The sequence below is a fragment of the Pseudomonas sp. PDM15 genome, assembly GCF_014851565.1.
Classification (GTDB): domain Bacteria; phylum Pseudomonadota; class Gammaproteobacteria; order Pseudomonadales; family Pseudomonadaceae; genus Aquipseudomonas.
Genome location: NZ_JACVAA010000008.1, coordinates 1 through 221214 on the forward strand (window position 1 = coordinate 1; position 221214 = coordinate 221214).

The 221214-nt window shown below is 63.6% G+C and carries 221 protein-coding genes, 7 tRNA genes and 6 pseudogenes; 122 read left to right on the top strand and 112 right to left on the bottom strand.

Annotated features, from left to right (window positions below; genetic code table 11):
- The coding region (locus tag IB232_RS20020; protein WP_412547753.1) for a DUF1302 domain-containing protein at positions 1-979 on the bottom strand (979 nt) is incomplete at its 3' end.
- 509 nt (positions 980-1488) lie between these two features.
- Here IB232_RS20020 and IB232_RS20025 point away from each other — a divergent pair.
- The gene (locus IB232_RS20025; RefSeq protein WP_192400331.1) at positions 1489-2094 is read left to right on the top strand and encodes a TetR/AcrR family transcriptional regulator; all 606 of its coding nucleotides are present in this window, start codon (positions 1489-1491) and stop codon (positions 2092-2094) included.
- Between the two features lie 173 nt (positions 2095-2267).
- Positions 2268-3134 carry a hypothetical protein gene (locus IB232_RS20030; protein ID WP_192400332.1) on the top strand — a complete coding sequence of 289 codons (867 nt, stop codon included), beginning with the start codon at positions 2268-2270 and terminating at the stop codon, positions 3132-3134.
- 180 nt (positions 3135-3314) lie between these two features.
- Here IB232_RS20030 and IB232_RS23615 read toward each other — a convergent pair.
- Positions 3315-3392 (bottom strand): annotated as a pseudogene (locus IB232_RS23615) (hypothetical protein); the annotation flags it as partial.
- Between the two features lie 306 nt (positions 3393-3698).
- Between IB232_RS23615 and IB232_RS20035 the strand changes: the two are divergent.
- From IB232_RS20035 to IB232_RS20070, 8 genes and pseudogenes are all read left to right on the top strand, one after another.
- Positions 3699-5024 (top strand): hypothetical protein, encoded by a 1326-nt coding sequence (locus tag IB232_RS20035; protein WP_192400333.1) that lies wholly within the window; start codon positions 3699-3701, stop codon positions 5022-5024.
- A gap of 36 nt (positions 5025-5060) precedes the next feature.
- Positions 5061-5951 (top strand): hypothetical protein, encoded by an 891-nt coding sequence (locus tag IB232_RS20040; protein ID WP_192400334.1) that lies wholly within the window; start codon positions 5061-5063, stop codon positions 5949-5951.
- Positions 5952-6178: 227 nt separating this feature from the next.
- Positions 6179-10192, top strand: a complete 4014-nt coding sequence (locus tag IB232_RS20045; protein ID WP_192400335.1) for an NACHT domain-containing protein — start codon at positions 6179-6181, stop codon at positions 10190-10192.
- 413 nt (positions 10193-10605) lie between these two features.
- Entirely contained in the window at positions 10606-11214 is a 609-nt protein-coding gene (locus IB232_RS20050; RefSeq protein ID WP_192400336.1) for a DUF6088 family protein, read from the top strand.
- A 582-nt stretch (positions 11215-11796) separates the two neighbouring features.
- Positions 11797-12114, top strand: a complete 318-nt coding sequence (locus IB232_RS20055) for a helix-turn-helix domain-containing protein (RefSeq protein WP_192400337.1) — start codon at positions 11797-11799, stop codon at positions 12112-12114.
- Positions 12115-12280: 166 nt separating this feature from the next.
- Positions 12281-13057, top strand: a pseudogene (locus IB232_RS20060) (radical SAM protein); the annotation flags it as partial.
- A gap of 72 nt (positions 13058-13129) precedes the next feature.
- Entirely contained in the window at positions 13130-13735 is a 606-nt protein-coding gene (locus IB232_RS20065; RefSeq protein ID WP_137971829.1) for a DUF4823 domain-containing protein, read from the top strand.
- 36 nt (positions 13736-13771) lie between these two features.
- A complete protein-coding gene (locus IB232_RS20070) occupies positions 13772-14341 on the top strand; it encodes a DUF1285 domain-containing protein (protein WP_192400339.1) in 570 nt (189 codons plus the stop codon).
- Between the two features lie 32 nt (positions 14342-14373).
- Here IB232_RS20070 and IB232_RS20075 read toward each other — a convergent pair whose 3' ends face one another.
- The 10 genes from IB232_RS20075 to IB232_RS20120 form a co-directional block, all read right to left on the bottom strand.
- The gene (locus IB232_RS20075; RefSeq protein ID WP_192400340.1) at positions 14374-14766 is read right to left on the bottom strand and encodes an MAPEG family protein; all 393 of its coding nucleotides are present in this window, start codon (positions 14764-14766) and stop codon (positions 14374-14376) included.
- Between the two features lie 47 nt (positions 14767-14813).
- Positions 14814-15179 (bottom strand): VOC family protein, encoded by a 366-nt coding sequence (locus IB232_RS20080; RefSeq protein ID WP_192400341.1) that lies wholly within the window; start codon positions 15177-15179, stop codon positions 14814-14816.
- A 16-nt stretch (positions 15180-15195) separates the two neighbouring features.
- Positions 15196-15813: a hypothetical protein gene (locus tag IB232_RS20085; RefSeq protein WP_192400342.1), complete on the bottom strand. Its 618-nt coding sequence runs from the start codon at positions 15811-15813 to the stop codon at positions 15196-15198.
- A gap of 21 nt (positions 15814-15834) precedes the next feature.
- Entirely contained in the window at positions 15835-17463 is a 1629-nt protein-coding gene (locus IB232_RS20090; protein WP_192400343.1) for a BatD family protein, read from the bottom strand.
- Positions 17460-19232, bottom strand: a complete 1773-nt coding sequence (locus IB232_RS20095) for a VWA domain-containing protein (protein ID WP_192400344.1) — start codon at positions 19230-19232, stop codon at positions 17460-17462. The genes IB232_RS20090 and IB232_RS20095 overlap by 4 nt, the downstream gene beginning before the upstream one ends.
- Positions 19232-20251, bottom strand: a complete 1020-nt coding sequence (locus tag IB232_RS20100; protein WP_192400345.1) for a vWA domain-containing protein — start codon at positions 20249-20251, stop codon at positions 19232-19234. Before IB232_RS20100 ends, IB232_RS20095 begins: the two co-directional genes overlap by 1 nt.
- Positions 20244-20741 (bottom strand): DUF4381 domain-containing protein, encoded by a 498-nt coding sequence (locus IB232_RS20105; protein ID WP_192319584.1) that lies wholly within the window; start codon positions 20739-20741, stop codon positions 20244-20246. Before IB232_RS20105 ends, IB232_RS20100 begins: the two co-directional genes overlap by 8 nt.
- Positions 20738-21673, bottom strand: coding sequence for a DUF58 domain-containing protein (locus IB232_RS20110; RefSeq protein WP_412547754.1), 936 nt, complete (start codon positions 21671-21673; stop codon positions 20738-20740). Before IB232_RS20110 ends, IB232_RS20105 begins: the two co-directional genes overlap by 4 nt.
- 28 nt (positions 21674-21701) lie before the next feature.
- Positions 21702-22661 (bottom strand): AAA family ATPase, encoded by a 960-nt coding sequence (locus tag IB232_RS20115; protein ID WP_192400347.1) that lies wholly within the window; start codon positions 22659-22661, stop codon positions 21702-21704.
- A 398-nt stretch (positions 22662-23059) separates the two neighbouring features.
- Positions 23060-23914, bottom strand: coding sequence for a DUF1353 domain-containing protein (locus IB232_RS20120; RefSeq protein ID WP_192400348.1), 855 nt, complete (start codon positions 23912-23914; stop codon positions 23060-23062).
- Between the two features lie 226 nt (positions 23915-24140).
- On the opposite strand from IB232_RS20120, the gene IB232_RS20125 reads away from it, so the two are divergent.
- From IB232_RS20125 to IB232_RS20145, 5 genes are all read left to right on the top strand, one after another.
- Positions 24141-29000, top strand: coding sequence for an NAD-glutamate dehydrogenase (locus IB232_RS20125; RefSeq protein ID WP_192400349.1), 4860 nt, complete (start codon positions 24141-24143; stop codon positions 28998-29000).
- A 235-nt stretch (positions 29001-29235) separates the two neighbouring features.
- Positions 29236-29961 (top strand): type 1 glutamine amidotransferase, encoded by a 726-nt coding sequence (locus tag IB232_RS20130; protein WP_192400350.1) that lies wholly within the window; start codon positions 29236-29238, stop codon positions 29959-29961.
- A 414-nt stretch (positions 29962-30375) separates the two neighbouring features.
- The gene (locus IB232_RS20135; protein WP_192400351.1) at positions 30376-31785 is read left to right on the top strand and encodes a circularly permuted type 2 ATP-grasp protein; all 1410 of its coding nucleotides are present in this window, start codon (positions 30376-30378) and stop codon (positions 31783-31785) included.
- A 2-nt stretch (positions 31786-31787) separates the two neighbouring features.
- Positions 31788-32738 carry an alpha-E domain-containing protein gene (locus IB232_RS20140; RefSeq protein WP_192400352.1) on the top strand — a complete coding sequence of 317 codons (951 nt, stop codon included), beginning with the start codon at positions 31788-31790 and terminating at the stop codon, positions 32736-32738.
- A complete protein-coding gene (locus IB232_RS20145; RefSeq protein WP_192400353.1) occupies positions 32735-33532 on the top strand; it encodes a transglutaminase family protein in 798 nt (265 codons plus the stop codon). Before IB232_RS20140 ends, IB232_RS20145 begins: the two co-directional genes overlap by 4 nt.
- 28 nt (positions 33533-33560) lie before the next feature.
- Here the strand turns inward: IB232_RS20145 and IB232_RS20150 are convergent, their stop codons facing one another.
- Entirely contained in the window at positions 33561-33971 is a 411-nt protein-coding gene (locus tag IB232_RS20150; RefSeq protein WP_192400354.1) for a hypothetical protein, read from the bottom strand.
- A gap of 229 nt (positions 33972-34200) precedes the next feature.
- Positions 34201-35307 (bottom strand): DUF2855 family protein, encoded by a 1107-nt coding sequence (locus tag IB232_RS20155; RefSeq protein WP_192400355.1) that lies wholly within the window; start codon positions 35305-35307, stop codon positions 34201-34203.
- A gap of 74 nt (positions 35308-35381) precedes the next feature.
- Here IB232_RS20155 and IB232_RS20160 point away from each other — a divergent pair, with 74 nt between their 5' ends.
- Positions 35382-36029, top strand: a complete 648-nt coding sequence (locus IB232_RS20160) for a TetR/AcrR family transcriptional regulator (RefSeq protein WP_192400356.1) — start codon at positions 35382-35384, stop codon at positions 36027-36029.
- Between the two features lie 82 nt (positions 36030-36111).
- Here the strand turns inward: IB232_RS20160 and IB232_RS20165 are convergent, their stop codons facing one another.
- The 5 genes from IB232_RS20165 to IB232_RS20185 all read right to left on the bottom strand — a co-directional run bounded on the left by IB232_RS20165 (position 36112) and on the right by IB232_RS20185 (position 39636).
- Positions 36112-36513, bottom strand: coding sequence for a GFA family protein (locus tag IB232_RS20165; protein ID WP_192400357.1), 402 nt, complete (start codon positions 36511-36513; stop codon positions 36112-36114).
- A 26-nt stretch (positions 36514-36539) separates the two neighbouring features.
- On the bottom strand, positions 36540-36698 hold the full coding sequence (locus tag IB232_RS20170; RefSeq protein ID WP_192400358.1) for a DUF2986 domain-containing protein: 159 nt from the start codon (positions 36696-36698) through the stop codon (positions 36540-36542).
- A gap of 1025 nt (positions 36699-37723) precedes the next feature.
- The gene (locus IB232_RS20175; RefSeq protein WP_192400359.1) at positions 37724-38065 is read right to left on the bottom strand and encodes a hypothetical protein; all 342 of its coding nucleotides are present in this window, start codon (positions 38063-38065) and stop codon (positions 37724-37726) included.
- A 394-nt stretch (positions 38066-38459) separates the two neighbouring features.
- On the bottom strand, positions 38460-39281 hold the full coding sequence (locus IB232_RS20180; RefSeq protein WP_192400360.1) for a c-type cytochrome: 822 nt from the start codon (positions 39279-39281) through the stop codon (positions 38460-38462).
- A gap of 1 nt (position 39282) precedes the next feature.
- Positions 39283-39636, bottom strand: coding sequence for a rhodanese-like domain-containing protein (locus IB232_RS20185; protein ID WP_192400549.1), 354 nt, complete (start codon positions 39634-39636; stop codon positions 39283-39285).
- 643 nt (positions 39637-40279) lie between these two features.
- On the opposite strand from IB232_RS20185, the gene IB232_RS20190 reads away from it, so the two are divergent.
- The 3 genes from IB232_RS20190 (at position 40280) to IB232_RS20200 (ending at position 44617) form a co-directional block, all read left to right on the top strand.
- Entirely contained in the window at positions 40280-41485 is a 1206-nt protein-coding gene (locus IB232_RS20190; RefSeq protein WP_192400361.1) for an acetyl-CoA C-acetyltransferase, read from the top strand.
- Positions 41486-41596: 111 nt separating this feature from the next.
- Positions 41597-43741, top strand: coding sequence for a 3-hydroxyacyl-CoA dehydrogenase NAD-binding domain-containing protein (locus IB232_RS20195; RefSeq protein WP_192400362.1), 2145 nt, complete (start codon positions 41597-41599; stop codon positions 43739-43741).
- A 102-nt stretch (positions 43742-43843) separates the two neighbouring features.
- A complete protein-coding gene (locus IB232_RS20200) occupies positions 43844-44617 on the top strand; it encodes a substrate-binding periplasmic protein (protein ID WP_192400363.1) in 774 nt (257 codons plus the stop codon).
- A 10-nt stretch (positions 44618-44627) separates the two neighbouring features.
- On the opposite strand, the gene ptrC is transcribed toward IB232_RS20200, so the two are convergent.
- Both ptrC and IB232_RS23780 read right to left on the bottom strand, forming a co-directional pair.
- Positions 44628-44837: a type III secretion system co-regulatory protein PtrC gene (gene ptrC, locus IB232_RS20205; protein ID WP_137971905.1), complete on the bottom strand. Its 210-nt coding sequence runs from the start codon at positions 44835-44837 to the stop codon at positions 44628-44630.
- A 34-nt stretch (positions 44838-44871) separates the two neighbouring features.
- A complete protein-coding gene (locus IB232_RS23780; protein WP_279866341.1) occupies positions 44872-44973 on the bottom strand; it encodes a PA2485 family small membrane protein in 102 nt (33 codons plus the stop codon).
- A 230-nt stretch (positions 44974-45203) separates the two neighbouring features.
- Between IB232_RS23780 and IB232_RS20210 the strand changes: the two genes are divergently transcribed.
- On the top strand, positions 45204-45923 hold the full coding sequence (locus IB232_RS20210) for an amidotransferase (RefSeq protein ID WP_192400364.1): 720 nt from the start codon (positions 45204-45206) through the stop codon (positions 45921-45923).
- A 132-nt stretch (positions 45924-46055) separates the two neighbouring features.
- Positions 46056-47150 (top strand): sensor domain-containing diguanylate cyclase, encoded by a 1095-nt coding sequence (locus IB232_RS20215; RefSeq protein WP_192400365.1) that lies wholly within the window; start codon positions 46056-46058, stop codon positions 47148-47150.
- Here IB232_RS20215 and IB232_RS20220 read toward each other — a convergent pair.
- The 3 genes from IB232_RS20220 to IB232_RS20230 form a co-directional block, all read right to left on the bottom strand.
- On the bottom strand, positions 47147-48115 hold the full coding sequence (locus tag IB232_RS20220) for a magnesium and cobalt transport protein CorA (RefSeq protein WP_192400366.1): 969 nt from the start codon (positions 48113-48115) through the stop codon (positions 47147-47149). The two genes, IB232_RS20215 and IB232_RS20220, sit on opposite strands and share 4 nt — an antisense overlap.
- Before the next feature lie 52 nt (positions 48116-48167).
- Positions 48168-48890, bottom strand: coding sequence for a 1-acylglycerol-3-phosphate O-acyltransferase (locus tag IB232_RS20225; RefSeq protein WP_192400367.1), 723 nt, complete (start codon positions 48888-48890; stop codon positions 48168-48170).
- 168 nt (positions 48891-49058) lie between these two features.
- Positions 49059-49748, bottom strand: a complete 690-nt coding sequence (locus tag IB232_RS20230; RefSeq protein WP_192400368.1) for a crotonase/enoyl-CoA hydratase family protein — start codon at positions 49746-49748, stop codon at positions 49059-49061.
- 192 nt (positions 49749-49940) lie between these two features.
- Here IB232_RS20230 and IB232_RS20235 point away from each other — a divergent pair, with 192 nt between their 5' ends.
- Together IB232_RS20235 and IB232_RS20240 are read left to right on the top strand one after the other, a co-directional pair.
- Positions 49941-50144, top strand: coding sequence for a hypothetical protein (locus tag IB232_RS20235; protein WP_192400369.1), 204 nt, complete (start codon positions 49941-49943; stop codon positions 50142-50144).
- Between the two features lie 92 nt (positions 50145-50236).
- Positions 50237-50326, top strand: a tRNA-Ser gene (locus tag IB232_RS20240).
- 113 nt (positions 50327-50439) lie between these two features.
- On the opposite strand, the pseudogene IB232_RS23620 reads toward IB232_RS20240, so the two are convergent.
- Positions 50440-50593 (bottom strand): annotated as a pseudogene (locus IB232_RS23620) (DNA-binding protein); the annotation flags it as partial.
- A gap of 59 nt (positions 50594-50652) precedes the next feature.
- Between IB232_RS23620 and IB232_RS20245 the strand changes: the two are divergent.
- The 4 genes from IB232_RS20245 (at position 50653) to IB232_RS20260 (ending at position 53673) form a co-directional block, all read left to right on the top strand.
- A complete protein-coding gene (locus IB232_RS20245) occupies positions 50653-50979 on the top strand; it encodes a DNA-binding protein (protein ID WP_225592450.1) in 327 nt (108 codons plus the stop codon).
- Between the two features lie 51 nt (positions 50980-51030).
- Positions 51031-51981 carry a hypothetical protein gene (locus IB232_RS20250; protein WP_192400370.1) on the top strand — a complete coding sequence of 317 codons (951 nt, stop codon included), beginning with the start codon at positions 51031-51033 and terminating at the stop codon, positions 51979-51981.
- A 255-nt stretch (positions 51982-52236) separates the two neighbouring features.
- Positions 52237-52605: a hypothetical protein gene (locus IB232_RS20255; RefSeq protein WP_192400371.1), complete on the top strand. Its 369-nt coding sequence runs from the start codon at positions 52237-52239 to the stop codon at positions 52603-52605.
- A 66-nt stretch (positions 52606-52671) separates the two neighbouring features.
- Complete coding sequence (locus IB232_RS20260; RefSeq protein WP_192400372.1) at positions 52672-53673, top strand: hypothetical protein; 1002 nt, start codon at positions 52672-52674, stop codon at positions 53671-53673.
- A 306-nt stretch (positions 53674-53979) separates the two neighbouring features.
- On the opposite strand, the gene IB232_RS20265 is transcribed toward IB232_RS20260, so the two are convergent.
- Together IB232_RS20265 and IB232_RS20270 are read right to left on the bottom strand one after the other, a co-directional pair.
- The gene (locus IB232_RS20265; protein WP_192400373.1) at positions 53980-54195 is read right to left on the bottom strand and encodes a hypothetical protein; all 216 of its coding nucleotides are present in this window, start codon (positions 54193-54195) and stop codon (positions 53980-53982) included.
- A gap of 123 nt (positions 54196-54318) precedes the next feature.
- Positions 54319-55203: a LysR substrate-binding domain-containing protein gene (locus tag IB232_RS20270; protein WP_192400374.1), complete on the bottom strand. Its 885-nt coding sequence runs from the start codon at positions 55201-55203 to the stop codon at positions 54319-54321.
- Between the two features lie 99 nt (positions 55204-55302).
- On the opposite strand from IB232_RS20270, the gene IB232_RS20275 reads away from it, so the two are divergent.
- Both IB232_RS20275 and IB232_RS20280 read left to right on the top strand, forming a co-directional pair.
- The gene (locus IB232_RS20275; RefSeq protein ID WP_192400375.1) at positions 55303-56241 is read left to right on the top strand and encodes a DMT family transporter; all 939 of its coding nucleotides are present in this window, start codon (positions 55303-55305) and stop codon (positions 56239-56241) included.
- Between the two features lie 90 nt (positions 56242-56331).
- Positions 56332-56577 carry a DUF6021 family protein gene (locus IB232_RS20280; protein WP_225592451.1) on the top strand — a complete coding sequence of 82 codons (246 nt, stop codon included), beginning with the start codon at positions 56332-56334 and terminating at the stop codon, positions 56575-56577.
- A gap of 45 nt (positions 56578-56622) precedes the next feature.
- Here the strand turns inward: IB232_RS20280 and IB232_RS20285 are convergent, their stop codons facing one another.
- Positions 56623-57465 (bottom strand): type 1 glutamine amidotransferase domain-containing protein, encoded by an 843-nt coding sequence (locus IB232_RS20285; protein WP_192400376.1) that lies wholly within the window; start codon positions 57463-57465, stop codon positions 56623-56625.
- Positions 57466-57565: 100 nt separating this feature from the next.
- On the opposite strand from IB232_RS20285, the gene IB232_RS20290 reads away from it, so the two are divergent.
- From IB232_RS20290 to efp, 3 genes are read left to right on the top strand one after another with little or no spacing between them, the layout of a single operon-like run.
- Complete coding sequence (locus IB232_RS20290) at positions 57566-58492, top strand: LysR family transcriptional regulator (RefSeq protein WP_192400377.1); 927 nt, start codon at positions 57566-57568, stop codon at positions 58490-58492.
- Between the two features lie 12 nt (positions 58493-58504).
- Complete coding sequence (gene earP / locus IB232_RS20295) at positions 58505-59650, top strand: elongation factor P maturation arginine rhamnosyltransferase EarP (RefSeq protein WP_192400378.1); 1146 nt, start codon at positions 58505-58507, stop codon at positions 59648-59650.
- Positions 59651-59683: 33 nt separating this feature from the next.
- Complete coding sequence (gene efp / locus IB232_RS20300) at positions 59684-60259, top strand: elongation factor P (RefSeq protein ID WP_192400379.1); 576 nt, start codon at positions 59684-59686, stop codon at positions 60257-60259.
- Positions 60260-60321: 62 nt separating this feature from the next.
- On the opposite strand, the gene IB232_RS20305 is transcribed toward efp, so the two are convergent.
- Positions 60322-61278 carry a LysR family transcriptional regulator gene (locus IB232_RS20305; protein WP_192400380.1) on the bottom strand — a complete coding sequence of 319 codons (957 nt, stop codon included), beginning with the start codon at positions 61276-61278 and terminating at the stop codon, positions 60322-60324.
- A gap of 99 nt (positions 61279-61377) precedes the next feature.
- On the opposite strand from IB232_RS20305, the gene IB232_RS20310 reads away from it, so the two are divergent.
- Complete coding sequence (locus IB232_RS20310; protein WP_192400381.1) at positions 61378-62130, top strand: sulfite exporter TauE/SafE family protein; 753 nt, start codon at positions 61378-61380, stop codon at positions 62128-62130.
- A 1-nt stretch (position 62131) separates the two neighbouring features.
- Here IB232_RS20310 and IB232_RS20315 read toward each other — a convergent pair whose 3' ends face one another.
- Together IB232_RS20315 and IB232_RS20320 are read right to left on the bottom strand one after the other, a co-directional pair.
- Positions 62132-62893 carry a hypothetical protein gene (locus IB232_RS20315; protein WP_192400382.1) on the bottom strand — a complete coding sequence of 254 codons (762 nt, stop codon included), beginning with the start codon at positions 62891-62893 and terminating at the stop codon, positions 62132-62134.
- 28 nt (positions 62894-62921) lie between these two features.
- Entirely contained in the window at positions 62922-63776 is an 855-nt protein-coding gene (locus IB232_RS20320; RefSeq protein WP_192400383.1) for a LysR substrate-binding domain-containing protein, read from the bottom strand.
- A 94-nt stretch (positions 63777-63870) separates the two neighbouring features.
- On the opposite strand from IB232_RS20320, the gene IB232_RS20325 reads away from it, so the two are divergent.
- From IB232_RS20325 to IB232_RS20345, 5 genes are all read left to right on the top strand, one after another.
- Positions 63871-64107, top strand: coding sequence for a DUF1127 domain-containing protein (locus IB232_RS20325; RefSeq protein ID WP_318652296.1), 237 nt, complete (start codon positions 63871-63873; stop codon positions 64105-64107).
- A gap of 97 nt (positions 64108-64204) precedes the next feature.
- Positions 64205-64672, top strand: a complete 468-nt coding sequence (locus tag IB232_RS20330) for a DUF3291 domain-containing protein (RefSeq protein WP_192400384.1) — start codon at positions 64205-64207, stop codon at positions 64670-64672.
- Between the two features lie 35 nt (positions 64673-64707).
- Entirely contained in the window at positions 64708-65919 is a 1212-nt protein-coding gene (locus IB232_RS20335; protein ID WP_192400385.1) for a winged helix-turn-helix domain-containing protein, read from the top strand.
- Between the two features lie 281 nt (positions 65920-66200).
- Complete coding sequence (gene cax, locus IB232_RS20340) at positions 66201-67265, top strand: calcium/proton exchanger (RefSeq protein ID WP_192400386.1); 1065 nt, start codon at positions 66201-66203, stop codon at positions 67263-67265.
- A gap of 31 nt (positions 67266-67296) precedes the next feature.
- Entirely contained in the window at positions 67297-69045 is a 1749-nt protein-coding gene (locus IB232_RS20345) for a SulP family inorganic anion transporter (RefSeq protein ID WP_192400387.1), read from the top strand.
- A gap of 45 nt (positions 69046-69090) precedes the next feature.
- On the opposite strand, the gene IB232_RS20350 is transcribed toward IB232_RS20345, so the two are convergent.
- The 8 genes from IB232_RS20350 to IB232_RS20385 form a co-directional block, all read right to left on the bottom strand.
- On the bottom strand, positions 69091-69843 hold the full coding sequence (locus tag IB232_RS20350) for a M48 family metallopeptidase (RefSeq protein ID WP_192400388.1): 753 nt from the start codon (positions 69841-69843) through the stop codon (positions 69091-69093).
- 126 nt (positions 69844-69969) lie between these two features.
- Complete coding sequence (locus IB232_RS20355; RefSeq protein WP_192400389.1) at positions 69970-70314, bottom strand: hypothetical protein; 345 nt, start codon at positions 70312-70314, stop codon at positions 69970-69972.
- Between the two features lie 145 nt (positions 70315-70459).
- Positions 70460-71803: a class II 3-deoxy-7-phosphoheptulonate synthase gene (locus tag IB232_RS20360; RefSeq protein WP_192400390.1), complete on the bottom strand. Its 1344-nt coding sequence runs from the start codon at positions 71801-71803 to the stop codon at positions 70460-70462.
- A 316-nt stretch (positions 71804-72119) separates the two neighbouring features.
- Positions 72120-73910 carry an N-acyl-D-amino-acid deacylase family protein gene (locus tag IB232_RS20365; protein WP_192400391.1) on the bottom strand — a complete coding sequence of 597 codons (1791 nt, stop codon included), beginning with the start codon at positions 73908-73910 and terminating at the stop codon, positions 72120-72122.
- A gap of 148 nt (positions 73911-74058) precedes the next feature.
- On the bottom strand, positions 74059-74787 hold the full coding sequence (locus tag IB232_RS20370; protein ID WP_192400392.1) for a sulfite exporter TauE/SafE family protein: 729 nt from the start codon (positions 74785-74787) through the stop codon (positions 74059-74061).
- Entirely contained in the window at positions 74784-75680 is an 897-nt protein-coding gene (locus IB232_RS20375) for an SDR family NAD(P)-dependent oxidoreductase (RefSeq protein WP_192400553.1), read from the bottom strand. The genes IB232_RS20370 and IB232_RS20375 overlap by 4 nt, the downstream gene beginning before the upstream one ends.
- Before the next feature lie 44 nt (positions 75681-75724).
- Positions 75725-76663, bottom strand: a complete 939-nt coding sequence (locus IB232_RS20380) for a bile acid:sodium symporter family protein (protein WP_192400393.1) — start codon at positions 76661-76663, stop codon at positions 75725-75727.
- Entirely contained in the window at positions 76644-77984 is a 1341-nt protein-coding gene (locus tag IB232_RS20385; protein WP_192400394.1) for a flavin-containing monooxygenase, read from the bottom strand. The genes IB232_RS20380 and IB232_RS20385 overlap by 20 nt, the downstream gene beginning before the upstream one ends.
- Positions 77985-78082: 98 nt before the next feature.
- Between IB232_RS20385 and IB232_RS20390 the strand changes: the two genes are divergently transcribed.
- From IB232_RS20390 to IB232_RS20400, 3 genes and pseudogenes are all read left to right on the top strand, one after another.
- Positions 78083-79051: an AraC family transcriptional regulator gene (locus tag IB232_RS20390; protein ID WP_192400395.1), complete on the top strand. Its 969-nt coding sequence runs from the start codon at positions 78083-78085 to the stop codon at positions 79049-79051.
- On the top strand, positions 79048-79803 hold the full coding sequence (locus IB232_RS20395) for a spermidine synthase (protein WP_192400396.1): 756 nt from the start codon (positions 79048-79050) through the stop codon (positions 79801-79803). Before IB232_RS20390 ends, IB232_RS20395 begins: the two co-directional genes overlap by 4 nt.
- A 349-nt stretch (positions 79804-80152) precedes the next feature.
- Positions 80153-81884: pseudogene (locus tag IB232_RS20400) on the top strand (DEAD/DEAH box helicase).
- 54 nt (positions 81885-81938) lie between these two features.
- On the opposite strand, the gene IB232_RS20405 reads toward IB232_RS20400, so the two are convergent.
- The 7 genes from IB232_RS20405 to IB232_RS20435 form a co-directional block, all read right to left on the bottom strand.
- The gene (locus IB232_RS20405; protein WP_225592453.1) at positions 81939-82352 is read right to left on the bottom strand and encodes a hypothetical protein; all 414 of its coding nucleotides are present in this window, start codon (positions 82350-82352) and stop codon (positions 81939-81941) included.
- Positions 82353-82544: 192 nt separating this feature from the next.
- Complete coding sequence (locus tag IB232_RS20410) at positions 82545-83312, bottom strand: DODA-type extradiol aromatic ring-opening family dioxygenase (protein WP_192400398.1); 768 nt, start codon at positions 83310-83312, stop codon at positions 82545-82547.
- A 150-nt stretch (positions 83313-83462) separates the two neighbouring features.
- Positions 83463-85202, bottom strand: coding sequence for a methyl-accepting chemotaxis protein (locus IB232_RS23785; RefSeq protein WP_192400399.1), 1740 nt, complete (start codon positions 85200-85202; stop codon positions 83463-83465).
- A 173-nt stretch (positions 85203-85375) separates the two neighbouring features.
- Positions 85376-85774: a transcriptional regulator gene (locus tag IB232_RS20420; protein ID WP_192400400.1), complete on the bottom strand. Its 399-nt coding sequence runs from the start codon at positions 85772-85774 to the stop codon at positions 85376-85378.
- A gap of 123 nt (positions 85775-85897) precedes the next feature.
- On the bottom strand, positions 85898-86770 hold the full coding sequence (gene htpX, locus IB232_RS20425; RefSeq protein WP_192400401.1) for a protease HtpX: 873 nt from the start codon (positions 86768-86770) through the stop codon (positions 85898-85900).
- Positions 86771-86858: 88 nt separating this feature from the next.
- Positions 86859-87311 carry a hypothetical protein gene (locus tag IB232_RS20430; protein ID WP_192400402.1) on the bottom strand — a complete coding sequence of 151 codons (453 nt, stop codon included), beginning with the start codon at positions 87309-87311 and terminating at the stop codon, positions 86859-86861.
- Between the two features lie 13 nt (positions 87312-87324).
- Positions 87325-88536 (bottom strand): pyridoxal phosphate-dependent aminotransferase, encoded by a 1212-nt coding sequence (locus IB232_RS20435; RefSeq protein WP_192400403.1) that lies wholly within the window; start codon positions 88534-88536, stop codon positions 87325-87327.
- A 169-nt stretch (positions 88537-88705) separates the two neighbouring features.
- Between IB232_RS20435 and msrB the strand changes: the two genes are divergently transcribed.
- The 3 genes from msrB (at position 88706) to IB232_RS20450 (ending at position 90175) form a co-directional block, all read left to right on the top strand.
- Positions 88706-89098, top strand: coding sequence for a peptide-methionine (R)-S-oxide reductase MsrB (gene msrB / locus IB232_RS20440; RefSeq protein WP_192400404.1), 393 nt, complete (start codon positions 88706-88708; stop codon positions 89096-89098).
- A gap of 127 nt (positions 89099-89225) precedes the next feature.
- The gene (locus tag IB232_RS20445) at positions 89226-89711 is read left to right on the top strand and encodes a glutathione peroxidase (protein ID WP_192400405.1); all 486 of its coding nucleotides are present in this window, start codon (positions 89226-89228) and stop codon (positions 89709-89711) included.
- Complete coding sequence (locus tag IB232_RS20450) at positions 89708-90175, top strand: MarR family winged helix-turn-helix transcriptional regulator (protein WP_192400406.1); 468 nt, start codon at positions 89708-89710, stop codon at positions 90173-90175. Before IB232_RS20445 ends, IB232_RS20450 begins: the two co-directional genes overlap by 4 nt.
- Here the strand turns inward: IB232_RS20450 and IB232_RS20455 are convergent.
- A complete protein-coding gene (locus IB232_RS20455) occupies positions 90159-92477 on the bottom strand; it encodes a response regulator (RefSeq protein ID WP_192400407.1) in 2319 nt (772 codons plus the stop codon). The genes IB232_RS20450 and IB232_RS20455 overlap by 17 nt on opposite strands.
- Before the next feature lie 91 nt (positions 92478-92568).
- Between IB232_RS20455 and IB232_RS20460 the strand changes: the two genes are divergently transcribed.
- Together IB232_RS20460 and IB232_RS20465 are read left to right on the top strand one after the other, a co-directional pair.
- The gene (locus IB232_RS20460) at positions 92569-93459 is read left to right on the top strand and encodes an ATP-binding protein (protein WP_192400408.1); all 891 of its coding nucleotides are present in this window, start codon (positions 92569-92571) and stop codon (positions 93457-93459) included.
- Entirely contained in the window at positions 93456-93938 is a 483-nt protein-coding gene (locus IB232_RS20465) for a GAF domain-containing protein (RefSeq protein WP_192400409.1), read from the top strand. The genes IB232_RS20460 and IB232_RS20465 overlap by 4 nt, the downstream gene beginning before the upstream one ends.
- A gap of 55 nt (positions 93939-93993) precedes the next feature.
- Here the strand turns inward: IB232_RS20465 and IB232_RS20470 are convergent, their stop codons facing one another.
- Together IB232_RS20470 and IB232_RS20475 are read right to left on the bottom strand one after the other, a co-directional pair.
- A complete protein-coding gene (locus tag IB232_RS20470; RefSeq protein WP_192400410.1) occupies positions 93994-94656 on the bottom strand; it encodes a glutathione S-transferase family protein in 663 nt (220 codons plus the stop codon).
- A gap of 21 nt (positions 94657-94677) precedes the next feature.
- Positions 94678-95442, bottom strand: a complete 765-nt coding sequence (locus tag IB232_RS20475; protein WP_192400411.1) for a hypothetical protein — start codon at positions 95440-95442, stop codon at positions 94678-94680.
- Positions 95443-95662: 220 nt separating this feature from the next.
- On the opposite strand from IB232_RS20475, the gene IB232_RS20480 reads away from it, so the two are divergent.
- From IB232_RS20480 to IB232_RS20495, 4 genes are all read left to right on the top strand, one after another.
- Positions 95663-95738 (top strand) — tRNA-Glu (locus IB232_RS20480).
- Positions 95739-95740: 2 nt separating this feature from the next.
- Positions 95741-95816, top strand: a tRNA-Gly gene (locus tag IB232_RS20485).
- Between the two features lie 103 nt (positions 95817-95919).
- Positions 95920-95995: transfer RNA gene (locus tag IB232_RS20490), tRNA-Glu, on the top strand.
- Positions 95996-96012: 17 nt separating this feature from the next.
- Positions 96013-96088: transfer RNA gene (locus IB232_RS20495), tRNA-Gly, on the top strand.
- Between the two features lie 107 nt (positions 96089-96195).
- Here IB232_RS20495 and IB232_RS20500 read toward each other — a convergent pair.
- Positions 96196-96606, bottom strand: a complete 411-nt coding sequence (locus IB232_RS20500; RefSeq protein ID WP_192400412.1) for a PA2817 family protein — start codon at positions 96604-96606, stop codon at positions 96196-96198.
- A gap of 71 nt (positions 96607-96677) precedes the next feature.
- On the bottom strand, positions 96678-99122 hold the full coding sequence (locus IB232_RS20505; protein ID WP_192400413.1) for an acyl-CoA dehydrogenase: 2445 nt from the start codon (positions 99120-99122) through the stop codon (positions 96678-96680).
- Positions 99123-99236: 114 nt separating this feature from the next.
- On the opposite strand from IB232_RS20505, the gene IB232_RS20510 reads away from it, so the two are divergent.
- The 7 genes from IB232_RS20510 to IB232_RS20540 all read left to right on the top strand — a co-directional run bounded on the left by IB232_RS20510 (position 99237) and on the right by IB232_RS20540 (position 107227).
- The gene (locus tag IB232_RS20510; protein ID WP_192400414.1) at positions 99237-99911 is read left to right on the top strand and encodes a transglutaminase-like domain-containing protein; all 675 of its coding nucleotides are present in this window, start codon (positions 99237-99239) and stop codon (positions 99909-99911) included.
- 120 nt (positions 99912-100031) lie between these two features.
- Entirely contained in the window at positions 100032-100964 is a 933-nt protein-coding gene (locus IB232_RS20515; protein ID WP_192400415.1) for an ABC transporter ATP-binding protein, read from the top strand.
- Positions 100961-101740, top strand: coding sequence for an ABC transporter permease (locus tag IB232_RS20520; RefSeq protein WP_192400416.1), 780 nt, complete (start codon positions 100961-100963; stop codon positions 101738-101740). The genes IB232_RS20515 and IB232_RS20520 overlap by 4 nt, the downstream gene beginning before the upstream one ends.
- Before the next feature lie 81 nt (positions 101741-101821).
- Positions 101822-102841 carry an efflux RND transporter periplasmic adaptor subunit gene (locus IB232_RS20525; RefSeq protein ID WP_192400417.1) on the top strand — a complete coding sequence of 340 codons (1020 nt, stop codon included), beginning with the start codon at positions 101822-101824 and terminating at the stop codon, positions 102839-102841.
- A complete protein-coding gene (locus tag IB232_RS20530; RefSeq protein ID WP_192400418.1) occupies positions 102838-105906 on the top strand; it encodes an efflux RND transporter permease subunit in 3069 nt (1022 codons plus the stop codon). Before IB232_RS20525 ends, IB232_RS20530 begins: the two co-directional genes overlap by 4 nt.
- A 116-nt stretch (positions 105907-106022) precedes the next feature.
- On the top strand, positions 106023-106403 hold the full coding sequence (locus IB232_RS20535; RefSeq protein WP_318652297.1) for a YkvA family protein: 381 nt from the start codon (positions 106023-106025) through the stop codon (positions 106401-106403).
- A 62-nt stretch (positions 106404-106465) separates the two neighbouring features.
- Positions 106466-107227, top strand: a complete 762-nt coding sequence (locus tag IB232_RS20540; RefSeq protein WP_192400419.1) for an alpha/beta fold hydrolase — start codon at positions 106466-106468, stop codon at positions 107225-107227.
- Positions 107228-107593: 366 nt separating this feature from the next.
- On the opposite strand, the gene IB232_RS20545 is transcribed toward IB232_RS20540, so the two are convergent.
- A complete protein-coding gene (locus IB232_RS20545) occupies positions 107594-108298 on the bottom strand; it encodes a tRNA (adenine(22)-N(1))-methyltransferase (protein ID WP_192400420.1) in 705 nt (234 codons plus the stop codon).
- 236 nt (positions 108299-108534) lie between these two features.
- Positions 108535-109083, bottom strand: a complete 549-nt coding sequence (locus tag IB232_RS20550; protein ID WP_192400421.1) for a thioesterase family protein — start codon at positions 109081-109083, stop codon at positions 108535-108537.
- Positions 109084-109187: 104 nt separating this feature from the next.
- Between IB232_RS20550 and IB232_RS20555 the strand changes: the two genes are divergently transcribed.
- Entirely contained in the window at positions 109188-110159 is a 972-nt protein-coding gene (locus IB232_RS20555; protein WP_192400422.1) for a GlxA family transcriptional regulator, read from the top strand.
- Between the two features lie 127 nt (positions 110160-110286).
- Here IB232_RS20555 and IB232_RS20560 read toward each other — a convergent pair whose 3' ends face one another.
- Both IB232_RS20560 and IB232_RS20565 read right to left on the bottom strand, forming a co-directional pair.
- Entirely contained in the window at positions 110287-111627 is a 1341-nt protein-coding gene (locus tag IB232_RS20560; protein WP_192400423.1) for a heavy metal sensor histidine kinase, read from the bottom strand.
- Positions 111627-112304, bottom strand: coding sequence for a heavy metal response regulator transcription factor (locus IB232_RS20565; RefSeq protein WP_192400424.1), 678 nt, complete (start codon positions 112302-112304; stop codon positions 111627-111629). The genes IB232_RS20560 and IB232_RS20565 overlap by 1 nt, the downstream gene beginning before the upstream one ends.
- A 144-nt stretch (positions 112305-112448) precedes the next feature.
- Between IB232_RS20565 and IB232_RS20570 the strand changes: the two genes are divergently transcribed.
- The 4 genes from IB232_RS20570 (at position 112449) to queF (ending at position 116363) form a co-directional block, all read left to right on the top strand.
- On the top strand, positions 112449-112988 hold the full coding sequence (locus tag IB232_RS20570) for a plastocyanin/azurin family copper-binding protein (protein WP_192400425.1): 540 nt from the start codon (positions 112449-112451) through the stop codon (positions 112986-112988).
- 11 nt (positions 112989-112999) lie between these two features.
- Positions 113000-114697, top strand: a complete 1698-nt coding sequence (locus tag IB232_RS20575; protein WP_192400426.1) for a copper resistance system multicopper oxidase — start codon at positions 113000-113002, stop codon at positions 114695-114697.
- Positions 114684-115388, top strand: coding sequence for a copper resistance protein B (locus tag IB232_RS20580; RefSeq protein WP_192400427.1), 705 nt, complete (start codon positions 114684-114686; stop codon positions 115386-115388). The genes IB232_RS20575 and IB232_RS20580 overlap by 14 nt, the downstream gene beginning before the upstream one ends.
- A 147-nt stretch (positions 115389-115535) precedes the next feature.
- Positions 115536-116363: an NADPH-dependent 7-cyano-7-deazaguanine reductase QueF gene (queF, locus tag IB232_RS20585; RefSeq protein WP_192400556.1), complete on the top strand. Its 828-nt coding sequence runs from the start codon at positions 115536-115538 to the stop codon at positions 116361-116363.
- A 44-nt stretch (positions 116364-116407) separates the two neighbouring features.
- On the opposite strand, the gene IB232_RS20590 is transcribed toward queF, so the two are convergent.
- The 3 genes from IB232_RS20590 to IB232_RS20600 form a co-directional block, all read right to left on the bottom strand.
- Positions 116408-116671 carry a DUF4404 family protein gene (locus IB232_RS20590; protein WP_192400428.1) on the bottom strand — a complete coding sequence of 88 codons (264 nt, stop codon included), beginning with the start codon at positions 116669-116671 and terminating at the stop codon, positions 116408-116410.
- A gap of 120 nt (positions 116672-116791) precedes the next feature.
- Positions 116792-117442 (bottom strand): HAD family phosphatase, encoded by a 651-nt coding sequence (locus IB232_RS20595; RefSeq protein ID WP_192400429.1) that lies wholly within the window; start codon positions 117440-117442, stop codon positions 116792-116794.
- A gap of 64 nt (positions 117443-117506) precedes the next feature.
- Entirely contained in the window at positions 117507-117914 is a 408-nt protein-coding gene (locus IB232_RS20600; RefSeq protein ID WP_192400430.1) for an acyl-CoA thioesterase, read from the bottom strand.
- Positions 117915-118031: 117 nt separating this feature from the next.
- Between IB232_RS20600 and IB232_RS20605 the strand changes: the two genes are divergently transcribed.
- Complete coding sequence (locus IB232_RS20605; protein WP_192400431.1) at positions 118032-118727, top strand: VacJ family lipoprotein; 696 nt, start codon at positions 118032-118034, stop codon at positions 118725-118727.
- 63 nt (positions 118728-118790) lie between these two features.
- Here IB232_RS20605 and IB232_RS20610 read toward each other — a convergent pair whose 3' ends face one another.
- A complete protein-coding gene (locus tag IB232_RS20610; RefSeq protein WP_137971967.1) occupies positions 118791-119090 on the bottom strand; it encodes a PilZ domain-containing protein in 300 nt (99 codons plus the stop codon).
- A 215-nt stretch (positions 119091-119305) separates the two neighbouring features.
- Here IB232_RS20610 and rssB point away from each other — a divergent pair, with 215 nt between their 5' ends.
- A complete protein-coding gene (gene rssB / locus IB232_RS20615) occupies positions 119306-120490 on the top strand; it encodes a two-component system response regulator RssB (protein ID WP_192400432.1) in 1185 nt (394 codons plus the stop codon).
- Positions 120487-120981, top strand: coding sequence for an anti-sigma factor antagonist RssC (gene rssC, locus IB232_RS20620; RefSeq protein WP_137971969.1), 495 nt, complete (start codon positions 120487-120489; stop codon positions 120979-120981). The genes rssB and rssC overlap by 4 nt, the downstream gene beginning before the upstream one ends.
- A gap of 65 nt (positions 120982-121046) precedes the next feature.
- Here the strand turns inward: rssC and tal are convergent, their stop codons facing one another.
- Both tal and dusA read right to left on the bottom strand, forming a co-directional pair.
- Positions 121047-121970, bottom strand: coding sequence for a transaldolase (gene tal / locus IB232_RS20625; RefSeq protein ID WP_192400557.1), 924 nt, complete (start codon positions 121968-121970; stop codon positions 121047-121049).
- Positions 121971-122045: 75 nt separating this feature from the next.
- Positions 122046-123038, bottom strand: a complete 993-nt coding sequence (gene dusA / locus IB232_RS20630) for a tRNA dihydrouridine(20/20a) synthase DusA (protein ID WP_192400433.1) — start codon at positions 123036-123038, stop codon at positions 122046-122048.
- A 113-nt stretch (positions 123039-123151) separates the two neighbouring features.
- Between dusA and IB232_RS20635 the strand changes: the two genes are divergently transcribed.
- Positions 123152-123457 (top strand): DUF2388 domain-containing protein, encoded by a 306-nt coding sequence (locus IB232_RS20635; RefSeq protein ID WP_192400434.1) that lies wholly within the window; start codon positions 123152-123154, stop codon positions 123455-123457.
- Positions 123458-123513: 56 nt separating this feature from the next.
- Here the strand turns inward: IB232_RS20635 and IB232_RS20640 are convergent, their stop codons facing one another.
- Positions 123514-124797 (bottom strand): NAD(P)/FAD-dependent oxidoreductase, encoded by a 1284-nt coding sequence (locus tag IB232_RS20640; protein WP_192400435.1) that lies wholly within the window; start codon positions 124795-124797, stop codon positions 123514-123516.
- A gap of 184 nt (positions 124798-124981) precedes the next feature.
- Between IB232_RS20640 and IB232_RS20645 the strand changes: the two genes are divergently transcribed.
- From IB232_RS20645 to IB232_RS20740, 20 genes and pseudogenes are all read left to right on the top strand, one after another.
- A tRNA-Val gene (locus IB232_RS20645) sits at positions 124982-125058 on the top strand.
- A gap of 224 nt (positions 125059-125282) precedes the next feature.
- A complete protein-coding gene (gene thrS, locus IB232_RS20650) occupies positions 125283-127205 on the top strand; it encodes a threonine--tRNA ligase (RefSeq protein WP_192400436.1) in 1923 nt (640 codons plus the stop codon).
- Positions 127205-127756 (top strand): translation initiation factor IF-3, encoded by a 552-nt coding sequence (gene infC / locus IB232_RS20655; RefSeq protein ID WP_192400558.1) that lies wholly within the window; start codon positions 127205-127207, stop codon positions 127754-127756. Before thrS ends, infC begins: the two co-directional genes overlap by 1 nt.
- Positions 127757-127816: 60 nt before the next feature.
- Positions 127817-128011 (top strand): 50S ribosomal protein L35, encoded by a 195-nt coding sequence (gene rpmI, locus IB232_RS20660; RefSeq protein ID WP_021701550.1) that lies wholly within the window; start codon positions 127817-127819, stop codon positions 128009-128011.
- A gap of 30 nt (positions 128012-128041) precedes the next feature.
- A complete protein-coding gene (rplT, locus tag IB232_RS20665) occupies positions 128042-128398 on the top strand; it encodes a 50S ribosomal protein L20 (protein WP_003243409.1) in 357 nt (118 codons plus the stop codon).
- Between the two features lie 95 nt (positions 128399-128493).
- Positions 128494-129510, top strand: coding sequence for a phenylalanine--tRNA ligase subunit alpha (pheS, locus tag IB232_RS20670; RefSeq protein ID WP_192400437.1), 1017 nt, complete (start codon positions 128494-128496; stop codon positions 129508-129510).
- A 43-nt stretch (positions 129511-129553) separates the two neighbouring features.
- On the top strand, positions 129554-131932 hold the full coding sequence (gene pheT, locus IB232_RS20675) for a phenylalanine--tRNA ligase subunit beta (protein ID WP_192400438.1): 2379 nt from the start codon (positions 129554-129556) through the stop codon (positions 131930-131932).
- Positions 131933-131935: 3 nt separating this feature from the next.
- Positions 131936-132238, top strand: coding sequence for an integration host factor subunit alpha (ihfA, locus tag IB232_RS20680; protein ID WP_002553164.1), 303 nt, complete (start codon positions 131936-131938; stop codon positions 132236-132238).
- Positions 132219-132575, top strand: a complete 357-nt coding sequence (locus IB232_RS20685) for a MerR family transcriptional regulator (RefSeq protein ID WP_043310659.1) — start codon at positions 132219-132221, stop codon at positions 132573-132575. Before ihfA ends, IB232_RS20685 begins: the two co-directional genes overlap by 20 nt.
- Before the next feature lie 82 nt (positions 132576-132657).
- Positions 132658-132734: transfer RNA gene (locus IB232_RS20690), tRNA-Pro, on the top strand.
- 492 nt (positions 132735-133226) lie between these two features.
- Positions 133227-137027 (top strand): hypothetical protein, encoded by a 3801-nt coding sequence (locus tag IB232_RS20695; protein WP_192400439.1) that lies wholly within the window; start codon positions 133227-133229, stop codon positions 137025-137027.
- Between the two features lie 38 nt (positions 137028-137065).
- Positions 137066-137542 (top strand): ATP-binding protein, encoded by a 477-nt coding sequence (locus tag IB232_RS20700; protein ID WP_192400440.1) that lies wholly within the window; start codon positions 137066-137068, stop codon positions 137540-137542.
- Between the two features lie 110 nt (positions 137543-137652).
- Entirely contained in the window at positions 137653-138402 is a 750-nt protein-coding gene (locus IB232_RS20705; protein ID WP_137972025.1) for a GntR family transcriptional regulator, read from the top strand.
- The gene (locus IB232_RS20710; protein ID WP_192400441.1) at positions 138399-140123 is read left to right on the top strand and encodes a fumarate reductase/succinate dehydrogenase flavoprotein subunit; all 1725 of its coding nucleotides are present in this window, start codon (positions 138399-138401) and stop codon (positions 140121-140123) included. Before IB232_RS20705 ends, IB232_RS20710 begins: the two co-directional genes overlap by 4 nt.
- Positions 140124-140194: 71 nt before the next feature.
- Positions 140195-140320: pseudogene (locus IB232_RS20715) on the top strand (4Fe-4S ferredoxin); the annotation flags it as partial.
- Positions 140306-141703, top strand: a complete 1398-nt coding sequence (locus IB232_RS20720; protein ID WP_192400559.1) for an ABC transporter substrate-binding protein — start codon at positions 140306-140308, stop codon at positions 141701-141703. The pseudogene IB232_RS20715 and the gene IB232_RS20720, both read left to right, overlap by 15 nt.
- Positions 141704-141862: 159 nt before the next feature.
- A complete protein-coding gene (locus IB232_RS20725) occupies positions 141863-142642 on the top strand; it encodes an ABC transporter permease (RefSeq protein ID WP_192400442.1) in 780 nt (259 codons plus the stop codon).
- Complete coding sequence (locus tag IB232_RS20730; protein WP_192400443.1) at positions 142639-143496, top strand: ABC transporter ATP-binding protein; 858 nt, start codon at positions 142639-142641, stop codon at positions 143494-143496. Before IB232_RS20725 ends, IB232_RS20730 begins: the two co-directional genes overlap by 4 nt.
- The gene (locus tag IB232_RS20735) at positions 143493-144458 is read left to right on the top strand and encodes a HEAT repeat domain-containing protein (protein WP_192400444.1); all 966 of its coding nucleotides are present in this window, start codon (positions 143493-143495) and stop codon (positions 144456-144458) included. The genes IB232_RS20730 and IB232_RS20735 overlap by 4 nt, the downstream gene beginning before the upstream one ends.
- Positions 144458-144733, top strand: a complete 276-nt coding sequence (locus IB232_RS20740) for a DUF971 domain-containing protein (protein WP_192400445.1) — start codon at positions 144458-144460, stop codon at positions 144731-144733. The genes IB232_RS20735 and IB232_RS20740 overlap by 1 nt, the downstream gene beginning before the upstream one ends.
- A gap of 12 nt (positions 144734-144745) precedes the next feature.
- Here IB232_RS20740 and IB232_RS20745 read toward each other — a convergent pair whose 3' ends face one another.
- The gene (locus IB232_RS20745; RefSeq protein ID WP_192400446.1) at positions 144746-145747 is read right to left on the bottom strand and encodes a GlxA family transcriptional regulator; all 1002 of its coding nucleotides are present in this window, start codon (positions 145745-145747) and stop codon (positions 144746-144748) included.
- A gap of 67 nt (positions 145748-145814) precedes the next feature.
- Here IB232_RS20745 and IB232_RS20750 point away from each other — a divergent pair, with 67 nt between their 5' ends.
- Both IB232_RS20750 and IB232_RS20755 read left to right on the top strand, forming a co-directional pair.
- Positions 145815-147017 carry an NAD(P)/FAD-dependent oxidoreductase gene (locus IB232_RS20750; RefSeq protein ID WP_192400447.1) on the top strand — a complete coding sequence of 401 codons (1203 nt, stop codon included), beginning with the start codon at positions 145815-145817 and terminating at the stop codon, positions 147015-147017.
- Positions 147018-147164: 147 nt separating this feature from the next.
- A complete protein-coding gene (locus IB232_RS20755) occupies positions 147165-147566 on the top strand; it encodes a DUF1801 domain-containing protein (RefSeq protein ID WP_192400448.1) in 402 nt (133 codons plus the stop codon).
- A 112-nt stretch (positions 147567-147678) separates the two neighbouring features.
- Here the strand turns inward: IB232_RS20755 and IB232_RS20760 are convergent, their stop codons facing one another.
- Together IB232_RS20760 and IB232_RS20765 are read right to left on the bottom strand one after the other, a co-directional pair.
- A complete protein-coding gene (locus tag IB232_RS20760) occupies positions 147679-147888 on the bottom strand; it encodes a tautomerase family protein (RefSeq protein ID WP_192400449.1) in 210 nt (69 codons plus the stop codon).
- 43 nt (positions 147889-147931) lie between these two features.
- Entirely contained in the window at positions 147932-148666 is a 735-nt protein-coding gene (locus IB232_RS20765; RefSeq protein WP_192400450.1) for an SDR family NAD(P)-dependent oxidoreductase, read from the bottom strand.
- Positions 148667-148782: 116 nt separating this feature from the next.
- On the opposite strand from IB232_RS20765, the gene IB232_RS20770 reads away from it, so the two are divergent.
- The 4 genes from IB232_RS20770 to IB232_RS20785 all read left to right on the top strand — a co-directional run bounded on the left by IB232_RS20770 (position 148783) and on the right by IB232_RS20785 (position 152047).
- Positions 148783-149709: a LysR family transcriptional regulator gene (locus IB232_RS20770; RefSeq protein ID WP_192400451.1), complete on the top strand. Its 927-nt coding sequence runs from the start codon at positions 148783-148785 to the stop codon at positions 149707-149709.
- Positions 149710-149910: 201 nt separating this feature from the next.
- The gene (locus IB232_RS20775) at positions 149911-150393 is read left to right on the top strand and encodes a hypothetical protein (RefSeq protein ID WP_192400452.1); all 483 of its coding nucleotides are present in this window, start codon (positions 149911-149913) and stop codon (positions 150391-150393) included.
- A gap of 69 nt (positions 150394-150462) precedes the next feature.
- Entirely contained in the window at positions 150463-151308 is an 846-nt protein-coding gene (locus IB232_RS20780; protein WP_192400453.1) for a DUF692 domain-containing protein, read from the top strand.
- The gene (locus IB232_RS20785) at positions 151301-152047 is read left to right on the top strand and encodes a DUF2063 domain-containing protein (protein ID WP_192400454.1); all 747 of its coding nucleotides are present in this window, start codon (positions 151301-151303) and stop codon (positions 152045-152047) included. The genes IB232_RS20780 and IB232_RS20785 overlap by 8 nt, the downstream gene beginning before the upstream one ends.
- Before the next feature lie 61 nt (positions 152048-152108).
- Here IB232_RS20785 and IB232_RS20790 read toward each other — a convergent pair whose 3' ends face one another.
- The 4 genes from IB232_RS20790 to IB232_RS20805 form a co-directional block, all read right to left on the bottom strand.
- On the bottom strand, positions 152109-152600 hold the full coding sequence (locus IB232_RS20790; protein ID WP_192400455.1) for a DoxX family protein: 492 nt from the start codon (positions 152598-152600) through the stop codon (positions 152109-152111).
- Between the two features lie 12 nt (positions 152601-152612).
- Complete coding sequence (locus IB232_RS20795; RefSeq protein ID WP_192400456.1) at positions 152613-153272, bottom strand: ferric reductase-like transmembrane domain-containing protein; 660 nt, start codon at positions 153270-153272, stop codon at positions 152613-152615.
- 124 nt (positions 153273-153396) lie between these two features.
- Positions 153397-154692, bottom strand: coding sequence for an ATP-binding protein (locus IB232_RS20800; RefSeq protein WP_192400560.1), 1296 nt, complete (start codon positions 154690-154692; stop codon positions 153397-153399).
- A gap of 8 nt (positions 154693-154700) precedes the next feature.
- Positions 154701-155441: a response regulator gene (locus tag IB232_RS20805; RefSeq protein WP_137972050.1), complete on the bottom strand. Its 741-nt coding sequence runs from the start codon at positions 155439-155441 to the stop codon at positions 154701-154703.
- Between the two features lie 213 nt (positions 155442-155654).
- Between IB232_RS20805 and IB232_RS20810 the strand changes: the two genes are divergently transcribed.
- The 3 genes from IB232_RS20810 to IB232_RS20820 all read left to right on the top strand — a co-directional run bounded on the left by IB232_RS20810 (position 155655) and on the right by IB232_RS20820 (position 157541).
- Positions 155655-155918 carry a DUF2790 domain-containing protein gene (locus IB232_RS20810; RefSeq protein WP_192400457.1) on the top strand — a complete coding sequence of 88 codons (264 nt, stop codon included), beginning with the start codon at positions 155655-155657 and terminating at the stop codon, positions 155916-155918.
- Positions 155919-155982: 64 nt separating this feature from the next.
- Positions 155983-157215: a cytochrome c biogenesis protein DipZ gene (locus IB232_RS20815; RefSeq protein WP_192400458.1), complete on the top strand. Its 1233-nt coding sequence runs from the start codon at positions 155983-155985 to the stop codon at positions 157213-157215.
- A gap of 107 nt (positions 157216-157322) precedes the next feature.
- Positions 157323-157541 carry a hypothetical protein gene (locus IB232_RS20820; RefSeq protein ID WP_192400459.1) on the top strand — a complete coding sequence of 73 codons (219 nt, stop codon included), beginning with the start codon at positions 157323-157325 and terminating at the stop codon, positions 157539-157541.
- 17 nt (positions 157542-157558) lie between these two features.
- On the opposite strand, the gene IB232_RS20825 is transcribed toward IB232_RS20820, so the two are convergent.
- On the bottom strand, positions 157559-157711 hold the full coding sequence (locus tag IB232_RS20825) for a hypothetical protein (protein ID WP_192400460.1): 153 nt from the start codon (positions 157709-157711) through the stop codon (positions 157559-157561).
- A 215-nt stretch (positions 157712-157926) separates the two neighbouring features.
- On the opposite strand from IB232_RS20825, the gene IB232_RS20830 reads away from it, so the two are divergent.
- The 6 genes from IB232_RS20830 (at position 157927) to IB232_RS20855 (ending at position 161700) form a co-directional block, all read left to right on the top strand.
- Entirely contained in the window at positions 157927-158727 is an 801-nt protein-coding gene (locus tag IB232_RS20830; RefSeq protein ID WP_192400461.1) for a hypothetical protein, read from the top strand.
- A gap of 108 nt (positions 158728-158835) precedes the next feature.
- Positions 158836-159000 carry a hypothetical protein gene (locus IB232_RS20835; protein ID WP_192400462.1) on the top strand — a complete coding sequence of 55 codons (165 nt, stop codon included), beginning with the start codon at positions 158836-158838 and terminating at the stop codon, positions 158998-159000.
- A gap of 87 nt (positions 159001-159087) precedes the next feature.
- Entirely contained in the window at positions 159088-159408 is a 321-nt protein-coding gene (locus IB232_RS20840; RefSeq protein ID WP_192400463.1) for a hypothetical protein, read from the top strand.
- Between the two features lie 233 nt (positions 159409-159641).
- On the top strand, positions 159642-160571 hold the full coding sequence (locus IB232_RS20845) for an alpha/beta fold hydrolase (RefSeq protein ID WP_192400464.1): 930 nt from the start codon (positions 159642-159644) through the stop codon (positions 160569-160571).
- A gap of 85 nt (positions 160572-160656) precedes the next feature.
- On the top strand, positions 160657-161115 hold the full coding sequence (locus IB232_RS20850) for a MaoC family dehydratase (RefSeq protein WP_318652298.1): 459 nt from the start codon (positions 160657-160659) through the stop codon (positions 161113-161115).
- A gap of 96 nt (positions 161116-161211) precedes the next feature.
- Complete coding sequence (locus IB232_RS20855; protein WP_192400561.1) at positions 161212-161700, top strand: hypothetical protein; 489 nt, start codon at positions 161212-161214, stop codon at positions 161698-161700.
- 115 nt (positions 161701-161815) lie between these two features.
- On the opposite strand, the gene IB232_RS20860 is transcribed toward IB232_RS20855, so the two are convergent.
- The 4 genes from IB232_RS20860 to IB232_RS20875 all read right to left on the bottom strand — a co-directional run bounded on the left by IB232_RS20860 (position 161816) and on the right by IB232_RS20875 (position 164587).
- Positions 161816-162130, bottom strand: coding sequence for an antibiotic biosynthesis monooxygenase family protein (locus tag IB232_RS20860; RefSeq protein ID WP_192400466.1), 315 nt, complete (start codon positions 162128-162130; stop codon positions 161816-161818).
- A 27-nt stretch (positions 162131-162157) separates the two neighbouring features.
- Entirely contained in the window at positions 162158-163120 is a 963-nt protein-coding gene (locus tag IB232_RS20865; protein WP_192400467.1) for a zinc-dependent alcohol dehydrogenase family protein, read from the bottom strand.
- A gap of 141 nt (positions 163121-163261) precedes the next feature.
- Complete coding sequence (locus IB232_RS20870) at positions 163262-163564, bottom strand: ArsR/SmtB family transcription factor (protein ID WP_192400468.1); 303 nt, start codon at positions 163562-163564, stop codon at positions 163262-163264.
- Positions 163565-163747: 183 nt separating this feature from the next.
- Positions 163748-164587, bottom strand: a complete 840-nt coding sequence (locus tag IB232_RS20875) for an AraC family transcriptional regulator (protein ID WP_192400469.1) — start codon at positions 164585-164587, stop codon at positions 163748-163750.
- Between the two features lie 117 nt (positions 164588-164704).
- Between IB232_RS20875 and IB232_RS20880 the strand changes: the two genes are divergently transcribed.
- Positions 164705-165508 (top strand): alpha/beta fold hydrolase, encoded by an 804-nt coding sequence (locus IB232_RS20880; protein WP_192400470.1) that lies wholly within the window; start codon positions 164705-164707, stop codon positions 165506-165508.
- A gap of 118 nt (positions 165509-165626) precedes the next feature.
- Complete coding sequence (locus tag IB232_RS20885) at positions 165627-166055, top strand: organic hydroperoxide resistance protein (RefSeq protein ID WP_192400471.1); 429 nt, start codon at positions 165627-165629, stop codon at positions 166053-166055.
- Positions 166056-166196: 141 nt separating this feature from the next.
- Here IB232_RS20885 and IB232_RS20890 read toward each other — a convergent pair whose 3' ends face one another.
- From IB232_RS20890 to ycaC, 8 genes are all read right to left on the bottom strand, one after another.
- On the bottom strand, positions 166197-167012 hold the full coding sequence (locus IB232_RS20890; RefSeq protein ID WP_192400472.1) for a sterol desaturase family protein: 816 nt from the start codon (positions 167010-167012) through the stop codon (positions 166197-166199).
- Positions 167013-167044: 32 nt separating this feature from the next.
- Positions 167045-167806, bottom strand: coding sequence for an AraC family transcriptional regulator (locus IB232_RS20895; RefSeq protein WP_192400473.1), 762 nt, complete (start codon positions 167804-167806; stop codon positions 167045-167047).
- The gene (gene arsN2, locus IB232_RS20900; RefSeq protein WP_192400474.1) at positions 167797-168276 is read right to left on the bottom strand and encodes an arsenic resistance N-acetyltransferase ArsN2; all 480 of its coding nucleotides are present in this window, start codon (positions 168274-168276) and stop codon (positions 167797-167799) included. Before arsN2 ends, IB232_RS20895 begins: the two co-directional genes overlap by 10 nt.
- 30 nt (positions 168277-168306) lie before the next feature.
- Positions 168307-168777 (bottom strand): arsenate reductase ArsC, encoded by a 471-nt coding sequence (locus IB232_RS20905; RefSeq protein ID WP_192400475.1) that lies wholly within the window; start codon positions 168775-168777, stop codon positions 168307-168309.
- A gap of 29 nt (positions 168778-168806) precedes the next feature.
- On the bottom strand, positions 168807-170090 hold the full coding sequence (locus IB232_RS20910; protein WP_192400476.1) for an arsenic transporter: 1284 nt from the start codon (positions 170088-170090) through the stop codon (positions 168807-168809).
- Between the two features lie 21 nt (positions 170091-170111).
- On the bottom strand, positions 170112-170453 hold the full coding sequence (locus IB232_RS20915; protein ID WP_192400477.1) for a metalloregulator ArsR/SmtB family transcription factor: 342 nt from the start codon (positions 170451-170453) through the stop codon (positions 170112-170114).
- Between the two features lie 136 nt (positions 170454-170589).
- Entirely contained in the window at positions 170590-171042 is a 453-nt protein-coding gene (locus tag IB232_RS20920) for a RidA family protein (protein ID WP_192400478.1), read from the bottom strand.
- 131 nt (positions 171043-171173) lie between these two features.
- Positions 171174-171800 (bottom strand): isochorismate family cysteine hydrolase YcaC, encoded by a 627-nt coding sequence (gene ycaC / locus IB232_RS20925; protein ID WP_192400479.1) that lies wholly within the window; start codon positions 171798-171800, stop codon positions 171174-171176.
- A gap of 302 nt (positions 171801-172102) precedes the next feature.
- Between ycaC and IB232_RS20930 the strand changes: the two genes are divergently transcribed.
- The 5 genes from IB232_RS20930 to IB232_RS20950 are packed head-to-tail and all read left to right on the top strand — an operon-like array spanning position 172103 to position 175227.
- Complete coding sequence (locus IB232_RS20930; RefSeq protein WP_192400480.1) at positions 172103-172654, top strand: chalcone isomerase family protein; 552 nt, start codon at positions 172103-172105, stop codon at positions 172652-172654.
- An 11-nt stretch (positions 172655-172665) separates the two neighbouring features.
- Positions 172666-173202 (top strand): DUF3833 domain-containing protein, encoded by a 537-nt coding sequence (locus IB232_RS20935; protein WP_192400481.1) that lies wholly within the window; start codon positions 172666-172668, stop codon positions 173200-173202.
- Between the two features lie 26 nt (positions 173203-173228).
- A complete protein-coding gene (locus IB232_RS20940; protein ID WP_192400482.1) occupies positions 173229-173534 on the top strand; it encodes a DUF6482 family protein in 306 nt (101 codons plus the stop codon).
- Entirely contained in the window at positions 173534-175075 is a 1542-nt protein-coding gene (locus tag IB232_RS20945) for a cryptochrome/photolyase family protein (RefSeq protein WP_192400483.1), read from the top strand. The genes IB232_RS20940 and IB232_RS20945 overlap by 1 nt, the downstream gene beginning before the upstream one ends.
- Positions 175072-175227, top strand: coding sequence for a DUF2256 domain-containing protein (locus IB232_RS20950; protein WP_192400484.1), 156 nt, complete (start codon positions 175072-175074; stop codon positions 175225-175227). Before IB232_RS20945 ends, IB232_RS20950 begins: the two co-directional genes overlap by 4 nt.
- A gap of 40 nt (positions 175228-175267) precedes the next feature.
- Here the strand turns inward: IB232_RS20950 and IB232_RS20955 are convergent, their stop codons facing one another.
- The 4 genes from IB232_RS20955 to IB232_RS20970 form a co-directional block, all read right to left on the bottom strand.
- Positions 175268-175714, bottom strand: coding sequence for a PAS domain-containing protein (locus IB232_RS20955; RefSeq protein WP_192400485.1), 447 nt, complete (start codon positions 175712-175714; stop codon positions 175268-175270).
- Positions 175715-175969: 255 nt separating this feature from the next.
- Complete coding sequence (locus IB232_RS20960) at positions 175970-176899, bottom strand: MurR/RpiR family transcriptional regulator (protein ID WP_192400486.1); 930 nt, start codon at positions 176897-176899, stop codon at positions 175970-175972.
- 67 nt (positions 176900-176966) lie between these two features.
- Complete coding sequence (locus IB232_RS20965) at positions 176967-178079, bottom strand: succinylglutamate desuccinylase/aspartoacylase family protein (protein WP_192400487.1); 1113 nt, start codon at positions 178077-178079, stop codon at positions 176967-176969.
- Between the two features lie 68 nt (positions 178080-178147).
- Complete coding sequence (locus tag IB232_RS20970; protein WP_192400488.1) at positions 178148-178921, bottom strand: ABC transporter substrate-binding protein; 774 nt, start codon at positions 178919-178921, stop codon at positions 178148-178150.
- Positions 178922-179361: 440 nt separating this feature from the next.
- Here IB232_RS20970 and IB232_RS20975 point away from each other — a divergent pair, with 440 nt between their 5' ends.
- The 5 genes from IB232_RS20975 to IB232_RS20995 all read left to right on the top strand — a co-directional run bounded on the left by IB232_RS20975 (position 179362) and on the right by IB232_RS20995 (position 185151).
- Positions 179362-181128 carry a cyanophycinase gene (locus IB232_RS20975; protein ID WP_225592455.1) on the top strand — a complete coding sequence of 589 codons (1767 nt, stop codon included), beginning with the start codon at positions 179362-179364 and terminating at the stop codon, positions 181126-181128.
- Positions 181129-181216: 88 nt separating this feature from the next.
- Positions 181217-181543, top strand: coding sequence for a hypothetical protein (locus IB232_RS20980; protein WP_192400490.1), 327 nt, complete (start codon positions 181217-181219; stop codon positions 181541-181543).
- Between the two features lie 59 nt (positions 181544-181602).
- A complete protein-coding gene (locus IB232_RS20985; RefSeq protein WP_192400491.1) occupies positions 181603-182898 on the top strand; it encodes an OprD family porin in 1296 nt (431 codons plus the stop codon).
- A 155-nt stretch (positions 182899-183053) separates the two neighbouring features.
- On the top strand, positions 183054-183815 hold the full coding sequence (locus tag IB232_RS20990; RefSeq protein WP_192400492.1) for a transporter substrate-binding domain-containing protein: 762 nt from the start codon (positions 183054-183056) through the stop codon (positions 183813-183815).
- A 73-nt stretch (positions 183816-183888) separates the two neighbouring features.
- Positions 183889-185151 carry a cyanophycinase gene (locus IB232_RS20995; RefSeq protein ID WP_192400493.1) on the top strand — a complete coding sequence of 421 codons (1263 nt, stop codon included), beginning with the start codon at positions 183889-183891 and terminating at the stop codon, positions 185149-185151.
- Between the two features lie 295 nt (positions 185152-185446).
- Here IB232_RS20995 and IB232_RS21000 read toward each other — a convergent pair whose 3' ends face one another.
- On the bottom strand, positions 185447-186064 hold the full coding sequence (locus IB232_RS21000) for a TetR family transcriptional regulator (RefSeq protein WP_192400494.1): 618 nt from the start codon (positions 186062-186064) through the stop codon (positions 185447-185449).
- Positions 186065-186282: 218 nt separating this feature from the next.
- Between IB232_RS21000 and IB232_RS21005 the strand changes: the two genes are divergently transcribed.
- Positions 186283-187023 carry a fumarylacetoacetate hydrolase family protein gene (locus IB232_RS21005; RefSeq protein ID WP_318652299.1) on the top strand — a complete coding sequence of 247 codons (741 nt, stop codon included), beginning with the start codon at positions 186283-186285 and terminating at the stop codon, positions 187021-187023.
- Between the two features lie 36 nt (positions 187024-187059).
- Here the strand turns inward: IB232_RS21005 and IB232_RS21010 are convergent, their stop codons facing one another.
- From IB232_RS21010 to IB232_RS21050, 9 genes are all read right to left on the bottom strand, one after another.
- Positions 187060-187971 (bottom strand): alpha/beta hydrolase, encoded by a 912-nt coding sequence (locus IB232_RS21010; RefSeq protein ID WP_192400496.1) that lies wholly within the window; start codon positions 187969-187971, stop codon positions 187060-187062.
- A 179-nt stretch (positions 187972-188150) separates the two neighbouring features.
- A complete protein-coding gene (locus IB232_RS21015) occupies positions 188151-189518 on the bottom strand; it encodes a DUF1329 domain-containing protein (RefSeq protein ID WP_192400497.1) in 1368 nt (455 codons plus the stop codon).
- 13 nt (positions 189519-189531) lie between these two features.
- A complete protein-coding gene (locus tag IB232_RS21020; RefSeq protein WP_192400498.1) occupies positions 189532-191223 on the bottom strand; it encodes a DUF1302 domain-containing protein in 1692 nt (563 codons plus the stop codon).
- A gap of 113 nt (positions 191224-191336) precedes the next feature.
- Positions 191337-193289 (bottom strand): acyl-CoA synthetase, encoded by a 1953-nt coding sequence (locus IB232_RS21025; RefSeq protein WP_192400499.1) that lies wholly within the window; start codon positions 193287-193289, stop codon positions 191337-191339.
- The gene (locus tag IB232_RS21030) at positions 193289-194245 is read right to left on the bottom strand and encodes a fumarylacetoacetate hydrolase family protein (protein ID WP_192400500.1); all 957 of its coding nucleotides are present in this window, start codon (positions 194243-194245) and stop codon (positions 193289-193291) included. Before IB232_RS21030 ends, IB232_RS21025 begins: the two co-directional genes overlap by 1 nt.
- A gap of 152 nt (positions 194246-194397) precedes the next feature.
- Positions 194398-195489: a VOC family protein gene (locus tag IB232_RS21035; RefSeq protein ID WP_192400501.1), complete on the bottom strand. Its 1092-nt coding sequence runs from the start codon at positions 195487-195489 to the stop codon at positions 194398-194400.
- Positions 195490-195568: 79 nt separating this feature from the next.
- Positions 195569-196183, bottom strand: a complete 615-nt coding sequence (locus IB232_RS21040) for a TetR/AcrR family transcriptional regulator (protein WP_192400502.1) — start codon at positions 196181-196183, stop codon at positions 195569-195571.
- A 305-nt stretch (positions 196184-196488) separates the two neighbouring features.
- Positions 196489-197121 carry a TetR/AcrR family transcriptional regulator gene (locus IB232_RS21045; RefSeq protein WP_192400503.1) on the bottom strand — a complete coding sequence of 211 codons (633 nt, stop codon included), beginning with the start codon at positions 197119-197121 and terminating at the stop codon, positions 196489-196491.
- Between the two features lie 65 nt (positions 197122-197186).
- Positions 197187-198782: a bifunctional 3-(3-hydroxy-phenyl)propionate/3-hydroxycinnamic acid hydroxylase gene (locus IB232_RS21050; protein ID WP_192400504.1), complete on the bottom strand. Its 1596-nt coding sequence runs from the start codon at positions 198780-198782 to the stop codon at positions 197187-197189.
- Between the two features lie 139 nt (positions 198783-198921).
- Between IB232_RS21050 and IB232_RS21055 the strand changes: the two genes are divergently transcribed.
- On the top strand, positions 198922-199896 hold the full coding sequence (locus IB232_RS21055; RefSeq protein WP_192400505.1) for a phytanoyl-CoA dioxygenase family protein: 975 nt from the start codon (positions 198922-198924) through the stop codon (positions 199894-199896).
- 10 nt (positions 199897-199906) lie between these two features.
- Positions 199907-200842, top strand: a complete 936-nt coding sequence (locus tag IB232_RS21060; protein ID WP_192400506.1) for an SDR family oxidoreductase — start codon at positions 199907-199909, stop codon at positions 200840-200842.
- A 73-nt stretch (positions 200843-200915) separates the two neighbouring features.
- Here the strand turns inward: IB232_RS21060 and IB232_RS21065 are convergent, their stop codons facing one another.
- Positions 200916-201464: a GNAT family N-acetyltransferase gene (locus tag IB232_RS21065; RefSeq protein ID WP_192400507.1), complete on the bottom strand. Its 549-nt coding sequence runs from the start codon at positions 201462-201464 to the stop codon at positions 200916-200918.
- Positions 201465-201640: 176 nt separating this feature from the next.
- Entirely contained in the window at positions 201641-202909 is a 1269-nt protein-coding gene (fabF, locus tag IB232_RS21070; RefSeq protein ID WP_192400508.1) for a beta-ketoacyl-ACP synthase II, read from the bottom strand.
- Positions 202910-203019: 110 nt separating this feature from the next.
- Here fabF and IB232_RS21075 point away from each other — a divergent pair, with 110 nt between their 5' ends.
- Both IB232_RS21075 and dapA read left to right on the top strand, forming a co-directional pair.
- Positions 203020-203511, top strand: a complete 492-nt coding sequence (locus IB232_RS21075) for a winged helix-turn-helix transcriptional regulator (protein ID WP_192400509.1) — start codon at positions 203020-203022, stop codon at positions 203509-203511.
- 461 nt (positions 203512-203972) lie between these two features.
- Positions 203973-204839 carry a 4-hydroxy-tetrahydrodipicolinate synthase gene (gene dapA, locus IB232_RS21080; protein ID WP_192400510.1) on the top strand — a complete coding sequence of 289 codons (867 nt, stop codon included), beginning with the start codon at positions 203973-203975 and terminating at the stop codon, positions 204837-204839.
- Positions 204840-204930: 91 nt separating this feature from the next.
- On the opposite strand, the gene IB232_RS21085 is transcribed toward dapA, so the two are convergent.
- Together IB232_RS21085 and IB232_RS21090 are read right to left on the bottom strand one after the other, a co-directional pair.
- The gene (locus IB232_RS21085) at positions 204931-205410 is read right to left on the bottom strand and encodes a VOC family protein (RefSeq protein ID WP_192400511.1); all 480 of its coding nucleotides are present in this window, start codon (positions 205408-205410) and stop codon (positions 204931-204933) included.
- A 99-nt stretch (positions 205411-205509) separates the two neighbouring features.
- The gene (locus tag IB232_RS21090; RefSeq protein WP_192400512.1) at positions 205510-205887 is read right to left on the bottom strand and encodes a hypothetical protein; all 378 of its coding nucleotides are present in this window, start codon (positions 205885-205887) and stop codon (positions 205510-205512) included.
- A 540-nt stretch (positions 205888-206427) separates the two neighbouring features.
- On the opposite strand from IB232_RS21090, the pseudogene IB232_RS21095 reads away from it, so the two are divergent.
- Both IB232_RS21095 and IB232_RS21100 read left to right on the top strand, forming a co-directional pair.
- Positions 206428-206694: pseudogene (locus IB232_RS21095) on the top strand (general stress protein); the annotation flags it as partial.
- Between the two features lie 56 nt (positions 206695-206750).
- Complete coding sequence (locus IB232_RS21100) at positions 206751-207077, top strand: hypothetical protein (protein ID WP_192400514.1); 327 nt, start codon at positions 206751-206753, stop codon at positions 207075-207077.
- Positions 207078-207202: 125 nt separating this feature from the next.
- Here the strand turns inward: IB232_RS21100 and IB232_RS21105 are convergent, their stop codons facing one another.
- The 10 genes from IB232_RS21105 to IB232_RS21150 form a co-directional block, all read right to left on the bottom strand.
- Positions 207203-207430 carry a hypothetical protein gene (locus tag IB232_RS21105; protein ID WP_192400515.1) on the bottom strand — a complete coding sequence of 76 codons (228 nt, stop codon included), beginning with the start codon at positions 207428-207430 and terminating at the stop codon, positions 207203-207205.
- Positions 207431-207526: 96 nt separating this feature from the next.
- On the bottom strand, positions 207527-207967 hold the full coding sequence (locus IB232_RS21110) for a DNA methylase (protein ID WP_318652300.1): 441 nt from the start codon (positions 207965-207967) through the stop codon (positions 207527-207529).
- A gap of 19 nt (positions 207968-207986) precedes the next feature.
- Positions 207987-208298: a DUF2061 domain-containing protein gene (locus tag IB232_RS21115; RefSeq protein WP_192400516.1), complete on the bottom strand. Its 312-nt coding sequence runs from the start codon at positions 208296-208298 to the stop codon at positions 207987-207989.
- Between the two features lie 302 nt (positions 208299-208600).
- Positions 208601-209710, bottom strand: a complete 1110-nt coding sequence (locus tag IB232_RS21120) for a response regulator (protein WP_192400517.1) — start codon at positions 209708-209710, stop codon at positions 208601-208603.
- Positions 209700-211463, bottom strand: coding sequence for an ATP-binding protein (locus IB232_RS21125; RefSeq protein WP_192400518.1), 1764 nt, complete (start codon positions 211461-211463; stop codon positions 209700-209702). The genes IB232_RS21120 and IB232_RS21125 overlap by 11 nt, the downstream gene beginning before the upstream one ends.
- Positions 211456-212430, bottom strand: coding sequence for an ATP-binding SpoIIE family protein phosphatase (locus tag IB232_RS21130; RefSeq protein WP_192400519.1), 975 nt, complete (start codon positions 212428-212430; stop codon positions 211456-211458). Before IB232_RS21130 ends, IB232_RS21125 begins: the two co-directional genes overlap by 8 nt.
- A complete protein-coding gene (locus tag IB232_RS21135) occupies positions 212427-212822 on the bottom strand; it encodes an ATP-binding protein (protein WP_318652301.1) in 396 nt (131 codons plus the stop codon). Before IB232_RS21135 ends, IB232_RS21130 begins: the two co-directional genes overlap by 4 nt.
- On the bottom strand, positions 212785-213207 hold the full coding sequence (locus IB232_RS21140; RefSeq protein WP_192400520.1) for an STAS domain-containing protein: 423 nt from the start codon (positions 213205-213207) through the stop codon (positions 212785-212787). The genes IB232_RS21135 and IB232_RS21140 overlap by 38 nt, the downstream gene beginning before the upstream one ends.
- A gap of 11 nt (positions 213208-213218) precedes the next feature.
- Positions 213219-214058: an STAS domain-containing protein gene (locus IB232_RS21145; protein WP_192400521.1), complete on the bottom strand. Its 840-nt coding sequence runs from the start codon at positions 214056-214058 to the stop codon at positions 213219-213221.
- Positions 214059-214285: 227 nt separating this feature from the next.
- On the bottom strand, positions 214286-216430 hold the full coding sequence (locus IB232_RS21150; protein WP_192400522.1) for a response regulator: 2145 nt from the start codon (positions 216428-216430) through the stop codon (positions 214286-214288).
- Between the two features lie 633 nt (positions 216431-217063).
- Here IB232_RS21150 and IB232_RS21155 point away from each other — a divergent pair.
- A complete protein-coding gene (locus IB232_RS21155) occupies positions 217064-217846 on the top strand; it encodes an exodeoxyribonuclease III (protein ID WP_192400523.1) in 783 nt (260 codons plus the stop codon).
- A gap of 31 nt (positions 217847-217877) precedes the next feature.
- Here the strand turns inward: IB232_RS21155 and IB232_RS21160 are convergent, their stop codons facing one another.
- A complete protein-coding gene (locus IB232_RS21160) occupies positions 217878-218192 on the bottom strand; it encodes a hypothetical protein (protein ID WP_192400524.1) in 315 nt (104 codons plus the stop codon).
- 450 nt (positions 218193-218642) lie between these two features.
- Here IB232_RS21160 and IB232_RS21165 point away from each other — a divergent pair, with 450 nt between their 5' ends.
- Entirely contained in the window at positions 218643-219224 is a 582-nt protein-coding gene (locus IB232_RS21165; protein ID WP_192400525.1) for a sugar O-acetyltransferase, read from the top strand.
- A gap of 45 nt (positions 219225-219269) precedes the next feature.
- Here IB232_RS21165 and IB232_RS21170 read toward each other — a convergent pair whose 3' ends face one another.
- Positions 219270-220976, bottom strand: coding sequence for an amidase (locus IB232_RS21170; protein ID WP_192400526.1), 1707 nt, complete (start codon positions 220974-220976; stop codon positions 219270-219272).
- Positions 220977-221214 lie beyond the last annotated feature (238 nt).

Consider the following 221214-nt stretch of genomic DNA (forward strand, 5'->3'; position numbering starts at 1 on the left):
TGTCGGCGGCCCCGAATGCCGGAGCTGCCAGCGGATTGGCCGTAGTGGTGTACATGCTGGTGAAGGGATTTCGGCTGTGATACTTCATCGCGTACAAGCCGAACTCGGTGCTGTTCAACTCCTCAGCGAACCAGCGTAGGGCCACGCCATACTGCCCCGAGTTGCGGGCGTCGTTGTCACCACGGCGCGGGACGTAGATATAGCTCGGATCATCACGATTGAAGTCTGTGCCAGAAACGCTAAGCCCTTGGGTGCAGCCATCGGCGACAAAGTCTGCTCCTGCGAAAAATGTTCCGCAGTTGTCGAGCACGGTTTGATCCCACTCCAACTGGTAGAACAGCTCCGCCGACAGGTTCTCCGATAGTCCCTGCGACATGTAGAACATGTTCACCGGGATCAAGCCTTCCTTGATCTCGGCCCCTGGCCGGCGGAAAGCTGCGGCGTCCACAGGGTTGATGGCGTTGATGCTGTTACCGATGAAAACGCTTTCGCCCCAGCTCACCACCTGTTTACCCAACCGCACCGATCCAGGCAGATCGCCGATCAGGTAGTTGTGGTAAGCGAAGGCATCCAGCAGTTCGTAGCCAGAGCTCTGGGCACCTGTCTTGCGATTACTGTCGTCGATGTCATAGAGCAGCCGGTGCTCGTCCTTCAGCTCGAAGTCATACCAGTACTTCCCGCGCAGGAAGATGCCGGTCTCGCCGTACTTCAGCTCTAGGTCATGGATGCCTTTGAAGATCTTCGAGATGGTCTCGCCCTTTTTGAAGTTCAGGCGGCCATCGTCGCCGGTGGAGGAAGAGCCTCGGCCTCCGTTGTTATCACCGATCATGTCGCGATCAGGGCTGCGCAGTGACCAGCTAGCCCCGACAGATAGGCTGCTGTCGAGCTGGCCCTGAATCTCTCCAATGTTGAACGTAACTGCTTGAGCAGTAGGCGCGCTGATCACTGCAATAGCCGCCGCGATAGCACTGAGAGGCATGTGCCGCCCATAACGCATTGTTGTTGTTTTCATGGCAGTTCCACTGGGGTTGGTTGATGCGACCCAGAGCGGTCATGGATAGCGACTCTGCGACCCTGGCCCGGTAAACCAGAGGTTGGGTACCCAGAGCCTCTGTTCAGAGCGGCGTCAAAACGAGCTCTGACCTCAAAGGCGCCTGTGCCCCTGCTTAGGGCCGCCCCGACACCTCCTTGCGGACGATGAGCTGAAAGCGGTCATGTGCATGGTTACCAAGCGCCATTAACGCAACCATAGTTGCTTTAATACGAGAAGTAAACCACTCTGATCATGCGCGCTGATAGCCAATCCGCAGCTAGGTAGGGGGATTTCGCACGGCTCGTTTGGATTCGGACACACAGGAACCAAGAGGCGAAGGCTCTGGCATGGGCCTTACCGTAGGGGGCAGGTAGGTTGGGAGACTGACTTTCTATGCCCAAGGGCTAATGCAACAATTGTTGCTACAGCGATATGGAATTTAGTCAGGAGGTTCGATGAGTGATGCCGAGCAAGCTGGGGTGAGTAAACGTGCCCGCCCTGGAGGACGGGCTAGCCAAGTTGTTGCGGCCATTTACGCTGCCACGCTGGAAATCCTTGAGGAGGGCGGTTACGAGCGGTTGGAGCTGCCAGAGGTAGCTGCACGAGCAGGAGTCAACAAAACAACCGTCTATCGCCGCTGGCCAAGCAAAGCTGAGCTGGTTCTTGAGATTGCGTTGCTCCGCATGAGACAGGATGTGCCGCTTCCTGATACCGGCACGCTACACGGTGATTTGAGCAGACTGATGTTAACCATAGCGGCAACACTTCAGTCGCCGCTGATAGCAGGTTTGCTACAGGCCGCAATGACGCAGGGGAATGGTATCGAGGCGATTAATCAAGCGCGAATTCAGTTCTGGTCAGAGCGATTCACCGTCAGTGGCCAGCTTGTCGAGCGAGCCATCGAGCGGGGTGAGCTACCCACAGGCACAAGCCCTCGTCAGCTGCTTGAGCTGGCCTGCTCCCCCCTATTCTTCCGCAGCGTCGTCACCGGAGAGGCTTTTACTAAAGATGAGATATTCGAAATAGCCCGGCGCAGCATCCTTGCGTTCAAGAACGCATAGGAACTATCCGATACAGCTGCCCAAAAGCCTGATCCTTATGCTGTCTCTGAGCAGATTAGCGCCATGGATGAGACGGACTTTTCCTCGGATCACCTCTTCAACCAAGCAAGGAGAGCACAGGATTCACTCGACCCCTGACTCTAAAGTGACCCAATGGGTTACTAGAAGGTTATATGCGCAGAACAATAATTATTTTATCGTCGCTAATTGCAATCTCGACACCCTCATTTGCTGAGGAGTTAACCTGGTACACCTTGCCTATTGTTGGTCTCGCTGAGCTAAAGGATGGCAAACCGTCTGATGGTGCAATATATGCCGTCCAAAAGCTGGTTGAGTCCGAGCTTCCTCAGCTTGAACACCGCTATATCGTAAGCGTCCCTAATCGCGTGATACATGAAATGTCTTCAGGCACACCACTCTGTACAACCATCGGGGTAAAACATCCTGACCGCGATGAAGTCGGTTACTTCGTGCCATTTGTCCCTGCTCTTCCTATGCATCTCGTTGTCCGGCCTGAGATTCAGGATCGCTTGCCGCTCACCAATGGGGTGGTCAGCTTTGAAAAGCTCATCCAAACAGAAGGCCTGCAGGGGGTAATCACTCCCGCGCGAACTTATTCTGCTGACTTATCTGAATTAATACTTTTAGCGAAGAAAGAGAAAAAGATAGCTTCTATCAGCAGCAACTCCATGGGTGGTAATTTGCTGTCCATGATCAGTTATGGCAGATATGACTATACCCTTGAATATCCTATTGTGGTCAGCCGAACCAACGAGTCCCAAAGCTCTTCCGCCAAACTGATCAGCATTCCTATAGCGGAAGGCATACACATGGGGCACGCCGGTTTTTATTGCACTCGCAGCAGCTGGGGGAAAAATATGGCACTCCAGTTGGATTCAGCAATTCGCCGAATGGCGACTCATCCTGATCAGCTTATTGACTTATATCGAAGCACAAATGATGAGGAGATGGTCTCGCGATTTGAGCCACAGATCCGAGCCTATCTTCTAGAGCGCGCTAAAACTGCAACTGAACTCTAACCGGTCAGAAGAGCTAGTGAGCGAGCCTCCAAGCTAGCTCCATAGCTCCTTTCTACTGACCCAGCGCGGAAGCTCGTGAGCGGCAGCTAATGGCCGAAACCAGCCCTCCCCAAGCCCAAACCAAGAGGCCGCTCCAAGAGCGGCCTTTTGGTTTGCAGCAGACTAATTACTGAGCCACCGTCAAGTAGTCCCACCCTTGCCATCTCCCAGCACCACGCCCATGCCAGTGAGCTGGTCACGGATGCGGTCAGATTCGGCTCAGCTCTTGTTGATCGTTCCCAAGTTTCGTGTGGGAACGCATTCCTCGAGCCCCAGCGCTCACCTAATGGGTAGGCGGGGTAACGCCGAAGGCAAAGCCTCCACGGTGGATGGCTACGGCCATCCACCCTACTTGCTAGCTCATGCGGAAGCCGCGGACACATCCAATACGGCCACACTCTCGCGTGTGAGTAGCCTATGGTCTTGATCCCTGACGAGAAGCAGGCCAGCGGCCACCATGACGTTGTGGCTTTACACGATTGCTCGCCTAACATATGGGGACACAAACAACCGTGCACGCACCTCATGCTGACAGTCAGTGAAAATGAATTCCGGGACTATCTGTTTCAACATCACAAGGAGGATTTGTCCGCCCTTATCATCGGTCGGCGTGAGCCTGTGAAATGGACAGAAGATTCATTTCCTCCCATCCGGTTTCTGCTGCAGCAGCGTACAGAACGTAGGATCAATGAAACTCTCGACAACCTGCATGCCCTCGTTCTGACGGCGAAGGAATTGCGACTTGATCGCGGCGCCCCCCATCCGACCCGGGTCGACTTGCTGGGAAATTCGGAATCGACTGGTTTAACTATCATCGAGCTGAAGAAATCGAGTCAGACAGAGCGCCAAGCCTTCACAGAGTTATTGGCGTACTCCAACTACTTCTGCTCACTCTTCCCTGGCCTCAAAGAGTCAGCTGTGACATCAGTCCTAGTGGCGCCGATGGAAAGTCGGACGATAATGGATGCGTTTGTTCAAGAGCTTGTCTCCAACGAGAAAAATATCATCGCGCTAATCCCGAATGAAGATGCCGGCAAATTCACGCTGGAGGCCTTCTACCCTAGTGAAGAGTATTATCGGACCTTTGAGCGAAACATCTTGAGCGACAGCTCAATGATTTGCGTTGCTCTCTCGTTCCCAATGATTAAAGGATGGATCGATCCTGATAGTAGTGACGGAAGCTCGCCACCGCGCTATACCCTCGATGCACTTAATGTCATTAGTAACTCGATCGCACAAAGACTGGAAGCCGAGGGTTTTCATGCTCTCATTTACGCAAACCAAAAATGGGGAGAGATAGCGAAACTTTTCCCCAACCCCAATACCATCGTCATCGCGGCAATGAATCCTTTCTGCTCGTACCGTACGTCGGTTCACGAGGGTGTCGTATATGGCCGATCAGATGAAAGCCGACTGGCACAGGTTCAGGTGATTTGCGATCAACTAACTGACGATGGAAAGAGCCATTGGATCGACACCATGGAAAGCAATTTTCACGATAAGCTGATCCGGGTTTCGCGCGAGCAGTTCGAATTTTGCTTTTTGAGCAAGACAGGTACGATTCGACCGGAAATTTCTCTGCCAGACTGGTACGGTTTGAAAACAAGCTTCATTGATGCCGTCACCACACATAATTTGCATTTGCATCGAACCGGCCTGCTTCGAGAGATATATCTTGAATACATCGAGCATATCTATGACAAGAAGGTAGATGAGATTTTTTATAGCGATGATCTCCCCAAGTTCGCGTACAAAACGCTGACTCCATTTATGGCTAGCTGGGAAATTTTCAGAGGACTAGGCTACGACGAGAATGCGGACGGTAACCGACATGGCCAGGATGACGAATAGTTTGAGCAGTAGGATAACGACACATATGGAGCTGCGATGAGCCAGCGCTTCTTACTTTATATCGACATCCTGGGTTTTTCTGAGATGACCAGAAAGGACCCACGGAAGGTTGCACGGGTCTACGCGATACTAAATACGCTGAACGCCCACAATTCATCCCGATACAAGACCATTGTCTTCTCGGACACGATCCTCATCTATAATGTCAATCCCGCCAGAAATGACGAGGATCGTGCGGACCTAGTTTGGTATCTCACCGAGTTCGCTGAGGATCTGCACCACCGTCTCACAGGCCAAGACATCTATTTCAGAGCTGCGTTAGTCGCCGGCGATTTCTTTCACTATGAGCTGGAAAACATCGAGTGCTTTTTCGGCGGCGCACTTATCGACGCCTATCTGGCTGAGAAGGACATACCCTCGACCGGACTCTTCATTGATAACGAATGTGCCAAGTACAACAAATTCTTTCGAATGGCTCGTTTCAATAACAGATTCTCATTTGTCTATCTGAACCGCTCTCTGGAGGCGCTGAATCAGCTGTCTGGAGGACGCTATCCCTTGGACCTCATGAACTCGCCCGGTGAGGATTTTGCCCCATTCGTGCCTTGGCAAGTATTGTTCCTAAAAGATGTCCACTTGCAGATGCGGACCCATCCTCAGCCTCACGTCCGTACGAAATTTCTTACCACATGGGATTTCTATCTGAAGCGCTACCCCGAGATGCTGCGCCTGCTGGAACAGTCCCAATTCGACCTCGCAACCCTCGCCGCCCCTGGCTCATGGGCGCGAGCTGAGCGGACGATGGAAAAGGAAATTAGGTACTTCAAGCGCATAGGAAGCGGCACATCTCTGTCGAAGAGCATCTCTGGCTGGAATGCAGTTGCAGCGCCAGTGTTGCCCGTACAGCAAAAGAACAAGAAAGCCTAATGGTTCTGGTGGTGCGACCACCACTACCTTAGGCATGAGTCGGCGCCGCATTTGGTTGAGCAGAGCCACAGCAACCGCGAATGTAGTTAGCGAGCGAGTGGCAACTAATGGCCGGAAGCAGACGCTGGTGACAGGTTGCTATCGGCCATTAGCTCTCGCTCGAGCTTTGTCAGTCATCAAGGCTCTACTCAAAATTCAGCGAGACTAAGTACAGAAAACATCCCTTTATGAATTCGACTTTCTATATTCCACGTAGACTTTCTGACACCAACATTGAATACACTGAAGAGTCGCTTCTGGATTCTTCAAATTATATAGTTGTCTTAGCTGAGCCAGGTGGTGGAAAAACCGAGCTTATGCGGAGCCTTGCTTTAAAGCTCGGCGTTACCGCAACAACCGCAAATGTGTTTAGGTATGCAGAGGGCGATGAGAGGGATTGCCCACTCGTAATTGATGCGTTTGATGAGCTGGCAAAGATTGATCAGACAGGCGTCCACATACTTTTGGCAACTGCTAGAAAATCAAATCCGACTCGCGTCATTATTTCGAGCCGCTCTAGTGAGTGGGATAGCGCTGCCACGAGTGCGTTCAGAGATTTTCTCGGCCACCAACCGTTAATAGTAAGACTCTACGAATTTGACACGGCAGAGCAGCGGCAAATTTTTGATCATCACGTGCCTGGTGAAGATTTCACTGCATTCCAAGAAGAAATTGCGCGATTCGATTTGGGGATGCTCCTTCCTAATCCGCAGTTCCTAAAACTTTTTGCTGATGCTTACATAGAGAGCGGAAGACGCTTCATTGATAAGCGTTCTATATTTTCGCAAGCGGTTGAGCGGTTAGCTAAGGAAGCTAACGTCAATGCGATAGCAACAAAACAGGCAGTATCGGTCACCAAGAAAATTGACCTCGCCTCGGAAATATTCGCCAAGCTCTTATTGTCCGGCGCTGAAGGCGTAGGCACGAATGAAGCTAATGAAGACCGGATGTATCCTTTATTGCCATCGCTATTAAGCAGTAATGCAGTGACTGAGGTTTTAGCTACTCGACTTTTTAAACCGGGCGATAGAGTCTATCAACACCGTTGGGTTCACAAAATTGTCTCTGAATACTGTGCTGCAGATTACCTTACCAAGCGGATAGCAGACCCCGCTGACCATTTAACGCTGCACAAGTGCGTGCCTATCATTGCTCCAAATTTGACTGTGCGAGATGAGCTTCGTGGGCTGTTTGGCTGGATGGCAGCTTTGGGGAATAAGTCCATAGAAGAGGCCATAATAAAGCTTGACCCCTATTCGGTACTCGCGAACGGTGATCCCTCTCAGCTCGAACCTTCTTCAAAGCGTCTACTTATAAAGCAGTTGAAGGAGGTTGAGGCCAGAGACCCCTACTTCAGAAGAGGCGATTACTGGCGCAGATTCAGTGTTGCAGGACTCCTGACCGCAGACATCGTCGAGGAAATTAAGCCTCTCCTCAAATTCTCCGAGGCGGGACATTTGCGCCATCTGGTTCTTGAGCTTCTGGCAGGATCGCAAGTAATAGAAAAACTGAGAGATGAATTAAATCAGCTTGTTTTGAGCCACAGCGAAAATGACGGAGCTCGCTTATTGGCAGGCAGATGTTTGCTCGGAATTAAGAAACATGATCATCTCGCAAATTTGTCGGCTCTTACTTCTGAAGCAAGCCAGGCATCTCTGAAGATTGGTTGTGAATTAATTGAGGCTCTAGGTCCGCAAAAAATAGACCCAGATAGTCTCTGTGCCTTCTTTCGCGCCTGTGCAGGTCTCTATCCAGATCGCGGGGAGTACGGTGGTCAATCTCGCTACTTTGTGAAGAGCCTTATAAGCATACTACCCATACCAACTATCGAGATTCTTCTAGATGACCTGGCACGAGATTTGGTCTGCAAATGTGGCAAGGAAAATTATGAGTGCGATTGCCGGAATGGCATGAGCAAGATTATCGGATCAATGATGGATCGCTACTTCGAGTTGGCAGCGCCTCCATTTGATCCGATTCGTGTTTGGAGGTGGATAAAAAATCTAAATTTTCATGAGCAAAAGTCCGGAAGCCAAAGCAAGTCAGTTGAGGTGTTGCAGCGAAACGATGCCTTGCGTCAAGGCATCATTGCCCTTGTGTTTGGCGGACTAACGGATCGTGAGCAGATTATAGAGGCCAAGATCCATCGGTTCGATTGGCACACGCACTCAGGGCTTCAGTTTCAAGCGAATGATTACAGATTTGTAGTTGACATGGCGTTTGAGGCTGACAATCTAAATTTGTGGGCAAGTTTTATGGCTCACCATCAGAACTATAGAAACAAGGAGGATCGTGGGTCCAATAATTTGAGGCGACATATGCGAGAGCAGGCCTCGGAGAAGCTGTCCTTCATGCGGGTATGGACTCGCTCAAATAGGGCTTCAAAAGAGGGCGCGCGACTAAACCGAGCCTCGAGGTTTATCCATACTAGGAGAATGAATCGTCGTCGTAAGAGACAAGAAGAAATCCGCTCTGCGAATATCACATATGTCCAAAGCAATAGAGAGCTCGTTGAAGGAGGGCGTCATTGGAGCTGTCTTGTTCGCTTTGCAGAGTTGACACTTATGAGCCCAGAGAAAATTGAGCGTGAGTTTGGCGAGGAGTCGCTTGTCCGAAATGCCCTTAGAAACTGTCTAGACTTCATAGCTCCGCATGTACCAGATCTGCCCAAGCTTGCTGAACTACAGTGTGCTTCGCAGTATCAGCACTCGGAGGTGATTTTATACGCGTCCTGTATAGAGATTTTTCGCGACAACGGTAATCTAGAGTCTGTTGATGTTCAACTTCTAAAATCTCTTCGGACCAACATTTCAATGAGCTACAGTGCAGTCCCGCCAGAGGATAGGGATGCAATGATGGCTGAAGTTGATCGGCTGATTTTCCCTGACTCTGCAAGCGCCGAGAGCTTCCTTAGAGAATACCTTGAGCCTCAATTAGCGCATCCAGCCTGTTTGCATCCTGAGCTTTGGCTGCTGAGAAATGACGAAGCTTTCAGCCATTTGCGTGCCACCATATCAATTCAATGGCTCAGGCAGTTCCACGAGCTTGCTCTCGGGCCATTGGATACGCTTTTTGAGATCGCCGCTCAGCATGGCAATCGAGAAGAGTTAAATAAAATTGTTGCGAATCGCTGCGCGGAATTCATAGTGAACTGGCCCAGCCAGACTAATAACGAGGACATCGAGCAAAAGCGTATGTTCTGGCTTGCTCGTGCATTTTACTTCCTTGATGATGCGCCTGAAATATTCTGGAATTGGCTTAAGTCCGATAAAAATTCACTCTTTCTATTTCAGGCAAGATCTGGGCGAAGGAATAGAGGCGAAAATCCCAGCTGGCCTACACTCACATCGACCAAGATTTGGAGCATATTGGATGCCTTTATCGATAAGTGGCCGAAGGTTTTTCTGCCAGATCACTGGGGAACTGATAGCCCAAAAGAGGAGAGCGCATACCGATTCCTTACGGAAGTGATTTGGTCTATCAGTTTAGACGACCCTGACAACGCGATTCCCGTCCTTAATAGACTACTTTCTGACGCCCGCTTTACAAATCTTCATTTGGACTTGAAAAGCATATATGCAGGTCAAGTCAGAAAAAAGGCGCTTAGGGACTTCGAGCCGCCTACACCTCAGGATGTTGTTAATCTTCTTGATCGTGATGCCGTAGTGACTGTGGAAGGGTTGCGGCAACTCATTGTTCAAGAATTACTAGATCTCCAAGGCTCTATAGACGGTGGAGAGTTTAACTCCGCAGATCGCTTCTATGTTAAGGGCGAACACCTTGATGAAGAGCAGTGCACAGAAATTATTGCTGAACGCCTCAGCCTTAGACTGCTTCCCAGAAATATTACGGTAACAGTTGAGCATCAGCTTAAAGCTGCAAAGCGAAGTGACTTTACAGTTGCTAAGTTGATTGGAGGTAAAAGACGGCTGCTTGTTACAGAGGTTAAAGGCCAGTGGCATAGAGAACTATATACAGCCGCTTCAGCTCAACTCTATGAGCGTTACTCGATTCATCCAGATGCAGAGCAACAGGGTATTTTTCTTGCAATTTGGTTTGGTGCAGATGTAACTGTCGCAGGGCGAAAGAGGCACGGAATTGCTAGCGCTCAGGAGCTTAAGAGCAGCATCGAAGCAACCCTGCCGCCAATGCTCGCAGGATTGATTGACGTGTTTGTGCTCGATGTGTCCAAGCACCCTTAAATAACCTTCCGCTACAGAAGTGAGATGTAAGGAATTCGCATGGCGAAAGGGTGAGTTACAACCCTGGGTAGCGCGGACTAGAGTGAGGACCTGCTTAAGAATTTGCCAGTAGCAGCTAGTTATCCCACTCCATACAGCGAGTGGTTACCATCTATCAGCTTTAAGGTGTGGGTCAAGATCGTCGGCGCAGAGGATAACAACGCTGGAATGGCTGTGCAGAACCTCCAGCACGGGTGGATCACAATAACTGGAGCCGAGTGGCAGCATCGCTGGGATACAAAGCTGACGGCGACTGAAAGGCCGATGTGGCTAGAGAGTCTGCTCATCTTGCCGCTAAGGTCACTTCCAGGTTGGAGCATGAGTCAGTTCGGATATATCTTCTTGGTCCCTGAACTACCGAACCTCTATCTCTCATGTCAGTCGCGGAAAGAATTTCGAAACGAGTCAAGTTCATGCGAAAGGGGAGCCCTTTTTTGCGCACCTTGCTTGCATCGGAGGGCACCCGTGCAGCTGTCGATAAAGCCCTTTCTCGGCTTGTAAGGACTGGAGTGCTAGAACGAGTCGCTCGGGGCGTCTACATGCGACCTAAGCAAATCGCGTTCGTCGGGGCCGTCCGCCCTAGCGCTGAGACCATTATGAGGCTGATCACCAAGGCCAACGGCGAGACGGTAGAGGCTCATGGTTGTGAGGCAGTTCGTAGGTTTGGCCTGAGCACTCAGATGCAGGTTCTGCCAACCTATTACACAAGCGGGCCCTCCCGCGAGATTCGGGTAGGGAAGGGGCGAGTACGACTCCTGCATGTGTCCCCTGAGCGCTTGAAGCATTCTGGGTCGAAAGTCGGAATGGCACTCAATGCCTTCCATTACCTTGGCAAAGAGGGGCTGACTCCTGAGGTTATCTCTAAGATTTTCGCGAAACTGAGTATGGAGGAGCGGATCAAGCTGCGAGCTTGCAAGATGCCTAAATGGATGAGGGCAGCTTTGACTGCTACTGAGCAAGCTTATCTAGAAAGCCCGGCGTAAGCCGTTTCTATCTCCTCCCACGGTGGTACTCGAGCGTGCCTCTTGGGCGCTATTTCAGTCGTGCCTAAGATCCTTTGCGGCTGAAAACACCACGCTGGTTACGATCAAAGACTCTCTGTCATTTGAGCAGTGCATTGAATAGCTGACGCCGTTAGCGACCTTGAACAGATGACCAGGAACACCGTCTGGCCCATCTTGAACTACACAGACTTCCTCTAGTGGCTCCATCAGCCATCTCGATTGGCCGTTTAGATGAGGCGGGGTTACTAGTTGCACCTGCTCCACCCAAGCAAGGTCCGATTGAGAGTCCAGAATGTCTCGGAGGTCGTGAGCGTGGTGAAGCATTAGCGTGCTTTGGTACGCCCTCCGACTCGTCCGTCGGACGATCTGCAGGTAAAACCAAGGCCAGGCGAGCTCCTGCTCAACATGTCTCCATTGCTGCTGCGATCCAGCCGGGCCTGGAAGGTGTATTTCAGCACTGCGGTAGGTAATAAACATTGGTATTCACCTTAAATGAGTCCTATAGATTGTAGTCCTATAGGGCTCATGAAGGCTTGATCGTTCCTTTTGCGGGATCAGCAAATGGAACTGAATAAAGCATTTGGACTGGCGTTAAAGCAGATTCGCAGCCAGCAGGGCCTCACTCAGGAGGACTTCACTAGTGTTAGCAGCCGAACTTACTTGAGCGCCCTGGAGCGAGGGCTTAAGGGACCCACTATTCAAAAGCTTGAACAGCTCGCAGGTGTGCTCAACGTGCACCCCGCTACCGTTCTCATCTCTGCTTTCCTCCACAAAAATGGCGGAGAGGATTACCGCCAACTCCTTCTTCGAATAGGTACTGAGCTACAGACTCTCGAACAGCATGCGTTGGGCGCTGAAGGAGATCCTGGGACCAGGTAGATCAGACGCTCAACTCGGCGTCCCTTTAAGCCAAAAAAATGGCGAGAAGATTCTAGGACTTGGGGCGGGCGTTCATCCTAGATTTATTCCTCGAAAAATTCGTTAATAATCAATAATGTGCGGCTTTGTAATTGGCTTCTTGGGGTGGGCGGGGGTAACTACGTTCAAGATGTACACGGCGCCGCAGAAGAAATTCCGCGCCCGTGACGAAGACCAGGTGCTGGAGGAGATCCGCCGTGCCGGCGAGCGCCTGATCGTACAGCGGGTGTTCCTCGCCGACGGCGATGCCCTGGTGCTGCCGACGCGGCGCCTGCTCAATATCCTGCAGGCGATCCGCGAGCACATGCCCGAGGTTGATCGGGTCTCCAGCTACTGCCTGCCGCGCAACCTGCGCAAGAAGTCGGTGAGCGAGCTCAAGGAGCTGGCCGACGCCGGCCTGAAGATGGCCTATGTCGGTTGCGAATCCGGCGACGACGAGGTGCTGGCGCGGGTCAACAAGGGCGAGACCTTCGAGTCCAGCATCAGCGCTTTGGACAAGCTCGGCGAGGCCGGCATCACCCGCTCGGTGATGATCCTCAACGGCCTAGGCGGCAGCGCCCTGAGCGAGCAGCACGCCGACAATTCGGCGCGCCTTATGAATGCCGCTCAGCCGGAATTCCTCTCTACCCTGGTGGTCAGTTTCCCCATGGGCGAGCAGCGCTTCCGCGAAGGTTTCGCCGATTTCCAGCCGCTCGGTCAGCAGCAGCTGTTCCTCGAAGTGGAGCGCCTGCTGCAGGGGCTGGAGCTGAACGACACGGTGTTCCGCAGCGACCACGCCTCCAACTATCTAGTGCTCAAGGGCAACCTCGGCGCCGACAAGGCGCGCCTGCTGGCCCAGGTGCGCCAGGCCATCGAGCGGCCGCAGAGCGCGCACCTGCGCCAGGAATGGCAGCGCGGCCTGTGAGGCAAGGTTGGCGCGGAAGCTGCTATGACTCTCTATCCGCCGGTTTTCCGTCACCGGCAGGGAGGAAATGCAATGCGTAGCCTGATTCTGCTGCTGGCGCTGGTCGCGCTCGGTGGCTGCATGAAAGTCAGCGACATGGCCGCTGGCACCGAATACCACCTGCGCGACGCCGGTGTGCTCGACCGCAGCGAAACTCGCCGCTCCGCCTCCTGGCGCCTGCAGGCCGACTCGTTCATCTTCATCTCCCAGGCTCACTATGTGCCGCCGGGTGATGCCCGCCCGCGCCCCAACGTGGTGGCGGAGGAGGCCTTCAAGTCCTTCGTCGAATACTTCCCGCTGGTGCGTCGCGCCAGCAAGCCGCAAGGCCTGGACGAGGCGATGAACGAGGCGCGTGTCGCCGGCGCCCACTACCTGCTGTACACCCGCTTCGCCGACGCCGATGACCGCATCGGCACCGTGGAGGAGTGGGAGGACCAGGAGGCCGTGGATCGCCTGGGCGTGGACTCCGGGGTGATCCAGCTGATGCTGATCGAGACCAGCACCCGCTACCTGGTGGATACCGCTCGCATCCGCAACCACGGCGGCTTTCTGACGTTTTACGACAATCAACCCGCCGACCAGCTGCGCGCGCCGTTCGAGCAGTACGCGCGCACGCTGCTGGGCGTTAGCGAGCGCTAACCGCCATACTGTCGGCCGGACAAGGAGAAACAACGCATGACCGATCCGGGCAAGGCCGGCGACTTGCTGGCGCAGATTCCCAAGGGCGAGGGCAAAGGCCTGCCGCCCGTGCACCTGTGGAACCCGGATTTCTGCGGCGACATCGACATGCGCATCGCCCGCGACGGCACCTGGTACTACCTGGGCACGCCGATCGGACGCAAGCCGATGGTCAAGCTGTTCTCCACCATCATCCGTCGCGACGACGACAAGTACTTCCTGATCACCCCGGTGGAGAAGGTCGGCATCATCGTCGACGATGCGCCTTTCGTGGCCGTGACCCTGCAGGTGATCGGGGAGGGTGAAGCGCAAGTGCTGCGCTTCACCACCAATGTCGATGAGGAAGTCGAGGCCGGGAGCGAGCATCCGCTACACGTCGAGATCGATCCCGAGACCCAGGAGCCCGCGCCCTACCTGCATGTGCGGCGCAACCTGGAGGCGCTGGTGCATCGCAACGTGTTCTACCAACTGGTGGACCTGGCGGTGGAGCGGCAGATCGATGGCCAGACTTGGCTCGGGGTGTGGAGCGGGGGAGAGTTCTTCCCCATCGGGCCGCAGCCGGAGTAAACGGCCGCGCCTCCTCTCGAGTTTGCCGCGGCTTAGCGGGCCTGTAGCACGACCACCCAGAGCCCGAGCGTGGCGAGGAAGTTGATCATGAACACCAGGCCTCGCAGCCGGATGTTCGTGGTGAGGATCTGCACGCCGCTGTGGATCAGGCGCCCCGCGATAAAGGCCCAGGCCAGCGTAAGCGCAATGGCGCTGTCGGAGCCGCTCTGCAAAAGCAGCAGGCAGGCGACATGGAACAGCAGCGGCAACTCGAACTGGTTGGACAGGTTGGCGCTGATGCGCGGCTCGACCGTGGCCCAGGGGTTGGAGCCGTCCGCGCGCTGGCCGATGCCCCAGATCTTCGGCGCACGGACAACGGTGAGCAGGGCATAGAGCAGGGCGGCGAGCGCTACGTGGGCTGCCATCGGCAGAATCAACGATTGCATCGGGTAGTCCCTTTTGGCGATGTCTGGATCGGTACGGGCGCGGCGGCCTAGATATTCTGCGCGATGTGCCAGAGCACCCCGCTCGGATCGAACAGCACGAACTCGCGCATCTTCCACGGCTGGTCCACCAGCTCGCCCATCCGCACGCCGAAGCGCTCGGCCAGGCCCGACTCGCGGACATGCCGATGCCAGGCGTCCACATCCTCCACCAGCAGGTGCATGACGAAGTTTTCCGCCTGCTCGCGCACGTAGAAGTTCTGCAGCAGGAAGCTGCTGTTGCCGTGATGCAGGTATGCCAGCTGCTCATCGCCCCAGGGCATGTTGAAGCCCAGCGCCTGGTAGAAGTCCTTGGAGCGGGCGAAGTCCTTGGCCGGCACCAGGGTCTTGAGTTCCACGGTATTCAGGTTGCTCATCGAAGGCTCCTTGAGCTCAGAACAGGTCGGTGCGTTTGGTCGGTTTCACCGCCTGGAAGAAGCTGTAGCCCAGGCATATATCGGTGATCACGCGGGTGCACACGGCGGGGATGGCGATCAGTGCATGGATCAGCATGGCCACCGCCGCGTAACAGCCGAACTCGACGGCGCGCAGGGGCAGCGGTAGAGGATCGCCTCGGCTTTCCAGCAACTCCTGACGCAGGGCCGGCAGGTCGGCCCAGTGCTCGCCGTCGATCTTCTCGCGCATGGCCCGCGGGTACAGGTTGCGGCTGCGGCAGCCACGACGGAAGGCGCGCCACATGCGCCTGGGCTCCAGCACCAGGCCCGTGGAGAGGGCGATCAGGTTCATGGTGCCGAGCAGCGGCGAGTTGAGCATCGAGCCGGTGCCCAGCTCCCAGGCGCTGACTTCGCCCTCGCCGATGCGTCCGGTGCTGTAGCCGGTCGTCACGTGGTGCAGGTCGTGGTACTTGAGGTAGATGTGGCGGGTCTCGATATTCGGCAGCGGCACCAGCAGGCAGCCGGTGTAGACCGGCACGGTGCAGGCCTGGCGATCGGCGGTATCGCTGAAACCGCAGCGCCGGTAGAAGGCGGCGAGTTCTTCCTTGAGGGTCATGTTTTCGTCCTTGGCGTCTGGTCAGCGTGGGTACAACGGCGGCAACGGGCTGGCTTCCTGCGGCTTAGCCGCGGCTTCCAGGGCCGGCAGGCTGCGGATGGCTTTCCACAGGCTCTCGCCTTGCCACTGGTGGCCGCTCTCGCTGTACAGCGCGCCATTGAGGCCGTCGAGGGCGTCGGACAGGGTGGCGAAGCGCGCGGCCATGTCGGCCAGGGTTTCCGGCTGCTGGCGGGCCCAGGCGTCCAGGGCCTGGCGGGTGGCGTGGGGGTCGTTGGCCAAGCAGGCACGCTTGAGATCGTCGAGCAGAGTGCGCGGGCTGGGGCCGGTCTGTGCGGTGGGCAGGATCGCCGGCTGGCGGCGGGCGCGCCACCACAGGCCAAAGCCCAGGGCGGTGGTCAGGGCGAGCAGGGCGCAGGCCAGCTGCCAGGGCCACAGCAGCACCGTGCCGTCGCCAGCCAGCGCGGGCTGGCCGGTGGTCGGGGTCTCCACTTCCAGGTTCGGATTGACCGCCACTTCCAGGGTGCGTGCCGGCAGGCTGGCGACCTCCAGGCGATCCTCGGTGACGTTCCACCAGTGCACCTGAACTTCCGGCAGGGCGATGCGCCCGCTCTGGCTCGGCACCAGGGCCTGGCTTTCCTCGCGGCTGCCGATCAGGCCCTTGTCGTTGGTCTCGTTGCGCAGCTGCGGCTGGTCCGGATAGCGGCGCAGGCCGGGGCTGTCCTGCACCGGCATGGGGGGCAGCTGAGCGCTGGACAGGCCCTCGGCGCGCAGCATGATGCTGCGGGTCAGCGAGTCGCCGACACTGGCCTTGTTCGGCTCCGGGTTCCAGGCTTCGCTCAGGCTGAGATCGCGGGCCGGCAGCCAGGGGGCGTCGGCCGGCCAGCTGTCGGGCCGCGGCTTGACCGTCAGCGGGATCTCCGGCGACTTAACCCGGGTCAGGCGACCCGGGCGCGGGCCGAAGGGGTTGTAGTCGTTGTCGCGCACGGCCGGGGTGGCGCTGAACACCTGGGACGGGATGGTCAGCTGGCCGCTCTGCTGCGGGAAGATCGCGTAGCGCAGCTCGATCACGCCGTGGCGCACGCCGTTGACGTCGGTCTCGAAGGTGCGCGGGTCGCCCAACTGCTCGACGCGGGCGTCGGGAATGTTCAGCGGGGTCAGGCTGCTGTCGTCGTACAGCGATACCGAGTGGTAGATGCGCAGGGTCAGCAGTACCTGAGCCTGCACATAGACGCTCTCCTGATCCAGGCTGGCGTCGATGAAGATCGGCGCCAGCTTGCCGCTGCCGCTGGCGTCGCCCTTGACCACCTGCAGGGTGATCGGCTGGCTCTCGGCATCGCCCAGCTTGAGTGGCGGCACCACCACGTAGCCACTCTGCAGCGGCAGCAGGGTGACGATCCAGCGGGTGCTGGAGCGCGCCTTGCCGCCGAACGACGACAGGCGGTTTTCCTGGCGCGTGCTGACCACTTCGAACTGCTGCTTGAGCGGCGCCAGGTCCGGCATGCCGAACTGGGTGACGTCCTCCGATTCGAGGATCAGGTCGAAGGTTTCGCCTTCGTTCAAGCGGGCGCGGTCGACGGTGGCGGAGAAGTTGGCGGCCCAGGCCTGGGTGCCGATCAGGCAGAGGAGGAGGGCGCAAAGCAGGCGATTCATCGGGACTGTTCCTGGCGCTGCTGTTGTTCGTAGAGGAATTTGCGCCGCAGCAGTTCGCCCGGATCATCCGGAATCTGCCGCAGCCATTGTTCCAGCGCATCGCGCTGTTCGCCGTCCAGCGGTTCGGCGCTGGCGGTCTGGGTGGCGTCTGCAGGCTTGTCGCTGGCGCCCGCCTGCTGCTCGCCGGGTTGGGCCGTCTGCTCCTGGGCGTTCTGCTGGCCTTGCTGCTGTTGTGGCTGCTGCTGACCTTGCTTTTCCTTGTCTTGGCCCTGTTCCGCTGACTGCTGCTGATCGGCTGGCGACCGTTGTGGCTGCCCGTCTTGCGACTGACTGGAAGCGGACTGCTGTTGTTGCTGGTCCTGCTGTTCCTCGCCCTGCTGCGATTGCTGTTGCTGCTGTTGTTGCTTCTGCTGGCGCAGCAATTGCTCGACCAGCGCCTTGTTCTGCTGCGCCGGCTGCAGCTCCGGCTGGCGCTCCAGGGCCTGCTCGTAGGCATCCAGCGCCGCTTCAAGCTCGTTGCCCTTGGCCAGCGCGTTGCCACGGTTGTAGTGGGCGCTGGCGCTGTCGGACTGGGCGAAGCGTTCGGCGGCACCGGCATAGTCGCCGGCACGGTACAGAGCCTCGCCCTGCCACTGTGAATCGCGGAAGCGAGCCGCAGCTTCCTTGGGCTTGTCCGCCTCGAGCAGGCGCTGGCCCTGCTGGTCCGCGCGCAGCCACAGGTCGTCCCAGCCCAGCGCGTAGCTCGGCTGCGGGTTGCCGAGCAATAACAGCGGCAGGCAGAACAGCCAGCCGCGACGCCCGGCGCAGGCGGCAATCAGCAGCAGCGGCAGCAGCAGCCAGTGGCCCTGGTCGGCCCAGGCCTGCAGCTGGGTCGGTTCGGCGCCTTCGCGCAGTTCCTGTGGGCCGTCGAGCAGGTCGAGGGCCTGCAGGTCGCGGTCGTCCAGGCGCGCGTTGCGGTACTGGCCGCCCAGCTCGTTGGCGAACTGGCGCAGGCCGGCGCTGTCCAGGCGTGGCACCAGGATGGCGCCGTCGGCATCCTTGAGGAAGCTGCCGTCCTCGCCGCGGATCGGTGCACCCTGGGGCGAGCCGATGCCGAGTATGGCCAGGCGCTCACCGCGGCTGCCGAGGGCCGCGCGCGCGCCTTCGCGCTCTTCCGCGCTCATCTCGCTGCCGATCAGCAGCAGGCGGCCGCGACCCTGGGCGCCATGCTCGAGCAGCTCCAGTGCGCGACTAACCGCCAGATCGGCGCGTCGGCCCGGCTCGGGCATGATCGAGGGCTTGACCGCTTCCAGCAGGTTGCGCGCGGTGGCCAGGTCATCGGACAGTGGCGCCAGGGTATGGGCACTGCCCGCATAAACGATGATCGCGGTCTGCGCGTCGCTGCGCGCCTGCAGCAGGTCGAGCAGCTTGCGCTTGGCCTGTTCCAGGCGGCTTGGCGCGGCGTCGGTGGCGAGCATCGCCGGGGTCAGTTCGAGCAGCACCACCAGCGGGTCGGCGCGCTTCTGGCTGGCCTGTTCCATGCGCTGCCAGCTGGGCCCGAGCAGGGCCAGCAGGGCGAGCAGCCAGGCCAGGCCGAGGGCGATCCACGGCAGCTTGTTGCTGCGCGTGCGGCCACCGGACAGCAGCACCGCCTGGAACGCGGCCGGCAACAGCAGCTGCCAGCGCCCGCTGCGCCGCTCGCGGTGCCACAGTTGCCACAGCAGCCAGCCGAGCAGCGGCAGCAGGAGCAGCCAGAACGGGCGCAGCCAGTGCGGCCAGAGCATGTCCATCAGGCCGTCCCCCCGAAGCGCGAGGTCAGCGCCTGCCAGTGCTGCGGCCACAGTTCGCGGGCCACCAGCAGCAGGCTGATCAGCAACGCCGCGGCCAGCGGCCAGGCATACAGGGCCAGCGCCGGGCGGGCGCGGGTCGGCAGCTGGGCGGCCGGCTCCAGCTGGTCGAGGGCCTCCTCGATCTGCTGCAGCTCCTCGCTGGTGCGGGCGCGGAAATAGGTGCCGCCGGTCTGCTCGGCGATGGCGATCAGCGTCGCCTCGTCGAGGTCGACGCCCGGGTTCAGCCCAAGCATGCCCATGATCCCGCTCTGCTCGGGATCGGCGCCGATGCCTATGGTGTAGATCTTGACCTTTTGCTCGGCGGCCAGGCGCGCGGCGGTCTTGGGTTCGATCTCGCCGCCGTTGTTGGCGCCGTCAGTGATCAGCACCAGCACGCGGCTGTCGGCAGGGCGCTGGCGCAGGCGTTTGACGGCCAGGCCGATGGCGTCGCCGATGGCGGTCTGCGGCCCGGCGATGTTGATCAGCGCTTCGTCCAGCCAGGTGCGCACGGTGTGGCGGTCGAAGGTCAGCGGCGACTGCAGGTAGGCGCGGCTGCCGAACAGGATCAGGCCGATGCGGTCGCCGCGGCGGTCCTCGACGAAGTCGCCGAACAGCTTCTTCACCAGTTCCAGGCGCGAGATGTCTTCGCCTTCCCACTGCATGTCGTCGTGGTCCATGGAGCCGGACACGTCCACCGCCAGCAACAGGTCGCGGCCGCTGGCCGGCAACGGCAGCGGCTCGCCGACCCATTCCGGGCGGGCCGCTGCCAGCAGCAGAAACATCCACAGCAGCACGAAGGGCGCCTGCTGGCGCCAGGCCGGCTGGTTGGCGCGGGCGCGGCGGCCGCTGAGGCCCTCCAGCTCGCCGAGGAAGCTGACCTTGAGCGCCGCCTCGCCGCTGTCGGCCGCCGGCAGCAGCAGACGCAGCAGCCAGGGCAGGGGGGCGAGGAGCAGGGCCCAGGGCCAGGCGAACTCAAACATGCTTGCGAATCCAGGTGTCGACGGCCTGGTTGAGGCCGTTGATGGCCTTGTCGTCGAGGCTGCAGTGGCTGCGGTAGGTGCCTTCCACCAGGATCATCCAGCGGGTCAGCCCGGCGGCCGGGCAGCGGCTGTCGAGGAAGGCCAGCCAGGCGCGGCCGCTGAGCACATGGCTGTTGTCGGTGGGGTAGTCGGCGCGGGCCAGGCGCTTGAGCAGGGCGTTGAGCTGCTGCAGCCAGGGCCCGGCGTGCTGGCCATCGTAGGGGCGCACCAGGCGCGCCAGTTCGGCCAGGGCGGCCTGGCGCATGGGGTCGAGCGGCTGCTCACCTTGAATCGCCTGTTGCTGACGACGCGGCAGGTAGCGGCGCAGGTACCACAGGCCCCAGAGCAGCAGCGGCACCAGCACCAGCAGCGCCCACCAGCCGGGCGCCAGCGGCCACCAGGACACCGGTGGCGGAGCGATGGTTGGTTGCAGCTGGTCGAGCGGATTCATGCGCGCTTGCCCGCCTGCGGGCCAGTGAGGTGTTCGCGCAACTGCTCGACCAGGTCATGCGCGGTGGATAGCGCCAGCAGCGGCACGCCGAGCTTCTGCGCCAGGCGCTGCCAGCGCGCGCGACGCTGTTCGGCCAGGCCACTGTAGGCAACGCGCAGGTCGTCGCCGCGGGTGTCCAGCTCCAGCTGCGCGCCGCGCTCGACGAAACGCAGCAGGCCGGCGTTGGGCAGGTCGTGGTCGAGCGGGTCGGACACCGGCAGCAAGAGCAGGTCGGTGTGCCGCGCCAGTAGGCCCAGCTGCTGTTCGGCGGAATCGTTCAGCGCGCGCTCGTCGCAGACGATGATCGCCAGGCTGCCGGGGCGCAGCACCTCGCGGGCGCGGCGCAGGGCCAGGCCGAAGCTGTCGCGTTCGCCGCTGGCATCCGGGTGCAGGGCCTGGTTGGCGCGGGTCAGGCGGTTGAGCAGCTGCAGCAGACTCTGCTTGCTGCGCCGCGGCTTGATCTCGTGGTGCTCGGCGTCGCCGAACACCAGGCCGCCGATGCGGTCGTTGTGCGCCAGTGCGGCCCAGCCGAACAGGCTGGCGGCCTGGGCGGCGAGCACCGACTTGAACTGCAGTGCCGAGCCGAAGAACAGCCGGCGGCTCTGCTCGACCATGATGAAGATCGGCCGCTCGCGCTCCTCATGGAACAGCTTGGTGTGCGGCTCCTGGGTGCGCGCGGTGACGCGCCAGTCGATGGTGCGCACGTCGTCGCCGGCCTGGTACACGCGCACCTGGTCGAAGTCGACGCCGCGCCCGCGCAGCTTGGAATGGTGCAGGCCGATCAGCGGGCTGCGCTTGGCCGGGGTGGAGAACAGCTGCACCTCGCGCACGCGGTGACGCATCTCGATCAGCTCGGCGAGGCTGACGCGGATGCCCGGTGGGGTCGGTTGCATGTGCATGGAAGAAGCTCGCCGGCGGCCGTCAGGCCACCGCCACCACGTCGAGGATGCGCTGCACCACGCGGTCCTGGTCGATGCCGGCGGCTTCCGCCTCGAACGACAGGATGATGCGGTGGCGCAATACGTCGAACAGCACGGCCTGGATGTCCTCGGGGCTGACGAAGTCGCGGCCGGCCAGCCAGGCGTGGGCACGGGCGCAGCGGTCGAGGGCGATCGAGCCGCGCGGGCTGGCGCCGTAAGCGATCCACTCGGCCAATTCGGCATCGTGCTTGGCCGGGGTGCGGGTAGCCATCACCAGCTGTACCAGGTACTCCTCCACGGCGTCGGCCATGTACAGGCCGAGGATATCCTGGCGGGCGGCGAAGATCGCCTGCTGGCTGACCCGGTGCTCCGGCTTGGCCTCCCCGTTCAGCGCGTCGCCACGGGCCTGGGCGAGGATCTTGCGTTCCACGCTGGCGTCTGGGAAACCGATCTTCACATGCATCAGGAAACGGTCGAGCTGGGCCTCGGGCAACGGGTAGGTGCCTTCCTGCTCGATGGGGTTCTGCGTGGCCATGACCAGGAACAGCGGCGACAGGTCGTAGGTCGAGCGGCCAATGGATACCTGACGCTCGGCCATGGCCTCCAGCAGCGCCGACTGCACCTTGGCCGGTGCGCGGTTGATCTCGTCGGCCAGCACCAGGTTGTGGAAGATCGGCCCCTGCTGGAACACGAAACTGCCGGTTTCCGGACGGTAGATCTCGGTGCCGGTGATGTCGGCTGGGAGCAGGTCGGGGGTGAACTGGATGCGGTGGAACTCGGCCTCGATGCCTTCCGCCAGTTCCTTGATGGCCTTGGTCTTGGCCAGGCCCGGGGCGCCTTCCACCAGCAGGTGGCCATCGGCGAGCAGGGCGATCAGCAGGCGCTCGATGAGCTTTTCCTGGCCGAGGATCTGGGTTGCGAGAAATTGCCGCAGCGCGACAAGCGCCTCACGATGTTCCATCGAGAATCTTCCTGGAAAGGGACTGACGGGTTGCCGAATTCACCCGATCGGATCAGGGGTCTGCTGCTGTTTTTTCACGGATCGCGTTGCTGCGAAAAAATGCGCCAGGCTAGGCGCAGGACGCAGGCAATGGTAATCCCCTTGCCAAGTCCTGCAACCACGCATGGCGCATTTTTTCGCGCAACCCGCAGGGACGGGCCGGTTTGTGAGCGGGACGTTGTTGCTCGTCGCTCATTTGGCGGACCAAATCTCGCTTCTCGCGCCTAGCCCCGCTCAAAAACCGGCACCGGCGCGACCGTGAAAAAACAGCAGCAGACCCCTCACTCTACTGCATCGGAGCGGCAACTGGCATGTCCTCGGATGGGCTCTGCCGACCAGTTCCGCTTGCCGGGCGCGGCTCAAGCAGACTGCTGCTCCTCGACTAAGTTCACTGGCGCCGGCTGGCTCAGTCCGGGCAGGGCGCTGGTGCAGCGCAGGGTGCTGTTCTGTGGCCGTGGGCCCCGCACATCCGGCGCACCGAGCAGACGCACCGCCAGGTAATAGGAGAAGGCCGGCAGCCAGAGCATGCCGGCCTCGCGCAGCATGCGGAAGAACAGCAGGTCGGCCTCGTGCTTGGCCACCGGCGCAGCGTTCAGGTACTGGTACAGCGCGTCGTGCACCAGGCTGGCCGGATGGGTCAGCGGCCAGAACACGTCGGCCTCGCAGATTTCGCCGCCGTGCAGGTGCAGCACCCGGTGCGGCTTCTCCCACCAGTCCGGCACGCCGATGATCGCCAACCAGTAGAACGGTACCTTGGGCGTGCAGCCGTCCCAGGCGTAGGTGCTCGGCCGGGTGAAGTCGTAGTGCACTTCCTGGCGCTGGGCGTCCAGGGTTGAGTGCCCCGGATTGACGATCAGCAGGCCGTCGTGGATCACCAGCCACTCGCCATAGAAGTAGCGCCCGGCGAACTCCGGGCAGTGGCGCAGGTAGGGCTGGTCGATGTAGTTGAGCCAGGGCCCGCAGTGGTCGCGACTGGCGAAGCCCCACTTCTCCTCGGCCGCGGCCAGCGCCAGGGCCGCGCGGCGCAGGCGTTCGCGGCGGCCGATCCAGCGCGGCAGCAGCACGCCGAGATAGACCGGTATCCCGGCCCACAGCAGCGGCTGGATCAGGCTCGGCCGCAACCACGCCGCCAGGCCGAGCAGGGCCAGGCCGACGGCGGTGATCAGCAGGTTGCCGAAATGGAGGAGCAGATGGCGACGGAGTGGGGACTGCATGGTTTCCCTGCCGGACTACGTGGAGTCGCACCTTAGCAGCGGGGCGGCTGCAAGGCGATGAACGAATATGTCGCGCCGCCGCAATCCAGCTGCCATGGGCTGTCGCTAAGCTTGCCGTGACCTGATGGTCGCCGTGCGCCTGCCGAGTTCAGCCTATCGCCTAGACTGCTTGGAACCCCCGGCGCCGCGCGCCCAACTCGAATAACAAGTCCAGTGGAGCATCAACATGGCGTTCTTCACCGCGGCCAGCAAAGCCGACTTTCAGCACCAACTGCAAGCGGCCCTGGCGCAGCACGTCAGCGACAAGGCGCTGCCACAAGTGGCCCTGTTCGCCGAGCAATTCTTCGGCATCGTCTCCCTCGACGAACTGACCCAGCGCCGCCTCGGCGACCTGGCTGGCAGCACGCTGTCCTCCTGGCGTCTGCTCGATCGCTTCGACGTCGCCAAGCCGGTGGTGCGCGTCTACAACCCGGATTACGAGAAGCATGGCTGGCAGTCCACGCATACCGCGGTGGAGGTACTGCACGCCGACCTGCCGTTCCTGGTCGACTCGGTGCGCATGGAGCTGAACCGCCGCGGCTACAGCATCCACACCCTGCAGAACAGCGTGTTCAGCGTGAAGCGCAAGAAGAGCGGCGAGCTGCAGGAGCTACTGAGCAAGGGCAGCACCGGCAAGGACGTGCAGCACGAAGCGCTGATGTACCTGGAGATCGACCGCTGCGCCAATGTCGGCGAGTTGCGTGCCCTGGAGAAGGGCATCCAGGAGGTGCTGGAAGAAGTACGCCTGGCGGTGGCCGACTTCCAGCCGATGAAGGCCCGCGCCGAGCAGCTGCTGGCCTGGCTGGACAAGGCCAAGCTCAAGGTCGAAGGTGCCGAGCTGGCGGAAGTGAAGACCTTCCTCACCTGGCTGCTGGACAACCACTTCACCTTCCTCGGCTACGAGGAGTTCACCGTGGTCGACGAGAAGGACGGCGGCCACCTGGTGTATGACGAGGCCTCGCTGCTGGGCCTGTCCAAGCGCCTGCGCAGCGGGCTGAAGAAGGACGAGCTGCACATCGAGACAGAGGCCCTGGATTACCTGCGCCAGCCGGTGCTGCTGTCGTTCGCCAAGGCCGCCACGCCGAGTCGCGTGCACCGCCCGGCCTACCCGGACTTCGTCTCCATCCGCGAGCTGGATGCCAAGGGCAAGGTGGTCAAGGAATGCCGCTTCATGGGGCTGTACACCTCGTCCGTGTACGCCGAGAGCGTCAACCGCATCCCCTATATCCGCCGCAAGGTGGCGGAAATCTCCGAGCGCTCCGGCTTCGACCCCAAGGCCCACCTGGGCAAGGAGCTGGAGCAGGTGCTCGAAGTACTGCCGCGCGACGACCTGTTCCAGACCCCGGTGGACGAGCTGTTCAACACCGCCATCGCCATCGTGCAGATCCAGGAGCGCAACAAGCTGCGCCTGTTCATCCGTCGCGATCCCTATGGCCGCTTCGCCTACTGCCTGGCCTACGTGCCGCGTGACGTGTACTCCACCGAGACGCGCCTGAAGATCCAGCAGATCCTCATGGAGCGCCTGGGCGCCAGCGATTGCGAGTTTTGGACCTACTTCTCCGAATCCGTGCTGGCGCGGGTGCAGTTCATCCTCAAGGTCGACCCGAAGAACCGCGTGCAGATCGACCCGGCGCGCATCGAGAAGGAAGTCATCCAGGCCTGCCGTTCGTGGAAGGACGACTACGCCAGCCTGATCATCGAGAGCTCCGGCGAGGCCCAGGGCACCCAGGTGCTGGCCGACTTCCCGAAAGGCTTCCCGGCCGGCTACACCGAGCGCTTCGCCCCGCACTCGGCGGTGGTGGACATGCAACACCTGCTCAGCCTGTCCGATGAGCGCCAGCTGGTGATGAGCTTCTACCAGCCCCTGGCCCAGGGCGACCAGGAACTGCACTGCAAGCTGTACCACGCCGACACGCCGCTGCCGCTGTCCGACGTGCTGCCGATCCTGGAGAACCTCGGCCTGCGCGTGCTCGGCGAGTTCCCCTACAAGCTGCGCCGCGCCGATGGGCGCGAGTACTGGATTCACGACTTCGCCTTCACCACCGCCGAAGGGGTGAGCGTCGATATCCAGCAGCTCAACGAAACCCTGCAGGACGCCTTCGTGCAGATCGTCGAAGGCGCCGCAGAGAACGACGGCTTCAACCGCCTGGTGCTGACCGCCGCCATGCCCTGGCGCGACGTGGCGCTGCTGCGCGCCTACGCTCGCTACCTCAAGCAGATTCGCCTGGGCTTCGACCTCGGCTACATCGCCAGCACCCTGGTCAACCACGCCGACATCGCCAAGGAACTGGTGCGCCTGTTCCGCACCCGTTTCTACCTGGCGCGCAAGCTCTCCGCCGAGGACCTGGAAGACAAGCAGCAGAAGCTCGAACAGGCCATCCTCGCCGCCCTCGACAACGTCGCGGTGCTCAACGAGGACCGCATCCTGCGGCGCTACCTGGACCTGATCAAGGCCACCCTGCGCACCAACTTCTTCCAGAACGGTGCCGACGGCCAGCCCAAGCATTACTTCAGCTTCAAGCTCAACCCGCGGGCGATTCCGGAAATTCCGCGGCCGGTGCCCAAGTTCGAGATCTTCGTCTACTGCCCGCGCGTCGAGGGCGTGCACCTGCGCTTCGGCGACGTCGCCCGTGGCGGCCTGCGCTGGTCGGATCGTGAGGAAGACTTCCGTACCGAGGTGCTGGGCCTGGTCAAGGCGCAGCAGGTGAAGAACGCGGTGATCGTGCCGATGGGCGCCAAGGGCGGCTTCATCCCGCGCCGCCTGCCGGTGGGTAACCGCGACGAGGTGCTGGCCGAGGGCATCGCCTGCTACCGCATCTTCATCAGCGGCCTGCTCGACATCACCGACAATCTCAAGGAAGGCAAGGTGGTGCCGCCGGAGAACGTGGTGCGCCACGATCCGGATGACCCCTACCTGGTAGTGGCTGCGGACAAGGGCACCGCGACCTTCTCCGATATCGCCAACGGCATCGCCCTGGACTACGGCTTCTGGCTCGGCGACGCCTTCGCCTCTGGCGGCTCGGCCGGTTACGACCACAAGGGCATGGGCATCACCGCCAAGGGCGGCTGGGTCTCGGTGCAACGTCACTTCCGCGAGCGCGGCATCGACGTGCAGAAAGACCCGATCACGGTGATCGGCATCGGCGACATGGCCGGCGACGTGTTCGGCAACGGCCTGCTGCTGTCGGACCAGTTGCAGATGGTGGCGGCGTTCAACCACCAGCACATCTTCATCGACCCCAACCCGGATGCGGCCAAGAGCTTCGTCGAGCGCCAGCGCATGTTCGCCCTGCCGCGCTCGAGCTGGGCCGACTACGACGTCAAGCTGATCTCCGAGGGAGGCGGCATCTTCCTGCGCAGCGCCAAGAGCATCGCCATCACCCCGCAGATGAAGGAGCGCTTCGACATCCAGGCCGACAAGCTGGCGCCCACCGAGCTGATCAACGCGCTGCTCAAGGCGCCGGTCGACCTGCTGTGGAACGGCGGCATCGGCACCTATGTGAAGTCCAGCCGCGAGACCCACGCCGACGTCGGCGACAAGGCCAACGACGGGCTGCGGGTCAACGGCAACGAGCTGCGCGCCAAGGTGGTGGGCGAGGGCGGCAACCTCGGCATGACCCAGCTGGGGCGTGTCGAGTACGGCCTCAACGGCGGCGCCAGCAACACCGACTTCATCGACAACGCCGGCGGTGTGGACTGCTCCGACCACGAGGTGAACATCAAGATCCTCCTCGGCGAGATCGTTGCCGCCGGCGACATGACCGGCAAGCAACGCAACAAGCTGCTGGCCGAGATGACCGATGCGGTCGGTGCGCTGGTGCTGGGCAACAACTACAAGCAGACCCAGGCCCTGTCCCTGGCCGAGCGCCGCGCCCGCGAGCGCCTGGCCGAGTACAAGCGCCTGATGGCGGCGCTGGAAGCCGCCGGCAAGCTGGACCGTGCCCTGGAGTTCCTGCCCAGCGATGACGAGCTCAACGAGCGCGCCGCCAACGGTCGCGGCTTGACCCGTCCGGAGCTGTCGGTGCTGATCTCCTACAGTAAGATCGACCTCAAGGAAGCGCTGCTGAAATCCCTGGTGCCGGACGACGACTACCTGGCCCGCGAGATGGAGACCGCCTTCCCGGCACAGCTGACCAAGAAGTTCGGCGAGGCCATGCGTCGTCATCGCCTGAAGCGCGAGATCGTCAGCACGCAGATTGCCAACGACCTGGTCAACCACATGGGCATCACCTTCGTGCAGCGTCTGAAGGAGTCCACCGGCATGAGCGCGGCCAACGTCGCTGGCGCCTACGTCATCGTGCGCGACGTGTTCCGCCTGCCGCACTGGTGGCAGCAGATCGAGGCGCTGGACTACAAGGTGCCGGCCGAGCTGCAGCTGCAGCTGATGGACGAGCTGATGCGCCTGGGTCGTCGCGCCACCCGCTGGTTCCTGCGTAGCCGCCGCGAGGACCTGGATGCCGCCCGCGACGTCGGCCACTTCGCCCCGCGTGTGGTCGAGCTGGCCGGGCGCCTGGATGAACTGCTGGAGGGCCCGGCCCGTGAGCAGTGGCTGGCGCGCTACCAGAGCTTCGTCGAGGCCGGCACGCCGGAGGAGCTGGCCCGCGTGGTGGCGGGCACCAGCCACCTGTATACCCTGCTGCCGATCATTGAGGCCGCCGACGTCACCGGCCAGCCGGCGGCGGACGTGGCCACCGCCTACTTCGCCACCGGTGGTGCGCTGGAACTGTCCTGGTACCTGCAGCAGATCACCAACCTGCCGGTGGAGAACAACTGGCAGGCCCTGGCCCGCGAGGCGTTCCGCGACGACCTGGACTGGCAGCAGCGAGCGATCACCATCGCCGTGCTGCAGATGGCCGACGGTCCGAAGGACATCGAGGAGCGGGTGAGCTTCTGGCTGGAGCAGCACAAGCCCCTGGTCCAGCGTTGGCTGGCCATGCTTGCCGAGCTGCGCGCCGCCACCGGCACCGACTACGCCATGTACACCGTGGCCAGCCGCGAGCTGATGGACCTGGCGCAGAGCGACCAGCAGGGGGTGTGCATTCCCTGAGGCATGTCACCCCTCTCCCTCCGGGAGAGGGGTAGGGGTGAGGGTGCCTGGGCCGACTCCGAGTGGCCTGTAATACCCTCACCCGCCCTACGGGCACCCTCTCCCGAAGGGAGAGGGACTGGCCTGTCTGTTCTGCCTCGGTTAGCCTGCTCCAAACAATTAAGTTCGCCAGACAAGGATGGTCCCGCATATCGGCACGGGCCTTGCCTTGCCATGCGGACAACGGAGAGTAGTCATGACCGACATCCTGATTCTGACCCACGTCGATTATTGTGCTCCGGGCCACCTCGCCACCGTTCTGGATGAGCAGGGCCTCGACTTCACGGTGCTGCGCACCGACCTCGACGAGCTCGACGGCTTCGACCTGGATCGCCCCCGCGCGGTGGCGGTGATGGGCGGGCCGATGAGCGTCAACGACGACCTGCCCTGGATCGGGGCGGAAATCGCCGCGCTGCAGCACTTCATTCGTCGCGACATCCCCATCATCGGCCACTGCCTGGGCGGCCAGCTGATCGCCAAGGCGCTGGGCGCCGCCGTGCACCGCATGCCCTACACCGAGGTGGGCTGGCAGCCGCTGGTGCGGCGTGACAGCGGCAGCCCCTGGCTGGCGCACCTGCCCAAGGAATTTCCCGTTTACCAATGGCACAGCGATACCTTCGAGTTGCCGTCCGGCGCCGAATGGTTGCTGTCCAGCCCCTGGTGCCCGAACCAGGCCTTCGCCTGGGGCGACAAGGTGCTGGCCCTGCAGGGCCATCCGGAAGTCACCGAGGGCCTGGTGCGCTGGTGGCTGCAGGACTGGTCGCACCTGCTCGACGAAACCCAGGCCAGCCAACAGGGCCAACGGCAGATGCTCGCCGACCTGCCGGCGCGCATCGCTTCGCTGAACAAGGTGGCCGAGGGCTTCTACCAGCACTGGCTGCGTCTGGCCTTCGGCGAGCCGGTGGTGGCCCAGGCCGTCTGACGATATCCCCCGGATGCAATCCGGGAACGATGTCGCCTGCCACCCGGATGCTATTCCTGAAACCCCATAAAAAAGGCCGCCTCGTGGGCGGCCAGGGAGCCAGTCGGCGGTAGGGGGAGGCCGACTGAAGAGCAATATGCAAGCCCGCCAGGCCTCGTGAGCCGAGCGAGCCGGGCTCGCGCCCGACGCTGCGCAGTCTGCCCGGGGCGCCCTGGCAACGGAAATCGAGCCTGCCTATATCCCTCATAGAAAGCTGCCATGCCGTGGGGCGCGCCCCGGCGCTGGCTGGCGAAACGCGCCCCGTGCTGGTGCGGTGCGTTTTTTCTCGATGTTCAACTGATTGAAATTGAACGATAAACATCCATGGCACGGCCCTTGCGATGGCACTCCTGTCCGGGTGACGAGGAGTACGGCATGGCCCGCGTTTTCTACGATGAGATGTACGACGCGAGCGGCGCGGTCCGCCCGCACTACCGGGAGTTCGCCCGCTGGCTGGCGGATACCCCGGACGAGTTGCAGGCCCAGCGCCGTCGCGAGGCCGACCTGCTGTTCCACCGCGCCGGCATCACCTTCACCCTCTACGGGGACGAGCAGGGCACCGAGCGCCTGATCCCCTTCGACACCATCCCGCGCAGCATTCCCGCCAGCGAGTGGCGCATCGTCGAGGCCGGCTGCATCCAGCGGGTCAAGGCGCTGAACATGTTCCTCGCCGATCTCTACCACGAGCAGCGTATTCTCAAGGCCGGCATCATCCCGGCCGAGCAGGTGCTGGCCAACGAGGGCTACCAGCTGGCCATGCAGGGCCTCGACCTGCCGCGCGGCATCTACGCGCATATCGCCGGCGTCGACCTGGTACGCGACGGCGACGGCAGCTTCTACGTGCTGGAGGACAACCTGCGTACGCCCAGCGGCGTCAGCTACATGCTGGAAGACCGCAAGATGATGATGCGCCTGTTCCCCGAGCTGTTCTCGCAGCAGCGCGTGGCGCCCATCGACCACTACCCGAGCCTGCTGCTGGACACCCTGAAGAGCTCCAGCTCGATCGACAATCCGGCCGTGGTGGTGCTCACCCCGGGCCGCTTCAACAGCGCCTACTTCGAGCACGCCTTCCTCGCCCGCGAGATGGGCGTGGAGCTGGTCGAGGGCCCCGACCTGTTCGTGCGCGATGACAGGGTGTTCATGCGCACCACCGCCGGCCCGCAGCCGGTGGACGTGATCTATCGCCGCCTGGACGACGACTTCCTCGACCCGCTGGCCTTCAGCCCGGACTCCATGCTCGGCGTGCCCGGCCTGCTGGCCGCCTATCGCAGCGGCAACCTGGTGCTGGCCAACGCGATCGGCACCGGGGTGGCGGACGACAAGTCGATCTACCCCTACGTCGGCGAGATGATCCGCTTCTACCTGGACGAGGAGCCGATCCTCAAGAACGTGCCCACCTGGCAGTGCCGCAAGCCTGCAGATCTGTCCCATGTGCTGGCTAACCTGCCGGAACTGGTGGTCAAGGAGACCCAGGGCTCCGGCGGCTACGGCATGCTGGTCGGCCCGGCCGCCACCAAAGCCGAGATCGAGGCCTTCCGCGAGCGCCTGAAGGCACGGCCCGAGGCCTATATCGCCCAGCCCACCCTGAGTCTGTCGACCTGCCCGACCTTCGTCGAGAGTGGCATCGCCCCGCGCCATATCGACCTGCGCCCGTTCGTGCTGTCCGGCCGCGAGACCCGCCTGGTGCCCGGCGGCCTGACTCGGGTGGCGTTGCGCGAGGGTTCGCTGGTGGTCAACTCGTCCCAGGGCGGCGGCACCAAGGACACCTGGGTGGTGGAGGACTGAGCATGCTTTCGAGAACTGCCTCCGATCTGTACTGGATGTCGCGCTACCTGGAGCGCGCCGAGAACCTCGCGCGCATGCTCGACGTCAGCTACTCGCTGTCGCTGATGCCGCAGGACGGCCGCGGCGACGGCCTCGACGAACTGGCCCTGCCGCTGCTGATCACCGGCACCCTGGACGAGTACCTGAACCGCCACGGCCAGCTGCATGCCGAACGCATGCTGCATTTCTTCGCCCTCGATGCGGAGAACCCGGCGAGCATCTACTGCTGCCTGCAAGCCGCGCGCAGCAACGCCCACGCCGTGCGCGGCCGGATCACCGCCGACATGTGGGAGAACATCAACGCCACCTGGCTGGAGATGCGCGGCATCGCCGCCGAGGGCCTGGGGCGCTACGGCATCAGCCGTTTCTGCGAGTGGGTCAAGGAGCGCTCGCACCTGTTCCGCGGCGCCACCTTCGGCACCATCATGCGAGGCGAGGCCTACCGCTTCATCCGCCTGGGCACCTTTATCGAGCGCGCCGACAACACCCTGCGTCTGCTCGATGCGCGCTACGAGATGCTCGGCGATGCCGCCGACGAAGTCAGCGACACCTCGGCCCGTGGCTACTACGAATGGAGCGCGCTGCTGCGGGCGCTGTCGTCCTTCGAGTCCTTCACCGAGATCTACCGCGGCTCGCCGCGCACCCACAAGGTCGCCGAGCTGTTGCTGCTGCGCCCCGAAGTGCCACGCTCCCTGCGCGCCTGCCTGGAAGAGCTCAACCTGATGCTCGCCGGCCTGCCCGGCGAGAGCGGCCGGCCGGCCCAGCGCCTGGCCGCCGAACTGGATGCACGCCTGCGCTACACCAGCATCGAGGAGGTCCTCGACGAGGGCCTGCACACCTGGCTCACCGATTTCATTCTGCTCGTCCGTCAGGTCGGCAGCGCCATCCACACGTCCTATCTGGAGGTCGTATGAGACTCTCGATTCGCCACGACACCACCTACAACTACGAGGACCAGGTGCGCGCGAGCATTCAGTACCTGCGCCTGACCCCACAGGAGAGCGCGCGGCAGCGGGTGATCAGCTGGCAGCTCGACCTGCCGCGCCCGGTGCGCGCCCAGGTCGACCCCTACGGCAACATCCTGCATGTGCTGACCCTGGACGAGCCGCACGAGGCCCTGGTGATCGGCGCCCGCGGCCACGTGGAGATCGACGAGCACTGCGAGTCCGAGCGCGATACCTGCTCGGCCCTGCCGTACCTGCGCAGCACCCGCCTGACCCAGGCCGACGATGCCCTGCGCGAATTCGCCCGCGCCAGCAGCGGCGGACGCAACGACCGCGACGGCCTGGTCGGCCTGATGCACGGCCTGCATGCGCAGATGCCCTACACGCCGGGCGCCACCCAGGTGGACAGCACCGCCGCCGAGGCCTTCGCCGGGCGCGCCGGGGTCTGCCAGGACCACACGCACGCCTTCCTGGCCGGCGCGCGTAGCCTGGGGGTGCCGGCGCGCTATGTGTCCGGCTACCTGTACACCGAGGACAGCGGCCACCTGGCCAGTCACGCCTGGGCCGAGGCCTGGCTGGGCGATGCCTGGTACAGCTTCGATGTGACCAACGAACTGGCCCGGCCGGAGCGGCATCTCAAGCTGGCCGTCGGGCTCGACTATCTGGATGCCTGCCCGGTGCGCGGCATGCGCCGGGGTGGCGGAGGTGAGCAGCTGCACGTGCGGGTGAACGTGGCGGCGTTGATGCAGACGCAGCAGCAGTAATGAGGCGAGCGCCGCACGGTCCGAATGACTATGGACTGACCAGCACGAAGGCGGCAGTGGCGCGGAACAGCCCGGCCGCCTGGTCCAGCGTGCCCAGGTTCCTGTCGCGCTGCTCGGGCAGTTCCGACTGCAGCTGGCCGTACAGCTGCTCGACCTGCCAGACCTCCTTGAGCTGGTCGGCCAACTCCGTGGCTTTCGCCTCGCCGATGAGGTCACCGATGGCCTGGACCATATGGTCGGCATGGCTGAGCAGTTCCTGACAGGTGCCATGCGGGTAGATGCCCTGCTTCAGCGCGGCGCTGGTGGCCTCGATGGTCTGGGCGATGCCGCCGATAAACGCCGCGACCTGCTGCTTGCGGCCCTGGCGTGCGCTGGAGAGCGTGTCGCGCAGCTTGAACAGTACCGATCCCACCTCGAACAGCGACTCGACGATTCCCATTGGCCCGGCTCCTCAGTGCGTCCTGCATGGCGCAAGGGAAACGCTAGCCCGCGTCGCCGCGGGCAGCGGTTCATTTCGCGCTTAGCCCGGCCCGGCCCATAACCAACCGACAGCGGCACCGCGGCCGTCACCTCGGACAGCTAGGGTGTACTCGCCAAAGGCAGTACACCAGCCACCGCTCCAGCTCCGCTCGACTTCGCGCCCCGTCCGAGGAGTCGCTGCGCGCTGCCTAGTCCAGCACCACCGCATTGCCTGCCAGCGGGTCGATATCGCCGGCGATCAGCGCCTCGGCCAGCTGCTGCGCGGCTTGCAGGCCGACATGCTGGTCCACCCGCATCCACGGCTTCTGCGCGTCGCCCACGCGACGGATAAAGGCCAGCTGAGCCTCGTTGAACTTGCGGGTGACCTCGGCCGCGCCCCAGTCGGCATTGCGTTTCTTGATCTGGTAGGGCGCGAAGTAGGGCTGCGGTTGCGGGCCGGGCAGCTGCGTTTCAGCAGTGCCGATATGCTCGTGGCTCTGCGCCGAGCCGGCGTAGCAGTCGTGCACCAGGGTGCCCTCGAAATGCCGGTGGATGCGCGCACGCAGCTCACGGTTGCCGGAGAAGTCCACGTATAGGGTCGGCCGGCTCGGGTCCAGGCTCTCCAGCTGGCTGTAGTCCAGCGCACTCTGGTAGCAGCCGAGCCGTTCGACGAACCCGGTGTTGCCCGCCGAGGTCAGGCCGACCAGAGCCACGCGCGGGTTGTCCTGCAGGCAGAAGGCGGTGCCGTAGGCGGTCTTGCTCGATGCGCTGGAGATCACCACCTGGCGCGCGCCGAAGAAGTCATTGTCCTCGAGGAAGTCCGCCAGCATGAAAGAGGTGATGAACAGCGGACGCAGCAGCATCTGGTAGTTCTCGTCGGCGGCGCGATAGGCGGCGTCGGTGCTGGTGCGCTGGTACTGGTTGTACGCGGAGGTCAGTTCCAGGCGGTGGGCAGCGCCGTCGTAGAAGCCGCGTTCGCTGACGCGCACCGGCTGCATCACCACATGGCTGGCGATCGGCCAGAAGCCATAGAAGCGCTCGCCCTTGGCCAGCCCCTCGACGGTGGACTCGACCACCTCGGCAAAGCCCCAGGCCGGCATGTGGAACCACTCGCTGTCGCCGGTTGGGTAGAAGTCCCAGTAGCGCAGGTGCGGAGTCTCGCCGAAGGCCGCGTAGGTGATGTTGTTGGTGGTCAGCGCCAGCCGGCTGATGCGCAGCAGGGCCTCGCCCTCCTTGAGCGCCGGCAGCTCGCGGGTGTGGATGCGGGTCTGTTGCAGGTCGGCCTTGCTGTTCTGCAGTTGGCTGATCACGGTCATCTGGGCACCTTGGGCTCGTGAATCGACGGGGAAATGACTGTAGCCTGTGCCCCTCAGCCTCGGGTTCGGATTCCATGACCAGTAAGCCACCCGCCCAGCAACAGCGCGCCAAGCCACTCAAGCGCCCGACCCAGGCGCGGGCCAAGGTCACCGTGCAGGCGATTTTCGACACCTATGTTCGGATTTGGCAGCGCGATGGCTGGCAGCGCCTGACCACCCGCGCCATCGCCCTGGAGGCCGGCGTGGCGGTGGGCACGCTGTACGACTATTTCCCCAGCAAGCACGCACTGCACTCGGGTTATGTGCGGCACTGCATCGAGGCATTGCTGGCGCGCATCGAGTCGCAGGCGGTGCAGCCGGCAGGGCTGAGCTGGCGCGAGCGTCTCGGCCGCCTGGTGCAGCTGTTGGCCGGGCTGGATGGCGGCTTGCCCTGGTTCCACCCGGACATGCTGGAGCTGGAATCCCAGGTGGCGGAGCGCAAGCACCAGCGCCGTGCCTATGAGGATCTGCTCGGCGCCTGGCAGCGGGTGATGCAGGTCGCGGCCGACCTGCCGGTGCAGCCGTCGGTGGCGACGCTGGAGGCGCTGCATCTGGCCGTCTGGGGTGGGCGGCGCTATGCGATGCTGGTGCAGTTGGAGCCGGAGCGGATGGTGGCGTGGGCGGCGGAGATGGAGCGCTTCTGTGCGTTGGCCATTGCCTCCGGTGCCGAGGCAGCGAAGTAGGGTGGACAACCGCGAAGCGTTGTCCACCGCTGGCTGATCCGCTGTCTTCTGGTTGCTGAAGAGCCCGGCTATGCCGGGTCCATCACTCGGCTTCGCGCCTGGTCATGGCCGTCAGGCTTTCCGTCCAGGGCAGTGCCGAGCGACACCATTTCTGCTGGCGTGGGACCAATGCTCGGCGCTCGTCGAGGCAGCCGACGCGCAGGCCGTAGATCCTGGGCTGGTCGGCGTCGTAGGTGTACAGGGGCGAGCCGCACTTGGGGCAGAACGCCTGGGCGCGCCTCGATCCGGCATCGCCGATCTTCACGTAGATGGACGGCTCTCCGCTGACCAGCTGAAACGAGCCGTCCACCGCCGGTACCGAGACGCGGTAGGCCGAGCCCGTGAGCTTTTGGCAGTCGGTGCAGTGGCAGATGGTGGTGCGCTCGGGGTCGACCAGGGCTTGGTACTTAACGCCACCGCAGTGGCAGCTTCCATGAACGTGCATGGGCGGGTCTCCAACTCTTGGCGGGCTTAGCTCTCGGGAGTCGCGGACTCCGGAGCAGTCTCGGCAGCGAGCTTCAGTCGATCGGCTTTGCTTATGTACTTGTTCTTGCTCTTGGGGGCGAGCTTGGCGCTGGCCTTTTTGGCGTGGGCCTTGAGCAGTTGGTTGATTTTCTTACGGCGATTCATGGTTTAGCTCGGCTTTGTAGATGCTTTGGACATCGTTGGCTTGAAGTATTTCAGGCTAAAGGTCTGTGGAGGGCTGTCGGGCCATGACATATCGGGGCATGGCCATTTTTTGGGTTGATTGAAGCATTGGTTCCGCCCTGCTGGGCGGGTCACTTTTTCCAGACGCGGAAAAAGTAACCAAAAACGCTTGCCCCGCCATCCGGCCCTGCGCTTCGCTCCGGGTTCGTTCGCTCCATCGCCGCTCCGAGGGTCGGCTTACAAGGGCCGTCCCTGGCCCTTTAAGCCTTTCGCCGCATCCATCTCACCCCTCTACGCAACGATTCCGCTCACCCTCCTGAAGGGGCGTTTAGCGCTGCCTGACAGTCCTGCCTTCCCCGTAACAAGAGGGCCTAGATTGTAGGAGCGAGCTCTGCTCACGAAGCTTTTACGGGCCAGATTCGCGAGCAGAGCTCGCTCCTACAGAGTTTGCGAAACGTTCGAAGAGCTACCAAGCAACCCGGAGTCCGAGTCCCCGTCAGGAGGCCGAGTGGAGGTGTTGCGCAGGGGGACAAGCCGCATGGATGCGGCGAGAGGCTTAAAGGGCCATGGATGGCCCTTGTAAGCCGGCCCCCCGGAGCGGCACCGGAGGGAGGGAAGTTTCGCGTAGCGAAACCCGGATGTTCGGGTGCCCTTCTCTTTGGTTACTTTCTCTTGGGCAAACAAGAGAAAGTGACTCGCCGTAACGGCGAAAAGCTAAGGTTCAGTTGAGCCGAGTGCTTCGTACTGCTGCGAAAAGAAGAAAATTCAGTTTGTTCGCCGCGAAACGAAGATTACCGGGTCGTAGGGCTCTGACTCGGGCCGGAACACCAGGCCGAACGGCTCAGACGCTAGTATGAGTCCTGGCTCATCTACTGCCCATTCGGCCATCTGCTCTGAGGTTTCAATGATGGCCTGTACCACCCCATTCGTACGGCCACGCTCCAGCATGACGCAGTCCCCCAGTTCAACATGTTCTCCTGAGGCGTAGCGCACAACTGCCCCCTTACTCACCATTGAAGCTCCAGATTGATAGCCACTTCCGGCCTGAGGGTGATGACACAAATGCCTTCGCGGTCCGTGGCTGTTCGAAGGAAAAGCTGCTCTCTGCCATTACGGGTTTGAAAGATCCACTCGGTGACCATGACGAGTTTGAGCTTAAGTAAGGTGCGCTCATCCTGGCGCCACTCGATAAAGAACTCTGCTTCATCTGGCGCTACTGTGGCTAGCACTGTGTCAGAGCCTATTTGCGCTTCGAAATGCGCTCCATACAACCAGCCTGCTTCATGAGTTCTTGTGGGCTCTACCTCAAAAAAGTTGATGAAGCTTTCTAGTTCAAGTGCGCTATTCATTTGCAGCCCTGCAATTGCCAGCCTTCAGTTTTCTCTTCCATCTTCTGACTCCCCAGGCAGCCAGGAAACCCGCAGAAAATAAGCTGGAGCAGAATAGGGCTGTCAGGTGCACCCAGGTAAAAGCTACGCAATCGTTTTGTGAGTCGCTGGGACATAGTCTGAAGAACGCTGTATTCGGTACGGTTGTATCGAGATAGGCCAGCAGAGCTACTGACCCCGCTAGTAGTGCGATGGTCGCAAGCGTCGCGGCTACAACTAGCAAGGTGACGCTGGTTAGCTTGTTCAACACGGTTGGCATTTCAATCCCTTTGCTGGCGTTCCGGGAGCAAGGCCTTTCGGTTTTTAACGAACTTAGCGGTGGCAGCGGAGGCTGTACTTCTCGTGCTGCGGAATGCTACTTGTGGCTGCCTTTCCGACCAGCCATATGCCCCAAATACCCAATCAACTGCCCCAGCTCCCTATCACTCAAAACCCCCTCACTAAACCCCGGCATCCGCCCCTGCGGCCACTTTCTCAGGCTCTGCGGATCACGAATGTACTGCCGCAAAAAGTCCCCCGCGAAATACTCGGTCGGGTTATGCGGAATATTCAGGTCCGGCCCGAAGTGCGAATCCCCCGCGCCGTTCAGGCGGTGGCAGGCCAGGCAGTTCTTCTGGAATACCGCAAAACCCGCCTGCACCTCGGCGCTGGCGTCGGCCGCGGGGAGCAGGGCGGGGAAGCGTTGGGCGACTGGGCTGAGCAGGCGGATGTGGGAGACCTGGAACGGCCATTGCTCCGGACCGATCTGCGCGGCTTCCGGGTTCTGCCACACCAGATAGAACGGCCCGGCGCTGGGCTTGCCGGCGGCCAGTGCCGGCCAGGGCTGCTCCGGGTCTTCCACTGCCAGCCAGGCGCGGGCGCCCTGGGTGCTGAGTAACGGGGCGGCGGGGAGTTCGGCGGCGAAGCCGTCCAGGGCCACGGCTTGCAGGTGGTCGCCGGGCTGCACGCCAGCCAGCAGGGTGGCCAGCGGCACGGCGCGGTAGGTCATGTCGCGCTTGTAGGCCACGTCGGCCGGTATCTCGATCTTCTGCGCCTGCGGGTGGTTCAGCAGCTGTTCGGTGCTCCAGCTGCGGCTGCCGCCGGAAAGCTCCAGCTTGAGCTCGGCGCCCCAGGCGGTTGGGGCCAGCAGGGCGGCGAACAGGGGCAGGTGGGCGAGGTGTTTGAGCGGGTTGCGCATATCAGTCCTTGAGTGCGGGTTGCAGTTGTTCGTAGCCGCCGGCGTTGATCACCTGGGTGTAGCCCAGTGCCTGCAGGTTGTCCTGGGCAATGCCGGAGCGGCGGCCGCTGCGGCAGTAGAGGACGATGGGAGCGTTCTTGTCCGGTGCCACGGCGGCGATGCGCTGGGCGATCTGTTCGTGGGGGATCAGGTGGGCGCCGGGCAGGGCTCCGCTGGCGAATTCTTCTCCGGTTCGCACGTCGATCAGCACGGCATCGCTGCGTTGCAGGGCTTTCAGGGCGGCGGGTTCGTCGATCTCGCCGGCCTGCGCGGCGAGCGGCAGGCACAGGCAAAGGCTGAGCAGCAGGGTACGCATGGCGATGGTCTCGGGCATGGACGGAATTCCACGCTAGCACAGCGGCGCCTGCGGCAGAGAGAAGGAAGGGTGGATTGCGGGAGAGGGTTGTTCCGCGGCCCGAGCGCTACGGCATCGGGCCACGGCGGGGGGAAGAATGATCAGCCGACCAGACGAGTCACGTTGGGCAGGATCAGGATGACGGTGGTGGCAAGGACGATGAGGCTCGCCTGCCGGTACTTGGCTTGTTTGAACATGATGCTACTGCCTTTGTTCTTGTTGGTATTTCGGCCATTGGCCTGCAGTTGCGTCGCAGGACGGGGCCAGAAATAACCGTGGCTCGGACAAAAAAGCCGCCCCGGCAAAACCCGGCGGCGGCACCTTGCACGGTTAATCCTAGGGGCGCCGTCACTTTCAGCTTAGACAACTTCGCTTCTACAAAGGCATCGGCAGAATCGCGTAGTTATTGACTCGCGGCTTTCCATCAGGCTCCGCACCTTGAGCCAGACACGCCGCGGCCTGCAGCGAAACGCAGTGGCGAAAATGGACCGCTCGTCTGGGCCCAACGGTCAATGGGCCTGAGCGAATCGGTCATTGAGTCCACGGGGCAGGGATTTAAGGTAAGGCGACCCGGCATCCGCCGCTGCCATGTACCGAGGACGTCATGACCGAAGCATATATTTTCGACGCCGTGCGCACGCCGCGCGGCAAGGGCAAGAAGGACGGCGCGCTGCACAGCGTCAAGCCAGTCAATCTGGTGGCCGGCCTGCTGCGTGCGCTGCAGGAGCGCAACAGCCTGGATACCCGCCAGGTCGACGATATCGTGCTCGGCTGCGTGACCCCGGTGGGCGACCAGGGCGCCGACATCGCCAAGACCGTGCCGATGGTGGCGGACTGGGACGTCAGTGTCTCCGGCGTGCAGCTCAACCGTTTCTGCGCCTCGGGCCTGGAAGCGGTGAACATGGGCGCGATGAAGGTGCGTTCCGGCTTCGAGGACCTGGTGGTGGTCGGCGGCGTGGAGTCCATGTCGCGTGTGCCGATGGGCTCCGACGGCGGCGCCTGGGTGATGGACCCGGAAACCAACATCCACACCAGCTTCGTGCCGCAGGGCATCGGCGCCGACCTGATCGCCACCCTGGAAGGCTTCAGCCGCAGCGACGTGGACGCCTTCGCCCTGCGCTCGCAGCAGAAGGCCGCGCGCGCCAGCGCCGATGGCTCGTTCAGCAAATCGCTGATTCCGGTGACCGACCAGAACGGCATCGTCATCCTCGACCACGACGAATTTATCCGCGGTGACAGCACGCTCGAAGGCCTGGGCAAGCTCAAACCGAGCTTCGAGATGATGGGCCAGATGGGCTTCGACTCCACCGCGCTGCGCGTGTACAGCCACGTCGAGCGCATCGAACACGTACACACGCCGGGCAACAGCTCGGGCATCGTCGACGGCGCGGCGCTGATGCTGATCGGCAGCCCGGCCAAGGGCAAAGAGCTGGGTCTCAAGCCGCGTGCGCGCATTGTCGCCACCGCGGTGACCAGTACCGATCCGACCATCATGCTGACCGGCCCCGCGCCGGCTACCCGCAAGGCCCTGGCCAAGGCTGGGCTCTCGGTGGAAGACATCGACCTGTTCGAGGTCAATGAGGCGTTTGCCTCCGTCGTGATGAAGTTCATGAAGGACATGGGCGTGAGTGAGGACAAGGTCAACGTCAATGGCGGCTCCATCGCCATGGGCCACCCGCTGGGCGCCACCGGCTGCGCCATCCTCGGCACCCTGCTCGACGAGCTGGAGAAGCGCGAGCTGCGTTACGGCCTGGCCACCCTCTGCGTGGGCGGCGGCATGGGCATCGCCACCATCATCGAACGCATTTGAGCTTTGTAGGGTGGATGACGCAAAGCTCATCCACCAGAAGTCGCCCCCGGTGGAAAACCGTTTCACGGGTTTTCCACCCTACGCGGCCCTCCGGATTCGAGGAAAGAAGAAATGACTGACGCCATCCGTTACGAAAAGGGCCAGGACAATATCGTCGTCCTGACCATCGACATGCCCGGCCAGAGCGCCAACACCATGAACGCGGTGTACCGCGAGGCCATGGGCCAGACCGTTGCGCGCCTGGAAGCCGAGAAGGACTCCATCGCCGGCGTGATCGTCACCTCGGCGAAGAAGACCTTCTTCGCCGGTGGCGACCTCAACGAGCTGATCAAGGTCACCAAGGCCGATGCCAAGCCGTTCTACGACATGATCCTCAACATCAAGGGCCAGCTGCGCCGCCTGGAGACCCTGGGCAAGCCGGTAGTCGCTGCGATCAACGGCGCCGCGCTGGGCGGTGGCTGGGAAATCTGCCTGGCCTGCCACCACCGCATCGCCCTGGACAATTCCAGCGTGCAGCTGGGCCTGCCGGAAGTGACCCTCGGCCTGCTGCCGGGCGGTGGCGGTGTGGTGCGCATGGTGCGCATCCTCGGCCTGGAGAAAGCGCTGCCGTACCTGGCCGAAGGCAAGAAGGTACGCCCGGACGCCGCGTTGAAAGCTGGCCTGATCCATGACACTGCTGCAACTGTCGAAGAGATGCTGGCCAAGGCCCGCGCCTGGATCGCCGCCAACCCGACTGCCGCGCAACCGTGGGACGTGAAGGGCTACAAGATCCCCGGCGGTACCCCGAGCACCCCGGCCGTTGCGCAGATGCTGGCCATCGCCCCGAGCGTGTTGCGTGACAAGACCAAGGGCTGCTTCCCGGCGCCGGAGAAGATCATGTGCGCCGCCGTCGAGGGCGCGCAGGTCGACTTCGACACCGCGCAGATCATCGAGGCGCGCTACTTCACCGAGCTGACCACCGGCCAGGTGGCGAAGAACATGATCGGCACCTTCTGGTTCCAGTTGAACGAGATCAACGCCGGCAGCTCGCGCCCGCAGGGCATCCCGCAGTACGTGACCAAGAAGGTCGGCGTGCTCGGCGCCGGCATGATGGGCGCCGGCATCGCCTATGTGTCGGCGGCCGCCGGCATCGAGGTCGTGCTCAAGGACGTGTCCATCGAGGCGGCGGAGAAGGGCAAGGCCTACTCAGCCAAGCTGCTCGACAAGAAAGTCAGCAAAGGCCACATGACCGCTGAGAAGCGCGACGCCTTCCTCGCCCGCATCAAGCCGACCGCCAGCGACGCCGACCTCGAAGGTTGCGACCTGATCATCGAGGCGGTGTTCGAAGACCGTAACCTCAAGGCCAAGGTCAACGCCGCCGCCGAGGCCGCCGCGCTGCCGGATGCCGTGGTCGCGTCCAACACCTCGACGCTGCCGATCACCGGCCTGGCGACTGCAGTTCAGCGTCCGGACAAATTTATCGGCCTGCACTTCTTCAGCCCGGTGGACAAGATGCCGCTGGTGGAGATCATCCGCGGCGAGAAGACCAGCGACGAGACCCTGGCCCGTGGCTTCGACTACGTGCTGCAGATCAAGAAGACCCCGATCGTGGTTGAGGACAGCCGCGGCTTCTTCACCTCGCGCGTGTTCGGCACCTTCACCAACGAAGGCATCGCCATGCTCGGCGAAGGCGTGAGCGCGGCGATGATCGAGAACGAGGCGCGCAAGGCCGGCATGCCGGTGGGCCCGCTGGCGATCAGCGACGAAGTGTCGATGAGCCTGATGGAGCACATCCGCCAGCAGACCGTCGCCGACCTGGCCGCCGAGGGCAAGCAGATACCGCAGCACCCGGCGTTCAACGTGATCGAGCTGATGCTCAAGGAGTACAAGCGTCCGGGCAAGGCCGCTGGCGGCGGCTTCTACGATTACCCGGAGGGCGGCAAGAAGCGCCTGTGGCCGGAGCTCAAGGCCCGCTTCGAGAAGGCCGATGCGCAAATCTCCCAGGAGGACGTGCGTGATCGCATCCTGTTTATCCAGGCCATCGAGACCGTGCGTTGCGTAGAGGAAGGCGTGTTGAAGTCCGTCGCGGACGCCAATATCGGCTCGATCTTCGGCATCGGCTTCGCCGCCTGGACCGGCGGTGCGCTGCAGTTCATCAACCAGTACGGGGTGAAGGACTTTGTCGCCCGCGCCCAGTACCTGGCCGAGCAGTACGGCGAGCGCTTCCTGCCGCCGGCCCTGCTGCTGGAGAAAGCGGCCAAGGGCGAAGGCTTCTGATCTCGACCCGCTGCAAACAGAACCGGCCTCTCGTGGCCGGTTTTGCTTTCTGAAGCCTTTCTGGCAGTCTTCCCGTAGCGCTATCGGGGAGTGCAGAGGCGCGTGACGACCAATTCGACAATCGTATCGATGCTGCTGGCGGCAACGCTGCTGCTGGCCATGGGGCGTGCCAGCGCGGCCGAGCCCCTGAATGTCTATATCGGCCAGGGGCAGATGCCGTTCGCCGATGACAAGCCGGATAACCGTGGTCTGTTCGGCGACCTGATGGACGAGCTGTGCAAGCGCCTGCGCCGCGAGTGTCACTACCACAGCGTGCCGTGGAAGCGCGTGCAGGTCGCTGTGGCTCATGATCCCCACGGCATCGTGCTCAACCTGGGCCGCACGGCCGAACGCGAGAAGGGCTTCGTTTGGCTGCTCGACGTGGTCTCCACTTCCTACGTGCTGGCCAGCCCCAAGCGCCGCTTCGATAGCCTGGGCGAGGCACTGGCTGCTGGCCCGGTTGTGGTGATGGGCGGTACGCCCCGGGCGCTGGAGGCGCTGGCGCTGAAGCGCGAAGGGCAGAAAGTGGTGGAGGTGACGGACCCGGAACAGGCGGCGCGCATGCTGCAGGGCGGCCGGGTGCTGGCCTGGTACGAGATCGATCTGCGCGTGCATTACCTCTGGCGGCGTCTGGGCTACGCCTCCGACCAGCTACAGGCCGGCCGCTCGGTGGGCTCGGCGCACAGCTTCATTGCCGGCAGCCCGGTGCTGGAAGATGCCGAGGAACTTGGTGCGCAAATGCAGCAGGCTTTCGTGGCCATGCATGGCGACGGCAGCTGGCGGCGCATTCTCGCCCGTCACCTGGGCGACGACCTGGCTGTTCGGCTGAGCCGCTAGTGGCCTGGTCTCAGGCGACCAGGCACCAGCCGTTCTGCATGCACACGACGCTGTGAATCGCCATCTTCTCGCTCTGCCGGGTAGGCATGCGCAGGGTCAGCAGGCTGCCGTCTTCCATGTGCACGGCCGCTTCGGATTCGAAGTGCAGGCCGGAGTCGCTCAGGCTGACGTAGGTCACGCCATAGGTAGCGGTGTTGCCGAAGGCTTCGGTGATGGACATGGCTGATCCTCCGAGGGTGGTTGCCGCCAGTGGCTTACTGGCGGGCACGGGCCTGTTGCGGTTGTTGGGGAGTGGCCGGCACGCTGTGGAAGGCGGAGGCGGCGATCAGGCTGGCGATGGCGGCGAAGCTGCTCATGGTGTTGCTCCTCTGGCTGGGATGGGTATCGACCCGGTGGCTGCATAGTTGCCGAGCCGCTCCATCGACAGAAGTGAAGGCTGAGCATGGTAGGTATCGATGCTGGTGATGGTTGCCGGACATCGCCTGAATGGCTCTGCGGGCCGCGTCGCTGTTGCGTTTCGGTGACGCTTCGATGCACGCTAAACGTCTCCCTCCCAATCCCTCGGCTGTCTCAGGTAATCCGCTCCATGTCACTGCGCATCTGCATTCTGGAAACCGATGTACTCCGCCCCGAACTGATCGACCAATACCAGGGCTACGGCCGCATGTTCGAGCGCCTGTTCGCCCAGCAGCCGCTGGAGGCCAGCTTCGAGGTGTTCAACGTGGTGCAGGGCGAGTATCCGGCCGACGAGGAGCGCTACGACGCCTATCTGGTGACCGGCAGCAAGGCGGATTCCTTCGGCAGCGACCCGTGGATCCAGACGCTCAAGACTTACCTGCTCAAGCGCTACGAGGCCGGTGACAAGCTGCTCGGCATCTGCTTCGGCCACCAGTTGCTGGCGCTGCTGCTGGGCGGGCGCGCCGAGCGCGCCACCCAGGGCTGGGGCGTGGGCATCCATCACTACGAGATCAAGCAGCAGGCCCAGTGGATGAGCCCGGCGCTGGAGCAGTTCACCCTGCTGATCAGCCACCAGGACCAGGTCACCGCGCTGCCGGAGAAGGCCACTCTGCTGGCTTCCAGCGAGTTCTGTCCGGTGGCCGCGTACTGCATCGAGGACCAGGTGCTGTGCTTCCAGGGTCACCCGGAATTCATCCACGACTACTCGCGCACGCTGCTCGACATCCGCCAGAAGTGCATCGGCGAGCCGGTCTACAGCAAGGCCGTGGAGAGCCTGGTGCACGACCACCAGGGCGCCACTGTGGCCGAGTGGATGATGCGCTTCGTCGCCCAGGGCAAGAGCGCTTAAGCCCTTCTGATTGCGCGCGCCGGCATTCGCCCGGTCGCGCGCCTTTCAGCGATTCAACTACCCGACTTTACCGATTGCCGCGTGCGGCCGCGTTCTTCATCGTGCGGCGGACATGCCACGGCGGACAGGACCATGTGCAGCGAAATCAGCAGCGAGCCCCCGGTGCTGCACGTCACGGCGCGGCCGTGGAGCAGCGAGCGTTACCAGCAGGGCATGCAGCACCTGCTGCATGTGGTTCAGGAACTGTCGCTGGCGCGCGATCTGGCCACCGTGCAGGAGATCGTCCGCCACGCCGCGCGCCGCCTCACCGGTTGCGACGGCGCGACCTTCGTGCTGCGTGACGGCCCGTTCTGCCACTACGCCGACGAAGACGCCGTCGGCCCGCTGTGGAAGGGCAAGCGTTTTCCTCTTGAGACCTGTATCAGCGGTTGGGCCATGCTCAACCGCCAGCAGGCGGTGATCCCGGATATCTACGTCGACCCGCGCATCCCCCACGACGCCTACCGGCCGACCTTCGTGAAGAGCCTGGTGATGGTGCCGATCCGCACCCGCGAGCCGATCGGCGCCATCGGCAACTACTGGGCCGAGCACCACCATCCCTGCGCCGAGGAGGTGCAGCTGCTGCAGGCCCTGGCCGACTCCACCTCCATCGCCATCGAGAACGTGCAGCTCTACCGCAGCCTCGAACAGCGCGTCGAGGAGCGTACCCGCGAGCTGCAGGAGGCCTACGACCGCATCCACAGCCTGTCGATGACCGACGAGCTCACCGGCCTGTGCAACCGCCGCGGCTTCTACCTGCTGGCCGAGCAGACGCTGCTGCACGCAGCCCGCTACGGCGGTGGCTGCACGGTGATGTTCATGGACCTGGATGGGCTCAAGCAGATCAACGACCGCCTCGGCCATGAGGCCGGTGACGCGATGATCCGTCAGGCCGCCGAGATTCTCCGGCGCACGCTGCGCGAGGCCGATGTGGCGGCGCGCATGGGCGGCGACGAGTTCTGCGTGGTGGCGCTGGGCAATGCCGGCAAATGCCTGCAGCAGCGTCTGCAGCAGGCCATCGATACTTTCAACGACAGCGCCGCGCGGCCCTTCGCTTTATCCGCCAGCCTCGGTTGCGCCGAGCTGGAGGAGTGCGCCGAGGCCTCGCTGGACAGCCTGCTGGCGCTGGCCGACGAGCGCATGTACGAGGATAAGCGCAGGCGTCGCGCCGGCCGCGCCGACCGCTAGAGCCAGCCCATCCGCTTGAAATTGGCGAACAGTGCCACGCAGCCCACGCCGATGACGCCGAGCACACCGAAGTAGCCGTAGTGCCAGGTCAGCTCCGGCATGTTCTCGAAGTTCATCCCGTAGACGCCGGCCACCGCCGTGGGGAACGCCAGGATCGCCGCCCAGGCGGCGAACTTGCGCTGGGTCAGGCTCTGCCGCGAGGACTCCAGCAGCAGACCGATCTCGATGGCGTGGTCGGCCATCTCGCGCAGCCCGGTGAGGTCTTCCAGCAGGCGATTGACGTGAATCGCGATGTCGCGGAAGTACGGACGCATGTGCTTGTCGATGAACGGGAAGTCGAGCTGCTGCAGTTCCTGGCAGATCTCCGATAGCGGCGCCACCTGGCGACGCAGGCGCAGCAGGTCGCGGCGCAGGCTGTGGATGCGTTCCACATCGCTTTGGGCCAATGGGCGGCTCAGCACCGTCTGCTCGATGTCTTCCAGCTCGGTGTGGACGCAGTCCAGCAGGGGCCGGTAGTTCTCGATCACGAAGCTCAGCAGGGCATACAGCACGAAGTCCTCGCCATGCTCCAGCAGCAGCGGGCGCGCCTCGCAGCGCTGGCGCACGGTGGAGTAGGGGGCGGAGTCGCCATAGCGGGCGCTGATCACGTAGCCCTTGCCGGCGAACAGCTGGGTCTCGACGAACTCCAGACGATCGCCGTTGCGGATCGGCGAGTAGAGCACCATGAACAGGGCGTCGCCGAAGGTTTCCAGCTTGGGGCGGGTATGCTGGGCGATGGCGTCTTCCATCGCCAGCTCGTGCAGGTTGAACTGCTCCTGCAGGGTATGCAGCTCGCTGTCGGGGTCGCGCAGGCCGATCCACACGAAATGGTCGGGCTTGGTGGCCCATTGGCGCCCCTCGTTCAGGGCGATATCGGCGACTTTCCTGCCTTTGTGATAAGCGACGGCGGCAACGACCTGACCCATGGACTGTCCTCTGCGTGGCGATGCCGCAGCTTAACCCATGGGCGGCGGGCGGTCAGGCCCTGGCCAGTTGCTGGTCGAGCTGCTCGATGCACTCGCGCATCAGCTGCTGGCAGCGCTCCATCAGTTGCGGCAGGTCATCCAGGGTCAGGCCCAGGGTGGGAATGGCCGGCAGCGAGTTGATCAGCACCTTGCCGCTGCTCCAGTTGTTCAGCTTGAGGCGCCCGGCGTAGCTGCTGACGCACACCGGGATGATCGGCACGCCGGCGGCGATGGCCATCTGGAACGCGCCCTTCTTGAACGGCAGCAGGCCCTTGCCCAGGTTGCGCGTGCCTTCCGGGAACACCCAGATGGAGGTGTCGCGGTTCTGCAGGGTCTCGGTGGTCTGCAGCATGGACTGCTTGGCCTTGCGGCCGTTGCCACGGTCGATCAGCACGTTGCCGGCCAGCCAGTACAGTTGGCCGAAGAACGGCACCCACTTCAGGCTCTTCTTGCCGATGCTCACGGTGCGCGGCGGCACCACGCGGCCGAGCACGTAGAGGTCGTAGTTGGATTGGTGGTTGGCGACGATCACACAGGGCCGGTCCTGGCCGAACAGACTGCTAACCTCGGTCTTCACGCGCAGGCGCAGCATGCATAGGGCGGGCAGGGAATACAGGCGCGCACACAGGCGGCTGTTGTCCGGATTGAACGGGCGGCACAGGCCCAGTACCAAGCCGAGGGTTCCGGCAATGATGAAGTGCAACCCCATCAACAACATGCGCGCGAGGAAAAGCATCGGTAAGCCTTCAGGCAGACAAAAAGGCGCGCAGTGTACGGGTGTGCACTTCTTTCGGCAATTGACGCCGATCAGAGGTTATTACCGGGCGTTTCCACGGTATTGCCGACTTTTCCCCAGAAAGCAGAAGCCCGGCACAGGGCCGGGCTTCTCGTGGCCGCGTGAGTATCAGCCCAGGTGCTGCTGATCCAGCTCGATGGCCTTATCCAGGGTCTCCAGGAAGGCCTTGCGCACTTTCAGCTTGGTGTTCTTGTGCGCGGTCATGTTGATCTTCTTCAGCTGCTGGGCGGCGGCAACGGCGGTGGCCATCAGTTGCTCGGCCGGCACCACCTTGTCGAGGAAGCCGGCATCCATGGCGTCCTGCGGGTTGAAGATCTCGCCATTGATCACCGAACGGCTGAAGGCGGCCTTGCGCAGGCGGTCACGGGCCAGTTCGATGCCTGCGTGGTGCATGGTCATGCCGATCTGCACTTCGTTCAGGCCGATGTTGAACGGACCTTCCACGCCGATGCGGTAGTCGGCCGACAGCAGGATGAAGGCGCCCTTGGCGATGGCGTGACCAGGGCAGGCGACGATGATCGGGAAGGGGTGGCTGAGCATGCGGCGGGCCAGGGTGGAGCCGGCGGTAACCAGAGCCACGGCGTTCTGCGGGCCGGAAGTCATCACCTTGAGGTCGTAACCACCGGAGAGGATGCCCGGCTGGCCGGTGATGATCACTACGGCGCGATCCTGCACGGCCTGATCCAGGGCGGCGTTGAAGGCGGTGATCACGTCCGGAGAGATGGCGTTCACCTTGCCGTTGTTGAGGGTCAGGGTGGCGATGCCGTCTTCGAGTTGGTAGCTGATCAGGTCGCTCATGGCGGAAGTCCTAGTCCAGGTTGCGGAAAGTGGCGCTGACGTTACCCAGCGCGAGGCCAGGGGTAAAGCGCTTTGGCTGACCGGAGGGTCATCCGCTCGTCGCTGCCGGGCTATCGGCGCCATCGGCAGGCTCAATTGGCTGCTATACCGAGCAGTGACTTAGGTTAGCCGCGAACCTGAGGAGTGCTCGCCATGCGTCTGCCCCACATTGTCCTGCGCCTCGGCCCGCTGTTGCTGTTGATAGGACTGACCCTGTTCGCCATCAGCCCCGCCAGTCACAGCCCGGCCGGCGTGTTGCAGCTGTTCCTGTTCAGCCTGTTCATCTCCCTTGGCTTCCTTATCTATGCAGGCCATTACTTCGAGGCCGGCGACGGCGAAGCCGGCAGCTCCGCATAAGCACATGAATCGCCTGAAAAAAATTTTGCATTCGAAAGGACGTTCGGCTACATTAGCGCGCCTCGACGGACCAGACTGGTTCGCCGAGATCCGGTGAAGTGTCCGAGCGGTTGAAGGAGCACGCCTGGAAAGTGTGTATACGGGAAACCGTATCGTGGGTTCGAATCCCACCTTCACCGCCAGACCCTAAAGAGCCCCGAGAGCGAAAGTTCTCGGGGCTTTTTGCTTTTCGGTTTTGAAAGTGTCGAAAGCGGATTGAGGGCCAATGCATCCTGCAAATGATCCGATGCAAGTGGATGAGGGTGTTATTCACCATGCGCGGCTTCCCCAGCTTCCCCGACGGCAGAACGCCGCGATACACCCAGGCTCGGCGGTGCCCACTTCTATATGGTCTCTACATCCTATTGAGGCCCCGCCAGCTTGGCAGGCTCCAGCTCTTCCAGTTCCATGCTCGTTCCGTCACTATTCGTTGCATTAAGGGGATGCATTTCTATGGAATAGGTACATATTGACATTGTCCATGGGCGTGGATTTATGGCAGTGCTCCATATCGGATTTTTTAATGTCGGAAGGAATGGCCGAGCGGGCCCACCAGCTGCTGAACCAAACCAGCCTCAAGGAGCTGGCTGAGGTGAACAGCAAGGACTACGTCCGCTGGCAGAGCATCAAAAGAGGCAAGGCCCGGATCGGGGCAGAGGAGGTAGAGGTGCTAGGGAAGAGATATCCCCAGTACCGCTGGTGGCTCATGGCCGGGGAAGTCATGCCCGACAAAGGCCAGTTCAGCCCGGATTACGATCAGGCCCATTCAAACTTGCCCAATCAAAACGCGGGATAGCGATTACCCAAGAAGTAGCTATACGCTGGCATTCTCGAAGGAACGGAAAAAGTGGCGATCGCTGATTCGGCTATAAGTTACGCAAGTCCATTGAAGGACTTAATTACTTCTGCTCTTAGAAGATTAAGAAACATAAGCAGCTGGTCATTCCCAGCCAAACTAATCTTGACGGGGTTTGTCGGTGGCTTAGGCGGGACTGGCTTAGTTAGTTTCTTAAGTGAGTATGCAACATATTTTTATAGTCTAAGTAATGGTGTTCGCCCTCCCGCTGAAGGTGTGCCGTATCTCAAGGCGACGGTCACTCTAGGCAGCTTGTTTCTTCTGGTGAGTGGGGGGTTAATATTCCTAGTTACGACATTAATATTTAAACTCCTGATTTCAAATTTTTCATTAAATGAAAGGGTTCTGCGGCTTCTCGCTACTAGAGGAAATAAGACCGTCTTAGATAGGGCTCGGAATATATTGGCTCAGCCGACTCTTGAGAGGCTGAGAGGATACACATGGAAAATGCTTGCCTTGGGGGCAATTGGCTCAGCTGCCCTTTTGTTCGTTCTTATGCGCTATCTTGCGCTTGGTGCAGTAGCGGCTGCTCTCGACGAAAATCTTAATCACTATGTGGCTAATATAATAAGTATAACCTTCTCAGTGGCGCTTGGACTGACCTTTATTGTTGCTGGTAGGCCTGCGTTGCTGTGGTGGCTTGCTGCGCTTGCAAGTCTTGTTAATGTTGTATTTTGGATGTTTGTTCTGTTTAATCCTAATTATCATGCGCAGATACTTAGGCATATTGGCTATGGTGGCGGTATTCCGATCGTGGTTGAGTTGAAAGAAGATGCCGGCGAGAGATTGATTGGTGTTAAATATTTGATTCTTAGAAGTAGCGCCTCTTTGATGCTGTATGACGAGGAGGTGAACAAGATAATCGAGATACCAATTGACCGGGTTGCAAAGATTACCCATGACGCTGGTGGATTGTTTGATTTAAAAAGCAACCTTCCATGAGTGGGCGAGCCTGGCGCGGTGGACCACATCGATGGTTGCTTTGCCAGCCTCTGCAAATTAATGCTCTAAGAGATCAGCACTCAAGAGGTTGCAGCCCTCGTCTAGTGGCGAGGTGCATCCCGAGTGCGGCCAAACAAGCCCTGACTACGACGAAGCCAACTCAAACTTGCCCAATCAGACCGCGGGATAGCGATTACCAAGGAAGTAGCTAGGCGCTGGTATTCCCGAAGGACGAGCGGCGAAAAGGACTGAAGCATGCGAGTGGATGACGAGGGCGTTTACATTCGGCCAAGGCACAAGGAACGGAGCTCCTCCGAATGGCTTGGCATCACCACCCTGGCAATCGTGCTGGGCACCTTTATCACTGATGGCACCCCGGTTCTGGCAGCAAATGCTTGGATGAACTATCAGCTTGAGCAGCTCCCGAGAGAGTTTCAGCGTGGCAGAGCTGAAAACGAGAGGAGTGCTGAGCTCCGCCAGCAAGCATTCGAAAATCAGCAGCTCGAGAAGCGATTACAGTCACACGAGTGCCGATTCTGGCAGGAGGAATACAGCAATAATCCAACGGAAAAAGCGAAGTGCGGAAGACACAAGGCTGAGCTTAAATGCAAATTACTCAATTGAAAAGGTGCATTTTTAGTCTCTGGTTTATTCTTCTAACAAAAATCAAGGGAAGTGCGTCGGATATGAGTGATTCGAAAAAAAGTGTGGGTTATATCTTACGGTCAGCTAGGTTTGATTGTTGCTGTCTTTGCTGTTGGCGTAATTGTCGCTCTTTTGCTAGTTGGGGGTAACGCTAAGCCGCCTACCACTTTTACTACTACAGAACTAATTGGCTTTGCTCTTTCCGTTGTCCTTTCGGGTGCATCGATTGTGCTCGCTATTGCGGCTATTGGTTTAGGGCGTTTTTCGGAGCAGGCCATCATTCAACGTAGCGATGAAAGCATTAGGCTGCAGAATGAGGTGTTTGCCAAGACAACTGAGGCTCTGCAGAGAATCGAGTCCTCAACTGGCGTCACAGAGAAACGAATTGAAGACATTATTTCTGGTCGAGTCGGTGATTTGTCTCACACGATTGCAGAAATAGCAGCTAAAGGCTCTGGGAAAGGTGAGAAGGCAAGGGAAGATCTAGAGCGAGAGATCAAGGATTCAATTCTTAAATCATTGCATGCAGAAGGGATTAATGCGGCAACTGAAAGTCGCACAAAAATTCGAGAGAGAGAGCGTGAGAGAGAGAAAGAGCGTCTTGAGGAGAAGAAGAAAGAGCAAAAACGCTATCAGGACTTTCACGATAGAGTAATGTTGTGCTTGGCAAATAAAGACGATTTTAAGATACATAAAGCTCCAGCGCATGGAACTGTTACAGCCTCTGGCGAAGAGTTATTTGACGCAATTTTCAGAAAGGATAATTTGAAAATTGGAGCATTGACTTTTAGAGATGATGCTGATGAGCATGTGGTTAAATTAGGTTTAACGAACGGGCTAAGTGAGCTGCGAAAGGGTGTTGTTGACTTAATATTGCTTGCGATGGAGAAGCCGCAGTCTGATGCCGTAAAGGCAGTGAATGAGGCAAAGGCCTTGGTGGCCCCAGAGTACAAAGAGAGATTTTGCTTCGTTGCTTGCGGAGATGAGCCTGAAGCTTTCCTTAATGCAATAGATATTAGTGCGGACAAAATTGAGCTAAAGCTCTGACGGCGAAACTGGGATGTGGTGTCGAAACTACTGTGCCGGATGGCAATAAACCGAGCCGCAGCGAACAAGCGAAGCCCCGGAAAAGACCGTAGATCGAGACGGTAAATGCCTGCAAAGCCCCAGTCAGAATGAGCAAGTTTTCAACGAATTGGCACGGCAAAACAGGGTTCGAATCCTACCTTCACCGCCAGACCCTGAAGAGCCCCGAGAGCGAAGTTCTCGGGGCTTTTTGCTTTTCGAGGGTTGTCTTGGCTGGATGCGTGGCTAGCAAAGCCGCGCGGCTGCGCACTAATCCGACGCGACTCTTTAGGCCCGCTTTGGCTCTTCGAGCGGCAGGCTTTCACGCAGCAGGCGCAGCTCGGCAGCGTCCTGGTTCAGGCGGTGGATGACGTTGAACAGTTGCTGTTTGAGCAACTCGTCGCTCATGCGTTCGGCGGCGCGCATCACGGCCAGGGCGGCGTCCTCGTTGTGGGAGGCGATGACATCGATGGTCTTGCGGGTTGTACGGGCCGTGCGGGACAAGATGGTTCACCTTTCACTGAGGAGCCTGAAAGCTAGACCATCGATATTTCCCTTTTGTTTCGGCAACTTGCGGTCAGATGAATTCGCTGTGAATTGCATCGCCGGCGCCGCGCTGTGACAGCCTCAGCGGCTGGATAGAAAGGTCACCAACTGCCGCGCGTGCGATGACAGCGACTCCCAGTCCCGGATACAGATGCGCAACTCCCGCGTCGCCCAGGCGTCCTCCAGCGCGACGATACGCACCGGCAGCTCCTGGACGAAGCGTGCGGCGGCCGCCTCGGGCAGCAGGGCGATGCCGACGCGCTGGGCTACCAGCTGGGCGATGGCGTCGAAGCTCGGGGCGCGTACTCGCACCTTCAGCGGCATGGCGTACTTGGTCGCCATCTCTTCGATGAAGCGTTGCATGGCTCGCTCGGCGGGCAGGCAGACGAAGGCGAAGCCGAGCGCATTGCGCAGCTGGGTCACCTGATGGCCGGCCAACGCATGGTCGTGGGGTACCAGCATCACCAGTTTGTCGTCACGGAAGGGCAGGGAGAGCAGCCCGCCGGTAGACAGGTTGCCGTCGTAGACGCCGATCTCGCTTTCGCCCGACTGCACGGCGCTCAGTACCTCACTGCTCTTCTGCTCCACCAGTTGCAGGTCCACTTCCGGGTAGTCGGCGAGGAAGGGGCCGAGGGTGGCGGGCAGGAAGGTGCTGTTCGCCACCGTGGTGGCCGATAGGCGCAGGGCGATGCGGCGTTCGCCGGAGAGCTCCTTGAGCGTTTCCTTGAGTTTCTCCGCTTCGCTGAGAACGCTGCGCGCGCCCTCCAGGATCAGTCGGCCTGCCGGAGTGAGGCGCATGCCGTCGGCCTTGCGGGTGAACAGCGTCAGGCCGCAGCGTTGCTCGAACAGGCGCAGGCGGGTGCTCGCCGCGGACACAGCGACCGGCACTGCGGCGGCGGCCTTGCTCAAGCTGCCAGTGGCGGCAATGCCCGCCAGCAGGCGCAGGTCGGCCAGATCGAAATGCACAGGCTTTCTCCTTTATAGAAAGCTTCGTTCGTTAAAAAGCGATTCTAGCGAAGTGGCGTTATCTTCAGAATAAGGCTTCGCTCAGCCGTCTGGATTGTCATGAACGCCCTGTATTCCCTTTATCGGCGAGCTCTGAACGACGGGCGCCTGTTCGCGGTACTGTCCGCGGCCGGCTTCAGCCTCAAGGCCATTTTCGTCAAGCTTGCTTATGCGGCAGGGCCGGTGGATGCCATCACCCTGCTGACGTTGCGCATGGCCCTCGCTCTGCCGCTGTTCGTCTGGCTGGTGTGGTTGAGCCGGGGGCAGGCGAGCGCGCCGCTGGGTGGTGTGGATGTACTACGCATTTTGCTGCTCGGCATGCTCGGTTATTACCTGTCGAGCCTGTTCGATTTCTATGGGCTGGAATACATCAGTGCCGGGCTCGAGCGGCTGATCCTGTTCTCCTACCCGACCCTGGTGCTGCTGCTCCATGCCGTCGCCACGCGCCAGCGGCCCAGCCGGCAGATGCTGCTGGCCATGGGCATCTGCTACTGCGGATTGGCGGTGGCCTTCTTCCATGATGTGAGCGCGGTGGGCGCCGGCGAGCAGGTGATGCTGGGCGCGGCCTGGGTGTTTGCCAGCGCCGTGACCTACGCCCTGTATTACTTCGGCACTGGCGTCATGGTGCAACGCCTCGGCTCCATGCGCCTGGCCGGGCTGGCCGGCGGCGCCTCGGCGCTGATGGTGCTGGCGCACTACGCGGTGACCGGCGATACGGCGCAGCTGGCGGGCCTGTCCGGGGATATCTGGCTGTATGCGGCGCTGATGGCGGTGCTGTCCACTGCCTTGCCGATTTACTGGATGGCCCTGGCCGTGCAGCGCATGGGCGCGGCGCATACGGCGGCCATTGGCAACCTGGGGCCAGTGTTGACGATCTTCGCTTCTTGGCTGGTGCTGAGCGAATCGATATCGCTGTATCAGGTGGTGGGGCTCGCGTTGGTGCTGTTCGGCGTGGCGCGGCTGAAACCGGCTCGGCCAGCCGAGGTGAAACCGGCCTGAGGAGCCTGGTCTGCCGCTGCGGTGAAATAGAGCGAACTCAAAGCGACCTGCACCCTCTCAGTCTTATTAGCAATTGAGAGGAGAGACGAGATGGGATTGCTGACACTGTGGGGCAGGCGTGATTCGCCGAACGATGCACGCGGCCTGCCGGGCTATCCGGGGCGGGAAAGCAGCCTGAGCGAGAGCGAGGTGCAGCGCGAGCTGGGCTTCGATCCCGACTCGCCGGACCTGGGCGATCCGCAAATCGACCCGCCATGGCCGGCGCGGATTCCGGAGTGGAGTGGCGCCGCGGTCAAGCGCGCGCCGGGCGAGCAGTACCCGCCCTATGGCGGATAGCCGCTCGACCTTTGCGCGGGCCGGCAATCGGCCACGTGCAGACTTTTATTTCAGGCGCTCCAGCAGCGCCTGACCGACCTGTAGGGCGGACGCCGGGTTCTGCCCGGTGATCAGCTCGCGGTCGATCACCATGTTGGCGGCCCAGGGCGAGCTGTTGCTGCTGTAGCTGCCGCCAGCCTGTTGTAGGGCCGTCTGCGGATAGAACTTCATCTCGCCGCCCTTCAGCGCCGGCTTGGCCTGCTCCTCTTCCTGATTGCTGATCACGGTCATCCGGTAGCCCGCGTAAATCCAGTCCTGGCCGGCCTTGGCGGAATTGTCGCGTTCCAGGGCCTGTACGTAGCGCTGCGCATCCGGCAGGGCGGAGAGCAGGGCGATGGGACCGTGGCAGACCAGCGCAGTGGTCTTGGCCTCGGCGTGGAAGGCGCGCAACAGCGTGCCCAGTTGCGGGCTCTGCAGCAGGTCCTGCATCGGCGCATGGCCGCCGGGCACGTACAGGGCGTCGAAGTGCTGGTAGCCGATCTGCTCGACGCGGGCCAGGCTGATCACCGGCGAGCGGTTGGCATCGGTCAGCTTTAGTTTGCTCAGCAGCGCCTTGTGCTCGGCCAGGCTGGCGGCGTCGCCACCGAAGTGCTGGGCAGTGTCCGATGTCACGTCCATGGTTGGCGCCAGGCCGCTGGGGGTGGCGAAGGTCAGGCTGTGGCCGGCGTCCAGCAGCAACTTGGTCGGCTGCATCAGTTCGTTGAGGTAGAAGCCGGTCGGGTAGACCTTGCCGTCCTTGAGGTCCAGGTGGTCGGCATCGGACAGCACGACCAGCACATTGGCCGCCTGGGCGCCGAGGCTGGCTGCCAGCAGGCCGCTGGCAAGGATGGTCTTGGCGAAGGTATGCATGTTTCTGCTCCGTTGGGCGCTGGGATGTGCGCACTGTATTGCTGCCAGGTGCGGCGATAAACTCGCTTTCAGGGAAATGATCTGTTCTCTGGAGGCAAAAATGGCGCGGCGCTTTGATCACCTCGGCGATGTCGAGGCCTACCTCTGTGTGGTGGAGAGGGGCACCCTTAGCGCCGCCGCCGTGGCGCTCGGCACCACGCCCTCGGTGATCAGCCGCGCCATCGCCCGTCTCGAGCAGCGTCTGGGCACCCAGCTGCTGCGCCGCACCACCCGGCGCCTGAGCCTGACCGAGGACGGCCGGCTCTATCTGGAACAGACCCGCGCGGCCTTCGCCCTGATCGACGATGCCGAGCGCCGCATCCAGGGCGATGCCCATCAGGTCGGCGGCCTGGTGCGCCTGAGCGCGCCGACCACCTATGGCCACTTCCGGCTGCCGGCGCTGCTGGCCGGTTTCGCCCGGCAATACCCGCAGGTGCAGGTGGAGCTGAGCATCGCCAACCGCAATGTCGACCTGGTGGCCGAGGGTTACGACCTGGCGATTCGCCTCGGGCGCCTGCCGGACAGCGGCCTGGTCGGGCGCAAGCTGGAGGATGCGCGGCTGTGTCTGGTCGCGGCGCCGGAGTACCTGGCACGGGCGGGCACACCCGCGAGCCTCGACGAGCTGGCGCAACACGCCTGCCTGCCGTTCGTCATGCCCAGCAGCGGCAAGGTGGCGCCCTGGCTATTTCTAGACCAGGGCCGCGAGCTGGACTGGCAGCCCAAGGGCAAGGTGCTGGTCACCGACGATGTGCTGGGTACCGTGTCGCTGGCCGAGGCCGGACTGGGCGTCTGCCAGCTGTACGAGTTCATTCTGCGCGACAAGATCGACCAGGGCCGCCTGGTCCGTTTGCTGCCCGAACTGGAGGGGCGCAGCCGGCCGTTCTCGATCATCTATCCGCCGCATCGGCAGCTATCGCCGGCCTCGCGGGTGCTGATCGATTACCTGGTACGCGAGGCGCATGGCGTAACATCCGCGGCAGCAAACTGAGTGGAGCGGTTCATGGGCGCCCGTTGGGACATTTTCTGCAGCGTAGTGGACAACTACGGCGACATTGGCGTGACCTGGCGCCTGGCGCGCCAGCTGGCGGCCGAACACGGTCTGGACGTGCGCCTGTGGGTGGACGAGCCAGCGGCCTTCCTGCGTCTTTGCCCGCAAGCCGATGCGGCGCTGACGAGCCAGCGTGTCGAGGGCGTGGAAGTTTGCCACTGGTTGAGCGAGTTCCCGGCGGTTGAAGCGGCCGAGGTGGTGATCGAGGCCTTCGCCTGTACGCTGCCGGCCAGCTATGTCGCGGCCATGGGCACGCGGTCGCTGAAGCCGCTGTGGCTGAACCTGGAATACCTCAGCGCCGAGGATTGGGTCGCTGGCTGCCATGGTCTGCCGTCACCGCAACCGGGCGGGCTGCAGAAGTTCTTCTTCTTCCCCGGTTTCACCGAGGGCACCGGCGGACTGCTGCGCGAGGCCGGGTTGATCAAGCAGCGTCAGGCGTTTCAGGCAGACGCCGAGGCGCGCCGGGCCTTTCTCGCCGAGATTGGCGTGGCGCTGCTTCCCGGCGCTCGGCTGATTTCCCTGTTCGCCTACGAAAACCTGGCGCTGGCCGCTTGGCTGGATGTTTTGGCACAGCAGGCCACACCGACCCAGCTGCTGGTGCCGCACGGGCGCATCGAGGCCGATGTGCAGCGCTGGTTGGGCGTGGGCGAGCTGGAGGAGGGTGGCTGCTGGCGGCGCGGCAACCTGCAGGTGCACCTGCTGCCGTTCCTCAGCCAGGCGGACTACGACCGGCTGCTGTGGAGCTGCGACTTCAACGCCATCCGTGGCGAGGACTCTTTCGTCCGCGCCCAGTGGGCCGGGCGACCGCTGCTCTGGCATATCTACCAGCAGAAAGAAGATGCGCACTGGGACAAGCTGGACGCCTTCTTAGATCTCTACTGCGCGGATATGCCAGCGGCCGCGGCTGGCGCGCTGACGGCGCTGTGGCATGCGTGGAACGGCCGCGGCGACATGGTCGAGGCCTGGAGGGCTGTGCAGCTGCAGGCCGCCTCGCTGGGGTGGCACGCCGAGAACTGGTGCCAGGAACAGGCCTCTCGTCCTGATCTTGCCGAGGCTCTAGTGCAGTTTTACCGAAATTGGATATCATGCGCGGCTTAGAAATTCGTACCTCCATCAAATCCGGATATTCGTATGAAAACCGCACAAGAAATGAAGCCCAACAGTGTGGCCCTGATCGACGGCCATCCGTGGCTGATCCAGAAAGCCGAATTCACCAAGTCCGGCCGTAACAGCGCCATCGTCAAGATGAAGCTGAAGAACCTGATCAATGGTTCCAAGACCGAGACCGTTTACAAGGCCGACGACAAGATGGAGCCGGTCATCCTTGAGCGCAAGGAAGTGACCCTGTCCTACATCAGCGGTGACGACTACGTCTTCATGGATCCGGAGTACAACTCCTACGAGCTGCGCGCCGAAGATCTGGAAAGCGTCCTGCCGTTCATCGAAGAAGGCATGACCGATATCTGCGAAGCCGTGTTCTTCGAAGGCAAAGTGATCTCCGTCGACCTGCCGACCACCATCGTTCGCAAGATCGCCTACACCGAGGGCTCCGCCCGTGGCGATACTTCCGGCAAGGTCATGAAGCCGGCCAAGCTGAGCAACGGTACCGAAGTCAAGGTTGCAGACTTCTGCAACATCGACGACTGGATCGAGATCGACACCCGCGACGGTTCCTACAAGAGCCGTACCCAGGCGCCGTCGGCCTAAGCCAACGCCCTGTATCGCGAGTCCCCAAAAGCCCGGCCATGTGCCGGGCTTTTTGTTGCCCGCTAATTGCGCTTGAGGCCACGCTGCAGGGCCAGGTCCCAGGGCGGGATCGGGCCGAAGCGCTGCTTGAGAAACTCCAGCAGCAGGCGCGAACGCGAGCTGGCATCGCTGGCCAGGCGCAGGGCGTAGATACCGCTGGGCTCGGCCGGCGGCAGGCCGCCGTCGCATAGCAGCGGCACCAGCTCGCCGCGCAGCAGGTAGTCGCTGATCAGCCAGGTCGGCAGGTGGGCGATGCCGAGGCCGGCCAGGGCGCTGAACAGCAGGGTCTCGGCGTTGTTGGCGGTCATCCGCAGGCGGCCAGGGCGCAGCAGCTGCAGGCGGCCGTCGACCTCGAAGCGCCAGGCGTGCGGCGGTGACAGGGCGTCCCAGTCCAGGCCGTCGTGTTCCGGCAACTCGCGCGGGTCGCGCAGCAGGCCGCGGCGGCGGATGTAGTCGGGGCTGGCGCAGAGTATCCGGGTCATCGGCGCCAGCGGCGTGGCCACTAGACGGGTATCGGCCAGCGGGCCAATGCGCAGCACCAGATCCACTTCGCCCAGGTGTTCGCCCTGCATGTCGATGAAGCTGTCGATCAGTCGTAGCTGTACATCCAGCCCCGGATGCGCGGTGAGAAATTCGGCGATGGCCGGGGCCAGATGGCGGCGACCGAAAGGCGCCGGCGCGTCGATGCGGATCAGGCCCTCCGGGGCGCTGGTCAGCGATACGGCTTCGGCACGGGCTTGGTGCAGTTCGGCGAGGATGCGCCGGGCTCGCTCGGCGAAGGCCAGGCCGGCCGGCGTTGCGCGCACGGCGTGGGTGCTGCGTACTACCAGTGCACAGCCCATGGCGCGCTCCAGGGCGTCAATGCGCCTGGCCACGGCCGAAGGCGTAAGGGGCTGGCGCCGCGCGGCGGCGGAGAAGCTGCCGGTGTCCAGCACATCCAGGTAGAGGCTGAGCTGATCGGTGAGGGCATCGGGGTTCATGGGAGTACCTGTGCGAACTGTGCAAAGCCATTGTGCGCGGCTATGCGTTTCCGTTCCAGGCAGGGCTGACTAGCATGCGGCCATCCCGGCGGAGGTTTCATGAGTCCATTCGATCTGTTGTTGAACCTGTTGCTCGGCCTGGTGCTGGGCACCGTGGGTGGCCTGTTCGGCATCGGCGGCGGCCTGGTGGCGATTCCGGCCCTCGGCGTGCTGTTCGGCCTGGACCAGCAGCTGGCCCAGGGCACGGCCCTGGTGATGGTGGTGCCGAACGTGGTGCTGGCGCTGTGGCGCTACAACCAGCGCAACCGCATCGAACCCAAGCATGCGCTGCTGCTCAGCGCCTGTGGTTTTGTCTGCGCCTGGCTGGCGTCGCTGTATGCGGTCGAGCTGCATGCCGAGAGCATGCGCCTGGCCTTCGTCGGCTTCCTGGTGGTGCTGGCGATCTACAACCTGGCGCGGTTGTTCATGCGCAATGCGCCGGTATCCAAGGAACTGCGCCACCCCTGGCCGTGGCTCGGGGTGCTGGGCGGCGCGGCGGGGGCGCTGGGTGGCCTGTTCGGTGTCGGTGGCGCGGTGCTGGCGGTGCCGGTGCTGACCAACGTGTTCGGCGCCGGCCAACTGGTGGCCCAGGGCCTGTCGCTGGCACTGGCGTTGCCCAGCACCGGGGTGACGCTGCTGACCTACGCCCTGCACGACCATGTCGACTGGGCCATGGGCCTGCCGCTGGCGGTCGGCGGGCTGCTCAGTATCAGCTGGGGCGTGAAGCTGGCCCACGCATTACCGGAGAAGGTGCTGCGCGGCCTGTTCTGCGGCTTCCTGGTGCTTTGCGCGGTACTGCTGGCGCTGCGCTGATTCAGGGCAGTTCGAACAGCTCGGCGGGCGCCTGATAGTCCGTTGCCCAGCCGGCCCAGGCCACGTCGGTGGGCCCTACCACGTAGTCGCGCACCCGCCACTGGCTGCCCTGCAGCTGCAGCACGGCGAAGATGGTGTCGCTGTCGAGAATGCCGGCCTCCAGGCGCTCGGCGTGCACGGTGCGGCTGAAATCGATGGGCCGGCCATCTCTGGTCTGCGGACGGACCACGGCGAAGGCCCAGCCTTCGCGCTCGCGCAGGGTGTCGACGACGAACTGCAGGGGCTGGTCGAGGTCCTCCTGGGCGTGGTCGCGCAGGGCGTCGAGCAGCGGCTTGCGCCGCGCATCGTGCTTGCCCACGTTCAGCGCGGCTGCCGCTGTGGCGGCCTGTGGGCGGATGGCGGCGATGCTCGCGAACTGCCACTCGTTGGGCGCCACCTGCACGGCTACGCCGTCCACCTCGCAGCCTTCGCCACACTGCTCCAGCAGGTGCTTGCCGTCTGCGCCGGCGCTGTCCAGCGAGATCAGCGTCAGGCCCTCGATGGCGCGCTCTACCGAGGGCTCGCCACGGCCGCTGACGCGAATGATCGACTCGCTCTCCATGCTCAGCGCCACCTCGTCGAACAGCAGGGCGCTGCTGTGTTCGCCCCATTGGGCGCGGCCGACGAAGGTGCCTTCCAGGCGTTCGGCGCTGCCAGGAGCAGGTGCCGCCGGACAGGTGGCGGACAGCAGCAGGGCGGAGGCGACGAATAGTGGGCGGTGCATGGCGAATCCATTCGTTGAACTGGCGGAGTCAGAGGCGGAAGCCTTCGACTATGTGTTCGGCCAGGGTATCGATGACCTGCGACTGGCGCTGCGGATGGCGCAGCAGAACGATGCTGGTCATCGGCAGGGTGGGCAGACCCTCGGCCTCGCCGAGGATGCGCATGTCCGGGGTGATCAGGCTGCGCAGCTGGGCGGTGACCGCCAGGCCGGCGCCGACCACGGCGAAGATCGCCGACAGGCTGGGGCTGGTATAGGCGATGCGGTAGGGGCGCTCCACGGCGTCCAGCGCGTTGCAGGCCCAGGCGCGGCAGAAGCAGCCGGAGTTGAACATGGCCAGCGGCATGGGGTTCTGTTCGTGGGGCGTGAAGCCCTGGGCCTCGGCCCAGACGAAGCGTTCCTGGCGCAGCAGCTGGCCGATTTCCTTGCCTGGCTCGCGGGTGACGATGGTCAGGTCCAGGTCCTGGCGTTGCAGCAGCTGGCCGGAGGTTTCGCAGTGCACCTCCACCTGCACCAGCGGGTAGGCCTGGGCGAAGCGCGAGAGGATGTCCGGCAGGAAGCGCATCACGTAGTCATCCGGCGTGCCGATGCGCACGGCGCCGACCATATGCGGCTCGCGCAGGGTATTGAGCACCTCGCCATGCAGCTTGAGGATGCGCCGCGCATAGCCCAGCAACACCTGGCCCTCCGGCGTGAGGCGCACCTGGCGACCGTCGCGCTCGAACAGCGAGCGCTGCACCACGTCGTCCTCCAGCCGCTTCATCTGCATGCTGACAGCGGACTGGGTGCGGTTGACCACTTCCGCTGCGCGGGTGAAGCCGCCGTTATCGGCGATGGCGACGAAGCTGCGCAGCAATTCGGTGTCGATGCTGGGGTAGTGGGCCATTCATCAATCTCCAAGATGCCTTGCATAAGAAACATTCGTTGGATTGATCTTAAGCGCGAACCGAAACTGACGCCAACCCCACAGGGAGGGCGTGATGATGAAAGGTCAAAAAGGTTATGCAATCGCTCGGTCGGTGTCTTTCGATCAGCCGCTGCCGACCATCAGCCTGAAAGCGTTATGGTTGCGCGTGAAGCGCTGGCAGCAATTGGCCAGGCAACGCCAGCAGCTGGCTATGCTGGACGACGCGGCGCTCAAGGACATCGGCCTGAACCGTGCCGATGTGATGCAGGAGAGCGAACGTCCGTTCTGGGACGATCCGCTCAAGCGATGATGGAGTATGCGCCGCCGGGTTGCGTCCGGCGGCGCGAGTTTGCAAGCGCGCTGGCGCGCGGCATTCAAAGAAGATGGCAGTACTACAAGGAGTTCCGATGTCCCGTTACCACCTCGCCCAGCTCAATATCGCCACCATGCGCGAGCCACTGGACTCGCCCGGCATGGCCGATTTCGTCAACAATCTGGAGCGCATCAACGCCCTGGCCGAGGCCTCGCCCGGCTATGTCTGGCGTCTGCAGGACGAGGCGGGCGACGCCACCGCGCTGCGCCCGTTCGGCGACGAGGTGCTGGTCAATATGTCGCTGTGGGCCGATGTGCAGTCGCTCAGCGACTACGTCTACAAATCCGCTCACACCGAGATGCTCAAGCGCCGCCGTGAGTGGTTCGACAAGGTCGAGCAGGCGCACATGGTGCTCTGGTGGGTTCCGGCCGGCCACCTGCCGAGCGTGGACGAAGCGGCCGAACGCTTGGCGCATTTCCGCGCGCATGGCGCCAGCGCCCATGCCTTCAGCTTCCGCCATGCCTTTGCCGCGCCGGAAGAACTGGTCGCCCAGCCCGGCTAGTAGGTGACGACTACACCGCCTGCTAGGCTGGCCGCATGACACTCTCACTGTCCCTCGCCGAAGCCCGTCGCCTGGCCCTGGCCGCCCAGGGCTTCGCCCGTGCACCGCGCGGCGCCATCCGTCACCGCCAGCTGCAGGCGCAGATAGAGCGCCTCGGCGTGCTGCAGATCGACTCGGTCAACGCGCTGGTGCGCTCCCACTATCTGCCGGCCTTCTCGCGCCTGGGCCACTACGAGCCTGAGCTGCTGGATGACCTGGCCTGGGGCAAGCCGAAACGCCGCAGCCTGTTCGAGTACTGGGGCCACGAGGCCTCGCTGCTGCCGCTGGAGCTGTATCCGCTGTTGCGCTGGCGCATGCAGCGGGCGGCGGATGGGCAGGGCATCTATCGCCAGTTGGCCGAGTTCGGCCGCCAGCAGCAGGGAGTGATCCAGCGGGTACTGCAGGCGGTGCGCGAGCAGGGCGCGTTGGGCGCCGGCAGCCTCAGCACCCGCACCGAGCGCGCCGGCCCCTGGTGGGACTGGAGCGCGGAAAAGCACGCCATGGAATGGCTGTTCGCCGCCGGCCTCGTGGCGGTGGCCGGGCGGCGCGGTTTCGAACGTCTGTACGACCTGCCGGAACGGGTGATCCCGACGGCCCAGCTCGATCACCCCGAGATCGAGGAAGCGGAGGCCCAGCGCCAGCTGCTTTTGCGTTCGGCCGATGCACTGGGCGTGGCCAGCGAGCGCGATCTGCGCGACTACTTCCGTCTGGATGCGAGTGACGCCAAGGCGCGCATCGCCGAGCTGGTCGAGGCCGGCGAGCTGCAGCCGGTCGCGGTGCAGGGCTGGAAGCAGACGGCCTATAGCCACGGCGAGCCGAGCATCCCGCGCCGAGTGCGGGCCAGCGCGCTGCTGTCGCCCTTCGATTCGCTGATCTGGGAGCGCGAGCGCACCGAGCGTCTGTTCGGCTTCCGCTATCGCCTGGAAATCTACACGCCGCCGGACAAGCGGGTGTACGGCTACTACGTGCTGCCGTTCCTGCACCAAGAACGCCTGCTGGCGCGGGTCGACCTGCGCAGCGAGCGGGCCCAGGGGCGTCTGGCGGTGCATGCCGTGCATCTGGAGGAAGCGGTGCTGAGCGAGGAGGCGTTGCTGGCGCTGGCAGACCAGCTCCAGGTGCTGGCGAACTGGCTGGGGCTGGAACGGATTCAGTTCAACTGCCAGCGCCCGGTGGCGCAGCGACTGCAGGCGCTGGGCTTGCAGCCATAGCCTTTTCCCATCTGCTGCCAGCGCAATGATGGCCAGCAGCGTATCGACCATCGCTATCGCTCCGCCCGTCGAAGCATTGCCGGCGGAGTAACCGGCCAGTATTCGGCTCGCGCTCAAGTGCTGTACCGACCACCGAATCGCCAATGCCTCGCGGACACGAGGCCGGCGCAGGCGTGTCCAGGCGCGTGTCAGGTTTATTTTTGCGGGAATCTTTCGACGGGCGGCAGATGGCGAGCCATTCTTAGCGGAAATCGCCCACGCCCGATCACGCAGGAGCGCCGATGCTCAACTGGATGCTGGTCTTCGTCCCGATTGCGATCCTACTGGAACTCACCGCGCCGCAGCAGCACTTGCTGATCTTCCTGATGGCCGCCCTGGCCATAGTGCCGCTGGCCGGCTGGCTGGGGCATGCCACCGAGCAGTTGGCAGAGCGTTCCGGCGAGGGCGTGGGCGGGTTGCTCAATGCCACGTTCGGCAATGCCACGGAGCTGATCATTGCCCTGAGCGCACTGCGCGCCGGTCTGCATGATGTGGTGAAGGCCTCGCTGGTCGGCTCCATCGTCGGCAACATCCTGTTGGTGATGGGCGCGGCGATGCTGGCCGGCGGGTTGCGGCACCACGAGCAGCAATACAATGCTTCTGCCGCCCGCTCCCAGGCCACCTTGCTGACGCTGGCGACCATCGCCCTGATCCTGCCGGCGGCCTACAACTCCGTGGTGGCGTCGCGCGTGCCGGAAGGGTTGCAGGTGCTGAGCCTGTATATTTCGCTGGTGCTGTTGCTGGTCTACGGGCTGTTCCTGCTGTATTCCCTGGTCACCCACAAGAACCTGTTCGCTGGCGATCCCAACATTGCCCACGGCGCCGATCAGGCGGCCCTCTGGCCACTGGGCAAGGCGCTGCTGGTCCTGAGCCTGGCTACTCTGATGATCGCCTGGATCAGCGAGATCCTGGTCGGCGCCATCGAGCCCAGCGCCCACCAACTCGGCCTGAGCAACCTGTTCGTCGGGGTGTTCATCGTGGCGATTCTCGGCAACGCGGCCGAGCACTCTTCGGCGATCTCGGCGGCCATGAAGAATCGCATGGACCTGTCGCTATCGATCGCCATCGGCTCCAGCGTTCAGGTAGCCCTGTTCGTCGCCCCGGTCCTGGTCCTGGCCAGCTATATGGTCGGCTCTGCGCCGATGGACCTGGCTTTCTCCGGGGGCCTGGTGCTCAGCGTGCTGCTGGCCGTGCTGATCACCGGCCAGGTGGCGGGAGATGGGCGCTCGGACTGGCTGAAAGGGGTGCAGCTGCTGGCCGTGTACCTGATCCTCGGCCTGGCGTACTTCTTTACCCCGGACGCATAGGTTCCCAGTCCCTGGCTAGAGGAAGCGCGCCATGAGCGATGTTCCACCTGCTGGCTCCACGTCCTCTCGCGACTCCGGTCTTTCCGGATGGCGCCGTTGGCTGCCCGGCTTGCAGATCCTGCGCCGCTACCAGGCAAGCTGGCTGCCGAAGGACCTGCTCGCGGGACTGGTGCTGACCACCATGCTGGTGCCGGTGGGCATCGCCTATGCCGAAGCCTCCGGAGTGCCCGGCATCTACGGCCTGTACGCCACCATCGTGCCGCTGCTCGCTTATGCCCTGTTCGGGCCCAGCCGCATTCTGGTGCTCGGCCCCGACTCGGCGCTGGCGGCCATTATCATCGCCGTGGTGCTGCCACAGTCGGCCGGCGATCCGATGCGCGCGATCGCCCTGGCCAGCGCCATGGCGCTGGTGTCAGGGCTGGTCTGCATCGCTGCCGGATTGTTGCGCCTGGGCTTCATTACCGAGCTGCTGTCCAAGCCGATCCGCTATGGCTACATGAACGGCATCGCTTTCACCGTGCTGATCAGCCAGATGCCCAAGCTGTTCGGCATCTCCATCGACAGTGACGGGCCGCTGCGCGATATCGCCGCCCTCGGCCAGGCCCTGCTGGCCGGTGAGGCCAACTGGGCGGCCTTCGCCGTGGGCGCCGGCACCCTGCTGGTGATTCTCCTGCTCAAGCGTTTTGAACGCTTGCCCGACATCCTCATCGCGGTGGTACTCGCCACCCTGCTGGTCGGCGGGCTGGGCCTGGGCGCGGAGCATGGCGTCAAGGTGCTCGGGCCGTTGCCCCAGGGCCTGCCGAGCTTCAGCCTGCCGTGGATCACCCTGGGCGATGTGAGCGCCGTGCTGATTGGCGGCTTTGCCGTGGCGCTGGTGTCCTTCGCCGACACCAGCGTGCTGTCGCGCACCTACGCAGCCAGGACCCGCACGCCAGTCGACCCGAACCAGGAAATGGTCGGCCTGGGCGCTGCCAACCTGGCCGCGGGGCTGTTCCAGGGCTTCCCCATCAGCAGCAGTTCCTCGCGTACGCCGGTGGCCGAGGCCGCGGGTTCCAAGACCCAGCTCACCGGCGTATTCGGTGCCCTCGGCGTGTCGCTGTTGCTGCTGTTCGCTCCCAACCTGCTGCAGCACCTGCCCAACAGCGCGCTGGCTGCTGTGGTAATCGCCGCGGCCATCGGCCTCTTCGAGTTCAAGGACCTGCGGCGCATCTATCGCATCCAGCGCTGGGAGTTCTGGCTGTCGATCACCTGCTTCGTCGGTGTCGCCGTCCTCGGCGCGGTGCCGGGCATCGGCCTGGCGGTGCTGGTGGCGGTGATCGAGTTTCTCTGGGATGGCTGGCGCCCGCATTTCGCCGTGCTCGGACGGGTCGATGGCGTCCGTGGCTATCACGATGTGGCGCGCTATCCGCATGCCCGGCGGGTGCCCGGCCTGGTGCTGTTCCGCTGGGATGCGCCGCTGTTCTTCGCCAATGCCGAGCTGTTCCAGAGCTGCATCCAGGATGCCGTTACCCAGGCGCCGGACCCTGTGCGCAGGGTGGTGGTGGCAGCCGAGCCGGTCACTAGCGTGGACGTGACCTCGGCGGACATGCTGGTGGAGCTGGAGCAGATTCTGCGAGCCGCCGGCATCGAACTGCGCTTTGCCGAAATGAAGGATCCGGTGAAGGACAAGTTGCTGCGCCTGGAGGTGCTGGAGCAGATCGGCAGCGAAGTGTTCCACCCGACGGTGGGCGCGGCAGTGGATGCCTATCTGCAAGAACACCGGGTCGACTGGACGCCTTGAGGCGGAACCGGTGGGGGGACGGGGCCGAAGCCCCGTCTTTGCTGCTTACTTCTCGGCGGCGATGCGCTGTCGGATATGCGCGGCGCGGTCGGCGGAGCCCGGGTGGGAGTCGAACATGCTGCTGTCGCCGCCGCCCAGCTGGGCCAGTTTGTCGAAGGCGCTGGCCAGGCCGTCCAGCGGGATGCCGCGCTGCTTCAGCAGGTCGAAGGAGAAGTCGTCGGCGTCGCTTTCCTGGGATTGGGAGAACTGGGCATTGACCAGTTCCTCGCCGAGGTCGCCGAGCTGCGAGCTGGACAGTGCGGAGACTGCGCCGTTGCCCGAGGAGGCTGCCGCGCCGCGTGCCACGGAGGTGGCGTAGGCGGCCTGCATGGCCTTCTTGGTGTGGCCGAGGGCGACGTGGCCCATCTCGTGACCGAGCACGCCTTCCACTTCGTTGTCGTTCATCAGGTCCATCAGGCCGCTGTACACGCGCACGCAACCGTTGGCCATGGCCCAGGCATTGACCTCGTCGGTCAGGTAGACCTTGTAGTTGACCGGGGTGCCGTTGACCTGGTGGCCGAGGTTGGCGGCGATCTGCTCCAGGCGCTGGCTGTATTCGCTGTCGGCCGGGGCGATGGGGGCTTCGGCATCCATCTGCACGCAGGCTTCGTCGGCCATGGCCTTCACTTCGCTGTCGCTCAGGGTGGCGGCCTGCATGGCCTGCATGCCGGTGCTGAGCATGGCGTCCGGGCTCATGTTCTGGCAGCCACTCAGCAGGGTGGCCAGGGCGAGGGCGGAAAGGGAGAACTGCAGTTTCATGGTCATCGTCCTTGAAGGTGAGGCAATGGGTGGCCAGAGATGTCGGCATCCGGCCGGCGCGGCATTTTCGGCGATTGAGGCGGGCGAGGGCGTGAAGCGGGTCGCAGTACGGGGCGGCGCAGCGGCCTAGCGCTTCGCCTCCTGCAGTTCGCGCAGCTTGGCGCCGATCAGCGCGCCCTTGTCCGGGCCGGCGTTGATGGCGGCGCAGGATTCGGCCAGAGGCTGTTCCGCCGCCCCGTCGGCGCTGTAGCTCAGCTCGCTGCAGTCGCAGCGCAGGCGCGCCTTGACCTGCTGGCTGCTGCGCTCACGCACTTCGGCCACCCAGCAGGCATCGGCGCAGCCGCAGGAGCGGTACATCAGCGCCTCGTCCTGCTGCGGCCAGTCGAGTTCGTATTCATTGGTGCCACCGGCGCCCCAGGCCGTCGGGCCGGCTAACAGGAGCAGGGCGAGGATTCGATGGAGCGAGAGCATGGCGGTGCGTCCGTGCGGAGGAATGTTCGGATGAAAGTGCGATGAAACGCCGCCTGCCTCGGAAAGGGAAGCGTCGCCGTTCGAGAGTGCGCGGGTAGGAACAACAACGGAGCCATCAGGCCCCGTCGTTTTTGCGGGCGTTGCCTCAGGTGCGCGCCTGCTTCAGCGTCTCGGCGATCATGAAGGCCAGCTCCAGGGACTGGTCGGCGTTCATCCGTGGGTCGCAGTGGGTGTGGTAGCGGTCGGACAGGCCGGCCTCGGTGATCGGGCGCGAGCCGCCGATGCACTCGGTGACGTTCTGCCCGGTCATCTCGATATGGATGCCGCCGGCCACGGTGCCCTCGGCGCGGTGCACCTGGAAGAACTGCTTCACCTCTTCGAGGATCTGCGCGAAGTCGCGGGTCTTGTAGCCACTGGAGGCCTTGATGGTGTTGCCGTGCATGGGGTCGGAGCTCCACAGCACCTGGCGGCCTTCCTCCTTCACCTTGCGCAGCAGGCGCGGGAAGTTGGCCTCGACCTTGTCGGCGCCCATGCGCACGATCAGGTTGAGGCGGCCCGGATCGTTGTCCGGGTTGAGGATGTCGATCAGGCGGATCAGCTCGTCCGGGTCCATGCTCGGGCCGACCTTGACCCCGATGGGGTTCTCGATGCCGCGCATGAACTCGACGTGGGCGCCGTCCAGCTGGCGGGTACGGTCGCCGATCCACAGCATGTGCGCGGAGCAGTCGTACCAGCGCCCGGTGAGGCTGTCCTGGCGCACGAAGGCCTGCTCGTAGCCCAGCAGCAGTGCCTCGTGGGCGGTGAAGAAGCTGACTTCGCGCAGCTGCGGCGCACTGTCCATGCCCACCGCGCGCATAAAGGCCAGCGTCTCATCAATCCGGTTGGCCAACTGGTGGTACTTCTCGGAGAGGGCCGAGTTGGCGATGAAATCCAGGTTCCACTGGTGCACCTGGTGCACATCGGCGAAGCCGCCCTGGGCGAAGGCGCGTAGCAGGTTGAGGCTGGCGGTGGCCTGGTGGTAGGCCTGCAGCAGGCGGTCCGGGTCCGGCACGCGGCTGGCGGCGTCGAACTCAATGCCGTTGACGATATCGCCACGGTAGGCCGGCAGGGTCACGCCGCCGAGGGTCTCGTCGTTGGCCGAGCGCGGCTTGGCGAACTGGCCGGCCATGCGCCCGACCTTCACCACCGGGCAGCCGGCGGCGAAGGTCATGACGATGGCCATCTGCAGCAGTACCTTGAAGGTGTCGCGGATCTTCGCGGCGCTGAATTCGGCGAAACTCTCGGCGCAGTCGCCGCCCTGCAGCAGGAAGGCACGGCCCTGGGTCACTTCGGCGAACTGGCGGCGCAACTCGCGGGCCTCGCCGGCGAACACCAGCGGCGGGTAGCCGGCCAGGGTCTGCTCCACGCGGGCCAGGTGGGCGGCATCGGGGTATTGCGGCTGCTGCTGGATGGGCTTGCCTCTCCAGCTATCGGGGCTCCAGGCGGACATCGGGCTTCTCTGCGCTCGGCTGATTCGGGTTGTGCCGGCATGTTAACCCCGCGGACCGTGGCAGGTCAGCCGATAAGCCTCATAGAGCGGGCGAATAGAGGGGAAGGGGCATCCGTCGCGGCCGGCCTGCCGGCGAAAACTCGGCTGCCGGCACGGCGGCCACGAGCGGATGCGAAGCGAGCGCGGCTGTCCCGAAAGCCTGGCTGGGACAGCGTTTGCTCTTGGCGGCACCTGATGAATGACGAGGGTCTGGCCTTCTCCCTAACCCTCTCCCGTAAACGAGAGAGGGGACGGTTCCGCGTCGTAGCCCTACGGATCAGGCCGTGACTGGCTGGAAGGCGCGTACTGCTTCTGCGCGCGGAAGCACGTCGCGACTGGCTAGGAAGCGCCCGTAGCCCTGTGCCTTGCCCAGGTCTTCCGGGAATTCCAGCTCGCGTCGATAGGCGATACGGCCGTTGATCAGGGTGGCGTCCACCGCGGCGTCGTTGCGCTTGACCACTCGCTCCAGGCCGAGCACTTCCATCGGCGCCTCGCTCATGTCGTCGAGTTCGTCGGTGAGCCCTTCGGGGTTGACGATCACCAGGTCGGCGCGGTCGCCGACGCGGATATAGCCGGCGTCGACGCCGATGAAGTCGGCCAGTTCGCCACTGCAGCGGCGCACCGCCTGGCCCAGCTCCATGAACGGCGTGCCGGCGATCTGGGCGTCACGCACGTACTTGAGGAAGCGCAGCGGGAAGTTGTACTGGGCGATGGAGCGCAGGTGCGCGCCGGAGTCGGCGAAGCCCGGCTGGGTCCAGGGGCTGGACAGCAGCTTGTGCATCACCGGCAAGCGCTGGTTGCCGTAGCAGGTGGTCCACTTCAGCGCCTCGCGGTACTGGCAGGCCAGCTCGAAGTAGGCGTCCACCGCGTCCAGGCCACGGGCCTGGCCGAGCTGCTTGAAGTTCTTGCCGACCAGCGAGGCGTCCGGGCATTCAGTCACCCAGCAGTCGGAGAAGTCGCGGTGCCACAGGCCTTTGGTCAGCACGGCCTTGACCTGCTTCTTGAACAGGGCGCGGAACTCCGGCTCCAGCACCTTGGCATACAGCTCGTCCGGGTCCTTGATGTTGCGCAGGATCTCGCCGGCGCCGAACTCCTCGAAAGCGTTCACGTTGAGGCCTTCCAGGCGCAAGGTGAACGGCGCCGGCAGGGTCTGCCAGCGGAAGTTGCCGCGCAACACGCGGTTCGCCAGCCAGCCGGAGAAACGGGTGAAACGGTGCAGCAGCGGCTGCGACTTGAGGTCCAGGGCGGTGAGCATGGTGCACTTGAGCGGCTTTCTGAACCAGCCGTGGGCCTGGTAGAGGAAGGCGAACACATTGACCTTGGTCACCGCGTTCGGCGCGCCCTGCATCACCGCACCACGGCGACGCAGGATGGCGAACAGGCGGGAGAACTCTTTCCAGCTGGCGAAGGTCGACGGCAGCGGGCTGGACCAGGCGCGGTCGCCGTCCATCTTGTCCAGGCGCGTGGTCATCACTGACAGGCCGATGCAGCCAGCATCCAGCGCCTCTTCCAGCAGCTGTTCCATGCGTTGCAGCTCGGCTTCGGTCGGTACCACGTCGCTGGTGGCACGCTCCAGACCCATCACCGCCACACGCAGCTCGGAGTGGCCGAGAAAGGAGCTGACGTTGGGGCCCAGCGCCAGCTGGTCGTAGAAGGCGCGGTAGCCGGCGGCATCGCGCCAGGTCTTCTTCTCCTGCAGGATCGGCAGCACGTACTCGCGCGGCACCGCCTCGACGCGAGTGAACAGGTCCGAGCAGTCCTCGGCGTCGGCCAGCACCATGCTGATCGAGCAGGAGCCGATGGTCACGCTGGTCACGCCGTGGCGCACCGATTCCTTCAGCGCAGGGGCGGCGATCACCTCGGCGTCGTAGTGCGAGTGGATTTCCAGAAAGCCAGGCGTGACCCACTTGCCGGCTGCATCCAGTACCTCGGCGCAGCCGTTCTCATCCAACGGGCTGAGGCTGACCGCATCGACCTTGCCATTGCGGATGCCGATATGGCGCAGTGCGCCGGGCGCGCCGCTGCCGTCGAAGTACAGGCCGTTCTTGATGATGATGTCGTAGCTCATACCAGGCTCCAGGGGGCTGTAGGCCGTTGAAAAACTACCTGCGTTGCCATCGCGGCGTTAAAAGCAGGCTCAAAGTGCTCATTTACAGCTCGTAAACTCCGCCTTTTCGCCTGCTTTTGCCTTGCGCTGGCGGCCTCGCTAACGTTTTTCAAGGGCCTACCAACAGCAGGGTGCCGGTGACCAGAAGCAGGGCGTAGATGGCGATGCGGAAGTGACGCTCATCGAAGCGCCGATGCAGGCGCTCGCCCAGCCACAGGCCGACCAGCAGCAGCGGGGCGTAGGTCAGTACTTGGGGCAGGGCTGGTTGCAGGCGGCCGTCGACCAGGAAGGCGGCGGTCAGCAGGCTGTTCAAGGTGAACCAGACGCTGACCAGGGTGGCGCGAAAGCGCGCCTTGTCCAGCGTGGTGCCGGCCAGGCCGTAGACCAGCAACGGCCCACCGGAGGCGAACAGGCCGTGGCTGATACCGGCGCCAAGGGTGAGCAGGCGAGTCAGCCACTGCGGGCGTACCGGCAGCGCAGCGGCATGGCGCAGGCGCCACAGCTCGCGCCCGGCGAACCACAGGATCAGCACGCCGAAGCCACGTTTGAGCAGCGCTGCATCGAGATAGGGCAGCAGCAGGTAGCCCAGCGCTGTGCCGGCGACCATGCCGGGCAGGATGGTGCCGAGCAGCAGGCGCCGGTCGATCTGCGCACGGTGGCGCCACACCAGGTAGCCGGTCATGCCGATGTTCAGCGGCACCAGCACCGGCAGCAGCTGCTCGATGGGCAGCAGCAGCGCACCGAGTGATAAGGCGATAACGATGCTGCCGAAGCCGGTAACGGTCTCCAGGGTGTAGGCGAGCAGGATAAAGGCGCCCAGCGCGTAGGTCGCGCTCATGGTTGGCCCTCGCCCTGATCCGTAGGAGCGAGCTCTGCTCGCGAAGGGGCCGCCGCGTTGCCTGGTTCGCGAGCAGAGCTCGCTCCCACTTCTGGAGTATTGCCACCTGCTGGCGGCAGTTCTCCGGCGAAGCGCTTGCTCATCTGCCGGTAATACAGGGCCGGGGCGATGCGCCAGAGCAGGCTGGCCAGCCAGCTGCCGCGGTCCGGGAACAGGCGCTGGCGCCCGCTGTCCAGGGCCTTGAGGATTTCCCCGGCCATCCAGTCGGCGCCGCGCACGCGGCCGATGGTCGAGCGCGCGTGGTTGGCCGGCTGGCCATCTCCGCCCAGGGCGTTGCGGTCGATGGGGGTGTCGAGAAAGCTCGGGTAGACCAGCAGCGTGTGGATGCCGTCGCGGGCGATTTCTGCGCGCAGCACCTCGAAGGCCTGGGCCAGGGCGCTCTTCGCCGCGCAGTAGCCGGCGCGGCCGAGCACCGGCATCCAGCCAGCCATGGAGCCGATGGCAGCGACCTGGCCACGGCTCTCGCGCAGCAGCGGCAGGGCGGCCAGGGTCAGCTCCAGCGGCGCGTGATAGTCCACCGCCATCACCTTGCGCAGCACTTCCGGCGCGGTGCGGGTGGTGGGCGAGCGATGGGTGATGCCGGCGTTGTTGATCAGCAGGTCGAGGCGGCCGAACACCGCCCGGCAGGCCTCGATCAACTGGTAGTGCAGTGCCGGGTCGGTGATGTCGCCGGACAGACCTTCGACCCGATCACCGCCCAGTTCGGCGACCCGCGCGGCCAGGCCGGTGGCGTCGATATCGGTGAGCAGCAGCGCATCGCCACGCGCATGGCAGGCGCGCGCCAGTTGCCAGCCCAGGCCGCTGGCGGCGCCGGTGATGAGTACGGTGCGCATATCGGGAGCGTTGTTGTGGGAGCGGCCTTGGCCGCGATGCAGTGTCATGGCTGGTAATCGCGGCCAAGGCCGCTCCCACTCTGTGTTTCCAGGCTTCTGGGCGCGCGCCGGCCCCAGAGCAGGGCGAGGACCAGGCCGGCGAGCAGCTGCCAGCAACCCCAGAACGCGGCGATCAGCAGCATGCCGCCGGACTGCGGGAAGAAGGTGAAGATAAGCGCCATGCCCAGGGCCGAGTTGTGGATGCCGCTCTCCAGGGTCACCGCGCGCACGTCGGCATCGCCCAGGCGCCATAGGCGGGCGCACAGGTAGCCGAGCACCAGGGCCATGGCATTGAGCGTCACCACCAGCCAGAAGAACAGGTGGAAGTGCTCGATGAACTGGTCGAAGTTCTTCACGAAGGCGCCACCGACGAAGGCCAGCAGCACCAGCAGGGAGAAGTGCCGCAGCGGTTTCTCCAGCCGCCGTGCCAGCTGCGGGCGGCGCTTGCCCAGGGCCATGCCGGCGAGCATCGGCAGGATCAGCACCAGCACCACCATGGCCAGCAGTTCCATGGGGTCGACATGGATCTCGGTGAGCAGGGCGCGGGTGTTGGGGTTGAGCCCGGCGTACAGGGCGAAGTTGAGCGGGGTGAAGATGCCGGCGGTCAGGCTGGACACCGCGGTGACGCTGGCCGACACGGCGACGTTACCGCGCGCCAGCCAGGTCATGATGTTGGAGAAGGTGCCGCTGGGGCAGGTGGCGACCAGGATCATGCCCAGGGCCAGTTCCGGCTCGATCGGCAACAGCAGGGTCAGGCCGCAGGTGGCCGCCGGCAGCAGCAGGAACTGCACCAGCATGCCGATCACCGGCGCCTTGGGCGAACGCAGGATGCGGCTGAAGTCGCCGGCGCGCAGCTCCAGGGACACGCCGAACATCATCAGCGCGATGATGGCGTTGAGGGCGATCATCGCCATGGGCGAGAACTCAAGATTGACGCTGGACATCGAGCCGCTCCTCGGTCGGGGTGGTGGTGAGGTCGCGGCGCAGTTCGGCGATATGCGCCTTGAGCGCGGCGCGGTAGCTGTCCTTGTGTACGTAGTAGGCCATGCGCGGCAGCTTGAGATAGGCGAAGCCGCCGTCCAGGCGCTGGCCGGCGCGCTCCAGCACGATGTCGCGGAAGCGCTTGGCCGAGGCACTGTTGCGCTGCTGCTGGGCGATCACCAGTGCCACCAGCTCGGCCTGCTCGGCGCGGCCCTGCCAGCCCAGGCCCGAGGCCTCGATCATGCCGAGCATGAACAGGTCGTCATGCAGCGGGTGGAACACGTTGAGGTAGAGCTGCGGGGCGTCGGCGCCCTGGGGCCAGTTCAGCTCGGCGCGGTCGATAAAGGGGTAGTCGAGCTTGTAGCCGGTGGCCTGCAGGATCAGGTCGTACTCGGCCTCGACGCCATAGGCGAAGGTCACCCGCTTGCCGTCCACCGCGCGAATATCGCCGCGTGGCTGGATATCACCATGGCCGATATGGTGCAGCACCAGCGAGTTCATCACCGGGTGCGACTCGTACAGGCGGTAGTTCGGGTCGGGCAGGCCGTACTGCGACGGCTTGCCAAGCAGGGCACGCACCAGCAGGCCGTCGACCAGCTGCTTGAGTCGGCGCGGCAGCTTGATCGCACCGCCGAAGGTGTCGGTGGGCTTGCCGAGGATGAACTTGGGCAGGAAGTGGTAGCCGCGGCGCACCGACAGGTCCACCGACTTGGCCCGGTGCACGGCGTCCACCGCGATATCGCAGGCCGAGTTGCCGCAGCCGATCACCAGCACGCGCTTGTCCGCGAAGATCTCGGCGTTCTTGTAGGCCGAGGCGTGCAGCAGCTCGCCGTCGAACTGGCCGGGCAGCGCCGGCTGGTTGGGCGTGTGCAGAGTGCCGTTGGCGATCAGCACGCCCTCGAACTGCCACTCGCGCTGGGTTCCATTGTGCTCGCTGACCAGGCGCCAGCCCTGGCACAGTCGCTCCAGGCGCACCACGCGGGTGGAGAACTGATAGTGCTGGCGCAGGCCGAAGTGCTCGGCATAGTCGCGAAAGTACTGGCCGATCTGGCTATGGTGCGGGTAGGGCGGCACTGTGTCCGGCATGGGGAATTCGTCGAAGGCGGTGGTGCCTTTCGAGGAGATCAGGTGCGCGGACTGGTACATGGTGCTGTGCGGGTTGGCGATATCCCACAGACCACCGACATCGGAATGCAGCTCGAAGCCGACGAAGGGGATACCATGGCGCTGCAACTGGCGTGCAGCAGCCAGCCCCATGGGGCCGGCTCCGATGATGGCATGCATGCAAGGTTTGTCTTTCTGGTTATGTTCCGCAAGCATATGCAGCCCTCTGCACGCCGTAACGGCTCAATCAGGACCTCTTCCGGTTAATTCAGGACTCCATGAGCAGCACCCCTTCGGTCACCGTCCATTACGCCCAGGCCATCCTCCAGGCTGCCGAGCGCCTGGCCCTGCCGCTGCCTGCCGAACTGCGCCAGCTGGGCCAGGACGCGCGCATTCCCCTGGCTCGCCAGGACGCCCTGTGGGAGGCCTTCTGCGCCGCCGCCCAGGACCCGCTGATCGGCCTGCGCCTGGGCAATGCCCTGCAGGTCGGCCACCTGGACATGGTCGGCGCGCTGCTGATGAGCTGCGAGACCCTGGGCGAGGCGCTGGAGGCGCTGCTGGAGTACTACCCCATCGTCGGCGAGGGCGGCGAGTTCGCCCTGCGTGACGAGGGTGACCAGCTGTGCTTGGCCTACCAGGCGCACTACCAGACGCGCCGCGAGGAGCGGGTGGAGGCGGTGCTGGGCAGCCTGGTGCACATGTCGCGCTGGATCACCGGCGAGCGTATCCAGCCGCTGCAGCTGCGCTTCGAGCATGCGGCGCGCGCGGCCGAGGCGCGCTACATCGAGCTGCTTGGCTGCCCGCTGCAGTTCGCCGCCGGCGAGAACGGCCTGCTGTTCGATCGCGCCGACCTGGCCGTGCCGCTGATCCAGGCCAATGCGCCGATGCGCGAGCACCTGTGCGGTCTAGCCAACAGCCTGCTCGAACGCCTCGGCCAGCAAAGCCTGGCGGTGCGTGTGCAACAGCAGCTGCGTGCGCAGCCGCGCTGGGGCAAGGAACGCATCGCCGAGCAGCTGGAACTGAGCGGCCGCCATCTGAACCGCAAGCTGGCCGAGGAGGGCACCAGCTTCAAGCTGCTGCGCGACCAGGTGCTGCACCAGATGGCCGAACAGCTGCTGCGCGAGTCGCCGCGCCTGGTCGAGGTGGCGGAGCGGCTCGGCTTCTCCGACGAGAGCGCCTTCGCCAAGGCTTTCCGCCGCTGGAGCGGCACCACGCCGGGGCAGTTCCGCCAGGGGCTGGAGGGATGAATCTGGATCACGAGGAAATCCTTCTGGAGGAAGTGCGCGATGCCTGGGGCGTGATCCGCGTGCTGGAGATAGGCGACTACCGCTTCCTCGAATTCGGCGAGGCCATCGAGCAGAGCTGTACCTATACCCGCGACCCGGCCTGGCTGGAGTACGACTACACCCGCGCCATGCTGATCGGCGCGTTGTGCCATGAAGCACCGGAGTCGGCGCTGTTCCTCGGCCTGGGTGGCGGCACCCTGACCCAGGCCTGCCTGAAGTTCCTGGCGCTGGACGACGTCGAAGTCATCGAGCTGCGCCCCGACGTGCCGCGTCTGGCCATGCAGTATCTGGGGCTGGCCGATGATCCGCGCCTGACCATGCGGATCGGCGACGCGCTGGAGCTGCTGGACAGCGCCGAGTCCGCCGACCTGATCTTCGTCGACCTCTATACCGATACCGGGCCGGCACCTGGCCACCTGGCCTGGCGCTTCCTGGAGAACTGCCAGAAGCGCCTCAACCCAGGTGGCTGGCTGGTGATCAACCAGTGGGGCACCGACGATGGCCGCCCGCTCGGCGCCGCCTTGCTGCGCGGCCTGTACCATCGTCACTACTGGGAGATTCCGGTCAAGGAAGGCAACGTCACCTTGCTGGTGCCGGCCGATCTCGATCAGTCGCTCGACCTCGACGGCCTCAAGGCTCGCGCCGAGACACTCGCCCCACGGCTGGGCTACTCGCTGCAGCCGCTGCTGGATGTGCTGCGCCCGGCGAGTTGAGAGATCCCGTAGCCCGAGTGCAATCCGGGAAACTCCGCCCCGGATGGCACTCGGGCTACGCAGTGACGTCATCCCTCTCTCTTGGTGGCCGCATGGGTGAGAGGCCCTGAGGCACCTCGCCACCCCCCGCTGTTCGCCCCTAGCAAAAAACCTGCCCAACGGCTCGGCTTTTCCTGTATGATTCGCGCCCGGCCAAAACCGGCCTCGTCAATTCACGAAGCACGGCTTCGCTGCTGGTCCGCCATGCGGACTACCCTTGACGTTTCATTCATCACGTTTTCGCAACTACCCGCTGATTGGCTGCCAGGGTGACCCACAAGGTCCTTCACGGCGCGCGCAGCCTTTGTTCCTGGGTTTTTGCGGATGCACATAGAGGCAGACCCATGACTCAGGAAACCGGCACCTTTGCCGATCTCGGCCTTCATCCTTCCATTCTCGCTGCGCTGACCGCAGTCGGTTACGAAGAGCCGTCCCCCATTCAAGCCCAGGCGATCCCGATGATCCTGGCTGGCCACGACATGATCGGCCAGGCGCAGACCGGTACCGGCAAGACCGCCGCCTTCGCCCTGCCGATCCTGTCCAAGATCGACCCGGCCAAGCGCGAGCCCCAGGCCCTGATCCTGGCGCCGACCCGCGAGTTGGCCCTGCAGGTGGCCACCGCCTTCGAAACCTATTCCAAGCAGATGCCCGGCGTGAGCGTCGTGGCTGTCTACGGCGGCGCGCCCATGGGCCCGCAGCTGAAGTCACTGCGCATGGGCGCACAGATCATCGTGGCCACCCCGGGCCGCCTGGTCGACCACCTGAGCCGCAACGACCAGCTGCTGTCGACCATCCGCCACCTGGTGCTGGACGAAGCCGACGAGATGCTCAAGCTCGGCTTTATGGACGACCTGGAAGTGATCTTCCAGGCCATGCCGGCCACCCGCCAGAGCGTGCTGTTTTCCGCCACCCTGCCGCACTCGATCCGTGAGATCGCCGAGAAGCACCTGCGCGAGCCCAAGCACGTCAAGATCGCGGCCAAGACCCAGACCGTGTCGCGCATCGAGCAGGCGCATCTGATGATCCACGCCGATCAGAAGATCAACGCCGTGACCCGCCTGCTGGAAGTCGAAGACTTCGACGCCCTGATCGCCTTCGTGCGTACCAAGCAGGCCACGCTGGACCTGGCCAGCGCCCTGGAAGCCAAAGGCTACAAGGCCGCCGCGCTGAACGGCGACATCGCCCAGAACCAGCGTGAGCGCGTGATCGAATCGCTGAAAGACGGCCGCCTGGACATCGTCGTCGCCACCGACGTGGCCGCCCGTGGTATCGACGTGCCGCGCATCACCCACGTGCTCAACGTCGACATGCCGTACGACCCGGAGTCCTACGTGCACCGTATCGGTCGTACCGGCCGTGCCGGTCGCGATGGCCGTGCTCTGCTGCTGGTGACGCCGCGTGAGCGCCGCATGCTGCAGGTGATCGAGCGCGTCACCGGGCAGAAGGTCGGCGAGGTCAAGCTGCCCAACCCGCAGCAGGTGCTGGACGCCCGCATCAAGAAGCTGACCACCAGCCTCACTCCGCTGACCGCCGATGCCGAAGCCAGCCACGGTGCCCTGCTGGACCGCCTGATCTCCGACATCGGCTGCAGCCCGCGCGCCCTGGCCGCGGCCCTGCTGAAGAAGGCTACCGGTGGGCAGGCCCTGGACCTGGCCAGCGTCGAGCGCGAGCAACCGCTGGTGCCAAGCGTCGGTGCCCCGCGCGAGCGCCGCGAGCGTGACGGCGACCGCCCCGAGCGTTCCTACGACCGTGGTGACCGTGGCGAAGTCCGCGAGCGCCGCCCGATGGCTGCGCCGAGCGAAGGCAAGGCCCGCTGCCGCACCGCCCTAGGCGCGCGTGACGGTATCGCCGCGAAGAACCTGCTGGGCGCCATCCTCAACGAGGGCGGCCTGCAGCGCGACGCCATCGGCCGCATCCAGATCCGCGAGACCTTCAGCCTGATCGAGCTGCCGGAAGACGGCCTCGAGCGCCTGCTGAGCAAGCTCAAGGACACCCGCGTCGCCGGCAAGGCCCTCAAGCTGCGTCGCTACCGCGAAGACTGATAGCCGCCGCGCTACCAAGAAGCCCCGCTCATGCGGGGCTTTTTCGTTTCTGGCTCAGGGTTTCGTGTGGCGCCTGTCGAGCAGCACCGCAATGGCAGCCAGGGCGATGGCCAGGCTGTAGGCGAACAGGCCGAGGTTGATGCCGAGGATCAGCTTCTCCGAGCCGTCGGACAACACCATGGAGCCGCCGTAGCTGTCGCGCAGTGCATAGGCGATAAGGAAACCGCCGGTGACGATCAGGGTCAGCAGGCTGCTCAGGCGGGTCTCGCCCCTCCACCAGACCAGCCACAGGCTGAAGGCGCCGAGCGCGCAGTTGGTGGCGAGCTGCCAGACCTCGTGCAGGCGGGCGTGGGCTTCCCAGGCCGGGTTGAACACGTGGCTGGCGTTGATTTCGAAGATCGGCACCACCACCGCATAGAAGAAGATGCCGACGGTGACCAGGAGCCTGGCGAGCAGTTTGATGAGCATGGTGACTTCCTTGTTGTTATGTGGGGACCTATGCCTCCGCCAGTAGGCGCTGGCGCACCTGCTTCGAGGTGATGCCGAACCAGCGGCGGATGTCCGGTTCAGGCTGCCGCCGTCGTAGTAGCCGAGTTGTCGCGAGGCCTCGTCGAGGATTGTGGCATCGCGTCGTCGCCGACTGGCTGCGACGCCTGGATATCAGGAAAAGCTGTAGATATCCATGCCCAGTGCCCCATAGGTGAAGCCGCTGTGCTCGATGCGGAAGGTGCTGCCAGTGCTGAGGGCGAAGTACAGCGGCAACAGGTGTTCGTCGCTGGGGTGGCTGCGCCGTGCATGGGGCGCCTGACGGCGATAGTCGAGCAGGGCGGCGCGATCGCCGGCCTGCAGCTTGGCCACCATCCAGTCGCGGAATTCGCCGGCCCAGGGTTCGATCACCTCGGGCCCGGCACGCCAGTCCAGCTCGCCGAGGTTGTGGGTGATGCTGCCCGAGCCGATCAGCAGCACGTCCTGTTCGCGCAGCGCCGCAAGCGCGTGGCCGACCCGCACCTGCAGCTCCGGGCCGGCATGGCTGGGCAGTGACAGCTGCAGCACCGGGATATCGGCCTGCGGGTACATCAGCGACAGCGGCACCCAGGCGCCGTGGTCCAGCGGGCGCTGCGGGTCGAGGCGGCTGGGCAGGTCGGCGGCGGCCAGCAGGCGCTGCACCTGTTCGGCGATGTCCGGTGCGCCCGGCGCCGGATATTGCACGGCGTAGAGCGGGGCGGGGAAGCCGCCGACGTCGTGCCAGGTGGCAGGTTGCGCCGAGCTGCCGATCAGCAGCTCGCTGCTTTCCCAATGCGCGGATACCACCAAAATTGCCCATGGCCGGGGCAACTCGGCGGCCAGACGGGCCAGGGCAGGGCCGCTGGCGCCGGGCTCGAGGGCGAGCATGGGGGAACCGTGAGAGATGAACAGGGCGGGCAGCATCGAGGATTCCTCCGGGTGATGCTGCCATGGTGACGGGCCAACCTATCGATATCCAATATAACTTTCAGGAGATATTGATCGGCTGGCTAGTTTGATCATTCGGGCGCGTGATTGCCCGGGTGCTAGACGGAAACACGCACGATCTTGGGGTCACAAGCGGAAACTGGCCATCTGTCGCGTCAGGTCCTGCGATAGTTGGCGCAGTGTCTGGCAATCTTCCTGGCAGCGTTGCGCTTCTCGCGTGGTGGCATGGGCCAGGTCGGCGATGCCCTGAACGTTGCGATTGATTTCTTCGGTGACCGATGACTGCTGTTCGGTGGCGGTAGCCACCTGATGGTTCAGGTCGCTGATATTTTCGATCTGTCCGGCAATCGCACCCAGAGAGCGATTGGTGCTCTGGCTGGCCTCCACGCCTGTGCGGGTCGCTTCGTAGCCGGCTTGCATGGAGCCGACGGCCGCATCCGCGCCTTGCTTCAGGCGCTGGATCATCTGCTGGATCTCATCGGTTGAGCCTTGGGTACGCCCGGCCAGCGTCCGGACCTCGTCCGCCACCACCGCGAAGCCTCGACCCAGCTCGCCCGCGCGGGCCGCTTCGATGGCCGCGTTAAGCGCCAGCAGGTTGGTCTGTTCGGAGATGCCGCGTATGACCGCCAGTACCTGATCGATAGAGGCGACCTGCTCGGCCAGTTCACCTACCGCTTTGGAGGCATCGCCGATGTCGTCGGCCATCCGTTCGATATGAGCGGTGGATTCGCCCACGACCTTGCTTGCCTGTTTCGCCTCGTCCTGGGCATTTTGCGAGGCGGTGGCGGCGTTGCCCGCGCTTCGGGCGATTTCTTGTACGGTCAGCCCCATCTCGTGCACGGCAGTGGCGACCAGGTCGGTCATGTCGTTCTGCTGCGAGGCGCGCTGGGCGGTGTCCTCGATGACCTGGGAGACCTGATTGATCGCCGAAGACAGGCGCTCACTGGTCGACGATGCTGCGCCTATCAGGGTTTTCAGCTTGTGGTTCATGATGTCCACAAGTCCCAGCGCGCTGTCGGGGGAAGTGGGCGGGATCTGCACGCCGAGATTGCCGGAGGCGATTTCGTTGAGCACGTTGCCCAGTACCTGAGGCTTCGAGCCCAACTGTGCGAGAGTCTGCTGGCGGCCGAGGAAGATGAGCAGCGCGATCTCTGCAATCAGCAGGACGAGGATGCTAATGAAGAGGTTCTGCGCATTGCCCAGCGCTTGCTCGGCCGCGGCCATTTCCGTCTCGGTGCGGTGCTCGACCAGCATGAAGAACTCATCCAGCGGCTTCATGATCTGCGCCTTGAACTCGTGATACTGCTTGCCGTGCACCAGGTTGCGCGCAGCTTCCATGTCGGGCTGGCCGGCCGGACTGTCGCCTTGGGCATCTGGCAGTCCTTTGACCGCATTCATGGCGCGGGTCTCGAGTTCCACTAATCCGTCGGAGTTGGCTTGGGCTTCCTTGAGCTTGGCGAACTCGGCATCGGTGAAGCCGGCTTTGACCATCAGGTCCTGCAGCGAGATGGTCTCCCCATTGGGGCGCGGCTGGCTCTGGCCGGCAGCCACGAAGTCCCAGTAGATGCGGTGGTAGTCCTGGGGGCGCGGGGCCTTGCCGTTGCGAATATCGAGAATCCTCAGGTATTCGCGTTCGAACTCCGGATTGCCGGTGACGACGTAGGTGCGTCCGAGGCGGGTGAGGTCGTCCGAGCTCTGGCGTAGCTCATCGGCCAGCAAGTAGGAGCGGTAGCGACGGTCCGCGACATCGTTCAGCTCTTCGGCCGCTCCCTTCATTGCGATGAAGGTGTAGATCAACCCGGCGAAGGTCGCCGCGAGCGCAATGACCAAATAGGGGGTGGCTTTCGAGCTGTTGGCCGCATTCATCTCGGGCAATCCTCACTCAGCACATGGCAACAGGATCTGTCATTTCAGACTAGCTGATACGACGTAGAACCACAGTCGCGCCGCCGGAAGAAGCTGCTTTGCCCGGCGGCGCGACACTCATGCCGATGCGCCCAAGCCAGCTCGCTTGATAAGCGAACTGCTGCGCCGACTGCCTATTCGGTTTCGAGGTTGGCCTTGGGCGCGATATCGTCGAACACCTCGGGGGTCAGCGCCGCTTCGCCGGCTGCGTCAAGCACCTCGCGGGGATGTTCGCTGCCAGGGATGCTGCTGTCGAGCATGCTCAGGAGCTGGGCGCCACGGGGGGTGAGCACGAAGTTCTCGCCGTTGCCGCCTTCTTCCTCGGGGCGGGTGACGATGAAGCCGTTCTCCACTAGCAGCGACTCGTATCGAGCGGCCTCGGCGCGGAAATGGTCGAGGTTCTCCACCTGCTCGCCGGCATGGCCCAGTTCGTCGGCCAGCTCTTCCGCGTAGTGACGCGGGGCGAAGGACTTGCCCGCCGAGTTCTGTGCTTCGTGCAGCAGGCGTTCGATGAGATCCCAGTGATAAACCATGGCGCTTCTCCCGCAGGCATTGGGCTTACAGGTTCCGACTGGTGTCGGGTGGCCAAGGTTCGAGGTTTTTCGCGGGCAATAAAAAAAGGCGATCCGCGGATCGCCTTTTCGTCAGCCTAGCTGTCAGCCGCGGCGGCGCAGGGCCTCGATGCGGTCTTCCAGGGGCGGATGGGTCATCAGCAGGCCGGCCAGGCCGTTCTTCAGGCCGCCGTTGATGCCGAAGGCGGTCATGCTGCTGGGCATCTGCACCGGCACGCCCTGTTCGGCGCGCAGGCGCTCCAGTGCGGCGATCATGGCGCCGGTACCGGCCAGGCGGGCGCCGGCGTCATCGGCCTTGAACTCGCGGCGGCGGGAGAACCACATGACGATGATACTGGCCAGGATACCCAGTACCAGTTCGGCGAAGATGGTGGCGACGAAGTAGCCGATACCTGGGCCATCCTCGTTCTTCAGGATCACCTTGTCGACGAAGTTGCCGAAGATGCGCGCGAAGAACATCACGAAGGTGTTCACCACGCCCTGGATCATGGCCAGGGTGACCATGTCGCCGTTGGCCACGTGGCCGATCTCGTGGGCCAGCACCGCTTTCACCTCATCCGGCGAGAAGCGCTCCAGCAGGCCCTGGCTGACGGCCACCAGGGCGTCGTTCTTGTTCCAGCCGGTGGCGAAGGCGTTGGACTCGTAGGCGGGAAAGATGCCAACTTCCGGCATCTTGATGCCGGCGTTGCGCGACAGCTCCTCGACGGTCTGCAGCAGCCACTGTTCGTGACGGGTGCGCGGCTGGGTAATGATCTCGGTGCCGGTGCTCATCTTCGCCATCCACTTGGACAGGAACAGCGAGATGAAGGAGCCGACGAAGCCGAATACGGCGCAGAAGACCAGCAGGCTGCCGTAGTTCTGGCCGGTGAATCGGTCCACCCCGAGCAGTTTCAGGGTAACGCTGGCAATCAGCAGCACTGCCAGGTTGGTGGCCAGGAACAACACGATACGCATCATGGTAGGAAGCTTCTCCTCAGGCGAGAGACGTTCTAAGTATGCGAGCTATATAAGGTTGCCCCGCACCGTCTTCAACCGAGGCTCTATTTCAAACTATGTCGCTGGCCTGATTCAGAGCGCTTTCGAACAGCAGGCGGGTGAGTCGCGCGACCTTCTCGCTGTTGTGCTGGCCGAGTGCTTCGCGCAGCTGCCAGGCGAGGGTGCCGCGTACCCGGCGCATGCTGGCGGTCTGGCTGTCGCCGTCCGGCAGGGCATGGGGAATGCCGCGGGAAAGGCGCATAAAGCCCTTCTCGGTCAGCACCGCCTGGTCCAGGGCGTCATAGGCAATGGTCGACTCGAAGCGCACATAGCCTTCCTCGGCCAGCCACAACAGGGCGCCCAGGCAAGCCTGGTGACGCTTGCTGGGCAGGCCGAACTCGTCGGGTTCCTCGCGGCCGATCAGATCTTCCACATACAGCGCCACCTTGCGCGGGAAGGCCTGGTAGAGCGCTAGCATGCCGCTGGCGGCATCCTTGTAGAACTCGTCAATCTGCAGGTCCATACGGCTTCGCAGCTTACTGGCGGTAGGACTTGAGGAAGTTGCCGATACGGCCGATAGCCATTTCCAGGTCATCCACACGCGGCAGGGTAACCACGCGGAAGTGGTCCGGCCACGGCCAGTTGAAGGCCGTACCCTGGACAACCAGCAGTTTCTCGGAGAGCAGCAGGTCGAGGACGAACTTCTCGTCGTTGTGGATCGGGCAGATCTTGGGGTCGATCTTGGGGAACGCGTACAGCGCGCCCATCGGCTTGACGCAGCTGACCCCGGGGATGTCGTTGAGCAGCTCCCAGGTGCGGTTGCGCTGCTCCAGCAGGCGGCCCTGCGGCAGCACCAGGTCGTTGATGCTCTGGTAGCCGCCGAGGGCGGTCTGGATCGCATGCTGGCTCGGCACGTTGGCGCACAGGCGCATGTTGGCCAGGATGTCGATGCCTTCGATGTAGCTAGTGGCCTTGTGCTTGGGCCCGGAAATGGCCACCCAGCCGGAGCGGAAGCCAGCCACGCGGTAGGACTTGGACAGGCCGTTGAAGGTCAGGCACAGCACGTCCGGCGCCAGCGAGGCGGTGCAGATGTGCTGGGCGTCGTCATACAGGATCTTGTCGTAGATCTCGTCGGAGAACAGCACCAGGTTGTGCTGGCGCGCCAGTTCGACGATACCTTCCAGCACTTCCTTGGAGTACACGGCGCCGGTCGGATTGTTCGGGTTGATCAGTACGATGGCCTTGGTGTTGCTGCTGATCTTGGCCTTGATGTCGGCCAGGTCGGGGAACCAGCCGGCCTGCTCGTCGCACAGGTAGTGCACCGGCTTGCCGCCGGCCAGGGCCACGGACGCGGTCCACAGCGGGTAGTCGGGCGCCGGGATCAGCACCTCGTCACCGTTGTTGAGCAGGGCCTGCATGGCCATCACGATCAGCTCGGACACGCCGTTGCCGAGGTAGATGTCCTCGATGCCGACGCCTTCCACGTTCTTCTGCTGGTAGTACTGCATCACCGCCTTGCGCGCGCTGAACAGACCCTTGGAATCGCTGTAGCCTTGCGCGGTGGGCAGGTTGCGGATCACGTCCTGGAGGATTTCCTCCGGGGCTTCGAAACCGAACGGCGCCGGGTTGCCGATATTCAGCTTGAGGATGCGTTGGCCTTCCTCTTCCAGGCGTTTGGCGTGCTTGAGCACCGGCCCGCGGATGTCGTAGCAGACGTTGGCGAGCTTGTTCGATTTGCTGACCTGCATGATGCTGTGTCCCGAAGTGAAGATGCTGCTGGCGGCGCAGGGAAAATTCGTCCTTGCCGGCTGTAACGCGGCATAAAGACTGGCGTCCAAAGAGGGACGCATGATACGTGCGGCCCGATGCCCGGAAAAGGTACAGGTCGGGCTTTTTTCTGCCCCTGAGGTGTGCTCCATGGAAAAGATCGATAAACCCCTGGAAGCCTGGCGCGACGAGCTCTCCGACGCCCAGTTCCATGTCTGCCGTCTGGGTGGCACCGAGCGTGCCTTCACCGGCGAATACCACGACAGCAAGGTGCCTGGCATCTACCACTGCGCCTGCTGCGGCGAGGCGCTGTTCGACTCCGATGCCAAGTACGATTCCGGTAGTGGCTGGCCGAGCTACTTCCAGCCGGTAAGTGACAAGGTGATCGCAGAGAAGGAGGACTTCAGCCACGGCATGCACCGCATCGAGGTCAAGTGCGGCAAATGCGACGCCCATCTGGGGCATCTATTCCCGGATGGCCCGCGGCCTACCGGTCTGCGCTACTGCATCAACTCGGTATCGCTCAAGCTGGTGCCCAGGTAAGGTCCGGTTCCCCGGCCAAGGCAAGGCCCGCCGACAAGCGGGCCTTATTTTGTCGCATATAAATTGTGCACAATTTAATTGCTCGCTATATTCGTCTCACTTTTAATCCGCAACGGAGCCGCAGACCATGAGCGACAAGCTTTTCGATATTCCCGTCACCACCATCAAGGGCGAGCAGAAGACCCTCAAGGACTTCGGCGGCAAGGCTGTGCTGGTGGTCAACACCGCCAGCAAATGCGGCTTCACCCCGCAGTACAAGGGCCTGGAAAGCGTCTGGCAGCAGTACAAGGACAAGGGCCTGGTGGTGCTGGGCTTCCCCTGCAACCAGTTCGGCAAGCAGGAACCGGGTGACGAGGGCGCCATCACCGAGTTCTGCGAGTTGAACTTCGGCGTCAGCTTCCCGCTGTTCAAGAAGATCGACGTCAACGGCAGCGACGCCCACCCGCTCTACGTGCAGCTGAAGAAGCGCGCACCGGGCCTGCTCGGCAGTCAGGGCATCAAGTGGAACTTCACCAAGTTCCTGATCAGCGGCGATGGCAGCGAGATCAAGCGTTTCGCCCCCACCACCAAGCCGGAAGAGCTGACCGCCGAGATCGAAGCGCTGCTGAAATGACGGCATCGTACGATCTCGAGGCGCAGCTGCTGCTGGACAACCAGCTGTGCTTCAAGCTCTACGCCGCCTCGCGGGCGGTGATCCGCGCTTACAAGCCGATGCTCGATGAGCTCGGCCTGACCTACCCGCAGTACCTGGCCATGCTGGTGCTGTGGGAGTGGCAGGCGGCACAGCCGGAGCAGGCCACGGTCAAGGCGCTGGGCGAGCGGCTGATGCTCGACTCCGGCACCCTGACGCCGCTGCTCAAGCGATTGGAGCAGCTCGGCCTGGTGCGGCGCAGCCGCTCCAGCGCCGACGAGCGCGAGCTGCGTCTGGCCCTGAGCGAGGCCGGGCTGGCGTTGCGTGAGCGGGTGTTGCCGCTGAAGAGTCGGCTGCTCTGCGAGCACGGCGTCGACCTGGGTGAGCTGGAAGGTATGCGGCAGAGCCTGGGGCAGTTGCTGGCGCTGGTTACGACGCGGTCGTGACGGGCAGCCAGCTGTCCAGCAGGGCGGCCAGGTCTTCGCGACGGAAGGGCTTGGCCAGGTAGTCGTTCATGCCGGCTGCCTGGCAGCGCTCGCGCTCGTCCGGCAGGGCGTTGGCGGTCAGGGCAATGATCGGCAGGCTCGGCCAGCGGCCGCTTTGGCGGATGCGCCGGGTCGCCTCGTAGCCGTCCATCACCGGCATGTTGCAGTCCATCAGCACCAGGTCCACCGGGTGCTTCTCCAGATAGGCAATGGCCTCGCCACCGTGGGCGGTGACGGCCACCTCGCAACCCAGCTTGCTGAGCATGCCCTTGGCCACCATCTGGTTCACCTGATTGTCCTCGACCAGCAGCACGCGGGCTTGGCGCGGGCGGCTCGGCGCGTTGGCGGTCGGCTCGACACCTTGCGCCTGATGCGGCGTCAGCAGGCGTTGCAGGGCCTGGTACAGCGCGGCGCGCGCCAGCGGGCGCGGTAGTTGCTCGAAGGGGCTCAGCGCGCCAGCCTGCTCGCCGGAGATGAAGGTGCCGTAGGCCGAGACCAGCAGCAGCGGGCTGGCGAGCTGCTGGCGCAGGCGCGGCAGGTGCCCGGGGTCGTCGCAGATCACTAGATCGGCCTGCAGCTCGGCACTGATGACGCTTTCATCCAGGCGCCGATAGCTCAGCCCCCAGGCCGGCAACCAGCTGTCCAGCAGCTCCGCCAGGCCGCTGCCCGCCGTGCAGAAGGCCAAGACCTTCCCCGGTAGCGCCGGCCAGCGCGCGGCGGGCGCATGAGTCGGCAGCGGCAGGGTCGCGCTGAACTGGCTGCCGACACCCTCTTGTGAGTTCAGGGTCAGCTGCCCGTCCATGGCTTCGCACAGGCGTCGGGTCAGAGCCAGGCCCAGGCCGGTGCCGCCGAACTGGCGGGCGATGCCGGCGCCGGCCTGGGTGAATGGCTGGAAGATGCGGGTCTGGGCGTCTTCGGCAATGCCGATGCCGGTATCGCTGACCAGGATGCGCACGCCGCCAGCGCTGGCGGCGACGCGCAGGTCGACGCGGCCCTGGCGGGTGAACTTGAGGGCGTTGGACAGCAGGTTGCTGACCACCTGGCGCACCCGCGTCGGATCGCCGAGAACCAGGGCCGGCAGCTGCGGGTCGATCAGGCAGGTCAGCTCCACGTGCGGGCCGGCGTTCTGCGACAGCAGGCTGGCGGTTTCCTCGACCAGGGCGCCGAGATCGAAGGGGATGCACTCCAGCTCCAGTTGGCCGGCCTCGAACTTGGACAGGTCGAGGATGTCGTTGAGCAGGTCGACCAGCACCTTGCCTGAATCGTGGGCTATCGACAGCTGCTGGCGCTGCTCGCTGTTCAGCGGACCGTCCAGTGACAGCGCGAGCATACCCAGCAGGCCGTTGAGCGGCGTGCGGATCTCGTGACTCATGTTGGCCAGGAAGGCGGCGCGGGCCTGGGCCATCTCCAGGGCGGTGCTGCGGGCCTGCTCCAGTTCGCGGTTGGACTGGGTCAGGCGGGCGTTGGTCGCCTTGAGTTCGGCGGTGCGCGCCGAGACGATGTTTTCCAGCTCGGCCAGGTATTGGGTAAGGCGGTCCTCGGCCTCGCGGCGCTGGCTGATCTCCTGGTGAGTATTGGTCAGCTGCTGGTTGGTCACCGCGACCAGGGTGCCGACCTCGTCGCGCTCATGGCCGGGCGGGCAGGGCACGGGGGAGAAGTCGCGGCGTGGGTCGCGGTCGCTGAGGGCGCGGATCACGCCTACCAGCGGCTTAGTCAGCATGGCGTAGAACAGCACCAGCAGAATCAGCGACAGCAACAGGCTGCGGGCGAAGCCGGTGACCAGGGTGAGCAGGGCGCGGCGCAGGAAGTGGCTGCCGAAGGCGTAGGTGTCCACCTCCAGGCGCAGGATGCCGAGGGATTCTTCCGGGGCGTGACTGACGAACAGCGGATCTTCGAAGTGGCGGCGCTCGCCGAACATGAAGTCGCTGAACACCCGGTAGCGGCTCTGTACCGGGGGGCGATCCACCGAGGCCAGTACCAGGCCGCTGTTGTCGATGATCTCGGCGCGCATCACCGCCGGTGAGCGCAGCAGGCCGAGCACCAGCTCCTGGGCCAGTTCGGCGTCGATGTTGTAGGAGATGCGCGCCGCCGGATTGTGGCTGATTTCCAGCAGGGAGTGGATTTCCCGGTCGATGGAGGCGTCTTCGCTGGCATAATCCAGGCCGACCTGGATCAGGCTCAGCAGGGTACCCAGGATGAAGGCTACCAGCACCGTCAATCTGGCCTGCTTGTACGACAGGCGATGGGTCAGGGAAATATCCATCGGTGCGGCGGCTGAGTCCTTGGTTTCTGACCTTGCCAAGCATAGCCCATAGCGCCGGATGATCGGCAGTGGCGGATATGAGGAGTAAGTCGTGGATTCTCGCTTGAACAGCTTTCTACAGCGCGCCGATGCCGTGCTGGAGCGCCTCGAACCCCTGTTGCCGGCGCCGCGGGTGGCGCTGGACTGGAATACCGTGATCGCCGCGCGCTGGCAGCGCGAAGGTCGCACTGGCTATCTGCAGCCGTTGCGGGTCAGCCTTGATCTGCAGCTGTCCGACCTGGTCGGGGTGGATGCGCAATGTGCGCAGCTGGCACGTAACACCCGCCAGTTCGTCAGCGGACTACCGGCCAACCATGCCTTGCTCTGGGGCGCGCGAGGCACCGGAAAATCATCGCTGGTGCGGGCGCTGCTGGCCGAGCACGCCAGTGCTGGTCTGCGCCTGATCGAGATCGAGCGCGATCACCTGGCCGACCTGCCCAAGGTGGTGGAGGCCCTGGCCGGGCTGGCGCAGCGCTTCGTGCTGTTCTGCGACGACCTGTCGTTCGAATCCGGCGAGGGTGATTACCGGGTGCTCAAGAGCGTGCTCGATGGTTCCCTGGAGCGCGCGCCGGATAACGTGTTGCTGTACGCCACCTCCAACCGCCGCCACCTGGTGCCGGAGAAGGAGAGCGACAACGAGCACTGGCAGATGGTCGACGGCGAGCTGCACCCCAACGAGGCGGTTGAGGACAAGATCGCGCTGTCTGACCGCTTCGGCCTGTGGATTTCCTTCTACCCCTTCACCCAGGAGCATTTCCTGGCGGTCGTGCGCCACTGGATCGAAGTTTTGGCGGGCCAGGCCGGCCTGCAATGGCAGTGGAGCCACGAGCTGGAAATCCTCGCCATTCGCTGGGCCCTGGGGCGCGGCAATCGCAACGGTCGTTGCGCCTACCAGTTCGCCCGCAGCTGGGTCGGCCAGCAACTGCTGGAGGTGGCGCCATGATCGATCTGCAACAGGCCGGGCAGGGGCGCGAGGGCTATGACCTGCTGGCGGCCCAGCTGGAGTCACTGTTGGCTGACGAGCGTGACTTCATCGCCAACGCCGCGCAGTTCGCCGCCTTCCTGTTCCATGAGCTGGAAGGGCTGAACTGGGCCGGCTTCTATCTGAACAGGGACGAGGAGTTGGTACTGGGGCCGTTCCAGGGCAAGGTGGCCTGCGTGCGCATTCCCTTTGACCGCGGCGTATGCGGCGCCGCGGCGAGCAGCCGGCAGACCCAGCGGGTCGAGGATGTGCATGCCTTCCCCGGTCACATCGCCTGTGACAGCGCTTCGAACAGCGAGCTGGTGGTGCCGCTGGTCAAGGACGGTCGACTGATCGGCGTGCTGGATCTGGACAGTCCACGCCTGGCGCGCTTCGGAGTGGAAGATCAGCTCGGCATCGAGCGGCTGGCGGCGATCTTCCTGCGCCTGAGCGACTGCTGATCTTTCGCGCTCAGCAAAAGCCCGGCATTGCCGGGCTTTTTTGTGGGCGGGCGAATCAGGCCTTGGCGGTTATCTTGGCGATTACCTTGAGCTCGCCGGGTAGCACGCTCTGCACGGATTCGCGGGCCATGATGCGCTGGTAGTGGGCGGCCAGGCGCGGCCAGCGCTGGCCATCCAGCGGTTCGCCACCGTGCTCCATGTTCTGCAGCTGGGTGTAGATGGCCAGGTCCGCCTGGGTCAGGCCGTCGCCGACGAAGTACGGGGCATCACCCAGGGTCTGCTCCAGGTAGTCGAAATGCTTCGGCAGCTTGGCATGGAGGGCGCTCTGCACGGCCTCTTCGTCGCAGCTCTGGCCGAGCATGGGCTTGAGCAGGCGGTTACGGAACACGCCGAAGGTGCACAGTGGTGCCAGCTCGTAGTCGCCGTACTTCTCCAGCCAGCGCACCTTGGCCTTCTGCGCGGCGTCCTGGCCGAACAGGGTAAGGCGCTGCGGGTACTGTTCTTCCAGGTACTGGCAGATGACGCTGGAGTCGGCCAGGGTCAGCTCGCCGTCGCGGAAGGCGGGGATGCGACCTAGTGGATTGAGTTCGCGGTACCAGTCGGGCTGGCCGAACGGGGTGACGATTTCCAGCTGGTAGTCCAGGCCCTTCTCGATCAGGCACAGGCGCAATTTGCGCACGAACGGGGATAGCGGCGCGCCATAGACGATCAGGCTCATGGGATTCCTTGCAGGGGACGATCAGTCGTAGACGTTCTTTTTCTTCCACTCGTCTTCGCCGAGGGACTTGAGGCCTTCGGTCAGCTCGCTGGCCTCCTCGACGGGCTTGGCCTTTTCCAGTACCACCGCATTGGCGCGGGCCAGCAGCTCTTCCAGTTGCTGCAGTTGGTTCTGGTAGCGCGCCGGTTCGGGCTGTTTGCGCAGGTACTGCACGCCGCGCTCATAGGCCAGGCGAGCCTGGCCGGGCTGGCCCTGTTGCATGGACTGCTGGCCGAGGTTGCTGAAGAACTCGAAATGCAGCTGCACCAGCATGTGGCGGATCTCGCCCAGCCAGCGTTTGGCCTCGTTGGCCGGCAGCAGGTTTTCCTGGGCGGCGCGGGTGATCTGGCTGTGGAAGTTTTCCAGGAGGAAGCGGATGTCCTTGGCCTTGGCCTCGGTCACTATCTGCTGTGGCGGGTTGCGTACCGGAATGGCGTCGCCCTTGGCCACTGCCTCGCGCAGTTCGGCCATGCGGTTCTTCAGATTGGCGTTTTGCTTGTCCAGCTGCAGCAGGCGCTCACCGAACTGCAGTTCGAAGCGGCTGAGCAGGAGTTTGAGGGCGGGGCTCATCAGCTGGCCCGGCATGTTCTCGGAAACGTCACGGCTACGCCTTACCCGGTCGTTGAGATCGGCCTTGAGGCGGGCTTTCTCCAGCTTGCTGTTCTCGACCATATGGTTGATGTAACCGATCAAAAACAGCACCACGATGCCGGCGACTACTAGCGCAGTGATGACGATTGGGGACACCTGGAAACTCCCGTACGCTTCTTATTTCCCCGAGTGTAGTGCGTTAGCCATCATGCTGATAGCACTGTATGAGTTTCTGAGGCGAAGTCTTTGATTTAGAAAAAGTTTTGATTGAGGGTTGACGCTCTGGCCAAGGCTCCATAGAATGCGCGCCACTTTCAGCGTGTTGGCGAAAGCCGATTCGAAGGAAGTTGGGATGCTGTTACAAGCTCCTGGCCACGTCCCCTTCGTCTAGTGGCCTAGGACACCGCCCTTTCACGGCGGTAACAGGGGTTCGAGTCCCCTAGGGGACGCCATTGCGGGAATAGCTCAGTTGGTAGAGCACGACCTTGCCAAGGTCGGGGTCGCGAGTTCGAGTCTCGTTTCCCGCTCCAGTTTACGAAGCGCCGCTCATCGAGCGGCGTTTTGATTAGAGTTCCAAGGTCGGTGGTAACATCGGCTGGAAACACCGGGAAGCTGTTGTAAGCTCCGGGCCACGTCCCCTTCGTCTAGTGGCCTAGGACACCGCCCTTTCACGGCGGTAACAGGGGTTCGAGTCCCCTAGGGGACGCCATTTTTACCAAGTTGCATGCGGGAATAGCTCAGTTGGTAGAGCACGACCTTGCCAAGGTCGGGGTCGCGAGTTCGAGTCTCGTTTCCCGCTCCAAATTCACGAAACGCCACCCCATCGGGTGGCGTTTTCGTTTGTGCGCGATTCAGCCATGAAAAAAGGCCCGCCGGCGATGCCGTGCGGGCCTTTTCGTTACTGGAGGCTCAATGCTTGGCGCTGTCGCCCGGCAGTGCCAGCAGCTGCTTCTCGCGGTTCCAGTCGAATGGCTCGTCGTTCTGTTCAGCCTCGAAGCGGCGCTCGTCGAGGCGCTGGAACAATTCGATCTCTTCATCCGGCATGAAATGCAGGCAGTCGCCGCCGAAGAACCACAGCAGGTCGCGCGGGACCAGGTGGGCGATCTGCGGGTAGCGGTGGAACACCTGACTGATGATGTCCTGGCCCAGGTACAGGCTGCTCTCCGGATCCGCCGGCAGCTGGGCCACCAGCTCGTCGAAGCGCTCGAGGAACAGCGCGTGGGTGTCGTCTTCCACCTGCTCGGCCTCGCCCAGGGCGACCAGGATGCCGCGCAGATGGGCGAGCAGGGCGAGGTGGTGGTCGAGGTAGGCAGTGGCCATAACGATGTCCTGTAAAACGAAAACGGGCGCGGAGTATAAGGCTCCGCGCCCGCGCTGTCCCGAACGGGGGCTCAGCGGACCTTGCCGCGGCTCAGCTTGAGGTCGTCCTTGGCGAAGTCGTCCACGTCGATCACACGGCGCCGCGCCGTTTCAGCCCGGCGCAGCTGTTCGGCCTCCTCGGCAGTCAGCTGTTGCTCGCGCAGGGCCGCGTCGATTTCATGCTCGCCGGGCTGTAACTGCAGACCGGCCTTGAGCGCCTTGTGCAGCTTGCGCTGGGCCGGTACGGCGCCGTCGAGCAGGTCGACCGCCTGCTGCAGGGCGGCGATCGGGTCGTTGACGCCCTGCGGTCGATAGCAGCCGTCGAGCAGGCTCTCCAGGGCCAGGTCGCCGCGGGGACGGCCGAGAATGGCGGCGACCTCGGCGTCCAGTTCGTCGCTCGGTCCACGATGGCGCCGGCCGAGAGGGAAGACCAAGATACGCAGCAGGCAGCCGAACAGACGGTTGGGGAAGTTGCCCAGCAGATCGTCCAGCGCCTGCTCGGCGAGGCCGAGATTTTCCTCCAGGGCCCAGCGCAGCAGCGGTTGCAGCGGTTCGGGGTTGCCCAGGTCGTGGTAGCGCTTGAGCGCGGCGCTACCCAGATAGAGGTGGCTGAGCACATCGCCGAGGCGCGCGGACAAGCGCTCGCGGCGCTTCAGCTCGCCACCCAGCAGCATCATGCTGCTGTCGGCCAGCAGGGCGAAGGCCGCGGCCAGACGGTTCAGCGCGCGGAAATAGGGGCGGCTGAGATTGTCGCCGGGCACGTTGCCAAAGCTGCTCAGGGTCAGGCCATGCAGCAGGGCGCCTGCAGCGTTGCCGACAGCGAAGCCCACGTGCCTGAGCAGCAGGTCGTCGAACTCCAACAGCGCCTGCTCATGGTCCTCGCGACCCGCCAGGGCCATTTCGTCCAGCACGAAGGGATGGCAACGGATGGCGCCCTGGCCGAAGATCATCAGGTTGCGCGAGAGGATGTTGGCGCCCTCGACCGTGATCGACACCGGCACGCCCTGCCAGGCCCGGGCCAGATAGTTGTTCGGGCCCATGATGATGGCCTTGCCGCCATGCACGTCCATGGCGTGGCCGATGCACTCGCGGCCACGTTCGGTCAGGTGGTACTTGAGGATGGCCGACAGCACCGAGGGCTTCTCGCCCAGGTCCACCGCGCTGGCGGTGAGGGTGCGCGCCGCATCCATCATCCAGGCGTTGCCGCCGATGCGCGCCAGCGCCTCCTGTATGCCTTCGAAGGCCGCCAGCGGCACGCCGAACTGCTCGCGTACGCGGCAGTACTGGCCGCTGACCAGGCTCGACATTTTCGCCGCGCCGGTACCGCCAGCGGGCAGGGAGATGGAGCGGCCCACGGACAGGCAGTTCATCAGCATCATCCAGCCCTTGCCGAGGTATTCCTGGCCGCCGATCAGGCAGCTCAACGGTACAAACACGTCCTTGCCCGAGTTGGGGCCGTTCATGAAGGCGGCGCCGAGCGGCAAGTGACGGCGGCCGATTTCCACGCCGGGGATGTCGGTGGGAATCAGCGCCAGGCTGATGCCGAGGTCTTCCTGGTCGCCCAGCAGATGGTCCGGGTCATAGGCCTTGAAGGCCAGGCCGAGCAGGGTGGCGACCGGGCCCAGTGTGATGTAGCGCTTCTCCCAGGTCAGGCGTAGGCCGAGCACTTCCTCGCCATTCCACTGGCCGCGGCAGACGATGCCGGTGTCCGGCATGGCGCCGGCGTCGGAGCCGGCCAACGGGCCGGTAAGGGCGAAGCAGGGGATTTCCTCGCCGCGAGCCAGGCGCGGCAGGTAGTGCTGGCGCTGTTCGTCGGTGCCGTAGTGCAGCAGCAGCTCGGCCGGGCCGAGGGAGTTGGGCACCATCACGGTGGAGGCGAGGTCGCCGGAGCGGGTCGACAGCTTCATCACCACCTGGGAGTGGGCATAGGCGGAGAAGCCCTTGCCGCCATATTCCTTGGGAATGATCAGGCCGAAGAAACCGTTGCTCTTGATGTGCTGCCAGGCCTTCTCGGGCAGGTCCAGCTGCTGGCCGATCTCCCAGTCGCTGACCATGGCGCACAGCTCTTCTACTGGGCCATCTAGAAAGGCGCGCTCTTCGTCGCTGAGCTTGGCGGCCGGGTAGTTCAGCAGTATGTCCCAATCCGGGCGGCCGCTGAACAGCTGGCCATCCCACCACACGGTGCCGGCCTCTATGGCGTCGCGCTCGGTGGCGGACATCGGTGGCAGTACCTTCTGGAACCAGCCGAACAGCGGGCCGGTGATCAGCTTGCGGCGCAGCTCCGGCAGTGCGAGGGGAATGGCCACGCCGAGCCACAGCAGCCAGAGCAGCAGCTCCAGCCAGTCCGGCGCATCAGCGAACAGACCGAGCAGGATCAGGTAGCCGGCCACGATGCCCAGGGCGGGCAGGGCGGCCATGCGGGAATAGGCCAGGTAGGCGACGCCGAACAACAGAATCAGTAACCAGACAGCGAGCATGCGCAATCCTCCATGAGGCCGGCCTTGGCGGTAAGGCCGGCGAGCTTGGCCGGATCGTCGTGCACCGGCGCGATAGGCCTGGATAGACTGGGGGCAATCCCCTGGAGAACCCTGATGCAGTCCAGCCTTCTACCCAGCCGCTTCGTGGATAGTGACCACCCCAGGGTAGTCGAGTTCGCCGAACGTTCGCGCGGCGCTAGCCGCGACCCGCGCGAGCAGGCCGTGAGCCTGTACTACGCGGTGCGCGACCAGATCCGCTACAACCCTTACGTCTTCAGCCCCGATCACGAGACGCTCAAGGCCAGCCATGCGCTGGCGGCGGGCGAGTCCTACTGCGTGCCCAAGGCTCTGCTGCTGGCGGCCTGCGCCCGGCATTGCGGGATACCGGCGCGCATCGGCCTGGCCGATGTGCGCAACCACCTTTCCACCCCACGCCTGATCGAGATGCTGCGCAGCGAGGTGTTCGCCATGCACGGCTACACCGAGCTGTTCCTAGAGGGCAAATGGGTCAAGGCCACGCCGGCGTTCAACCTGGCGCTGTGCCAGATGTTCAAGGTGGCGCCGCTGGAGTTCGATGGGCACAGCGACAGCGTGTTCCATCCCTTCAATGCCGAGGGCGCGCGCTACATGGAATACCTGACCCACCATGGCCAGTTCGACGATCTGCCGCTGGAGCTTTTCTTCGGTCATCTGCGCCAGTGCTACCCGCACCTGTTCGAGGAAGGTTCGGCCTTCCTGCGTGGCGATCTGCAGGCGGAGGCCGCCGCCATAAAGGAATTCGATAGTTAACATCGAGGCGACGGGGCTTTTTTCTTGAGGCCGGGGCGGGCAGGCTACCTGCAACGAATGGTTGCAATTACCTCTCCCGAGCCTTATCTAAGCCTTCCCCTTGCTGAGTAGCTATCTCTTATGAGTTCCGCGCTGTCCATCCGGCAACTGACCAAGACCTACGCCAACGGCTTCCAGGCCCTCAAGGGCATCGACCTCGACGTAGCCGAAGGCGACTTCTTTGCTCTGCTCGGCCCCAACGGGGCAGGCAAGTCCACCACCATCGGCATTCTCTCCACCCTGGTGAACAAGAGCGGCGGCTCGGTGGAAGTGTTCGGCCACGACCTGGACCGCGATCCGTCCAGGCTCAAGCGCTGCCTCGGCGTGGTGCCACAGGAATTCAACTTCAGCCAGTTCGAGAAGGTCTTCGACATAGTCGTGACCCAGGCGGGCTACTACGGCATCCCGCAGAAGGTGGCCAAGGAGCGCGCCGAGCAGTATCTGACCCAGCTCGGCCTGTGGGACAAGCACAACGAGGCCGCACGCATGCTCTCCGGCGGCATGAAGCGGCGCCTGATGATCGCCCGCGCGCTGGTCCACGAGCCGCGCCTGCTGATCCTCGACGAGCCCACCGCCGGCGTGGATATCGAGCTGCGCCGCTCGATGTGGAGCTTCCTCACCGAGCTGAACCAGAAGGGCATCACCATCATCCTTACCACCCACTACCTGGAAGAGGCAGAGCAGCTGTGCCGCCACATCGGCATCATCGACCACGGCAGCATCGTCGAGAACACCAGCATGAAGGCGCTGCTCAAGACCCTGCACGTGGAGACCTTCCTGCTTGATCTCAAGGAGTCGCAACTGGTGCCGCCGCAGCTGCAGGGCTACCCGGCGACGCTGGTCGACCACCACACCCTGGAGGTACAGGTGGAGAAGAGCCTGGGCATCACCGAGCTGTTCCGCCAGCTGGCGGCGCAGAACATCGAGGTGCTGAGCCTGCGCAACAAGAGCAACCGTCTCGAGGAGCTGTTCGTGTCCCTGGTCGAGAAGAATCTGGCGAAGGTGGCGAAATGAGCCCGGAACTCGCCTCCAACTGGGTCGCCCTGCAAACCATCGTGCGCCGCGAAGTGCGGCGCTTCATGCGCATCTGGGCGCAGACCCTGCTGCCGCCGGCCATCACCATGGCCCTGTACTTCGTGATCTTCGGCCGCCTGATCGGCAGTCAGGTCGGCGGAGTGGGGCAGTACTCCTACATGGAGTTCATCGTGCCAGGGCTGATCATGATGTCGGTGATCACCAACTCCTACAGCAACGTGGTCTCCAGCTTCTTCAGCAGCAAGTTCCAGCGCAATGTCGAGGAGCTGCTGGTGTCGCCGGTATCGCCGCACACCATCCTCATCGGCTACACCATCGGCGGCGCCCTGCGCGGCCTGGCCGTGGCCTTCATCGTCACCCTGCTGTCGCTGTTCTTCACTCAGCTGCAGGTGCACCACCTGGGCGTGACGGTGCTGGTGATACTGCTCACCGCGATCACCTTCTCCCTGGGCGGCTTCATCAACGCCGTGTATGCGCGCAACTTCGACGATATCTCGATCATCCCGACCTTCGTGCTGACGCCGCTGACCTACCTGGGCGGGGTGTTCTACTCGATCAGCCTGCTGCCCGAGTTCTGGCAGCACGTGTCGCTGGTCAACCCGATCCTGCATATGGTCAATGCGTTCAGGTACGGGATTCTCGGCGTGTCCGACATCAATATCGGCATCGCCATCGGCATGATGTTGTTGGCCAGCACGGTGCTGTACATCGTCTGCATCCGCCTGCTGAAGAGCGGCCGCGGCATGCGTCAGTAAGCATCGGGTAACACAATCGGCGGTCGGCAACGGCGCCGTCCGCCGTTAGACTCGACCGATCGGACAATAAGAGGTTGAGTGATGACTGCCCGCCGCGCCGTTCTGCTGTTCGCGACCCTGTGCCTGGCCAGTCCCCTGCGCGCCGAACAGGCGCCTCTGGTAGAAGTGGCGCAGCCCGAACGCACCCTGGTGCGCGACGAACTGATCACCTTCGGCTCGCTGCGCTCGGACGAGTCGACCATGATCCGCCCGGAAGTGGAGGGCCGCCTCGCCACCCTGCATTTCCAGGAGGGCCAGGCGGTGAAGGCCGGCGATCTGCTGGTCGGCCTCGACGATGCCATCGCCCGCGCCGAACTGGCCCAGGCCCGCGCCAATCTTGATCTTGCCGAGAAGAGCTTCGAGCGCGCGCAGATGCTGTTCAAGCGCGGCGCCAGCAATGCGCAGGCCCTGGACGAGGCACAGTCCCAGCAGCAGGCCGCACGCGCCAGTCTGGCGCTGTCCCAGGCGCGCCTGGACAAGACGCAGATTCGCGCGCCCTATGACGGCGTGCTCGGCCTACGCCTGGTCAGCGTCGGCGACTACCTCAGCCCCGGCGACGACATCGTCAACCTGGAAGTGCTCGACCCGCTCAAGCTGGACTTCCGCGTGCCGCAGAAGGCCGCCAGCCAGGTGCGGGTCGGCCAGGTCGTCGAGTTGTCGCTGGATGCCTACGGCGGCGAGCGCTTCCAGGGCAGGATCAGCGCCCTCAATCCGCGCCTGGACGAGATCGGCCGCAGCCAGGCCATTCGCGCCCAGGTGGCCAACGGTGATCACCGGCTCAAGCCCGGCCAGTTCGTCAAGGTCTCGGTGATCCTCGCCGAGCGCCCGCGTGCGCTGGTGATCCCGGAAGAAGCGGTGATGCCCATGGGCCAACTGCTGTTCGTCAACCTGGTGGTGGATGGCAAGGTCGAACGCCGGCAGATCCGCATCGGCCAGCGCCTGCGCGGCCGCGCCGAAGTGGTGGAGGGGCTGCAGGGCGACGAGACGATCATCAGCGCCGGCTGGCAGAAGGTCAGCCCCGGGCATGAGGTGCGCACCGTCCAGCGTGGGGACGGCGCATGACGCTCTCCGACATCTGCATCCGCCGGCCGGTGTTCGCCACCGTGCTGTCGCTGATCATCGTGCTGCTCGGCCTGCTGGCCTATCAGCGCCTGGCGGTGCGCGAGTACCCGAACATCGACGTGCCGATCGTCACGGTCAACGTCATCTATCCCGGCGCCAGCCCCGAGATCATGGAGTCCCAGGTGGCCCAGCCGATCGAGGACGTGCTGTCGGGCATCGAGGGGCTGGACTTCGTCAGTTCCATCAGCCGCTCGGAAAACACCCAGATCACCGCCCAGTTCCGCCTCGGCAGCAACTCCGACGAGGCAGCCAACGACGTGCGTGATCGTCTGGGCCGGGTGCGCAGTCTGCTGCCGGACGAGATCGACGAGCCGATGGTGCAGAAGGTCGAGGCCGACGCCCAGCCGGTGGTGTGGCTGGCGTTCTACAGCGAGCGCTTCTCCGCCATGGAGATCACCGACGTGTTGGAACGGGTGGTGCAGGATCGCCTGCAGACCATTCCCGGTGTGTCCGAGGTGCAGATCCGCGGCGCGCGCAGCTACGCCATGCGCATCTGGCTCGACCCGGAGAAGCTGGCCGCCCACGACCTCACCGTGCAGGACGTGGAGGATGCCCTGCGCCGGCAGAACGTGGAGATTCCGGCCGGGCGCATCGAGTCGGTGCAGCGCGAGTTCAGCGTGCTGTCGGAAACCGATCTGAAGACCCCGGACGAATTCAACCGGCTGATCCTCGACGATTCGCGCGGCTACCTGCTGCGCCTGTCGGACGTCGGCCATGCCGAGATCGGCGCCGCCGACGAGCGCACCGTGGTGCGCTTCAAGGGCCGGCCGGCAGTGGCGGTGGGCATGGTCAAGCAGGCCACGGCCAATCCGCTGGAAATCTCCGACGGCCTCAACCAGGCGCTGCCGGAGTTGCGCGAGCTGCTGCCGGAAGGCATGGAAATGGCGGTGGCCAACGACAACTCGCTGTTCATCCGCGAGTCGATCAAGAACGTCCAGACCACCATCTGGGAAGCGGTGGTGCTGGTGGTGCTGATCATCTTCCTGTTCCTGCGTTCGTTGCGCGCCACGCTGATTCCGCTGGTCACTATTCCTGTGTCGCTGATCGGTGCCTGCGCACTGATGGCGTTGATGGGCTTCACGGTCAACACCCTGACCCTGCTGGCCATGGTCCTGGCCATCGGCCTGGTGGTGGACGATGCCATCGTGGTGCTGGAGAACATCCACCGGCATATCGAACAGGGGATGAGCCCCATGCGGGCCGCGTTCGTAGGCAGCCGAGAGATCGCCTTCGCGGTGATCGCCATGACCCTGACCCTGGCTGCCGTGTACGCGCCGATCGGCTTTATGCAGGGCACATCCGGAAAACTCTTCACCGAATTCGCCTGGACCCTGGCTGGCGCCGTGCTGGTGTCCGGCTTCGTCGCCCTGACCCTGTCGCCGATGATGTGCGGCCACCTGCTCAAGGCCCATGTGCCGCAGCAGAAGCACAGCCGCTTCTACAACCTGATCGAGAGCTTCCTCAACGGACTGACCTACAACTATCGCCATCTGCTGGAGCGGGTATTGCGCGCCTGGTGGCTGGTGGTAGCGCTGCTGCTGGGCATCCTGATTCTCTGCGCCTGGCTGTTCGGCAGCCTGCGCAGCGAGCTGGCACCGACCGAGGACACCGGCACCATCGTCGGCTCGATCAACGGCCCGGACGGCGCCACCGTCGGCTACACCAGCCGCTACGCCAAGCAGCTGGAAGCAGCCTACGCTTCGATCCCTGAGGCCAACCGCTACATGGTCATCGTCGGCTTCCCCACCGTGGCCCAGGGCTTGTCGTTCATGAAGCTGGAGGACTGGGACAAGCGCGAACGCAGCCAATTCGAGATCCGCGACGAGCTGCTGCCCAAGCTGCAGGACATCCCCGGCGTGCGCGCCTTCCCGATCAACCGCCCGCCGCTGGGGCAGAGCGCGCGCAACCAGCCGGTCAACTTCGTGATCCGCTCCTCGTTGGAATACGCCGAGCTGCAGCAGTACGTCGACCAATTGCTGGCCGAAGTGCGCGGCTATCCGGGGCTGGAGAGCCTGGACACCGACCTCAAGCTCAACACGCCGCAGCTCAAGGTCACGGTCAACCGCGAGCAGGCGGTGGCGGTGGGTACCGACGTGGCCACCATCGGTCGCAGCATGGAGAGCCTGTTCGGCAGCCGCCAGGTGACCCGCTTCAAGCAGAACGGCGAGCAGTACGACGTGCTGGTGCAGCTGCAGGATGTGGACCGCAGCAACCCCGAGGATCTCAACCGCGTCTACGTGCGCGGGCGGGGCGACAACATGGTGCAGCTCTCCAACCTGATCGAGGTACGCGAGACGGTGGCGCCGCGCGAGCTCAACCACTTCAACCAGCTGCGCGCGGTGACGGTCACCGCCAATGTCGGCTCCGGCTATACCCTGGGTGAGGCGCTGGACCACCTGGAAGAGAAGGCTCGGGGCATCTTCCCGGCGGACACCCAGTTCGACTACACCGGCACCTCCCGCGACTTCAAGGATTCCAGTAGCGGTGTGGCGCTGATCTTCGTGCTGGCGCTGGTGTTCATTTTCCTGGTGCTGGCGGCGCAGTTCGAGAGCTTCTTCGACCCGCTGATCATCCTGCTCAGCGTGCCGCTGTCGATGGCCGGCGCGCTGCTGGCGCTCAAGCTGTTCGGCGGTACCCTGAACATCTACTCGCAGGTGGGCCTGGTGACGCTGATCGGGCTGATCACCAAGCACGGCATTCTTATCGTCGAGTTCGCCAACCACCTGCTGCGCGAGGGGCGCGAGCTGGGCGACGCGGTGCTGGAAGCGGCTGTGCAGCGCCTGCGGCCGATCCTGATGACCACCGGCGCCATGGTCCTCGGCTCGCTGCCCCTGGCCATCGCCAGCGGCGCCGGCGCCGAGAGCCGCCAGCAGATCGGCATGGTCATAGTCGGTGGCCTGCTGGTGGGCACTGTCTTCACCCTGTTCGTCGTGCCGACGCTGTACAGCCTGCTGCGACGCTGGAAGCCGCTGGAGGTGGGGCAGGGTGAGGTGGGGTTGGTTTAGGTTGTTTGTAGGCGGGTGGTCGGCAGCTGCCGGCCAGGAGCGGACAGTTCCCATTGGTGAATCGCCGCCGAATCAGCCAGAACTAGCCTTGGTTTTTCCGTCGTCTGGAGGTTCGGGTGTTCCGTCTCAATCGCCTTCGGCACTGGGCGCGTGATTTGAAGCGCGACGCTCACGCGTTGTGGCTGGCGGCTCGGGATATCCGAACGCCGAAGCTCGCCAAGCTACTGGCATTGCTCGTCGCGGCGTATGCGCTGTCGCCAATCGACTTGATCCCCGACTTCGTTCCTGTGCTTGGCTATCTGGACGATCTGATCATTGTCCCGCTAGGAATCTGGCTCGTGGTCAGGTTAATCCCAGCGGACCTTATGGCCGAGTACCGCACACTCGCGTCGCAAGTTTCGGCTCGGCCTATCAGCAAGATCGCCGCTTCCCTTGTGGTGCTGATCTGGCTGGCCCTTGGTGCAGGTCTGGTAATTTGGCTGATGCCGAAAAGCTAGGCATTCAGCAGGGACCACCCTTGGCCAAACGCTGTCTTAGTGGGTAGGTCAGGGGGGAAACCATGACAGCGCACAAATTAATCATCAAAGACCTAGAGTTGAACGTTTCAATTCGTGGTCAAGGCCCACCACTGCTCTTGCTTAACGGCCTTGGTGGTCTGATCCGTACCTTCGATCCTCTGCGCGATGAACTGGTGGATTACAGGACTATCACGTTGGACGTGCCTGGAGTGGGCAAATCGCAGATGCCCCGCTGGCCGATGCGCCTGCCACGCCATGCGGATCTGATCGCTGAAATGCTCAAGCAATTGGGACTCGACCAGGTCGACGTGCTCGGCGTCAGTTGGGGCGGTGCATTGGCACAGGAGTTCACCCTGCGTCACCCGAGCATGGTGCGCCGGCTCATCCTCGCGGCGACTTCGGCCGGCCCGGCGATGCTGGTGAAGCCCGCCGACATCCTGGAATTCTTTGGTAGGAGCAACAACGTCAAACTGCGCAAGCAAAGTGGCTCGCGCAGTTCGATACAGACGCTGCTGCGCTTCGGAGTGGTGAACGGCATGCTCACGGCCAACCCGCGAACCTATTACCACCAGCTCGCCGCCTTGGTCGGCTGGACCAGCTTGCTACGGCTTTTCCGTCTGCGCCAGCGCACACTGATCCTCACCGGCGAACGCGACACTCTGGTGCGACTGTACAACGCACACATCCTGCGACGTACCATTCGCCGTGCAGAGCTGCACATCCTGCAGGGCGAGGGGCATTTTTTCGTGGTGACAAGCGCCAGGCAAACCGCCGAAGCGATACGCGAATTCCTTTGCCAGTAGTACGGCAATGCACAGCCCCGACCAACGATTACCAGCGGCGTGCTTCAGCCAGCTTTGCATCCGGGCAGGAGTGATTGTTTGATAACCGCTAATGGACTTGCCGAAAAGCCCGCGCTCGTTCGCAGCAAGTAGCCTGGATATCTGCACGGTGGAAAACGCTGCGCGGTTTTTCACCCTATGCAACCTCGAGTACTCAGCAGGGTGGACTTATCCACCCACTTTTCGGCAGGCAGTGTTGGATCGGAAGCTGTCTTGACGAGACTGCTTGTCGTTGCCTTCTATCCGTCGCCCCTGGCCGTTTGGGGTCGTTTTTGAAGGCCAAGAGAAGATTGGTTCAGTCGGTTACCGGTGCACTGCGCACGGGTATCAGGTTTCTTGAGCAAGCAGTTCGCTGATCCACCCGACCTGTTGTGTAAGCGCTTGAACCTGCTCCTCGGGTATGGCCTGCCGCGCGCGGGCGATGTGGGTCAGGGTGCGTTGCTTCAGGCGCAACAGGCGCTGCCACTTGGCCAGAAAGGCCGGGCTGCGTTCCTGCAAGTGCAGTGGGCCGAAGTACAGTTCCTGGGCGGTATACAGCACCGGCCCGTTGCGTTCGGCGACGATGATTTCGTAGTTGAAGCGGTTTTCTCGCAGCACTTCCTCGCCGAGGATGCGGTAGCCATGTTCCATCAGCCAGTGGCGCAGGGGCTGCTCGCCGCCGTTGGGTTGCAGGATCAGGCGCTCGCCACCGCTGAGGCGCGCCTGGTCGCGGTCGAGGATGCCGCGGATCGTCTCGCCGCCCATGCCGCAGAGGCTGATCGCCGTGATGCCGTCTGCGGGCTCGATCGCGGCCAGGCCGTTGGCCAGGCGTACGCTGATGTGCTGGCTCAGGCCATTCTCGCGCACGCTGCGTTGCGCCGCGTGAAAGGGCGTCAACGCCACCTCGCCGGCTACTGCCGTCTCGATCAGACCGCGCTTGATCAGGGCGACGAGCAGGTAGCCGTGATCCGAGCCGATATCGGCCAGCCGTGCACCGGCCGGTACATGCGCGGCCACTCGTTCCAGGCGCTCGGATAATCGCTGTTGGTTCAACTGCTGCCTCTTTTCACCACGGCGTCCGCACGCTGGGGCGGATCGGAGGGCGATTCTGTCGGGCAACAGCGTGCCTGGCAAACCCCGGCGACCAATGTCAGGCGCGGCCTGCACCTGGGGCTTCGAGAGTGGCACGCAGCGATCTGCGGTTATGGGGGCGCCGTTATCTGCCCGCGCTCAGCTTTGATCCGCCCAAAGAAGGCAGCGTGCGCAGGACGGTTCCCGCATCTGTCACCTCAGGCGGGCGGTTGCTCTTCGCCGCGCAGTTGGCTGCTCAACTGGTCACAGCTCGACGACCAGTCGCTCAGCCAGCCCGGCAGTTGCGGTGACTGCTCGGCCAGGCCCAGCTCGCGGGCGAACTCTGCCGGTGACACGTTGCCCTTGGGGCCACGGAACAGGCCGCGCATGACGACCACGCCGAGCACCCGACCATCCTTGACGAAGCGGTGCTCGACGAAGCTCCACTTGGCATCCCAGCCCAGCATGCGGGTGTGGATCTCGAAGGCTTCGAACAGCCGCAGCTCCCGACGAAACTTGCCCCACACGTCGCCAACGATGGGCAGCGCCCGCTGGCGCAGGGCAACTCGATAGGCGCCGCTGCGCAGCACGTAATCCATGCGCCCGACATCCGCGAGGGTGAAGTAGCGGCCATTGGTGACGTGCCGGTTGAAGTCCAGATCCAGCGGCCACACACGCAACCGGACGACCGTGGTGGCCAGGCCTGGCACCGGGCGGCGCCAGGAACGGTGCAGCAGCATCCAGATGAGACGGAACCAGAGATTCATGAAAAGACACCTGCTTGAGTGAGGGCGCACTCTAGTCAGGCTCTTTACGCTAAGGTAGGTGCAGAAATGACTTATTACATGCGATATATGCAATGGAGTCTTGTATGCATGTGACGCTACTGCTGGCCGACCAATGCTCTATTGCCAGCGCCAGTCTGGCGCTCGAGATACTGGATGCGGCCAATCGTTTTGCCGAAGCCGACAAACCGCCGTTCACGGTGATTGTCGCTTCCCTCGACGGCAGCCCGGTGGCGAGCCCGACGGGGCGGAGCCTGCAGGTGGATGCAGCGCTGGCCGAGGTCAGGCGAACCGATCTGGTGCTGGTTCCGGGCTTTCTCTTCAGCCTGCGGGAGGCCTTGCCGGCGCTGGCGCAGTACGCCCCGTGGCTGCGACAGCAGCATGCCCAGGGCGCGTTTATCGCGGCGATGTGCACGGCCAGCTTCATGCTTGCCGAGGCCGGCTTGCTCGATGGCGTGCCGGCAACCACCCACTGGGCCTTTGCCGACTTTTTCCGCCGCCGCTATCCGCAGGTGCTACTGGATGAGCGGCGGATCATCTGCGAGAGCGAGCGCCTGATCAGCGGCGCTGGCGCCAGTGCGGCGATGGATCTGCTGCTGCACCTGATCCGCCGCTTCGCCTCGCTCGAACTGGCCCAGCAGTGCAGTCGCTATCTGCTGCTCGACAACGTGCGCAGCGAGCAGTCCGCCTACGTGCTCTGGTCGATGCCCAAGCAGCACGGCGATGAGGCCATCCTGCGGGTACAGAACTGGATGGAGGCGCGCTTCGATCAGCCCATCCAGATCGCCGAACTGGCCGAGCGCTTCGGCTTTGGCGAGCGCAACTTCAAGCGGCGTTTCCGCGAGGCAACGGGCTACACCGCGCTGGGTTATCTGCAGGCGCTGCGCCTGGAAAAAGCCAAGCATCTGCTGGAAACGACGCAACTGAGCCTGGAAAGCATCACTGCCAGGGTGGGCTATGAAGACAGCAACTCGTTTCGCCGCCTGTTCCAGCAGCGTGTCGGCTCGTCGCCAGCGGCCTTTCGCAAGATGTTTGCGCAGCAGGCGGGTTGCCCCTGAGCCTGTTTACGATCTTCCTATCAAGACGCGCTTGCGGCTGGGGTAGCGGTGCCGATGCAGTTGACGGCAGCTTGTGGGCTGGGGGCGCTGGGCCTGCAGCACCCGCGCGCTGCGGTGCGGGCGAAGCCTACGCCTGGCCGGGAAACTCCAGGATAAAGCGCGTCCAACCCTCGGCCGATTCGCAGCGGATCTCGCCGCCGTGGGCGCGGACGATGGAGCGGGTGATGGCCAGGCCGAGGCCGGCATGTTCGGCATTGCCCTCGCGGCGGGCCGGGTCGGCGCGGTAGAAGCGGTCGAACAGGCGCTCGCGCAGCGCGGCGGGAATCTCCGGGCCCTGGTTGGCCACTTCGATGCGTATGCTGGCGCCCGAGCTGGCCGTATTCAGGTGCAGCTCGCCGCCGTTGGGGGTGAAGCGCAGGGCGTTGTCCATCAGGTTGCTCAGGGCGCGGCGCAGCAGGCCGCGGTCGGCGCTGAGCGCGGCCTGGCCGGAGACCCGCAGGGTTACTTCGGCATCCTCGGCCAGTGGGGTGAAGTATTCGGCCAGGGCGGCCAGCTCGGCGCCCAGTTCCAGGCTTTCCCGCTGGGTCTGCAGCAGGCCGTGCTCGGCCTTGGCCAGCAGGAGCATGTCGCCAACCATCTGCGCCAGGTGTTGCAGCTCCTCCAGGTTGGAGTGCAGGGCCTCGCGGTATTCCTCCAGCTCGCGCGGCTGGCCGAGGGTGACCTGGGTTTGGGTCAGCAGGTTGGACAGCGGCGTGCGCAGCTCGTGGGCGATATCGGCGGAGAATGCCGAGAGGCGGGCGAAGGCGTCTTCCAGGCGGGCCAGCATGGCGTTGAAGGCCTCGGCCAGCTCGCGCAGTTCGTGAGGAGTGCCGTCTAGCGGCAGTCGCGCGGTCAGCGATCGGGCCGAGACCTGCCGCGCCACATCGGTCATCCGCCGCAGAGGGCGCAGGCCGCGGCGGGCGACCCAGGCGCCGAGCAGCGCGGTGGCCAGGGCCGAGAGGCCGACGCAGAGCCAGATCAGCCGCTGCATCTGCGCCAGAAAGTGCTGGTGGTGGGTGATATCCAGCAGCAGGCTGAGGCGTAGGCCGCCGTCCAGTTGCTCCTCGATCACGCGGAAATCGGTGCCCTGGTGCTGCCAGCGGCCGATCTGCTCATCGCCCTGCGGCAGGTGAGCCAGTAGCGGCTGGCTGGTGAACCACAGCTGACCGTCCACGCCCTGGATGCGCAGGGCCAGTTCGGGGTGGCGCTGCAGTTCTTGCTCCAGCTGTGGGCGGCGCGCGGCCAGGCTCTCGGTATTGGTAACACCCTGCAGTAGCTCGGCGAATACCGCCAGCTTGCCCTGCAGCTGTTGCTGGTCCAGCTCGACGAAGTGCGCCTCGCTGGCGCGGGTGAATAGGGCGCCGGCGACCAGCGCCACGGCGGCGGCGCAGGCGGCGAAGAGCAGGGCCAGGCGGTTGGCGAGGGACATCAGGCGCGCGCCTCCAGCACATAGCCCATGCCGCGCACCGTATGGATCAGCGGCGCGGTGAAGCCCTCGTCGACCTTGGCACGCAGGCGGCGGATGGCCACCTCGATGACGTTGGTATCGCTGTCGAAATTCATGTCCCACACCTGCGAGGCGATCAGCGACTTGGGCAGCACTTCGCCCTGGCGGCGCAGCAGCAGTTCCAGCAGGGCGAATTCCTTGGCGGTCAGTTCGATGCGCTTGCCGGCACGCTCGGCACGGCGGCGCAGCAGGTCGAGGGACAGGTCGGCCAGCTGCAGCTGGTGTTCCTGCGGCGTACTGGCGCCGCGGCGCAGCAGCGTGCGCACCCGCGCCAGCAGTTCGGTGAAGGCGAACGGCTTGACCAGGTAATCGTCGGCGCCGGCCTCCAGGCCGCGCACCCGGTCTTCCACGGCGTCCCTCGCGGTGAGGAACAGCACCGGCACGCCGAGGCCCGCTGCGCGCACGTTGGCGAGGATCTGCCAGCCGTCGCGGCCGGGCAGCATCACGTCGAGGATCAGCAGGTCGAAGTCGCCGGTCAGGGCCAGGTGCTCGCCACTCAGGCCTTCCTGGGCCAGCTCCACGGCGAAGCCGGCCTCGCTCAGGCCCTGGCGCAGGTATTGGCCGGTCTTGGGTTCGTCTTCGACGATAAGCAGTTTCATATGGAGCTCACGGCATTGGCAGTCGGCTTTATACGTCAGGACAGGGGCGGGCGGGGCGAAGCTGACAGAGATGTAATCTTCGCGTCAGCTTAGCGCCAGCGGTGGCTTTCTAGAGTGGCGACACAACCTCAAGGGAGTTTGACCATGTCCGCACGTTTGTTCCTGCCGCTGCTCTGTGCCTTCAGCCTGCCGGCCCTGGCCGATGGCGGCCACTTCGCCTTTGGCCAACCGGCCGCGGCGGCCAAGGCCGCCCGCACCGTCGAGATAGTGCTGGGCGATATGTACTACGAGCCGGCCTCGGTACAGGTCAAGGCCGGCGAGACGGTGCGCTTCGTGCTGAAGAACCACGGCAACCTGCTCCACGAGTTCAGCCTGGGCGACGCTGCCATGCACGCCGAGCACCAGAAGCACATGCTGATGATGCAGCAGATGGGCATGATCGGTGAGAACGGTATCCAGCCCATGGACCATTCGAAAATGGATCACTCGAAGATGGGGCAGGGCATGGCCGGCATGGACCACGGCAAGATGGCCCATGACGACTCGAATACCGTGATGGTTCCCGCCGGCAAGAGCGCCGAGCTGACCTGGACCTTCAAGAAGGCCACCGGCCTGGAGTTCGCCTGCAATCTGCCGGGGCATTACCAGGCCGGCATGGCCGGCAAGCTGAACGTGCAGCCGTGAGGCGCCTGCTGATGTGCGCACTGCTCGGTCTGAGCCTGGGCGCCCAGGCCGGGCGCTACGAGCTGGTGATCGACGAGGGAGAGGTGCGCTTCAGTGACGGTAGCCGCCCGGCGCTGACCATCAACGGCCAGAGCCCGGCGCCGGAGCTGCGCTTCCAGGAAGGCGAGGAAGTGGAGATCGCCGTCACCAACAAGCTCGATCGCATGACCGCGCTGCACTGGCACGGCATCATCCTGCCCTACACCCAGGACGGCGTGCCGGGCATCAGCTTCCCCGGCATCGCGCCCGGCGAGACCTTCACCTACCGCTTCACCCTCAACCAGTCCGGCACCTACTGGTACCACGCCCATGCCGACTTCCAGGAGCAGGAGGGCCTGTACGGCCCGCTGATCATCGAGCCCAAGGGGCGCGAGCCGTACCGCTACGACCGCGAGTACACCGTGCTGCTGTTCGACTGGCAGGACGAGAAGCCCGAGCGCACCCTGGCCAACCTGAAGAAGCAGGCCGACTATTACAACGACCAGCAGCAGACGGTGGGCGACTTCTTCCGCGATGTGACTAGAGATGGCCTCTCCGCTACGTTCAGGGACCGCTGGGACTGGGGCAGCATGCGCATGGCCAAGACCGACATCGCCGATGTCGGCGGTTTCCGTTTCCTGGTCAACGGCCGCGACGCCGAGCAGAACTGGACGGCGCTGTTCAAACCAGGTGAGCGGGTACGCCTGCGCATCATCAACGGCTCCGGCATGAGCTACTTCGACCTGCGCATTCCGGGCCTGGCGATGACCGTGGTGCAGGCCGACGGCAACGATGTGCAACCGGTGGTGGTCGACCAGCTGCGCATGGCGGTGGCCGAGACCTACGATGTGATCGTCCAGCCCAAGGAAGATAAAGCCTACGCCCTGGTCGCAGAGTCCATGGACCGCCGCGGCCAGGCCCTGGCTACCCTGGCGCCGCGCGACGGCATGCGCGCCGAGGTGCCACCGCTGCGCGCGCCGCGCCTGCTGAGCATGGCCGACATGGGCATGAGCCACGATATGGCGGGGATGGATCATGGCGCGATGGCAGGGATGGACCATTCGGCCATGAAAGGCATGGATCACTCGCAGATGGCGGGTATGGATCATTCCTCCATGGCCGGCATGGATCATTCGGCCATAGCCCTCGCCGGCAACCCGGACTACGCCACCGGCAGCGGCATTGCCCCCGAGCCGGTCGATGGCGGGCGCGTGCTGGTCTACGGCGATCTCAAGGCCATGCGCCCAGCGGCCGGCTATCGCGCGCCGGACCGTACCATCGAGCTTAAGCTGACCGGCAACATGGAGCGCTACTTCTGGTCGTTCGACGGAGTGAAGTACTCCGAGGCCGAGCCGATCCGCCTCAAGTACGGCGAGCGCGTGCGCTTCCGCTTCGTCAACCAGACCATGATGAACCACCCCATGCACCTGCACGGCATGTGGATGCAACTCGACAAGGGCAATGGTCGCTTCAACCCGCTCAAGCACGTGGTCAACGTGGCGCCCGCGCAGAGCCTGGAGGTGGACGTACCGGTGGATGCCATGGGCGAGTGGGCCTTCCACTGCCACCTGATCTACCACATGGCCAGCGGCATGTTCCGCAAGATCGTGGTGGAGGCCCCGGACGGCAGTGCCCAGCCGTTCTACAGCGAGCAGCCGGCCGCCAAGGAGAACGAACATGCGCACCATTAATCTGCTGCCGATCCTGCTGGTGGCCACCCCGGCATTGGCCATGGAACCGCACATGGACGCCATGCCGGTGGCCAAACTGGCCGTGGATCATCTGGAGCAACGCTTCGATGGCGACGACCAGGCGCTGGCCTGGGAGCTGGAGGCCACTTATGGCAATGACCTGCACAAGGCGGTGCTGAAAACCAGCGGCGAGCGCGCCGACGGCGGGCCCTCCGAGTCCAGCGAGACCCAGCTGCTCTATCGGCGCATGGCCAGCGAGTTCTTCGATTGGCAGGCCGGCCTTCGTCACGACGACCAGCCGGGGCCAGCCCGCAGCTACGCGGTGCTCGGCATGAAGGGCCTGGCGCCGCAGTGGATCGAGCTGGACGCCAACCTGTTCCTCAGCGAGCGTGGCGACACTTCATTGCGCGTGGAGGCCGAATACGAGCTGCTGCTGACCCAGCGCTGGGCCCTGGAGCCTAAGCTGGAGTACGACCTGGCGCTGGACGACGACCGCGACCTGGGCATCGGTGCCGGTGGCAGCACCCTGGAAGCCGGGCTGCGTCTGCATTACCGGGTCAGTCCGCAGTTCTCGCCCTATGTCGGCTATGTCTGGGAAAAGACCTATGGCCGCTCGGGTGACTGGCTGCGTGCGGCGGGCGAGCATGACGAGGAAGGTGCCTGGGTACTGGGGATCAGGTTCTGGTTGTAAAGGGGAACCCCCGACCCTTTTGTAGCCCGGATGCAATCCGGGGGCGGAGTTGCCTGCTTCCCGGATTGCATCCGGGCTACGGGTGACGAGAGGGTGGCGGGCATGGGGTACAATGCCCGCCGTTTTTCCGCTTTCCAGGCCGCCGTCATGCAGCATCCCGCCGAACACTCGCCGCTGGGCAAATCCAGCGAATACGTTTCCCAGTACGCTCCCGAGCTGCTGTTCCCCATCTCCCGCACCACCAAGTGGGCGGAGCTGGGCCTGGTGGCCGGCAAGCTGCCGTATCAAGGTGTGGACTACTGGAACTGCTACGAGCTGTCCTGGCTGACTCCTTCTGGCAAGCCGGTGGTGGCTATTGGCGAGTTCGCCATTCTGGCCGACTCGCCGAATATCATCGAATCCAAGTCCTTCAAGCTCTATCTCAACTCGCTGAATCAGACCGCCTACGCCGATGCGGCCGAGGTCGAGGCGGTGCTGACGCGCGACCTGTCGGCCTGCGCCGGTGCGCCGGTGGCGGTGCGCGTGCGCGGCCTGGACGAAGTGGCTGCCGAGGGTGTGGCCGCGTTGCCGGGGCGTTGCGTCGACGATCTGGAGATCGCGGTGAGCGACTATGCCCATCCACGCCCGGAACTGCTGCGCTGCGGCGACGAGGTGGTGGAAGAGGTGCTGTTTAGCCATCTGCTGAAATCCAACTGCCCGGTCACCGGCCAGCCGGATTGGGGAACCCTGGTGGTCGACTACCGTGGCCCGCGCCTGGATGCGGCGAGCCTGCTGGCCTATGTGGTGAGCTTCCGTCAGCATCAGGACTTCCACGAGCAGTGCGTGGAGCGGGTGTTCCTCGATCTGCAGCATCTGCTGCAGCCGGAGAAGCTGACCGTGTACGCGCGCTACGTGCGCCGTGGCGGGCTGGACATCAACCCCTACCGCAGCACCGAGGCGATTACGCCGGATAACCGTCGGCTGGTACGCCAGTAACGAAAAAGCCCGCGAAAATGCGGGCTTTTTGTTTTCCGGCCAGGCTAGATGCCCATATTGGCCAGACTCTGCAGGATATTGCGCAACGTGCCGGTGAGAGTGGGGTGCTGGCTCTCGAAGCGCTCGACTGCCAGGTTGACGCCGTCCACCAGGGTGGCGTCGGGGTCGCTGGCCAGTTCCTGGGCCAGTTTCAGGTCGATCTCCTGCATCAGTTCGAGCAGCGCGGCACGGTCATCCGCGTCCAGCGGGCCCTCGACGGCGAGTTCCTCGCGCAGTTGCTGGAAGTGTTGCTGCAGGCGTACGGACATGGTCGTCTCCTTCGTGGCTACCGCAGAGTGGACCCGGTCTTTGCTTCCGGGTTCGCTGCATCTGCTTGAAGGTTAATCCAGGGTGCCGGTGCCTGCCTGATCCAGGACAAGTTTTGGGTGTCAGGGTTTTTCGCCCTTGCTGCGGCGCACGGCCAGGTCGCGCAGGCAGGCCGGTAACTCGCCGGGATGGTCGATCACCGAATGGGCACCGAGGCGATAGAGCTCCAGGGTGGCCTGGGCGCGCAGTTTCTCGCGCTCGGCGGCGCTCAGGGCCTGCCAGTCGCCCAGGGCCAGGCCGCACAGCGAACCGCAGGTGGCCAGACCGATGCACCACAGCCCGGCATTCAGCCCGGCCTGCAGCAGGCGTGGCTCGCTGGCGATCAGCACGCAGCCTTCCAGGCGCTCTACCCGCAGCTGGCCGAGCGCCTGCCAGATGGCGTCCGGCGCCGGCCAGGGGCGCGCGGTGCTGGTGTTGGCGGCGGGTATAGTCTGGGGCAGGGCGCTGGACAGCTGGTGAGTCACCTCGGCGGGCAGCTCGTCCAGCCAGGCATGCGCCAGGCGCTGGTTGTGCAGACGCTGCAGCAGCTCGCTCACGCCCGGCAAGGCCTCCGCGCGCTCGGCAGCGCTGGCGAGCAGGGCGGACAGCAGTCCGGGATCGTGTGGATCGGCGAGGCCGCTGTGTTGCAGGGCGACCGGCAGGGTGCGGGCACCGTGGTCGACCAGGCAGCCGGTCAGGCCGAAGAGCAGGGCGGTGAACTGTGGCTCAGGCATGGCGACTCGCTTCCCGACGGATTCGGGGCAGGGTAGCGAGCGCCTGTGACGTTCCCGTGACGGCTTATGCGCCCATCACCTGGCGCACGTCGTCCGGCACGGCGACGGAGGCATTGCTGCCGTGATCGATCCACACCAGTTTGCAGTAGCCCTCGCCGTAGCAGGTGTGCGGGTCTTCCAGGGTGCTCAGGCGGTGTTCCACCACCAGGCTGCTGCGCCCCACGGCGCCGGCGTACAGCTCGACCACCAGGGTGGCTGGGTGCACCACAGGTTTCAGGTAGGTGTGCAGGGTCTGCAGTACCACTGGGCCCTGCGGCGCGTGGTCGATGTCGATGCCGACGCTGGCGAACCAGCCCACCCGCGCTTCCTGGACGTATTCCAGGTAGACGGTGTTGTTGACGTGGCCGTAGTTGTCCATGTCGCCCCAGCGCACGGGAATATGGGCGGTATGGAGGAGGCGTTTATCCGACATGCTGGACTCCGCTATGCTGCTGCCATACGAGGCGGCGAAGTTTATACTGCGCCGCCTGAGCGAATTCTTGGTCGGCCGCGGGGCCGCCACACTACTGATGCAATGGGGAGACTGCAAATGCGAATGATCGAGTGGCTCGATCGTCTGGGCCGCCTGTGCGCTTGCGCCGTGCTGGCCGTACTGCCTCTGGCGGCGAATGCCGCGGAGGAAGATCCCTGGGAAGGCTTCAATCGCCCGATCTTCCGCTTCAACGACACCCTCGACACCTACGCGTTGAAGCCCGTCGCCAAGGGCTACCAGGCGGTTACTCCGCAGTTCTTCGAAGATGGTGTGCACAATGTGTTCCGCAACATCGGCGACGTGACCAACCTGGCCAACAATCTGCTGCAGGGCAAGGTGCATGATGCCGGCGTCGACGGCAGCCGCCTGATCTTCAACACCACCTTCGGCCTGCTCGGCTTCTTCGACGTGGCCAGCGAGATGGGCCTGCAGCGCAGCGACGAGGACTTCGGCCAGACCCTCGGCGCCTGGGGCCTGGGCAGCGGCCCGTATCTGGTGGTGCCGCTGCTCGGCCCGAGCAGCCTGCGCGACGCCCCGGCCAAGATTCCGGACAGCTTCCTCGGCCCGTACCCCTACATCGACCACGTGCCGACCCGCAACGTCACCCGTGCGGTCAACGTGATCGATACTCGCGCCAGCCTGCTGTCGGCGGAGAAGATGGTTTCCGGCGACAAGTACATCTTCATCCGCAACGCCTACCTGCAGAACCGCGAGTTCCGCGTGAAGGACGGCGAGGTGGTGGACGACTTCTGAGTCGCTCACACGCCATGAAAAAAGGCGGCCCCTGGGCCGCCTTTTTCGTTTCCGTCACCGGACTCAGCTCATCGACAGGATGGCCAGCCCGATGGAGGTTCGACCGTTTTCCAGTGGGATGATGCGTACCACCTCGGTCTGGGCCTCCAGGCCCTTGAGTTCGCTGTGATCGGAGGGAATATGGACTTTCACCTGGTCACCCATGGCGACCTGGCAGTCGGCCTCTACCTGCATGCCGGTGCTGGACAGGTCGAGGCATTGGGCCGGAATTTCTTTGCCAGCGTGGTGAAGGATGACCGGGGTTTCCAGTCGCATGCGGATGAAGTCACGTTTCTCGCTGTAGGCACGATCGTTCTGGCTCATGGACCCTATCCTCTTGTTGTAAAGGCGCTCCCCGAGGGTCTTATAACCCCCGTCGATTTGAGGTGTAAAGGCACCCGGCGACAATCGGCAGGCTGCTTGAATCGCCTGGCGGATGGGAGTACCGTCTGCGCCTTGAATCGTCCGAGTACAGGTGTTTTGCCTGGTTACGGACGGCAAATTCAATTTCTCTCCGGCGTCGTTTGCCTGGATGGCCCATGCATAAAACCAGCGCCAAGCTGCTGCTTATCGATGATGACGAGGTAGTGCGAGCGAGTCTCGCGGCCTACCTCGACGACAGCGGTTTCCAGGTCCTGCAGGCCGGAAACGGGCTGCAAGGGCTGGAAGTGTTCGAACGCGAACAGCCCGACGTGATCATCTGCGACCTGCGCATGCCGCAGATCGACGGCCTCGAGCTGATTCGTCGGATCAACGTGATCAACAGCGAAATCCCGGTCATCGTGGTATCCGGCGCCGGGGTGATGAGCGATGCGGTCGAGGCCCTGCGGCTGGGCGCCGCCGACTACCTGATCAAGCCGCTGGAAGACCTGGCCGTACTCGAGCACTCGATCCGCCGCGCTCTGGATCGCTCCCAGCTGCGCCTGGAGAACCAGCGCTACCGCGAGAAGCTGGAAACCGCCAACCGCGAGCTGCAGGCCAGCCTGCACCTGCTGCAGGAAGACCAGAACGCCGGGCGCCAGGTGCAGATGAACATGCTGCCGGTGACGCCATGGCAGGTGGATGGCCTGGAGTTTTCCCACCAGATCATCCCGTCGCTGTATCTGTCCGGTGATTTCGTCGACTACTTCCGAGTGGACGAGCGCCGCGTAGCCTTCTATCTGGCCGATGTTTCCGGCCACGGTGCGTCCTCGGCCTTCGTCACCGTGCTGCTCAAGTTCATGACCACGCGCCTGCTCTATGAGTGGCGGCGCAACGGCATCCTGCCGGAGTTCAAGCCTTCCGATGTGCTCGGGCACATCAATCGCGGCCTGATCAACTGCAAGCTGGGCAAGCACGTGACCATGCTCGGCGGCGTGATCGACGAGGAAAGCGGCAAGCTGACCTACAGCATCGGCGGCCATTTGCCCCTGCCGGTGTTGTACAGCGAAGGCGAGGCTAGCTATCTGGAGGGCCGCGGCCTACCGGTGGGACTGTTCGAGGAGGCCACCTACAGCGATCTGGTGATGCAGTTGCCGCAGTCCTTCAGCCTGAGCCTGATGTCCGACGGCATTCTGGACCTTTTGCCCGGCGATACGCTCAAAGAAAAGGAAGCCGCGCTGCCCAGACTGATCAGCGAGGCGGGAGGCACTCTCGACGGGTTGCGCCAGGTGTTCGGGCTGGCCAATCTGCGTGATATGCCGGATGATATTGCCTTGCTGGTGTTGAGCAGGAACCTTGCATGAATCCTGGGAATAGCCCCGGTAGGATCCAGTTCGCCGAGCAGGACGGTACGTTCGTCCTGAAGTTTGTCGGTGAAGTCCGCCTGACCTTGTGTTCGGCGCTGGATGCAACGATCGAGAAAATCTTCACGGCGCTGAATTTTTCGGCGATCGTCATTGATCTTACGGAAACCCGCAGCATCGATAGCACCACGCTTGGTCTGCTGGCCAAGCTCTCCATCCTGTCCCGGCAAAAGATCGGCCTGCTGCCCACCGTGGTCACGACCCACGAGGACATCACGCGCCTGCTGCAGTCGATGGGCTTCGATCAGGTGTTCAATATCGTCGACCGTCCGATTCCGTGTCCGGAGTGCCTGAGCGATCTGCCTTCGCAGGACCAGTCGGAAGAAGTGGTCAAGGCCAAGGTACTGGAAGCGCACCGTATCCTCATGGGGCTGAACGACTCCAACCGCGAGGCCTTCCATGATCTGGTGAACGCGCTGGAGCGCAGTTGAGCATTCACTGAGGCATGAAAAAGGGCGATCTCCGCAGGGAGATCGCCCTTTTTGTTGTCTTCGAATCAGCGCCGCGCGGCGAGCAGTGCCTCCAGCTTTTCCTGATCGCGGGCGAACAGGCGGATGCCTTCGGCTAGCTTCTCGGTGGCCATGGCGTCTTCGTTCATGGCCCAACGGAAGCCCTTTTCGTCCAGCGGCTGGCGTGCTTCGCCGGTACCGGCGGTAAGGATGCGCGGCAGCTCGCCCTGGTCGTCGGCTAGCTGTTGCAGCAGCTCCGGGCTGATGGTCAGGCGGTCGCAGCCGGCCAACTGCTCGATCTGTCCCAGGTTGCGGAAGCTGGCGCCCATCACCACGGTCGGATAGCCATTGGCCTTGTAGTACTGGTAGATGCGCGAGACGGACATTACGCCTGGATCCTCCGCGCCGACGAAGTCGCGGTCCTCGGCCTTCTTGTACCAGTCGTAGATGCGGCCGACGAAGGGCGAGATGAGAAACACGCCGGCATCGGCGCAGGCAACGGCCTGGGCGAAGGAGAACAGCAGGGTCAGGTTGGTCTGGATGCCGGTCTTTTCCAGTTGTTCCGCGGCGCGGATGCCTTCCCAGGTCGAAGCGATCTTGATCAACACGCGCTCGCGCCCGATGCCGGCCTGGTCATACAGCCCGATGATGCGCTCGGCGCGGCGCAGAGTGGCCTGGGTGTCGAAGGACAGGCGGGCATCCACCTCGGTGGAGATACGCCCCGGAATCACCTTGAGGATCTCCTGGCCAACGGCCACGCCGAAGCGGTCGCAGGCCAGGCCCAGGTCGCCGGCGCAGCCGCCGACCGCCTGATCCAGCAGCTCGCTGTAGCGGGGCAGGGATGCGGCCTTGAGCAGCAGCGAGGGGTTGGTGGTGGCATCGACCGGCTTGAGGCGGCTGATGGCGTCGAGGTCACCGGTGTCGGCGACCACGGTGGTGAACTGCTTGAGTTGGTCCAGCTTGGAGGTCATGACGAGGCCCTGTCGTTGCATGACCCCGACCTTACCCGAGCCGAGCGGGCTGCTTCAACGTCTGGCGCGGGCTTTTCAGTGGCCAACGAGCAGTTCTATGGCCTGGTCGAGCAGGGCCAGCGGATCCTGGGTCTTGTGCACGTCCACCGAGAGCAGCTGGCGGAAGCGGCGGGCACCGGTAAAACCCTGCGCCAGGCCCAGTACGTGGCGAGTGATGTGGTGCATGGCGCCGCCCTCGGCAATGTGCTTCTCGATGTAGGGGCGCATGCGGGTCAGCGCCTCGGCGCGGCTGATCACCGGTTTGTCCTGGCCGAACAGTTGCTGGTCGACCTGCGCCAGCAGGTAGGGGTTGTGATAGGCCTCGCGGCCCAGCATCACACCATCGAAGGTCTGCAGGTGCTGCCGGCATTCTTCGAGGGTCTTGATGCCGCCGTTGAGGGCGATCTCCAGCTCCGGGAAATCTCGCTTGAGCTGCGCGGCTACTTCGTAGCGCAGCGGCGGCACCTCGCGGTTCTCCTTGGGCGACAGGCCTTCGAGAATGGCGATGCGCGCATGCACGGTGAAGCTGGTGCAGCCGGCGTCGCGCACGGTGCCAACGAAGTCGCACAGCTCGGCGTAGCTGTCGCGGCCGTTGATGCCGATGCGGTGCTTGACCGTGACCGGGATCTGGACCTTGTCCCGCATGGCCTTGACGCAGTCGGCCACCAGTTGCGGGTGGCCCATCAGGCAGGCGCCAATCATGTTGTTCTGCACTCGATCGCTGGGGCAACCGACGTTCAGGTTGACCTCGTCGTAGCCATGCTCTTCAGCCAGGCGCGCACAGGCTGACAGGTCGGCCGGATTGCTGCCGCCCAACTGCAGTGCCAGCGGATGCTCGCACTCGTCGTAGCGCAGGAAGCGCGCGGCATCGTTGTGCAGCAGTGCCCCGGTGGTGACCATCTCGGTATACAGCAGGGCCTGGCTGGAGAGCTGGCGCAGGAAGTAGCGGCAGTGGCGATCCGTCCAGTCCATCATCGGAGCCACGGAGAAGCGGCGGGAGGGTTCTGGGCGTTGCGGGGAGGTCGACATGGGGCGCTGCGTGAATGTGGAAACGGCCGGCATTCTACCGCAGTTGGCGACAGCCGATCCGGACGGCTGCTATTCTGGGTTCAGCGTTTCGGTTCGATAGGGAGATGACACTCATGCAAAGCAAATATTGGCTGGCGGCGCTGGCTCTTGGTTTCAGCCTGCAGGCGGCAGCCACCAGTTTCGTGGTGACTACCGACGGTATGGTCAATACGGTCGAAGGGACCAGCGACGTGACCTCGTCCTCGTTTGGTGATGACAAGGTAGTGCGCGAGGCCAAGGATGATGCCGCGAGCTTCGTCGCCAGCCAGGGCGACATTCGTGGCGCTCACCTGGAGGCGGCCTTCCAGCACATTCGCGGCAAGCTGCCGGAGCTGCAGGTGAACGACATGCAGCTGGCCCAGGCCATCCTCGCCTTGTGAGCGGAGAGCGGTATAAAAAACGGCGCCCTGAGGCGCCGTTTTCGTTTGTAGCGAGGTTACACGCCCAGCTTGTCGCGCAGGCTGTAGTACCAGGCGCCCAGGGCGCTGAACGGCACCTGGAACAGGCGACCACCGGGGAACGGGTAGTGCGGCAGGCTGGCGAAGGCGTCGAAGCGCTCGGCCTGGCCGCGCAGGGTTTCCGCCAGCAGCTTGCCGGCCAGGTGGGTGTAGGTCACGCCATGGCCGCTGCAGCCCTGGGAGTAGTAGATGTTGTCGCCGAGGCGGCCGACCTGCGGCAGGCGCGACAGGGTTAGCAGGAAGTTACCGGTCCAGGCGAAATCGATCTTCACGTCCTTCAATTGCGGGAAGGTCTTGAGCATCTTCGGCCGGATGATCGCCTCGATGTTCGCTGGATCGCGTGCGCCGTAGACCACGCCGCCGCCGAAGATCAGACGCTTGTCGGCGGTCAGACGGTAGTAGTCGAGTAGGTAGTTGCAGTCCTCGACGCAGTAGTCCTGCGGCAGCAGGCTCTTGGCCTGCGCGTCGGACAGCGGCTCGGTGGTGATCACCTGGGTGCCGCAGGGCATGGACTTGCTGGCCAGCTCCGGCAGCAGGTTGCCCAGGTAGGCGTTGCCGGCCACCACCACGAACTTGGCCTTCACCCGGCCTTGCGGGGTGTGCACCACCGGGTTGGCGCCGCGCTCGACGCGGACCGCCGGGCTCTGCTCATAGATGATGCCACCGAGGGATTCCACGGCCGCTGCCTCGCCGAGAGCCAGGTTGAGCGGATGGATATGGCCGCCGCTCATGTCGAGCATGCCGCCGACATAACTGTCGGTGTCCACCACTTCGCGGATGCGCTTCTCGTCCAGCAGCTCCAGCTGGGTGTGGCCGTAGCGCTCCCACAGCTTCTTCTGCGATTCCAGGTGCTTCATGTGCTTGGGAGTGTTGGCGGCAAACACGCCGCCATCCTTCAGGTCGCACTGGATGTCGTACTTGGCGATACGCTCGCGGATGATGCGGCCGCCTTCGAAGGCCATCTGCCCCAGCAGTTGGGCCTGTTTCGGGCCGACGGTGCGTTCGATCACGTCGATGTCGCGGCTATAGCTGTTGACGATTTGTCCGCCGTTGCGGCCGGAGGCACCAAAACCGACCTTGGCGGCTTCGACGATGGTGACCTTGAAGCCATTCTCCAGCAGGAACAGGGCGGTGGAGAGGCCGGTATAGCCGGCGCCGATGATGCAGACATCGGTCTCGGTCTCGCCCTGCAGGGCCGGGCGCTGCGGAGCAGGATTGGCCGAAGCGGCGTAGTAGGACTGGGGATAGGGTGTGTGCGCCATATTTGAACCTATGTTCTTTATTTTTTACGGAATGAGCCGATGCTACCCGAGTCAAAATGCGCCGGCTAGCCTCCGTGCAAAATTTTTAACGCTTGGCTGTGCAGCAAAAAATCCGTTTATTCAGAGGCTTAGCGAAAAAGATGTTGACACTCCGGCGGATCTCCCTAAAATGCGCCTCCATTGCAGGCACATAGCTCAGTTGGTTAGAGCACCACCTTGACATGGTGGGGGTCGTTGGTTCGAGTCCAATTGTGCCTACCAAATCCGAAAGGGGTCGTACATACGACCCCTTTTTTATTGGCTGCTTGTCAGGGCTGCGGCTTTCTGGAAGCATCCGCGATTCGTTTACCTCCAGTGACTGCGGTCTGTCCCGGTTTGCCGCAAGGCTCCTGCCATCGTCTGGCAGGCATATCGCCGGATCGCTTCCTGGCTCATCCCAACCCACGTGACCTTTGGTAGGGGTCACCACTAGGAGAGGAGGCGCCATGCCCATCATTACTCTTCCCGACGGCAGTCAGCGTTCGTTTGATCGTCCCGTTTCCGTGCTCGAGGTGGCTCAGTCCATCGGCGCCGGTCTGGCCAAGGCCACCCTGGCCGGCAAGGTCAACGGCAGGCAGGTAGACGCCTGTGACTTGATCGAAAGCGACGCCACCCTGCAGATTCTCACGCCGAAGGACGAAGAGGGGCTGGAGATCATCCGCCACTCCTGTGCGCACCTGGTCGGTCACGCGGTCAAGCAGCTCTATCCGAACGCCAAGATGGTGATCGGGCCGGTGATTGAGGAAGGCTTCTATTACGACATCGCCAGCGATCGTCCCTTCACGCCTGAAGACATGGCAGCCATCGAAAAGCGCATGGCTGAGCTGATCGACAAGGATTACGACGTCATCAAGAAGATGACTCCGCGTGCCGAGGTCATCGAGCTGTTCAAGTCGCGTGGCGAGGAATACAAGCTGCGCCTGATCGACGACATGCCGGACGAGCAGGCCATGGGTCTGTACTTCCACGAAGAATACGTCGACATGTGCCGCGGCCCGCACGTGCCCAATACGCGCTTCCTCAAGTCCTTCAAACTGACCAAGATTTCCGGTGCCTACTGGCGCGGCGACTCGAAGAACGAGCAGCTGCAGCGCATCTATGGCACCGCCTGGGCGGACAAGAAGCAGCTGGCTGCCTATATCCAGCGTATCGAAGAGGCCGAGAAGCGTGACCATCGCCGCATTGGCAAGCAGCTGGACCTGTTCCACCTGCAGGAAGAAGCCCCAGGCATGGTGTTCTGGCATCCGGCTGGCTGGACCGTCTACCAGGTGCTCGAGCAGTACATGCGCCAGGTGCAGCGCGAGCATGGCTATGTAGAGGTGCGCACCCCGCAGGTGGTCGACCGCATTCTCTGGGAGCGCTCGGGTCACTGGTCGAACTACGCCGAGAACATGTTCACCACCAATTCGGAAAACCGCGACTACGCGGTGAAGCCGATGAACTGCCCGTGCCACGTGCAGATCTTCAATCAGGGTTTGAAGTCCTACCGTGACCTGCCGCTGCGCCTGGCCGAGTTCGGCGCCTGCCACCGCAACGAGCCGTCCGGCGCGCTGCACGGCATCATGCGCGTGCGTGGCTTCACTCAGGACGACGCGCACATCTTCTGCACCGAGGAGCAGGTGAAGAAAGAGGCGGCCGACTTCATCAAGCTGACTCTGCAGGTGTATTCCGACTTCGGCTTCTCCGATATCTCGATGAAGCTGTCCACTCGTCCGGCCAAGCGTGTAGGTTCCGACGAGCTGTGGGATCGCGCCGAAGGTGCGCTGGCCGATGCGCTGAACGAGTCGGGTCTGGAGTGGGAATATCAGCCGGGTGAGGGCGCCTTCTATGGTCCGAAGATCGAGTTCACCCTCAAAGACTGCCTGGGGCGTAACTGGCAGTGCGGCACCCTGCAGTACGATCCGAACCTGCCGGAGCGCCTGGATGCCAGCTATATCGCCGAAGATAACAGCCGTATTCGTCCGGTCATGCTGCACCGTGCCATTCTCGGCTCCTTCGAACGCTTCATCGGCATGCTGATCGAGCACTACGCCGGTGCCTTCCCGTCCTGGCTGGCTCCGGTCCAGGCGGTGATCATGAATATCACCGACAAGCAGGCCGATTTTGCCCTGGAAGTCGAGAAAACTCTCAACCAAAGCGGGTTCCGTGCCAAGTCCGACTTGAGAAACGAAAAAATCGGCTTTAAAATCCGCGAGCATACTTTGCTCAAGGTTCCCTATCTCCTGGTTATTGGCGACAGGGAAGTTGAGACACGATCCGTTGCTGTGCGTACCCGCGAAGGTGTCGACCTGGGCTCCATGCCTCTGGAACAATTCGCCGAACAGCTCAAGCAAGCGGTTTCCCGGCGTGGTCGCCAAGATTCGGAGTAATCATTATTAAGCGTGAAATGAGACAGGATAAGCGGGCCGTCCCAAAGGCACCGATCAACGAGAACATCACCGCACGTGAAGTCCGCCTGATTGGCGCGGATGGCGAGCAGGTTGGCATTGTTTCGATTGATGAGGCACTGCGCATCGCCGAAGAGGCGAAGCTGGATCTGGTAGAGATCTCGGCTGATGCAGTCCCGCCAGTTTGCCGCATCATGGACTACGGCAAGCACCTGTTCGAGAAGAAGAAGCAAGCTGCTATCGCGAAGAAGAACCAGCACCAGCAGCAGATCAAAGAAATCAAGTTTCGTCCAGGGACGGAAGAAGGGGATTACCAGGTAAAACTACGCAACCTGGTACGTTTCCTTAATGAAGGGGACAAGGCCAAGGTATCCTTGCGATTCCGTGGTCGTGAGATGGCCCACCAGGAGCTGGGTATGGAGCTGTTGAAGCGGGTCGAAGCCGACCTCGCCGAACTCGGCACCGTAGAACAGCATCCTAAGCTGGAAGGACGCCAGCTGATGATGGTCATCGCTCCCAAGAAGCGTAAATAACCTCCCGGGCACTGGCAGGCCTGATGGTTATCAGTTGTTAATGAATGCGGAGTACCAAACATGCCAAAGATGAAAACCAAAAGCGGCGCGGCTAAGCGTTTCCTGAAAACTGCTGCCGGCTACAAGCACAAGCACGCTTTCAAGAGCCACATCCTGACCAAAATGTCCACCAAGCGTAAGCGTCAACTTCGCGGTAGCGAACTGATGCATCCGTCGGACAAGGCAAAAGTCGAGCGCATGCTGCGCGTTCGTTAATTCGGTCAAGATATTTAGAGGTAATTACTCATGGCTCGTGTTAAGCGTGGCGTTATCGCTCGTGCTCGTCACAAAAAAATCCTGAAACTCGCCAAGGGCTACTACGGCGCACGTTCGCGCGTGTTCCGCGTTGCCAAGCAGGCTGTGATCAAGGCAGGCCAATACGCCTACCGTGACCGCCGTCAGCGCAAGCGTCAGTTCCGTGCTCTGTGGATCGCTCGTATCAACGCTGGTGCTCGCGTCAACGGTCTGTCCTACAGCCGTCTGATCGCTGGCCTGAAAAAAGCGTCGATCGAAATCGACCGCAAGGTTCTGGCCGATCTGGCAGTGAACGAAAAAGCGGCGTTTGCTGCGATTGTCGAGAAAGCTAAGGCCGTTCTGGCTTAAGTCCCCCGACAATCACCGGGCTCGCCCGGTGGCAACGTCAAAGATAGGGGAAGAGCCTTCAAGCTCTTCCCCTATTTCGTATCTGGAGTCCGTACATGGAAAACCTGGATGCATTGGTCTCGCAAGCGCTTGAGGCCGTGCAAAACACCGCAGACGTGAACACCCTGGAACAGCTCCGGGTTCAGTATCTCGGCAAGAAGGGCGAATTGACCGCCCTGATGCAGACCCTGGGCAAGCTGTCGGCCGAAGAGCGTCCGCAGGCTGGCGCCTTGATCAACGCTGCCAAGAATCAGGTTCAGGACGCCCTGAACGCCCGCAAATCCGTGCTTGAGCAGGCTCTGCTCGCCGAGAAGCTGGCGTCCGAGCGTATTGACGTAACCCTGCCTGGCCGTGGCCAGGCCTCCGGTGGCCTGCATCCGGTCACCCGCACCCTCGAGCGCGTCGAGCAGTTCTTCACCCATATCGGCTACAACGTGGCCGAGGGTCCGGAAGTCGAAGACGACTACCACAACTTCGAAGCCCTCAACATCCCCGGCCACCACCCGGCGCGGGCGATGCACGATACCTTCTATTTCAACGCCAATATGCTGCTGCGCACCCACACCTCGCCGGTACAGGTGCGCACCATGGAATCGCAGCAGCCGCCGATCCGCATCGTCTGCCCCGGCCGCGTGTACCGCTGCGACTCCGATATCACCCACTCGCCGATGTTCCACCAGGTCGAAGGTCTGCTGATCGACGAGGGCATCAGCTTCGCCGACCTCAAGGGCACCATCGAGGAATTCCTTCGGGTGTTCTTCGAGAAGCCGCTGGGCGTGCGTTTCCGTCCGTCCTTCTTCCCCTTCACCGAGCCATCGGCCGAAGTCGATATGCAGTGCGTGATGTGCTCCGGCAAGGGCTGCCGCGTGTGCAAGCAGACCGGTTGGCTGGAAGTGATGGGCTGCGGCATGGTGCATCCGAACGTGCTGCGCATGAGCGGCATCGATCCGGAGAAATACTCCGGCTTCGCCTTCGGCATGGGTGTCGAGCGCCTGGCCATGCTGCGCTACGGCGTCAACGACTTGCGCCTGTTCTTCGATAACGACCTGCGGTTCCTGGCGCAATTCCGCTAGGCCGCATGACCCGTATCGAATTCGCTTAAGGAGAACAGACAGCATGAAATTCAGTGAACAGTGGCTGCGCAGCTGGGTGAACCCGGCAGTTTCGCGCGACGAGCTGGTGGCCCGCCTATCCATGGTCGGCCTGGAAGTGGACGCCGTGATCCCGGTCGCCGGCCAGTTCAGCGGCGTGGTGGTGGGCGAGATCCTCAGCGCCGAACAGCACCCGGACGCCGACAAGTTGCGCGTATGCCAGGTCAGCAACGGCAGTGCCACCTTCCAGGTGGTCTGCGGCGCGCCCAATGCGCGCGCCGGTATCAAGATTCCCTTCGCCATGATCGGCGCCGAGCTGCCGGGCGACTTCAAGATCAAGCAGGCCAAGCTGCGCGGCGTGGAGTCTCAGGGCATGCTCTGCTCGGCCTCCGAGCTGCAGATCAGCGAGGACAACAACGGCTTGATGGAGCTGGCGGCGGACGCCCCGGTTGGCCAGAGCCTGCGCGAATACCTCGGTCTGGACGATGCCAGCATCGAGATCGGCCTGACCCCGAACCGCGGCGACTGCCTGTCGCTGGCCGGTCTGGCCCGCGAAGTCGGCGCTATCTATGCCGCTCCGGTAACGACTGTATCCGTCGTCCCTGTCGCGGCTGCGCATGACGAAGTGCGCCCGGTCGAAGTACTGGCCCCCGAGGCCTGCCCACGTTACCTGGGCCGCGTAGTCCGCAATGTCGACCTGTCCAAGTCGACCCCGCTGTGGATGGTCGAGCGCCTGCGTCGTTCCGACATCCGCAGCATCGACGCCGCCGTCGACGTCACCAACTACGTGATGCTCGAACTCGGCCAGCCGATGCACGCCTTCGACCTCGCCGAGATCAACGGCGGCATCCGCGTACGCATGGCGGAAGAGGGCGAGAAGCTGGTCCTGCTGGACGGCCAGGAAGTCAGCCTACGCGCCGACACCCTGGTGATCGCCGACCACAACCGCGCCCTGGCCATCGCCGGCGTGATGGGTGGTGAGCACAGCGGCGTCAGCGACAAGACTCGCGACCTGTTCCTGGAAAGCGCTTTCTTCGACACCATCTCGGTGGCCGGCAAGGCTCGCTCCTATGGCCTGCACACCGATTCCTCGCACCGCTTCGAGCGTGGCGTGGACTCGCAGCTGGCGCGCAATGCCATGGAACGCGCCACCGCACTGCTGCTGGAGATCGTCGGCGGCGAAGCCGGTCCGATCATCGAAGTGGCCAGCGCTACCGACCTGCCAAACGTCGCGCCGATCACCCTGCGTGCCGAGCGCATCAGTCAGATGCTGAGCATGGACATGGACGACGCCGAGGTCGAGCGCCTGCTCAACGCGCTGGGCCTGAGCACCGTCGCCCAGGGCGCCGGCCAGTGGCAGGTCAGCGTGCCGAGCCATCGCTTCGACATCAGCCTGGAAGTGGACCTGATCGAAGAGCTGGGTCGCCTGTACGGCTACAACCGTCTGCCGGTGCGCTACCCGCAGGCTCGCCTGGCCCCGCAGGCCAAGGCCGAGGCCCGTGCCGAGCTGCCGGCCCTGCGCCGCCTGCTGGTCGCGCGCGGTTATCAGGAGGCCATCACCTACAGCTTCATCGATCCCAAGCTGTTCGAGCTGTTCAACCCGGGCGTGGCGCCGCTGCAGCTGGCCAACCCGATCTCCGCCGACATGGCCGCCATGCGTTCCTCGCTGTGGCCGGGCCTGGTCAAGGCGCTGGAGCACAACCTCAACCGTCAGCAGTCGCGCGTGCGTCTGTTCGAGAGCGGCCTGCGCTTCATCGGTCAGCTCGAAGGCCTGAAGCAGGAAGCCATGCTGGCGGGCGTGATCAGCGGCAGCCGCCTGCCGGAAGCCTGGGCCAACGGTCGTGAGAGCGTGGACTTCTACGACCTCAAGGCCGATGTCGAAGCGCTGCTGGGCTATGCCGGCGCCGCCGATGCCTTCAGCTTCGTGCCGGGCGAGCATCCGGCCCTGCACCCGGGCCAGACCGCACGTATCGAGCGGGAAGGGCGTCTGGTCGGTTTCCTCGGTGCGATGCACCCGGAGCTGGCCAAGACCCTGGGTCTGGATCAGCCGGTGTTCCTCTTCGAGCTGGTACTGGCCGAAGTGGCGACCGGGCGCATGCCGGCGTTCAGCGAACTGTCACGCTTCCCCGAGGTGCGCCGCGACCTGGCCCTGCTGGTGGACCGCGAGCAACCGGCCGAAGCCGTGCTCGCCACCATCCGCGAGGCCGCGGGCGAATGGCTGACGGACCTCAGACTGTTTGACGTGTATCACGGTAAAGGCATTGATCCACATAGAAAAAGCCTGGCCGTTGGCTTGACCTGGCAACATCCATCGCGCACTCTTAACGACGATGAGGTGAATACAACTACGCAAAACATCATCACCTCGCTGGAAGAAAGGTTCAACGCCACGTTAAGGAAGTAGCGTATGGGGGCTCTGACGAAAGCTGAGATGGCGGAACGTCTGTATGAAGAGCTTGGCCTGAATAAGCGGGAAGCCAAGGAGTTGGTGGAGCTGTTTTTCGAGGAAATCCGCCACGCGCTGGAAGACAACGAACAGGTCAAATTGTCCGGTTTCGGCAATTTCGATCTGCGCGACAAACGTCAGCGCCCGGGCCGCAATCCGAAAACAGGCGAAGAAATCCCGATCACGGCTCGCCGTGTTGTCACCTTTCGTCCGGGCCAGAAATTGAAGGCCAGAGTAGAGGCATATGCTGGAACCAAGTCATAACGACGAGCTGCCGCCTATCCCTGGCAAACGCTACTTCACCATCGGCGAAGTCAGCGACCTCTGTGCCGTCAAGCCTCATGTTTTGCGTTACTGGGAGCAGGAGTTTCCTCAGCTCAATCCGGTGAAGCGGCGGGGTAACCGTCGTTACTATCAGCGCCAAGATGTGCTGATGATCCGCCAGATCCGAGCGCTCCTGTACGATCAGGGCTTCACCATCGGCGGGGCGCGTCAGCGTCTCTCCGGCGACGAAGCCAAGGACGACACCACCCAGTACAAGCAGCTGATCCGGCAGATGATTGCCGAGCTCGAGGATGTTCTGCTGGTGCTTCGCAAGTAAGTGCTCAGCGGTAAAAAAAACTTCCACAATTCAGCAGCTTATTGTAAAGTCCTCCCCGCTTCCGGTAACTCGGAAGCATCGTCGGGGCGTAGCGCAGCCCGGTAGCGCACTTGCATGGGGTGCAAGGGGTCGAGTGTTCGAATCACTCCGTCCCGACCAAAAAACCCTAGAAAACCCAGTCACTTAGCGGTGACTGGGTTTTCTTATTTCTGGCCTCTGCGAAATTCCAGCAAAACCCTACCTGTAAGGCTGCTCAGAGAGTTCATGAGCATGTGATCAGGGGTTAGGTCACTAACCTCAATTGGCCTGGCTCAAGAAAAGGAAATGGGTGCCTGTTTACAGCCTTGTCGTCAAACGAGAGTGAGCGATGGCGAGTAAGTCATCCGTCTCCTACCGGTACTTTCAGATCCTTCTTCTAGCTGCTGTATGCGTCTGTGACGCGCCCGGAGGATGCTCTCTCCCGCAACTAAGAAGACCGCTACGGCCTGGAGCAGTCCAGGTGGGTATCTTGGTCGCTACCCCTAAGCTTAGGATTTATGGCATATAGCCATCTCTCATTGAATACGCCCCTAAGGGGCATGCATGTATTAATGCGGCGAGTGTCTGTCCCGAGTGGTCAGCATGGATGGCCGACGTTCAGGATCAAGGCAGATGGCTCAAGCAAGCTCAAGTACCCTCAAGCGCACGTGGTTCGCACTGTATTACGGGCTGATAGCTGGTTTCAGGGTATTCAAGTCCACGTATCGCCCACATCTCTCCAAGTCATCTTTTGAGCCGCTGACGCCGGTGCTACTTGAGGATGATCGCTTTACGCGTTACGAGCAGGAGTTGCTTGGTGCTCTGAACAACGACGAAGTATTGAACATTGCTCTCACCGGTGGATACGGAGCCGGTAAGAGTAGCGTTGTGAAGACATTCTTCGAGCGCAATCCCCAATTCCCGTACGTCACGGTATCCCTCGCTACATTCAGCCAGGAGGCACCTGTCGAGGCATCTAGGCCATTAGATGCTCAGGTGTTGGGTGATAGGGTGTCAAAAAGCACTGCACCGGCGGTAAAAGGAGTTGAGGCCTCTACCTCTGAACTCCTCAATCGCATTGAGGAAACAATCGTCCAGCAGTTGCTTTATTCCGTTCGGGCTGACCAGCTGCCCAAAACACGCCTAAAGCGAATCGTTCAGGCTTCGAACACTGTCATTCTGTTACGCACGTCGTTCCTGGCTGCGTGGGTCACCGGCCTCATGAGGCTCTGTGTGCCCAAGCTGGAGAAGCAGGCAGACGTTGATTTGGGTTGGTTAATCAAAGGGCTCATGCTGATCCCCGAGTGGTTCGCTGCCAGCATCGTCGTAGCAGGGGGCATATGGATTGCGTACGGAGTGCTGAGATTCCTTTCAATGTTCAGTATCGACGGGCTGACCCTCAAGGGCGGTAAGCTTGAAGCTACACATCATGGCTCAGTGCTTCACAAAAATGTCGATGAGATTATCTACTGCTTCGAACGCAGCGACGTCCAGGTCGTGGTAATCGAAGATCTCGACAGGTTCGATATCCAAGACATCTTCTTCCGGCTCCGGGAGATCAACTTCACCATCCGCCAGTCTCCCCAGATCAAGCGGTCGATACATTTCCTCTACGCCATCCGCGATGAGCTGTTCACGGTGACTGATAAGACCAAGTTCTTCGACCTGGTCATTCCTATCATCCCAGTCGTGAATTCAGAGAATTCGCGGGAAAAATTGACCGAGCTGATGGGGGCTCGAAAGGTAGGTGGCATCTCCTTGGGCGCCAGGCTCGACCCTGCCATGGTGGAGACGGTGTGTTACTACATTGACGAGATGAGGTTGATCAAAAACATCGTCAACGAGTACGACATCTATTCGAGTCTCTTGGCAAAAGATGGCTTGGCGCTTGAGCCGAACAAGCTATTCGCCATTGTCGTGCTCAGGAACCTGCACCCTGATGCATATGCCGAGCTGATCAAGCGTCGGGGCCCTATTCACAATGTGCTAACAGGCTTTGGTGGATGGGTCAAAGACGAGGCGCAGAGGCTTGAAGAGCAGGCGGATAAGCTGAAAGAGCGGTTGGTACGAAAAGAAAATGAAGTCGCAAAAAGTACGGCGCATCTCCGAGCATGCGTATGGTACGAGATCGTGCAGCAGGGGAATCTGCCCCATGCCAACGCAGTAAGCACTCCTAGCGGTGCCGTATTCACGCTGCAACAGTTTGTCGAGGATGGCAACTTCGACGCTGTGATCCAGGCGGACTGGGTGAGGGTGTTAGCCACTAGCCGTTATGGCAACAATGATGGGAACACCATTAAACCTAGCCAGCTTCTGATGGCGGTAAAATACGAAGCTCGCGCCGAACTGTTGCAGCGCTCGGTCGATAGCATCGAGGGTGAGATCAATGATTTGCGAAAGCAAATCGTTCGTCTCAAAACAACTCCATTTCGCGAGGCTGCTCGAAAGAGCTATGGCCCAACAATCGCAAACTCGCTTGCCGGTCTAGAGGTGGTTACCTACCTCATGCGTCGTGGTTTTTTCGACACCGATTACGTCGACTATCTGGGCTATTTCTATGAGGGGTCGCTGACCCAAGCGGACAAGAATTTTATCCTTGCGCTCGGCCGGGGTGAGGTTCTCGATGTGACCACTCCGTTGCAGAATCCTGAGCGCGTTGCGAGCAAGTTGGACTTCGATTGTCTTGAGGGCGGCAAAGGCATCATTTCTGGAGTAATTGCTGCTCTCGCAACGCACCGTGAAGTTGATAGTGCAGAGCTTGCGTCCGAGAAGCTGGCCATAGTGCTGAAGAGCGGCCACAAGCACTTGGAGCGGATGGCTGAAGCGGTGCAAGTGCTCCTTGGGGGCAAGGACGGCCTGGCGGTGATCAAGGCCCTATTCGAAACGGATCAGAATCTTATGTACCAGCTCCTTCAAACTGAGCGGTTCGGATTCAGTGATGCCAGGCAGCTGTACATCAGCACTATCTTGGATGCTTTGACGGTCGAGCAGCTCAATGGCATGAGCGATAAAAAGGGATTGTTCCTGAAGGCAATCAATGGACTCTCAGATATCGCTCATCTCATGCCCTCTCTGGAGTCAAAACGGGGAGGCTGGAACTGGCTCCGCGATAAACCCGCACAATTCAGGGCTGTCAGTGATGTGACATCGTCCGAGGATCTCAAGAAGCTTGTTGCGTGGGGATGCCTGGAGTTATCACTACCCATGCTCCAGTTACTTTGGCAAAAGCTGGGTGCTCCTTCTATTGAGGAGTCTCTAGTGACCTATGGGCGCCTTGAAAGCCTTGAGCTCCCTGGCCTGTTGGAGAGTATCAAGGGACATCCCGAAGCGTTCATCACTGAGCTTCTGAGCCAAGACGGCGTTCTCCCTGAGAGCAGCGACTCGCTTGTCAAACTGCTGCATCTGGTTGAAGAGGATCTGGATCTAATGTGGCAACTGCTGGATCGCACCCAGTGCGTTGTGTCGGATCTCCGGGAGGTTCCTAAGGAGGTATGGCCACGCTTCCTGGACATGGATCGAGTTGAGCCGTTTGGTAGGGCTGTTTGGACTGTCTTCGATCAGGTGATTGATCCAGATCTACCTTCTCTGGACCCAAGTGGGGATGAAGCAAGGGAGTTGCTCAAGGAGAAGCTCTTCGCTTTTGTTGAGCGCCACGTTGAGGTATTGGATGGCGAGCTCTGGCAATCGGAGCCAACACGGCAGTCTGCGCTTCAGATTTATCTTCTCCGCAAAGAGCTATCTAACAGTGTTCTACGTGCGCTGTTTGCCGATCTGACATTAGATCCAGCTGTGGTGCTGGCTTCGGGGCTGCCTCCTGATCGCTGGGCTCTTTTTGCATTCAATAGCTGTGCTCCTTATACCCTAGAAATCCGAGAGGCATTCAAAACTCAGGCGCCACGTATGGTGTCAGCCTATATCCGCAGGTGTTGGAAGGAAGCCAAAGTCGATCTAGATCTAACGGCGTTGCCGATTGATTTGGTGTGGGAACTCACTCGTTATGAGACAGCCTCGATTCAGGATGCGCTGACAATGTGGCAGGGCATTCCCTTCGAGGCTTTTGATACTTGCGAAGGATCATCAATCGAGCTCGCGAAGGTCTGTGGGCGCGCGAACGTCGAAGGGGTCAGCTTTTCGGCTGCATATCTACCGGTCATCCTTCAGGTTATTCAGGATGGCGACTTAAGTCGAGAAAACAGGATTGAAATGATCATTCAGGCCCTCACGCTTAATTGTGAGTGGGGGCGAATAGCAGCTGTCCTGATCCTCTTGGGCGATGAGTATCCCAACATTGCTCTGCGGCGTCGTGTGCATCTACCTAACTCCGAAGAGGATAAACGTCTGGTTGAGGCACTTGGGCGTCGTAATTTTGTTGGAGGCATCAGCCATGAGAAGAAACACATCGTCGTGTACCGTAGACCAAGTGCAATGAAATAGTCGTCTCTCTTTGTAGGTAAGGCGATGACTGATTTTTGGTGCAACTCCAGGCGACTCGGCTGGACGAACTGGTCAGGGATGTCGCCCAGAGTCTGCATGCGGAAGTCGAATCGAGAGGGCTGGATCTGCAGCTGAGGGTCGCCGAGGCGGCGCAGCAGCCCGTGCTGACCGACCCAAAGCGCCTAGGCGAGGCGCTGCGTCACCTGCTGCTGCATGCGCTGCGCAATACCGTCGCCGGCAAGGTGCGCCTGGGCGTGCAGGCCCAGTCAGAAGGTGAGCGCATTGCCGTACGCCTGGAGATCAGCGGCTCACCCAGCGAGCAGGCCGATCCCTTGCGCATCTGTTCGCTGGCGGAGCTGGCGGATGAGGCGGCGCGGCAGATGGCGCGCAACAGCCCGGTGGGCCTGATCATCGCCCGCCGCCTGATCGAGATGCTGCAGGGTGAGCTGGTCACCGCCAGCCCGCTGGAGCGTGGAGTGACGCTCAGCGTGCATCTGCAACTGGACCCGGTGTAGGCCGCTTCGAGCCATATGCTTATGCAATAAAAGTATTTCCTACACCTCTCTTATGCTCGCTATCTTCTCGTCACAGCTTGTTATGACAAGTAGAGATCAGAGACGAGAACATGGCCGAACTGCTTCCCCTGTCCCCCGTGCCGCTGTACAGCCAGCTCAAGGAGCTGCTGCGTGGGCGCATCCTCGACGGTACATATCCGCCGCACAGCCGCATGCCTTCGGAGAGCGAGCTGGGCCAGGCGTTTGGTGTCAGCCGCATCACCGTGCGCCAGGCGCTAGGGGATCTGCAGAAGGAAGGGCTGATCTTCAAGATCCATGGCAAGGGCACCTTCGTTGCCAAGCCCAAGGCGTTCCAGAACGTCAGCACCCTGCAGGGCCTGGCCGAGTCCATGTCGCAGATGGGCTACGAGGTGATCAACCGCCTGCACAGCCTCAAGCATCTGCCGGCCAGCGCCCGCGTCGCCGAGCGCCTGGGGTTGGAGGAGGGTGCACCGGTGACCGAGATCAAGCGCGTGCGCTTGGTCAATCGTGAGCCGGTGTCGCTGGAAGTCACCTACGTGCCGCGCGCCGTCGGCGAGAAGCTGGAGAAGGCCGACCTGGTAGCCCGCGACATCTTCCTGATCATCGAGAACGACTGCGGCATCGCCCTTGGTCATGCCGACCTGGCCATTGACGCGGTGCTGGCCGATGCCGACCTGACTCGTGCGCTGAACGTGGAGGAGGGCGCGCCGATCATGCGCATCGAGCGCTTGACCCACGCCGCCGATGGCACGCCGCTGGACTTCGAATACCTCTACTACCGCGGCGATGCTTTCCAGTACCGCCTGCGCATCGACCGCCAGAAGGGCTCCCACGCATGAACACGATCGAACGCGAATACGACCTGGTGGTGATCGGCGGGGGTACCGCCGGGCCGATGGCTGCGATCAAGGCCAAGGAGGCCAACCGCGAGCTGCGCGTGCTGCTGCTGGACAAGGCCAACGTCAAGCGCAGTGGCGCTATCAGCATGGGCATGGACGGCCTGAACAATGCGGTGATCCCCGGCCACGCCACGCCGGAGCAGTACACCAAGGAAATCACCATCGCCAACGACGGCATCGTCAACCAGGCGGCTGTGTACGCCTACGCCACCAAGAGTTTCGAGACCATCGAGCAGCTCGACCGCTGGGGCGTGAAGTTCGAGAAGGACGAGACCGGCGACTACGCGGTGAAGAAGGTTCACCACATGGGCGCCTACGTGCTGCCGATGCCCGAGGGGCACGACATCAAAAAGGTGCTGTACCGCCAGCTCAAGCGTGCGCGGGTGGAGATCACCAACCGGGTCATCGCCACCCGCCTGCTGACCGACGCCGAGGGCGCGGTGAACGGAGTGATGGGCTTCGACTGCCGCACTGCAGACTTCCACCTGATCCGCGCCAAGGCCGTGGTACTCGCCTGCGGCGCCGCCGGGCGCCTGGGCCTGCCGGCCTCGGGCTACCTGATGGGCACTTACGAGAACCCGACCAACGCCGGCGACGGCTATGCCATGGCCTATCACGCCGGCGCCGAGCTGGCGAACCTCGAGTGCTTCCAGATCAACCCGCTGATCAAGGACTACAACGGCCCGGCCTGCGCCTACGTCACCGGCCCGCTCGGCGGCTACACCGCCAACAACAAGGGCGAGCGTTTCATCGAGTGCGACTACTGGTCTGGGCAGATGATGTGGGAGTTCCACCAGGAGCTGGAGGGCGGCAACGGCCCGGTGTTCCTCAAGCTTGATCACCTGGCCGAGGAGACCATCCAGAACATCGAGGAGATCCTGCATAGCAACGAGCGGCCCAGCCGTGGCCAGTTCCACGCCAACCGTGGCACCGACTACCGCACCGGTATGGTCGAGATGCACATCTCCGAGATCGGCTTCTGCTCCGGCCACAGCGCCTCGGGCGTGTGGGTCAACGAGAAGGCCGAGACCAGCGTGAAGGGCCTGTACTCGGCCGGCGACATGGCCGCCGTGCCGCACAACTACATGCTCGGCGCATTCACCTACGGCTGGTTCGCCGGGGTCAACGCCGCCGAGTACATCGCCGGCCGTGAGTTCACCAAGGTCGACGCGCAGCAGGTCGAGCGCGAGCAGGCGCGGGTGTATGCGCCGCTCAATCGTGAGCACGGCCTGCCGCCGGCCCAGGTCGAGTACAAGCTGCGGCGCATGGTCAACGACTACCTGCAGCCGCCCAAGGTGACCAAGAAGATGGAGATCGGCCTGACCCGCTTCGCCGATATCCAGCGCGACCTCGACCAGCTCAAGGCCAACAACCCGCACGAGCTGATGCGCGCCCTGGAGGTCAGCGTGATCCGCGACTGCGCCGAGATGGCCGCGCGCGCCTCGCTGTTCCGCGCCGAGAGCCGCTGGGGCCTGTACCACCACCGCGTCGACCACCCGCAGCGCAACGACGCCGAGTGGTTCGCCCACTGCCACCTGAAGAAGGGTGAGGGCGGCGAGATGACCAGCTTCAAGAAGCCGGTGGAGCCGTATCTGATTCCGCTGGATGACGAGGAACAGCACGCCTACCAACGCCTGCGGGTGCGTAGCGACGCCGCCTGACCACACCTGCGTGCAGGCCCCGAACGGGGGCCGCAGAAACGAGAGAGCCACAGGCTCCGAGGAACCGTGACATGGCCTACCAGCCCCAGGAAATCTTCTTTCGCAGCAATGCACCGGTGACCATCGACGAGGACAAGTGCATCGCCCACAAGGGCTGCACCGTGTGCGTCGAGGTCTGCCCGATGGACCTGCTGGCCGGCCTCGCCCTGGCCATCGCCTCCGTTCACGCCCAGGCTGAGACGATCCGCGTCGCCATCGGCACCCAGGACACCACCATCAATTGCGCTACCGGCGGCCTGCTCATTCGCGAGCTGAGCCTGCTCGACAAGTACCTGCCGAAGGATGGCAAGTACCAGGACGTGAAGTACGAGATCGAGTGGAAGAACTTCACCAGCGGCGCGCCGCTGACCAACGAGATGGTCGCCGGCAAGCTCGATTTCGGCGCCATGGCCGACTTCCCCGGCTCGTTCAACGGCGTCGCCCACCTCGACGCCGGCAAGCGCAGTCTGTTCCTCACGGTGCTCTCCGGCAGCACCCGCGGCAGCGGCAACGGCATCGTGGTGCCGGCGTCGTCCAGCGTGCAGTCGCTGGCCGAGCTGAAGGGCAAGACCATCTCCGTGCCGTTCGCCTCCACCGCCCACGGCATGCTGCTGCGCGCCGTCGCCGCGCAAGGCTGGGACCCGCAGAAGGACGTGCGCATCATCGCCCAGCCGCCGGAAATCGCCGGCTCGGCCCTGCGCAGCAACCGCATCGAGGCGCATGCCGACTTCGTGCCGTTCGCCGAGCTGTTCCCCAACCGTGGCTTCGCCCGCAAGATCTACGACGGCTCCCAGGCCAACGCACCGACCTTCCATGGCGCGCTGGTCGATGCCGAGTACGCCAAGAAGTACCCGGAAGTGGTCACCGCCTACCTGCGCGCCAGCCTGGAGGCCGACCGCCTGTTCGCCGAGTCGCCGGAGAAGTACAGCGAGCTGATCGAAAAGGTCACCGGCATCGAGGCCGAGGTGAACTACCTGTTCCACGGCCCGCTCGGCCTGCAGACCCGCGATCTGACCTGGAAGCCGGAGTACCGCAAGGCGCTGGCCACCTCCATCGACACCCTCAAGCTGCTGAAGAAGACCGACCGCGGCCTGGACGTGGACAAGTTCGTCGACGACCAGTACATCCGCGCCGCCTTCAAGCAGGCCGGCCGCAACTACGACAAGGCCCTGGCCGACTACCAGCCGCTACCGCTGAAAGCCAACGATGCACTGACCGGCAAGCCGATCACCGACGTTTCGCGCCTGGCGCAGATCTGGGTGCGCGGCGAGGACAAGGTACGCCACTACAGCTCGCCGGAAGCCGCGCTCAAGGCCCTGGCCGCGCTGGAGCAGGAGGGCAAGGACATCCGCGCCATCTACGCCCAGGCCACCGACAGCGGCATCAAGCTGCTGGCCAACCAGGCCTGGTTCGTGCGCAACGGCAAGGGTGAGCTCTCCGCCTTCCTGCTCAAGGACCAGGCCGAAGCCTACGCCCAGCAGCACGGTGGCACTGCACTGGACTTCGTCAGCGCCAACCAGCAGGCCGTCGCCAGCCTTTGATGGACTCCCTCTCCCTCTGGGAGAGGGCTGGGGTGAGGGTGCCGTAGGCAACTCGTAGCAGCCTGCCAATCCCTCACCCCCGGCCCCTCTCCCAGTGGGAGAGGGGAGCAAAGACCTGAGTTCGTGCCTGGTGTCTTCGGGTTACGGTTGGAGAATTCAATGAACCACTTATACCGCTGGCCCCTGCGCCTCGCCTCGCTGGCCGCCTGCCTGCTGTTCTGGCAGCTGGCCGCCACCGCGCGCCTGGACCTGGGCCTGCTCACCTTCACCTATGTGCCCACGCCTGGTGCCGTGCTCGACGCGGCCTGGCAACTGCTGCACTCCAGCCAGCTGCTGGCGCACCTCGGCAGCAGCCTGGGCCGGGTATTCGCCGGCTACCTAAGCGCCGCCGTGATCGGCGTGCTGTTCGGCCTGGCCATCGGCCGCTCGAAATGGGCCGAAGACAGCCTGCTGCCGCCACTGGAAGTGCTGCGGCCGATTCCCGCGGTGGCCTGGATTCCCCTGGCCATCCTGATGTTCCCCTCGTCGGAGCTGTCGATGGTGTTCATCACCTTCACCGGCGCGCTGTTCCCCATCCTGCTCAACACCATCCACGGCGTGGAGGGCGTCGATCCGCGCCTGATCGCCTCGGCGCGCAGCCTCGGGGCCGGGCGCCTGGCCATCCTGCGCGAGGTGATCCTGCCGGGCGCCGCGCCGAGCATCGTCACCGGCCTCGCCATCGGCATGGGTACCTCGTGGTTCTGCCTGGTCACCGCCGAGATGATCTCCGGCCAGTTCGGCATCGGTTACTACACCTGGGAGTCCTACACCATCCAGAACTACCCGGACATCGTCGTCGGCATGCTGCTGATCGGCCTGCTCGGCATGGCCAGCAGCGGCCTGGTCAAGCGCCTCGGTGGCCTGGCCACGCCCTGGTACCGCAGCGGAGCACAGCGATGAGCGTCTACGAGAAAGCCCCCGAGCCCGGCCGCATCGACGGTCGCCAGCTGTCCATCCGCCTCGGCCAGGGCCGCGAGGCCTTCGAGGCGGTGCAGGCGCTGGACTTCACGGTCGAGCCCGGCGAGTTCGTCTGCATCCTCGGCCCCTCCGGCTGCGGCAAGTCGACCCTGCTCGGCGCCCTGGCCGGTCACCTGCGGCCCGCCGGTGGCAGCCTGCTGGTGGATAACGCACCGGTGGCCGGCCCCTCGCCGGAGCGCGGCATGGTGTTCCAGCACCACACCCTGCTGCCCTGGCGCAGCGTGCTGGACAACGTCGCCTTCGGCCTGAAGATGCAGGGCATCGGCAAGGCAGAACGGCGCCGCCAGGCCGCCGAGATGCTGCGTCTGGTTGGCCTGCAGGACTTCGCCACGCGCTGGCCCAACCAGCTTTCCGGCGGCATGCAGCAGCGCGCCGAGATCGCCCGGGTGCTGATCAACCGACCGCGCCTGTTGCTGATGGACGAGCCCTTCGGCGCCCTGGATGCGCAGACTCGCGCGCGCATGCAGGAGCTGCTGCTGGATATCTGGACGCGCATCCGCACCACCGTGGTGTTCGTCACCCACGATATTGACGAGGCGCTGTTCCTCGCCGACCGCATCCTGGTGATGAGCCCGCGTCCGGGCCGTTTCATCGAGGACCTGCGCCTGGACTTCCCGCGCCCGCGCAACGCCAGCCTGCTGACCAGCCCCGGCTTCGTCCACCTCAAGCGCCACTGCCTGGAGCTGCTGCGCCACGAGGACGGCCGCGAGCTGCCGCGCCTCACGCCGCTGGGCCTGCCCACCACCGAACATCCGCCACTGCGAATCGCCCTATGACTTCTCTTATTACTGACAACCCGGACATCCTCGACCTGCAGCCGCGTCTGGCCGATGCCGACGCCGGCGTGCGCCGCATCGCCCTGATCGAGCTGGCTGACCTGGAAGACCCCGACGCCTTGCCCTGGCTGACCCAGGCCCTGGGCGATGATCCTGCCGCCGAGGTGCGCGCCGAGGCTGCGCGCCTGCTGGAAGCCTGGGAGGAGCCCGAGGTGGTCGCCGCCCTGTGCGCCGTCCTGGCCGATGCCGACGAGGAAGTGCGCGCTGCCGCCGCGCAGAGCCTCTCCGAGCTGAAGAGCGCCGAGGCGGGCAGGGTGATCTTGCCCTGGGCCGCCCATGGCGACGCCTTCGTTCGCGCCAGCGCCCTGCGCGCCCTGCGCGAGCTGCGCCTGGCCGAGGCCGCGCCGCTGGCCTTGGGCGCGCTGCACGACAGCGATGCCTTCGTCCGCCGCGAGGCGGTCGGCATCCTCGGCTGGCTGAAGCAGACCGATGCGCTGCCGGCCCTGGCCAACCTGGCCAGCCGCGATCCGGATACCGAAGTGCGCCGCGCCGCCACCGGCGCCCTCGGCCTGGCCAGTGACGCCAGCGTACTGCCGGCCCTGCGTGCGGCTCTGCTCGATCGTGAATGGCAGGTGCGCGAGGAGGCCGCCACCACCCTCGGCAAGGTCGGCCAGAGCGACGCCGGTCCGGCGCTGATCGAGGCCCTGGCCGACGGCTACTGGCAGGTGCGCCTGCGTGCCGCCCGTTCCCTTGGCAAGCTGCGTTTCGCCGGCGCGCTGGGTGCGCTGGTCGAGCTGCTCGGCCACAGCATCAGCAACCTGCGCAAGGAGGCCGCCCTGGCCCTCGGCGAGCTGACCGACCCGGCCGCGCTGCCGGCGTTGCAGGCGGCGGAGAACGACGGCGACCCCGAAGTACGCAAGGCCGTGCGTATCGCCCTCGGCCAGCTGCAGGGTGTGGCCTGATGAACGCGCCCAGCGCCCTGCACAGCGCCGCCGGCCAGCTGCGCCTGGAGTGGCCGGATGGCCGGGTCAGCCAGCTCAGCCACGCCCGTCTGCGCGCCGCCTGCCCCTGCTCGCAGTGCCGAGCGGCGCGCCTGAATGGGCGCATCGACGCGGCGCCGAGTGAGGTGCGTCTGCGCGCCATCAATCAGCAGGGCTATGGCGTGCAACTGGTGTTCAGCGATGGCCACGACAACGGCATCTACCCCTGGAGCTACCTGCAGGAGCTGGCGGGCTAGGCCGCCGGATCCTCAAGCGGAGAAACGCTTGCGATAGTCCCGCGGCGAAATCGCCAAGTGGCGCTGGAAGGTGGCGCGCATCCGTTCCTCGTCGCCGAAGCCGCACTGCTGGGCGATCTGGTCGATATTGCGCTCCGAGTCCTCCAGCAGGCGCCGCGCCGCCTCCAGGCGGAAGATCTCCACCGCCTTGGCCGGCGAGCGTCCGGTCTTCTGCTTGTACAGCCGGGAGAAGTTGCGTGGGCTCATGTGGCAATGCTCGGCCAGTACCTCCACACCCAGGTTCGGCGCGGCGAGGTTGTCGGCCAGCCAGCTGTGCAGCTCGTCGAAGATCGCCGTGTCCTGGCTCTGCGCCAGCAGCAGTTCGCTGAACTGCGCCTGGCCGCCGGAGCGCTTGAGGAACACCACCAGCTCCCGCGCCACCTGCATCGCCACGTCACGGCCGCAATCGGCCTCTACCAGTGCCAGGGCCAGGTCGATGCCGGCGCTGACCCCGGCGGAGGTCCACACCTTGTCCTGCTGGACGAAGATCGCGTCGTTATCCACCTCGATGGAGGGGAAGCGCGCGCCCAGCCGGGCGCACATGGCCCAGTGGGTGGCCGCGCGCTTGCCGTGCAGCAGCCCGGCCTCGGCCAGCAGGAAGGTGCCGCTGCACACCGACGCGGTGCGCCGCACCTGGCCGGCGTGCTCGGCGATCCAGCCGATCAGCTCGGCGGACTCGGCCACCACGCCCTCGATCTCCGGCGAGCCCGGTACCACCAGGGTATCCACGCCGTTCACCGGATAGTCGGCCAGGCGCTGGGTATCCACGGTCAGGCCCTCGGCGGTCTGCACCAGGCCGCCTTGCAGGCTGACGGTGATTCGTTCGTAGCCCGGTCGGTTGCGTTCCTGCAGGGCCTTGCTGGCGGCCCAGAACACCGTCTGCGGGCCGGTCAGGTCGAGCAGGCCCACCCGCGGGTAGGCGATGAACAATACGCGGCGAGGCTGGGCTGGCATAAATTCAGGGTTATCTGTCATGGGCGACTAATTCTTTCGCTCCTAGCATGGCTCGGTCAAACGAAGCGGGCGAATGCCGGGAGTCATCATGGAACAACATATTCTGATCATCGGGTCCGGCTTCGCCGGCATGTGGAGCGCACTGAGCGCTGTGCGCCTGCTCGACCAGCACGGTCGCAGCGACGTGCGCGTGACCCTGCTCGCGCCCCAGGCCGAGCTGCGCATCCGTCCGCGCTTCTACGAGCCCGACGTGCACAGTATGCGCGCTCCGCTGCAGGAGCTGTTCGCCGTCACCGGCGTGCGTTTCGTCCAGGGCCTGGCGCTGAACATCGACACCGCCGGGCGCCAGGTCAGCTATCGCGATGCCACGGGTGCCGAGGCCAGCCTGGGCTACGACCGCCTGATCCTCGCCTCCGGCAGCCAGCTATTCCGCCCACCGGTGCCGGGGCTGGCCGAGCATGCCTTCGATGTGGACCAGATCGAGCAGGCCGCGCGCCTGGAGCAGCACCTGTTCGGCCTGGCCAAGCAGCCGGAGTCGGCGGCGCGCAATACGGTGGTGGTGGCCGGCGGTGGCTTCACCGGCATCGAGACCGCCACCGAGCTGCCTGCGCGGCTGCGCGCCATCCTAGGTGAGGACGCCGATGTGCGGGTGATTGTCATCGACCGCGGCGCCCAGGTCGGTGCGACTCTCGGTGATGGCATTCGCCCGGCGATTCTCGAGGCCTCCCGCGAGCTGGGTATCGAGTGGCGCCTGGGGGTCTCGGTGTCTGCGGTGGATGCCGGCGGGGTGGTGCTGGACGATGGCCAGCGCATCGACGCCGGCACGGTGATCTGGACCGTCGGCTTCCGTGCCAGCGGCCTCACTGAGCAGCTGGGCGCACCGCGCGATGCTACCGGCCGCTTGCAGGTGGACGGCTTCCTCAAGGTCGCCGGCCTGCAGGATGTGTTCGCCGCTGGCGATACCGCGCGCGCCGCCACCGACGAGCTGGGCAACTTCAGCGTGATGTCCTGCCAGCACGCCATTCCCCTGGGCCGCTACGCCGGCAACAACGCGGCGGCCGAGCTGATCGGCGTGGCGCCACGGGTCTACAGCCAGCCCAAGTACGTCACCTGTCTCGACCTGGGCGCCTGGGGGGCGGTGTACACCGAGGGCTGGGATCGCGTGCAGAAGCTGGTCGGCGCCGAGGCCAAGACGCTGAAGACGCAGATCAACAGCCAGTGGATCTACCCGCCGGCGGCTGATCGTGCCGTGGCGCTGGCGGCGGTCGATCCGTCGATTCCGGTGGCCTGAGGCGCAGCCGGGTCGGCACCTGAGCACCTGCCGTTGGTCGAAGCTGTCGCAAAGCCGCAATCGCCGCCAATTTTCCCCTGGAGGAATGCCAGGGGTTGGCGATACTAGTTGCGGCCAGCGACCACCATCAGGAAGAGGACGACCAGCATGACCACGGAACAGAGCACCGCGCAGGAAGCCTCGCGACTGATCGATGCAAAGATTCAGGAACTGGGCGACTGGCGCGGGGAGACGCTGGCCCGGGTCCGCGCGCTGATCCGACAGGCCGACCCCGAGGCGGTCGAGGAAGTGAAGTGGCGGGGCGTGCCGGTGTGGTCCCACGCCGGCATCATCTGCACCGGCGAGACCTACAAGAGCGCGGTGAAACTGACCTTCGCCAAGGGCGCCGCGCTGGCCGACCCCAGCGGCCTGTTCAACGCCAGCCTCGAAGGCAACACCCGGCGCGCCATCGACATCCATCAGGGCGACTTCCCCGACGAGGCGGCCCTGCAGGCGCTGGTTCGCGCCGCGGTGGCGCTCAACACGGCCCCGCGCAGCAAGCGTGCCTGAATGATTGCGGGATGAAGCGGAGCCAGGCCCGCCGGCGTGGCAGCCGAATCCGGCGCAACAGCAAAGAGAAAGCCCCCGGTCGCAAGGCCGGGGGTTTTTCATGGGCTGCGCGTCAGCCCTTGGGCAACTTGCGGCGGTACTCGGTGGTGGTGATGCCCGCGTAGCCCCAGTTATCGGTGTCGACTTCCTCGATCACGATATGGGTAAGCTCGGGCTGCTTGTTGAGCACGCGCTGCAGGGTCTCGGTGATTTCCTTGATGACCTGGGCTTTCTGCTCGCGGGTGACTCCATCGCGGGTGATGCGGAGGCTGACGAAGGGCATGGTGCTGCTCCTGTGTGAGTGAAGGGGATGATTGATCAGCCTATTACCATTTGCCGGCGCTCATGCCGCCGTCGACCGGCAGTACCACGCCCGTGGTGAAGTTGGCATTGGCCAGGTACAGCACGGCATCGGCGATCTCTTCGACGCGACCCATGCGCCCGGCCGGCTGCAGGCCGTTGAGGAAACCGTAGCTGGCCGGGTCGTGCATCGGCGTCTCGATGATGCCGGGCGCTACCGCGTTGACCTGGATATTGTGCGGCGACAGTTCCAGTGCCAGGGCGCGAGTGACCTGGTTGACGCCGCCCTTGATCAGCACCGGCAATGCCGCCGGCACGCTGATGTTGGCCTGCAGCGCCACGGCGGCGGTGATGTTGATGATGTGGCCCTGGCGCCGCTCGATCATGTGCGCGGCGGCCGCCTGGGAGGCGTAGACCACGCCCTTGAGGTTGGTCTCCAGCAGGCCGTCGATGTCGTCCGGGCTGTATTCGATGAAGGGCTTGGGCAGGAAGAAACCGGCGTTGTTGACCAGCACATCGACCTGGCCGAAGGCTTCGACGCCGGCCTGGATGAGGCGGCGCGCGGTGTCCGGCTTGGCGATATCGCCGGCCACGCCGATGAAGGCGGCGGGATTGCCCAGCTGCGCGCGGGCTTTGTCCAGACCCTCGGCAGAGCGGGCGTTGCCGACCACGTTGAAGCCATTGGCCAGGAAGGCCTGGACCAGGCCGAAGCCGATGCCGCTGGAGGCGCCGGTAATCACCACGGTTCTGCTGTTGCTCATGTCGCTTCTCCCGATGAGGAGGCACCGAGTGGCGCCGTTGGGAGGACTATATTTTTGCGCGATATGCGGATAAATATGGTTGCGAGAAATTCAGTTGATACATGGTGTAATCAATCATGCAGCGCCAATTCGACGACATCCTGCTCGGCAGCATCGAACTGTTCTGTCTGGCGGCGGAGCTGGGGAGCTTCACCGCGGCCGGGCTGGCGGCGGGTGTGACGCCGGCGGCGGTCAGTCGCTCGATCGGTCGCCTGGAGGAGCGCCTGGGTTCCCGGCTATTCGTGCGCACCACGCGCAGCATCCGCCTGACCGAGGGCGGCCGCAGCTACTACCAGCAGTGCCGCCAGGCGCTGACCCAACTGGTGGAGGCCGAGCGCGCGGTGAGCGGCCAGCAGCAGGAGCCGTCGGGCACGCTGCGCATCAGCCTGCCGACCACCTACGGCCATCACCGCATCCTGCCGCTGCTGCCCGAGTTTCGCCGGCGCTACCCGAAGGTGCAGGTTGATGTCCATCTGGGCAACCGCAATATCGACTTCGTCGGCGAAGGCTACGACCTGGCCATTCGCGTGCGTGCGCAACCGGACTCGACCCTGATCGCCCGACCGCTGGAGGATGCCCGCCTGGTGGTGGTGGCCACGCCCGCGTACCTGGCGCGCGAGGGCGTGCCGCAGACTCTGGAGGACCTGGCACGGCACGACTGCATCCAGTTCGAGCTGCCCAGCAGCGGGCGGCGCATCACCTGGCTGTTCAACGACGGGGGGCAGGAGCGGGAGATCCTTACCGAGGGCGGCTACGTTTGCTCGGACGATGTGCTGGGTGGCGTGACCCTGGCCAAGCATGGCGCGGGGCTGTTCCAGACCTACCGCTTCATCGTCGAGCGGGAGCTGGCCGAGGGTTCGCTGGTCGAGGTGCTGCAACCTTTCGCCGGTCGCTCGCGGCCCTTCACCCTGTTGTATCCCCAGGGCCGGCATATGCCGCTGCGCCTGCGCGCGTTCGTCGACTTCATCATGGAGCAGCAGCGCCAGTGGGCCGCTGACGCCTGAACGCCACCCTGCGTATCACTCCGTATCTGCCGCGTCCTGGGCGCGGCTGGCATACAAAGCGAGCGCCTCTCCGATACGTGCCAGATACAAGCGCGCGGCCAAATGGCGACACCCGAAAGAGACCCGCACCACGCGACCTCGGTCGGCCAACCGCCTTGTGGCACATCCGCGCGCCATCGCGCCCAGCACCGGAGAACTTCCATGTCCCGTACCGTTTCCAACAAGTCCCGCATCGGCCTGCTCGCTGTCGCCCTGGCCGGCGGCATGAACCTGGCGTCCACCGCCTTCGCCGTCGAACAACTGCCCCAGGGCTATCAGCTGGCCGCCGCCGACAAGGCCGGGGAGGGCAAGTGTGGTGAAGGCAAATGCGGCGAGGGCAAGTGTGGCGGCGAGGCCAAGGCCACGCAGGCCGAAGGCAAGTGTGGTGAAGGTAAATGCGGGGAAGGCAAATGTGGCGATGCCTCCTTCTCCCGCACCGATACCGACGATGACGGCCGCGTCTCCCTCAAGGAGTTGCTGGCCGTGGCGCCGAACGGCAGCGGCGAGTTCAAGGCCATGGACAGCAACGCCGACGGCTATCTGTCCGAGGCCGAGGTCTACAAGTTCCGCAGCAACCAGTACACCAGCAACGGCAAGCCAGTGCCGACTGAGCTGTTCACCAAGATGAGCCAGGCCAAGGACTGATCCGCCCCCCTGAAACCACGCCCTCCCTGTCACCGACCGGGAGGGCGTTCGTCCATCTGGAGAACCCATATGACCATTCTTGCCCCCGTGCATGGCGCCGGCCTCGGCCTGCGCCGTGCCTTGCTGCCCGAGCTGCTGGCGATGGCGCCCGGCAGCGTGGATTTTCTCGAATGCGCGCCGGACAACTGGATCGGCGTCGGCGGCGCCCATGGTGACGGCCTCGCGGCATTGGCAGAGCGCATCCCGCTGACCTGCCACGGCCTGTCGCTGTCGCTCGGCGGCCCGGCGCCGCTGGACCTCGATCTGCTGCGCCACACCCGCACCTTTCTCGACCGTCATCGGGTGCCGCTGTACAGCGAGCACCTGAGTTACTGCTCGGACGACGGTCAGCTGTACGACCTGCTGCCGCTGCCGTTCACCGACGAGGCCGTGCACCACGTGGCGGCACGCATCCGCCAGGCCCAGGACGTGCTGGGCCGGCGCATCGCGGTGGAAAACGTTTCCTACTACGCGGCGCCCTACCAGGCGCTGAGCGAGATCGAGTTCCTCCGCGCGGTGCTGGACGAGGCCGACTGCGACCTGCTGCTGGACGTCAACAACCTGTTCGTCAACGCCATCAACCATGGCTACGACGCGGCCAGCTACCTGGCGGCGATTCCCGCCGCGCGGGTGGTGTGCCTGCACGTGGCCGGGCATTACGACGAGGCACCGGACCTGAAGATCGACACCCACGGCGCCGCCGTGAAGGGCGATGTGTGGGCGCTGCTGGCGCAGGCCTATGCGCGCTTCGGCGAGGTGCCGACGCTGCTGGAGCGGGACTTCAACTTCCCGCCGCTGGCCGAGCTGCTGAGCGAGGTCGAGCAGATTCGCGGCTACCAGCGCGCCGCACGGCTGCCGGAGGTGCGCCATGGCTGAGGCACTGTATGAGCAACTGCTGCGCATGGCCCGCCATGTGCGCGACCCGCAGCGCCATGCGCCGCCACCGGGTATCGAGGCGCGGCGCCTGGCGGTCTATCGGCAGCTGTTCTTCGGCAATCTCGATTCGTTGCTGTCCGGTGCCTTTCCGGTGGCGCGGGCGAGCCTGGGCAGCGCTCGCTGGCAGGCGCTGGTGCAGGCCTTCTACGCCGACCATCGCTGCCGTACACCGCTGTTCACCGAGCTGGCCGGCGAGTTCGTCGACTACCTGGAGGCGGGCGAGACGCCGGATGTACCGGAGTGGCTGGCCGAGCTGGCCCATTACGAGCGGGTGGAGAGTGTGCTGCTGCTTAGCGATGCGGGCGAGCCGGCGCATAACCCCCAGGGCGATCTGCTCGACGGCGTGCTGGTGTTGTCGCCCCTGGCCTGGCCGCTGGCCTATCGCTGGCCGGTGGCGGAGATCGGCCCGAGGCATCAGCCGCAGCAGGCGCCGGCGCAGCCTACGCTGATCCTCGCCCAGCGCCGGGCGGACCTGCGCGTGCATTTCTCGCGGCTGGCGCCGCTGGCTCATGCGCTGCTGCTGTCGCTGCAGGAACGTGATGTCAGCGGCCGTGAACACCTGGCGCTGCTGGCCGAGGCCATCGGTGTGACGCCGGAGGAAATTGAGCCGGCCGGACTGGCGCTGCTGGAGAGCCTGCGCGCCCAGGGCGTGGTGCTTGGTACCCTTGCCAACGCCTGAACGCCGGTCATGAAAAAGCCCGCGTACCTGTCGAGGTGCGCGGGCTTTTTTGTTGCGTGGATCAGGCCTTGCGGCGCAGCAGTGCATCCAGGCTCAGTAGCCCGGCGCCCTTGAGCAGCAGCGGCAGCAGGGCGACCAGATAGATCAGCGGCAGCTTGTAGTTGCCATGGCCGTGGTCGCTGATCGAGTAGCCCAGCGCCAGCTCCGCCAGGCTCGACCAGTGCACCGGCCAGTGCACGGCGGCGATAGCCACCACGGTCAGGACGATCAGGGTGGCCGACGCCAGGCGCGTGCCCAAGCCGAGCAGCAGGAGCAGGGGCGCGATCAGCTCGATCCACATCGACAGTTGCCAGTTCACCTCGGCCGGCAGCAGGTCGAAGGGAAAGGGGAACTGCAGCTGGGCGAACCAGTTCGGCCCGTTCCATTTCTCCAGGCCGGCCTCGAAGAATTCCCAGGCGAGGAACAGGCGCAGCGGCAGGTCGGCGCTCCAGGCGCCGAGACGGTCGATATGGGCGAAGACATTCTTCAGTGGAGCGAGTGCGAGCGTGTTCATGGTGACCTCGAATCAGCGGGCGGTGGCGAGCGGCGTACGGGCCGGCTGAGCGTTGCGGCGCACGCGCTGGGCCAGCTTGGCGACCAGCTTGAGCACGATGGCGGAGAACATCAGGCCGAAGGCCAGCACATAGCCGGGGCTCAGCGGGATGCGCTTGTAGAACGAGAAGCAGAAGATCAGCGCCAGCACCCAGGTGCCGGTGCTGTGCAGCGCCTTCCAGCCACGGCCGCCGAGGGCCTTCATTGCCCAGGGGAAGGAGGTGAGGGCGAGCAGCAGGATGAACAGGTAGCCCAGCGAGCCGGGGATATTGGCGGCCGCGGAGCGCCCGTTCCAGAACACCTCGGGAAACAGTTGCGCGTAGGTCAGGATCAGCACGCCGTGGATCAGGTGGGAGAAGGCGAATGCCAGGCCGAAGAAGCGTCGTTCGCGCAGCAGCGCGCGGGTGGTCGGACTGGGCAGCAGGATGACCAGCGACGAGGCGAGGAAGGCGATCAGGAACAGCACGAAGGAGGTGCGTGCGGTGACGCGGATGGCGCTGCGCAGCGCCTCCACCAGCTGTGGCTGCCAGAGCAGCGCCAGGGCGGTGGCGGCGAGGACGAGCAGGGAAAGCAGGCTGAACAGGCGCCAGCCATGCAGGCTGGCGGGGGTGGTGGCGGCAGTGATAGGGGGCATCGGCGGGCTCCGGGAGCGGTGCGCGTCGGCGGAATGCCATCGCGCGGTCGGTGCCATGCTCGCCAGCCGGTTTGTCCTGGATGTGTCCGCCGCGGGCCGTCCTGTATCCCTGTGTATCTCCGGCTCAGCTTGTTACACACAGCTCCAGTTGCGCGCACAGACCGCCGCTGTCGCGGTTGCGCAGCGTCAGATGTGCACCGAGCGCCTGGCTCAGCTGCAGGGCAATGGCCAGGCCGAGGCCGGTGCCGCCGGTGCTGCGGTTGCGCGAACTCTCCACCCGGTAGAACGGCTTGAACACCTCTTCCAGCTCGGCCTCGGCGATGCCGGGGCCGTGGTCCAGCACCTGCAGGCGCACGCCGTGCTCGTCGCGCTCCACCCGCAGCTCGGCGCTGCCGGCGAACTTGAGGGCGTTGTCGATCAGGTTGCTCAGCACCCGCCGCAGGGCATGCGGACGGGTTTCCACCAGGGCGCCGCTGCGGCCGGCCAGGCTCACCGCCTGGCCACTGTCCTGATAGTCGAGCACCAGGCTGTCGAGGAAGGCGTCCAGGTCGACCCGGCACAGCGCCTCGCGGCTGCCGTCCATGCTGCGCGCGTAGGCTACGCCCTCGCGCACCAGGTGCTGCATCTCGTTGAGGTCGCTCCACAGGCGCTCGCGTTCCGGCGACTCGTCCATCTGTTCGACGCGCAGCTTCATGCGCGTGATCGGCGTCTGCAGGTCGTGGGAGATGGCCGCCAGCAGCTGCATGCGTTCCTTCAGGTAGGCGGCGATGCGCCCCTGCAGGGCATTGAAGGCGCGGGCGGCGTAGGCCACTTCCTTCGGTCCGCGCTCGTCCAGGGGGGGCGCTGGACTGTCCGGGTCGAGGTGGTCAACCGCACTGGCCAGGCGGGTCAGCGGGCGGATCGCCATGCGCACCGCGAGCCAGGTGCAGCCCAGCAGTACCAGCAACTGCATCACCAGCATCAGCGGCAACCACTGCGCCACCGGGATGCTGCCGGGCGTGACATCGAGCACCAGCGGGCTGCCGTCGCTGAGGCGGATATGGACCTGGAAGTGCGGGCGTGGCCCCTCGATGGTCTCGAAGCGCAGGGGGAAATGCGCACCGATGGCCCGCTCGATGGAGGGCACCGCCATGGGCGCCTCGTTCATGTCCATCGGGATACCGGGCAGGCCCTCTTCGAGCCGGTAGCGGTAGTTGCGTCGCTCCAGCAGCGGCAGCCAGCTGGCCCGCTCGGCGGCTGGCAGGCGGTCGATCAGCATGACCGTGGTGCTCAGGTCCATCTGCAGGTTGTCGAGCATCAGGTCGCGGCCGGTCTGGTAGCGCTCGTAGAACTGCGAGCTGAACGACATGCCGTAGGCCAGCACCAGGCCGACCAGGAAGATCAGGGTCAGGCGTGCGGCCAGGGTGCGTGGCCAGCGCAGCAGAGCGTTCACAGGCCTGGCTCGATCAGTTGCACGGGCAGCGAGAACACGTAGCCCTCGCTGCGCACCGTCTTGATGTAGGCCGGCTCGCGGGCATCGTCCAGCAGGCGCTGGCGCAGGCGGCTGACCAGCAGGTCGATGGAGCGGTCGAACACGTCGGCCTCGCGGCCCTGGGTCAGGTTGAGTAACTGCTCGCGGCTCAGCACCCGCTGCGGATGGTCGAGGAACACCCGCAGCAGGCGGTATTCGGCGCCGCTCAGGGCGATCACCGTGTCGGCCGCATCCAGCAGGTGGCGCGCGCTGGTGTCCAGGCGCCAGTGGCCGAAGCCGATCAGCCGGCTGCTTTCGCTGATCTGCAGGTTCGGCGGCAGCATGCGCGTGCGGCGCAGCACGGCGTTGATTCGCGCCAGCAGTTCGCGGGCGGAGAAGGGCTTGGTCAGGTAGTCGTCGGCGCCCATCTCCAGGCCGACGATGCGGTCGGTCTCCTCGTTGCGCGCGGTCAGCATCAACACCGGCGTGGCCTTGTGCTTGCCTACGCGCAGCTCGCGGCACAGCTTCAGGCCGTCGTCGCCGGGCATCATGATGTCGAGCACGATCAGGTCCACCGCGTTGCCTTCGAGGAAGGCGCGCATCTGCCGGCCATCGGCTGCCAAGCTTACGCGCAGGCCGTTCTTCTTCAGGTAGTTGCCCACCAGCTCGCGGATTTCCCGGTCGTCGTCGACGATCAGGATGTGATCGACATGGTCCATGGCTGCCTCTCGTTGCAATGACGGTGGCTAGTCTATCGGCCTCGGCGGCACTTGCCCGCCATCCTTTGTATTGCAGTGTATCCAGGCTGCGGGGTGATACCTGGCGCGGCAATCGTTCGCCGTGCCCGACACATTGGCGATACCTCCCGAACATGCAATGGGCGCCCGGCAGATGTGATCCATCGCCATCCCCATGAATCTCAGGAGACTCCCATGAAAGCCATCACCCGCGCCGCCCTCGTTCTGGCCTGCGTACTTCCCTTCGGCAGCTTCGCCGTGCAGGCCGCCGAGAGCATCCCCGTCGAGCGCTACCACTACGGCATGCAGCTGGACGTGCAGAAGGTCCTGAAGCTGCAGGAAGCGCCTTCGACGCTGTGCCAGGTGGTGGAGGCGCGCATGGATTACCTGGATTCCCAGGGCCGTGAGCGCAGCCTGGCCTACCTCAAGCATGCCCAGGCTTGCGAGTACGACAACTGATCGCTGCCCATCCGACTCGCCCGGCCGTGCCGGGCATGACCTTTCGCGCACTGCGAGGTGACCCATGCTGCTTATCGCCTTCCTCGGTGGGATGCTGACCATTCTCAGCCCCTGCATCCTGCCCGTGCTGCCGCTGTTGCTGTCCAGGGTCGGGGCCTCGGCCGCATCGATCTGGCTGACCCTGCTCGGCCTGGCGTCCGGATTTGCCTTGCTGGCCAGCCTGGCGGCGGTGTCTGCGGACTGGGCCATCGCGGCCAGCGTCTGGGGGCGCCATGTGGCGCTCGCCGCCTTGGCGTTGTCCGCGCTGGCGTTGCTCTCCACCCGCTTCGGCAACTGGTTGTCGCGCCCATTGCTGTGGCTGGGCGACCGCCTGCATGGCGAGGCCAGGAAGCTGCCTGCAGGGCTTTCCGCCTGGTTGCTGGGGCTGGCCAGCGGGTTGCTGTGGGCGCCCTGTGCTGGGCCGATACTCGGCCTGATCCTCTCGGGGGCCATGCTCGGCGGGCTTGCGGTCGCCAGCAGCCTGCTGCTGTTCTGCTACGGGCTCGGCAGTGCCGTGGCGCTGGCGCTGGTGATCTTCCTGGGCCGTGGTGTGGTCCAGCGGCTGCGCCCCTCGCTACGCCTGATCGAGTGGCTGCGACGTGGCATGGGTGGCGTGGCGCTGCTGGCCGTCATCGGCATCGCCAGCGGAATGAGTGGCCAACTGGCCGGCGCCGGCTCGTCGAGCCTGCTGTCCGCACTGGAGCGCAAGGTCCTCGACGGCGTGCCCAGGTTGCTGACACAGCTGGTCGGCGATGCGCGCGCCGCGGATAGCGAACAGCTGCCCGACCTGGGGCCGGCACCCTCGCTGGACGGGGCCAGCCAGTGGCTCAACGGTCCGGCGCTGGATCTGCAAGCCCTGCGTGGCAAGGTGGTGCTGGTGGATTTCTGGACCTACGACTGCATCAACTGCCGCAATAGCCTGCCGTACGTGAACCAGTGGGCGCGGCGCTATGCCTACCAGGGGCTGGTGGTGATCGGCGTGCACACGCCCGAGTATCCCTACGAGCGCATCGTCGAGAACGTGCGCGACGCGGTGGTGCGGCTGGGTGTGCAGCACCCGGTGGCGATCGACAACCAGTACCGCATCTGGAGCGCTTTCAATAACCAGTACTGGCCGGCGCATTACTTCATCGATGCCCAGGGGCGCATTCGCTATGCCCACATGGGCGAAGGCGGCTACGCGGAGCAGGAACGCATCATTCGCCAGTTGCTGGAGTTCGCCAGGCAAGGTGAGCCGGTAGCTGTGCGGCGAAATTGAAAGCGCGAGCGTTGCTCTCGGACGAGCTGCCTGCATTTATCTGGAATGGATACAGCGCCCTGCGCTCAAAAATCTGGAGTACAGGATCTGCGAGCTGGGAGGTTGGCATGAAGGCAAGTGTCACGGAGCAACAGGAGAGCTGCACGCTTGATGCACTGCGCGACAAGAGAAATGCCGCGCAAGCCGAGCTGGAGCGTTACCTGCTGGAGCAGTTTCCCATCGATACCGACCAGAAGAACCTGGGCGTGGCGATGCGCGCCCACGCGGTGGTCGAGATCGAGGAGGAGATGCGCCACGAGATGCTGAGGGCGCAGGCCCACGGTTGAGCCGAGGGCGCGTCAGATCAGTCGGGCGCGTTCTGCGGATCGCCTTCATTCGAGCGACTGCGCGGCTGTTCCCCGGTGATGTCCTCGTCCGGCTGCTCTTCCTTCGCGGGAGGTTCATGGGTGGTCGGGGTCTGTTCGGCTTTGCCGTTGGGCGTTGCGTGACTGGTCATGTGCTCGGCTCTCCATTGAGGCTGGATACCTCTGTTTTGAGGGGAGAGCGGGGAGGGTGTTCAAGTATTTGCTGGCAGCACCAAGCAAGCTTCAATGCCACACCGTCTATACGGCGCCATACGTTTGAGCATTGGTCGACAGCGCGATATCGAGGGCGGCTGGCAGCATATTCCGCAGATGGCCCACTTCCGCTTCCCTCATGCGATCAGACCCAATGAATCCAATCGACCTCCAGTCGTTTCAACGCATTACCAGCGCCCATGGCGAATTCGAAGGGGCGGCGTATTTCGACGCCGAGGAAGAGCTCGCCCACGAGGTGTTTCCTGACCGCATCGTGTTCCAGACCAATTATCTGGATTACCGCAGCTATGAGGTCGATCTCGCCGAGGGCGCGATACGCGTGCGCAAGACGCGGCTGGACAACTACCAGCGTGGCGACAAGGCCGAGGTCATCGAGGACGCCATGGACGAGGAGGACTGGGGCGAGCTGGGCGACCTGTGGCAGCGCATGAGTCGCGATCTGGACAGCCAGGAGCAGGGGCCGCAGCTCGACGTGAGCGACACGCTGGCCGAGCTGTTCTATTGCCTGTTCGAGGAGCGCCACGCGCAGGAGCTCGCGGATAACCTTCCGGCGCCGTCGGCGCAGTGGGATTGGGCCTGGAGGCAGCTCGAATCGGCGCTGGTCGGCGCCAACCAGCTGGCCGAGTTCGAATGGAAAGAGTGGCCGTCCTACGGGGTGGCCGCAGTCAATGCCCTCGCGCCGCTAAGGCAGTTGGGCATTGCCATCGCGACACCTGATGGCGCGACCATCGACGCCGTCAACCGCGCGCCCGACTGGGAGCGGGCGCTGCTGCAGTATTTCAACGCGCAGCTGGAAGCTCATGATCTGAAGCTGCTGGCCATCGGCACGCATTTCGACGAGAGCCAGGCCTTCGCTTGCCTGCCCATGAATGGTCTGGGGCTGGTCAACGCGCTGGAAATCATGGGCCGGCTGGGTATCGTCCACAAATACTGAGCGCTTACGCCCCCCGAGAAGCTTCGAGTCGGCAGCATGAGACAGTGTGATCGATGCGGATTCCTCATCTTCCAGCACAACGCGCCCTGTTCGCGCTGTGCCGAGGAGATGAGACTCGCCAGAGAGGCCCTGGTGCCGAGGCGCAAACCCTCGGTATGGCGCAAGGTGATCAAGTGGCTGCTTGTCTGCCTGGTGGTCGCGGTGCTTGCCGCTGCGGCGGTTATCACCTGGTTCCTGAATACGGCCGGCGAATCGTTTCGCTCTCTCGGCTGATGGCCAGCGGTTCTTCCAGCAAAATTGTGTCGACTCTATGGAGTGACTGTGTAGAATCCCGCGCCCGAAAATGCAGGAGACAACACGTTGGTCATTCATTACTTCGCGTCCCAGGAGAGTGTTGCATGCGGACGCACCGGGTCTGGCCTCAATAGCAGCCAGGATGTCGCCCAGGTTTCATGCAAGCTCTGCCTTCGCTCCGTGGAAAAGATGGCTACCGCGCCGGTGCGCAAAGCGCCGAGCCTGGCGGAGCTGAGAGCCGCCGCGAAAGCGGAGAAGGCAGCCGCTGCCGAGGCCGCGAAACCCACCCCCAGACTGTCAGTGCGTGCCGAATGGCAGCAGCGTCTGCAACAGCTGCCGGGCCGCAATCGACTGCCGCGCGGCGCAGCCAAGCAATCCTTCATCTAATCGCGCCAGCACAGGCCCGCTTCGACCGCCGAGGCGGGCGCTGAGTGCGCAACCACCGGTTCGGACTCGATCCGGTGGACAGCCAGTCGTGTCGCTCGCCGCGAGATCACCCCGAAGAGCGATAGCGCCGCCACTCCCAAGTCCCGAACATTGCCATGCACCGTTTCGCTTAGGTCGCTTCCCGGCGCCAAAGCCTGAGCGGTCATTCCGGCAACGAGGCGCGGGGAGTCGCCATGAAGAAACTGATCTCGGCCATCGTTGTGCTGTTGCTAGCCGCTACGGCATGCCTGTACTTCTTCCCCTCGGCCCTGCTCGCCACCACGCAACTGGTCGAGCGGCGCATGGCCGGGCTCTCGCCCCAGGAGATCCAGGTTGGCGAGTTCAACATTCGCTACTACGAGGGCGGCCCGGCCGATGGCGAAACTCTACTGATGCTGCATGGCTTCGGCGGCAACCGTGACACCTGGCTGCGTTTCTCGCGCCAGCTCACCGAGCGCTACCGCGTTATCGCCCTGGATTTGCCGGGCTTCGGGCAAAGCAGCAAGCCGGATGTCAGCTATGACGTCGCCAGCCAGGTCGAGCGCCTGCACGCTGTGATCCAGGCCCTGGGCCTGGGCAAACTGCACCTGATCGGCAACTCCATGGGAGGCCACATTGCCGCGCTCTATAGCGCGCGGCATGGCGACCAGGTACTCAGCCTGGCCCTGCTGAACAATGCCGGCGTGACCAGCCCGACCAAGAGCGAGATGTACCTGCGCATGCAGCGTGGCGAACCCAACCCGCTGGTGGTGCGAGAACCGCAAGACTTCGATGCGCTGATGCAGTTCATCTTCGCCACTCCGCCCAGTATCCCGGGGCCGTTGAAGCGGCACTTCGCCGAGCAGTCGATGGCCAACCGCGCGCATTACGACCGAATCTTCGCCCAGCTGCGCAAACACTACGTGCCACTGGAGCCGGAGCTGCCGAAGATCCAGGTGCCGACCTTGCTGCTGTGGGGCGATCAGGATCGGGTACTGGACGTGTCGAGCATCGGTGTGATGCAGCCGCTGCTGAAACGCCCCAGCGTGGTGATCATGCAGAACTGCGGTCATGTGCCCATGCTCGAACGCCCTGCCGAAACGGCTCAGCATTATCAGGACTTTCTGGACGCGATCCGCGATTGAGCCGGATGAGCAGCGCCGGATAGAGCCTGAACACCGAGCAAATGCGGTAGCGTATCCCGACTCAATTTCAACGCGGGGACGCGCTGTGACCCTTACCCAATCGCAACAGAAGCTTTACCTGGAAGACCTTTGCGTAGGCGATACCTTCACCAGCCGTCACTACGAGATGAGTGCCGAACGTGTGTTTTCCTTCGCAAGTGAGTTCGACCCACAGCCGTTCCATATCGATCCGGTCGCAGCCCAGCAATCCTTCTTCAACGGGCTCGCAGCCAGTGGCTGGCATACGTCGGCTGTGGTCATGCGGCTGTTTGCGGAGAGTGTTCCCTTGGCCACCGGCATCATCGGCGCGGGCTGCAATGTCGAGTGGCTGAGCGTGGTCAGGCCTGGAGATATCCTGCACGTGGTCTCGACGGTGAAGGACATAACCCCGTCGAAATCGAAGCCGGATCGCGGCATCGTCATCATGGAGAATCTCGCGATCAACCAGGACGACGTCATCTGCCAGCGCAATACCGCAACGCTACTGGTGTTTCGTCGGCCATAGGGCGTCAGATCGCGGAAAATCTGCCAAGACTGAATACAATCTGTGCCCGACCCCTGGGCCATGAAGATGGCTGCCTCGAACAAGGAAATCGCCTCCATGGCCTCCTCGGATAAACAGCAAAAGCGTGCCCAGCGGGCCAAAGCCAAGGCCAAGCAGAATCGTGCGGGCAAGGCCAAGCCCAATGTCATACATCCGCTGCTGGCCAATCCGCTGGTCAACGAGCCCTTCGATGATGTCGAAATCGACCTGAGCACCTTCGACTTCAAAGACATCGAAGAAAACGGTTTCGACCCGGCGCACTTCGACGACCTGTTCCAGGCGATGAAGGTTGGCGAGGGTATCAGCCTGCTGGCGATGTGCCTGGTGTTCCTGCAATACCCGGTGCTGGAGCTGGTGATCGCGGAGGAGGGGGAGGACGCTGCCATCGACTTCATGATGGGCCTGCTGATCACCTATCGCGGAATCTTCCACGATGAGGACGAAGACACGGCCGTGAAATGGGTCGGCGGCGACACCTTCCAGACAGCGTACAACGAAGCCTCGATGATCCTGCAGAAGAAATACGCTCGCCGCGCCTCAAACTAGCAGCGCGCCGAGCGATTGCTGTTGGCCGGGACGCCGGACATGCTGTGACCGGCCAATTGCAGCCTTCCGCGACAGGTTGCAATCGGCCAATTGCGCCGCTCATGTCAGATGGGCCTCAGAACTCCGGACTACCTGCCGCAAAAGCCGCTCCCTCGATGTGATAGGCCTGCGGTTCTGCAGAGAAGTATTCCTGCAGGCCCATCATGAACATCCGATGGTCTTCACTCGCTTCGAAGCCCGGCGTGTGATCTTCGAGTGATCGCCAGCGCACGATCAGGTTGAATTGGTGCGGCGTTTCGATCCCCTGGGCCAGCATGTGCCCGCAGTAACCCTTTGCGCGACAGAGCAAAGGGGCGACTTCGGCAAATGCGCGCCTGAAGTTGTCGATGTGTTCCTGGTAAACGGGCAGTACGGCGATCTCATAGATCATGAAATTTCTCCTGAAGTGAGTTCGAAGTTAGGGCGCGACTCTGATCGCGACCTTTCCTTGAATGCCGTTGTTGGGGCTCTCCAGCCGCGCATGAGCGAGCGCGAGATCGGCAAGTGAGTAGACTGCGCCAACCTGTGGGCGCAGCTGACCCCGCTCTACCAGGGTGCTTAGCTCATCCAGCTTGCCGCGGTTCTGCCTGGTGAAAACGAAGTGATAGCTCGCGTTCTTGCCCCAGGCCTGAATGAGGTTCTGTGGCTGGGCGATATCCACGATGGAGACAACTCTGCCGAGTTGAGCGAGGGCGTCGGGACTGCGGGAAAGCGTGTTCCCGCCGATGGTGTCAAACACCACATCGACTCCGCAGCCATCCGTTTCCCGATTGATGACGTCGACGTAATCCTGCTTTTCGTAGTCGATGATTACATCGGCCCCCATGCTTCGTGCGAACTCAACGTTCGCCTCGCGCACGGTGGTGAAGACGCGCGCGCCGATGGCCTTCGCCAACTGGATTGCTACATGACCGACGCCCCCGGCGCCGCCGTGTATCAGGATGCTTTCGCCCACTTTGAGCGCCGCTCGCACGGTCAATGCTTCCCACGCCGTTCCGCCGACCAGGCTGAGGCTGGCCGCCTCGAGATGACTTAGTGAGGCAGGTTTCTTTCCGACAATGCCTTGGGCCGCCACGTGGTACTCGGCATAACTTCCCGGGCCTTCGAAGATTTGCGGGGTGTACCAGACTTCGTCACCGGGGACGAAAGCCGTCACGCCAGGCCCGACTTCTTCGATAACGCCGGAGACGTCATGACCGGTGATCGCCGGAAGGGGCACCAAGTCGGAATAGTCACCGCGTCGGACCTGATAATCCAAGGGATTGATGGAGGTAGCGTGTACCCGGACCAGGACTTGTCCCGCGCCCGGCACTGGCTTGGGCACATCACGCAGTTCGAACACCTCCGGGCCACCGAAGGACTTGAGCATCATCGCTTTCATTGCAAAACCTCGTTTCTATAAAAAGGGATATTGGGAAATATCGATATATTTGAGCGAAGAATCGCGGCGTTCTAGGTCATCATGACTCCTTATTTCTGTTAATAGGGATATCGGGAATAATCGATTTAATAAGGTAAAAAATTACAGCTCCGTGCCTATCATCTCGGCAAGGGCACTGATGGCTGCTTCGTTGCGCTTGTAGTAGGTCCACTGGCCGATGCGCCGGACTTCGACCAACCCGGCGCGTTGCAGGGTCGCGAGATAATCGGACACCGTCGACTGCGACAGCCCCACGCCTTCCTGGATGCTGCTGACGCAAACGCCGACCGTGAGCACGTCACCCTCGTCCTGCGGAGGGAAGCTTTTCACCGGATCCTTCAAGCCCTTCAGGATCTCGAGACGGGTCCGGTTTGATAGCGCTTTGAAAATTTCCAGTAAGTCCATGGCTTCAGGATATCGAGGTTTACCGATATGTCAATGCGCAATCGAATGACAGTCTTCACAAGGGGGCTGCCGGCCCCGGAACCTTGGGCAGTGCAAAGCCGCATCGTTAGCGCAGGCAATCCCTGGCATGGCAGCCCCCTCCTGGCCGATGGCGGCAGTTGAGCATTGCAGATGAGCGCATGGTTACTGCTCCTTCCCCAGCCGTTGCTGACGCAGCCATGCCTTGGGCGAGATTCCGCACTGTGACTTGAATGCGCGCGAAAGGGCGGACTCTCCGCTGTAACCTGCTTCCTCGGCAATCAATCGAAGCGGTTGGCCATTCTTCAGCCATTTCTGTACGAGCCCGACTCTCCAGCGCTGGAGATAACCGGCGGGCGTTTCACCCAGCGCGTCGCGAAACTGGTTGGCGAATACGCTGCGGGACATCCCCGCAACACCTGCGAGCGATTCAACCGACCAGTTCTTCTCTGGCGCTTCATGAATGGCAACGATCGCGCGTCGCAACTGAACATGCGCGAGGCCGGCGAGCAGGCCAACGTGGGCACCGCCGCTTTCCATCAACTGCCTTAGCAGTTGGATGAGCAACACCTCGAACAATCGGTTGAGCATGACCTGACGCCCACAGTTGGCCGCTTCCGCCTCTGCAAACAGCAGCGTCAGCACCGGCACGCTATCGGGCATCTGCGACAAAGGAAGGCATACGCACTCAGGTAGGGCGTTCGCCAGGGGATTGGCGGCGCCGCCTTCGAATTCGATATGGGCACAGACAAATTCGGCGCCACGTTCCTGGTTCGTGACAAACCTATGTGCAATCGGGCGCGGGTAAAACAACAGGGTCGGGCCATCGAGGCAATAGGCTCTGGCGTTGCCGTGCCATACCTCGGCCTTGCCGCTTTTCAGCAAGTGCAATTGCCCATAGGCGAGGGAGCCATCCAGCTCGTTGATGCCGCATAGAGGGCCCGTTTGAAAAGTGCGGGCACTGACGGAGAAGTGCCCAAGAAGCGCGGCAAGTCGATCAACCATAAAAATACGATTAGTTAAGAAATTAGGACGAATTGTAGTTATTCGTACTGGCTAAGGCTAGATACTGACCCCGTCAACGCAACAACACCTCTTACTGATCGACCAAGGGAACCGGCCATGCCTACTTTCAAATCTCTGTTGTCCACCACCATCGCCTCAGCAGTAGCGGTGATCGCACTCAGTGGAACCGCCGTCGCACAGCCAGATACCGCCAAACCCACCGTAGTGCTTGTGCACGGCGCATTTGCCGAATCCTCCAGCTGGAATGGCGTAGCCGCTCAGCTGCTGAACCAGGGCTACCCGGTCATTGCCGCAGCGAACCCGCTGCGTGGGTTGAAGCAAGACGCGGATTACATCGCCGACATCGTCGAGCAAACTGCCGGCCCGGTGATCCTGGTAGGCCACTCCTACGGCGGGGCGGTGATTAGCAATGCGGTGCACGAAGATCCCAAGGTCAAGGCGCTGGTTTATGTCGCAGCCTTTGCGCCAGACAAGGGAGAGACTGCCATCGAGCTGTCCGGTCGATACCCAGGCGGCACCCTCGGCCCGACCCTGGCCGCGCCGGTGCTGCTGGACGACGGCAACAAGGATCTCTACATCCAGCAGGACAAATTCGGGCAACAGTTTGCCGCGGATGTTCCGGCGGACGCCGCGGCCCTCATGGCCGCGACCCAACGCCCGATCAGCGAAGCCGCTTTGACGGAAGCATCCGGCGAGCCGGCGTGGAAGAAGCTGCCGTCCTGGTTCATCTACGGTTCGGCCGACAAGAACATTCCTGAGGCTGCGCTGAAGTTCATGGCCGAGCGCGCTAGCTCGAAAAAGACGGTGACCGTCCCAGGGGCCTCGCACGTGGTAATGACATCCAACCCTGAGAAAGTTGCTGCGCTGATCGTCGAAGCGGCGCAAGCGACCGCGGATTAAGCGGTAGAACGGCAACAAAGAATCAGTCGCCACCTTTCCTGGCTCAGCGGTGGCGACTGGCGATCAATCAGCAAGATCACTGCGCGCTGCGCGTCATTCAATCTAGAGGACTACCACCATGTCGATTCAAACCATCGCTTATCGTGCCTACGCAGAAGCCACTGGCGGCCGTGACGGTCGCGCCATCTCCTCCGACGGTGTACTCGACGTCGCTCTGACCACACCGAAAGAACTCGGTGGCGCTGGTGGCGAGGGCACCAACCCGGAGCAGCTGTTCGCCGCGGGTTATTCGGCCTGCTTCCTGGGCGCCATGAAGTTCGTTGCCGCCCGCGACAAACTGGCCATTTCAAAAGACGCATCGATCGAGGGTGTGGTCGGCATCGGCGCCATCCCCAACGGTTTTGGCATAGAAGTCGAATTGCGCATCAGCTTGCCGGGGATGGACCAAGAACAGGCCCAGACGCTGATTGAACGAGCGCACATCGTCTGCCCGTACTCCAACGCCACCCGCGGCAATATCGACGTCACGCTCACGCGGGTCGACTGAAACATAGTCACCACGCCATATCGGACGAACCGGATGCCAAGCTGCCCGCGCGAAAGCGTGGCAGCTTGGTTTTTCCGTCTTTGGCCGGCAAACGTCGCACACGCAGGACAGCTACCGGCCGTACGCGATATTCATGCGCGCTTAGCTGTACTCGCTCCCCGGCTTCTTCGATCTGCAAAGCGGCCACCACAGTTGGACGCACCAGGAATCGCCCGGATCATTGGGGATGCCGTAGCGTTTCGGATAGCGGGCGCGGGTGAAGTTGGCCGTGCCAAACAGCGTGTCCCAGATGTACAGCAACTGGCCGAAGTTATGGTGGGGCGGGTCGCCGTGCTCATCCAGCTCGGCATGGTGTGCGCGGTGGGTGCTGGGCAGCTGTACGGTACGCTCCAGCAGCCAGGCCAGAGGTGACAACCAGCGGGTGCGATACAGACCGCGGTCCCAGGCGAAGGCACTGTGTACCAGCACATTGGCGCAGCCGAAGATCAGATGGCCGATCAGAACCGCCTCTCCCAGGCCCAGGTAGACCATCACGCCGGCGTACCAGATGTCCGGCATGAACATGAACCAGCGCCAGTTCTCCCGGTAGGCCACGCTGATGCTCATCGCGGTGGCGGTGTGGTGGGTACGATGCATGTGCCACATGAAGGGCAACGTGTGGCCCAGGCGGTGGTACCAGTAGTGCAGGAAGTCGGCCGGAATGACCACCAGCAGGATGGCCTGCCAGAGTGGCATCGACGCGAGACTCTCGGCCCATCCGGGAACCCAGCTGGCCAGCGCCAGTGCGCTGCAGGCGATGATCAGGGGTTTGATCAGCAGGGCGAACTGGGCAAGGCTGACGGCATCCACCGCCAGCTCATCGGGCTGCCGCCTGTTCAGCATGCGCCCGGCGAGCAGTTCCAGGCTGCCCAGCGCTATCAGCAGGCCGCTGACGACCCAGGTATCGAGATGGGGCATGACACTTTCCTCAGAATGCGAGGACCTCAGTGTCAGTAATCCGGGAAGCGGTTTACTTGAAGGATTTTGTGGTCGTTGGCCTGCGATGGTCGAAGTCCGAAGGTACGCAGGCAGATGCGTGACAGGTGGGCCGAGTCGGCGAAGCCGGCGGCATGCGCCACCTCGGTTGCGCCGTGGGCGCCGCTCAGCGCCTCCAGGGCCCGGCGCAGTTTCTGCCAGAGCAGCAGCTTGCGCAGCGGAATGCCGATGCACTCCTGCAGCCAGTGCGAGCAATGGGCCTGGGTGCTCGGGTAGCGCAGGCGAAAGGACTGCCAGATCTGCTCCGCCGAGGTCTCGATATCGGCCTCCTGCACCAGGGCCAGCAGATGCTCCAGGCGCGGATTGGCGGCGGCCGATGGTTGCTGATTGTGAGCCAGCAAGCCATCCAGCCAGGCATCGAACGTCTGCTGCGTTGCCGCCTCGGCCAGCCGTGCTCGGTCTGCAGTGGTTACTTCGAGACGATGGGCTGCATTCGGGCTGAGCCTTGCCCAGCGCAGTAGCCGCGCGTAGGCGGGGTGGCTTGGCTCGACGGTGATGCTGACGTGTGGTTGTGGACGCACAAAGCGGCGCCGAATCTCCGGGGCCAGCAACCATGCATCGGCAGACACAACCGACTGGCCGTCGATCTCCAGTTCCAGCGGTTCGCCATCCGCCAGCAGCAGGGTCATTCCCGGGCGCTGGTTGTAGCCGTTGGGTAGCGATCCGGCCCTGACGACGAAGCAGGCCCGGCCGATCGCCAGATGGTTTATTGCCATGCAGTCCCGTCGCCTGCCGTGCTATTTCTCGCGAGGGTTTTGCGCAGGTAGCTGGCCGAGGCCGGGCAGAGAGATTTGAACTGTGCAGTTTCGGCTATCTCGGCTGGCGCCAACTGGCGTGGCGTAGGCAAGTAGCCGATTCGCTCGAAGAACGGCGCCTGGTTGGTGGTCAGCAAGTGCAGGCTTTCGATCCCGCTGTCACGCGCGAGCCGTTCCATTTCGCCGACCACCAGGCTGCCGAGTCCGCGTTTTCTGTGCTGGGTCGCGATCAGCACCGAGCGCAGTAGCGCGGCTGATCCATGGGCTTCCAGCCCGGCATAGCCAATAGGCTGCCCGTCCAGATGGAAGGCATAGAAGACCCTGGCGGGGAGCGCTACGTCTTCCTCCGGCAGCCCTGCCTCCCGGAGTGCCTGGGCGAGAGCGGCAAGCCCGGCGGGTGAGACTCTTGTGGATTGCAGTGCGCTGGTCATCTCATCCTCCGGCTTCAGGGCTAAGACGCGTTACAGGGTTCCGATGATGTCCAGCGCGCGCTTGAGCTCATCGCGGCTGAGTTGTCCGAAAGGTAGTGCAAGAAACTCACGGCAACGCAGCTCGATTTTCTTCAGTGTGGCCTGGAAGGCGGCATCCACCTCGCTCTCGTCGCCTTGCACGTCGGAGGGATCTGCCAGGCCCCAATGGGTCTTCAGTGCCGGACCGAAGTACACCGGGCACGCCTCGCCCGCCGCCTTGTCGCAGACGGTGATGACGATGTCCGGCGGATTGCTCTCGAATGCATCGTTACCCTTGCTGCTCAGCCCCTCGATGGAGATGCCGGCCTGCTGCAAGGTGGTGAGGCTGCGCGGCAGCACCCGACCCTTGGGGAAGCTGCCAGAGCTGACCGCCTCAAAGCCTTCGGGCGCCAGGTGGTTGAACATGGCCTCGGAAAGGATGCTGCGGCAGCTGTTGGCCGTGCACATGAAGAGAACTCGCATACTGTGCTCCCGTGCCCCGTGGGCAACGATCAGAAGGCCAGGCGCAGGGCCAGGGCCGAAAGGGTGACAAGCAGAACCGGCAAGGTCAGCAGGATGCCGACCTTGAAGTAGTAGCCCCAGGTGATGCGGATGCCCTTGCGTTCCAGCACGTGCAACCAGAGCAGGGTGGCCAGACTGCCGATGGGGGTGATCTTCGGGCCCAGGTCGCAGCCGATAACGTTGGCGTAAATCATCGCCTCACGGACGATGCCGCTGGCGTCGCTGGCCTGGATGGACAGCGCGCCGATCAGCACGCTGGGCATGTTGTTCATCACCGAGGACAGGGCCGCCGACAGCAGCCCGGTACCCAGAGCCGCAGCCCACAGGCCCTGTTCGGCAAGGCGGTTCAGTACCAGGGTGAGGAAGTCGGTCAGGCCTGCGTTCTTCAGGCCGTAGACCACCAGGTACATGCCCAGCGAGAAGATCACCACCTGCCAGGGCGCCTCACGCAGCACGCGACGGGTGGAGATCACATGCCCCTTGGCGGCGACCGCGAAGAGGATGGCCGCGCACACCGCTGCCACCGCGCTGATGGGGATGCCCAGAGGCTCCAGGGCGAACAGGCCTATCAGCAGTACCAACAGCATCCACCAGCCGACGATGAAGGTAGAGCGGTCGCGGATTGCCGCGGCGGGCGCCTTCAGCACTTCGGGAGCGTACTGCGCCGGGATGTCGCGGCGGAAGAACAGGTACAGAACCAGCAGCGTCGCGGCAACGCTGACCAGGTTGACCGGCACCATCACCGAGGCGTACTCGGCAAAGCCCAGGTCGAAGTAGTCCGCCGAGACGATGTTGACCAGGTTCGACACCACCAGCGGCAGGCTGGCGGTGTCCGCGATGAACCCGGCGGCCATGACGAAGGCCAGCGTGGTAGCCGCGGAGAAGCGCAGCGCCAGCAGCATGGAGATCACGATGGGGGTGAGGATCAGCGCCGCGCCGTCGTTGGCAAACAGCGCGGAGACGGCGGCGCCCAGCAACACGCAGAAGGCGAACAGACGAGGCCCGCTGCCACCCGCCCAGCGCGCCACATGCAGAGCCGCCCACTCGAAGAATCCTGCCTCATCGAGCAGTAGGCTGATGATGATCACCGCGATGAAGGTCGCGGTGGCATTCCACACGATGGCCCACACGGTGGGAATGTCCTGCAGCGACACGGCACCGACGGCGAGGGCGATGACGGCCCCGAGCGCAGCGCTCCAGCCAACGCCAAGGCCCCTCGGTTGCCAGATGACCAGAACGAGAGTGAACAGAAAGACGGCAGCGGCGATCAGCATGGCGGACTCTTGAGACGAGGATCAGCAGCAGGTACGGACGGGGCGTCCATCCATGTTGCACAGGCGGGAGGTGTTGGTCGCGAGCCAGTCGGCATTGGCTCGCAGGGTCAGCTTGAGCACTTCTGCGGCCCAGGCGGGTAGCTCGGGGTTGAGCCGGTAATAGACCCATTGCCCCTGGCGGCGATCGAGCAGCAGGCCGGTGCTGCGCAGTAGGGCCAGATGGCGGGAAATCTTCGGCTGGCTATCGTCCAGCGCGCACGTGAGCTCGCAGACACACAGCTCTCCGTGCTCGGCGATCAGCAGCGTGGCGCGGGCGCGCGTCTCGTCGGACAGGCACTTGAAGAACTCGGGTGGGGTCAGCACGGTGAAGGCTCATTACATATGGTTTTTCGAATATACGGAAAATCATATGTAATGAGAACTCCGACTTCTTGAATGGCTATGGCCGATGGCTGCCGGCCGCAAGTGGCTGCTTGCAACCGGCCTGGCTGGCTTCGGGTTACTCAACCACCGCACGAATGGTGATTTCGATCAGCTGTTGCGGGAACGCGAGACCCGATACGCCGATAAGGTTGCTGGCCACCTGGGGAACCTCGGCGCCGTAGAACTCCTTGCGCACCTTGCCAGCAGCGGCGAAGGCCGCTGGAACGTCGATGACAAACAACGTTTCTTCCACCACATCATCCAGGGTGGCGCCGAATTCACCGAGCAAGTCGACGATGTTTGCGTAGGTCTGCCGCATCTGCGCTTCCATCATGGAAAAGTCAGCAGGTTTGCCATCCGCGTTCAGCGCAGCCGGTGCGATGAGGTTGCCTTCGCGGTCATGGCTCAACTGGCCCGAGAGATAGACGGTGTCCTTGACCTGAATCGCTTGGACATAACCGTACAAGCCCTCCCAAGCGACGCCGAAGCTCACGGTTTTCTTTGCCGGGTTGTTGTTCTTAGTGGTCATCACAGTTCTCCATTTGGATAGTTTTGTGGCGAGCTCGCCCCTCTGGAGCGAGCTCCGAAAAGTTAGGGATTCGTCGTGGCAACTACCTGAGGCGGGGCCGGTACAGGTCCCGTCGCTCATTCACAAGCGCATCATTTTTTCGCCGTCAGGGCGCTGTAGCTGGTGATCAGGTTGCGGTAGTCCGGGATGTGGTCGGAGCAGATCTTGGCCAGGCCTTCCACATCGTTGCGCCAGTCGCGGTGCAGTTCGCAGGCCACGGCGAACCAGTTCATCAGCTGCGCGCCTGCCTGGGTCATGCGGCTCCAGGCGGAGTCGCGGGTGATCTGGTTGAAGGTGCCGGAGGCATCGGTGACCACGAACACATCGAAGCCTTCCTCGATGGCCGACAGTGCCGGGAACGCTACGCACACCTCGGTGACCACGCCGGCGATGATCAGCTGCTTCTTGCCGGTGGCCTTGATTGCCTTGACGAAGTCTTCGTTGTCCCAGGCGTTGATCTGGCCGGGGCGGGCGATGTACGGCGCGTCTGGGAACATCTCCTTCAGCTCGGGAACCAGCGGGCCGTTGGGGCCGGTTTCGAAGCTGGTGGTGAGGATGGTCGGCAGGTTGAAGAACTTGGCGAGGTCGGCCAGGGCCAGGACATTGTTTTTGAACTTGTCGGGCTCGATGTCACGTACCAGGGACAGCAAGCCGGCTTGGTGGTCGACCAGCAGAACGGCGGCGTTGTCTTTGTCGAGGCGGTTGTAGGTAACGGTCATGGCAAGGCTCTCTCTTCTAGGTCAGGCGCCGAATCGTTCGGCTGATTTAGTTTTTCCGTGCAGTTGTCGCTGCATGTGAGAAAGATTAAATACGGAACCTTTGATCCGCCAGATAGCGATATTTGACTCCAGCGTTCCATATAAGGAACGGAGGTGGCATCCGTGTGAGCTAGAAGAATAAAAATCTCAGCAGCAGCAAACGGCGGCCATAAACAACCAGATACCGAATACCCTCTGAGAACCTATACAGAAATTCGTATTTGTATAAGTATTGTCTGCGTGTGCAGACCTGGAGGATCGCCATGGTCCGGGCAATTTCCACCTCTTCTACGTTGCGCCGTATCGCCTTGCTCTGGTTGCTGATGGCGGCGCCATCGGCCTGGGCGGATTGGCGTGCCGAGCTTCCCGGCGCCGCACTGGTTGGCCAGGGGGACTTCACCTGGTTTGGCTGGCGGGTATACCAGGCTCGTCTGTGGAGTCCTGCGGCTCCCGTGAGCTGGGAACAACCCTTTGCCCTCGAGCTGATCTACCGCCGCGAGCTGTCGCGCGACACCCTGGTGCAAGCCAGCCTGGACGAGATGCGCCGGTTGGGCGGCACCTCGGTCGATGAGGCGCGCCTGGCGGCCTGGGACGACGAGATGCGCAAGGCCTTCATCGATGTCCAGCCGGGCCAGCGCATCACCGGCCTCTACCAGCCGGGCAAGGGTGGAAGCTTCTATGTCGATGACCAGCTCCGCCACGCGGTGGCGGACACCGACTTCGCCCGCGCCTTCTTCGCCATCTGGCTGGATGCCCGCACCCGCAACCCCGAGCTGCGTCGCGAGCTGCTGGGGCTCAACGAGACAAACCCGTGAGGAGGTCGACGATGCGTATCGGAATCTGGTTGCTGTGCTGCCTGCTGCTGAGCGCTTGCGGCAGCGTCGAGGTCGAGCACTACGCCGCGGAGCGTCCGCAGCTGGACCTGCCGGAATACTTCTCGCGACCGGTGCAGGCCTGGGGGATTTTCCAGGACCGTTCGGGCGAGGTGGTCAAGCGCTTCAAGGTCGACATCACCAGTCGCCGCGAGGGCGAGCGGCTGATCCTCGACGAACGTTTTCTCTATAGCGATGGTACCCGCCAACAGCGGGTCTGGAGCCTGGTTCCGGCGGGCGACGGACGCTGGCTGGGCCGCGCCGCGGACGTGATCGGCGAGGCCCATGGCGAGGTGGCGGGCAATGCCCTGCGCTGGCGCTACCGACTGAACCTCGACGTCGACGGGGCTACCTGGGAAGTGGACTTCGACGACTGGATGTACCTGATGGACGAGGACACCCTGATCAACCGTTCGAGCATGAGCAAGCTTGGTGTCGAGCTGGGCCAGGTGACCCTGTTCTTCCGCCGCGATCCCGCGTCGGACAACTGACAAGCGGCGAGACGGAGGGCTGGGTGATGAATCTGCAGCAACTGGGCGAAGCCGCGCTGACGGGGCGGGTCGAGGCGCTCGAGGTGGTGTCCCTGGAGGGCGGCTTCTACATCCTGCAGGCGAGGCTCGCCTCGGGCCTCGAACCGCTGCGCGACGAGCAGGGCAGGGTGCTGCACCTGCGTTCGTCCACCCAGGTCCGCGAACTGCTGCAGGACCTACCGCGCCTGCCCTGCGAGCTGGTGCAGCACTGCGTCCATGACGAGATGTGCGGTGTGCGCGAAGGCGCGATCGAGCCGCTGCGCCTGCCGCTGTCGCTGGAGCAGCGCTGGTGATGAGCGACGGCGCACGCCGCCTCGGTCTCGTGCTGGGCGACCAGCTCAGCTTCGATCTGTCGCTGTTCGATGCCCTAGACCCGGCCCGCGATGCGGTGCTGATGGCCGAGGTGAACGACGAGGCGCGCTACGTGCCGCACCATCCGCAGAAGATCGTGCTGGTCTTCAGCGCGATGCGCCACTTCGCGCAAGCGCTGAAGGAGCGGGGCTGGCAGGTGATCTATGTGAGGCTCGACGCCCCCGACAACAGCGGCAGCCTGGCGGGAGAATTGCGCCGCTGGCACGACGCCCTGGGCGGGCCGGAGCTGCACCTGAGCGAATGCGGTGAGTGGCGGGTGGAGGAGGCGCTGCGCAGCAGCGGGCTGCCGCTGAACTGGCACGCCGACGGCCGTTTCCTCTGTTCCCGCGAGGAGTTCGCGCGCTGGGCGGGTGATCGTCGGCAGCTGCGTATGGAGCTGTTCTACCGCGAGATGCGCCGACGCACTGGGCTGCTTCTGGAGCCCGACGGTGCGCCGCTGGGCGGCAGCTGGAACTTCGATGCCGACAATCGCAAGGCGCTGCCAAAAGGTACGCAGGGTCCGTTTCCTGCGCGTTTCGGGCAGGACGCGATCACCCGCGAGGTGGTGGCCCTGGTGGGCGAGCGGTTCGCCAGCCACTACGGCCGCCTGGAGGGCTTCGACTACCCGGTGACCCACGCGCAGGCGCAGGAGCTCTGGCAGCATTTCCTGGAGTTTTCCCTGCCGTCCTTCGGCGACTACCAGGATGCCATGGCCGAGGGCGAGCCCTACCTGTTCCATGCGCGCATCAGTGCGGTACTGAACATCGGCCTGCTGGACCTGCGTCAGCTCTGCGCCGACGTGGAGAACGCCCATCGCCAGGGCTGGGTGCCGCTCAACGCGGCCGAAGGTTTCATTCGCCAGTTGATCGGCTGGCGCGAGTACGTGCGCGGCATCTACTGGCTGCGCATGCCGGACTATGCCGCGCTCAATGTGTTCGGCAATAGCCGGGCACTGCCGGAGTTCTACTGGACCGGCCGCACCGAGATGCGCTGCATGGCCCAGGCAATCGGCCAGACCCTGGAACTGGGCTATGCCCATCACATCCAGCGGCTGATGGTGACCGGCAACTTCGCCCTGCTCGCCGGTATCGCCCCGGCTGCCATCTGCGAGTGGTACCTGGCGGTGTACCTGGATGCCTTCGAGTGGGTCGAGCTGCCCAACACCCTGGGCATGGTGATGCACGCCGACGGCGGCTACCTGGGCTCCAAGCCCTACTGCGCCAGCGGCCGCTACATCCAGCGCATGTCTGATCACTGCGCCGCCTGCCGCTACCGGGTGGACCGGGCGACCGAGGATGATGCGTGCCCGTTCAACGCGCTCTACTGGCACTTCCTGCTGCGTCATCGTGATCGCCTCGGCCGCAATCCGCGCATGGCCATGGCCTATCGCAATCTGCAGCGCATGGACGAGTTCCGCGTCAGCGCACTCTGGCAGCGTGGCGAGCAGCTGCTGGCGCGCCTGGATGCCGGAGAGGCGCTGTGAAGAAGCCCCACCTGCCGCAGAAAACCTGCGCGGTCTGCGGCCGGCCTTTTGCCTGGCGGCGTCGCTGGGCGCGCTGCTGGGATGAGGTGCGCTATTGCTCTGCGCGCTGCCGGGGCCAGCGTCAGGTTCCACAGACGATTGAGGGCGGCTGACGCTCGGCGGCGAATCGTTACCCGGTGTACCAGGGAGGGTTCACTTGCTCACGGCTGCCAGCTGACGCTTGAGCTCGGCCACTTGCGCTTCCAGCTCGCGCACTCGCTCCTGGGCGGCGACCTCGGCGCTGACGTCGCGCTGGATGCCGATGAAGTAGGTCAGCTGGTCCGCATCGTTGTACACCGGGGTGATGGACAACTCGTTCCAGAACGGTGTGCCGTCCTTGCGGAAGTTGTGCAGCACCTGGCGGCAGGGCTGGCCATCGCGGATCGCCTGGCGGATGGCTGCCAGTCCGGGTTGCTGACGTTCGCTGCCCTGCAGGAAGCGGCAATCCTGATAGAGGATGTCGTCGGCGGTGTAGCCGGTCAGACGCTCGAAGGCGGGGTTGGCATAGATCAGAATGCTGTCATCTCCCTCCTGCTCGGCCACGACGATGCCGTCATTCGAGGCTTCGACCATCAGTTGCAGAAGCTTGGCGTCGATCATGGAGATTCCTATCCGGCGGTTATCCAAAGCACCAAGATTAGTCGGCGAGCCTGTCGATGCCTAGGCGTGCCGTCGAGGCTTCAACCAGCGAGCACTGCCGGCGGGTTCAGATAGAGGAAACGACACCTCGGTGGCCACTCCGCTGCCCATTGGTGAGCGCTAATGCGTTCAGCCAAGTCAGCCATCCACAAGCAAAAAACGGAGCCTGTATCAGGCTCCGTTTTTTGTTTGCGGCCTAACCCAAGAACGCTCAGGTCATTCCTTGCGTTTGCGCATGGTCTTGCGCGCGCGCGGTTGCTCTGCCGGTATGTGCAGGTACGACAGCACGCTTTCCGTGAGTTCGGCGGCCAGCTTTACCGCCTCCTTGTTGCGCGTCATCACGGCGGCGACCAGGCTCTCGATCAGTGCCAGCACCACGGTATTGGAGCTGATCAGCATGGGATGGTCGGCGGGAGCGAAAAGAACCAATTCGGCCAATCGCACCAGGGGGGAGGCGGGCGAGTCGGTAATGGCCAGTACGCGTGCACCGCGCTCGTTGGCGAAGCGCGCCAGATGGATGGTGTCCAGCGAGTAGCGCGGCAGCGAGATTGCCAGCAGCACATCGTTCTCGGTGATGGCGGCCAGGCGATAGGCCGCGTTCTCGTTGCCACCCTCCATGCTGATGGCGACTGCGTCGGCGCAGTACGGCACCAGGTTGGCTGCCGCCAGGCCGGCCATGTAGGCACTGTTGCCGAAGCCGAGTATGTAGATGCGCCGGGCCTGTATCAGGCAATCGACGAAGGCTTCGAAGGTCGCCGGGCTGTTGCTGTTCGCGGCCGTGCCAAGGTTCCCGCTGGCAACCTGAATCTGCTCGTGCAGGCCGAAGGCACCGTCCGGGCGCTGGGCCATTTCGTTGCGCAGCTTGTCCACCGGCGACACCAGATCCTGCAGGGTCGCCACCAGGGCGGCCTTGAGTGCGCTGAAGCCGCTCAGCTTGAGGGCGCGGGCGAGGCGATTGACCGCCGCGGCGGAGGTGGATGTCTCCTGGGCCAGCTCCTCGATGGTCAGGGTCGCGGCCTTCAGCGGATGGCGAAGGATGAAATCGGCCACCTTGCGCAGGGACGGCTGCAGGTCGGGCGAGGCCGATGCCAGCTTGCGCATCACCGGGGAGGTATAGACGGTCAGATCGTTCGGCGCTGGGGTCATGTGAGCGGCGGCGTTGTCGATGGGCTGGGGCGGCAGTGTATCCGATGGTGCGGCGTCTGCGGCAGCGTCAGTCGCTCAGCAGGCGGCCGCTGCGGATCGGCATGGCGCCGGCCACTTTGGCCAGCCACAGGCCGGGCTGGGCAAAGCGCAGGCGTTCGCGGGCATACAGCAGGCCGTCGGTGGTGGCACGCACGATGCTGTGTTGGCCGGAGAGCGGATCGATGACCTCGAACAGGGGATCACCCACCGCCACCCGCGCGCCCAATGGCCGCAAATAGCTGACCACGCCCGGGTGCGGCGCGTAGGCGTACTGGGCGCCAGCGAAAGGCGTTGCCGGGCACTGGTGTTCGGGCCGGTTCGGCCAACTGCCCTCGATAAAATCCTGTTCCGCGAGAAAGGCGAGGATGGCTTCTGCGTTGGCCTCGGCCCGCTGCGCCTCGGTATCGGCCATGCCGCCCAGCTCGATGGTGGTGGCCAGGCAAGCAGCGGGAATCGCCGCATCGGGAAAGGCCGCGGCCAGCTTCAGCCAGGGTGTGGCACAGGCCTCGTCGAACGACTGACCACCGGAGTCCTCGGCCAGCAATGCGGCCTGCGCGCCCAGGTGCGCCGCCAACCCGGACAACCGAGGCCACAGCTGGGGCAGGGCGTAGAGCAGGAGTACCGACTCGAAGTCGCAATGCAGGTCGAGCACCAGGTCGGCGGTGCAGGCATGACCGAGCAGCAATCGCTGCAGTCCTTCGAGGGGGGATGCGGCCGGCGGCAGCTCATGCAGGGCCGCAACCATCAGCTCGCGTATCAGCGCCAGGTTATCTGCCGCATCGTCGCGCAGCAGCGAGTGGAGCTTTGGCGTGATCAGCGCAGCCAGATCCGGGAAGTCACGATTGAAGTTCTTGCCGCTGGCGAAATCGAATCGACCCTGATGGGTGGCCTGGAACACCTGGACCAGACCGATCGGATTGGCGACCGGCACAAGCTCGATGCGGCCTCGTAGCTGCCCGGCTGCCTCCAGCGTGGCCAGGCGTTGGCGCAGCGCCACGGCTACGCGCATGCCGGGCAGTTCGTCGGCGTGCAATGCCGCCTGAATGTAGGCCTTGCGTGGCCCCTGGCCGAACTGCAGCACGCTCAGTTGGCGCTGCGTGCCGGGGCTGTTCCAAGGGAGGGGGTGATCGATCCGTATCATGGCTTACCTGGAATGTCGGCAGAAAAAAGGGGTATCCGGACTCGCCGGATACCCCTGTGCACAGGCTCTTACTGGCCGTAGATGTCGTAAGCGAAGTACTTGCCCTGGACTTCTGCGTACTTGCCGTTGGCGCGCAAGGCGGCGATGGCATTGCTGAATTTCTCGGCGGTGGCGGCATCGCCCTTGCGCACGGCAATGCCGGCGCCGTTGCCGAAGTACTTCGGATCGTTGAAGTCCGGGCCGACCAGGGCGAAGCCCTTACCACCGTCGGTCTTGAGGAAGCCTTCGCCGATGTTCACCACGTCGGCCAGGGAGGCGTCGATACGCCCGGAAGCCAGATCGAGGAAGGCCTCGTTCTGCGAGCCGTAGCGCACCACTTCGATGCCGGCCTCGGCGAATTTGTCGCTGGCGTAGCGATCGTAGGTGGAGGCGCGCTGTACGCCGACCTTCTTGCCCTTGAGGTCCACCAGCGGGTCCTTGACCTCGCTGCCGGCCTTCATCACCAGCTTGCCGGGGGTGTGGTAGTACTTCTTGGTGAAGTCGACCGACTTCAGGCGATCCGGGGTGATCGACATGGACGACAGCACGGCGTCGACCTTGCGCACCTTGAGCGAAGGAATCAGGCCGTCGAACGCCTGCTCGACCCACTCGCACTTGACCTGCATCTGCGCGCACAGCGCATTGCCGATGTCGTAGTCGAAGCCGCTGATCTGCCCCTCCGGCGTCTTGAAGGCGAAGGGCGGGTAGGCGGCTTCGATGCCGATACGCAGGGTTTCCTGGGCCTGTGCCAGGGTGGCGCAGGCGGAGAGCGCCAGGGCGCCGAGCAGAGCGATCTTGTTCATCTTATGACTCCAGTTGCGGATGGTTGGCCACCCTCGCGGGTGAGGTGCATTGCTTCGCCTGGCGGCGAATCTCTCAGCCCTGGCTTCGTGGGCCAGAGCCCCAGCTGCCGCGCAGATGAGGCGGCCTGGCTGTGTGTATGGCGGTGGTGAGTGACACGTTTTGTGTCAGCAAAACTAAGGTCAAGAAAAAATCATGTCAATTGTATTGTTCTCTGAAAAAATAATTTCAGCCTGATGTCGGTTCGAAGAATGCCGTAATAGAGCTGTTTCAGGTCCTGAAAACTGTCCGTTTGGTCTATTTCTGTGGTGCTATCTGGGGTTGATCGTAGGATTTCGTTGGTATACAACATTTCAAATTGACTGATTAATGAAAATAAATGAGTCAATTTGGTTGTGTGTCGAACACTCCCTACTCAGAAGAAGAGCAACAAGAAATGAGAATGCAGACCAAGCCTGGCGTGCTGCTCGCCGCCCTGATTCTTGCCGGCCATTGCGCGCCGACCCTGGCCGAAGGCCATTTGCTGGCCGTCGGCGGCATGCTGCGGGCCAGCAACACCGAGGTGTACCAGAAGCTCATCGAACTGGCTGGCGGCGCCGAGCGGGCGCGTATAGCCATCATGCCAACCGCCAGCGGCAGCCTCGGTTCCAGCAAGCGCTTCCAGGCCGAGCTGCAGGCCCTGGGCGTGCCGGCCGAGCGCATCAGCATCGTCGGCATCGACAAGCAGAACTACCAGAGCACCATGAACGACCCGGCCGTGCTCAAGCCGCTGAGCGAGGCCAGCGCCGTGTGGTTCGTCGGCGGTGACCAGGCGCGCATCGCTCGCGCGCTGTACAACGGCGACGGCAGCGAGTCGCTGACGCTGCAGGCGGTGCGTGGCGTGTTCGACAAGGGTGGCGTGGTCGCTGGCACCAGCGCCGGCGCCAGCATTCTCGGGGCGACCATGCCGACCGCCTATGGCGTGGTCATGGACACCCTGGACTTCGGCGTCGCGGCCAAGGCCGATCAGCGCGGGACCGCACTGCTCAAGGGCGCGGGCCTGTTCAAGGCCGGCATCATCGACCAGCACTTCGACCAGATCGAGGAAACCAGCACAGGTCGCGCCGCGCGCATGGCCAGCTACCTGGTCGAACAGCAGCCGGCCAAGGGCTTCGGGCTGGATACCAACACGGCGATCTGGGTACGGCCCGGTGGTCAGCTGCAGGTGCTCGGCGAGGGCTACCTGACGGTGATGGATGCCAGTCAGGCGCACAAGGAGTTCGGGCTTTACGGTACCCGCCTGCAGAACGTGCGCCTGGCCATGCTCGGCCATGGCGACCGCTACGACCTAGCCAGCGGCAAGGTGCAGCCGGCGCAGGGCAAGGAGCCGATCACCGCCGGTAACGAATACCTGGTGGGCAACCAGCTGCTCACCGACCTGTCCGCGGTATCCGCCATGTCGCGTGCGGTGCTCTACGGCCTGGCCGACAATACCGCCACCCGCCAGGTGGGACTGATGACCCGCTACAACCCGGCCAACGGCTACCACTATGGCTATCGCTTCGAGCTCAGCGAGGCCGCGGGTTTCCAGGCCCACAGCCGCTTCAACGACTCGCTGACCAACTACACGGTGCAGGACGTGCGCCTGGCCATCGCGCCGGTGGATGCCTTCCTGGGTGACCCGGCGCGCAGCAGCCCGCAGGACGCCGCCGCCAGCCGCTGGCCGGACGCCGTGCGCGCGGTGAGTTTCCGCGGCCTGATGACCAGCGATGGCGACAACCGCTTCGAACCAAAACGGGCGCTGACCCGCTACGAGCTGGCCAACGCGCTGCAGATGACCCTGGCCGCCGAACCGGCCTTGGACAAGTTGCCGAAGCTTGCCGACATCGACCGCGACCACCCGCTGCGCGAGCAGATCGAGGTGGTGGTCTCCAATGGCTGGCTGCCCAGCGGCGAGCGCTTCGACGGCGAGCGCAAAGTGACCCGGGCGGAGTGGGCGCTGGCCTGCAAGGCCCTGGTCGAGGGCTTCACCAAGACCGATCTGACGCACCGTGCACCGCTCAAGGACTTGGCCGGCATCGATCCCGCCACAGCCGAGGCGGCCGAGCTGCTGGTCGGGGAAGGGTGGATGAGCGCCGAATCCGGGCGCTTCCAGCCACAGCAAACCGTCAGCCGGGAAGAGGCCGCACGCAGCCTGGCGCGCCTGATCGGGCTCGCCAAACCGTCCTGATTACCTGATGTGCATTCGAACTCGCCCTGTCGTGACAGGGCGGACGGGCAGCGTTTGCCTGCAAGAAAACCAAGAACGAGATGTACCGATGCAACTGAGCAACCTGGAGCTGTTCGCCTTGGACAAGCTGCTGCACGACCACCAGCCCGCCACTGAAGCACTGCGCAGCTCAGAAGCCCGCGTGCTGGAGCGCGTGGATACGCCCGCCGGCTTCTTCGCGGTCATCGAGCTGCAGCAGAGCCTGCGCGATGTCGGCGAGTTCGCCGAGCGCGAGTGGAAATTCAAGCTGAAGAGCCCGAAGAAGACCGCGGGCTACTTCGTCTGCTGGCCAGACGGCGAGTCGACGCTGTGTCTGGAGGCGGTGATCAGCAGGGGCCGACGTCCAGAGGTGCTGACAGCGGAACTCTTTGTCTGACCGGGCAAAACCAAGAAGGGCCCGCGGGCCCGCCAACAACACTAAAAACGGAGTAAGACATGAACCTCGTGAAACTGAGTTGTCTCGCCCTGGCGGTCGCCGCCGCCAGCAGCCAGCTGGCCGTGGCCGGCCAGGCCGATGCCAAGGGCTTTGTCGAAGACAGCGAGCTGAGCCTGCTGAACCGCAACTATTACTTTCAGCGCGACTTCAAGAACAACCCCGGTGGCCAGAACTACCGCGAGGAGTGGGCCCACGGCGTGATGGCCGAGTTTGCCTCGGGCTTCACCCAGGGCACCGTCGGCTTTGGCGCCGATGTCTATGGCTACATGGGCATCAAGCTGGACAGCGGTCGCGGCCGCACCGGCACCGGTCTGTTGCCGATCAGCGACGAGGGCCGTGCCCAGGATGAATACGGCGAGGCCGGCGGTGCCGCCAAGCTGCGTATCTCCGAGACCGTGCTGAAGTACGGCGAGATGCGTACCGAGGCGCCGGTGTTCGCCACTTCCCATAGCCGTCTGCTGCCGGAAACCGCCACCGGCTTCCATGTCAGCAGCGGCGAGATCGATGGCCTGGCCCTGGAGGCCGGTCACTTCACTGCCTACAACAACCGCAACTCGACCAACAGTGACGAGGAGCTGTACCTCAACTACGGCAGCGGCGAGATCGGCAAGACCATCGATTTCGCGGGTGGCTGGTACAACGTCAGCGATGACCTCGCCGTGGGCCTGTATGCCTCGCGCTTCGAGGACACCTGGAACCAGTACTACGGCAACCTCAACTACACCCTGGGTATCAGCGAAGGGCAGAACCTGAACTTCGACCTCAACCTGTATCGCACCAGCGATACCGGTGATGCCCTGCAGGGCGACATCAGCAATACCACCTACAGCCTGGCGGCCACCTATGCCCTGGGCTCGCACTCGATCCTGCTGGCCTACCAGCGCGTCAACGGCGATACCCCGTTCGACTACGTCGGCGGCGACTCGATCTTCCTCTCCAACTCCATGCAGTATTCCGACTTCAACGCACCGAACGAGAAATCCTGGCGTGTTGGCTACGGCTACGACTGGAGCGGCCTCGGCGTCCCCGGCCTGACCACCAAGGTCACCTACGTTAAGGGCAGCGATATCGATGGCACCGATGCGGATGTGAACGGCGGCTACGTCGGCTACTACGGCGAGGACGGCGAGCACAGCGAGACCGACATCGACATCAAGTACGTGGTCCAGGAAGGCCCGGCCAAGGACCTGTCGGTGCGCCTGCGCCAGGCCTTCCACTATGCCAACAGCGACCAGGGCGAGGGCGACCTGCACGAGTTCCGGGTCATCGTCGACTACCCGCTGAGCATCCTGTGATCCTGCGGCCCGTGTCACCTGTCGCGGGCCGTCTGTAGGGCGCTGGCCTCCGTACCTCATGCGCGGAGGCCGGCTGCTTTGATTCAAGGTCTGCTCGATTGCTCCTTTGGCCTTGAGGCGCCTGCCCGGCGCCTTTTTTTCTCGCGGAGTGAGACATGCGATTTGCCTGCCTGCTGCTTGGCATGTTCATTACGCTTTCGGCCCAGGCCGAGACGCTGCGCATCGCCATGGAAGGACAGTTTCCACCCTTCGAGGAGCTCGACCAGAACGGTCGCCTCAAGGGCTTCAACGTCGACATCGCCAACGCCTTGTGCGTGCAGATGCGCACCCGTTGCGAGCTGCAGCGCTTCGCCTGGGACGATCTGATCCCGGCACTGCAGGAGCGCCGTACGGACCTGATCCTGGCGTCGATGTCGATCACCGAGGAACGCCTGGCGCAGGTGGACTTCACCCAGCGCTACGCGCATACCCCGGCCTTTTTCTTCGCCCGCGAGGGCACTGTCAACGAGGTGATCATCACCCCGCGGCGCCTGACCGGAAAACGCATCGGCGTGCAGCGCGAGACCACCTATGACCGCTTCCTCGCCGCCCGCTATGAGAAGCACCTGCCAATCGTGCGCTTCGCCAGTGCCGCAGAAACCTATCAGGCCCTGCAGCGCGGCGAGGTGGACCTGGTGCTCGACGACGCGGTGTCCGGCTACTTCGGCTTCCTCCAGTCCGAGCGCGGCAAAGGCTTCGAGCGGGTCGGCAACGCCGTGCAGGCCCCCAAGTTTTTCGGCAAGGGCCAGGGCATCGCCGTGCGCAAGGGCGATGAGGCCCTGCGCGCACGCCTGGACCAGGCCCTGGTGGCGATTCTCGACAACGGCGTCTACCGCCGCATCGAGCGCCAGTACTTCCAACGCTTCAGCGTTTATTGATTTCCCGTTCCGCAGTACCCGTTGCACAACACCCACAAAAAGCTGCAGCTGATGCAGCCACGGAGAACTGAAGATGAGACTGAGCAAACTGTGTCGCCATGCCGTTCTGCTGATTGCCCTGATTCCCGGCCTGGGGCATGCCGCCGGTGCGTTACTGCTGGTGGGAGGCGGCCTCAAGGATGACAACGCGGCCATCTACCAGCGCTTTATCCAGTTGGCCGGCGGCAGTGGCGTGGCCAAGATCGGCGTGATCACCGCCGCCTCCATTCCGGAAAGCCAGGATCCGGATGCCGGCACTGCCAATGCAGCCAACTCCAAGGCCAACGGCGCCTACTACGCCAACCTGCTGAAGACCTATGGCGCCGTGAAGGCCGAGTGGATACCCATCGACCTGGACAACATCGCCAACAGCAGCAACCCAACCGTGGTCAGCCAGATCAATGGCATGACCGGCTTCTTCTTCGGCGGTGGCGACCAGTCGCGTCTGGTGCAGACCCTGCAGAACGCCAGCCGTGGCGACACCCCGGCGCTGGCGGCGATCCGCGCCAAGTACAACGCCGGCGCCGTGCTGGCCGGCACCAGTGCCGGTACCGCGATCATGGTCGATGGCCCCATGGTCACCGGCGGCGAAAGCTACGAGGCGCTGCGCTACGGCCCTTACACCACGCCGTCCGGTGATGATCTGTCCTATGACCCGCAAGGCGGTTTCGGCTTCTTCAACTACGGTCTGCTGGACACCCACTTCAGCGAGCGTGGTCGCCAGGGCCGTATCGTGCGCCTGGCCGACTACACCGGCGTGCCGTTCGCTTTTGGCGTGGACGAGAACACCGGCCTGCTGGTGCAGAACAACGCCAGCCTCGGCCAGATGGAAATGGAAGTGATCGGCACCGGCGGCGTGTTCGTCTTCGACCTGCGCAATGCCGAGCTGGGCAGTGGCAGCAGCTGGGCGCTGTATGACGTGCTGGCCAGCTACCTGACCAGCGGCGACAAGTACCGCCCGCAGAACGGCCAGTTCGTGATCGCCAGCGGCAAGACCAGCCTGCGCGGCCGCGAGCAATACAGCAGCGCGATGACCGCCACCGGCGACATCTTCAGCAGCCCGAACAACAGCGGTGCCAATGGCAGGCGCAAGCCGCGCGAGTTCGTGATCGTCAGCGCCGATCTGTTCAACAGCCGTTCCGCCAGCACCCTGGGGCGCACCTATGAAACCAATCCGCGCTATCGCGTCAACTTGGTCAAGAGCACCCAGTTCGACAGCCACGGTTACAAGGGCACCGTGGGCGGGCAGAGCATGACCTCCTACCTGCGCTTGCTGGTGGACATGATTCCCAACTAGCCAACCTGAAAGGACGGGCCCGGCGCGGCGGGCTGTTACCCGCACCCAAGCGCCGCGGCCGCAGCCTGTTGCATCGACGCCGCAACGACACGCTGCGCTGTGTATCCGAGAACCTGCACGGCGACGCCTGGTCGGTCGCGAAGGTTTGGCCGTCGATGCCAGCTGATCAAGCGGATGCCAATCGGCAGCGTGGCTTGCCAGTAGCGAGAACAACCCAGACCAGCCGGGCCGCGATCATTCAAGAAGCGAGTTTTCTTCTGCGTCAGGATCAACGGCTCAATGGAAGGGGACAAAGCTATTTTGCTCCGTTGCTACGCGCTATCACTCCAGCCATGGCGGAGCTGAATGCTTCATGCGCGTTGTCGAGCAGTACCTGGCGCTGCTCGGGTTGCTGCAGGTAGTCCAGGCACAGCCAGGCCGTATTGCGGATCAGCAGATCAACTGCGCTGCGCAGAATCTCCGGCTTTGCCGCTCGCAGCTCGGGTAGCTGCTGCAGGTCTTCGCACATGTCCGTTGCCAGGTCGGCAAGGGATTGGCGCACCACATCGCGCAAGGGCCCGGCGGGGCCGTGCAGCTCTCGCAGCGACACCATGAAGATGTCCGCATTCTGACGTGCCACGTCGAAGAGCCAGCCAACCACTATCCCCGAGAACGGTGCTCCAGGCTGCACGCTGGCCCGCGCGTCGCGCACGCCTTGCCTGATCTGGGCTGCGAAGTCTTCGGCCATCACCCTCATCATCGACTCCATGTCGTCGAAGTGGCGATAGAAGGTGTTGTGGTTCAAGCCGGCCTCGCGTGCGACCTCGCGCAGGACGAGGGTGTGCGGGCTGCCCTGTAGCACGGACAGCTTGGCCGCGGCGGCCAGTAACAACCGTTTGCCCTCGGGCAGAATGGATGCCGATGCCTTGCGCATGGAGTGCTCCGTTGACGTTAAGTATCCAGATGGCTACCTTGTAGCCAGTTGGATATTAAAACGAACAACAATGAGGCTTGTCCATGAAGGTTCGACGCATCTGCGACGCAGACGCCCCCCAAGGGTCGCGGCTTGAAATTGTGGCGGGAGCTCCCGAGGCAGTGATTCCTCAATGGCTGCGAGAGCTCGCTCCAGCAGCTCCAGGCGAAGGAGGGGCAGTGCTGCCTTTCCAGCCGCGCTCGTTCCGTGACTGCATGCTGTTCGAGCAGCACTGGATCCAGGCGTCACGTGGATTCGCAAGGCGCTTCATGCCTGCGACCTTCAGAATCACCCAGCTTTATGAGCACCTGAGCCAATCACCTTTTCCGGCGTTTCGCCCTCCGGCGCTCTGGAAGCGCCAGCCGATCTATTACTTCAGCAATCACCTGACGATCGTTCCTGGTGACACGCCCGTGAAGTATCCGAGCCACACCCAGGCATTCGATTACGAACTCGAGCTTGGCATCGTGCTGGCAAAGCCGCTGTTCAACGCCACGCCCGATGAGGCCCTGGATGCCATTGGCGGTTTCGTCGTCCTGAATGACTTTTCCGCACGGGATATTCAGCGCGCGGAGATGCGTTCCGGCTTTGGCCCGCAGAAGTGCAAACACTTCCTGTCCTCCATGTCGCAGACCCTGACAACCGCGGAAGAGGTGCTTCCGCGGATAGGCTCACTTACCGCGACCGTGCACCTGAACGGCGAGCTGGTTTCGGAAACCTCCACCGCAGACATGCGCTATTCGCTGGGAGATCTGCTGGCATTCCTGTCCAGTTCCGAGCCGCTCTATCCCGGGGAACTGATCGGCACCGGCACGCTGCCCGGTGGGTGCGGAATCGAGAATGGCCGCTTGCTGGAGAGGGGCGACACTCTGCAGTTGTCCATCGAGGGCGCTGGCGAGCTGGCGCACAGGATCCTTTGATGCGATCTGCGTGTGCCAGCTGCTGCCTCTACTGGTCTACGACGCATCGCGCCTAAGCGCAGCGTTTATGTACTGGCCAATCCGGCTTATGGCGTCTCGCGACTCCGGCATCCAGTCGCAGAACGCCTGCCAGACGTGCCACATGCCCGGCCATTCCTCGAGCCTGACTTTGACTCCGACCTTGGTCGCCTGATTGGCGAGATCTACAGAGTCACTCAGCAGTACTTCGTCAGATCCGACTTGAATGTAGAGGTCCGGAAGCCCGCGAAGGTCTGCGAACCGGGGCGAGACTTCCGGATGGTTCAGCGGGATCTGGCGCGCATAGGCCAGTGCTGCCTGTTGCAGGCGATCGGCTGTGGGGAAGAAGGGGTCCTTGTGGCTTAGCCGTTCGAACGACTTACCGCTGCATGTCAGATCGGTCCAGGGACTCAGTGCCACAAGGGCTCGGGGAAGAGGCTGACCGCTGTTCCGGATGCGCAGCGCTGTCGCCAGCGATAGCCCACCGCCAGCCGAGTCTCCGGCGATGACGATACGGTCGGGTTGCAGCCCCAGCTCGCTCTGCAGCCATGCGAAAGCGGCAACGGCATCGTCCAGCGCAGCAGGGAACGGATGTTCGGGTGCCAGTCGATAGTCGAGAAGCAGCACGCGAACCTGGCTCGCCCTGGCGATGTGGCTCGCCAGAGCCCTGTGCGACCTCAGGGAGCCCGAGACATATGCACCGCCGTGCAGGTACAGCACTGCGGCATCCGCAACAGCTCGTTCGGGGACCAGCCACTGCGCATCACGCTCACCGACTTTCACGGCACTCTGCGATACACCACTGGCGTTCTTGAACAGCCTGACCTGGCGATCCATGAGCGTGCGGCATTGCGAAAAGGGGAGGTGGGAGGTTTTACGAATCTCACGCTTGAGAAGCACCTTGAGCAGATGGCTACGAATACTCGGCATGGCCATGGCCTCGTCTGATGGTGTAGCGCAACTTGATTGGCGAGCGGGCTGAGTCGCCAGCTTTCGTAGGCTACGAGGTCAAAAAAAGGCCGCCCCCGAAGGAGCGGCAAAAGTTCTCGGCGATCAACGGGAGTAGGATCGTCGGTCCCGAGTGGAAACAACTGATGGCGGCGTGCTTGTCAGCGAACACCGGCGTTGCGCAAAGCGGTTGGGGTGTACTCGGCTGACGAGACCTTGAAGCCGAATTCGAGAGGGTCCTTTTCCTCATTGCGCATCCCCGAGACGATGTATCGGCCGTTGATGAGGTCGTACAGCGCCTCCACGCCCAGCATGGGGATCTGCTTGTCATAGAGAGGCGTCATGAAGCCTTCGGCAACTCGCCACAGGGTGCCGCGTGCGTCGTAATGGTCGAGCAGGACTATCTGCCAGCTGTCCTCGTCGATATATGCGACCCGCTTGGCGTAGATGTGCCGGGCGTCTGCCTTGAGCGTTCCTTCAACCTTCCACACCCGATGGAGCTCGTAGCGTGGAAGGTCGGCGTTGATATGGCCGGGCTTCACGATGTCGGAGTACTTCAGCTCGGCTGATTCGAGCTGGTAGTTGTTGTAGGGAATGTAGAGCTCCTGCTTGCCCAGCAGCTTCCACTCATAGCGATCCAGTGCCCCGTTGAACATGTCGAGGTTGTCCGAGGTGCGCTGGCCTTCCGAGGCCGGGAAGGGGCCGTCATAGGAAATCTGCGGGGCGCGGCGCACGCGGCGTTGGCCCGAGTTGTAGATCCAGGCCTTGCGCGGTTCCTTGACCTGGTCGAGGGTCTCGTGGACCAGCACCACGTCACCCGCCAGGCGTGCGGGAGCGGTGATCAGCTCCCGGTAATAGAACAGCACGTTGCCCGGGTCCGCCGGGTTGAAGTCGTTCAACTGGTCCCGGTACGCGAACTGCTGCTTGAAGTGAACAGCTGTATAAGTGCCGCTCGCCGTGGGTGTGGCTTGCACATAGCTTCTGCGGGCGCTACCCCCGCGGTAGCGGGTGAGGTGATTCCACATCACCTCGATGGCGCTCTGGGGAATCGGGAAGGGTATGGCTGTCTCGAAGTCCTTCAGGCCGTCCCCGTTCGAGATCAGCGTGGTACTGAGCGCATTGCGCGCCGCGGCTTTTTGCACTTGCTCGGGCACCGTTACGCTGCGATGGGTGGGAAAGACCCGCAGGCGATAGCTCTGGGGATAGCGCTTGAACATGGCGCGCTGCCCCTCGCTGAGCTTGTCGGCGTACTGCTCCTGGTTCTCGGCAGTAATGGTGAATAGCGGTTGCTCATCGGCGAATGGATTGGCCGGCCTTCCGCTTGCGGAGTCGACGCTGGCCGCTGCCTTGTCGAGGCCGCCTGTCCAGGCGGGGATGCTGCCATCGGCATTGCCGGCTTTCTCGGCGCCAATCGGGGTCAGCGTATCGCCGAGTTTGGCCGCCTCACTGGCAGGCACGGCGGCCTGGGCCGTGCAGTGAATGGCGAGGGAAAGAGAGGTAGTCGCAAGGATCAGGGATTTTATTTTCATTGTGATCACTCGTTCAGAAGGCAACGCCGAAGCTCAGGGCGACGAAGTCACGATCGATGTTGGTGTTGTAGTCACCGCCGAAGAAGTCGGTGTAGGAGAGGTTGGCGCTGTAGGTGCTGAGGACGCTGGCATCGATGCCCAGGCTGATGGCCTTGGAGCCTTCGTTGAAGCCGGGCTCGGTGCCATAGCCGCCGACATCGTGGGACCAGGCGAGGCTGGGGCGCAGGTCCACACCGGGAATCAGGTTGCTGTACTCCCAGATGGCGCGCACGCGGTAGCCCCAGGAGGTGCTGGTGGCGAATCCGTCGTCCGTGCAGTTGTTCGGTGTCGAGGCGTTGGTCAGCCCCCTGCACTGGCTGTTGTCTGGATATAGCTCTCCTTGGCCGAACGCAGTGGCGCGGCCATATCTCAGGTCGCCTTGGCCCTCCGGGCCGCCGATATGCACCACACCGACCTCGCCGACCAGCGTCAGGCGATCGGCCCCCATCACCTGATCGAAGAAGTGGGTAGCGGTCATCTGCGCCTGAGTCACTTCCTTGCGCCGATAGCCGGTAATGTCCATGCCACTGCCGAACTGCACCGCGCCGGAAGAAAGCACCGGTGAGAGCGCAGGGACACCAGCCGTGGCGAGTACGAGATCTACGGGGCTGATCTGAACCGGCATGTTCGGCCGGTAGCTGATCTCGCCGGCGAGCGTTGTGCCGGTCGGCAGCATGGTGCTGGCGCTCAGTCCGTAGAGCCGGATGTCTTCGGGGTATTCGACAAAGTACTTGGTGCTGCCCAGGTCACCGACCGTGGTCGCACCGACGGTACTGAAGTAAGCCATGCGGCTGTGATAGTTGATGAAGTAGGCGGCGAATTCGCTGTCCAGTTCGGGCGCGAACCAGCGCAGGGCGGCACCCCACTGGCCTTCATCGCGTGCATCGCGATCACCTATCCGAGGGATCTCGGCGCCCGATGGGGCGTAGAGCCCCGAACACCCGTCAGCCAGAGCGTCGGTTGGCGAGAAGAAGGTGCCGCAGTTGTCGATGACGGTCTGATCCCATTCCAGCTGGTAGAAGCCCTCGACGGAAACCTCCTCGGTCAGGTTCTGCGAGAGGTACAGCATGTTGACGGGGATCAGTCCTTCCTTGATCTCGGCGCCGGGCCTGCGGAAGGCCGATGCATCGACCGGGTTGATGGTGTTGATGCCGCCCTGGATGAAGGTGCTTTCGCCCCAGCTCACCACCTGTTTGCCCACACGCGTCGTGCCGGGCAGATCGCCGATCAGGTAGTTGTGGTAGACGAAGGCATCCAGTAGCTGCGCCCCCGAGGAGCGTGCCGCTTCCTTGCGGTTGTGCTCGTCGATGTCGCTGAAGAGCCGGCTTTCGTCCTTGAGCTCGAAGTCGTACCAGTACTTGCCCCTGAGGAACACGCCGGTCTCGCCGTATTTCAGCTCCAGGTCGTGGATGCCCTTGAACACCTTGGAGAAGGTTTCGCCCTTCTTGAAGTTGCGCCGGCCGTCATCCGAGGCCGGGTCGTGCAGGAGATCCGGGTCGGGGTTGCGCAATGCCCAGCTGGCGCCGATGGCGAGGTTGGAGTCGAGCTGACCTTCGACCTCGCCAATCTGGAAGGTCACGGCCGACGCGGCGGTGCTGGTGAGCGTGGCAACGGTGATGGCGGTGGCGAGCTGAGCCAGCCGCCATGGCGGTTGTATGCGAGTCATGGAGTTCACTACCTCTTGTTATTGTTGTGGCGAAGTCGTTCTGGCCGTTTTTCGGGCACAGCCGGGCCCATTGGCCGTGGCAGAGCGACGGCCATCGGTGTCTACGAGCTAGATCAGCTGGTCAGCTGGGCAGAGGGTGGTGGGGCAATGGATGACCTCCCGGACTTGCTGTGCCATTCGATGGGGAAGCTGTAACGGCCCAGCGCCTGGGCCAGTGCCGCTTGTTCGGGCGCGACGGATATCTGGGCGACCAGGCCGCGTTTGGCGTCCTGAACCACCTCGACGCCGAGCTCGGAAATGCCGAGTGCCTCGGCCTCGTGGCGAATGACCAGGGCGATCTCGCGTTGCTGCAGGGCGGGTTTGAAAATCTTCCCGACCGGTGTGACTGGCAGGGTGTCGAGAATTTCGATGCGTTTGGGAACCGCCGCGCGCTCAGGGATCTTGGCGCTGGCGAAAGCCATCAGCTCGGCGCTGCTGGTGCTCTGCCCGGCAGCGAGCTGAACGTAGGCAACGGGTACTTCCCCCGCATGGGCATCGGGGCTGCCGACGGCGGCCACCAGCGCGACGGCAGCGTGCGCCTGCAGGGCCTCCTCGATCTGTTTGGGATCGATGTTGTGGCCACCACGGATGATCAGCTCCTTCTTGCGGCCCGTCAGCCAGAAATAGCCTTCGGCATCCTGGCGGCCCAGATCACCGGTATTGAGCCAGCGCCGGTGCTCGATCTCGATCCAGACCCCCTTGTTGTGGTTGCTGTCCAAATAACCGGCGAACACGTTCGGGCCATGGATGGCAATGACGCCGACCTCATCCACGGCGGCATCGCGCAGGTAGCTCCCCGCGTCGTCGAGTATCACCGCGCGCATGTCCTGGTAGGCCAGGCGCAGGCCGATGGAGCCGACGCGTCGTTCGCCTTCCGGCGGGTTGCTGGAGGAGACGCAGGCACCTTCAGTCAGCCCATAGCCTTCGAGAATGCGCACCCCGACGCGACGTTCGAACTCGCGGAACAGTTCGACGGGCATGGGTGCCGCGCCACACAGCGCGTACTGCAGGCTGGAGAGATCGAAGCCGTTTACCGGATGCTGCAGCAGCGCAGAGTAGACGGTCGGCACACCGGAGAAGGAGGTGATCCGGAAGTGCTGAACCATGCCCCAGAAATTGGCGATGACCCCTTCGCCACGGTAACCCTGGGGCGTGCCGATGATCACCCGGTCACCATGGGTCCAGGGCATGAGTCCGGTCACCAGCTGACCGTTGACATGGAACAGGGGCAGGCCACAGAAGATCACCTGGCCGGAAGCTCTCGGCTGGGTGGCGGCATCCATGGACCAGGCATTGAATACCTCCGAGCCGTGGGTGCGGATGGCGATCTTCGGCAGGCCGGTGGTACCTCCCGTGCAGAAGTACGATGAATGCTCATCGGAGCGAATCTGCCTGCCGCTTTTGAGGCGGTCCTGGGGCTGCCGGCGCATCAGGGCGCGCAGGTTGTGAATGCGCCGTCCCGGGTGGCGTGATTTCTCCCGTGCAGCCATCCAGCGCAAGGCGAGTCCGGGCAGCACGCCCACATAGGGCGTCATGCCCACCCATACGATGTCCTGCACGCAGGGCAGGCGTTCCAGCTCGCTGGAGAGCTTGTCCCACAGGTCCGCTCCCGGAGTGGGGGCCAGCGTCACCACTACCTTGGCGCCGGCCGCGCGAAGCAGGTCGCCGATCTGCGAGGCTTCCAGCATGGGGTTGACCGCCATGACGATGCCGGCAGCTTCACCTCCCCAGATGGTGAAGTGGGTTTCCGGCAGGTTTGGCAGCAGGAAGGCGATCACATCCTTGGGGCCGATGCCCAGGTCATGGAACGCGTTGGCCGCCCGGGTGATATCCGCGAACAGCTCTGCATAGCTCCACTCATGGGTGTTCGGATAGTCCTTGCTGTGCAGGAAGAAACTCAGCGCTGGCGCGTTGGCATACTCCGCGGCGCAGCGCCGCAAGGCTTCGTAGGTGCTCGAGGCCAGGCCCCGTTGCGCCAGGGGCGGGGTTTCGAGGACGTGAATATCGTGCAGGGAACGAACGGCCATCAGGCTTGCTCCACCACGACATTGCGCTGTACGCCGAGGTCGATGGCGCCATCGGCGCTGCGGATGGACGCTTCCACCACGTCGCCTACCTTCAGGTAGTGGCTGCTGCGGCCCTCCTGGGCTTTCATGAACACCTTCCATTTCACCGACTCTGGCAGCAGGGCGCCGATGCGCTGCTTGGCAGGCGACGGGATGGTCAGGGCGCAGCCCGCCGGCGTGCCGGTGGCGATGAGGTCGCCGGCGGCAAAGTCATGCACGCCGGAGAGCTCGGTGAGGGTTTCCGCGGGCCCATACACCAGGTTGGCGGTATTGTCGTTCTGGCGCGTCTGCTGGTTGACGGTCAAGTGCAGCTGCAGGCGCTTGAGATAGCCCATGTCCTTGGCTTCCAGCAGGCACAGATGGGGCCCGACCGGGCCGAAGGTGCGGAAGCTCTTGCCCTTGTAGAACTGCATCTGCGGAATCTGGATATCCCGCGCCGAGTAGTCGTTGACGATCACCAATCCGGCCACGAACTCGTGCAGGTTGGCGTCCGTGACCTGCACCTGGTCCGTGATTTCGCGCTTGAGCACCAGGCCGAGCTCGATCTCGTAATCCAGGAAGCGCACCACGCGCGGTTTGATCAGCGGGCTGTTCGCCGGGACGATGCAGCTGGAGGCCTTGGTGAAGATCATGTTGAAGTTCTTCGCGTCGGGGTCCATCCCCGACTCGATCATGTGCTGCCGGTAGTTGGCGCCCTGACACACGAACTGCTGGTTCTGCGTCACCGGCGACAGCAGGGTGACGGCATCCAGGCTCAGCTCATCACCGCGCAGCTCGGCCAGCTCGCTGATGCGGGTCTGCCGTATCAGCTCGCCGGTAGTGGCGAACTCTCCGGGGATGATCGATATGCGGTCCTGGCGGATGACGCCCCACTGGACCTGGTTCTGGTGTTCAAAGCGGACTACATGAACGGGCATGACGATGGCTCCCGAAGAGGAGGGTGGTGGCACGGAGGCTGGGTGTTGTTGTTCTGTAAAACTGCTCGTCGAAGTCGGCAGCAAGGCTCCGCCTGCCAGGGTCAACCCGGCCTTGAGCGTTGCGCGGCGACTCCAGATCTTCATGGCGCGGGCTATCCGAAAAGCCGTGCCAGCATCACCAGCTTTCGCCAGGTCAGGTCGGGGCTGCGCCGCAGGTTGCGCAGCAGCAGCCGCAGATTGGTGAGGTTGAGTACCGGCTTGGTGAAACTCTTCGGCATGCGTTGGCCCCACTGGGCCATGGCTTCGGGGCTTACGCTGTGCAGTCCGGTGGGGCGCTCGCTGGTGAACAGATCGCCGTCGCAGTAGTGCTCGTGCTTGTCGCCCCAGGGGTCCTGCCAGTAGTCGAAGATCTGGCTACCGAGAATGTGCCGGCCGATACCCCAGGCGTGCTTCCAGCCACGTTCCTGCAGGATGCGCTGGCCGACTCCGACGGCATCGGCATCCACCACTTCGTAGGCGCTGTGGCTGTAGGTCGCCATGAATCCCTGGGCCATGGCCAGCGTGTGGTGGTCGGCCGGCTCGTTGCCCAGATCCAGGCGCATGAAGGCGACGGCGGGCGAGCCGTCGGGCAGTACCTGGACATCGCTGGGGATCAGGCCGAAGTGCCGGGTGTACCAGGCGCACGTGGCCTGGAAGTCGGCCACTTCCAGCACCACGTGACCCAGCCGGATCACTTCCGGTGGAGTGATGGGAGGGCGCTGAGTGCCGTTGATACGGGCATGGCTGTCGACCTGGTTGAGCGGCAGTGCGGGCCGATGTGGAATGACTTCGGCAGGAGCCTGACCGAACACCACCTCGACGACGAACCCGGAGGGGTCGGTCAGGCATACCTTTTCGCCGCCACCCGGGGCCTGATTGGGCTGGATGGCAGAGGCGCCCGGCAGGCGCGCGATGGTTTCCAGATCCGCCCGGCAGGCGAGGGCGAGACCGAGGCCAACGAAGCGTGTCTTCTCGGCACGACGGACCTGGTAGCAGTAGGCGGCGCTGCCAGTGCCGCGCATATAGAGATTGTCGGCATCGCGGCGGGCCACGCGCAGGCCGAAGTCGACGAGAAAACGCTCGGCCAGATCCAGGTCCGGGCGCTCGAAGATCAGGTGGGCAAGTGCCGTGGCCTTCACCGTGGGCTGGGGATGCCTGGCGGGCTGAGGCGTCACCAGCGGGGGTTGCATGCTTGGTATTGTCATTGTTGTTCTCCGCACTTTTTTCAGGCAAGGCTTCGCCTTCGACCTCGAATGACGGGGTCGCTAGAAACCGGATAAACAGTCAGTCCACAGCGGGTAGGGGCGGCAGATCGAGCCTGGCCAACCGCAACGCCTCCTCGGCGGGAACACCCAGAGCGCGAAGCAGCAGCTCAACGGCTTCGGTGCCCGCGTCGCGCCAGGTTCTTATTCCCTCGCGCACCATGAAAATCGCCCCAAGCGTGGCGCCGGCAATCAGCGAGATCACACTGGCCAACGTCTCCTGACGAATCTGGTAGCGACCGGTCTTCATCCCCTGGAGCAGGTCGATGGTGGCCTGGCTGTAGAGCATCTCGCGCATCGAGGCGTCGCTCAGCGCAAAGCGGTTGAGGAACGCTCCCCAGTGGGGCTCGTCGTGGGCTCGCCGGATGAACAGGCGTACGCCCTTGGAGAGGCGCTCGGCCGGGTCCTCGACACCGGCAAAGCTGAGCGCGATGCGCTGATGCATCTCGCTACTCAGTTGGCTGGCCACCTGCTCGAAGAGTTGCTCCATCGTCTCCACGTTGTTGTAGATGGTGCCGCGCGCCACTCCCGCCTCCTCGGCAAGGTCACTGATATTCAGCTGCATGACCCCCCTCTCGGCAAAGAGGCGCAGGGCTGCCTGGTGAATACGGCGCTGAGCTTGATTGAGACGGGTCAACGGAATACCTCCAGATTCGACATGAGTTAATTGAACAGTAATGTTCAAATCTGGTCAATTGATTTTGTTTTTATCTGATGATGAGCATTTTGACGGCGCTCAAGCATGCGCAGGCGTATGCGGGGTGCGAGTGCAAGGCGGGCGGCGCGATTGCCAAGGTTTGCAGGCAGCAATGCCCCAAAGGCTGCAGGGCCTGTCCAGGTCTGGACGAGCAAAATGACAGTCGCTGCAAACAGCTTGCTCTACTGAGCCTGCGGTGAGGGCGCGCCAACTGGCGCAAAGAGGAGTGTGCTCGGTCGCTTTGCTCAGCCTGGCAGCGGCTGGTGGGCAAGCTTGCGCGCGCGGGCAGGGGTGGCGCCGAGAGCCTTTAGCACCATCTCCGCGACCTGGCTGTCGTGTTCCTGGATGCCGCGCCCCTCTATGACGGCGCGCATCCCGCCAACCACGCAGGACACCACCAGATCCCGAGCAATATTTTCGTCGAGGTAGGAAAAGACGCCTTCCTCCGCACCAGCACGCAGATCGACCAGCACGTAGTTGGCAATCTTCGAGCGAATCGCCTGATCGAAATGCACCACGCGAATGACCGCGCTGGCCCAGGTCGGATCTGCCGCCGCGCGGCGAATGAACATGCGCACGCCAATCGCCAGGCGAAGGGCGCCACTGTTCACGCCGATGCTGAGGGCCGAAATAGTCTCGGAGAATTTGTCGGCCAGCGCGATGCCGACCGCCTCGATGACTTCGTCGCGGGTGCGGAAATAGTTGTAGATGGTGCCGCTGGCCACCTCCGCCTCGCTGGCTACCTCCAGCAAGGCGACCTCGCCGACTTCCTTGCGCGCCAGCAGGCGCAGCGCGGCCTCGATCAGGCTCTGACGCGTGCGCTCGCGCTTTTTATGGCCGCGGGTCAGAGGGGCGTCGGGTTGGGCTGTGTTGCTCATTGGGCCACTCGCTGGAGGAAGTAGGCCCGATGATAGTGGAAGCGTCCGCATTGGGGCAGGCCGACTCAATAGCCGAGCAGCGCCAGGCTTTCCCGGATCAGCTTGCCGGCCTGGGCGTGCGAACCTTCATGCATGACGATGCGATCGGGGCGCACCACGGCGAGTGAGCCTGCCGGTGCCTTGCCGAGCAGGGCGTGGTTGAGATCCTCGATAAAGGGGGTAGTGGCAGCGGCACGGCTCTTCTGCCCCTGCAGCCCGACCTGCAGGTAGCGGCCGCCGCAACCCTCCCAGCAGCGGCGAATTTCCTCGTCCAGTTGGGCGCAAGGGTCGACGCCGAAGCCGACCAGGGTCAGGTTGTCACCGAGGCTGTCGTCGCTGAGGCTGATGCTGCCATCCTGCGTACGTACCAGCCCTTGCGGGAACAGCCCACCACGACGCAGCCGGCGACCACGGACTACTGGCATGAACAGGCCATGCTTGAAGTTGTTCTTTGGCTTGATCTCCAGTTCCTCGAACAGGGATCTCAGGTAAGGGACCAACCGCAGCGACCGCATCAGCCCGTGCCCCAGAAAAGCCAAGGGAGCGTTCTTGGGCATCACCATGCTGCCCATCAGTTTCGCCAGTGCGATCATTTCGCGGGCGTGAGGGCGGCGCTCCTGGTCGTAGCTGTCGAGAATCTTCGAGCTGGCGCGGCCATTCACGACCCAGGCGAGTTTCCAGGCCAGGTTGGCGGCATCGCGCAGGCCGGCCACCAGCCCCTGGCCGACGAAGGGCGGGGTAATGTGCGCCGCGTCGCCGATGAGGAACACCCGGCCGCTCTGGAAGCGCTCGCAGCAACGCGCGTGGAATCGATAGACCGCCTTGCGCTCGATCTTCAGCTGGTCCGCGGCTATCCAGGGCTGCAGCAGCGTGGCGATGTGTTCATCGTTCTCCATCTGCTCCCGGGTTTCGCCGGCCCGAAGCATGAATTCCCAACGCTCTCGTCCGCCCGGTGCCGGCATGTGCGGGGTAGGGCGGCGGTGATCGCAGATGAACTCCACGTGGTCGATGGCCTGTTGTTCGCGCTCGGCGGCATCGACGATCAGCCAGTCCTCGCTATAGCTGGTGCCCTGGAAGTCCTGGCCGATCAGGCTGCGCACTTTCGAGCTGGCGCCATCGGCGCCTACCAGGTAGTGCGAACGGACCTGCTGCTGGCTGCCATCTTCACCACGCAGGATGGCCAGTACGCCGGTGTCATCCTGGATCAGGTCCACCAGCTCGAAGCCACCCAGGTGCTGAACAGTGGAGAAGCGACGGGACTGGGCGCGCATCGAGTGTTCCAGGTCCGGTTGATAGAAGGTCACCAACTTCGGGTGGCCGTCCAGACTGCCGCTGGTATTGGCGCGACCGAACTGGCCAACCATCGGGCAGTGCATGCGGACCTCGGGTATGACGATCTTGTCGAACGCGTCCTCGGCCAGCCCCGCCAGCTGGAGGATGCGCAGCGCCTCGTTGTCGAGGGCGATCGCGCGGGGCATCAGCAACACCTCATGAACTTTGTCCACCGCCAGGGCATGGACGCCGTAGCGGCCGAGCAGGGCGGCCAGCGTGGCGCCAACCGGGCCGTAACCGATGATCAGTATGTCCACTGTCGCAGGCAGCGTGGTGTTGTCGTTGTGCATGTCGGTCTCTTGTCGTTATTGAGGGTGCGGTTCGTTTGTGGCAGATTATTCAAAATTGAGTAATCTCTCAATATTGAGTTTGCCACGATTTCCCTATTCCAATAACAAGCCGAGCACGCTGTGCCGAGGGAGTTTAACCATGTCCTATCCCGCATACCCCGTACGAGTTCTGACCGCCGAGGAGATCCAGCGCTACCGCGACGATGGCGTGGTGATGATCAAGGGGGCGATTGACCCGAACTGGATGGCGATGATCGAAAGCGGCCTGGAGGCGGCGCGGAGCAATGCATCCATGGTGGGGCGATTCATGTCGCGCAAGGTGGAGGGCTACCAGATGGATATCTTCCTCTGGAAGCGCATCGATGTGCTGCGCGACCTGATCTACTACGGCCCCTTTGCCCGCTGGGCCCAGCAGTTGATGGGCTCCCAGGAGGTCCGCTTCTTCTACGACCAGATGTTCGTCAAGGAGCCCGGTACGGATGCCCCCACGCCATGGCATCAGGACCTCAGCTTCTGGCCGATTCGTGGCGAGCAAATCTGCTCGTTCTGGATTCCCTGCGATCCGGTCAACCGGGAGAACAGCGGGCTGTTGTACGTGAAGGGCTCGCACAAGTGGCCGCAGCGCTTCAAGGCGATCTCGCCGGATTACGTGGCGGCGATCATCGATGACAAGATGGATGACGTTCCGGACATCAATGCCCATCCCGAGCGCTATGAGCTGCTCGACTGGGACATGGAGCCGGGCGACATCCTGATGTTCCACCCGCTGACGCTGCACGGCTCCTACGGCAATCAGTCGAGAACCCGCCGCCGGCGTGCCCTGGCCTTGCGCTGGACAGGCGACGACGTTGTCTATGCGCCTTCAGCCAAGCGCATGCCCATTCATTTCGAGCACGCCTCGCTGCCCGGAGGCGCGCTGCGTGGCGCGGCATTCCCCCGTATTCTGCCGACGATGGACCCTGTGGAGCGGGCAGTTCGCGCAACGCCCGAGCGGCCAAAGTTTTCCAGCCTGCTGCGATCGTCTCTCGATAACGCCATCGCCGCGGCACGGTTGTCGCTGGGAAGGGGGAAAAGGCAGTCGCTTCAGCAGACCTGGTCACGCCCCGATGCCTGAGGAAAAGATCATGGCCAGTTGGAAAGCTTCTGACATTCCCTTCCAGGGCGGCCGAACGGCCGTGGTGACCGGAACCGGTGGTATCGGCTTCCAGGTGTCACTGGCGCTGGCCCGGGCCGGTGCCCAGGTCATTGTCGCGGGGCGAAATCCCTTGAAAGGCGCTGCAGCCGTCGAGCAGATTCGCCGGGAGGTTCCGGCCGCAGACGTTCGTTTCGAGGCGGTCAACCTGGCGTGTCTGGAGTCGATCGAGGCCCTGGGCGAGCGCTTGCGCTACTCGCTGGACAGTCTGGAACTGCTGGTCAATAACGCAGCGGTCATGACGCCGCCAATGCGCCGGGAAACCTCCGATGGCTTTGAGTTGCAGCTCGGTACCAACTACCTGGGGCACTTCGCTCTGACAGCTCGGCTCCTGCCCTTGCTGCGCAGCGGCGCGAGCCCGCGTGTGGTGAGCCTGTCGAGCGTGGCGGCGCGAAGCGGTGCCATCGACTTTGACAACCTGCAGTCGGAGCGCGACTACAAACCAATGGTGGCTTACAGCCAATCCAAACTGGCCTGCCTCATGTTCGCGCTCGAGCTGCAGCGTCGCAGCAATGCGGGGGGTTGGGGCATCCAGAGCATCGCCTCCCACCCGGGCATCGCACGTACCGAACTGATAGTCAACGGCATGGGGGCCCGCAGCGTACCGGGGATGCTCCGCCGCTATTTGTGGTTCCTGTTCCAGCCCGCGGCGCAGGGAGCGCTGCCCACTCTGTTCGCCGCCACGGCGCCCTATGCCCTGCGCGGCGGTTACTACGGTCCGAATGGGCTCAGCGAAACTCGCGGTTTTCCAACCCCGGCTTTCATTCCACCAAGAGCGCTGAATACGGCTGATGCTGCGAGGCTCTGGGCGGAATCGGAACGGCTTGTCGAGCTGGCTTATCCCGCGCATGTTCCTGAGCCAGCGTGACCCCAGATTATGCCGGGAGGACGGGTCTACGACAGCCTGCTATCGGCCAGAACATTGGTCGCCACCAGCGCCACTACTGACTCGAACAGGGCCTTGTCATCGTCGTGTACGAGAAAGCGTGCCCATCGATCTTGAACATGTGCGGCACTTCACCCACCCGAACGAATCCGGCCTGTTCGTAGAGGGCGAGAGCGGCCTGGTTGTTGCTGAGTACCTGTAGATCAAGCCATTCCAGCTCCGAGGATGCAGCCCAAACCCGCGCATGTTCGATCAGGGCTGCTCCCAGGCCTTGGCGTCGGAGGTCGCGGTGGACTCCCATGCCGAGCAGGCAGCGATGTGCCGCATAGCGCTCGGCGTGGCCTCGGAGATCTATGTGCCCGAGGATCTGCTGCTCCGCTCCCCGTGCGACCCATGCCCGACGCCAGCCCGGCTCGCCCACCGCAATCTCCAGCCCGGCACGGAATGCAACTTTCCGTTCCTCAGGGAAGGAGGCAGCGCTGCGGGAGAGCGGCTGGAAATATCCAACATCCGGCGAGCCGTTCTCGCGCAGATGGTCATCGAGATAGGTGATGAATTCATCGAAATCGACAGGTGACAATGCTTCTATCGAATGTGCCTGCATGAGTGAGCCGCTCCTTGGTCAAGTTGCCTCAGGCTCTATCGGCTGATTGCGGCGATCAAGAGGTTTCTGCCCGTCTGCTGGTAACAGACTGCATGCCAGAGGCACTGCGATAACTGCAATGGCAAAGTCGCGAGACCTCCCTGGGGCGTCTCGCGATTTCCCCCCCATGGATAGCCTCAACTCCATCTCCGGAACAGAACGCTCGCGTTCACCCCGCCGAAGCCAAAGCCGTTGGATAGCGCGTATTCCAGAGGCAGATGCCGGGCGGCGCCGCTGACCAGATTCAAGCCTTCGGCCGCTACATCGGGAATCTCCAGATTCAGCGTGGCGGGAACGATCTGGTCGCGCAGTGCGAGGATCGTGAAGATGGCCTCGATACCGCCGGCGGCGCCCAGGAGGTGTCCCGTGGCCGATTTCGTCGAGCTGATGGCGACGCTGCTGCCGTTGCCAAACACGCTTTTGATCGCTGCCAACTCACCCTTGTCGCCTACTTGAGTCGAGGTGGCGTGGGCATTGAGGTGCTGGACCTGGGAGGCTTCGACGCCTGCTTGGCGCAGCGCTTGCTGCATTGCCCGGCGGGCGCCGTCTCCGTCCTCCGGGCCTGCCGTCATGTGATAGGCGTCGGCACTGGTGCCGTAGCCCACCAGTTCGGCGATCGGCGTGGCACCACGCGACAGAGCATGCTGAAGCTCTTCGATGACCAGGAGACCCGCGCCTTCACCCATGACGAAGCCATCGCGCCCCTCATCGAAGGGGCGGGAGGCGCGCTCCGGGGTGTCGTTGTAGTTGCTCGAAAGCGCTCGCGCCGCGGCGAATCCCGCCAGGCTGACGCGGTGAATGGTTGCCTCGGCGCCACCACACACCGCAACGTCAATCTCTCCTGCGCGAATCATCCGCGCGGCATCGCCAATAGCCTGGACTCCGGCCGCGCATGCCGTAACCGGCGTGCCCAACGGGCCTTTGAAACCATGGGAGATGGAGACATGCCCGGCAGCCATGTTGCTCAGGAAGGACGGAATGGTAAAGGGCGACAAGCGCCGCGGTCCCTTGCTGTCGGTAGTCCGCACGGCCTCGGCGATCGCATGAAATCCGCCGACGCCAGAGGCGATGATGGTTGCCGTGCGCTCCTGCTCTTCAGGCGTGCTCGGATTCCAGCCGGCCTGGGTCAACGCCTCTTGGGCGGCAGCCAGGGCGAAGAGAATGAAGCGGTCCATCTTGCGCTGCTCTTTGGCCGCCAGCAGTTGATCCGGATCGAATCCGGCTTCTGGATCCTGGAGGCGATCCGGTACCTGGCCGCCAATGGTGATGGGCAGGTCACCTACCAGCTCAGGCGGCAGCTGGCGGATCCCCGACTGACCAGCCAGAAGGCGTTTCCAAATCGGTTCGACTCCGCAGCCGAGAGGGCTGACCGCGCCCATTCCGGTAATGACGATACGTTTGCTCATGCTGGCCCAACTCCTTCTGCTTCTTGATGGATAGCGGTGTATGGACGTTACTATCATGATGAAAGTAACATGCCGAGCGAACATTCATTAACCCCCGGAAAGGATCAGCCATGCAGCGCAAGACTCTCGCCAACGCCGAATGCCCCATCGCGCGCAGCCTGGAACGGGTTGGTGAGTGGTGGAGCATCCTGATCATGCGGGATGCTTTGCAGGGCTTGCGCCGCTTCGATGAGTTTGCCCGCAGCCTGGAGATCGCTCCGAACATGCTCACCCGGCGTCTGAATTCACTGGTGGAGGCGGGGCTGCTCGAACGCCAGGCTTACAGCCAGCGCCCTCTGCGCTATCAATATGTGCCGACTGCCAAGGGCGAAGACTTCCGCGTGGTGCTGATGGCTTTTGTGGCCTGGGGGAATCGCCATTACGCCGAGGAAGGGGAAAGTGTGCAGCTTGTCGAGCGAGCAACCGGGCGGCCGGTGCGCCAGCTCATGGCAGACATCTGCGATGGCCATCCCACCCCGCTGGACCAGTGCACCGTGCAAGCAGGGCCCAGTGCCAGTGCAGAGATGCGCCTGCGTCTTGGATCCATGCCGCAGCCGAGCTAGCTTGGGGCAAACTGGAAGGAGCACAACTTGCCCTTGCAGATGGCTCGCATACTGCTGCGCTGATCTGCTGCAGCGCTCGTTCTAGATCCTCGATGCTCTGGATGACGGTTTTGGATATAGAGAGTGGCTTCGTTGCGACCCTGCATTTCGCGCCGTTCAGCAGAGCCTCTGATTGACAGCCACGCCAGCCGCTGCGCACTATCCGGATCAGGATTTGCGTAACGGACCTTCCATGTTCTCCACCCTCGACCACTCGCTGCTATCGCCGGGCTTCTCCGCCCAGGCTTGCGCGTGCGTCGTGGTTGCCAATAAATCCAAGAAACAGTCGCTCATTTGACCGGGGCGCGCTGTCCCGTCAGATGGGCTGACAGGACACAAGGCGCCAGGTCGAACCTCCCGCACGCTTGATTCCCGCTCCCTCCTGACGGCGACTTTTACGGTCAGCCACAAGGAGTTTTCGCATGTCTGATTTTCGTGGGATCTGGGTGGCTCTGGTCACTCCCTTTCGTTCCGGAGAGATCGATTTCGCCGCGCTTCACGGCCTGGTCAGCAAGTTGCTGGAGGATGGCGTCGCGGGCCTGGTGATCTGCGGCTCCACCGGTGAGGCGGCGGCGCTGAGCCAGGAGGAACAACTTGCAGTACTCGATGCGGTATTGCAGTGGGTACCGCCGCAGCAGGTGATCATGGGCCTGGCTGGCAACAACCTGCGCGAGCTGCTGGCCCTGCAGCAGCAGATCCAGCTGCGCGCGCCTGCCGGGTTGCTGGTGCCAGCGCCGTACTACGTGCGCCCGTCGCAGCAAGGGCTGGAGGCCTTCTTCCAGACCGTTGCCGACGCCGCTAGCGTGCCGCTGGTGCTGTATGACATTCCTTACCGCACCGGCGTGCGCATCGAACGCGAGACCTTGCGGCGCATCGTTCGCCACCCGCGCATCGCGGCGATCAAGGATTGTGGCGGCGATCCGGAAACCACCATGGCGCTGATTGCCGATGGCAACGTCCAGGTGCTGGCAGGCGAGGACCTGCAGATCTTCGGCACTCTGTGCCTGGGTGGCGCCGGCGCCATATCCGCGTCCGCGCACATTCGCGCCGATCTTTATGTGCTGATGCAGCGGCAGATGGAGCAGGGCGAGCTGGCGGCGGCGCGACGCACTTTCTATCGCTTGTTGCCATGGATGCAGCAGGCCTTCGCCGAGCCCAATCCGGCCGTGGTCAAGGGTGCCCTGGCTGCGCAAGGCATGATCGCCGATGAACTGCGCGAGCCGATGCTGCCTTGTACGCCGGCTACTCTTGAGCAGGTACGTGAGGTGTTGGCGGCGCTGGCGGATTAGCAGCCGCGACGCGCCGGGGCGTGCGTTTATGTCCGTCGACTGTCGATCACCAGTCGGCGGCCAAGCGCACGGCGCTACGCCCAGGCGCCGGTCAACCCTTCAGCGCCGCTTGGATGGCGGCGATGTCGATCTTCTGCATGTCCATCATCGCGGCGAAGGCGCGGGCAGCCGCTGCCCGGTCCGGGTTGGTGATCGCTTCCGTCAAGGCGCGCGGAGTGATCTGCCACGACAGTCCCCATTTGTCTTTGCACCAGCCGCATGCGCTTTCCTGCCCACCGTTGCCGACGATCGCGTTCCACAGGCGGTCCGTCTCGGCCTGGTCGTCGGTGGCAACCTGAAACGAGAAGGCCTCGGTTTGCGGAAAAGCGGCCCCGCCGTTAAGCCCGAGGCAGGGAATGCCCAGCACCGTGAAGTTGACGGTTAGCACATCGCCCTGCTTGCCCGCCGGGTAGTCGCCAGGTGCGCGGTGGACGGCGTCCACCGAGCTGTTCGGAAAGGTCTCGGCGTAGAAGGTCGCGGCATCCAGCGCGGTGCCGTCGTACCACAGGCAGATGGTGTTCTTGCTGATCATCCCGGTTCTCCACGATGAGGGCTGTAGTAACCGCGTCGCTAGACTGGCAGGGCGGCAGCATGTCGTGTCTGCCCCGGCCGGTCTGCTCGCCGACCACTCTCAGGATAGTGAAGGGCTACGGCCCCTCGCGGTTCTGCCGCCCCGAGAGTCTTCATGGTGTTTGAACAGCACCCCGTCATACAGCGGACCGTTCGGGTCGAGTATGAGAACGCAGCGCCGCAGGATGCTGCGGCGCTCCTGGGGATAGAGGTTGTACGGCCTTGATCGGAAATGGCCCAGGGCGATTCGGCAGGCCTTTTCAGCATCGTCGCATGGCATCTGAATATCGGGGGCCGGGTAGTAAACCGCCTGGGTGGCCTCTCTGAAGACGACATTGACCAGCAGAATCTTGCCGCCGTGGCACATGACGTCCAGAAAAATTGAATCCTGTAGCTGTGCGAGGGGAACCTCGTACCGCTCTCGATACAGCGAGCTCATTGGTCTGCCTGCCAAAGTGAAAGAGCGGCCGTTGGCGTGGAAGCTCTTGTGGGTGACCACGATCCTTAGTCAGGTCTTCAGCAGGACTGCAGGTAGGCCAGGTGGCCGCCAGCTGAGTTATCTAGTGACTGGGCGGGGAGTATGGAGCGTGAAGTGTTTCTTAAGTTGTACGCCACGCTGGTGGCAGCGTCCATGAATATCTCCGGTTATTTTCCATCGCGAATTTCCGCTTTCCGGGCCTTTCTTGGGTAGCCCACGGAAATAGCGGCGCTCAGAGATACTCGTGTGTGGTCAGCGCAGCCGCAAATCAATCCAGGCCATATGTCGCCAGTATCGGGCTATTGCGCTGTTTTGCGTTGCCGGCTCGTGCGGCAATTCTGATCGGAGCGGTAACTGGCATTAGGCCTTCTACCACTCGTCTGCCACCGCCAAGCGAGGCGTGGAAATAGGTGGAACATCCAGCGCTTGGCTCCCCTCCACTGAAGCGCCTGGGCAATCCTTGCCCTGCGATTCGGAGATAGCGACATGAACAACAATCAAGGCAATCAAGGCAATCAAGGCAGCCAAGGTAATCAAAGCAACCAAGGCAGCCAAGGCAACCAGAACCAGGGTAATCAAAGCAATCAAGGCCGCCAGGGCGGTCAGGGAAATCAGGGCAATTTCGCCAATGACCGGGAAAAGGCCTCGGAAGCCGGCAGAAAAGGCGGTCAGAACAGCGGCGGCAGTATGGCCGACGACCGCGAAAAGGCCTCCGAAGCCGGCCGCAAAGGTGGTCAGAGCAACCAAGGTGGTAGTGGTCGCCAATAGGCGCAATTACCGCGAAGGGGGGCCCGTTCAGGGCCTCCTCTGATCGAGGATCATCCATGCTGGTACATGAGCTTTCCGGAAGCATCCCTGGCTATCGAGTGATAGGCGCGGGCGAAGAGGGACAAGGCAGAAGCGTACTTTCCCTGGCGAATGAGGCCACTGGTGAGCGCTTTGCCATCGATGCATTGCGGCTCGACCAGCTCGCGGGCCTGGAGCCGGCCTCCGTCGGCAAACGGATATCGGAGGACCTGGCGTTGCTCGCGGCGGGCATGTCTGTGGAAGGGGTGCGCAAGGTCGAACGGCGACCGGACGAGAGCGCCCTCGACCGCCGCGTGATCGATGCTTCGGGTTTTACCCTGGCCGCGTTGGATTCCTTTTCGTAGCTCTGCACCGCTCCGCCAGCCATTCACCGATCAGCCAGCCTGTCAGGTTCGGCTCACTTGGCACGATTGCCCCATCGAGGGCTCCTCGTGGAAGCCAGGTGTATCCATCACCGCTCCCCGAGGGATCAGACGGCCGTTTGCGATTTCAGCAGGTCGATATCCACGATCTCCAGACCACATCGATCCAGCCAGTCGATCGCCGACAGATTGCCCAGTGGCTGAGGCGGCTCGTCGCCGTAGGCATCCATGACGATCTTCTGTGCCACGGCCTTGTGGTTGGGCAGGGCAACTGCCCGCACCACGACCTTCTTCTGCAGGCCTGTTGCTGTTTGATAGGTGATAAGCCAGTCCATTGCTCTTCCTAGTCGGATATAGGGGGCCGGAGTATCGCCAAACGGATTGTGGCAGGGGGCCATGACCGTGTTCCGGCAGGCCGGGAAGCCGAGCCTTCAGTACAGCCCTTCAGCCGCCTCGCGCATGAATATCTCCACTGTCTTGGGGCCGATGCCCTCGAACTCGATCAGGCGCCGTTCGAAGTCTGCGCGACTGCTGCTCTGCCGGTGCATCACGCTGAGCTTGCCGTCGTACTGCTCCTGAAGCTTACGGCACAACTTGAGCAGGCGTTCCGCAGTGGAGAGGTCGTAGCGCACATAGCGCGCCTCGCCGAGCATGCGCACCAGCTCCGCCTTGCTGGCGCTGCCCAGCTTCTGCGGCGTATCGCGTTGATGCTGGTCGACGATGATGCGGTAGGCCTGTTCGGCAATGGACTGCTGGATCGGCTTGCCGAAAAGAAAGCTCGCCACCAGCCATTTGAACAGCGCGGCGTCGCTGGCCTCGGCCAATCCCTCGGCCAGGCCGAGCTGCTGCGCCGTTATCGGTTTGCCGGCCACGGGTCAAAGAAGGTGGCGGTCATTGGCCTTCCTGCTGGCCGCCTCGACCTTGGGCGTTCAGCGCGCCGATAAGGTTGCCGTGGCCATGGCCTTCTTCACGCTGCACCGGCGAGCCGCGCCTGTTCCACAGACGCTCGTGGAAGTAGAACGCCACGGTGTTGCAGGCCGGCTCGATCAGGGCGATCAGGCCCCCGGTCAGCAGGCTGCCCGTGAGCAGGTAGGCGACGGTGAATGCGATGGAGAAGTGCAGTAGCGCAAAGCTCAGAGTCTTCAGCAGGGGCTGTTGCGCCTGAGCGCTAGCCCCGCAACAACCGCGAAAGACAGCTCTCATCGCGTGTCTCCGAGACCGGGCGTCGTGGAGTGATTTAGGAGTTGGGTCAGTTCCGACGGATGCGCCTTGAAGCACTCGGCCATGGCAAGTCTCTGCGCGCTGAGCTGCTGTTCCGCTGGCTGCGCCTCGGCATGCCCATTACGCAGGCAACCGGTCAGTTTGTCTCGCTTTTCAGCCATCGCATTGTTCCTCCGGGGAGCGGCCATGTATGTCGGAAGCCGGTTTACCCTCGGTGGTTCAAACAAATTGCAAGCGCGAACAAGCTAAACGCCGATGCCAGAGCGGACGTGCTGAGCGTGGCCTCAGCCCGCCAACGCAACCGGCAGCAGCAGCTCCACGCGCGCCAGATCGCCCTGGTTGCTGAACTGCACTTCGCCGCCGAAGCTCTCCGCCAGCGCCTTGACGATCGGCAGGCCGAGGCCCCAGCCCTTGGTGTCGCTGCGGCTGGAGATGAAGTAGGGGGTGGCCAGGTTGTCCAGCACTTCCTCGGGGAAGTTGCCGTGATTGGTCACCACCAGCGTGACGAAGTCGCCTTTCTGGCCCTGCTCGATGCGGATCGGCTTGAGCGCCTGGCCGTGCTTGGCGGCGTTGCCAATCAGGTTGTCGAAAATGCGCAGGAACGCCGAGCGGTCCCAGGCTATCTGCAGCTCGGGGCTCTCCAGTTGCAGCTCCAGCGGGTTTTCCAGCTGCAGGGCGAGGTTGGCCACGGCGTCGCGTAGCAGCATGCCCAGCTCCATGCTCTCGCTCATCAGCTTGATGCCTCCGCCGACGCTGACGTGAGAGATGTCCAGCAGGTTGCCCACCATCTCGTCGATGCGCCGCAGGTTGTCCTGCAACACGGCGAGCAGATCCTCGGTGCGACGCGCCGGGTTGCGCTGCATCAGTCCGGTGGCCATCACCGCTGCCGACAGCGGCGAGCGCAGGTCGTGGCTGAAGGAGCGCATGAAGCGTTCGAGCATGACCTTTTCCTTGCTCAGCTGCTCGTTGCGCGCCTCGGCCCAGTTGCGCTGGCGCTCGATGCGCTCCATCCGGGTACTGCTTTTCATCAGGCTGGTAATGGTCGCCAGCACCTCATCCGGGTTGATCGGATGGGTCAGGTAGGCGCGGGCGCCGGTGTTCAGCCCGGTCGCCTTGTCCTTGCCGCTGACGAAGGTGGCCGAGATATTGATGATCGCCGGCAGTCGCGAAGGCCCCAGGCTCTGCTCGGCCTTCTGGATCAGCTCGAAGCCGGTCATGTCAGGCAGATTGATGTCGAGGATCACCAGGTCGACGCCCTCGATCATCAGAGCCAATCCCTCGGCACCCGTACCGGCTTCCAGGATCTGGAAGTTCGCCTCGCTGGACAGGATCTTGCGCAGCACATAGCGGTTGGCTTCCATGTCGTCGACGATGAGGACTCGTCTAGTGCGCATCGCGTTGCTCCTCCGCCAGGCGTCTAACGTGTTGCAGAACCTGCTCAGCGTAGTCCGGATGCGACTTGTTCAGAATCGCCCGGCTGTGGCGCCGCAGATGTTCCAGTGCCGGCCCCGCGAGCGGCTTGGAAGTGTTGATCAGCACGCGCGCGTGCATGCTCCAGTCCATGCTGTCGAGCAGGTCCTCGCCGGAGATATCCGGCAGGTCCAGGTCAAGGAAGATGATATCGGGGCGTACGGCATGCAATTTGTCGATGCTCGACGTGGCGTTGACCGCCTCGATGATCACCGGATGGTAGGGCTGCAGCAGGCGCGACAACAGGTAACGGTCGGCCTCGCTATCATCGATCAGCAGGATGTTGATGCCGCTCAGGTCGAGCGCCGCCGGCTCGGGCGCCTGCTGGTCGTACACGCGGGCTATTTGCAGCAGGAAACGGCTGCCACACCCCAGCTCGCTGTCCAGGCTGATCTCGCCGCGCAGCAGGTGTGCCAGGCGCTGCGCCACGGGCAGGCCGAGACCGGTTCCCTGGATCTGCGGGGTTGCGGGGGTGCGCACCCGCAGGAATTCCTCGAAGACCCGGCTGTGATTCTCTGCCTCGATGCCTATGCCGGTGTCTTCCACCAGGAACTCGACGCTCTGATCGTCCGGCAGATAGGTGCGTACGCTGACCTTGCCGCTGGGGGTGTACTTGAAGGCATTGCCGATCAGGTTGCGCATGATCTGGAACAGGCGGTGGCGGTCGGTTTCCAGCACCACGTCATGGGGGGCGCCGAGTACTTCCCAGGCCAGCGCCGGGTAGCGCTGGGCCAGGGCACCGGTGAACTGACGCAGCTGTTCGACGAAGTCGGCGAGGGTGAAGCGCACCGGGGTGATCTCGATGCGCCCGGACTCGGCCTCGGACAGGTCGAGCAGCTCGTTGACCAGTTCGGACAGCTCGGAGGCGGCTTCGCTGATGAACTCGACCTGCTTGTATTGCTCGGGATTGAGCGGCCCGTCCACACCCTTGAGCAGCATCTTGCTGATGTTCTCGACGATGTTGATCGGCGTGCGAATCTCGTGGGTCATGTTGGCGAAGAAGCGGCTCTTCGACTGGCTGGCGGCACGCAGCTCGTCGGTAGCCTTCTCCAGCTCGGAATACAGCGCCACCACGCCCTTGTTGGTGTTCTCCAGCTCCACGTTGGTGGCCTCCAGCTCGAACTGCTTGTTCTGCAGCTCGGCGGTGGTCAGCAGCAGTTCCTTGCCGCGCACCTGCAGTTCGACATAAGGGTCGGCGACGCCATCGCTCTGCAGTTGTTCGCGGATCTCCTGGAATTGCGCCACCGAGGGATAGGTGCGCGGAGGGTAGATCGCCTTGACGCCACGGATGCGGGTGCCGCTGTCGGAGGTGTGGATCTCGAAGTCGTCCATCAATCGCTGGGCGCCGCGCAGCCCTACGCCCATGCCTGTTGGCGAGATGTAGCTGCCGTCGAGAATGCTGTTGATGGCGGCTATGCCGGGCCCATGGTCTTCGGCGATAAAGCGCAGGCCGCAGAGCTGGCCGGCCTTGTTCTCCACCAGCTCGAACAGGAACACACCCTGGCCGGCGTACTGGTAGATGTTGCGGGCCAGCTCCGATACCGAGGTGGCGAAGCGGATCTGCTCCAGCTGTGACAGGTCGAGCCAAGCGGCGATGCGCTTGGCGCTCTGGCGACAGGTGACCACGTCGACCTCTTCCCGGATCTCTATGGATACGATGCGCCGCACCTTATGCATACTTCATTACCACCATGGTTGCGTCGTCGTTGTGCCGGCGGAAGTCGCGGTGCAGCACCGCCGCAATCACGGCCGGGTGGCGCCCGACCAGCCCGGGGTAGCTGGTCAGGTCGAAGCGGGTGCTGATGCCGTCCGAGGCCATCAGCAATACGGTGGTGGGCGACCATGGATAGCTGAAGCTCTGGATCCTGCCGATCCGGTAGCCCACCGTGCCGTTGCCGGACACCATGCTGCGGCTGCGCCCGTCGTGCAGCACGCCGGCGATGTTGCCGATGCCGCAGAAGCGTACCTGGGACTGTTGCGGCAGCACCTCCGCCAGGGCCACGGCCCCGCCGCGGGTCGACATCAGTACTCGGTGCATTCGTTCGAGTAGTGTTTCCAGCGCAAGGTTCGGGTCGTGTTCGCGGAACAGATCGCGTGCCTTGCGGCTGGCTTCGTTGGCGGCGTAACCATGGCCCAGCCCGTCGCACACCAGCAGGCGGTTACCGCTGACCGCCCAGGCATCGCCGCATAGCTCCTCGCCCGGGTAGGGCAGAGATACACCCGCCGAAATCAGCGGCCCCATGGAGGGCTGCAGATGAAACTGGGCCAGCACCACGGTGCCGCGCTCGGGCTGGGAATAGATATCGAAGCGGTCGGAGAGACGACTGATGGCGCCCAGGCCGGCGCCCATGGTGCCCTTGCTGGAGTAGCTGTCGGCCAGGCAGCGGGCGACATCGGCCATGCCGGGGCCACGGTCCACCGCGAGCAGTTCCAGGCGGCTGTCGTCCTGGTAATACAGCAGTTCGCCACCGCTGGCATGGATCACCAGGTTGCGCGCCATCTCCTGTACCACCACGCCGATGCGGCCGAGCAGCGACTCATCGGTTGTCAGGCGGCGGGCCAGATGGACGATGGCGCGGCGTGCAGCGTCGGCGTGCGCGGTATGGCTGATGGGGTAGGCGTTCTGCGTGGAGCGTTCGCTCATCTCCACTTCCATAGCTCCACGGTGGTTCCGGCGCCGGGCTGACTGTCGATGGCGAACTCATCCACCAGACGACGCGAACCGCTGAGGCCGAGACCCAGGCCGCTGCCCGAGGTGTAGCCGTCGACCAGGGCGCGCTCGATATCGGCGATGCCCGGCCCCTGGTCGCGGATGATCAGGCGCACGGCCGCACGACCCTCGCGGCTGGCGAGCTCCAGCAGGCATTCTCCACCATTGCCGTAGATCAGCGCGTTACGCGCAATCTCGCTGGCCGCGGTGACTATCTTGGTCTGGGAGACCAGGCCCAGGCGGGCTTGCTCGGCGAGTTTGCGGACCTGCTGGCGGATGATGACGATGTCAGTTTCCTGCTTCAGAGGGAGCGTCTGCGTCTTCACTCTCGGGCTCCCCGGCGATGTCGTCCTCGTTCACGCTGTTCTCCAGCCAGCGCATGCCTTTCTCGATGTTCAGCGCGGTGGCGATGCCCTCCAGGGACAGGCCCAGCTCCACCAGGGTGATGGCCACGGCCGGCTGCATGCCGACCACTATCACCTTGGCATCGAGAATCCGTGAGACGTTGGCTATATGCGACAGCATGCGGCCGATGAAGGAGTCGACTATCTCCAGGGAAGAAATATCGATCAGCACGCCCTTGGCCTTGTGGCGCACGATCTGCTCGGTGAGGTCTTCCTGCAGGTCCAGCGCCAGTTGGTCGTGCATGTCGACCTGGATGCTGAGCAGCAGGTACTTGCCCATCTTGAGAATTGGAATGCGATCTACCATAGCGCTGTCCCTTAGCGTGCCTTGGCATTGACCAGACGGACGTCCAGCTCTTTGAGCGCCAGCTTGAAGGCGTCGGACAGCGAAGCCTTGGTCACCACATCGCCCAGCTCGACGCCCAGGTGCACGATGGTCGCCGCGATCTGCGGGCGGATGCCGCTGATGATGCAGCGGGCGCCCATCAGCTTGGCCGCGGTGATGGTCTTGAGCAGGTGCTGAGCCACCATGGTGTCCACGGTCGGCACGCCGGTGATATCGATGATGGCGATGTCCGACTCGGTCTCGACGATCTTCTGCAGCAGCGACTCCATGACGATCTGCGTGCGGTTGCTGTCCAGCGCGCCGATCAGCGGCACCGCCAGCACGCCATCCCAGAGCTGGACCACGGGGGTGGAGAGTTCCAGCAGGCTTTCCTGCTGTTCGCGGATCACCGACTCGCGCCCGGTCATGTAGTACTCGACGCTGAACAGGCCGAGCTTGTCGATCAGCTTGCTGATCAGCCAGACCAGGTTGATGGCATTGTCGCCCTGGCTCTGCACCAGGTCGAACAGCGGCTCCTTGAGGGAGAATATGAAAGTGGCCGTCTCGGATGGGGTGAAACCCTGGCGCGCCTGGGTCACCGACAGTCGTTCGAGCTGCGCCATCAGCGGCTTCCAGGCTGCCGTTTCGATATCGTCCGAGCCTTGCGCCAGGGCGATGGTCACGGCCTTGAGCAGCTCGCGGGAGCTCTCCTGGATGGCGCGCTCGTCGATCAGGTCGATGCGGATACCGGCGGCGCGCTGGGCGGCCATCCACTTGTCCAGCAGTTGTTCTTCGTTCTGTTTGAGAAGCTCGGCAAGCTGAGAAACGGACATCGCGGATTTCCTTTCGCGGGGGATTAACAATGCCGCTGACACTAGCACTCGTGAACGACAAGCCGAGTGACAGGAAGCGCAGCGGCGGAATGGATGTAAAACGGACCGACAGGAAAAAAGGGAGTTCAACATTTCTCCAGCAGAGTTCCTGATCGCTGTAGTGCGGCTTGCTTCACTGATAGGGCGCGTGTGGCTGGGCAGCGACCCGTATCAGTTGGCCGCACATATCACGCTGCGCTGAGCAGCTGGACCAGGCGTGCGGCGAGTTCACTGCGACGGAAGGGTTTCGCCAGTATCTCGAAGCCGTGCATCTGCGCCGGGGTGAGGTTGGCGTAACCGGTGATGATCAGCACTGGCAGGCTGGGCAAGCGCTGGTGCAGCTCACGAGCCAGCTGGGCGCCGGTCTTGTCCGGCATGATGTGGTCGGTGACCAGCACGTCCGGTGCCAGACCCTCGTCGATCAGGCGCAGCGCGGCGGCCGCCGAGTTGGCCCCAGTCACCTGGTAGCCCAGGTCCTCCAGTTGCATGGTGACGGTCTGCCGGACCATATCCTCATCGTCGACCAGCAGCACCCGTGTCGGCCGCGGTGCCCGCGGCGCATCGGCGGTTTCGTCACCTTCGCTCGCCGCCTGAGTTGCGGTGATCGGCAGCCACATGCTGACCCGCGTGCCCAACCCCACTTCCGATTCGATGCCGAGGCCGCCGCCGGATTGCGCCGCCAGCCCCTGGACCATGGACAGGCCGAGACCGGTGCCCTTGCCGATACCCTTGGTGGAGAAGAACGGGTCCACACAGCGCTTGAGCGTTTCGGCACTCATGCCGCTGCCGTTGTCGCTGATCGTCAGGCACGCGTAGCGCCCGGCGCTCAGACCTCTCACCGCGGCGCTGGGCACGTCGTCCAGCGTCGCACTGATTTCCAGGCGGCCGCCATCGCCCATGGCATCGCGGGCGTTGACCGCCAGGTTGAGAATGGCCAGTTCGAGCTGGTGCGGGTCGACTATCACCGCCGGCAGATGACTGGGAATGTCGATTGCCACTTCGATCATCGGGCCCAGCGAGCGGACGATCAGGTCGCGCATGTCGTTGACCAGCGTCTCCAGCGCCACGGCCCGCGGCTTCAGGGTCTGTCGGCGGGCGAAGGTCAGCAGGCGGCCGACCAGGGTGCGCGCGCGGTCCGCGGCCTGCAGCGCGCAGTCGACCAGCTCCCGCGAGCGTTCGTCGTCCATGCGCCGGCGCACCAGGTCCAGGGTGCCCATGATCGGCGTCAGCAGGTTGTTGAAGTCATGCGCGATACCGCCGGTGAGCTGGCCGATGGTCTCCATCTTGCGCGTCTCGTGATGCTCCGCCACGGTGGCCTCGCGCTCGGCAACCATCAGGGCCACACGTTCTTCCAGGCTCTCGTTGAGCTCGCGCAGCTGCACTTCGGCACGGGCCCGCTCGATGTGCGCCCAGCAGCGCTGCGTCACTTCGCTGACCAGGGTGCGCTCGTAGACGGACCAGGTGCGTGGCGCCTTGTCGTAAACCGCCATCAGGGCGGTCAGGCGGCCGTCCTTGATCAGCGGCATGCAGATGGCGGCACAGATGTGCGAGGCGCGGAATACGGCGGCCTCGCTCGGCTGCAACTGCTTCAGATCGTTGATCATCAGCGGCTGGCCGGCGCGCAGGCTGCGCACGGCGAACTCGCCGTAATTGGCCAGGCTGTAACGTCCCAGCAGACGTGTTGATCCCGGTTGCACCCAATCGCCACGCACGGTCAGGCCGTTCTCGTCCGCATCCATCTCGGCATAGGCGCAGCCGGATAGACGCAGGTGTTCGCCCAGCATGCGCGTGGTGGCGGCCATGATCATGCCGGGGCTGGTGGCGTCTGCCACCTCGGCCGCCAACGCAGCGAGGAAACCGAGCCGCTGGTTGGCTACCACCGTGGCGGTGGTTTCCGTGACCGTATCAAGGATGGCGACGACCCGGCCGGCATGATCGCGTATCGGGCTGTAGCAGAAGGTGAAGTAGGCCTGCTCCGGCTCACCACTGCGCTCGAGGACCAGCGGGTAATCCTCGACGTAGGTGGCCTGGCCTGCCCAGGCGCGTTCGGCGATCGGGCCGACGTCGCCCCAGACCTCTTTCCATACCTCGCTGAACCGCTGCCCGAGGGCGGCGGGCTTGTTGCCGAGAATCGGGCTGAAGGCATCATTGTGCAGCGTGACCAGGTCGCTGCCCCACATGATGGCCTGGGGGAAGCGCGAGTCCAGGCACAGGGCGAGGGTGGTCTTGAGAACGTCGGGCCATTCGCCGATAGGACCTAATGCGGTGGCGGACCAGTCATAGCTGCGGATGCGCTCCGCCATCTCGCCGTCAGCCTTGAGCCAGTCCGTCATATCGCTGTTTTCCTATCGGACTCAGTAGAAGGTCGGGCCCATGGGCCAACCGAAGTGCGGTATGCAGAAGCGGATAGGCGCGACGCTATACAGGATTGAGTCCCTATCCGTGAGCGGTAGAGCAGGGGGCTGGCGGAAAAGTTCGGCCTTTAACTGGCGGCCTTGACGGGCTGTCGACGAGTCGACGTTTACCGCGCAGCGGATTGCCTGAACTGGGCAGGTCGGGCCACCTCGAACGCAATGAGGCCCATCCGGGGCCTCTCGCGAGGTGAAACATGCACACGATCAACCCAGGTAACCAGCCCGAGACAGAGGCGCCGGTCGAGCCCGGCACAGTCCCTGGCGACAGCAACACGCCGGCGCCGGATGAGGAGCGCCCGGAGGACTGGCGAGACCCCAACGAGCCTGACCCGCCCAACACGGAGCCGCCAGACCAGCGCACGGACCAGCCAGTGAAAGTCTGAGCGACCCCAGCTAGCAGACCCGGCGTGCAGCCGGGTTTCTGATGCTGAGCCAGCGCGCCGCTCTGAACTCATTCGGCCACGCCGCAATCCCAGGCAATGAGGTGCATTCCCGGCTCTGGCGAGCGTTGGGGACGTCGACCACATTCATCCGCTATAGCCCGAGACAATCTTGGCCAAACTGCGCATCGCTACCTTCAACGTCAACGGCATCCAGTCGCGTCTGGCGGCGCTGCTTGCCTGGCTCGATCGTGAAGAGCCGGACATCGTGTGCCTGCAGGAGCTCAAGGCGGCCGATCACAAGTTCCCTGGGGACGCCCTGCGTGACGCCGGTTATGGGGTGATCTGGCACGGCCAGCCGGCCTGGAACGGCGTGGCGATTCTGGCCAAGGGCATGCAGCCCCTGGAGATTCGCCGCGAGCTGCCCGGCGACACGGCCGACAAGCAGAGCCGCTACCTGGAGGCGGCGGCCCATGGGATGATCGTCGGCTGCCTGTACCTGCCCAACGGCAACCCGCAACCGGGGCCGAAGTTCGACTACAAGCTTGCCTGGTTCGAGCGCCTGATCGCGCATGCCGAATCCCTCGCCAGCAGTGGTCATCCGGCGGTCCTGGCCGGTGACTACAACGTGGTGCCGACCGATCTGGATATCTACAACCCGCGCTCCTGGCAGAAGGACGCGCTGCTGCAACCAGAAAGCCGTGAGTGTTATCGGCGCCTGCTGCAACAGGGCTGGACCGATGCGCTGCGTGCGCGCTTTCCCGAGGAGCGCCTGTACACCTTCTGGGATTACTTCCGCCAGCACTGGCAACGCAATTCCGGGCTGCGCATCGACCACCTGCTGCTCAGCGAGACGCTGGCCAAGGGCTTGCTGGACGCCGGCGTGGACCGCTGGGTGCGCGGTGAGCCACATGCCAGCGACCACGCTCCCGCCTGGGTGACGGTGGAGGTCTAGCCGGCGAGACGCTGCGCTGGGTCAGCGCAGTTCAGAAGCTGCGCAGCAGCACGCTCTCGTAGGGCTGGGCGTTGGGGTCGAGCAGCAGCACCGGGCGGCGGCCCGAGGTCCGCGGCCTGTAGAAGTGCGCGCCGAGCTGGCCGAGCGCCAACCGGCAAGCGTGTTCGGCATCGCTGCAGTCCAGCAGCTCGAGGTCAGGCGGCGTATAGAACACCGCTTGCTTGATGTCGCCGAAGAGGATGTTGATCAGCACCAGCTTCTGGCTATGGCTGAACACTTCCAGATGAAGTGACTCCTTCAGCAGCGACAGTGGTGCCTCGAAGTAGGCGCAACGAAGTAATCCCATGGGCATATCTACCGGGGACGAGCGGCCCGCAGGCGGGCGGCTCTGGGATGTACATCCACGGTCCGATACAGGTCTATTCAGCTGGCGCTGAGCAGTTGCTCTACTGCGCGATGGGCAACCTGAGATGCAGGGAGAGTGGGGCTCTCTATTCGCGCGGCGGTGTTGCCGTGAAAACGGGTGTAGTTCCGTTCTACGCCCTATGCGCGGGTGCGTCCAACAATCATTTGCCCGATCGCGCCTGCCGATGCGCTTGCCGGCTGGCGCTCCGAGTGAAGGCAAAGTAGTGGCGTGAGCCGCGCAATCGGTCGGTCCTGAGCCGTCGGCGGTTCTGTTCGACGGTCGCTCGGCTCATCGAGCAATGCACATGCCGGATGGCCAATTTCTTCAGGAGCCATTTGCTCGCGCGGCGATCCATATCGTCACCTACCGTGGAAAGCCGAGAGATCAGCCATGACGCAGCGCTCGCAGAAGGAACTCATGTTGGCCGGGGAGTTGTACGTGGCTTGCGGCCCCGAACTGGCCGCCGATGCGCAGCGCGCGGCGGACTGGATGGCGCGTTACAACGCTGCGGGCGCGGCTTCGCAAGAAGAGCGTCGAGCGCTGCTGGCCGAGCTGTTGGGGGCGGTGGGCGAGGGCGTGAACATACGGCCGCCGTTCTACTGCGACTATGGCTACAACATCCACCTGGCGCCCGGCGTGTTCATGAACTTCGGCTGCGTCATCCTCGACGTCTGCCGGGTCAGCATCGGCGCCGGCACGCAGATCGGCCCGGGCGTGCAGCTATTGACCGCAGACCACCCGCGCGAGCCGGAGCTGCGTGCCCAGCTGCTGGAGTTCGGCAGGCCCGTGAGCATCGGGGCGAATGTGTGGATCGGCGCGGGGGCGCTGATCCTGCCGGGGGTGACCGTGGGAGATAACGCCCTGATCGGTGCCGGCAGCGTGGTGACCCGGGATGTGCCTGCCGGGGCTACCGTGGTGGGCAATCCCGCCCGCGTCATCCGGGCCTGCGGCTCGTCTGCTGCGGGCGGCTGAGCCGAGCGGGATCGGTGCCATTGCGGCACCGCTCCCGTCGTGCCATCAGTTGCCCAGCGGCGGGGTGCGCGGCGGTACCTGGCGCTTCGAGCCGGTCGATTCGAAGGCCGCGGCGAAGCGCAGCAGCGCCGAGTCGTCGTATGCACGACCGGCGAATGTCAGGCCCACCGGCATGCCGATATCGGCCATCACGCCCATCGGCACGGTGACCGTGGGTACGCCGAGGTGGCGGATGGCAAGGTTGCCGTTGGCAACCCAGATGCCATTGCTCCAGGCGATGTCCGCCGAGGCCGGGTTCACGTCGGCATCCGCCGGGCCCACGTCGGCCACGGTGGGGAACAGCACGGCGTCTAGCTTGAGCTCGTCCATCCAGTCTTCGAGGTCGATCTTGCGCGTCCGCTCCAGGCCGCGCAGGCCGTCGGGCAGCGTCTCGATCTGGTCCCAGGTCTTCAGGCCGCGCTTGGCCATGTTGACGTATTCGTCCATGCCGGCGGCCAGGTCGTCTTCGCGATTGGGCAGAGTGCCCGGGTCGTGCGGGAAGATCTGCGGGCCGTCGACATCCGCCAGCTGGTTCAGCTTGGGATCGCCGTTGGCGCGCAGGAAGTCGTCGAAAGCCCAGCCCGACAGCTCCCACAGCTCGTCATGCAGGAACTCCGGGCTGACGATGCCGCGATTGAACACGGTGGGCGCGCCGGGGCGGTCGCCCTCGCAGTTGGACACCAGCGGGAAGTCCACTTCGATGACTTCCGCGCCGGCGGCTTCCAGGGCCTGGCGCGCCGCTTCCCACAGTGCGATGACCGAGGCACGGGTATGGATGCGCTGACCGGTCGGGCCACCGATGCCGGGTTTCTCGCTGGTGCCGGCCAGCTCGTCCCTGTTGATGAACATGCGCGGTACGCCCAGGCGCTTGCCCTTGAGCGCGGCGGCGCCGGCGGCCAGTTCCAGATAGGATGCCGGACGCACCTTGGAGGCCTTGGGAATCGGCACCCAGGGCTGCAGGCGCCACAGGTCGCCACGGGTCTCGGTGTCATCGGCCACCACCACGTCGAGCACTTCGAGCAGGTCGGCCATGGTCCGCGCGTACGGCACCACCACATCCATGGTCGGCGTCAGCGGCCAGTTGCCACGTACCGAGATCACCCCGCGCGATGGCGTATAGGCGCACAGGCCGTTGTTGGAGGCCGGGCCACGGCCGCTCGACCAGGTTTCCTCGGCCAGACCGAAGGCGCAATAGCTGGCGGCGGTAGCGGTGCCAGCACCGTTGGATGAGCCGGAGGCGAAGGGGGCCGTGAGGTAGGCGGCGTTGTACGGGCTTTCCGCGCGACCATATACACCGCGCTGCATGCCGCCGTTGGCCATGGGTGGCATGTTGGTCTTGCCCAGGCAGATGGCGCCACCGGCGCGCAGGCGCTCGATGGTGAAGGCGTCGCGCTGGGCGACCAGGTCCTTGAACGCCGGGCTGCCGGAGGCGGCGGTGAGGCCCTTGACCAGGTAGCTGTCCTTGGCCGTGTAGGGAATGCCATCCAGCGGGCCGAGGGTTTCGCCACGGGCGCGGCGCGCGTCGGAAGCTTCGGCTTCCTGCAGCGCATCTGGGTTGCGCACGACCACGGCATTGAGCCTGGTTTCGGTATCGGGGCCGTCGTAGGCGTCGATACGGGCCAGATAGGCCTGGACCAGCTCGACCGCCGTGGTGCGACCGGATTCGAGCGCGGCACGCAGCTCGGCAATGGAAACCTCAGTTACCTCAATCATCTTGTTATTCACCGCTGGCTACTGATGGGTGGCGCAGGGAACCTGCTGCACGCTGAACTCTGGATTCAGAGTGTCAATTATGTCAAACAGTTGGTCTGATATGTCAAACGCTTGCTCATGGCGGAACACATTTCGCTACGAGGAAGCATAGGAAGGTAGCGGCGGCAGCGGAAATACCGAGGGCGATCCGTGCTCGTTTCGCGCGGGACGGGAGAGTGGCCTGGTGGGCGGGAGGCCC

What these genes read in the sequence shown, in the direction of transcription:
- IB232_RS20905 (WP_192400475.1), bottom strand. Translation starts at nt 168,777, where the DNA reads ATGCGAGTTCTCTTCATGTGCACGGCCAACAGCTGCCGCAGCATCCTT.
- IB232_RS20890 (WP_192400472.1), bottom strand. Translation starts at nt 167,012, where the DNA reads ATGCCCCATCTCGATACCTGGGTCGTCAGCGGCCTGCTGATAGCGCTG.
- IB232_RS21015 (WP_192400497.1), bottom strand. Translation starts at nt 189,518, where the DNA reads ATGAAAATAAAATCCCTGATCCTTGCGACTACCTCTCTTTCCCTCGCC.
- IB232_RS20275 (WP_192400375.1), top strand. Translation starts at nt 55,303, where the DNA reads ATGAACGCCCTGTATTCCCTTTATCGGCGAGCTCTGAACGACGGGCGC.
- IB232_RS21020 (WP_192400498.1), bottom strand. Translation starts at nt 191,223, where the DNA reads ATGACTCGCATACAACCGCCATGGCGGCTGGCTCAGCTCGCCACCGCC.
- IB232_RS20235 (WP_192400369.1), top strand. Translation starts at nt 49,941, where the DNA reads ATGCGTCTGCCCCACATTGTCCTGCGCCTCGGCCCGCTGTTGCTGTTG.
- IB232_RS20355 (WP_192400389.1), bottom strand. Translation starts at nt 70,314, where the DNA reads ATGCTCTCGCTCCATCGAATCCTCGCCCTGCTCCTGTTAGCCGGCCCG.
- IB232_RS21105 (WP_192400515.1), bottom strand. Translation starts at nt 207,430, where the DNA reads ATGGACTGGCTTATCACCTATCAAACAGCAACAGGCCTGCAGAAGAAG.
- IB232_RS21130 (WP_192400519.1), bottom strand. Translation starts at nt 212,430, where the DNA reads ATGAGCGAACGCTCCACGCAGAACGCCTACCCCATCAGCCATACCGCG.
- IB232_RS20885 (WP_192400471.1), top strand. Translation starts at nt 165,627, where the DNA reads ATGTCGATTCAAACCATCGCTTATCGTGCCTACGCAGAAGCCACTGGC.
- IB232_RS20255 (WP_192400371.1), top strand. Translation starts at nt 52,237, where the DNA reads ATGCGAGTGGATGACGAGGGCGTTTACATTCGGCCAAGGCACAAGGAA.
- pheT (WP_192400438.1), top strand. Translation starts at nt 129,554, where the DNA reads ATGAAATTCAGTGAACAGTGGCTGCGCAGCTGGGTGAACCCGGCAGTT.
- IB232_RS20785 (WP_192400454.1), top strand. Translation starts at nt 151,301, where the DNA reads ATGGCTGAGGCACTGTATGAGCAACTGCTGCGCATGGCCCGCCATGTG.
- IB232_RS20130 (WP_192400350.1), top strand. Translation starts at nt 29,236, where the DNA reads ATGACCGACATCCTGATTCTGACCCACGTCGATTATTGTGCTCCGGGC.
- IB232_RS20830 (WP_192400461.1), top strand. Translation starts at nt 157,927, where the DNA reads ATGAATCCAATCGACCTCCAGTCGTTTCAACGCATTACCAGCGCCCAT.
- earP (WP_192400378.1), top strand. Translation starts at nt 58,505, where the DNA reads ATGGGCGCCCGTTGGGACATTTTCTGCAGCGTAGTGGACAACTACGGC.
- IB232_RS20165 (WP_192400357.1), bottom strand. Translation starts at nt 36,513, where the DNA reads ATGCACGTTCATGGAAGCTGCCACTGCGGTGGCGTTAAGTACCAAGCC.
- IB232_RS20555 (WP_192400422.1), top strand. Translation starts at nt 109,188, where the DNA reads ATGCATGTGACGCTACTGCTGGCCGACCAATGCTCTATTGCCAGCGCC.
- IB232_RS20720 (WP_192400559.1), top strand. Translation starts at nt 140,306, where the DNA reads ATGGACCTGCTGGCCGGCCTCGCCCTGGCCATCGCCTCCGTTCACGCC.
- rplT (WP_003243409.1), top strand. Translation starts at nt 128,042, where the DNA reads ATGGCTCGTGTTAAGCGTGGCGTTATCGCTCGTGCTCGTCACAAAAAA.
- IB232_RS20765 (WP_192400450.1), bottom strand. Translation starts at nt 148,666, where the DNA reads ATGAGCAACAGCAGAACCGTGGTGATTACCGGCGCCTCCAGCGGCATC.
- IB232_RS20980 (WP_192400490.1), top strand. Translation starts at nt 181,217, where the DNA reads ATGCAACTGAGCAACCTGGAGCTGTTCGCCTTGGACAAGCTGCTGCAC.
- IB232_RS20215 (WP_192400365.1), top strand. Translation starts at nt 46,056, where the DNA reads ATGTGCAGCGAAATCAGCAGCGAGCCCCCGGTGCTGCACGTCACGGCG.
- IB232_RS20735 (WP_192400444.1), top strand. Translation starts at nt 143,493, where the DNA reads ATGACTTCTCTTATTACTGACAACCCGGACATCCTCGACCTGCAGCCG.
- IB232_RS20040 (WP_192400334.1), top strand. Translation starts at nt 5,061, where the DNA reads ATGAGCCAGCGCTTCTTACTTTATATCGACATCCTGGGTTTTTCTGAG.
- IB232_RS20085 (WP_192400342.1), bottom strand. Translation starts at nt 15,813, where the DNA reads ATGACCCTCAAGGAAGAACTCGCCGCCTTCTACCGGCGCTGCGGTTTC.
- IB232_RS20515 (WP_192400415.1), top strand. Translation starts at nt 100,032, where the DNA reads ATGAGTTCCGCGCTGTCCATCCGGCAACTGACCAAGACCTACGCCAAC.
- ycaC (WP_192400479.1), bottom strand. Translation starts at nt 171,800, where the DNA reads ATGACCGTTACCTACAACCGCCTCGACAAAGACAACGCCGCCGTTCTG.
- IB232_RS23780 (WP_279866341.1), bottom strand. Translation starts at nt 44,973, where the DNA reads ATGAGCAGCTTCGCCGCCATCGCCAGCCTGATCGCCGCCTCCGCCTTC.
- IB232_RS21100 (WP_192400514.1), top strand. Translation starts at nt 206,751, where the DNA reads ATGCTGGTACATGAGCTTTCCGGAAGCATCCCTGGCTATCGAGTGATA.
- rpmI (WP_021701550.1), top strand. Translation starts at nt 127,817, where the DNA reads ATGCCAAAGATGAAAACCAAAAGCGGCGCGGCTAAGCGTTTCCTGAAA.
- IB232_RS20435 (WP_192400403.1), bottom strand. Translation starts at nt 88,536, where the DNA reads ATGCAGGTCAGCAAATCGAACAAGCTCGCCAACGTCTGCTACGACATC.
- IB232_RS20035 (WP_192400333.1), top strand. Translation starts at nt 3,699, where the DNA reads ATGCTGACAGTCAGTGAAAATGAATTCCGGGACTATCTGTTTCAACAT.
- IB232_RS20740 (WP_192400445.1), top strand. Translation starts at nt 144,458, where the DNA reads ATGAACGCGCCCAGCGCCCTGCACAGCGCCGCCGGCCAGCTGCGCCTG.
- IB232_RS20815 (WP_192400458.1), top strand. Translation starts at nt 155,983, where the DNA reads ATGCTGCTTATCGCCTTCCTCGGTGGGATGCTGACCATTCTCAGCCCC.
- IB232_RS20870 (WP_192400468.1), bottom strand. Translation starts at nt 163,564, where the DNA reads ATGGACTTACTGGAAATTTTCAAAGCGCTATCAAACCGGACCCGTCTC.
- IB232_RS20820 (WP_192400459.1), top strand. Translation starts at nt 157,323, where the DNA reads ATGAAGGCAAGTGTCACGGAGCAACAGGAGAGCTGCACGCTTGATGCA.
- IB232_RS20430 (WP_192400402.1), bottom strand. Translation starts at nt 87,311, where the DNA reads ATGGACCTGCAGATTGACGAGTTCTACAAGGATGCCGCCAGCGGCATG.
- IB232_RS20695 (WP_192400439.1), top strand. Translation starts at nt 133,227, where the DNA reads ATGGCTCAAGCAAGCTCAAGTACCCTCAAGCGCACGTGGTTCGCACTG.
- IB232_RS20930 (WP_192400480.1), top strand. Translation starts at nt 172,103, where the DNA reads ATGGTCCGGGCAATTTCCACCTCTTCTACGTTGCGCCGTATCGCCTTG.
- IB232_RS20175 (WP_192400359.1), bottom strand. Translation starts at nt 38,065, where the DNA reads ATGAATAGCGCACTTGAACTAGAAAGCTTCATCAACTTTTTTGAGGTA.
- IB232_RS20285 (WP_192400376.1), bottom strand. Translation starts at nt 57,465, where the DNA reads ATGCATACCTTCGCCAAGACCATCCTTGCCAGCGGCCTGCTGGCAGCC.
- IB232_RS20875 (WP_192400469.1), bottom strand. Translation starts at nt 164,587, where the DNA reads ATGGTTGATCGACTTGCCGCGCTTCTTGGGCACTTCTCCGTCAGTGCC.
- IB232_RS20190 (WP_192400361.1), top strand. Translation starts at nt 40,280, where the DNA reads ATGACCGAAGCATATATTTTCGACGCCGTGCGCACGCCGCGCGGCAAG.
- IB232_RS21030 (WP_192400500.1), bottom strand. Translation starts at nt 194,245, where the DNA reads ATGCCCGTTCATGTAGTCCGCTTTGAACACCAGAACCAGGTCCAGTGG.
- IB232_RS20895 (WP_192400473.1), bottom strand. Translation starts at nt 167,806, where the DNA reads ATGGCAATAAACCATCTGGCGATCGGCCGGGCCTGCTTCGTCGTCAGG.
- ptrC (WP_137971905.1), bottom strand. Translation starts at nt 44,837, where the DNA reads ATGTCCATCACCGAAGCCTTCGGCAACACCGCTACCTATGGCGTGACC.
- IB232_RS20835 (WP_192400462.1), top strand. Translation starts at nt 158,836, where the DNA reads ATGAGACTCGCCAGAGAGGCCCTGGTGCCGAGGCGCAAACCCTCGGTA.
- IB232_RS20600 (WP_192400430.1), bottom strand. Translation starts at nt 117,914, where the DNA reads ATGTCGGATAAACGCCTCCTCCATACCGCCCATATTCCCGTGCGCTGG.
- IB232_RS21060 (WP_192400506.1), top strand. Translation starts at nt 199,907, where the DNA reads ATGGCCAGTTGGAAAGCTTCTGACATTCCCTTCCAGGGCGGCCGAACG.
- IB232_RS20455 (WP_192400407.1), bottom strand. Translation starts at nt 92,477, where the DNA reads ATGGATATTTCCCTGACCCATCGCCTGTCGTACAAGCAGGCCAGATTG.
- IB232_RS20125 (WP_192400349.1), top strand. Translation starts at nt 24,141, where the DNA reads ATGGCGTTCTTCACCGCGGCCAGCAAAGCCGACTTTCAGCACCAACTG.
- IB232_RS20330 (WP_192400384.1), top strand. Translation starts at nt 64,205, where the DNA reads ATGTCCCGTTACCACCTCGCCCAGCTCAATATCGCCACCATGCGCGAG.
- IB232_RS21150 (WP_192400522.1), bottom strand. Translation starts at nt 216,430, where the DNA reads ATGACGGACTGGCTCAAGGCTGACGGCGAGATGGCGGAGCGCATCCGC.
- IB232_RS21140 (WP_192400520.1), bottom strand. Translation starts at nt 213,207, where the DNA reads ATGGTAGATCGCATTCCAATTCTCAAGATGGGCAAGTACCTGCTGCTC.
- IB232_RS20775 (WP_192400452.1), top strand. Translation starts at nt 149,911, where the DNA reads ATGTCCCGTACCGTTTCCAACAAGTCCCGCATCGGCCTGCTCGCTGTC.
- IB232_RS20790 (WP_192400455.1), bottom strand. Translation starts at nt 152,600, where the DNA reads ATGAACACGCTCGCACTCGCTCCACTGAAGAATGTCTTCGCCCATATC.
- IB232_RS21050 (WP_192400504.1), bottom strand. Translation starts at nt 198,782, where the DNA reads ATGCACAACGACAACACCACGCTGCCTGCGACAGTGGACATACTGATC.
- IB232_RS21075 (WP_192400509.1), top strand. Translation starts at nt 203,020, where the DNA reads ATGCAGCGCAAGACTCTCGCCAACGCCGAATGCCCCATCGCGCGCAGC.
- IB232_RS20030 (WP_192400332.1), top strand. Translation starts at nt 2,268, where the DNA reads ATGCGCAGAACAATAATTATTTTATCGTCGCTAATTGCAATCTCGACA.
- IB232_RS20750 (WP_192400447.1), top strand. Translation starts at nt 145,815, where the DNA reads ATGGAACAACATATTCTGATCATCGGGTCCGGCTTCGCCGGCATGTGG.
- IB232_RS20100 (WP_192400345.1), bottom strand. Translation starts at nt 20,251, where the DNA reads ATGTTTGAGTTCGCCTGGCCCTGGGCCCTGCTCCTCGCCCCCCTGCCC.
- IB232_RS20640 (WP_192400435.1), bottom strand. Translation starts at nt 124,797, where the DNA reads ATGGCGCACACACCCTATCCCCAGTCCTACTACGCCGCTTCGGCCAAT.
- IB232_RS20725 (WP_192400442.1), top strand. Translation starts at nt 141,863, where the DNA reads ATGAACCACTTATACCGCTGGCCCCTGCGCCTCGCCTCGCTGGCCGCC.
- IB232_RS20990 (WP_192400492.1), top strand. Translation starts at nt 183,054, where the DNA reads ATGCGATTTGCCTGCCTGCTGCTTGGCATGTTCATTACGCTTTCGGCC.
- IB232_RS21160 (WP_192400524.1), bottom strand. Translation starts at nt 218,192, where the DNA reads ATGGGATTACTTCGTTGCGCCTACTTCGAGGCACCACTGTCGCTGCTG.
- IB232_RS20170 (WP_192400358.1), bottom strand. Translation starts at nt 36,698, where the DNA reads ATGAATCGCCGTAAGAAAATCAACCAACTGCTCAAGGCCCACGCCAAA.
- cax (WP_192400386.1), top strand. Translation starts at nt 66,201, where the DNA reads ATGCTCAACTGGATGCTGGTCTTCGTCCCGATTGCGATCCTACTGGAA.
- IB232_RS20685 (WP_043310659.1), top strand. Translation starts at nt 132,219, where the DNA reads ATGCTGGAACCAAGTCATAACGACGAGCTGCCGCCTATCCCTGGCAAA.
- IB232_RS20370 (WP_192400392.1), bottom strand. Translation starts at nt 74,787, where the DNA reads ATGAGCGCGACCTACGCGCTGGGCGCCTTTATCCTGCTCGCCTACACC.
- IB232_RS20580 (WP_192400427.1), top strand. Translation starts at nt 114,684, where the DNA reads ATGCGCACCATTAATCTGCTGCCGATCCTGCTGGTGGCCACCCCGGCA.
- IB232_RS21025 (WP_192400499.1), bottom strand. Translation starts at nt 193,289, where the DNA reads ATGGCCGTTCGTTCCCTGCACGATATTCACGTCCTCGAAACCCCGCCC.
- IB232_RS20745 (WP_192400446.1), bottom strand. Translation starts at nt 145,747, where the DNA reads ATGACAGATAACCCTGAATTTATGCCAGCCCAGCCTCGCCGCGTATTG.
- IB232_RS23785 (WP_192400399.1), bottom strand. Translation starts at nt 85,202, where the DNA reads ATGAATGCGGCCAACAGCTCGAAAGCCACCCCCTATTTGGTCATTGCG.
- rssC (WP_137971969.1), top strand. Translation starts at nt 120,487, where the DNA reads ATGAATCCTGGGAATAGCCCCGGTAGGATCCAGTTCGCCGAGCAGGAC.
- IB232_RS20350 (WP_192400388.1), bottom strand. Translation starts at nt 69,843, where the DNA reads ATGAAACTGCAGTTCTCCCTTTCCGCCCTCGCCCTGGCCACCCTGCTG.
- IB232_RS20570 (WP_192400425.1), top strand. Translation starts at nt 112,449, where the DNA reads ATGTCCGCACGTTTGTTCCTGCCGCTGCTCTGTGCCTTCAGCCTGCCG.
- IB232_RS20110 (WP_412547754.1), bottom strand. Translation starts at nt 21,673, where the DNA reads ATGCAACCGACCCCACCGGGCATCCGCGTCAGCCTCGCCGAGCTGATC.
- IB232_RS20385 (WP_192400394.1), bottom strand. Translation starts at nt 77,984, where the DNA reads ATGCATGCCATCATCGGAGCCGGCCCCATGGGGCTGGCTGCTGCACGC.
- IB232_RS20860 (WP_192400466.1), bottom strand. Translation starts at nt 162,130, where the DNA reads ATGATCTATGAGATCGCCGTACTGCCCGTTTACCAGGAACACATCGAC.
- IB232_RS20120 (WP_192400348.1), bottom strand. Translation starts at nt 23,914, where the DNA reads ATGCAGTCCCCACTCCGTCGCCATCTGCTCCTCCATTTCGGCAACCTG.
- IB232_RS20365 (WP_192400391.1), bottom strand. Translation starts at nt 73,910, where the DNA reads ATGAGCTACGACATCATCATCAAGAACGGCCTGTACTTCGACGGCAGC.
- IB232_RS20395 (WP_192400396.1), top strand. Translation starts at nt 79,048, where the DNA reads ATGAATCTGGATCACGAGGAAATCCTTCTGGAGGAAGTGCGCGATGCC.
- IB232_RS20230 (WP_192400368.1), bottom strand. Translation starts at nt 49,748, where the DNA reads ATGAGCGACCTGATCAGCTACCAACTCGAAGACGGCATCGCCACCCTG.
- IB232_RS20375 (WP_192400553.1), bottom strand. Translation starts at nt 75,680, where the DNA reads ATGCGCACCGTACTCATCACCGGCGCCGCCAGCGGCCTGGGCTGGCAA.
- IB232_RS20525 (WP_192400417.1), top strand. Translation starts at nt 101,822, where the DNA reads ATGACTGCCCGCCGCGCCGTTCTGCTGTTCGCGACCCTGTGCCTGGCC.
- IB232_RS20345 (WP_192400387.1), top strand. Translation starts at nt 67,297, where the DNA reads ATGAGCGATGTTCCACCTGCTGGCTCCACGTCCTCTCGCGACTCCGGT.
- IB232_RS20115 (WP_192400347.1), bottom strand. Translation starts at nt 22,661, where the DNA reads ATGGAACATCGTGAGGCGCTTGTCGCGCTGCGGCAATTTCTCGCAACC.
- IB232_RS20210 (WP_192400364.1), top strand. Translation starts at nt 45,204, where the DNA reads ATGTCACTGCGCATCTGCATTCTGGAAACCGATGTACTCCGCCCCGAA.
- IB232_RS20945 (WP_192400483.1), top strand. Translation starts at nt 173,534, where the DNA reads ATGAGCGACGGCGCACGCCGCCTCGGTCTCGTGCTGGGCGACCAGCTC.
- IB232_RS20935 (WP_192400481.1), top strand. Translation starts at nt 172,666, where the DNA reads ATGCGTATCGGAATCTGGTTGCTGTGCTGCCTGCTGCTGAGCGCTTGC.
- IB232_RS20780 (WP_192400453.1), top strand. Translation starts at nt 150,463, where the DNA reads ATGACCATTCTTGCCCCCGTGCATGGCGCCGGCCTCGGCCTGCGCCGT.
- IB232_RS21165 (WP_192400525.1), top strand. Translation starts at nt 218,643, where the DNA reads ATGACGCAGCGCTCGCAGAAGGAACTCATGTTGGCCGGGGAGTTGTAC.
- IB232_RS20160 (WP_192400356.1), top strand. Translation starts at nt 35,382, where the DNA reads ATGACCAGTAAGCCACCCGCCCAGCAACAGCGCGCCAAGCCACTCAAG.
- IB232_RS20360 (WP_192400390.1), bottom strand. Translation starts at nt 71,803, where the DNA reads ATGTCCGCCTGGAGCCCCGATAGCTGGAGAGGCAAGCCCATCCAGCAG.
- IB232_RS20520 (WP_192400416.1), top strand. Translation starts at nt 100,961, where the DNA reads ATGAGCCCGGAACTCGCCTCCAACTGGGTCGCCCTGCAAACCATCGTG.
- IB232_RS20315 (WP_192400382.1), bottom strand. Translation starts at nt 62,893, where the DNA reads ATGCACCGCCCACTATTCGTCGCCTCCGCCCTGCTGCTGTCCGCCACC.
- IB232_RS20805 (WP_137972050.1), bottom strand. Translation starts at nt 155,441, where the DNA reads ATGGACCATGTCGATCACATCCTGATCGTCGACGACGACCGGGAAATC.
- IB232_RS21035 (WP_192400501.1), bottom strand. Translation starts at nt 195,489, where the DNA reads ATGACAATACCAAGCATGCAACCCCCGCTGGTGACGCCTCAGCCCGCC.
- IB232_RS20310 (WP_192400381.1), top strand. Translation starts at nt 61,378, where the DNA reads ATGAGTCCATTCGATCTGTTGTTGAACCTGTTGCTCGGCCTGGTGCTG.
- IB232_RS20605 (WP_192400431.1), top strand. Translation starts at nt 118,032, where the DNA reads ATGCGAATGATCGAGTGGCTCGATCGTCTGGGCCGCCTGTGCGCTTGC.
- IB232_RS20290 (WP_192400377.1), top strand. Translation starts at nt 57,566, where the DNA reads ATGGCGCGGCGCTTTGATCACCTCGGCGATGTCGAGGCCTACCTCTGT.
- htpX (WP_192400401.1), bottom strand. Translation starts at nt 86,770, where the DNA reads ATGATGCGTATCGTGTTGTTCCTGGCCACCAACCTGGCAGTGCTGCTG.
- IB232_RS21055 (WP_192400505.1), top strand. Translation starts at nt 198,922, where the DNA reads ATGTCCTATCCCGCATACCCCGTACGAGTTCTGACCGCCGAGGAGATC.
- thrS (WP_192400436.1), top strand. Translation starts at nt 125,283, where the DNA reads ATGCCCATCATTACTCTTCCCGACGGCAGTCAGCGTTCGTTTGATCGT.
- IB232_RS20710 (WP_192400441.1), top strand. Translation starts at nt 138,399, where the DNA reads ATGAACACGATCGAACGCGAATACGACCTGGTGGTGATCGGCGGGGGT.
- IB232_RS21010 (WP_192400496.1), bottom strand. Translation starts at nt 187,971, where the DNA reads ATGCCGAGTATTCGTAGCCATCTGCTCAAGGTGCTTCTCAAGCGTGAG.
- IB232_RS20090 (WP_192400343.1), bottom strand. Translation starts at nt 17,463, where the DNA reads ATGAATCGCCTGCTTTGCGCCCTCCTCCTCTGCCTGATCGGCACCCAG.
- IB232_RS21170 (WP_192400526.1), bottom strand. Translation starts at nt 220,976, where the DNA reads ATGATTGAGGTAACTGAGGTTTCCATTGCCGAGCTGCGTGCCGCGCTC.
- IB232_RS21125 (WP_192400518.1), bottom strand. Translation starts at nt 211,463, where the DNA reads ATGCATAAGGTGCGGCGCATCGTATCCATAGAGATCCGGGAAGAGGTC.
- queF (WP_192400556.1), top strand. Translation starts at nt 115,536, where the DNA reads ATGCAGCATCCCGCCGAACACTCGCCGCTGGGCAAATCCAGCGAATAC.
- IB232_RS20705 (WP_137972025.1), top strand. Translation starts at nt 137,653, where the DNA reads ATGGCCGAACTGCTTCCCCTGTCCCCCGTGCCGCTGTACAGCCAGCTC.
- IB232_RS20975 (WP_225592455.1), top strand. Translation starts at nt 179,362, where the DNA reads ATGCAGACCAAGCCTGGCGTGCTGCTCGCCGCCCTGATTCTTGCCGGC.
- IB232_RS20730 (WP_192400443.1), top strand. Translation starts at nt 142,639, where the DNA reads ATGAGCGTCTACGAGAAAGCCCCCGAGCCCGGCCGCATCGACGGTCGC.
- IB232_RS20970 (WP_192400488.1), bottom strand. Translation starts at nt 178,921, where the DNA reads ATGAACAAGATCGCTCTGCTCGGCGCCCTGGCGCTCTCCGCCTGCGCC.
- IB232_RS20080 (WP_192400341.1), bottom strand. Translation starts at nt 15,179, where the DNA reads ATGAGCAACCTGAATACCGTGGAACTCAAGACCCTGGTGCCGGCCAAG.
- msrB (WP_192400404.1), top strand. Translation starts at nt 88,706, where the DNA reads ATGGAAAAGATCGATAAACCCCTGGAAGCCTGGCGCGACGAGCTCTCC.
- IB232_RS20045 (WP_192400335.1), top strand. Translation starts at nt 6,179, where the DNA reads ATGAATTCGACTTTCTATATTCCACGTAGACTTTCTGACACCAACATT.
- IB232_RS20325 (WP_318652296.1), top strand. Translation starts at nt 63,871, where the DNA reads ATGATGAAAGGTCAAAAAGGTTATGCAATCGCTCGGTCGGTGTCTTTC.
- IB232_RS20180 (WP_192400360.1), bottom strand. Translation starts at nt 39,281, where the DNA reads ATGCGCAACCCGCTCAAACACCTCGCCCACCTGCCCCTGTTCGCCGCC.
- IB232_RS21090 (WP_192400512.1), bottom strand. Translation starts at nt 205,887, where the DNA reads ATGAGCTCGCTGTATCGAGAGCGGTACGAGGTTCCCCTCGCACAGCTA.
- IB232_RS20095 (WP_192400344.1), bottom strand. Translation starts at nt 19,232, where the DNA reads ATGGACATGCTCTGGCCGCACTGGCTGCGCCCGTTCTGGCTGCTCCTG.
- IB232_RS20920 (WP_192400478.1), bottom strand. Translation starts at nt 171,042, where the DNA reads ATGACCACTAAGAACAACAACCCGGCAAAGAAAACCGTGAGCTTCGGC.
- IB232_RS20470 (WP_192400410.1), bottom strand. Translation starts at nt 94,656, where the DNA reads ATGAGCCTGATCGTCTATGGCGCGCCGCTATCCCCGTTCGTGCGCAAA.
- IB232_RS21085 (WP_192400511.1), bottom strand. Translation starts at nt 205,410, where the DNA reads ATGATCAGCAAGAACACCATCTGCCTGTGGTACGACGGCACCGCGCTG.
- IB232_RS20635 (WP_192400434.1), top strand. Translation starts at nt 123,152, where the DNA reads ATGCAAAGCAAATATTGGCTGGCGGCGCTGGCTCTTGGTTTCAGCCTG.
- IB232_RS20450 (WP_192400406.1), top strand. Translation starts at nt 89,708, where the DNA reads ATGACGGCATCGTACGATCTCGAGGCGCAGCTGCTGCTGGACAACCAG.
- dapA (WP_192400510.1), top strand. Translation starts at nt 203,973, where the DNA reads ATGTCTGATTTTCGTGGGATCTGGGTGGCTCTGGTCACTCCCTTTCGT.
- IB232_RS20565 (WP_192400424.1), bottom strand. Translation starts at nt 112,304, where the DNA reads ATGAAACTGCTTATCGTCGAAGACGAACCCAAGACCGGCCAATACCTG.
- IB232_RS20510 (WP_192400414.1), top strand. Translation starts at nt 99,237, where the DNA reads ATGCAGTCCAGCCTTCTACCCAGCCGCTTCGTGGATAGTGACCACCCC.
- IB232_RS20755 (WP_192400448.1), top strand. Translation starts at nt 147,165, where the DNA reads ATGACCACGGAACAGAGCACCGCGCAGGAAGCCTCGCGACTGATCGAT.
- pheS (WP_192400437.1), top strand. Translation starts at nt 128,494, where the DNA reads ATGGAAAACCTGGATGCATTGGTCTCGCAAGCGCTTGAGGCCGTGCAA.
- IB232_RS20825 (WP_192400460.1), bottom strand. Translation starts at nt 157,711, where the DNA reads ATGACCAGTCACGCAACGCCCAACGGCAAAGCCGAACAGACCCCGACC.
- IB232_RS20335 (WP_192400385.1), top strand. Translation starts at nt 64,708, where the DNA reads ATGACACTCTCACTGTCCCTCGCCGAAGCCCGTCGCCTGGCCCTGGCC.
- rssB (WP_192400432.1), top strand. Translation starts at nt 119,306, where the DNA reads ATGCATAAAACCAGCGCCAAGCTGCTGCTTATCGATGATGACGAGGTA.
- IB232_RS20985 (WP_192400491.1), top strand. Translation starts at nt 181,603, where the DNA reads ATGAACCTCGTGAAACTGAGTTGTCTCGCCCTGGCGGTCGCCGCCGCC.
- IB232_RS20810 (WP_192400457.1), top strand. Translation starts at nt 155,655, where the DNA reads ATGAAAGCCATCACCCGCGCCGCCCTCGTTCTGGCCTGCGTACTTCCC.
- IB232_RS20410 (WP_192400398.1), bottom strand. Translation starts at nt 83,312, where the DNA reads ATGCTGCCCGCCCTGTTCATCTCTCACGGTTCCCCCATGCTCGCCCTC.
- IB232_RS20390 (WP_192400395.1), top strand. Translation starts at nt 78,083, where the DNA reads ATGAGCAGCACCCCTTCGGTCACCGTCCATTACGCCCAGGCCATCCTC.
- IB232_RS20540 (WP_192400419.1), top strand. Translation starts at nt 106,466, where the DNA reads ATGACAGCGCACAAATTAATCATCAAAGACCTAGAGTTGAACGTTTCA.
- IB232_RS20610 (WP_137971967.1), bottom strand. Translation starts at nt 119,090, where the DNA reads ATGAGCCAGAACGATCGTGCCTACAGCGAGAAACGTGACTTCATCCGC.
- IB232_RS20445 (WP_192400405.1), top strand. Translation starts at nt 89,226, where the DNA reads ATGAGCGACAAGCTTTTCGATATTCCCGTCACCACCATCAAGGGCGAG.
- IB232_RS20560 (WP_192400423.1), bottom strand. Translation starts at nt 111,627, where the DNA reads ATGTCCCTCGCCAACCGCCTGGCCCTGCTCTTCGCCGCCTGCGCCGCC.
- IB232_RS20500 (WP_192400412.1), bottom strand. Translation starts at nt 96,606, where the DNA reads ATGGCCACTGCCTACCTCGACCACCACCTCGCCCTGCTCGCCCATCTG.
- IB232_RS20195 (WP_192400362.1), top strand. Translation starts at nt 41,597, where the DNA reads ATGACTGACGCCATCCGTTACGAAAAGGGCCAGGACAATATCGTCGTC.
- IB232_RS20380 (WP_192400393.1), bottom strand. Translation starts at nt 76,663, where the DNA reads ATGTCCAGCGTCAATCTTGAGTTCTCGCCCATGGCGATGATCGCCCTC.
- IB232_RS20995 (WP_192400493.1), top strand. Translation starts at nt 183,889, where the DNA reads ATGAGACTGAGCAAACTGTGTCGCCATGCCGTTCTGCTGATTGCCCTG.
- dusA (WP_192400433.1), bottom strand. Translation starts at nt 123,038, where the DNA reads ATGTCGACCTCCCCGCAACGCCCAGAACCCTCCCGCCGCTTCTCCGTG.
- IB232_RS21115 (WP_192400516.1), bottom strand. Translation starts at nt 208,298, where the DNA reads ATGAGAGCTGTCTTTCGCGGTTGTTGCGGGGCTAGCGCTCAGGCGCAA.
- IB232_RS20225 (WP_192400367.1), bottom strand. Translation starts at nt 48,890, where the DNA reads ATGCTTTTCCTCGCGCGCATGTTGTTGATGGGGTTGCACTTCATCATT.
- IB232_RS20155 (WP_192400355.1), bottom strand. Translation starts at nt 35,307, where the DNA reads ATGACCGTGATCAGCCAACTGCAGAACAGCAAGGCCGACCTGCAACAG.
- IB232_RS20140 (WP_192400352.1), top strand. Translation starts at nt 31,788, where the DNA reads ATGCTTTCGAGAACTGCCTCCGATCTGTACTGGATGTCGCGCTACCTG.
- IB232_RS20845 (WP_192400464.1), top strand. Translation starts at nt 159,642, where the DNA reads ATGAAGAAACTGATCTCGGCCATCGTTGTGCTGTTGCTAGCCGCTACG.
- IB232_RS20305 (WP_192400380.1), bottom strand. Translation starts at nt 61,278, where the DNA reads ATGAACCCCGATGCCCTCACCGATCAGCTCAGCCTCTACCTGGATGTG.
- IB232_RS20595 (WP_192400429.1), bottom strand. Translation starts at nt 117,442, where the DNA reads ATGCCTGAGCCACAGTTCACCGCCCTGCTCTTCGGCCTGACCGGCTGC.
- IB232_RS20550 (WP_192400421.1), bottom strand. Translation starts at nt 109,083, where the DNA reads ATGAATCTCTGGTTCCGTCTCATCTGGATGCTGCTGCACCGTTCCTGG.
- IB232_RS21120 (WP_192400517.1), bottom strand. Translation starts at nt 209,710, where the DNA reads ATGCGCACTAGACGAGTCCTCATCGTCGACGACATGGAAGCCAACCGC.
- IB232_RS20575 (WP_192400426.1), top strand. Translation starts at nt 113,000, where the DNA reads ATGTGCGCACTGCTCGGTCTGAGCCTGGGCGCCCAGGCCGGGCGCTAC.
- IB232_RS20465 (WP_192400409.1), top strand. Translation starts at nt 93,456, where the DNA reads ATGATCGATCTGCAACAGGCCGGGCAGGGGCGCGAGGGCTATGACCTG.
- IB232_RS20105 (WP_192319584.1), bottom strand. Translation starts at nt 20,741, where the DNA reads ATGAATCCGCTCGACCAGCTGCAACCAACCATCGCTCCGCCACCGGTG.
- efp (WP_192400379.1), top strand. Translation starts at nt 59,684, where the DNA reads ATGAAAACCGCACAAGAAATGAAGCCCAACAGTGTGGCCCTGATCGAC.
- IB232_RS20505 (WP_192400413.1), bottom strand. Translation starts at nt 99,122, where the DNA reads ATGCTCGCTGTCTGGTTACTGATTCTGTTGTTCGGCGTCGCCTACCTG.
- IB232_RS20760 (WP_192400449.1), bottom strand. Translation starts at nt 147,888, where the DNA reads ATGCCCTTCGTCAGCCTCCGCATCACCCGCGATGGAGTCACCCGCGAG.
- IB232_RS20065 (WP_137971829.1), top strand. Translation starts at nt 13,130, where the DNA reads ATGCGTAGCCTGATTCTGCTGCTGGCGCTGGTCGCGCTCGGTGGCTGC.
- IB232_RS20530 (WP_192400418.1), top strand. Translation starts at nt 102,838, where the DNA reads ATGACGCTCTCCGACATCTGCATCCGCCGGCCGGTGTTCGCCACCGTG.
- IB232_RS21000 (WP_192400494.1), bottom strand. Translation starts at nt 186,064, where the DNA reads ATGCGCAAGGCATCGGCATCCATTCTGCCCGAGGGCAAACGGTTGTTA.
- IB232_RS20280 (WP_225592451.1), top strand. Translation starts at nt 56,332, where the DNA reads ATGGGATTGCTGACACTGTGGGGCAGGCGTGATTCGCCGAACGATGCA.
- IB232_RS20220 (WP_192400366.1), bottom strand. Translation starts at nt 48,115, where the DNA reads ATGGGTCAGGTCGTTGCCGCCGTCGCTTATCACAAAGGCAGGAAAGTC.
- ihfA (WP_002553164.1), top strand. Translation starts at nt 131,936, where the DNA reads ATGGGGGCTCTGACGAAAGCTGAGATGGCGGAACGTCTGTATGAAGAG.
- IB232_RS20770 (WP_192400451.1), top strand. Translation starts at nt 148,783, where the DNA reads ATGCAGCGCCAATTCGACGACATCCTGCTCGGCAGCATCGAACTGTTC.
- IB232_RS20075 (WP_192400340.1), bottom strand. Translation starts at nt 14,766, where the DNA reads ATGCAATCGTTGATTCTGCCGATGGCAGCCCACGTAGCGCTCGCCGCC.
- IB232_RS20880 (WP_192400470.1), top strand. Translation starts at nt 164,705, where the DNA reads ATGCCTACTTTCAAATCTCTGTTGTCCACCACCATCGCCTCAGCAGTA.
- IB232_RS20955 (WP_192400485.1), bottom strand. Translation starts at nt 175,714, where the DNA reads ATGATCGACGCCAAGCTTCTGCAACTGATGGTCGAAGCCTCGAATGAC.
- IB232_RS20070 (WP_192400339.1), top strand. Translation starts at nt 13,772, where the DNA reads ATGACCGATCCGGGCAAGGCCGGCGACTTGCTGGCGCAGATTCCCAAG.
- IB232_RS20185 (WP_192400549.1), bottom strand. Translation starts at nt 39,636, where the DNA reads ATGCGTACCCTGCTGCTCAGCCTTTGCCTGTGCCTGCCGCTCGCCGCG.
- IB232_RS20055 (WP_192400337.1), top strand. Translation starts at nt 11,797, where the DNA reads ATGGAACTGAATAAAGCATTTGGACTGGCGTTAAAGCAGATTCGCAGC.
- IB232_RS20590 (WP_192400428.1), bottom strand. Translation starts at nt 116,671, where the DNA reads ATGTCCGTACGCCTGCAGCAACACTTCCAGCAACTGCGCGAGGAACTC.
- IB232_RS20855 (WP_192400561.1), top strand. Translation starts at nt 161,212, where the DNA reads ATGGCCTCCTCGGATAAACAGCAAAAGCGTGCCCAGCGGGCCAAAGCC.
- arsN2 (WP_192400474.1), bottom strand. Translation starts at nt 168,276, where the DNA reads ATGACCAGCGCACTGCAATCCACAAGAGTCTCACCCGCCGGGCTTGCC.
- IB232_RS21045 (WP_192400503.1), bottom strand. Translation starts at nt 197,121, where the DNA reads ATGAGCAACACAGCCCAACCCGACGCCCCTCTGACCCGCGGCCATAAA.
- IB232_RS20025 (WP_192400331.1), top strand. Translation starts at nt 1,489, where the DNA reads ATGAGTGATGCCGAGCAAGCTGGGGTGAGTAAACGTGCCCGCCCTGGA.
- fabF (WP_192400508.1), bottom strand. Translation starts at nt 202,909, where the DNA reads ATGAGCAAACGTATCGTCATTACCGGAATGGGCGCGGTCAGCCCTCTC.
- IB232_RS21145 (WP_192400521.1), bottom strand. Translation starts at nt 214,058, where the DNA reads ATGTCCGTTTCTCAGCTTGCCGAGCTTCTCAAACAGAACGAAGAACAA.
- IB232_RS20960 (WP_192400486.1), bottom strand. Translation starts at nt 176,899, where the DNA reads ATGACCCCAGCGCCGAACGATCTGACCGTCTATACCTCCCCGGTGATG.
- IB232_RS21065 (WP_192400507.1), bottom strand. Translation starts at nt 201,464, where the DNA reads ATGCAGGCACATTCGATAGAAGCATTGTCACCTGTCGATTTCGATGAA.
- IB232_RS20405 (WP_225592453.1), bottom strand. Translation starts at nt 82,352, where the DNA reads ATGCTCATCAAACTGCTCGCCAGGCTCCTGGTCACCGTCGGCATCTTC.
- IB232_RS20150 (WP_192400354.1), bottom strand. Translation starts at nt 33,971, where the DNA reads ATGGGAATCGTCGAGTCGCTGTTCGAGGTGGGATCGGTACTGTTCAAG.
- IB232_RS20320 (WP_192400383.1), bottom strand. Translation starts at nt 63,776, where the DNA reads ATGGCCCACTACCCCAGCATCGACACCGAATTGCTGCGCAGCTTCGTC.
- IB232_RS20145 (WP_192400353.1), top strand. Translation starts at nt 32,735, where the DNA reads ATGAGACTCTCGATTCGCCACGACACCACCTACAACTACGAGGACCAG.
- tal (WP_192400557.1), bottom strand. Translation starts at nt 121,970, where the DNA reads ATGACCTCCAAGCTGGACCAACTCAAGCAGTTCACCACCGTGGTCGCC.
- IB232_RS20135 (WP_192400351.1), top strand. Translation starts at nt 30,376, where the DNA reads ATGGCCCGCGTTTTCTACGATGAGATGTACGACGCGAGCGGCGCGGTC.
- IB232_RS20910 (WP_192400476.1), bottom strand. Translation starts at nt 170,090, where the DNA reads ATGCTGATCGCCGCTGCCGTCTTTCTGTTCACTCTCGTTCTGGTCATC.
- IB232_RS20865 (WP_192400467.1), bottom strand. Translation starts at nt 163,120, where the DNA reads ATGAAAGCGATGATGCTCAAGTCCTTCGGTGGCCCGGAGGTGTTCGAA.
- IB232_RS20795 (WP_192400456.1), bottom strand. Translation starts at nt 153,272, where the DNA reads ATGCCCCCTATCACTGCCGCCACCACCCCCGCCAGCCTGCATGGCTGG.
- IB232_RS20420 (WP_192400400.1), bottom strand. Translation starts at nt 85,774, where the DNA reads ATGGTTTATCACTGGGATCTCATCGAACGCCTGCTGCACGAAGCACAG.
- IB232_RS20940 (WP_192400482.1), top strand. Translation starts at nt 173,229, where the DNA reads ATGAATCTGCAGCAACTGGGCGAAGCCGCGCTGACGGGGCGGGTCGAG.
- IB232_RS20965 (WP_192400487.1), bottom strand. Translation starts at nt 178,079, where the DNA reads ATGATACGGATCGATCACCCCCTCCCTTGGAACAGCCCCGGCACGCAG.
- IB232_RS20050 (WP_192400336.1), top strand. Translation starts at nt 10,606, where the DNA reads ATGTCAGTCGCGGAAAGAATTTCGAAACGAGTCAAGTTCATGCGAAAG.